This is a genomic window from Brevundimonas diminuta, assembly GCF_050310045.1.
Taxonomy (GTDB): Bacteria; Pseudomonadota; Alphaproteobacteria; order Caulobacterales; family Caulobacteraceae; genus Brevundimonas; species Brevundimonas diminuta_F.
Genome location: NZ_CP190005.1, coordinates 1255407 through 1478477, shown reverse-complemented (window position 1 = coordinate 1478477; position 223071 = coordinate 1255407). Strand labels below are relative to the sequence as shown.

The 223071-nt window shown below is 65.4% G+C and carries 218 protein-coding genes, 7 tRNA genes, 1 other RNA gene and 3 pseudogenes (2 of these 229 running past the window's edge); 141 read left to right on the top strand and 88 right to left on the bottom strand.

The genetic code is table 11. The annotated features are described in order from the left end of the window. Positions 1 to 400, top strand: partial view of an ABC-F family ATP-binding cassette domain-containing protein gene (locus ACORJG_RS07200; protein WP_427792727.1) — the 3' portion only. It extends 1202 nt beyond the left edge of the window; 400 of the gene's 1602 nt are visible here — the last part of the coding sequence; its start codon lies off the left edge, out of view; it ends in the stop codon at positions 398 to 400. Here ACORJG_RS07200 and ACORJG_RS07195 read toward each other — a convergent pair. The 4 genes from ACORJG_RS07195 to ACORJG_RS07180 form a co-directional block, all read right to left on the bottom strand. Then, complete coding sequence (locus ACORJG_RS07195; RefSeq protein WP_427792725.1) at positions 373 to 1974, bottom strand: EAL domain-containing protein; 1602 nt, start codon at positions 1972 to 1974, stop codon at positions 373 to 375. The two genes, ACORJG_RS07200 and ACORJG_RS07195, sit on opposite strands and share 28 nt — an antisense overlap. Before the next feature lie 86 nt (positions 1975 to 2060). Further along, a complete protein-coding gene (locus ACORJG_RS07190) occupies positions 2061 to 2501 on the bottom strand; it encodes a flagellar basal-body protein FlbY (RefSeq protein WP_427792724.1) in 441 nt (146 codons plus the stop codon). Then, on the bottom strand, positions 2498 to 2806 hold the full coding sequence (locus ACORJG_RS07185; RefSeq protein WP_427792722.1) for a rod-binding protein: 309 nt from the start codon (positions 2804 to 2806) through the stop codon (positions 2498 to 2500). The genes ACORJG_RS07190 and ACORJG_RS07185 overlap by 4 nt, the downstream gene beginning before the upstream one ends. Continuing rightward, positions 2806 to 3924 (bottom strand): flagellar basal body P-ring protein FlgI, encoded by a 1119-nt coding sequence (locus ACORJG_RS07180; RefSeq protein WP_427792720.1) that lies wholly within the window; start codon positions 3922 to 3924, stop codon positions 2806 to 2808. The genes ACORJG_RS07185 and ACORJG_RS07180 overlap by 1 nt, the downstream gene beginning before the upstream one ends. Before the next feature lie 184 nt (positions 3925 to 4108). Between ACORJG_RS07180 and ACORJG_RS07175 the strand changes: the two genes are divergently transcribed. The 3 genes from ACORJG_RS07175 to gltX all read left to right on the top strand — a co-directional run bounded on the left by ACORJG_RS07175 (position 4109) and on the right by gltX (position 6587). Further along, complete coding sequence (locus ACORJG_RS07175) at positions 4109 to 4537, top strand: flagellar assembly protein FliX (protein ID WP_427792718.1); 429 nt, start codon at positions 4109 to 4111, stop codon at positions 4535 to 4537. A gap of 187 nt (positions 4538 to 4724) precedes the next feature. After that, positions 4725 to 5159 (top strand): RNA polymerase-binding protein DksA, encoded by a 435-nt coding sequence (gene dksA, locus ACORJG_RS07170; RefSeq protein ID WP_427792717.1) that lies wholly within the window; start codon positions 4725 to 4727, stop codon positions 5157 to 5159. 93 nt (positions 5160 to 5252) lie between these two features. Next, positions 5253 to 6587 (top strand): glutamate--tRNA ligase, encoded by a 1335-nt coding sequence (gene gltX / locus ACORJG_RS07165; RefSeq protein ID WP_427792715.1) that lies wholly within the window; start codon positions 5253 to 5255, stop codon positions 6585 to 6587. Between the two features lie 76 nt (positions 6588 to 6663). Here gltX and ACORJG_RS07160 read toward each other — a convergent pair whose 3' ends face one another. Both ACORJG_RS07160 and ACORJG_RS07155 read right to left on the bottom strand, forming a co-directional pair. Further along, entirely contained in the window at positions 6664 to 6957 is a 294-nt protein-coding gene (locus ACORJG_RS07160; protein ID WP_427792713.1) for a CC_3452 family protein, read from the bottom strand. Between the two features lie 114 nt (positions 6958 to 7071). After that, on the bottom strand, positions 7072 to 7677 hold the full coding sequence (locus ACORJG_RS07155) for a TIGR00730 family Rossman fold protein (RefSeq protein WP_427792712.1): 606 nt from the start codon (positions 7675 to 7677) through the stop codon (positions 7072 to 7074). A 130-nt stretch (positions 7678 to 7807) separates the two neighbouring features. Between ACORJG_RS07155 and ACORJG_RS07150 the strand changes: the two genes are divergently transcribed. Then, positions 7808 to 8572: a hypothetical protein gene (locus ACORJG_RS07150; protein WP_427792710.1), complete on the top strand. Its 765-nt coding sequence runs from the start codon at positions 7808 to 7810 to the stop codon at positions 8570 to 8572. A 156-nt stretch (positions 8573 to 8728) separates the two neighbouring features. Here the strand turns inward: ACORJG_RS07150 and ACORJG_RS07145 are convergent, their stop codons facing one another. From ACORJG_RS07145 to ACORJG_RS07135, 3 genes are all read right to left on the bottom strand, one after another. After that, positions 8729 to 10018, bottom strand: coding sequence for a dicarboxylate/amino acid:cation symporter (locus ACORJG_RS07145; protein ID WP_427792709.1), 1290 nt, complete (start codon positions 10016 to 10018; stop codon positions 8729 to 8731). Positions 10019 to 10120: 102 nt separating this feature from the next. Continuing rightward, complete coding sequence (locus tag ACORJG_RS07140; protein WP_427792707.1) at positions 10121 to 10453, bottom strand: DUF2834 domain-containing protein; 333 nt, start codon at positions 10451 to 10453, stop codon at positions 10121 to 10123. Positions 10454 to 10518: 65 nt separating this feature from the next. Next, positions 10519 to 11208 carry an HAD-IA family hydrolase gene (locus ACORJG_RS07135; protein WP_427792705.1) on the bottom strand — a complete coding sequence of 230 codons (690 nt, stop codon included), beginning with the start codon at positions 11206 to 11208 and terminating at the stop codon, positions 10519 to 10521. A 75-nt stretch (positions 11209 to 11283) separates the two neighbouring features. On the opposite strand from ACORJG_RS07135, the gene glmU reads away from it, so the two are divergent. From glmU to ACORJG_RS07095, 8 genes are all read left to right on the top strand, one after another. Next, positions 11284 to 12654, top strand: coding sequence for a bifunctional UDP-N-acetylglucosamine diphosphorylase/glucosamine-1-phosphate N-acetyltransferase GlmU (gene glmU / locus ACORJG_RS07130; RefSeq protein WP_427792703.1), 1371 nt, complete (start codon positions 11284 to 11286; stop codon positions 12652 to 12654). 6 nt (positions 12655 to 12660) lie between these two features. Further along, the gene (locus tag ACORJG_RS07125) at positions 12661 to 13332 is read left to right on the top strand and encodes a hypothetical protein (RefSeq protein WP_427792702.1); all 672 of its coding nucleotides are present in this window, start codon (positions 12661 to 12663) and stop codon (positions 13330 to 13332) included. Continuing rightward, on the top strand, positions 13329 to 14015 hold the full coding sequence (gene rpiA, locus ACORJG_RS07120) for a ribose-5-phosphate isomerase RpiA (protein ID WP_427792700.1): 687 nt from the start codon (positions 13329 to 13331) through the stop codon (positions 14013 to 14015). Before ACORJG_RS07125 ends, rpiA begins: the two co-directional genes overlap by 4 nt. A gap of 157 nt (positions 14016 to 14172) precedes the next feature. Beyond that, the gene (gene gor, locus ACORJG_RS07115) at positions 14173 to 15570 is read left to right on the top strand and encodes a glutathione-disulfide reductase (RefSeq protein ID WP_427792699.1); all 1398 of its coding nucleotides are present in this window, start codon (positions 14173 to 14175) and stop codon (positions 15568 to 15570) included. Between the two features lie 94 nt (positions 15571 to 15664). Next, positions 15665 to 16408 (top strand): class I SAM-dependent methyltransferase, encoded by a 744-nt coding sequence (locus ACORJG_RS07110; protein ID WP_427792697.1) that lies wholly within the window; start codon positions 15665 to 15667, stop codon positions 16406 to 16408. 85 nt (positions 16409 to 16493) lie between these two features. Beyond that, positions 16494 to 17390, top strand: coding sequence for a 3-hydroxyisobutyrate dehydrogenase (mmsB, locus tag ACORJG_RS07105; protein ID WP_427792695.1), 897 nt, complete (start codon positions 16494 to 16496; stop codon positions 17388 to 17390). A 329-nt stretch (positions 17391 to 17719) separates the two neighbouring features. Next, positions 17720 to 18946 (top strand): 5-aminolevulinate synthase, encoded by a 1227-nt coding sequence (gene hemA, locus ACORJG_RS07100; RefSeq protein WP_427792693.1) that lies wholly within the window; start codon positions 17720 to 17722, stop codon positions 18944 to 18946. Further along, positions 18943 to 19134, top strand: coding sequence for a DUF6898 family protein (locus ACORJG_RS07095; protein WP_427792691.1), 192 nt, complete (start codon positions 18943 to 18945; stop codon positions 19132 to 19134). Before hemA ends, ACORJG_RS07095 begins: the two co-directional genes overlap by 4 nt. Here the strand turns inward: ACORJG_RS07095 and ACORJG_RS07090 are convergent. Genes ACORJG_RS07090 through ACORJG_RS07080 form a run of 3 tightly spaced genes read right to left on the bottom strand, consistent with a single transcriptional unit; the run spans position 19118 to position 21963 of the window. Further along, positions 19118 to 19792, bottom strand: coding sequence for an HAD family hydrolase (locus tag ACORJG_RS07090; RefSeq protein WP_427792690.1), 675 nt, complete (start codon positions 19790 to 19792; stop codon positions 19118 to 19120). The genes ACORJG_RS07095 and ACORJG_RS07090 overlap by 17 nt on opposite strands. After that, positions 19789 to 20577: a nucleoside triphosphate pyrophosphohydrolase gene (gene mazG / locus ACORJG_RS07085; RefSeq protein ID WP_427792689.1), complete on the bottom strand. Its 789-nt coding sequence runs from the start codon at positions 20575 to 20577 to the stop codon at positions 19789 to 19791. Before mazG ends, ACORJG_RS07090 begins: the two co-directional genes overlap by 4 nt. Then, positions 20578 to 21963 carry an MFS transporter gene (locus tag ACORJG_RS07080; RefSeq protein WP_427792688.1) on the bottom strand — a complete coding sequence of 462 codons (1386 nt, stop codon included), beginning with the start codon at positions 21961 to 21963 and terminating at the stop codon, positions 20578 to 20580. Between the two features lie 115 nt (positions 21964 to 22078). Here ACORJG_RS07080 and ACORJG_RS07075 point away from each other — a divergent pair, with 115 nt between their 5' ends. The 4 genes from ACORJG_RS07075 to ygiD all read left to right on the top strand — a co-directional run bounded on the left by ACORJG_RS07075 (position 22079) and on the right by ygiD (position 24860). Beyond that, positions 22079 to 22945 (top strand): D-alanyl-D-alanine carboxypeptidase family protein, encoded by an 867-nt coding sequence (locus ACORJG_RS07075; RefSeq protein ID WP_427792687.1) that lies wholly within the window; start codon positions 22079 to 22081, stop codon positions 22943 to 22945. Next, the gene (locus ACORJG_RS07070) at positions 22942 to 23406 is read left to right on the top strand and encodes a hypothetical protein (protein WP_427792686.1); all 465 of its coding nucleotides are present in this window, start codon (positions 22942 to 22944) and stop codon (positions 23404 to 23406) included. Before ACORJG_RS07075 ends, ACORJG_RS07070 begins: the two co-directional genes overlap by 4 nt. A gap of 91 nt (positions 23407 to 23497) precedes the next feature. Continuing rightward, positions 23498 to 24100: an NAD(P)H:quinone oxidoreductase gene (gene wrbA / locus ACORJG_RS07065; protein WP_427792685.1), complete on the top strand. Its 603-nt coding sequence runs from the start codon at positions 23498 to 23500 to the stop codon at positions 24098 to 24100. A gap of 4 nt (positions 24101 to 24104) precedes the next feature. Further along, positions 24105 to 24860: a 4,5-DOPA dioxygenase extradiol gene (gene ygiD / locus ACORJG_RS07060; protein ID WP_427792684.1), complete on the top strand. Its 756-nt coding sequence runs from the start codon at positions 24105 to 24107 to the stop codon at positions 24858 to 24860. Positions 24861 to 24881: 21 nt separating this feature from the next. On the opposite strand, the gene ACORJG_RS07055 is transcribed toward ygiD, so the two are convergent. Then, a complete protein-coding gene (locus tag ACORJG_RS07055; RefSeq protein ID WP_427792682.1) occupies positions 24882 to 25292 on the bottom strand; it encodes a DoxX family protein in 411 nt (136 codons plus the stop codon). Between the two features lie 84 nt (positions 25293 to 25376). Beyond that, on the bottom strand, positions 25377 to 26933 hold the full coding sequence (locus ACORJG_RS07050; protein ID WP_427792991.1) for an AMP-binding protein: 1557 nt from the start codon (positions 26931 to 26933) through the stop codon (positions 25377 to 25379). 215 nt (positions 26934 to 27148) lie between these two features. On the opposite strand from ACORJG_RS07050, the gene lipA reads away from it, so the two are divergent. From lipA to gcvA, 13 genes are all read left to right on the top strand, one after another. Next, a complete protein-coding gene (gene lipA / locus ACORJG_RS07045; RefSeq protein ID WP_003164870.1) occupies positions 27149 to 28123 on the top strand; it encodes a lipoyl synthase in 975 nt (324 codons plus the stop codon). Between the two features lie 4 nt (positions 28124 to 28127). Continuing rightward, positions 28128 to 28580 carry a type II toxin-antitoxin system RatA family toxin gene (locus ACORJG_RS07040; RefSeq protein WP_313041122.1) on the top strand — a complete coding sequence of 151 codons (453 nt, stop codon included), beginning with the start codon at positions 28128 to 28130 and terminating at the stop codon, positions 28578 to 28580. 4 nt (positions 28581 to 28584) lie between these two features. Then, positions 28585 to 29706, top strand: coding sequence for an NAD(P)/FAD-dependent oxidoreductase (locus tag ACORJG_RS07035; protein ID WP_427792680.1), 1122 nt, complete (start codon positions 28585 to 28587; stop codon positions 29704 to 29706). A 148-nt stretch (positions 29707 to 29854) separates the two neighbouring features. After that, positions 29855 to 30037, top strand: a complete 183-nt coding sequence (rpmF, locus tag ACORJG_RS07030; RefSeq protein WP_427792679.1) for a 50S ribosomal protein L32 — start codon at positions 29855 to 29857, stop codon at positions 30035 to 30037. A 167-nt stretch (positions 30038 to 30204) separates the two neighbouring features. Further along, on the top strand, positions 30205 to 31482 hold the full coding sequence (eno, locus tag ACORJG_RS07025; RefSeq protein WP_427792677.1) for a phosphopyruvate hydratase: 1278 nt from the start codon (positions 30205 to 30207) through the stop codon (positions 31480 to 31482). A 154-nt stretch (positions 31483 to 31636) separates the two neighbouring features. Continuing rightward, a complete protein-coding gene (locus ACORJG_RS07020; RefSeq protein ID WP_427792675.1) occupies positions 31637 to 31957 on the top strand; it encodes an FtsB family cell division protein in 321 nt (106 codons plus the stop codon). A 113-nt stretch (positions 31958 to 32070) separates the two neighbouring features. Then, the gene (gene pdhA / locus ACORJG_RS07015) at positions 32071 to 33099 is read left to right on the top strand and encodes a pyruvate dehydrogenase (acetyl-transferring) E1 component subunit alpha (protein WP_427792673.1); all 1029 of its coding nucleotides are present in this window, start codon (positions 32071 to 32073) and stop codon (positions 33097 to 33099) included. A gap of 3 nt (positions 33100 to 33102) precedes the next feature. Next, on the top strand, positions 33103 to 34440 hold the full coding sequence (locus ACORJG_RS07010; RefSeq protein ID WP_427792671.1) for a pyruvate dehydrogenase complex E1 component subunit beta: 1338 nt from the start codon (positions 33103 to 33105) through the stop codon (positions 34438 to 34440). Next, positions 34437 to 35705 (top strand): pyruvate dehydrogenase complex dihydrolipoamide acetyltransferase, encoded by a 1269-nt coding sequence (locus tag ACORJG_RS07005; protein ID WP_427792670.1) that lies wholly within the window; start codon positions 34437 to 34439, stop codon positions 35703 to 35705. The genes ACORJG_RS07010 and ACORJG_RS07005 overlap by 4 nt, the downstream gene beginning before the upstream one ends. Positions 35706 to 35720: 15 nt before the next feature. Beyond that, positions 35721 to 36200, top strand: coding sequence for a glutathione peroxidase (locus ACORJG_RS07000; RefSeq protein ID WP_427792669.1), 480 nt, complete (start codon positions 35721 to 35723; stop codon positions 36198 to 36200). A 2-nt stretch (positions 36201 to 36202) separates the two neighbouring features. Beyond that, positions 36203 to 37609 (top strand): dihydrolipoyl dehydrogenase, encoded by a 1407-nt coding sequence (gene lpdA / locus ACORJG_RS06995; RefSeq protein ID WP_427792668.1) that lies wholly within the window; start codon positions 36203 to 36205, stop codon positions 37607 to 37609. A gap of 65 nt (positions 37610 to 37674) precedes the next feature. Next, positions 37675 to 38679 (top strand): cysteine synthase A, encoded by a 1005-nt coding sequence (locus ACORJG_RS06990; protein WP_427792989.1) that lies wholly within the window; start codon positions 37675 to 37677, stop codon positions 38677 to 38679. Beyond that, positions 38676 to 39629 carry a transcriptional regulator GcvA gene (gene gcvA, locus ACORJG_RS06985; RefSeq protein WP_427792666.1) on the top strand — a complete coding sequence of 318 codons (954 nt, stop codon included), beginning with the start codon at positions 38676 to 38678 and terminating at the stop codon, positions 39627 to 39629. Before ACORJG_RS06990 ends, gcvA begins: the two co-directional genes overlap by 4 nt. Positions 39630 to 40696: 1067 nt before the next feature. Here the strand turns inward: gcvA and ACORJG_RS06980 are convergent. Further along, a tRNA-Asn gene (locus ACORJG_RS06980) sits at positions 40697 to 40771 on the bottom strand. Between the two features lie 111 nt (positions 40772 to 40882). On the opposite strand from ACORJG_RS06980, the gene ACORJG_RS06975 reads away from it, so the two are divergent. After that, positions 40883 to 41692, top strand: a complete 810-nt coding sequence (locus tag ACORJG_RS06975) for a TrmH family RNA methyltransferase (RefSeq protein WP_427792664.1) — start codon at positions 40883 to 40885, stop codon at positions 41690 to 41692. A gap of 54 nt (positions 41693 to 41746) precedes the next feature. On the opposite strand, the gene ACORJG_RS06970 is transcribed toward ACORJG_RS06975, so the two are convergent. Next, positions 41747 to 41820 (bottom strand) — tRNA-Cys (locus ACORJG_RS06970). Positions 41821 to 41952: 132 nt separating this feature from the next. Between ACORJG_RS06970 and ACORJG_RS06965 the strand changes: the two genes are divergently transcribed. The 3 genes from ACORJG_RS06965 to ACORJG_RS06955 all read left to right on the top strand — a co-directional run bounded on the left by ACORJG_RS06965 (position 41953) and on the right by ACORJG_RS06955 (position 45049). Continuing rightward, on the top strand, positions 41953 to 42582 hold the full coding sequence (locus tag ACORJG_RS06965; protein WP_427792663.1) for a protein-L-isoaspartate O-methyltransferase family protein: 630 nt from the start codon (positions 41953 to 41955) through the stop codon (positions 42580 to 42582). A gap of 159 nt (positions 42583 to 42741) precedes the next feature. Beyond that, positions 42742 to 44316, top strand: coding sequence for a TolC family outer membrane protein (locus ACORJG_RS06960; RefSeq protein WP_427792661.1), 1575 nt, complete (start codon positions 42742 to 42744; stop codon positions 44314 to 44316). Positions 44317 to 44488: 172 nt separating this feature from the next. Beyond that, complete coding sequence (locus tag ACORJG_RS06955) at positions 44489 to 45049, top strand: DUF2497 domain-containing protein (RefSeq protein ID WP_427792660.1); 561 nt, start codon at positions 44489 to 44491, stop codon at positions 45047 to 45049. Between the two features lie 35 nt (positions 45050 to 45084). Here the strand turns inward: ACORJG_RS06955 and recG are convergent, their stop codons facing one another. Next, entirely contained in the window at positions 45085 to 47175 is a 2091-nt protein-coding gene (gene recG / locus ACORJG_RS06950) for an ATP-dependent DNA helicase RecG (RefSeq protein WP_427792658.1), read from the bottom strand. A gap of 87 nt (positions 47176 to 47262) precedes the next feature. Between recG and ACORJG_RS06945 the strand changes: the two genes are divergently transcribed. Next, the gene (locus tag ACORJG_RS06945; protein WP_427792656.1) at positions 47263 to 47592 is read left to right on the top strand and encodes a succinate dehydrogenase assembly factor 2; all 330 of its coding nucleotides are present in this window, start codon (positions 47263 to 47265) and stop codon (positions 47590 to 47592) included. Then, positions 47592 to 51041: a transcription-repair coupling factor gene (mfd, locus tag ACORJG_RS06940; RefSeq protein WP_427792655.1), complete on the top strand. Its 3450-nt coding sequence runs from the start codon at positions 47592 to 47594 to the stop codon at positions 51039 to 51041. Before ACORJG_RS06945 ends, mfd begins: the two co-directional genes overlap by 1 nt. 46 nt (positions 51042 to 51087) lie before the next feature. Here mfd and ACORJG_RS06935 read toward each other — a convergent pair whose 3' ends face one another. From ACORJG_RS06935 to ACORJG_RS06925, 3 genes are read right to left on the bottom strand one after another with little or no spacing between them, the layout of a single operon-like run. Further along, positions 51088 to 51900 (bottom strand): TrmH family RNA methyltransferase, encoded by an 813-nt coding sequence (locus ACORJG_RS06935; protein ID WP_427792653.1) that lies wholly within the window; start codon positions 51898 to 51900, stop codon positions 51088 to 51090. Then, positions 51900 to 52796, bottom strand: coding sequence for a class I SAM-dependent methyltransferase (locus ACORJG_RS06930; protein ID WP_427792651.1), 897 nt, complete (start codon positions 52794 to 52796; stop codon positions 51900 to 51902). Before ACORJG_RS06930 ends, ACORJG_RS06935 begins: the two co-directional genes overlap by 1 nt. Before the next feature lie 16 nt (positions 52797 to 52812). Continuing rightward, on the bottom strand, positions 52813 to 54231 hold the full coding sequence (locus ACORJG_RS06925) for a glycosyltransferase (RefSeq protein ID WP_427792649.1): 1419 nt from the start codon (positions 54229 to 54231) through the stop codon (positions 52813 to 52815). 126 nt (positions 54232 to 54357) lie between these two features. Between ACORJG_RS06925 and ACORJG_RS06920 the strand changes: the two genes are divergently transcribed. After that, on the top strand, positions 54358 to 54990 hold the full coding sequence (locus ACORJG_RS06920) for a TetR/AcrR family transcriptional regulator (protein ID WP_427792648.1): 633 nt from the start codon (positions 54358 to 54360) through the stop codon (positions 54988 to 54990). Between the two features lie 43 nt (positions 54991 to 55033). On the opposite strand, the gene ACORJG_RS06915 is transcribed toward ACORJG_RS06920, so the two are convergent. Next, entirely contained in the window at positions 55034 to 57079 is a 2046-nt protein-coding gene (locus tag ACORJG_RS06915) for a transglycosylase SLT domain-containing protein (RefSeq protein ID WP_427792646.1), read from the bottom strand. A gap of 116 nt (positions 57080 to 57195) precedes the next feature. Here ACORJG_RS06915 and dapA point away from each other — a divergent pair, with 116 nt between their 5' ends. From dapA to prfB, 4 genes are all read left to right on the top strand, one after another. Further along, positions 57196 to 58080 (top strand): 4-hydroxy-tetrahydrodipicolinate synthase, encoded by an 885-nt coding sequence (dapA, locus tag ACORJG_RS06910; protein ID WP_427792645.1) that lies wholly within the window; start codon positions 57196 to 57198, stop codon positions 58078 to 58080. Beyond that, positions 58080 to 58550, top strand: coding sequence for an SsrA-binding protein SmpB (smpB, locus tag ACORJG_RS06905; protein WP_346527851.1), 471 nt, complete (start codon positions 58080 to 58082; stop codon positions 58548 to 58550). The genes dapA and smpB overlap by 1 nt, the downstream gene beginning before the upstream one ends. Before the next feature lie 125 nt (positions 58551 to 58675). Further along, positions 58676 to 61066, top strand: a complete 2391-nt coding sequence (locus ACORJG_RS06900) for a penicillin-binding protein 1A (RefSeq protein WP_427792987.1) — start codon at positions 58676 to 58678, stop codon at positions 61064 to 61066. 77 nt (positions 61067 to 61143) lie between these two features. Continuing rightward, positions 61144 to 62257, top strand: a protein-coding gene (prfB, locus tag ACORJG_RS06895; protein WP_427792643.1) for a peptide chain release factor 2 whose coding sequence is annotated in 2 segments (ribosomal slippage) — positions 61144 to 61212 and positions 61214 to 62257 — 1113 coding nt in all. Because the reading frame shifts where the segments join, the coding sequence is not laid out codon by codon here. A 74-nt stretch (positions 62258 to 62331) separates the two neighbouring features. Here prfB and ACORJG_RS06890 read toward each other — a convergent pair. From ACORJG_RS06890 to tyrS, 3 genes are all read right to left on the bottom strand, one after another. Then, positions 62332 to 62886, bottom strand: coding sequence for a bactofilin family protein (locus ACORJG_RS06890; RefSeq protein ID WP_427792641.1), 555 nt, complete (start codon positions 62884 to 62886; stop codon positions 62332 to 62334). A 133-nt stretch (positions 62887 to 63019) separates the two neighbouring features. After that, positions 63020 to 63487 carry a thioredoxin-dependent thiol peroxidase gene (gene bcp, locus ACORJG_RS06885; RefSeq protein WP_427792640.1) on the bottom strand — a complete coding sequence of 156 codons (468 nt, stop codon included), beginning with the start codon at positions 63485 to 63487 and terminating at the stop codon, positions 63020 to 63022. A gap of 10 nt (positions 63488 to 63497) precedes the next feature. Then, a complete protein-coding gene (gene tyrS, locus ACORJG_RS06880) occupies positions 63498 to 64778 on the bottom strand; it encodes a tyrosine--tRNA ligase (protein ID WP_427792638.1) in 1281 nt (426 codons plus the stop codon). 179 nt (positions 64779 to 64957) lie between these two features. Here tyrS and ACORJG_RS06875 point away from each other — a divergent pair, with 179 nt between their 5' ends. Beyond that, positions 64958 to 66097 carry an anhydro-N-acetylmuramic acid kinase gene (locus ACORJG_RS06875; RefSeq protein WP_427792636.1) on the top strand — a complete coding sequence of 380 codons (1140 nt, stop codon included), beginning with the start codon at positions 64958 to 64960 and terminating at the stop codon, positions 66095 to 66097. Positions 66098 to 66099: 2 nt separating this feature from the next. Beyond that, positions 66100 to 67056: a DMT family transporter gene (locus ACORJG_RS06870; RefSeq protein WP_427792634.1), complete on the top strand. Its 957-nt coding sequence runs from the start codon at positions 66100 to 66102 to the stop codon at positions 67054 to 67056. Between the two features lie 67 nt (positions 67057 to 67123). Here the strand turns inward: ACORJG_RS06870 and ACORJG_RS06865 are convergent, their stop codons facing one another. Then, positions 67124 to 67774 (bottom strand): alpha/beta hydrolase, encoded by a 651-nt coding sequence (locus ACORJG_RS06865; protein WP_427792632.1) that lies wholly within the window; start codon positions 67772 to 67774, stop codon positions 67124 to 67126. A gap of 161 nt (positions 67775 to 67935) precedes the next feature. Here ACORJG_RS06865 and ACORJG_RS06860 point away from each other — a divergent pair, with 161 nt between their 5' ends. Genes ACORJG_RS06860 through ACORJG_RS06810 form a run of 11 tightly spaced genes read left to right on the top strand, consistent with a single transcriptional unit; the run spans position 67936 to position 77323 of the window. Then, positions 67936 to 68406 (top strand): Rrf2 family transcriptional regulator, encoded by a 471-nt coding sequence (locus ACORJG_RS06860; RefSeq protein WP_427792630.1) that lies wholly within the window; start codon positions 67936 to 67938, stop codon positions 68404 to 68406. Beyond that, positions 68403 to 69539 carry a cysteine desulfurase family protein gene (locus ACORJG_RS06855; RefSeq protein WP_427792628.1) on the top strand — a complete coding sequence of 379 codons (1137 nt, stop codon included), beginning with the start codon at positions 68403 to 68405 and terminating at the stop codon, positions 69537 to 69539. Before ACORJG_RS06860 ends, ACORJG_RS06855 begins: the two co-directional genes overlap by 4 nt. A 3-nt stretch (positions 69540 to 69542) precedes the next feature. After that, a complete protein-coding gene (sufB, locus tag ACORJG_RS06850; RefSeq protein WP_427792626.1) occupies positions 69543 to 71009 on the top strand; it encodes a Fe-S cluster assembly protein SufB in 1467 nt (488 codons plus the stop codon). Between the two features lie 21 nt (positions 71010 to 71030). Further along, positions 71031 to 71780, top strand: coding sequence for a Fe-S cluster assembly ATPase SufC (gene sufC, locus ACORJG_RS06845; protein ID WP_427792624.1), 750 nt, complete (start codon positions 71031 to 71033; stop codon positions 71778 to 71780). Further along, positions 71777 to 72799: a Fe-S cluster assembly protein SufD gene (gene sufD / locus ACORJG_RS06840; protein ID WP_427792622.1), complete on the top strand. Its 1023-nt coding sequence runs from the start codon at positions 71777 to 71779 to the stop codon at positions 72797 to 72799. The genes sufC and sufD overlap by 4 nt, the downstream gene beginning before the upstream one ends. After that, positions 72778 to 74031, top strand: coding sequence for an aminotransferase class V-fold PLP-dependent enzyme (locus ACORJG_RS06835; RefSeq protein WP_427792621.1), 1254 nt, complete (start codon positions 72778 to 72780; stop codon positions 74029 to 74031). Before sufD ends, ACORJG_RS06835 begins: the two co-directional genes overlap by 22 nt. A 5-nt stretch (positions 74032 to 74036) precedes the next feature. Further along, positions 74037 to 74435 (top strand): SUF system Fe-S cluster assembly protein, encoded by a 399-nt coding sequence (locus tag ACORJG_RS06830; RefSeq protein ID WP_427792619.1) that lies wholly within the window; start codon positions 74037 to 74039, stop codon positions 74433 to 74435. 10 nt (positions 74436 to 74445) lie between these two features. Beyond that, on the top strand, positions 74446 to 74847 hold the full coding sequence (locus ACORJG_RS06825; RefSeq protein WP_427792617.1) for a HesB/IscA family protein: 402 nt from the start codon (positions 74446 to 74448) through the stop codon (positions 74845 to 74847). Position 74848: 1 nt separating this feature from the next. Then, positions 74849 to 75838, top strand: coding sequence for a methionine ABC transporter ATP-binding protein (locus tag ACORJG_RS06820; protein WP_427792615.1), 990 nt, complete (start codon positions 74849 to 74851; stop codon positions 75836 to 75838). After that, positions 75838 to 76494, top strand: coding sequence for a methionine ABC transporter permease (locus ACORJG_RS06815; RefSeq protein WP_427792613.1), 657 nt, complete (start codon positions 75838 to 75840; stop codon positions 76492 to 76494). Before ACORJG_RS06820 ends, ACORJG_RS06815 begins: the two co-directional genes overlap by 1 nt. 19 nt (positions 76495 to 76513) lie before the next feature. Further along, entirely contained in the window at positions 76514 to 77323 is an 810-nt protein-coding gene (locus ACORJG_RS06810; RefSeq protein ID WP_427792612.1) for a MetQ/NlpA family ABC transporter substrate-binding protein, read from the top strand. Here ACORJG_RS06810 and ACORJG_RS06805 read toward each other — a convergent pair. From ACORJG_RS06805 to dsbD, 4 genes are all read right to left on the bottom strand, one after another. Continuing rightward, a complete protein-coding gene (locus ACORJG_RS06805) occupies positions 77320 to 78096 on the bottom strand; it encodes a lysophospholipid acyltransferase family protein (protein WP_427792610.1) in 777 nt (258 codons plus the stop codon). The genes ACORJG_RS06810 and ACORJG_RS06805 overlap by 4 nt on opposite strands. Positions 78097 to 78153: 57 nt before the next feature. Next, a complete protein-coding gene (locus tag ACORJG_RS06800; RefSeq protein WP_427792608.1) occupies positions 78154 to 78834 on the bottom strand; it encodes a DsbA family protein in 681 nt (226 codons plus the stop codon). 131 nt (positions 78835 to 78965) lie between these two features. Beyond that, a complete protein-coding gene (locus ACORJG_RS06795; protein WP_427792606.1) occupies positions 78966 to 79760 on the bottom strand; it encodes a prolipoprotein diacylglyceryl transferase family protein in 795 nt (264 codons plus the stop codon). Next, positions 79757 to 81712, bottom strand: a complete 1956-nt coding sequence (gene dsbD, locus ACORJG_RS06790; protein WP_427792604.1) for a protein-disulfide reductase DsbD — start codon at positions 81710 to 81712, stop codon at positions 79757 to 79759. The genes ACORJG_RS06795 and dsbD overlap by 4 nt, the downstream gene beginning before the upstream one ends. A gap of 62 nt (positions 81713 to 81774) precedes the next feature. On the opposite strand from dsbD, the gene ACORJG_RS06785 reads away from it, so the two are divergent. Together ACORJG_RS06785 and ACORJG_RS06780 are read left to right on the top strand one after the other, a co-directional pair. Then, positions 81775 to 82428 (top strand): response regulator, encoded by a 654-nt coding sequence (locus ACORJG_RS06785; RefSeq protein ID WP_427792602.1) that lies wholly within the window; start codon positions 81775 to 81777, stop codon positions 82426 to 82428. Further along, entirely contained in the window at positions 82425 to 83723 is a 1299-nt protein-coding gene (locus ACORJG_RS06780) for an ATP-binding protein (RefSeq protein ID WP_427792600.1), read from the top strand. The genes ACORJG_RS06785 and ACORJG_RS06780 overlap by 4 nt, the downstream gene beginning before the upstream one ends. A gap of 8 nt (positions 83724 to 83731) precedes the next feature. Here the strand turns inward: ACORJG_RS06780 and ACORJG_RS06775 are convergent, their stop codons facing one another. Further along, positions 83732 to 84874, bottom strand: coding sequence for a bifunctional 2-C-methyl-D-erythritol 4-phosphate cytidylyltransferase/2-C-methyl-D-erythritol 2,4-cyclodiphosphate synthase (locus ACORJG_RS06775; RefSeq protein ID WP_427792599.1), 1143 nt, complete (start codon positions 84872 to 84874; stop codon positions 83732 to 83734). A gap of 65 nt (positions 84875 to 84939) precedes the next feature. Here ACORJG_RS06775 and dusB point away from each other — a divergent pair, with 65 nt between their 5' ends. The 9 genes from dusB to ACORJG_RS06730 all read left to right on the top strand — a co-directional run bounded on the left by dusB (position 84940) and on the right by ACORJG_RS06730 (position 97955). Beyond that, complete coding sequence (gene dusB / locus ACORJG_RS06770) at positions 84940 to 85989, top strand: tRNA dihydrouridine synthase DusB (protein ID WP_427792597.1); 1050 nt, start codon at positions 84940 to 84942, stop codon at positions 85987 to 85989. Beyond that, positions 85989 to 88241, top strand: a complete 2253-nt coding sequence (locus ACORJG_RS06765) for an ATP-binding protein (protein WP_427792595.1) — start codon at positions 85989 to 85991, stop codon at positions 88239 to 88241. The genes dusB and ACORJG_RS06765 overlap by 1 nt, the downstream gene beginning before the upstream one ends. 10 nt (positions 88242 to 88251) lie before the next feature. Beyond that, positions 88252 to 89658, top strand: a complete 1407-nt coding sequence (locus tag ACORJG_RS06760) for a sigma-54-dependent transcriptional regulator (protein ID WP_427792593.1) — start codon at positions 88252 to 88254, stop codon at positions 89656 to 89658. Then, on the top strand, positions 89658 to 90518 hold the full coding sequence (locus ACORJG_RS06755; protein WP_427792591.1) for a D-amino-acid transaminase: 861 nt from the start codon (positions 89658 to 89660) through the stop codon (positions 90516 to 90518). The genes ACORJG_RS06760 and ACORJG_RS06755 overlap by 1 nt, the downstream gene beginning before the upstream one ends. 2 nt (positions 90519 to 90520) lie before the next feature. Beyond that, positions 90521 to 91336 (top strand): class I SAM-dependent methyltransferase, encoded by an 816-nt coding sequence (locus ACORJG_RS06750; protein WP_427792590.1) that lies wholly within the window; start codon positions 90521 to 90523, stop codon positions 91334 to 91336. Between the two features lie 148 nt (positions 91337 to 91484). Then, entirely contained in the window at positions 91485 to 91730 is a 246-nt protein-coding gene (gene hfq / locus ACORJG_RS06745) for an RNA chaperone Hfq (protein ID WP_003164861.1), read from the top strand. Beyond that, positions 91731 to 93044 (top strand): GTPase HflX, encoded by a 1314-nt coding sequence (hflX, locus tag ACORJG_RS06740; protein ID WP_427792589.1) that lies wholly within the window; start codon positions 91731 to 91733, stop codon positions 93042 to 93044. A 7-nt stretch (positions 93045 to 93051) separates the two neighbouring features. Next, positions 93052 to 94680, top strand: coding sequence for a Na+/H+ antiporter (locus ACORJG_RS06735; protein WP_427792587.1), 1629 nt, complete (start codon positions 93052 to 93054; stop codon positions 94678 to 94680). Positions 94681 to 94778: 98 nt separating this feature from the next. Further along, positions 94779 to 97955, top strand: a complete 3177-nt coding sequence (locus tag ACORJG_RS06730; protein WP_427792585.1) for a DUF3857 domain-containing protein — start codon at positions 94779 to 94781, stop codon at positions 97953 to 97955. 121 nt (positions 97956 to 98076) lie between these two features. Here the strand turns inward: ACORJG_RS06730 and ACORJG_RS06725 are convergent. The 4 genes and pseudogenes from ACORJG_RS06725 to ACORJG_RS06710 form a co-directional block, all read right to left on the bottom strand. Continuing rightward, positions 98077 to 98223: pseudogene (locus ACORJG_RS06725) on the bottom strand (IS5/IS1182 family transposase); the annotation flags it as partial. Positions 98224 to 98713: 490 nt separating this feature from the next. Next, on the bottom strand, positions 98714 to 99241 hold the full coding sequence (locus tag ACORJG_RS06720; RefSeq protein ID WP_427792986.1) for a Mov34/MPN/PAD-1 family protein: 528 nt from the start codon (positions 99239 to 99241) through the stop codon (positions 98714 to 98716). Beyond that, the gene (locus ACORJG_RS06715) at positions 99238 to 100845 is read right to left on the bottom strand and encodes a ThiF family adenylyltransferase (RefSeq protein ID WP_134579856.1); all 1608 of its coding nucleotides are present in this window, start codon (positions 100843 to 100845) and stop codon (positions 99238 to 99240) included. The genes ACORJG_RS06720 and ACORJG_RS06715 overlap by 4 nt, the downstream gene beginning before the upstream one ends. After that, entirely contained in the window at positions 100842 to 102059 is a 1218-nt protein-coding gene (locus tag ACORJG_RS06710; RefSeq protein ID WP_134579858.1) for a CBASS cGAMP synthase, read from the bottom strand. Before ACORJG_RS06710 ends, ACORJG_RS06715 begins: the two co-directional genes overlap by 4 nt. 80 nt (positions 102060 to 102139) lie before the next feature. Between ACORJG_RS06710 and ACORJG_RS06705 the strand changes: the two genes are divergently transcribed. Next, positions 102140 to 102817 carry a hypothetical protein gene (locus tag ACORJG_RS06705; RefSeq protein ID WP_134579860.1) on the top strand — a complete coding sequence of 226 codons (678 nt, stop codon included), beginning with the start codon at positions 102140 to 102142 and terminating at the stop codon, positions 102815 to 102817. A gap of 369 nt (positions 102818 to 103186) precedes the next feature. Further along, a complete protein-coding gene (locus ACORJG_RS06700; RefSeq protein ID WP_427792985.1) occupies positions 103187 to 104503 on the top strand; it encodes a DUF5690 family protein in 1317 nt (438 codons plus the stop codon). Positions 104504 to 104513: 10 nt separating this feature from the next. On the opposite strand, the gene ACORJG_RS06695 is transcribed toward ACORJG_RS06700, so the two are convergent. The 3 genes from ACORJG_RS06695 to ACORJG_RS06685 form a co-directional block, all read right to left on the bottom strand. Next, complete coding sequence (locus tag ACORJG_RS06695; RefSeq protein WP_292059527.1) at positions 104514 to 105281, bottom strand: UTRA domain-containing protein; 768 nt, start codon at positions 105279 to 105281, stop codon at positions 104514 to 104516. A 138-nt stretch (positions 105282 to 105419) separates the two neighbouring features. Beyond that, positions 105420 to 108257, bottom strand: a complete 2838-nt coding sequence (locus ACORJG_RS06690; RefSeq protein ID WP_427792582.1) for a TonB-dependent receptor — start codon at positions 108255 to 108257, stop codon at positions 105420 to 105422. A 203-nt stretch (positions 108258 to 108460) separates the two neighbouring features. Next, entirely contained in the window at positions 108461 to 108991 is a 531-nt protein-coding gene (locus ACORJG_RS06685) for a phosphonate degradation HD-domain oxygenase (RefSeq protein ID WP_427792580.1), read from the bottom strand. A 152-nt stretch (positions 108992 to 109143) separates the two neighbouring features. On the opposite strand from ACORJG_RS06685, the gene ACORJG_RS06680 reads away from it, so the two are divergent. Further along, complete coding sequence (locus ACORJG_RS06680) at positions 109144 to 110946, top strand: metallophosphoesterase (protein WP_427792578.1); 1803 nt, start codon at positions 109144 to 109146, stop codon at positions 110944 to 110946. A 306-nt stretch (positions 110947 to 111252) separates the two neighbouring features. Here the strand turns inward: ACORJG_RS06680 and ACORJG_RS06675 are convergent, their stop codons facing one another. Further along, complete coding sequence (locus tag ACORJG_RS06675; RefSeq protein ID WP_025977024.1) at positions 111253 to 111903, bottom strand: cation transporter; 651 nt, start codon at positions 111901 to 111903, stop codon at positions 111253 to 111255. 237 nt (positions 111904 to 112140) lie between these two features. Here ACORJG_RS06675 and ACORJG_RS06670 point away from each other — a divergent pair, with 237 nt between their 5' ends. Next, positions 112141 to 112575: a MerR family transcriptional regulator gene (locus ACORJG_RS06670; protein ID WP_025977023.1), complete on the top strand. Its 435-nt coding sequence runs from the start codon at positions 112141 to 112143 to the stop codon at positions 112573 to 112575. 425 nt (positions 112576 to 113000) lie between these two features. On the opposite strand, the gene ACORJG_RS06665 is transcribed toward ACORJG_RS06670, so the two are convergent. The 11 genes from ACORJG_RS06665 to ACORJG_RS06615 form a co-directional block, all read right to left on the bottom strand. Then, positions 113001 to 113438 (bottom strand): DUF305 domain-containing protein, encoded by a 438-nt coding sequence (locus ACORJG_RS06665; protein WP_427792577.1) that lies wholly within the window; start codon positions 113436 to 113438, stop codon positions 113001 to 113003. Positions 113439 to 113443: 5 nt separating this feature from the next. After that, the gene (locus ACORJG_RS06660; RefSeq protein ID WP_025977021.1) at positions 113444 to 115945 is read right to left on the bottom strand and encodes a heavy metal translocating P-type ATPase; all 2502 of its coding nucleotides are present in this window, start codon (positions 115943 to 115945) and stop codon (positions 113444 to 113446) included. Between the two features lie 171 nt (positions 115946 to 116116). Continuing rightward, the gene (locus ACORJG_RS06655) at positions 116117 to 116758 is read right to left on the bottom strand and encodes a methyltransferase family protein (RefSeq protein WP_025977020.1); all 642 of its coding nucleotides are present in this window, start codon (positions 116756 to 116758) and stop codon (positions 116117 to 116119) included. Continuing rightward, positions 116755 to 117330 (bottom strand): cation transporter, encoded by a 576-nt coding sequence (locus ACORJG_RS06650; protein WP_234288684.1) that lies wholly within the window; start codon positions 117328 to 117330, stop codon positions 116755 to 116757. The genes ACORJG_RS06655 and ACORJG_RS06650 overlap by 4 nt, the downstream gene beginning before the upstream one ends. 23 nt (positions 117331 to 117353) lie before the next feature. Next, positions 117354 to 120575: an efflux RND transporter permease subunit gene (locus ACORJG_RS06645; RefSeq protein ID WP_427792575.1), complete on the bottom strand. Its 3222-nt coding sequence runs from the start codon at positions 120573 to 120575 to the stop codon at positions 117354 to 117356. An 11-nt stretch (positions 120576 to 120586) separates the two neighbouring features. Further along, entirely contained in the window at positions 120587 to 121789 is a 1203-nt protein-coding gene (locus tag ACORJG_RS06640) for an efflux RND transporter periplasmic adaptor subunit (RefSeq protein WP_025977017.1), read from the bottom strand. Then, positions 121789 to 123042, bottom strand: coding sequence for a TolC family protein (locus ACORJG_RS06635; protein WP_025977016.1), 1254 nt, complete (start codon positions 123040 to 123042; stop codon positions 121789 to 121791). Before ACORJG_RS06635 ends, ACORJG_RS06640 begins: the two co-directional genes overlap by 1 nt. 56 nt (positions 123043 to 123098) lie before the next feature. After that, complete coding sequence (locus ACORJG_RS06630; protein ID WP_143276087.1) at positions 123099 to 123419, bottom strand: hypothetical protein; 321 nt, start codon at positions 123417 to 123419, stop codon at positions 123099 to 123101. 584 nt (positions 123420 to 124003) lie between these two features. Beyond that, positions 124004 to 124429: a hypothetical protein gene (locus ACORJG_RS06625; protein WP_143276088.1), complete on the bottom strand. Its 426-nt coding sequence runs from the start codon at positions 124427 to 124429 to the stop codon at positions 124004 to 124006. A gap of 812 nt (positions 124430 to 125241) precedes the next feature. Then, positions 125242 to 125613, bottom strand: coding sequence for a hypothetical protein (locus tag ACORJG_RS06620; RefSeq protein WP_427792572.1), 372 nt, complete (start codon positions 125611 to 125613; stop codon positions 125242 to 125244). Positions 125614 to 125688: 75 nt separating this feature from the next. Next, the gene (locus tag ACORJG_RS06615) at positions 125689 to 126246 is read right to left on the bottom strand and encodes a ParB/Srx family N-terminal domain-containing protein (RefSeq protein WP_427792570.1); all 558 of its coding nucleotides are present in this window, start codon (positions 126244 to 126246) and stop codon (positions 125689 to 125691) included. On the opposite strand from ACORJG_RS06615, the pseudogene ACORJG_RS06610 reads away from it, so the two are divergent. After that, positions 126245 to 127252 (top strand): annotated as a pseudogene (locus ACORJG_RS06610) (tyrosine-type recombinase/integrase); the annotation flags it as partial. The gene ACORJG_RS06615 and the pseudogene ACORJG_RS06610 overlap by 2 nt on opposite strands. Before the next feature lie 178 nt (positions 127253 to 127430). Here the strand turns inward: ACORJG_RS06610 and ACORJG_RS06605 are convergent. Next, a tRNA-Gln gene (locus ACORJG_RS06605) sits at positions 127431 to 127504 on the bottom strand. A gap of 221 nt (positions 127505 to 127725) precedes the next feature. Here ACORJG_RS06605 and ACORJG_RS06600 point away from each other — a divergent pair. The 6 genes from ACORJG_RS06600 to ACORJG_RS06575 all read left to right on the top strand — a co-directional run bounded on the left by ACORJG_RS06600 (position 127726) and on the right by ACORJG_RS06575 (position 131878). After that, positions 127726 to 127802 (top strand) — tRNA-Pro (locus tag ACORJG_RS06600). A 77-nt stretch (positions 127803 to 127879) separates the two neighbouring features. Next, positions 127880 to 128428: a DUF924 family protein gene (locus tag ACORJG_RS06595; protein ID WP_427792568.1), complete on the top strand. Its 549-nt coding sequence runs from the start codon at positions 127880 to 127882 to the stop codon at positions 128426 to 128428. A 77-nt stretch (positions 128429 to 128505) separates the two neighbouring features. Then, on the top strand, positions 128506 to 129822 hold the full coding sequence (locus ACORJG_RS06590; RefSeq protein ID WP_427792566.1) for a hypothetical protein: 1317 nt from the start codon (positions 128506 to 128508) through the stop codon (positions 129820 to 129822). Positions 129823 to 129942: 120 nt separating this feature from the next. Then, positions 129943 to 130800: a thymidylate synthase gene (locus tag ACORJG_RS06585; RefSeq protein WP_427792565.1), complete on the top strand. Its 858-nt coding sequence runs from the start codon at positions 129943 to 129945 to the stop codon at positions 130798 to 130800. 16 nt (positions 130801 to 130816) lie between these two features. Continuing rightward, positions 130817 to 131116: a phosphoribosyl-ATP pyrophosphohydrolase gene (locus ACORJG_RS06580; RefSeq protein ID WP_427792564.1), complete on the top strand. Its 300-nt coding sequence runs from the start codon at positions 130817 to 130819 to the stop codon at positions 131114 to 131116. A 90-nt stretch (positions 131117 to 131206) separates the two neighbouring features. Continuing rightward, positions 131207 to 131878: an aquaporin gene (locus ACORJG_RS06575; RefSeq protein WP_427792562.1), complete on the top strand. Its 672-nt coding sequence runs from the start codon at positions 131207 to 131209 to the stop codon at positions 131876 to 131878. On the opposite strand, the gene ACORJG_RS06570 is transcribed toward ACORJG_RS06575, so the two are convergent. Further along, a complete protein-coding gene (locus ACORJG_RS06570; protein ID WP_427792560.1) occupies positions 131879 to 132478 on the bottom strand; it encodes a hypothetical protein in 600 nt (199 codons plus the stop codon). Positions 132479 to 132532: 54 nt separating this feature from the next. Here ACORJG_RS06570 and ACORJG_RS06565 point away from each other — a divergent pair, with 54 nt between their 5' ends. Together ACORJG_RS06565 and ACORJG_RS06560 are read left to right on the top strand one after the other, a co-directional pair. Next, positions 132533 to 133060 carry a dihydrofolate reductase gene (locus ACORJG_RS06565; protein WP_427792558.1) on the top strand — a complete coding sequence of 176 codons (528 nt, stop codon included), beginning with the start codon at positions 132533 to 132535 and terminating at the stop codon, positions 133058 to 133060. 18 nt (positions 133061 to 133078) lie between these two features. Further along, positions 133079 to 133402, top strand: a complete 324-nt coding sequence (locus ACORJG_RS06560) for a YbjQ family protein (RefSeq protein WP_427792556.1) — start codon at positions 133079 to 133081, stop codon at positions 133400 to 133402. Here the strand turns inward: ACORJG_RS06560 and ACORJG_RS06555 are convergent. Both ACORJG_RS06555 and ACORJG_RS06550 read right to left on the bottom strand, forming a co-directional pair. Further along, positions 133399 to 133821: a universal stress protein gene (locus ACORJG_RS06555; protein WP_427792554.1), complete on the bottom strand. Its 423-nt coding sequence runs from the start codon at positions 133819 to 133821 to the stop codon at positions 133399 to 133401. The genes ACORJG_RS06560 and ACORJG_RS06555 overlap by 4 nt on opposite strands. Before the next feature lie 11 nt (positions 133822 to 133832). Then, positions 133833 to 134900: an Mrp/NBP35 family ATP-binding protein gene (locus tag ACORJG_RS06550; protein ID WP_427792553.1), complete on the bottom strand. Its 1068-nt coding sequence runs from the start codon at positions 134898 to 134900 to the stop codon at positions 133833 to 133835. Between the two features lie 88 nt (positions 134901 to 134988). Here ACORJG_RS06550 and miaA point away from each other — a divergent pair, with 88 nt between their 5' ends. The 4 genes from miaA to ACORJG_RS06530 all read left to right on the top strand — a co-directional run bounded on the left by miaA (position 134989) and on the right by ACORJG_RS06530 (position 137445). Beyond that, complete coding sequence (gene miaA, locus ACORJG_RS06545; RefSeq protein ID WP_427792551.1) at positions 134989 to 135858, top strand: tRNA (adenosine(37)-N6)-dimethylallyltransferase MiaA; 870 nt, start codon at positions 134989 to 134991, stop codon at positions 135856 to 135858. 13 nt (positions 135859 to 135871) lie between these two features. Then, positions 135872 to 136240: a transfer-messenger RNA gene (gene ssrA / locus ACORJG_RS06540) on the top strand. A gap of 106 nt (positions 136241 to 136346) precedes the next feature. Further along, positions 136347 to 136844, top strand: coding sequence for an SspB family protein (locus tag ACORJG_RS06535; RefSeq protein WP_427792550.1), 498 nt, complete (start codon positions 136347 to 136349; stop codon positions 136842 to 136844). 109 nt (positions 136845 to 136953) lie between these two features. Next, positions 136954 to 137445 carry a hypothetical protein gene (locus ACORJG_RS06530; protein WP_427792548.1) on the top strand — a complete coding sequence of 164 codons (492 nt, stop codon included), beginning with the start codon at positions 136954 to 136956 and terminating at the stop codon, positions 137443 to 137445. Between the two features lie 53 nt (positions 137446 to 137498). Here ACORJG_RS06530 and ACORJG_RS06525 read toward each other — a convergent pair whose 3' ends face one another. Next, the gene (locus ACORJG_RS06525) at positions 137499 to 137855 is read right to left on the bottom strand and encodes a RusA family crossover junction endodeoxyribonuclease (RefSeq protein WP_427792546.1); all 357 of its coding nucleotides are present in this window, start codon (positions 137853 to 137855) and stop codon (positions 137499 to 137501) included. Between the two features lie 105 nt (positions 137856 to 137960). Between ACORJG_RS06525 and fumC the strand changes: the two genes are divergently transcribed. Further along, a complete protein-coding gene (fumC, locus tag ACORJG_RS06520) occupies positions 137961 to 139352 on the top strand; it encodes a class II fumarate hydratase (protein ID WP_427792544.1) in 1392 nt (463 codons plus the stop codon). Between the two features lie 63 nt (positions 139353 to 139415). On the opposite strand, the gene ACORJG_RS06515 is transcribed toward fumC, so the two are convergent. Both ACORJG_RS06515 and ACORJG_RS06510 read right to left on the bottom strand, forming a co-directional pair. Then, positions 139416 to 139811, bottom strand: a complete 396-nt coding sequence (locus tag ACORJG_RS06515; RefSeq protein ID WP_427792542.1) for a YccF domain-containing protein — start codon at positions 139809 to 139811, stop codon at positions 139416 to 139418. Positions 139812 to 139905: 94 nt separating this feature from the next. After that, a complete protein-coding gene (locus ACORJG_RS06510) occupies positions 139906 to 140139 on the bottom strand; it encodes a DUF2171 domain-containing protein (RefSeq protein ID WP_427792541.1) in 234 nt (77 codons plus the stop codon). A gap of 75 nt (positions 140140 to 140214) precedes the next feature. Between ACORJG_RS06510 and ACORJG_RS06505 the strand changes: the two genes are divergently transcribed. After that, positions 140215 to 140454 carry a DUF4169 family protein gene (locus ACORJG_RS06505; RefSeq protein WP_427792539.1) on the top strand — a complete coding sequence of 80 codons (240 nt, stop codon included), beginning with the start codon at positions 140215 to 140217 and terminating at the stop codon, positions 140452 to 140454. A gap of 6 nt (positions 140455 to 140460) precedes the next feature. On the opposite strand, the gene ACORJG_RS06500 is transcribed toward ACORJG_RS06505, so the two are convergent. After that, positions 140461 to 141774 (bottom strand): diguanylate cyclase domain-containing protein, encoded by a 1314-nt coding sequence (locus tag ACORJG_RS06500; RefSeq protein ID WP_427792538.1) that lies wholly within the window; start codon positions 141772 to 141774, stop codon positions 140461 to 140463. 187 nt (positions 141775 to 141961) lie between these two features. Here ACORJG_RS06500 and ACORJG_RS06495 point away from each other — a divergent pair, with 187 nt between their 5' ends. After that, the gene (locus ACORJG_RS06495; RefSeq protein ID WP_427792536.1) at positions 141962 to 142903 is read left to right on the top strand and encodes a YihY/virulence factor BrkB family protein; all 942 of its coding nucleotides are present in this window, start codon (positions 141962 to 141964) and stop codon (positions 142901 to 142903) included. Here the strand turns inward: ACORJG_RS06495 and ACORJG_RS06490 are convergent. Together ACORJG_RS06490 and ACORJG_RS06485 are read right to left on the bottom strand one after the other, a co-directional pair. Further along, entirely contained in the window at positions 142869 to 143108 is a 240-nt protein-coding gene (locus ACORJG_RS06490) for a sulfurtransferase TusA family protein (RefSeq protein WP_427792534.1), read from the bottom strand. The two genes, ACORJG_RS06495 and ACORJG_RS06490, sit on opposite strands and share 35 nt — an antisense overlap. After that, complete coding sequence (locus tag ACORJG_RS06485; protein ID WP_427792533.1) at positions 143105 to 143599, bottom strand: CinA family protein; 495 nt, start codon at positions 143597 to 143599, stop codon at positions 143105 to 143107. The genes ACORJG_RS06490 and ACORJG_RS06485 overlap by 4 nt, the downstream gene beginning before the upstream one ends. A gap of 73 nt (positions 143600 to 143672) precedes the next feature. On the opposite strand from ACORJG_RS06485, the gene ACORJG_RS06480 reads away from it, so the two are divergent. The 10 genes from ACORJG_RS06480 to metH all read left to right on the top strand — a co-directional run bounded on the left by ACORJG_RS06480 (position 143673) and on the right by metH (position 156863). Next, complete coding sequence (locus tag ACORJG_RS06480) at positions 143673 to 145949, top strand: spermidine synthase (protein ID WP_427792532.1); 2277 nt, start codon at positions 143673 to 143675, stop codon at positions 145947 to 145949. A gap of 77 nt (positions 145950 to 146026) precedes the next feature. Then, entirely contained in the window at positions 146027 to 146638 is a 612-nt protein-coding gene (locus tag ACORJG_RS06475; RefSeq protein WP_427792530.1) for a TIGR02466 family protein, read from the top strand. An 89-nt stretch (positions 146639 to 146727) separates the two neighbouring features. Continuing rightward, positions 146728 to 147657 (top strand): alpha/beta hydrolase, encoded by a 930-nt coding sequence (locus ACORJG_RS06470; RefSeq protein WP_427792528.1) that lies wholly within the window; start codon positions 146728 to 146730, stop codon positions 147655 to 147657. 114 nt (positions 147658 to 147771) lie between these two features. Further along, positions 147772 to 149439 (top strand): energy-dependent translational throttle protein EttA, encoded by a 1668-nt coding sequence (ettA, locus tag ACORJG_RS06465; protein WP_427792526.1) that lies wholly within the window; start codon positions 147772 to 147774, stop codon positions 149437 to 149439. 76 nt (positions 149440 to 149515) lie between these two features. After that, entirely contained in the window at positions 149516 to 150109 is a 594-nt protein-coding gene (locus ACORJG_RS06460; RefSeq protein WP_427792524.1) for a GNAT family N-acetyltransferase, read from the top strand. A 36-nt stretch (positions 150110 to 150145) separates the two neighbouring features. Further along, the gene (locus ACORJG_RS06455) at positions 150146 to 151075 is read left to right on the top strand and encodes a 2-hydroxyacid dehydrogenase (RefSeq protein ID WP_427792523.1); all 930 of its coding nucleotides are present in this window, start codon (positions 150146 to 150148) and stop codon (positions 151073 to 151075) included. Between the two features lie 135 nt (positions 151076 to 151210). Beyond that, positions 151211 to 152173, top strand: a complete 963-nt coding sequence (locus ACORJG_RS06450; RefSeq protein ID WP_427792521.1) for an ArsR/SmtB family transcription factor — start codon at positions 151211 to 151213, stop codon at positions 152171 to 152173. Further along, a complete protein-coding gene (metF, locus tag ACORJG_RS06445; protein WP_427792519.1) occupies positions 152173 to 153120 on the top strand; it encodes a methylenetetrahydrofolate reductase [NAD(P)H] in 948 nt (315 codons plus the stop codon). Before ACORJG_RS06450 ends, metF begins: the two co-directional genes overlap by 1 nt. Beyond that, a complete protein-coding gene (locus ACORJG_RS06440) occupies positions 153121 to 154197 on the top strand; it encodes a homocysteine S-methyltransferase family protein (protein WP_427792518.1) in 1077 nt (358 codons plus the stop codon). It begins immediately after the preceding gene. Then, positions 154197 to 156863 (top strand): methionine synthase, encoded by a 2667-nt coding sequence (metH, locus tag ACORJG_RS06435; protein ID WP_427792984.1) that lies wholly within the window; start codon positions 154197 to 154199, stop codon positions 156861 to 156863. The genes ACORJG_RS06440 and metH overlap by 1 nt, the downstream gene beginning before the upstream one ends. A gap of 362 nt (positions 156864 to 157225) precedes the next feature. Here the strand turns inward: metH and ACORJG_RS06430 are convergent, their stop codons facing one another. Then, a complete protein-coding gene (locus ACORJG_RS06430; RefSeq protein WP_427792516.1) occupies positions 157226 to 158515 on the bottom strand; it encodes an MFS transporter in 1290 nt (429 codons plus the stop codon). A 62-nt stretch (positions 158516 to 158577) separates the two neighbouring features. Further along, the gene (gene hrpB, locus ACORJG_RS06425) at positions 158578 to 161013 is read right to left on the bottom strand and encodes an ATP-dependent helicase HrpB (RefSeq protein ID WP_427792514.1); all 2436 of its coding nucleotides are present in this window, start codon (positions 161011 to 161013) and stop codon (positions 158578 to 158580) included. A 156-nt stretch (positions 161014 to 161169) separates the two neighbouring features. On the opposite strand from hrpB, the gene ACORJG_RS06420 reads away from it, so the two are divergent. Then, positions 161170 to 162828: an amino acid permease gene (locus ACORJG_RS06420; RefSeq protein WP_427792512.1), complete on the top strand. Its 1659-nt coding sequence runs from the start codon at positions 161170 to 161172 to the stop codon at positions 162826 to 162828. 148 nt (positions 162829 to 162976) lie between these two features. Then, positions 162977 to 163061 (top strand) — tRNA-Leu (locus ACORJG_RS06415). Positions 163062 to 163065: 4 nt separating this feature from the next. Here ACORJG_RS06415 and ACORJG_RS06410 read toward each other — a convergent pair. After that, the gene (locus tag ACORJG_RS06410; protein WP_427792510.1) at positions 163066 to 163857 is read right to left on the bottom strand and encodes an NAD(P)H-hydrate dehydratase; all 792 of its coding nucleotides are present in this window, start codon (positions 163855 to 163857) and stop codon (positions 163066 to 163068) included. Positions 163858 to 164011: 154 nt separating this feature from the next. On the opposite strand from ACORJG_RS06410, the gene ACORJG_RS06405 reads away from it, so the two are divergent. Further along, on the top strand, positions 164012 to 164350 hold the full coding sequence (locus ACORJG_RS06405; RefSeq protein ID WP_346529815.1) for a P-II family nitrogen regulator: 339 nt from the start codon (positions 164012 to 164014) through the stop codon (positions 164348 to 164350). Between the two features lie 59 nt (positions 164351 to 164409). Then, entirely contained in the window at positions 164410 to 165819 is a 1410-nt protein-coding gene (gene glnA / locus ACORJG_RS06400; protein ID WP_427792508.1) for a type I glutamate--ammonia ligase, read from the top strand. A gap of 79 nt (positions 165820 to 165898) precedes the next feature. Here the strand turns inward: glnA and ACORJG_RS06395 are convergent, their stop codons facing one another. Genes ACORJG_RS06395 through ACORJG_RS06380 form a run of 4 tightly spaced genes read right to left on the bottom strand, consistent with a single transcriptional unit; the run spans position 165899 to position 168320 of the window. Beyond that, positions 165899 to 166546, bottom strand: a complete 648-nt coding sequence (locus tag ACORJG_RS06395) for a CatB-related O-acetyltransferase (RefSeq protein WP_427792506.1) — start codon at positions 166544 to 166546, stop codon at positions 165899 to 165901. Positions 166547 to 166603: 57 nt separating this feature from the next. Beyond that, the gene (gene tatC / locus ACORJG_RS06390; protein ID WP_427792504.1) at positions 166604 to 167491 is read right to left on the bottom strand and encodes a twin-arginine translocase subunit TatC; all 888 of its coding nucleotides are present in this window, start codon (positions 167489 to 167491) and stop codon (positions 166604 to 166606) included. Further along, positions 167488 to 168081: a Sec-independent protein translocase protein TatB gene (tatB, locus tag ACORJG_RS06385; protein WP_427792502.1), complete on the bottom strand. Its 594-nt coding sequence runs from the start codon at positions 168079 to 168081 to the stop codon at positions 167488 to 167490. The genes tatC and tatB overlap by 4 nt, the downstream gene beginning before the upstream one ends. A 23-nt stretch (positions 168082 to 168104) precedes the next feature. Further along, positions 168105 to 168320: a twin-arginine translocase TatA/TatE family subunit gene (locus tag ACORJG_RS06380; RefSeq protein WP_427792500.1), complete on the bottom strand. Its 216-nt coding sequence runs from the start codon at positions 168318 to 168320 to the stop codon at positions 168105 to 168107. Between the two features lie 115 nt (positions 168321 to 168435). On the opposite strand from ACORJG_RS06380, the gene rnhA reads away from it, so the two are divergent. Then, a complete protein-coding gene (gene rnhA, locus ACORJG_RS06375) occupies positions 168436 to 168888 on the top strand; it encodes a ribonuclease HI (protein ID WP_427792498.1) in 453 nt (150 codons plus the stop codon). 26 nt (positions 168889 to 168914) lie between these two features. Here the strand turns inward: rnhA and ACORJG_RS06370 are convergent, their stop codons facing one another. From ACORJG_RS06370 to ACORJG_RS06360, 3 genes are read right to left on the bottom strand one after another with little or no spacing between them, the layout of a single operon-like run. Next, positions 168915 to 169373 (bottom strand): NfeD family protein, encoded by a 459-nt coding sequence (locus ACORJG_RS06370; RefSeq protein ID WP_427792497.1) that lies wholly within the window; start codon positions 169371 to 169373, stop codon positions 168915 to 168917. 3 nt (positions 169374 to 169376) lie between these two features. After that, positions 169377 to 170357 (bottom strand): SPFH domain-containing protein, encoded by a 981-nt coding sequence (locus ACORJG_RS06365; protein WP_427792983.1) that lies wholly within the window; start codon positions 170355 to 170357, stop codon positions 169377 to 169379. A 41-nt stretch (positions 170358 to 170398) separates the two neighbouring features. Further along, positions 170399 to 170851: an NUDIX hydrolase gene (locus ACORJG_RS06360; RefSeq protein ID WP_427792496.1), complete on the bottom strand. Its 453-nt coding sequence runs from the start codon at positions 170849 to 170851 to the stop codon at positions 170399 to 170401. A gap of 77 nt (positions 170852 to 170928) precedes the next feature. Here ACORJG_RS06360 and ACORJG_RS06355 point away from each other — a divergent pair, with 77 nt between their 5' ends. The 4 genes from ACORJG_RS06355 to ACORJG_RS06340 all read left to right on the top strand — a co-directional run bounded on the left by ACORJG_RS06355 (position 170929) and on the right by ACORJG_RS06340 (position 175130). Then, positions 170929 to 172332, top strand: a complete 1404-nt coding sequence (locus tag ACORJG_RS06355; protein WP_427792495.1) for an FAD-binding oxidoreductase — start codon at positions 170929 to 170931, stop codon at positions 172330 to 172332. A gap of 95 nt (positions 172333 to 172427) precedes the next feature. Further along, positions 172428 to 173201, top strand: a complete 774-nt coding sequence (gene yaaA / locus ACORJG_RS06350) for a peroxide stress protein YaaA (protein ID WP_427792982.1) — start codon at positions 172428 to 172430, stop codon at positions 173199 to 173201. Positions 173202 to 173266: 65 nt separating this feature from the next. Then, entirely contained in the window at positions 173267 to 174064 is a 798-nt protein-coding gene (locus ACORJG_RS06345; RefSeq protein WP_427792494.1) for a 3-hydroxybutyrate dehydrogenase, read from the top strand. Positions 174065 to 174104: 40 nt separating this feature from the next. Beyond that, positions 174105 to 175130 (top strand): patatin-like phospholipase family protein, encoded by a 1026-nt coding sequence (locus ACORJG_RS06340; RefSeq protein WP_427792493.1) that lies wholly within the window; start codon positions 174105 to 174107, stop codon positions 175128 to 175130. On the opposite strand, the gene ACORJG_RS06335 is transcribed toward ACORJG_RS06340, so the two are convergent. Then, on the bottom strand, positions 175127 to 176065 hold the full coding sequence (locus ACORJG_RS06335) for an L-threonylcarbamoyladenylate synthase (RefSeq protein WP_427792492.1): 939 nt from the start codon (positions 176063 to 176065) through the stop codon (positions 175127 to 175129). The genes ACORJG_RS06340 and ACORJG_RS06335 overlap by 4 nt on opposite strands. Before the next feature lie 137 nt (positions 176066 to 176202). On the opposite strand from ACORJG_RS06335, the gene ACORJG_RS06330 reads away from it, so the two are divergent. The 3 genes from ACORJG_RS06330 (at position 176203) to ACORJG_RS06320 (ending at position 179559) form a co-directional block, all read left to right on the top strand. Further along, on the top strand, positions 176203 to 177987 hold the full coding sequence (locus ACORJG_RS06330) for an acyl-CoA dehydrogenase (protein WP_427792491.1): 1785 nt from the start codon (positions 176203 to 176205) through the stop codon (positions 177985 to 177987). A gap of 63 nt (positions 177988 to 178050) precedes the next feature. After that, a complete protein-coding gene (locus ACORJG_RS06325) occupies positions 178051 to 178827 on the top strand; it encodes an energy transducer TonB (RefSeq protein WP_427792489.1) in 777 nt (258 codons plus the stop codon). 15 nt (positions 178828 to 178842) lie between these two features. Next, positions 178843 to 179559, top strand: coding sequence for a TonB family protein (locus ACORJG_RS06320; protein ID WP_427792487.1), 717 nt, complete (start codon positions 178843 to 178845; stop codon positions 179557 to 179559). Here the strand turns inward: ACORJG_RS06320 and ACORJG_RS06315 are convergent. After that, positions 179514 to 180347: a S1 family peptidase gene (locus ACORJG_RS06315; protein WP_427792485.1), complete on the bottom strand. Its 834-nt coding sequence runs from the start codon at positions 180345 to 180347 to the stop codon at positions 179514 to 179516. The genes ACORJG_RS06320 and ACORJG_RS06315 overlap by 46 nt on opposite strands. 73 nt (positions 180348 to 180420) lie before the next feature. Between ACORJG_RS06315 and ACORJG_RS06310 the strand changes: the two genes are divergently transcribed. The 3 genes from ACORJG_RS06310 to ACORJG_RS06300 all read left to right on the top strand — a co-directional run bounded on the left by ACORJG_RS06310 (position 180421) and on the right by ACORJG_RS06300 (position 183889). Continuing rightward, entirely contained in the window at positions 180421 to 182598 is a 2178-nt protein-coding gene (locus tag ACORJG_RS06310; RefSeq protein ID WP_427792483.1) for a S9 family peptidase, read from the top strand. A gap of 174 nt (positions 182599 to 182772) precedes the next feature. Then, a tRNA-Asp gene (locus tag ACORJG_RS06305) sits at positions 182773 to 182849 on the top strand. Positions 182850 to 182980: 131 nt separating this feature from the next. Beyond that, positions 182981 to 183889, top strand: a complete 909-nt coding sequence (locus tag ACORJG_RS06300; RefSeq protein WP_427792481.1) for an MBL fold metallo-hydrolase — start codon at positions 182981 to 182983, stop codon at positions 183887 to 183889. Here the strand turns inward: ACORJG_RS06300 and ACORJG_RS06295 are convergent. Together ACORJG_RS06295 and ACORJG_RS06290 are read right to left on the bottom strand one after the other, a co-directional pair. After that, positions 183886 to 184566, bottom strand: a complete 681-nt coding sequence (locus ACORJG_RS06295) for a DUF1499 domain-containing protein (RefSeq protein WP_427792479.1) — start codon at positions 184564 to 184566, stop codon at positions 183886 to 183888. The two genes, ACORJG_RS06300 and ACORJG_RS06295, sit on opposite strands and share 4 nt — an antisense overlap. A gap of 18 nt (positions 184567 to 184584) precedes the next feature. Further along, a complete protein-coding gene (locus ACORJG_RS06290; protein WP_427792477.1) occupies positions 184585 to 186216 on the bottom strand; it encodes a long-chain-fatty-acid--CoA ligase in 1632 nt (543 codons plus the stop codon). Between the two features lie 175 nt (positions 186217 to 186391). On the opposite strand from ACORJG_RS06290, the gene udk reads away from it, so the two are divergent. Further along, entirely contained in the window at positions 186392 to 187036 is a 645-nt protein-coding gene (udk, locus tag ACORJG_RS06285) for a uridine kinase (RefSeq protein ID WP_427792475.1), read from the top strand. Positions 187037 to 187053: 17 nt separating this feature from the next. Here the strand turns inward: udk and pdxH are convergent, their stop codons facing one another. Then, entirely contained in the window at positions 187054 to 187722 is a 669-nt protein-coding gene (gene pdxH, locus ACORJG_RS06280) for a pyridoxamine 5'-phosphate oxidase (protein WP_427792473.1), read from the bottom strand. Positions 187723 to 187836: 114 nt separating this feature from the next. On the opposite strand from pdxH, the gene ACORJG_RS06275 reads away from it, so the two are divergent. The 5 genes from ACORJG_RS06275 (at position 187837) to ACORJG_RS06255 (ending at position 191390) form a co-directional block, all read left to right on the top strand. Then, entirely contained in the window at positions 187837 to 188562 is a 726-nt protein-coding gene (locus ACORJG_RS06275; RefSeq protein ID WP_427792471.1) for a J domain-containing protein, read from the top strand. A gap of 11 nt (positions 188563 to 188573) precedes the next feature. Then, the gene (gene aroC / locus ACORJG_RS06270; protein WP_427792470.1) at positions 188574 to 189659 is read left to right on the top strand and encodes a chorismate synthase; all 1086 of its coding nucleotides are present in this window, start codon (positions 188574 to 188576) and stop codon (positions 189657 to 189659) included. A 95-nt stretch (positions 189660 to 189754) separates the two neighbouring features. Beyond that, positions 189755 to 190450 carry a pirin family protein gene (locus tag ACORJG_RS06265; protein ID WP_427792468.1) on the top strand — a complete coding sequence of 232 codons (696 nt, stop codon included), beginning with the start codon at positions 189755 to 189757 and terminating at the stop codon, positions 190448 to 190450. 51 nt (positions 190451 to 190501) lie between these two features. Beyond that, on the top strand, positions 190502 to 190765 hold the full coding sequence (locus tag ACORJG_RS06260) for a hypothetical protein (protein ID WP_427792466.1): 264 nt from the start codon (positions 190502 to 190504) through the stop codon (positions 190763 to 190765). Between the two features lie 220 nt (positions 190766 to 190985). Beyond that, positions 190986 to 191390 (top strand): GNAT family N-acetyltransferase, encoded by a 405-nt coding sequence (locus tag ACORJG_RS06255; RefSeq protein WP_427792465.1) that lies wholly within the window; start codon positions 190986 to 190988, stop codon positions 191388 to 191390. A gap of 36 nt (positions 191391 to 191426) precedes the next feature. Here the strand turns inward: ACORJG_RS06255 and queE are convergent, their stop codons facing one another. Together queE and queC are read right to left on the bottom strand one after the other, a co-directional pair. Further along, positions 191427 to 192062 (bottom strand): 7-carboxy-7-deazaguanine synthase, encoded by a 636-nt coding sequence (gene queE / locus ACORJG_RS06250; RefSeq protein WP_427792463.1) that lies wholly within the window; start codon positions 192060 to 192062, stop codon positions 191427 to 191429. After that, positions 192059 to 192769 (bottom strand): 7-cyano-7-deazaguanine synthase QueC, encoded by a 711-nt coding sequence (gene queC, locus ACORJG_RS06245; protein ID WP_427792981.1) that lies wholly within the window; start codon positions 192767 to 192769, stop codon positions 192059 to 192061. Before queC ends, queE begins: the two co-directional genes overlap by 4 nt. Before the next feature lie 217 nt (positions 192770 to 192986). Between queC and ACORJG_RS06240 the strand changes: the two genes are divergently transcribed. The 6 genes from ACORJG_RS06240 (at position 192987) to ACORJG_RS06215 (ending at position 197316) form a co-directional block, all read left to right on the top strand. Continuing rightward, positions 192987 to 194576: a response regulator gene (locus tag ACORJG_RS06240; protein WP_427792461.1), complete on the top strand. Its 1590-nt coding sequence runs from the start codon at positions 192987 to 192989 to the stop codon at positions 194574 to 194576. Positions 194577 to 194758: 182 nt separating this feature from the next. Beyond that, entirely contained in the window at positions 194759 to 195241 is a 483-nt protein-coding gene (locus tag ACORJG_RS06235; protein ID WP_427792459.1) for a PaaI family thioesterase, read from the top strand. Continuing rightward, positions 195238 to 195639, top strand: coding sequence for a PaaI family thioesterase (locus ACORJG_RS06230; protein ID WP_427792457.1), 402 nt, complete (start codon positions 195238 to 195240; stop codon positions 195637 to 195639). The genes ACORJG_RS06235 and ACORJG_RS06230 overlap by 4 nt, the downstream gene beginning before the upstream one ends. A gap of 107 nt (positions 195640 to 195746) precedes the next feature. Then, complete coding sequence (locus ACORJG_RS06225) at positions 195747 to 196094, top strand: hypothetical protein (RefSeq protein ID WP_427792456.1); 348 nt, start codon at positions 195747 to 195749, stop codon at positions 196092 to 196094. Positions 196095 to 196185: 91 nt separating this feature from the next. After that, positions 196186 to 196623 carry a hypothetical protein gene (locus tag ACORJG_RS06220; RefSeq protein WP_427792455.1) on the top strand — a complete coding sequence of 146 codons (438 nt, stop codon included), beginning with the start codon at positions 196186 to 196188 and terminating at the stop codon, positions 196621 to 196623. A gap of 57 nt (positions 196624 to 196680) precedes the next feature. Continuing rightward, positions 196681 to 197316 carry a S24 family peptidase gene (locus tag ACORJG_RS06215; protein WP_427792453.1) on the top strand — a complete coding sequence of 212 codons (636 nt, stop codon included), beginning with the start codon at positions 196681 to 196683 and terminating at the stop codon, positions 197314 to 197316. A gap of 64 nt (positions 197317 to 197380) precedes the next feature. On the opposite strand, the gene ACORJG_RS06210 is transcribed toward ACORJG_RS06215, so the two are convergent. The 3 genes from ACORJG_RS06210 to ACORJG_RS06200 all read right to left on the bottom strand — a co-directional run bounded on the left by ACORJG_RS06210 (position 197381) and on the right by ACORJG_RS06200 (position 200816). After that, positions 197381 to 197860 carry an SH3 domain-containing protein gene (locus ACORJG_RS06210; protein ID WP_427792451.1) on the bottom strand — a complete coding sequence of 160 codons (480 nt, stop codon included), beginning with the start codon at positions 197858 to 197860 and terminating at the stop codon, positions 197381 to 197383. Between the two features lie 161 nt (positions 197861 to 198021). Further along, entirely contained in the window at positions 198022 to 199689 is a 1668-nt protein-coding gene (locus tag ACORJG_RS06205) for a lysine--tRNA ligase (RefSeq protein WP_427792449.1), read from the bottom strand. 668 nt (positions 199690 to 200357) lie between these two features. Next, positions 200358 to 200816 (bottom strand): MaoC family dehydratase, encoded by a 459-nt coding sequence (locus ACORJG_RS06200; protein ID WP_427792447.1) that lies wholly within the window; start codon positions 200814 to 200816, stop codon positions 200358 to 200360. Positions 200817 to 200931: 115 nt separating this feature from the next. Between ACORJG_RS06200 and queA the strand changes: the two genes are divergently transcribed. Genes queA through tgt form a run of 3 tightly spaced genes read left to right on the top strand, consistent with a single transcriptional unit; the run spans position 200932 to position 203665 of the window. After that, positions 200932 to 202026, top strand: a complete 1095-nt coding sequence (gene queA / locus ACORJG_RS06195) for a tRNA preQ1(34) S-adenosylmethionine ribosyltransferase-isomerase QueA (RefSeq protein ID WP_427792980.1) — start codon at positions 200932 to 200934, stop codon at positions 202024 to 202026. Beyond that, positions 202023 to 202499: a hypothetical protein gene (locus ACORJG_RS06190; RefSeq protein ID WP_427792445.1), complete on the top strand. Its 477-nt coding sequence runs from the start codon at positions 202023 to 202025 to the stop codon at positions 202497 to 202499. The genes queA and ACORJG_RS06190 overlap by 4 nt, the downstream gene beginning before the upstream one ends. Before the next feature lie 53 nt (positions 202500 to 202552). After that, complete coding sequence (gene tgt / locus ACORJG_RS06185; protein ID WP_427792444.1) at positions 202553 to 203665, top strand: tRNA guanosine(34) transglycosylase Tgt; 1113 nt, start codon at positions 202553 to 202555, stop codon at positions 203663 to 203665. On the opposite strand, the gene ACORJG_RS06180 is transcribed toward tgt, so the two are convergent. From ACORJG_RS06180 to ACORJG_RS06170, 3 genes are all read right to left on the bottom strand, one after another. Further along, complete coding sequence (locus tag ACORJG_RS06180) at positions 203662 to 204210, bottom strand: hypothetical protein (RefSeq protein ID WP_427792442.1); 549 nt, start codon at positions 204208 to 204210, stop codon at positions 203662 to 203664. The two genes, tgt and ACORJG_RS06180, sit on opposite strands and share 4 nt — an antisense overlap. Positions 204211 to 204279: 69 nt before the next feature. Further along, positions 204280 to 204585: an ETC complex I subunit gene (locus tag ACORJG_RS06175; protein WP_427792979.1), complete on the bottom strand. Its 306-nt coding sequence runs from the start codon at positions 204583 to 204585 to the stop codon at positions 204280 to 204282. 91 nt (positions 204586 to 204676) lie between these two features. Further along, positions 204677 to 204973 carry a sel1 repeat family protein gene (locus tag ACORJG_RS06170; RefSeq protein ID WP_427792440.1) on the bottom strand — a complete coding sequence of 99 codons (297 nt, stop codon included), beginning with the start codon at positions 204971 to 204973 and terminating at the stop codon, positions 204677 to 204679. A 218-nt stretch (positions 204974 to 205191) separates the two neighbouring features. Here ACORJG_RS06170 and ACORJG_RS06165 point away from each other — a divergent pair, with 218 nt between their 5' ends. Both ACORJG_RS06165 and ACORJG_RS06160 read left to right on the top strand, forming a co-directional pair. Then, positions 205192 to 205683: an RcnB family protein gene (locus tag ACORJG_RS06165; RefSeq protein ID WP_427792438.1), complete on the top strand. Its 492-nt coding sequence runs from the start codon at positions 205192 to 205194 to the stop codon at positions 205681 to 205683. 944 nt (positions 205684 to 206627) lie between these two features. Next, complete coding sequence (locus ACORJG_RS06160; protein ID WP_427792437.1) at positions 206628 to 206837, top strand: RcnB family protein; 210 nt, start codon at positions 206628 to 206630, stop codon at positions 206835 to 206837. Between the two features lie 196 nt (positions 206838 to 207033). Here the strand turns inward: ACORJG_RS06160 and gatB are convergent, their stop codons facing one another. The 3 genes from gatB to gatC are packed head-to-tail and all read right to left on the bottom strand — an operon-like array spanning position 207034 to position 210314. Continuing rightward, positions 207034 to 208542: an Asp-tRNA(Asn)/Glu-tRNA(Gln) amidotransferase subunit GatB gene (gene gatB, locus ACORJG_RS06155; RefSeq protein WP_427792435.1), complete on the bottom strand. Its 1509-nt coding sequence runs from the start codon at positions 208540 to 208542 to the stop codon at positions 207034 to 207036. 2 nt (positions 208543 to 208544) lie between these two features. Then, the gene (gatA, locus tag ACORJG_RS06150; protein WP_427792433.1) at positions 208545 to 210023 is read right to left on the bottom strand and encodes an Asp-tRNA(Asn)/Glu-tRNA(Gln) amidotransferase subunit GatA; all 1479 of its coding nucleotides are present in this window, start codon (positions 210021 to 210023) and stop codon (positions 208545 to 208547) included. Positions 210024 to 210026: 3 nt separating this feature from the next. Next, complete coding sequence (gene gatC, locus ACORJG_RS06145) at positions 210027 to 210314, bottom strand: Asp-tRNA(Asn)/Glu-tRNA(Gln) amidotransferase subunit GatC (protein WP_003167060.1); 288 nt, start codon at positions 210312 to 210314, stop codon at positions 210027 to 210029. 171 nt (positions 210315 to 210485) lie between these two features. On the opposite strand from gatC, the gene ACORJG_RS06140 reads away from it, so the two are divergent. The 8 genes and pseudogenes from ACORJG_RS06140 (at position 210486) to ACORJG_RS06105 (ending at position 216995) form a co-directional block, all read left to right on the top strand. Next, positions 210486 to 210785, top strand: coding sequence for a DNA-binding protein (locus ACORJG_RS06140; protein WP_427792430.1), 300 nt, complete (start codon positions 210486 to 210488; stop codon positions 210783 to 210785). 84 nt (positions 210786 to 210869) lie between these two features. After that, on the top strand, positions 210870 to 211334 hold the full coding sequence (gene ruvX / locus ACORJG_RS06135) for a Holliday junction resolvase RuvX (RefSeq protein WP_427792428.1): 465 nt from the start codon (positions 210870 to 210872) through the stop codon (positions 211332 to 211334). 1 nt (position 211335) lies between these two features. Then, entirely contained in the window at positions 211336 to 212259 is a 924-nt protein-coding gene (locus ACORJG_RS06130; protein WP_427792426.1) for an AEC family transporter, read from the top strand. Between the two features lie 23 nt (positions 212260 to 212282). After that, positions 212283 to 213266, top strand: coding sequence for an aspartate carbamoyltransferase catalytic subunit (locus tag ACORJG_RS06125; RefSeq protein WP_427792424.1), 984 nt, complete (start codon positions 212283 to 212285; stop codon positions 213264 to 213266). Continuing rightward, positions 213263 to 214558, top strand: coding sequence for a dihydroorotase (gene pyrC / locus ACORJG_RS06120; protein WP_427792420.1), 1296 nt, complete (start codon positions 213263 to 213265; stop codon positions 214556 to 214558). Before ACORJG_RS06125 ends, pyrC begins: the two co-directional genes overlap by 4 nt. 14 nt (positions 214559 to 214572) lie before the next feature. Then, positions 214573 to 215211 (top strand): glycerol-3-phosphate 1-O-acyltransferase PlsY, encoded by a 639-nt coding sequence (plsY, locus tag ACORJG_RS06115; RefSeq protein WP_427792418.1) that lies wholly within the window; start codon positions 214573 to 214575, stop codon positions 215209 to 215211. Beyond that, positions 215208 to 216296, top strand: a complete 1089-nt coding sequence (gene dprA / locus ACORJG_RS06110) for a DNA-processing protein DprA (RefSeq protein WP_427792416.1) — start codon at positions 215208 to 215210, stop codon at positions 216294 to 216296. Before plsY ends, dprA begins: the two co-directional genes overlap by 4 nt. 57 nt (positions 216297 to 216353) lie before the next feature. Continuing rightward, positions 216354 to 216995, top strand: a pseudogene (locus ACORJG_RS06105) (hypothetical protein). Here ACORJG_RS06105 and ACORJG_RS06100 read toward each other — a convergent pair. After that, a complete protein-coding gene (locus ACORJG_RS06100; RefSeq protein WP_427792414.1) occupies positions 216992 to 217222 on the bottom strand; it encodes a hypothetical protein in 231 nt (76 codons plus the stop codon). The pseudogene ACORJG_RS06105 and the gene ACORJG_RS06100 sit on opposite strands and share 4 nt — an antisense overlap. A gap of 196 nt (positions 217223 to 217418) precedes the next feature. Here ACORJG_RS06100 and ACORJG_RS06095 point away from each other — a divergent pair, with 196 nt between their 5' ends. Beyond that, positions 217419 to 217649, top strand: coding sequence for a general stress protein (locus ACORJG_RS06095; protein WP_427792412.1), 231 nt, complete (start codon positions 217419 to 217421; stop codon positions 217647 to 217649). A gap of 111 nt (positions 217650 to 217760) precedes the next feature. Here the strand turns inward: ACORJG_RS06095 and ACORJG_RS06090 are convergent, their stop codons facing one another. Beyond that, on the bottom strand, positions 217761 to 218066 hold the full coding sequence (locus ACORJG_RS06090) for an SCP2 sterol-binding domain-containing protein (RefSeq protein WP_346528134.1): 306 nt from the start codon (positions 218064 to 218066) through the stop codon (positions 217761 to 217763). 199 nt (positions 218067 to 218265) lie between these two features. Here ACORJG_RS06090 and ACORJG_RS06085 point away from each other — a divergent pair, with 199 nt between their 5' ends. Continuing rightward, positions 218266 to 218478 carry a hypothetical protein gene (locus ACORJG_RS06085; RefSeq protein WP_427792410.1) on the top strand — a complete coding sequence of 71 codons (213 nt, stop codon included), beginning with the start codon at positions 218266 to 218268 and terminating at the stop codon, positions 218476 to 218478. 25 nt (positions 218479 to 218503) lie between these two features. On the opposite strand, the gene ACORJG_RS06080 is transcribed toward ACORJG_RS06085, so the two are convergent. Continuing rightward, a tRNA-Ser gene (locus ACORJG_RS06080) sits at positions 218504 to 218595 on the bottom strand. 132 nt (positions 218596 to 218727) lie between these two features. On the opposite strand from ACORJG_RS06080, the gene ACORJG_RS06075 reads away from it, so the two are divergent. The 4 genes in view from ACORJG_RS06075 to ACORJG_RS06060 are tightly spaced (each overlapping or abutting the next) and all read left to right on the top strand, a layout consistent with a single transcriptional unit that may run on beyond the window. Beyond that, positions 218728 to 220287 (top strand): exopolysaccharide biosynthesis polyprenyl glycosylphosphotransferase, encoded by a 1560-nt coding sequence (locus ACORJG_RS06075; protein ID WP_427792408.1) that lies wholly within the window; start codon positions 218728 to 218730, stop codon positions 220285 to 220287. Continuing rightward, positions 220287 to 221738, top strand: a complete 1452-nt coding sequence (locus ACORJG_RS06070; RefSeq protein ID WP_427792407.1) for a lipopolysaccharide biosynthesis protein — start codon at positions 220287 to 220289, stop codon at positions 221736 to 221738. The genes ACORJG_RS06075 and ACORJG_RS06070 overlap by 1 nt, the downstream gene beginning before the upstream one ends. After that, the gene (locus ACORJG_RS06065; RefSeq protein ID WP_427792405.1) at positions 221735 to 222670 is read left to right on the top strand and encodes a glycosyltransferase family 2 protein; all 936 of its coding nucleotides are present in this window, start codon (positions 221735 to 221737) and stop codon (positions 222668 to 222670) included. Before ACORJG_RS06070 ends, ACORJG_RS06065 begins: the two co-directional genes overlap by 4 nt. Beyond that, positions 222667 to 223071: the beginning of a glycosyltransferase family 2 protein gene (locus ACORJG_RS06060; RefSeq protein WP_427792403.1), read on the top strand. It continues 549 nt past the right edge of the window; 405 of the gene's 954 nt are visible here — the first part of the coding sequence; its start codon is at positions 222667 to 222669; its stop codon lies beyond the right edge, outside the window. Before ACORJG_RS06065 ends, ACORJG_RS06060 begins: the two co-directional genes overlap by 4 nt.

Sequence of the window (223071 nt, the reverse complement as noted above, 5' to 3'; positions counted from 1 at the left end):
TCAGCAGGCGGCCATGCTCAAGCCTGACGAAACGCTCGTCGACAGTTGGCTGCGGTTGAACCCGCAGGGGACGCCCAATGCGGCGCGAGCGGCTCTGGCGCGCTTTCTGTTCCGCAATGTTCAGGCGGATCGAAAGACCGGAGAACTGTCCGGCGGCGAGCGGCTTCGCGCGGCGCTGGCCTGCGTCATGACCGGGACGCAGCCGCCGCAACTGCTGGTGCTGGACGAGCCGACCAACCATCTGGACATCGATTCCGTCGAAGCGGTGGAGGCGGCGCTGTCAGGCTATGACGGCGCTCTGGTGGTGGTCAGCCATGACGCAGATTTTCTGGAAAATCTGGGCGTAGAGCGCACGATCGTGCTGAAGGACGGTCAGCTCCAGCCTTCGACCACGCCCTGACGGCGCCCCCGGATCGCGGGGGTGTTCAATATGGTGCGCGGCTCAGGCTCGGCCCGGCCGAACAGCCAGCCCTGACCGTGGGTGACGCCCAGATCGCGCAGGGCGTCGGCGACCTGTTCCGTCTCGATCATTTCGGCGATCGTCTCCAGATCCAGCGAGCCGCACAACTCGACCAGATGCGAGACAAGCGTGCGGGTGCGGGCGTCGATGTCGATATCGCGCACCAGGGCGCCGTCGATCTTCACCGCATCGACCGACAGGCCGCGCAGATAATCGAATGAGGCCGAACCTGCGCCAAAGTCATCGATACAGACCTTGATGTCCGCATTGCGCAGGGCGCTCAGACGCCGGTCGGCGGCTGCCAGATCGGCTAGGGCGGCGGTCTCTGTCACCTCGACCATCAGGCGGCGGCGATCATCGGGCGCGGTGGCGGTCATCTTCAACAGGGCGGCGACATAGGCGTCATTGGCCAGTGATGCGCCTGAGACATTGACGGCGATCTTCAGCAGGCCGCCGCCGGGTTCGCGCAGGCGTCGCACCGCCTTTTCCGCCACGGCCAGATCGAAGCCGTCGATCAGGGCCAGCTCCTCGGCCATGCGGATGGCGGCTGCGGGCCCCGATCCCTTGCCGAAGCGGGCCAGCGCTTCGAAGTGATGCACCGCGCGCGTCTTCAGATCGACGATGGGCTGGTAATAGAGGGCGAACTCGCGATCGCGCACGATGCTGCGGAAACGCTCGGCGTCGTTCAGCGTGCGTTGCAGGGAATCGGCGAAGGACAGTTCCGGCTGATCCAGTCCGCCGTCCTTCAAACAGCCTTCGATGGCGAACCGCATGGCGCGCAGGGCCGAGGCCGCATCGCCCCCCAACGCGGTCTGCGTGGCGGTCGCCGACAAAGCCACGCCCTCGGCTTGACCGGCCTTCTGCATCTCCGCCGCCAGATCACGGGTGTCATCCACATCGCGGATCAGGGCATACCGCTCAGGGGTCAGCCGACCTGCGCTGGCGCCGTCGTGCGAGGCGGCGTTCAGGGTGGCGCCGATGCGACTGTGGACGCGTTCCAGCGTGGCGGGGTCGACGCCCTGCAGGCCGTTTACGTCGATGAAGGCCAGGGCCAGCCGTTGCAGGGCGCCGGCCTCGCCGCCCGACAGGCTGGCGCGCGCATGATTCAGGAAGCCGTCGGCGTCTCTGGCGGGCGCGCCGAGGGGCAGGGGCGTCTCTTCGATCATGAAGGGCTCGCCTTCATACGACAGGGCGCAGGAACGGGCCGGAGCGATCTCGGGCAGGGCGAAAGCCCGCAGGGTGGCGCGCCTCATCCGGCCGTCGCCGCAGTCCATCAGCACATCCAGCGGCGCGCTGCGCTGGCCGGAGCCCAGCGTTTCAATCATCTGCTGCAGGGCGGCTGCGCTACTGACGGACAGGCGATCGCTGAGGGGGCGCCCTACCCATTCGGCCGTCGGCCGCCCTTCGACAACGCCCGAGCCCAGCGCCAGGCGCACCACGCCATGCTGATCGATCTCGATCAGTGCGTCAGCCGAAGCAAAAGCCAGGCCCAGAAGGCGCGGAGTCAGGGTCATGTCAGGACGATACGCACGGGCGATTAAGAAAAGGCCCAGGAAGGCTTCCAACTGATAACGAACAAAGGCGGTTCCGCCTTAAAGCATCAGGCGGTGCGGTTCAGCGCCACAGCGCGCCCATCGCCCTGCATGGCTTGGCCCGAGGCGCCATAGCCGACGCCCTGTGCGCGGGCGCCCGCCACCTCGGCGGCGATGGTGCGAACCAGACCTTCGGACACCTGACGCGCAGCCTCAACCGCGACGGCGTGTTCGGCCAGAACGGTCTCAAAGTCTTCGGTCGCTTCGATCAGAGCGCGGCGGTCGACCTCGGGCGCAGCGGCGATCGCGGCGGGGTTGGCCTTCACCTGTGCGGATTCGCGACGGTAGAGGTTGGCCATGTCCTGCGTCTGGGCCATGCCGTCGCTCAGGTCCTGAGCCCGGTGGGCGCGCAGGGCTTCCATTTCTACCGATAGCCGCCCGGTCAGATCGCGGGTCAGACGTGTCAGGTGCTGTACGCGCAGGGCGGCGGTTTCGATATCGGCGGTCATGCGCCTTGCTCCTGCATCTTGATCATCTGGGCCAGAACGCTGTCGGCCAGTCCGACGCCGCCCGCCTTCACTGTCTGCTGGGCCATGGCGTCGACGAGAAAGCCGCGCCATGCAGCCTCGCCTGCGCCGCCGCCGAACGGCGCCTCGGTGCTCAGGCCCTCGAACATGGGCTTCATCATCTGCGACAGAAAGCTGGCCTCGAAAGCCTCGGCCGTGCGGCGCATGGCTTCGCGGTCTTTTGGAGAAACGACATCTGCTGGAGGCGCGGGCCGCAACAGGTCGGGAGAGGCGGAGAGGGGGCTCATCAGATCACCTCGATTTCGGCCTGCAGGGCGCCGGCGGCCTTGATAGCCTGCAGGATGCTGATCATGTCACGCGGGCTGACGCCCAGCGCATTCAGGCCGTTGACCAGCGTGGACAGGGAGGTCGAGCCGCCGACGATCCGCATCTGGCGCCCGGTCTCTTCGGAAATACTGATGTCCGACTGGGGCACGACGACCGTCTGGCCGCCGCGGCTGAAGGGCTCGGGCTGGCTGACCAGCGGCGTTTCCTGAACCGAGACGGTCAGGTTGCCCTGCGCCACGGCGACGGTGGAGATGCGCACGGCCTCGCCCATGACGATGACGCCGTTGACCTCATCGATGATGACCTTGGCCGGAGTGTCGATCTGGACAGGCAGGTTCTCGACCCGGCTGAGGAAGCCCGCCATGCCGAAGTTCTGGGGCGCGCGAATGGCGACCACGGTGCCGTTTTCAGCAAAGGCGGTCTGGGGGTAGGTCTCGTTGATAGCGGCGGCGATGCGCTGGGCCGTGGTGAAGTCCGGGTTGCGCAGGCTCAGCCGCACCAGAGGCATGGAGGCGAGGTCGAAGCCGGTCTCGCGCTCGACCACCCCGCCCGAGGCGATGCGGCCCGCCGTCGGCACGCCGCGTGTAATCGAGGAGCCTGACGCGCCAGAGGCCGAGACGGCGCCGGTCTGAACCGAGCCTTGCGACACGGCGTAGATCTCGCCGTCGGCGCCCTGCAGGGCGGTGACCAGCAGCGTGCCGCCCAGCAGGCTCTTGGCGTCGCCCATGGCCGAGACGCTGACATCCAGTCGCGAGCCGGGCGTGGCGAAGGGCGGCAGTTCGGCCGTGACCATGACGGCGGCCACGTTCTTGGTGTTCAGATTGGCGCCGCGGATGTTGACGCCCTGACGCTCCATCATCCCTTCCAGCGACTGGCGGGTGAAGGGCGAGTTGCGGACGCTGTCGCCGGTGCCGTTCAGCCCGACCACCAGCCCATAGCCGACCAGTTGGTTTGAGCGGACGCCCTCGATCGATACGATGTCCTTGATGCGCGACTGGGCCTCAGCGACGCCCGGTTGAGCGGCGAGGGTCAGGGCCGCGAGGGCCGGGCCGATAAGGGCGGTAAGCAACTTCTGCATATGACAGGCGTCCCTGCTTGAGCGTTCGCCATTAACCATGCGAGGATCGTGCCGGACGAAAACGTCAGCAATTTCAATAAATGCGCATTTGGTCGGCGGCGCCTCGCGGCAGGTTTTGCCGGGCTGTTAACCAAGGCTTCAGCCCCTTGCGGCACGGTGGAAAGCCTAGAAGGAGACGTCTTGCATGAAGGTCACCGGACCCTTGGGCGCCGCTTCGACGCCGACGTCACGACCTGCGGCCCGTGCGGCGGGCGGTTTCGCCCTGCCGTCAACCGGCGGCGCAGCACCGACGGCGCAGGCGGGGGCGACATCATCGGCATCGGGCGTCACCGGGGCTGCAGCCCTGATGGCGCTTCAGGGGGTTGAAGACCCGACCGAGCGTCGCCGTCGCGCCATCCGTCGCGGCTCTGGATTGCTGGACCGGCTGGACGATCTGAAGCTGGCCATGCTGGGCGGACAGGACGGCGCTGCGGCTCTGGGGCGGCTGGCCCGCGACCTGCGTGAAGCCCGTGACGAGGACGCCGAGCCCGGCCTGAAGCTCGTGCTGGACCAGATCGACCTGCGCGCAGAGGTGGAATTGGCGAAAGCGGAAATGAGCCGTTCACGGCGCTGAAAGCGTTGAAACTTCGGCTGAACCGCCGTTTGTACGGTTCGTGTGAGGATAATTCGCCACACTACCCCCTGTTGCACGCAGCTTAGCCATATCACGGACTCGCGAACGCCATTGCCGCGACTCTTGCGCTTGCCTATACGGCCCATGCGCCGCAGGGGGGCGCGATAGAGAAACGAGTGTGAGTGCGATGACCGCATTGGCCTCAGTAAAATCAGCGGACCCGGCTGCGTATCGGCCGACCGATGATGAGCCGTTCATGAATGAGCGGCAGATCGCCTATTTCAAGGCCAAGCTGCTGACCTGGAAGGATGACATCCTTCGCGAGTCCAAGGGCACCGTCACCAACCTGAAGGCCGAGACCGAGAACCACCCTGATCTGGTGGACCGGGCTTCATCCGAGTCCGATCGCGCGCTTGAGCTGCGGACCCGGGATCGTCAGCGCAAGTTGATCTCCAAGATCGACGAGGCCCTGCGTCGGATTGAGGACGGCTCCTACGGCTATTGCGAAGATACGGGCGAACCAATCGGTCTGGGCCGTCTTGAGGCGCGCCCCACGGCGACCCTGTCGGTCGAGGCTCAGGAGCGACACGAACGGCGTGAACGGGTTCACCGCGACGATTGAGGGGTTTCCCGTATCGATTACGGGCGCTTCGGCTTGACTTGAACGGACGGCGGCGCGACCAAGCCGCCTTCCTATCGAGGTCTTTGATCCCCCATGTCCGTCAAGGTTCGTTTCGCTCCGTCTCCCACGGGTAAGCTGCACGTCGGCAATGTCCGCACGGCTCTGGTGAACTGGCTGTTCGCCAAAGGGCAGGGCGGCTCATTCGTGCTGCGTATCGACGACACCGACCTGGTCCGCTCGACGCAGGAGTCGGAAGACAATATCGAGATCGACCTGAAGTGGCTCGGCCTGACCTGGGACGAACGCTACAACCAGTCCAAGCGGTTCGACCGCTATGAAGAGGCCGCCGCCCGGCTGAAGGCCGATGGCCGTCTCTATCCCTGTTACGAAACGGCTGACGAACTGGACCGCCGCCGCAAGGTGCAGCTGTCGCGCGGCCAGCCGCCGATCTATGATCGCGCATCCCTGTCTCTGACTGACGCCGAGAAGGCCGCCTTTGAGGCTGAGGGCCGCCGCCCGCACTGGCGCTTCAAGCTGGAAGGCAAGCGCGTCGCCTGGGAGGATCTGGCGCGCGGGCACGCCGAGGTGGACACCGCCTCCATGTCCGATCCGGTGCTGATCCGCGAGGACGGCCTGTTTCTCTATACGCTGCCGTCGGTCGTCGACGACATCGACATGGAGATCACCCACATCATCCGGGGCGAGGATCACGTCACCAACACCGGCGCCCAGATCGAGATCTTTGAGGCGTTGGGGGCCAAGACGCCCGGATTCGCCCATATGCCGCTGCTGGTCGGCGCCGACGGCACGGCCCTGTCCAAGCGTCTGGGCTCGCTGGCCATCATGGACATGCGCGCCGACGGTTATGAGCCGATCGCCATCACCAGCCACCTGGGCAAGATCGGCACCTCGGACAATCTTGAAGTCGCCGCGTCTCTTCAGGAACTGGGCGAGGCCTTCGCCTTCTCCAAGATGGGCCGCTCGCCCGCTCGCTATGACACGGCCGATCTGGATCGCCTGAACGCCCAGGCGGTTCACTCCATCGATTACGCCGCCGCCCAGCCGCGTCTGGAAGCGCTGGGCGTCGACCTGGGCGAGACCTTCTGGAACACGGTGAAGGTCAACCTCAACAGGTTCGGCGATGTCCTTGAAATGGCGAAGATCGTCACTGGGCCTGTGACGCCGGTGATTGAGGACGCCGCCTTCGCGGCCGCTGCGCTGGACCTGCTACCTGAGACTATCGACGCCGAGGCATGGTCCGTCTGGACCGCCGCAGTGAAGGACAAGACCGGCGCCAAGGGCAAGGGCCTGTTCATGCCCCTGCGTCTGGCGCTGACGGGGCAGGCTCACGGGCCGGACATGGCCGCCATGATCCCCCTGATCGGCCGCGACCGTCTGGTTCAGCGGTTGAAGGGCGAAGCTGCCTGACAGCGCCTTAAAGGATAAAGGAAAGGCCGCCTTCGTCGGGAAGGCGGCCTTTTTTCATTCCGGGCTGAAGTCGCGATCAGCCTGCGTTGCAGGCGGCGATCTCTTCTTCGTTCAGGGACTGGCCCTTGTAGGAGAAGCTGGTCACCGGGCCGATCTTGGCCACTGTGCGGCGGCACGCGCGCGTTGCGGGCTGGTTCGAGCCGCCGGTGGCGGTGCAGGCGTCGCCTTCGCAACGCCAGGTCGCGCCGTCGACGATCACCCGGCCGCTGGGGGCCGTGGCTGCGTCGGCCAGGGTGGCGCTGGTCGCCGGGGCTTCAGCAAAGGCGGGGGCGGCCGTGAACAGGACGGCGGCGGCGAGAAGAGCACGCATGAACAGTCTCCGATAAGGGTGGGGCGCACGCCCAGCACCGCCATAGGCCGTTTTTTAAGAAAACTGTCAATCCAGCTTTTCTCTGACGAACCGGCGTTACTGACGCACGTTTACTTACCGCTGATCATGTTGCAAGTGAGGCGTGTCCTGAGCGGATTTCATGGCCTCGATCGCGCCTTCGACGGAATCGACGCTGACATAGGCGTCCAGGAAGCTGCGCGGGGTCATCCCTTTTTCGACCGTATGTTCGATCAGGGTGAAGAAACCGTCCCAGAAACCGTCCAGATTCAGGAAGATGACAGGCTTGGCGTGCAGGTCCAGCCGCTTCCACGACAGCAGCTCGACGACTTCTTCCAGCGTGCCGACGCCGCCGGGCGCGACGACGAAGACGTCGGATTCGTCATACATCAGCTGTTTGCGCTCATGCATGGAGGTGACGACGATCGTCTCCACGTCGTCGAACAGGCGCTCGCGGCTGCGCAGGAAGGCGGGCATGATGCCGACCACGCGCCCGCCCGCCTCATGCGCGGCACGGGCCGAGGCGCCCATCAGGCCGACCCCGCCGCCGCCATAGACAAAGCGCCATCCGGCCTCGGCCACACCTTTTCCAAACGCCGCCGCCGCCTCGATATAGCGGGGGTCGGTTCCATCAGAGGAACCGCAGAACAGGCAGGCGGACCGGCCCTCGAACGGGGCGATGTTGACGGAGGGCAGAGACATGGGAACCTTTGACGACCTCTGGCGGCATATGAAGACAGGCGGGGGATTGCATGGCGTCGGCCGAAGAGGCTGGGCCTGGCGGGTGGAGCCGTCTATCTGGATGAACAGCCTTATAGCGATGCGGGACAGGATGGAACGAAGGAACGCCCTGCGGTTGAGTTTGTGCCTGGCGCTGGCCATGGTGGTTTCCGCCTGCGGCGCCCCGAAGAACGAGGCGACGACAGACGCGGCCGAAATGCGCGAAGACGACTGGGCGCCCACGCCGCGCATTCTCGGCGTCTCGCCCCGGACGTCCGGCGGCGTTCTGGTCCGGGGGGTCGCCCAGCCCGGTGCACGGGTGATCCTCAGCGGCGGTGAAGGATCGGTCGTTGCAGCTGCGGCGGATACTCAGGGACATTTTGAAATCCAGGTCGACGCTGCTTCCGGAGGGCGCCTGCTGACACCGGAGAACCAGGTGGGCCAGGTGACGACGCCCGGCCCGCAACAGCTTCTGATCGCAGGCGAACGTCAGGAACTGGCTGCGCTGCTGACGGAGGGCGGCGCCAGCCTGAGGCTGACGCCCGGTCCGGCGCTGGACGCCCTGGACGGCGATGGAGGCGGCCTGATCGCTTCCGGTCGGGCCCGGCCGGGCCAGACGGTGGCCATCCGCGCAGGCGGAGGCGTCGCCGAGGTGACGGCGGACAAGCAGGGGCGCTGGAGCGTCCTTGTGCCGGCGATGGCCGATCGTGCAGGCGCGCTGGATGTAGACGGACAGATTTTCGACTATCCGGGACCCGGCAGTCCGTCTGGTCAGGCAGAGCGTGCGGGCGACGGATGGCGCATCACCCGGCGACTTTCGTCTTCGGCGCGTCAGACGACCTGGCTGCCTGATAACGGCGGAGCATCGCCAGAGTAAAACAGCGTTAACGCGCCATTAACCAAACCGGTTGATTCAGGTGCCTGTCTTCTTTCTTCGAGGACACCCACCATCACCAAAATGACTTTCTGCCCGGCGCTCCCTGCGCCGGGTCTTTTTTATGCCGGATCATCCCGTCCGTTGCAGGTCGCGGGCTCAGATCCCTGCCGCCCGCGCGCCTTCAGGGGTTTCATCTTCAGGATCGCCGGGCAGCCAGGCGACGTGGCCGTCATAGATGTCCTGATTCAGGATGCCTTCTTCCTTGGCGACCAGGACCGGCACGACCATCTGGCCGGTGACGTTGGTGGCGGTGCGCATCATGTCGATGATGCGGTCGATGGCGATGATATAGCCGACGCCTTCCAGCGGCAGGCCGGCGGTCGACAACGTCAGGGTCAGCATGACGATGCTGGTGCCCGGCACGCCCGCCGTGCCCAGCGACCCAAGCACCGCCGTCAGGCCGATCAGCACATATTGCGTCAGCGTCAGATCGATCTGGAAATACTGGGCGATGAAGATGGAGGCGATGGCCGGATAGATGGCGCCGCACCCGTCCATCTTCACATTGGCGCCCAGCGGCACGGCGAAGGCGGCATAGGCCTGCGGCACGCCCAGCCGCTCGACCGTCTGGCGCAGGGTGACGGGCAGTGTGCCCAGCGACGACGAGGTGGCGAAGGCCGTCTGCATGGCCGCAGCGCCGCCGCGGAAGAAGCTGGCCACCTTCAGCCCGTGCAGCTTCAGCAGGCCCGAATAGACGACGAAGATGTGGAACAGGCAGGCCGCATAGATGGCGAAGATGAACTTGCCCAGCGGCAGCAGCGCCTCCCAGCCATAGCCGCCGACGACCGAACCGATCAGGCCGAACACCCCGAACGGCGTCAACTGGATCACCCAGCGGGTGATACGGAAGATCAGGGCCGCGCCCTCATCCACCAGCCTGCGCGCGTTCTGCGCCCGGTCGCCCAGCGCCACCAGCGCAGCGCCCACCAGCGCCGAGAAGAAGATGATCTGCAGCACCTTGCCCTCGGCCAGAGAGGCGAAGGGGTTGGTCGGTACGACGCCCAGCAGCACCTGCAAGGGCGTCGGGATCTCGCGCGCCTTCACCTCGCCCAGCGGCAGGTTGGACAGGCCGACGCCCGGATTGATGATGTGGCCGAAAGCGAAGCCCACCAGCACGGCCAGCAGGGAGGTGATGGCGAACCAGACGATGGTCCGCACCCCCAGCCGCACCGCGCCGACCCCTTCGCCCAGCTTGGCGATCGAACTGGCGATGGTGAACAGCACCAGCGGCGCCACAACCATGCGGATCAGGTTCAGATAGACGTCGCCGATCGGCTGCAGCCAGACCGGCGCCTGCTCACGCAGGATCAGCCCGGCGATGATGCCCAGGGCGAACCCGGCGGCGGTGCGTTGCCACAGGGGAATGGCGAAGAAGCGACGAAGCATGACGACCCTGGGACAAGGAACGGGTCGATCTATGTGTTTCCCGGGCGCTCGGACGGCAACAGCGGCGGTCGCGATTGATGCTGAGAAGTTCTATCGCCTGCGTTAGTTTTTCTGACGATCTGCATGCGGCGCAGGTTCACGCAGATACAGATAGAGCGGCAGCGCCAGCGACAGTCCGACACAGAAGCTGGCCGGAAGCACCAGCCACCAGCGCCCGACCGCGTTTGCGCGCGCATCCCGCCATGACCACAACCAGAAGACGCCGATGCAGATCAACACATCCGCTGAAAACCCGCCTGCGGCGCCGTTGGCGAACAGCGACTGTAGAAACAGCGGAACATCGGGCCCATGCGTCCCGAAGAAGGATCCGAAGAACAGCCAGGGAACCACGGTCCCCACGACGGCCATGGCCAGATAGAAGGTCTTGGCGCTCATGCTGTTCTTCGCCTCGCTGCAGACGTCTTCAATGCGCCTTTATGCTCAAGCTGTCCGCATGAAAATCAGGCGCGCATCACTGCGGCCAATGCACCCTCGAACTCGTCATAGTGGTCGATCATGACATCGCCGCCCAGTTCCGCGTGCGGCACGTCGTTGTAGCCGAAGCTGACGGCGATGCAGGGCACGCCCGCATCCTTGGCCGCCTTGGTGTCCGTCGTGCTGTCGCCGACCATGACGCAGCGCGCCGGGTCGCCGCCCGCTTTCTGAACCGCCTCGATGATGTGGGCGCCGCTGGGCTTGCGCGCCGAGACGGCATCCGGTCCAGCGATGAAAGCGAAGTGGCGCGTCAGCTTCAGCGCCTCGATCAGCGCGACCGACAGGTCCGTGCGCTTGTTGGTCGCCACGCACAGGATCGCCCCGCGCGCGCTCAACCGGTCCAGCGCCGCGACGCAACCGTCGAAAACGACGCTCTCATCGGCGATGTGGGCCGTGTAGTCCTCGATGAAGCGCTCGAACAGGCCGGGGGCGTGGGCCTCGTCCCAGCTGGCGCCCGCCTCCATGAAGCCGTGACGCAGCATGGCCATGGCGCCGTGCCCGACCAGATGCCGGGTCGAGGACATGGGCACGGGCGGCAACTCATACTCCGCCAGCATCCGGTTCAGCGTGCCGATCAAATCGGGCGCCGAATCCACCAGTGTCCCGTCCAGATCGAAGGCGATGGTCCAGCCTTCCAGGTCGCGCTCAATGCTCACTCAACTGTCTCCCGGCTCGCGAAGACCTCGGCAATGGGCTAGATCGCAGGCAACGACAAGCCGCCGGATCGATTCATGACCAGCCAGCCTCATCCCCAGAGTCATCCTCGCGCCGCCATCATCCTCGCCGCTGGTCAGGGCACGCGCATGAAGTCGCCCCTGCCCAAGGTGCTGCACCCGGTCGGCCAGCGCGCCATGCTGGATCACGCCATCGACGCGGCCGAGGCCCTGGGCTGCGAGCGCATCGTGGTCGTGGTCGGCTCTCATTCGCCCGAAGTCCGCGTCCACGTCGAGAAACGCCTCGGCGCCGACAGCATCGCCGTGCAGGATCCGCCGCTAGGCACCGGCCATGCCGTGCGCGCCGCCGAGGCCGTGCTGGGCGATTTCGTCGGCCATGTGGTCGTCACCTATGGGGACGTGCCCCTGCTGAAGGCCGCCGACATCGAGCCGGTCTTCGCTGATGCTCATGAGGGCGTCACCGTCATCGGTTTCGAGGCCCGCGATCCCGGCGCCTACGGCCGTCTGATCCTTGAGGGCGACAGCCTGCTGGCCATCACCGAGGCCAAGGAAGCCTCCGCCGAGGTTCTGGCCGTCACCGCCTGCAATTCCGGCGTGATGGCCGCCCCGGTCGGCCTGCTGTTCGACCTGCTGGCCGAGGTCCGCAATGACAACGCCAAAGGCGAATACTATCTGACCGACGTGGTCGAGCTGGCCCGCAAGCGCGGCGCCCCGACCCGCGCCGTCTTCGCCGCTGAAGGCTCCGTCATGGGCGTCAACGCGCAAGGCGAACTGGCTCAGGCCGAGGCCCTGTTCCAGAAGACCCAGCGCGAGCATTTCTTGGCGCAGGGCGTGACCATGAGCGCGCCCGACACTGTCCACTTCGCCTGGGACACGGACATCGGCGCGGGCGCGACCATCGAGCCCTTCGTCGTCTTCGGCCCCGGCGCCAAGGTGGCCGAGGGCGCGCGCATCCGCAGCTTCAGCCACATCGAAGGCGCCAGGGTCGCGACCGGCGCCGAGGTCGGCCCCTACGCCCGCCTGCGCCCCGGCGCGGACCTGGGCGAGGGCGTCAAGGTCGGCAACTTCGTCGAGGTCAAGAACGTCCGCATGGACGCGGGCGCCAAGGCCAACCATCTGGCCTATCTCGGCGACGGCGAAGTGGGCGCGGGCGCCAACATCGGCGCGGGCGTGATCTTCTGCAACTACGACGGCTTCTTCAAACATCGCACCACGGTGGGCGAGGGGGCTTTCGTCGGCTCGAACAGCGCCCTTGTCGCGCCTGTGACCATCGGCGCGGGCGCCATGGTCGGCTCCGGCTCGGTGGTGACGAAAGACGTCGCGCCCGGAGACCTGGCGCTGGGCCGCGCCGAACAGACGACGAAGCCGGGCTGGGCCGCCCGCTTCACGACGATGATGCGCGCCAAGAAGGCTGGTCAGGGACAGTAGAGACCGATGCCTCTCGATCTTCTCCTGGCCGAGGGTCGTCGTCTCGCGCGGCCGCACCACGTCCTGTCGCGGGACGGAGCGGGGGAGTGTGTCGGCTATTGGCGCGGCCAGCGGCAGGATCGCCCGAACGGGCCGCCGCCCGGCGCCGCAGCCCTGAACCGCTTTAACCACCTGCTGACGCTTGACGAAAACTTCCTGCGCCGGGCCGGTCTCGATCATTCCTATCCGTGGAGCCTGTTCGAGATCGGTCTGGTTCAGGGCGACGACGGCCTGAGGGTTGAGCGCGTTGCGCCCTTCGCTGAAACCATCTGTGACGGGGCGCCCCTGTATGCGATGTCCGGCCGGACGATGGCGCCGTTCGAGGCCGTCTGTCTCTATGGGGACGCGCGGGTGGGCGACTGGCTGAAATCGCTAGGCCTGGAACGCTGGCGATATGCGCAGGCGCGCGCCGAGACGGCGGCTCAGGACTATGAAGACGCCTGGATGGAGACATCGCCGTTTCATCAGGCGGCGGGCGATGTGATCGTGGGCGGCTGGCACTTCATCTGGCCGGACGACGACTTCTTCATGCCGCTGGAGATGCGGTTGATGTTGACTGTTCTGGCCGACGCCGAACCGTTTTGGGAGGTCTGGAGATCCGAAATCGGCAATCTCCTGATCAAGGAAAGAGTGACATGAGTGCAGAAGACCACAAGCGGATCGCAGGCGAAGCCGCCGCCGCCCACGTTGAGGCCGGCATGGTGGTTGGTTTGGGCACCGGCTCGACCGCCGCCTGGTTCGTCAAGGCGCTGGCGGCGCGCAAGCTGCCGGACCTGCGCTGCGTCCCGACGTCTGAGCGCACTGCCGATCTGGCGCGCGAGCTGGGCCTGACCCTGTCGACGCTGGAAGACACGCCCCGCATCGACCTGACCGTCGACGGCGCCGACGAGATCGGCCCCGGCCTCGCCCTCATCAAGGGCGGCGGCGCGGCCCTGCTGCGTGAGAAACTGGTGTGGGAGGCGTCCGCCCGCTGCATCTGCATCGCGGACGCGGTCAAGGTGGTCCCGGCCCTGGGATCCTTCCCCCTGCCGATCGAGGTCGTCGCCTTCGGCCACAAGACGACGGCCAACCGCATCGCCGACGTTCTGGTCGACCACGACATCGCCTCGCCCGCCTGCGTGCGCGAGGCCGAGCGCGGCCTGATCCGCACCGACGGCGGCAACCTGATTTACGACGCCGCCTGCAAGCTGATCGCCGACCCGGCCCGTCTCGCCGCCGACCTGAAAAGCCTGACGGGCGTGGTCGAACACGGCCTGTTCCTCGACCTGACCGACCTCGCCATCATCGGCACGGACGCGGGCGTCGAGACGATGCAGCCCTGATTTAAACCGCGCTTGTTCCGGCCAGAGGGGGCGTCGTCTTGCCCCCTCGCGCCCTGGCGCCTAAGTCGGATCAGCGCTGCGGCTCAGCCGCGCGGATTTCAGACGATTCAGACGAATTGGACTCTCTTTTTTTGAGTCCGATCTGCCGGAGAGCCCGATGGCCCAATACGACTACGACCTCTTTGTCATCGGCGCCGGTTCGGGCGGGGTGCGGGCGGCGCGGCTGACGGCGCTGGGCGGCAAGAAGGTCGCTGTCGCGGAAGAGTATCGCGTCGGCGGCACCTGCGTCGTGCGCGGCTGCGTGCCCAAGAAGTTCATGGTCATGGCGTCCGAAGTCAGCCACGCGCTGGAGATCGCCGAGGGCTACGGCTGGTCCTTCGACAACGCGAAATTCGACTGGCCGACCTTCCTGAACGCCAAGGACGTCGAGATCGCCCGCCTGTCAGGCATCTATGCCGCCAATCTGGCCAAGGCGGGCGTCGATCTGCTCCACGGCCGCGCCATCCTGAAGGACGCCCACACGGTCGAGATTCTCGCCAAGGAGGGGGGCGAAGGCCGCACCATCACCGCCGAGAAAATCCTGATCGCCACCGGCGGCCGCCCGTGGAAGCCGGACAGCCTGACCGGCATCGAACACGCCATCACCTCGGAAGAAGCCTTCCACCTGCCCGAACTGCCCAAGCGCATCCTGATCGTGGGCGGCGGCTATATCGCGGTGGAGTTCGCGGGCATTTTTGCGGGCCTCGGCGTCGAGACGACCCTGATCTATCGCGGCCCCAACATCCTGCGCGGCTTTGACGATGACGTGCGCGCCCATCTGGCGGGCGAGATCCAGAAGCGCGGCATCAAGGTCATTCTCGGCTGCCAGCATTCTTCGATCGAAAAGACCGAAACGGGTCTGGTCAACCACCTCGAAAACGGCATGAAGATCGAGACGGACGTGGTCATGTTCGCCACCGGCCGCACGCCCCACGTCAAGGGGCTGGGCCTCGAAGCTGCCGGGGTCGAGCTGAACGACAACGGCGCCATCAAGGTCGATCAGTATTCCAAGACCACGGTCGACAACATCTGGGCCATCGGCGACGTCACCGACCGCATGAACCTGACTCCCGTCGCCATCCGCGAGGGCGTGGCCTTCCACGAGACCGTCTATAAGAACAATCCGCAGCGCTTCGACTATGAAGCCGTCGCCACCGCCGTCTTCAGCCAGCCGCCGGTCGGCACAGTCGGCCTGACCGAGGCTGAGGCCCGCCACGCCTGTCCGGGCGAGGTGGATGTCTACGTCACCCGCTTCCGCCCGATGAAATACGCCTTCACCGGTTCGGAGGAGCGGGTGCTGATGAAGCTGGTGGTCGAGGCTGAAACCCAGCGCGTCGTCGGCTGCCACATCGTCGGCCCGGACAGCCCCGAAATGATCCAGCTGGCCGCCATCGCCGTGAAGGCGGGCCTGACCAAGGCGCAATGGGACGCCACCTGCGCCGTTCACCCGACCATGGCCGAGGAACTGGTCACGCTGAAGGAAAAGCAGGTTCCGGCCTCCATGTCCGCCGGTTGATCGCACGCCGGGGCGGCTTGCCAGCCGTCCCGTCCGCGCGCCTTATGCCGCCTGAAGGCCCCAACCGGGGCGCCGCAAGATCCAGGAGTTCATCATGAAGCCGCATCTGCTCGCCGCCGTCGTCGCCGCCGCCATCCTCAGCGCCGCGCCCGTTCTTGCCCAGAACGCCGCCGCGCCCGCCTATCAGGCCGCCGTCGCCGACGCCCTGCGCCCGGCCGATGAGGTCGAGCGCGACGCCCTGCGCCATCCTGCCGAAATGCTGGCCTTTGCTCAGGTGAAGCCGGGCCAGCGTATCGCCGACATCCGCCCCGGCGCGGGGTATTTCACCCGCCTGTTCGCGCGTGTGGTGGGTGAGGGCGGCCACGTCTACGCCTTCGTGCCGAACCGCACGTCCGAGCGCGAGAACCCGCGCGCCGACGCCCTGGCCGCCGCCTATCCCAACGTCAGCCGCGTCAACGGCGATCTGGACGCCATGACCTTTGACCAGCCGCTGGATCTGGTCTTCATGAGCCAGGAATACCACGACTTCCACATCCCGCGTTTCGGCGTGACCGTGTCCAAGATGAACGCCGACATCTTCAAGGCGCTGAAGCCCGGCGGCCTCTATGTCGTCATCGACCATCAGGCCGCGCCCGGCGCCGCCAACACTGTGGTCGAAACCCTGCACCGCATCGAAGGCGCCCAGCTCCGCAAGGAGGTCGAGGCCGCCGGCTTCGTCTTCGACGGAGAGAGCAAGGCCGTCGCCAACCCCGCCGACGACCACAGCCTGAACGTCTTCGACGAGGCCATCCGCGGCCGCACCGACCAGTTCGTCTATCGCTTCCGCAAGCCGAACTGAGGCGGCGCCTTTCTCGAATTGGTGACTGGCGAAGCGGGTCGTGCGGCGCTAACCCTCGGCGCAAATTCATAAGGGAAACGCACAGATGACTCGCATCGCCTTCATCGGTCTGGGCAACATGGGCGGCGGCATGGCCGCCAATCAGGCCAAGGCCGGGCATGACGTGGCCGCCTTCGACCTGTCGCCCGCCGCGCTGGAACGCGCCGCCGAGGCCGGATGCCGCCCCGTCGGTTCGGTCGCCGAGGCCGTAAAGGACGCCGAGGTGGTCATAACCATGCTGCCCGCCGGGCCGCACGTGCTCAGCGTCTATTCGGAACAGATTCTGGGCGTCGCCCCTGCCAGCGCCCTGTTGCTGGACTGCTCGACCATCGACGTGGAGACGGCGCGCAAGGTCGCCGGTCTGGCGAAAGAGGCGGGCTACGCCTTCGCCGACGCTCCCGTCTCCGGCGGTACGGCGGCCGCCGACGCCGGGACGCTGGCCTTCATGGTCGGCTGTGACGAGGCCGACTTCGCCCGGGTCGAAGCGGGTCTGGACCCGATGAGCCGCATCACCATCCGCGCGGGCGACCACGGCGCCGGGCAGGCCGCCAAGATCTGCAACAACATGCTGCTGGGCATTTCCATGATCGGCACGTGCGAGGCCATCGCCCTGGCCGAGAAGCTGGGTCTGGAGCCGGAGCGTTTCTTCGAGATCGCCTCCAAGTCTTCAGGGCAGTGCTGGAGCGTCAGCAACTACTATCCGTGGCCCGGTCCGGTCCCTGCCGCGCCTTCGAACCGCGATTATCAAGGCGGTTTCGCCACCGCCATGATGCTGAAGGATCTGAAGCTGGCCCAGGACGCCGCCGCCAAGGCGGGCGCCTCGACCCCGCTGGGCGCGCAGGCCGAGGCCCTCTACGCCCTGTTCAACGGCCTCGGCTACGGCGGCAAGGACTTCTCGGCCATGGTTCAGATGCTACGCGGTCGCATCGACACGCTGAACTGACCGCTGTTTTCCTCCCCACTTTGTGGGGAGGGGGACCACGGAGTGGTGGAGGGGGCGACGCAAACGTCAGCCGTCGAGACGCCCCCTCCGTCTCGTCGCCTTGCAACGCCGATCCACCTCCCCATCGCTACGTGACAGGGAGGAAAGGGTCGCCCAGGCCCGCATCGGGTCGGGAGGTCCCGAAGGGCCGACGACCGGAGGCATTCGTGAAGCTGAGAACCGTTATCAATTAAGGGGTTGGGACGTTTTGTCCGGCTCCTGACATGGACAAGGCAGGGCGGCGCGCGCAATTAGGCCTGCAAAGCTGCACACGCGAAAGAAGCGCCGCCTTGTTCGACTATAAGTCCGCCTTTCAGAACTCTGTGGATCAGGTCCGCAGCGAGGGTCGTTACCGCGTCTTCGCCGATCTGAAGCGGACGCGTGGTCAATTTCCTCGTGCGATGCGCCGTCGTGAGGACGGTACGCAGCAGGAAGTCGTCGTCTGGTGCTCCAACGACTATCTCGGCATGGGCCAGCACCCGGCGGTGATCGAGGCCATGCAGGCCGAGGTCGAGCGCGCGGGCGCCGGGGCAGGCGGAACGCGCAACATTTCGGGCACCACGCGCTCGGCCGTCGATCTGGAAGCGGAGCTGGCCAGCTGGCACCAGAAGGAAGCGGCCCTGCTGTTCACCTCGGGCTATGTGGCCAATGAGGCGACGCTGTCGACCCTGCAGAAGATCCTGCCCGGTCTGATCACCTTTTCCGACGCCCTGAACCACGCCTCCATGATTGCGGGCATCCGCAACGGCGGCGGCGAGCGTCACATCTTCCGCCACAACGACCTCGAACACCTTGAAGAGCTGCTGGCCGCCGCGCCTGCCGATGCGCCAAAGCTGATCGCCTTCGAGAGCGTCTATTCGATGGACGGCGACATCGCCGACATCGCCGGCACCATCGCCCTGGCCAAGAAATACGGCGCCCTGACCTATCTGGACGAGGTTCACGCCGTCGGTCTGTATGGCGAAACCGGCGCGGGCGTGGCCGAACGGGACGGCCTGCTGGATGGCATCGACATTGTTGAATGCACCATGGGCAAGGCCATCGGCGTCATGGGGGGCTATATCGCCGCCGACGCTGTGATCGTGGACGCGGTGCGCAGCTGGGCTGCGGGTTTCATCTTCACCACCAGCCTGCCGCCCGCCCTGACGGCGGGTGCTCTGGCCTCTGTCCGCCACCTGAAGGCGCACCCGGAACTGCGCCATGCCCATCAGGAGCGCGCCGCCACCCTGAAGCGCCGTCTGGCCGAGGCAGGCATTCCGGTCCTGCCCAGCGTCAGCCATATCGTGCCGGTTCACGTCGGCAATCCGGTTCACTGCAAGCTGATCTCGGACATGCTGCTGGAAGAGCATGGCATCTACGTCCAGCCGATCAACTACCCGACCGTGCCCAAGGGGACCGAGCGCCTGCGCTTCACGCCTTCGCCGGACCACGATGACGGCATGATCGACAAGCTGGTCGAGGCGATGGACAAGCTGTGGTCCCACTGTAACGTGGCGCGGCGTCCCGTCGCCGCATGATGCGCGACCCCGAACTCGGCGAAGTCATCGTCGAGTTCATTCGCAACGGCGCCTATGTGAAATGCTCCGCCATCCACACGGCCAGCGGTGTCGAAGTCTCAGCCATCGGCCCGGCGGCTGAACCGCGCGCTGTCGAACGGGTGGCGATCGCCAAGTTGAAGCGGACGCTAATTAACGCGCAACGCTGACCCACTCTTCCAGATCAGCATATGTATCAAAGACCTGGTGCGCGCCTGATTGCAGCAAACTCTGAGCGTGGTCGCTGCGGATATGGCCGCCTGCACACAGGCCGACCACGGTCATGCCTGCCGCAACACCGGCCAGGACTCCCGTCGGACTATCTTCGATCACTAGAGTGCGCTCTGGCGCTGCCTTCATCGCGTCAGCGGCATAGAAAAACAGATCGGGGTGCGGCTTGCCTCGGCTGACGTGGATGGCTGCGCTGAAGATCGAGCCTGAGAAATGATTATGGGCGCCAAAACGGCTCAGGCCCAGCTCAATCCAGTCCGGCGGGCTGGATGAGGCGATGCAGAGCGGTTCCCTGCGTCCGACCAGGAAGCTGTTGAAGCCTGTCACCGCCTTCAACTCGTGGTGCGCGCGTTCATGACACCGGCGCGTCCATTCAGCCTGCACGCCCGGTGGACATGGGGCGCCCAGCCGCGTCGAGATGATGGTTTCACAGTCCCGCCAGCGTTTGCCCATATAGGTCGCCAGCGCATCGTCCAGCGTCGTCGGCAGGCCGATCTCGGTGAGCAGTTCGGCCATCACTGTATTGTTCAACAGCTCGCTGTCAGCGATGACCCCGTCATAATCGAAGATGATGAGTTCGAACGGGCCTTTGTTCACGCCCGTTCGGCAGCCTTGGCGGCGTCCCACAGAGCGTCCATTTCCGGCAGGTCGGACTGCTCCGGCGTGCGGCCGTCTTTCTTCAGTTCGGCCTCGATGAACTCGAAACGACGAACGAATTTGGCGTTGGCGGCGCGCAGGGCGTCTTCCGGCTCGACCTCCAGCTTGCGGGCAAGGTTGGCGACGACGAACAGCAGGTCGCCCAGTTCTTCCCGCGCCTTCTCCTTGTCACCAGCGGCGATCTCGGCGCGCAGTTCTTCGACTTCCTCGGCCAGTTTGTCGAACACCTCGTCGGTCGAGGGCCAGTCGAAGCCGACGCGGCCCGCGCGCTTGGTCAGCTTGGCGGCGCGGGTCAGGGCGGGCAGGCCGACCGGCACGTCATCCAGCACGCCATGCTGTTCCTTGGCCTTGCGTTCGGCGGCTTTGATGTCTTCCCAGCGCGCTTTCTGGTCCGGGCCGGTGGCCTTGGCGGCTTCGTCGCCGAAGACGTGCGGATGGCGGCGGATCAGCTTGTCAGCCATGGCCTCGGCCACGTCTTCCAGTTGGAAGTGTCCGGCTTCTTCGGCCATGCGCGAGTGGAAGACGACCTGAAACAGCAGATCGCCCAGTTCGACCCTTAGCTCGTCCATGTCGCCGCGCTCGATGGCGTCGGCGACCTCATAGGCCTCTTCGATCGTATAAGGGGCGATGGTGGCGAAGGTCTGCTCCACGTCCCAGGGACAGCCGCCGTTCGGATCGCGCAGGCGAACCATGATGTCTTTCAGGCGGTCGACAGGGTGGGTCATTCAGGCGTGTCCGGCGTCTCTTTGCGCCAGGGCGGCGCGGATTTCATCGTGCCGCTGAGCGGTCAGGGGATAGCCCTTCAGCACCCAGGCGGTAGCCGCCAATAGCAGGCCCGGCACGGCGATGAACAGGATCTGCAGGATCAACAGCGAGAACTCGCTGTTCCCCTCTGGTCCCGGCAAGGCCTTGAACCCGACCAGAGGCAGGATGGCGTAAGGCAGCAGGGCGAAGACGTGCCCCATCTTGGTCGTGGCCGACAGGATGGAGAACATCAGCCCGGTGCGATCCACGCCCGTCTCCAGTCGCACCTCGTCGCCCGCATCGGCCATCATGGCGCGCAGCAGGAACAGCCCTGCCGCATAGGGCAGGCCGGCGATGAACATGGCGACCGCCGTCAAGGCGAAGTTGCCGCCGGGAACCAGCGTCGCACTGACATAGAAGACGGCGAAGATCAGGCTGGCCACGGCCAGGGCGCGATCCTTGCCGATCTTGGTCGCCAGCCAGGCCCAGATGGGCGCGCCCACTAGACCGGCCATGAAGTAGATCAGCATGAACAGCGACGCCTGGGTGTGGTCGTAGCCCTTGATCTGGCCGAAGAAGAAGAACAGCAGCGACCCCGTGATGCCCGGCGCAATACCCAGCAGCAGGTCCGAGATCAGCAGTTTTCGAACCGTCTTCATTCGGAACAGGGCCAGATAGGCGCTGGGCCCGCCATGCGGCGCGGCGCCCGCGTTGACCGGCTCGGGCACAGCGACCATGGCCAGGCCGATGGTGAGGGGCAGGGCGATAATGATGGCCCAGCCCATGATGCGAACGCCGTCGACATAGCTGCCGACGCCCGTCTTCACCACGATGGTCGGCAGGATCAGGATCAGGATCACGCCGATGATGTTGAACACCTGCCACCAGCCATAGACGCGGCTGCGCTGGTCATACTGCGGCGCCAGCACGGCGGCCCAGCCCAACTGCCCCAGCGTTCCCATCGAGAAGCCGAGGTAGAGAACCAGCAGCCAGGCGAACAGATAGATCGGCCCGGCGCCCGGCTGGACCGTCACGAACATCATCAACGCCGCCAGCATCAGGATCGGCGTCGCCACCGCCATCCACGGGCGGTAACGGCCCAGGCGCGTCCGTGTGCGGTCCATGCCCCAGCCGATGAAGGGATCGAACAGGATGTCGATCAGACGCACCGCCATGAAGGCAGCGGCCACCGTGCCCATCTCCATCCCGACATGGGTGGCGTAGAATTCCGGCAGGGTGACGGGCAGGGCGACGCCGAAGGCCGCCAGCGGCAGGCACGGGCCTGAGAAGGCGGCCAGAACAGCATTGGAGCGGCGCGGCGCATCGTGCGCGGCGATGGCGGACGAAGGCGCGGCGTTTGCGGTCATGCGGTCACGGCCCGATCACGGCGCGAGTCGGCCGCAGACATCACCATGCCGGTTTTCGATGGCGGCGCGAAGGGCGTCGATACAGCACGTCTCAGGGGTTGCGGCGACTCTCATCATGGGGCCTGCTGCGATGATGTGGAAAGCGTCCGCCTGCCTTCTCGCCGCCGTGACCATCGCCGCCTTCGCCGGACAGGCGCGCGCCGATGCGCAGGGCGCCCAGATCTGTGACCGCGCGCCGGGAGCGTGGAGCGATGTCGCCGAGGCGAACGCCATATCCCTGTATGCGCTGGAATGGAGCCCGTTCGGACCGGCCGAACTGGGCTGGGAAACCTATGTGCCGCTGATCCAGCAGGAGGTTCGCTCGCCCTGTGACCCGACTTCGGCGGGGTTCGCCGAGGCGCTGGCGGCCTTTCAGGGACGGTATGGACTGACGGCCAGCGGGCGGTTCGATCAGCCGACGTTTCAGGTGCTGCGCGGTCTGTGGCAGGAGCGGCGCCCCTTCGTCATGGCGCGGGTGAGGGGGGAATGCCCCGATCCGCCACCCGTCGCAGATCTGGCCTATCTGACGACAGGCGAGGAGCACGCCGAGCGCCTGACGCGCCTGTTGCGTCGCGACGTGCTGGACGCCTATCGCGCCATGGCGGCGGCGGCCCGCGTTGAGGTTCCGCAGATCGCGGCCGAGCCGGAACTGCTGCGCGTCTTTTCTTCCTTCCGTGACCCGGAGGCCGACGCCGCCCGGTGCGCGCGTGACGGCAATTGCGACGGTCTGCGGCGGGCGGTCTGTTCGCCGCACCGGACCGGCACGGCGGTGGATCTCTATGTCGGCCATCTGCAGGGCATGGGGGTCGATTCTACCGACGCGCACAGTCGTCGCTACATGAGCCAGACGCCGACCTATCGCTGGCTGGTCAAGAACGCCGGGCGGTTCGGCTTCGTCCCCTATGTCTATGAACCGTGGCACTGGGAGTATGTCGGCCGATGATCCGGCCTTTGGCGCGCGGCGAAGCAGAGTTGGCGCGCGAGGTGTTCGGGCGCGAGCTGTTTCTGGACGATATCCGCTTCATCGGCTCGCCCTGGCCGTTCAATCGGGCCTTCGTGCCCGGGCGCTGGTTCGGACACGACTGGATCGTCTGGCCCAGGGTGACGCTGACGCCGGATCTGTCGCAGGCGCCATTGAGGACGCAGGCGGTCTTCATCCACGAACTGGTCCATGTCTGGCAGGCGCAGAACGGCGTCAACCTGCTGACCGCCAAGCTGAAGGCAGGCGATGGTCCTGGCACCTACGCCTATCCGGTCAATGACCGCTGCGAGTGGAGCGGGCTGAACATCGAACAGCAGGCGATGGTGGTCGAGCATCGCTTTCTGCTGTCACGCGGCGCGCGTGTTCCAGCCGATCCGGCCTTCTATCAGCGCGTCTGCCCGATCGGCCTGTCGGTTTTTTGAAGGGGAGGGACTTGCGGCGCCGCAGCACAGCGCTAAATCAGGCACCGATGCAGTTGCTGTATGCGTCTTTTCAGTTTCAGCCGGAGCCGTGATGCCCAAGATTCTCGTCCTTTACCACTCGACCTATGGCCACATCGAACGCATGGCCGAGGCTGTCGCAGAAGGCGCCCGTCAGGTCGAAGGCGCCATGGTGGACATCAAGCGCGTCCCGGAAACCGTGCCGGAAGATCTGGCCCGTAGCTCGGGCTATAAGATGGATCAGGCCGCGCCGGTCGCGGCCGTGGCCGATCTGGCGAACTATGACGCCATCATCCTGGGCGCGGGCACCCGTTTCGGCACGGCGGCGGCGCAGATGCGGGCCTTCCTGGATCAGACCGGCGGCCTGTGGGCGCAAGGAACGCTGCTGGGCAAGGTCGGCGGCGCCTTCACCGCCTCGGCCACCCAGCACGGCGGGCAGGAGACGACCTTCGCCGGTCTGCACAACTACTTCCTGCACCACGGCATGGTGGTGGCGGGTCTGCCCTACGCCTTCGCGGGCCAGATGCGTCTGGACGAGATCACCGGCGGCTCGCCCTATGGCGCCAGCACCATCACCGCCTCGGACGGCTCACGGATGCCCAGCGAAACCGAGCTGGACGGCGCGCGCTATCAGGGCAAACACATCGCGGAAATCGCGAAGAAACTGCACGGTTAGGATCATGCGCCAGCCCGCACTCTTCTTTGGTCATGGCTCGCCCATGAATGCTCTGGGCGGTCCCTTCGCGGACGCCTGGCGCGCCTTGGGCGATGAGGTCGGCAAGCCGAAGGGCGTTGTCATGGTCTCAGCCCACTGGGAGACGCGCGGGTTGGGCGTGACGGCGCAGGATCAGCCGGAAACCATCCATGATTTCGGAGGTTTCCCGCCTGAACTTCACGCCATGCAGTATCCTGCGCCCGGTTCGCCGCAACTGGCGGGCCGGGTGGCGGAACTGACCGGCGCCGTGCAGACGACGCAGTGGGGACTGGATCACGGGACATGGTCCGTGCTGGCCCATGTCTGGCCTGATGCGGATGTTCCCGTGGTGCAGCTGTCGCTGGACCGCACCCTGGATGCCCGCGCCCACTATGAACTGGCCAAGCGCCTGCGCCCCCTGCGGGACGAAGGCGTCATTGTCGCCGGTTCAGGCGACTTCGTGCACAATCTGCGGACGTGGAAGCGCGCGGGCGGCGAGCCTTATGACTGGGCTGTCGGCTTCAATGAAGCGGTCAAGCGCGCCTTCATGGCGGGCGACCACGAGGCCCTGATCGACTGGGTGCATCTGGCCGAGCAGGCGCAGCTCAGCGTACCGACGGACGAGCATTACCTGCCGCTGCTCTATGTCGCCGCCCAGCAGACGCCGGGCGAGCCGGTGCGCTTCTTCAATGATGTGATCGACGGCGGCTCGATATCGATGACGGGCGTCCGGGTCGGCTGACCGGACGCCGCATCACCTGCTCTAGCGGCGGCCGCCGCGCAGGGCGTTATCCAGCGACCACGGCCCCGGCCCGGCGAAGACCAGATACAGGAAGACGAAGCAGTAAAGGGCCGCCAGCTCACCGCCGTTGATGATGGGGTAGAGGCTCTTGGGCGCATGAACCATCCAATAGGCCACCGCCGTAAAGCCGGACAGGATGAAGGCGGTCGGGCGGCTGAACAGGCCCAGCACCATCAGCACGCCGCCGACCAGTTCAATCGGCCCGGACCAGCCCGCCAGTGTCGACAGATCGACCACTCCGCCGTTGGCGCCCGGCGGGAAGTCCAGAATCTTCTGCGCCCCATGCTGAAGCAGCAGCAAGCCGGAGACGATTCTCAGCAGGCTGAGAAAATGCGGTTCCCAGGCGGCCAGGGATGTTGAACGTCGGGCCATGCAGCGCCTCCTCGACCGTGACGTCCCGCAGGCGGGACCGGACAGCCGAGGGTATGGCGCCTGCGCCGAACGGCAAGCGTCTTGTCACGCCGCTTTCATTTCATCCTCAGCCATTTTCTGGATGGTCACATAGTCGACCTTGCCCGTGCCCAGAACGGGCAGGGCGGCGACCTTGATGATCTTCTTCGGCACGGCCAGTTCGGGGGCGCCGTTGTCGCGGGCCCACTGGGACAGACGGGCGCTGTCGGCGTCAGCGACATCGGTGATGAGCACCAGTCGTTCGCCCTTCTTGCTGTCAGGCACGGCGACGACGGCGTGGCGGCCGTCGGGCCAGACACCGCCCGCCATACCCTCCACCGCAGTCAGGGACACCATCTCGCCGCCGATCTTGGCGAAGCGTTTGGCCCGGCCCAGAATGGTGATGTAGCCCTCGGCGTCGATGTCGACGATGTCGCCCGTGTCGTGCCAGCCGTCGGCCAAAGTCTCCAGATCATCCGGGTCGTGCGCCGAGATATAGCCTTCCATCACATTGGGGCCACGCAGGAACAGGCGACCGCCGACCTCGATGCCTTCGACCGGCTCGATGCGGTATTCCATGCCCGGCAGGATCTGACCCACTGTGCCCGGCCGGTTGCGGTCCGGGTGGTTTACGGCCACCACGGGGGCAGCCTCGGTCGCGCCATAGCCTTCCAGCAGGGTCAGGCCGCCGAACTTGGCGTCGAAGGCGGCGCGGGTTTCTTCGCGCACCTTTTCCGCGCCCGCTACGGCGAACTTCAGGGTGGCGAAGTCGTCCGGTTCAGCGACGCGGGCGTACTGGTTCAGGAAGGTGTCCGTGGCGAACAGGATCGACGCCTTCACCTTGGGCAACAGGTCGGTGATCTGTTTGGCGTGCAGCGGCGAGGGATACTGGAACGCCTTCAATCCCTGCAGCAGCGGCAGAATGACCCCGCCGGTCAGGCCGAAAGAGTGGAAGGTCGGCAGCGGGTTGAACATCACCCAGTCGGGATCCAGATCGATATGGGCCGCGACCTGACGCGCATTGGCGACCAGGTTTTTCTGGCTCAGCATCACGCCCTTGGGCGCGCCGAAGCTGCCCGAGGTGAACAGCACCACGCCCGGCGAATCCGGGTCCGCCTTCACCCTGAAACGACGGGGCGCGATGCCCGCGCTGAGGCCGAACATCTTGTCCGCCAAACCGATGGTCTTGCGGATGTCGTCCAGCCAGACAACCTCGGACACTTCACCCAGAGCCTCCATCAGATCATCCAGCTTGGCCTGGGTGACGAAGCGTTTGGCGGACAGGATTTTCTTCACGCCTGCCGTCTTCAGCGCCGCCTTCAGATTGGCTTCGCCCGAGGTGAAGTTCAGCATCACCGGCACCCGCCCGAAGGCGTGCAGGGCGAAGAAAGTCACCACCACGCCCGCGCTGGACGGCAGCAGCACGCCGACACGCTCGCCCGGTTTCGTCAGTCTGGCGATCTTGCGGCCCAGCACGAAGGCGGCGCGGATCAGGCCGGTGTAGGTCAGGGGGTGGCGATCCTGATCCTCCAGAATCTCCTTGTCGCCGTAACGGGCGCGCGCGTCGATCAGCGCGTCGAACAGGGTTTCTTCATAGACCGCAGGGTCCAGGGCCGCTCGCAGCAAGCACGTCCTCCTTCAGAGAGCTCTGGGGCGGCTCTCTTGGTTAAGAGGCCGGAACCTAGTGACGCAAGGGCGCCTTGAAAAGATGCGTAACGTCGCGTGAGGCTGTTCCGATGCCGGACTGAAACCGTCTGTGCCTTGCGTTTGCCACCCGGAAGTCCGACATAGCCTCAAGAATTGGGACGCCTTCCGAAACAGGAGCCAGACCGGCGGCGATGGTCACGCTTATCGACACCCTGCAGAAGAAGCCGTCCGAGCTTCGTCACCCGGAAAAGCAGAATCGCCCGGAATCGGCGGTTCTGAAAAAGCCTGACTGGCTGCGCGTGAAAGCGCCTGGCTCAGGCCAGTATAATGCGACCAAGGACATCGTGCGCTCCAAGGGGCTGCACACCGTCTGTGAAGAGGCCGCCTGCCCGAACATCGGCGAATGCTGGAGCCAGAAGCACGCCACCCTGATGATCATGGGCGACACCTGCACGCGGGCCTGCGCCTTCTGCAACGTCAAGACCGGCCTGCCGCAACCGCTGGACCCGGAAGAACCGGCCAAGGTCGGTCTGGCCGTGGCCCAGATGGAGCTGAACCACGTCGTCATCACCTCGGTGGACCGCGACGACGTGTCCGACGGCGGCGCCGCCCACTTCGCAGAAGTGGTGCGCCAAATCCGTATTCAGGCGCCCAAGACCACCATCGAGATTCTGACGCCTGATTTCCTGCGCAAGGACGGCGCGGCCGAGGTGATGATCGACGCCACGCCCGACGTCTTCAATCACAACCTCGAGACGGTGCCGCGCCTCTATCTGAAGATCCGGCCGGGCGCCCGCTACTTCCACTCCCTGCGACTGCTGCAGATGGTCAAGGAGCGCGACCCGAACCAGTTCACCAAGTCCGGCATCATGGTCGGTCTGGGCGAGACCAAGGAAGAGGTCATGCAGGTGATGGACGACATGCGTTCCGCCGGCGTCGACTTCATCACCATCGGCCAGTATCTGCAGCCGACGCGCAAGCACGCCGCCATCGACCGCTTCGTCACGCCCGAAGAGTTCAAGGCCTATGAGGCGATCGCGCGGGCCAAGGGCTTCCTGATGGTGTCGTCGTCGCCGCTGACGCGCTCGTCGCACCACGCAGGCGACGACTTCGCCCGGCTGCGGGCGGCGCGTGAGGCCCAGTTGTCGTCCCGGAACGGCCGCTGATCCTTTGGCTGTCCACCGTGTAACGCGCATCCTGCCCTATGCGCCCGAGCAACTGGCCGCCATGGTGGCGGACGTGCGCGCCTATCCCGACTTCGTGCCGTGGATCACGTCGATGCGCGTCTGGAATGTGCGGGACGAGGCGCCGGGCGTGCATCTGCTGGATGCAGAGGCCGGGGTCGGCTTCGCCTTCCTGACCGAGAAATTCTCGACCTGGGTGCGTCACGACGTTCATGCGCCCAAGGTCGAGGTCGGTCTGATCCGCGGCCCGTTCAAACACCTGAAGAACCGCTGGGAGTTCCATCCGCATCCGCAGGGGACGCGACTGGAATTCTCCATCGACTTCGCCTTCAAGTCGCGCATGCTGGACATGATGCTTCAGGCGAACTTCGACCGGGCGGTCGACAAGCTGATCCAGTGTTTCGAGAGCCGGGCCAAGGCTCTCTACGGCAAGAGGTAGAACCATGGGCGCGCCTTTCGACTTCGATGCGACGGTCGTGGGCGCGGGGGCTGTGGGGTTGGCCTGCGGGCGGGCGCTGTCGCGGCGCGGCCTGACGGTGCTGGTGCTGGAAAAGGAGCCGCACATCGGTCAGGGCGTCTCCTCGCGCAACTCCGAGGTGATCCACGGCGGACTCTATTATCCGACCGGCTCGTTGAAGGCGAAGTTCTGCGTCGAGGGGCGACGCGCCCTCTACGATTTCCTTGAGAGCCGCAAGGTTGACCACTGGAAGTGCGGCAAGCTGGTCGTTGCGACCGAAGAGGCCGAGGTCGAACGTATCGAGGCCATTTTCCAGCAGGCCGTGATCAATGGCGTCGAAAACCTTGAGCACCTGACCGGCGCGCAGGCGCGGACGCTGGAGCCTGAACTGAACGCCCACGCCGCCATCCTGTCGCCCGAGAGCGGCGTGTTCGACAGTCACGGCTACATGCTGGCGCTACAGGGCGAGATCGAGGACGCGGGCGGCGCGGTCGTCATCTCGGCGCCGTTCGAGGGGACGGAAGCCCTGCCGGGCGGCGGCTTCTCGATCCGCGTGGGCGGGGAAGGGGCGATGACGCTGACCAGCCGCCTTCTGGTCACAGCGCCCGGCCTGTCGTCTCAGGACGTTGCGGCGCGAATCGATGGCTATCCCGCCGCCGATATTCCGGCGCGCCATCTGGGCAAGGGAATCTATTTCCGCCTGACCGGCGCAGCGCCGTTCAATCGCCTGATCTATCCGCCGCCGATTCCCGGCGCGTTGGGCACCCATTATCGCAAGGATCTGGGCGGGCAGGGCGTGTTCGGCCCCGATCTGACCTATGTCGAGACCGAGGACTATTCCGTCGACCCAGCCAAGGCCGAAGAGTTCGCCCGATATATCCGCCGTTTCTGGCCGGGTGTGACGGTCGAGCGGTTGACGCCCGACTACGCGGGCATCCGGCCCAAGCTGCATGGGCCGGGCGAAGCGCAGCCGGACTTCCAGCTTCATGGCGCGGCGAATCACGGAATGGAGGGGCTGATGGCGCTCTTCGGCATCGAAAGTCCCGGCCTGACCAGTTCGCTGGCCATCGGCGAGGCCGTGGCGCAAAGCCTGACAGAGGGGGTTTGACGCCTGTTCTGTCAGTCTGCGTCGAGACCCTTGAAATCGGTTGCGTCTTCATGCATAAGCCCGCCCTCGCGTGGCGGCTCTTATCGGGGGGCCGCCGCTGTTGTTTTCGCGTCTTCACCGGCGCACCGACTTAGAGATTGAGACGGACATGGCCGTTCCGAAGCGCAAAACTTCTCCCTCGCGTCGCAACATGCGTCGTGCTCATGACGCCCTGGGCGCCAACACCTATGTCGAAGACAAGGACACCGGCGAACTGCGTCGTCCGCACCACATCGACCTGAAGACCGGCATGTATCGCGGCCGTCAGGTTCTGACCCAGCAGGAAGACTAAGTCTTCCTCTGGCGATCCGGCTTCGGCCGGGCGCAAGATTCAGCGGCGCGCGAGCTTCTCGCGCGCCGTTTTTCGCATATGCCGCCGCAGCTTCGCCTGTGGCGATTCCAGCAGGTCTGGTCTAAACCGGCCCCACCTTTCCCAACTCAGTCAGAGCGCAGAGTTTCATGACCGATATCGTCGACATCATCGCCCGCCAGATCCTCGATAGCCGGGGCAATCCGACGGTTGAAGTGGACGTGACCCTGGAAGACGGCAGCTTCGGCCGCGCGGCGGTGCCGTCGGGCGCCTCGACCGGCGCGCACGAAGCCGTCGAACTGCGCGACGGCGACAAGGACGTCTGGGGCGGCAAGGGTGTCGAGAAGGCGGTCGACGCCGTCAACGGCGAAATCTTCGACGCTCTGTCCGGCATGGACGCTGAGGACCAGCGCCGCATCGACGAAGCCCTGATCGAACTGGACGGCACCGAGAACAAGTCGCGCCTGGGCGCCAACGCCATGCTGGGCGTCTCGCTGGCCGTGGCCAAGGCCAGCGCCATCTCGGCCGGTCTGCCGCTGCACCGCTACATCGGCGGCGTTTCGGCCCGTATCCTGCCCACGCCGATGATGAACATCATCAACGGCGGCGCCCACGCCGACAACCCGATCGACATCCAGGAATTCATGATCATGCCGACGGGCGCCGAGAACTTCTCGGAAGCCCTGCGGATGGGCGCCGAAATCTTCCACGCCCTGAAGAAGGCGCTGAAGGATGCAGGCCACAACACCAACGTCGGCGACGAAGGCGGTTTCGCCCCGAACCTGGCCTCGGCCGATGAAGCCCTGACCTTCATCACCAAGGCGGGTCAGGCAGCCGGCTATCTGGCGGGCGAGGACTTCCATCTGGCGCTGGACGTCGCCTCGACCGAATTCTTCAAGAACGGCAAGTATGAACTGGCGGGCGAGGGCAAGTCCTTCGACGCCGAGGGCATGGTCAACTATCTGGCCGATCTGGTCGAACGCTTCCCGATCGTCTCGATCGAGGATGGCTGCGCCGAGGACGACTTCGACGGCTGGAAGCTGCTGACGGACCGTCTGGGCGACCGCGTGCAACTGGTCGGCGACGATCTGTTCGTGACCAACCCGCGCCGTCTGGCCGCAGGCATCGGCGAAGGCCTGGCCAACTCCATCCTGATCAAGGTCAACCAGATCGGCACCCTGTCCGAAACGCTGGACGCCGTCGATATGGCCCATCGCGCGGGCTACACCGCCGTCATGTCGCACCGTTCGGGCGAGACCGAGGACTCGACCATCGCCGACCTGGCCGTGGCCACCAACTGCGGTCAGATCAAGACCGGCTCCCTGGCCCGTTCGGACCGGACGGCCAAATACAATCAGTTGCTGCGCATTGAAGAGATGCTGGGCGATCAGGCCGCCTATTTCGGCGACGGCATGCTGCTGAAATAGGCTTCATCACGAAGATGTGCCGGGCGCCGCCTCCGAACTTCGGGGGCGGCGTTCGCAATTACGGCCAAGCTACGGTTCGTTAGGCATTTTCGGTCACTGATAGGTCACCGTGTTTTGTGTGCGCTCAGAAGGAGCGTCCGTTTTGCCCGAGCAGATGAAGCCATACCTGCCGACCGTTCTGTTGCTGCTGCTGATCGCCTATCTGGGCGTGCAGGCCCTTACGGGTGAGCGTGGCCTTCTAAGTGGCGGAGAACGCGACGCTTTGCTGGTTCAGCGCCAGTCTCAACTGACCCGCCTGATTGAGCAGCGTCAGGATCTTGAGGTCCGCGTCCGCTATCTGCGCACCGACAGCCTGTCGAAGGATTTGCTGGAAGAGCGGGCCAGGGCGGTCATCGGTTTCGCCGATCCGCGCGACTATGTGGTGCGCCTGAACGGTCCGGTCACGCACAATCCGGACACGACGCGCGCCTCCTGAACTATTGTTACAGCCCGGCTGGCTGCTTTGCGTTTCGGGAACGAAGGCTGCTAAAGCCCCTTTCCGTAACGATAAGAGTCCCTGAAACAGGGGTGTAAGCCGGGAGATGCCGGATGGCGAAAGCCGCCGCTCAGAAAAACTCGCCTAGCACGGGCGACAAGATTCCGAACACGCCTCAGGCTTCCAAGGAAGACCTGCTGCGTTTCTATCGCGAGATGGTCCTTATCCGCCGCTTTGAAGAGCGTGCGGGCCAACTGTACGGCATGGGCCTGATCGGGGGCTTCTGCCACCTGTACATCGGTCAGGAAGCCGTGGCCGTCGGCGTTCAGGAGAGCGTCAAGCAGGGCTACGACAAGATCATCACGGGCTATCGCGACCACGGCCACATGCTGGTCGCGGGCATGGACCCGAAGGAAGTCATGGCCGAACTGACGGGCCGCATCGGCGGATCGTCCAAGGGCAAGGGCGGGTCGATGCACATGTTCGACGTGCCGACCGGCTTCTATGGCGGTCACGGCATCGTCGGCGCCCAGGTGGCGCTGGGCACGGGCCTGGCGTTTGCGGGCAAGTATCGTGGCGATGACTCGGTCAGCTTCGTCTACTTCGGCGACGGCGCCTCGAACCAGGGTCAGGTCTACGAGAGCTTCAACATGGCCCAGCTGTGGAAGCTGCCGGCCATCTACATCATCGAGAACAACCAGTACGCCATGGGCACGAGCATCGAACGCTCGTCGTCCACGACCGAACTGTATCAGCGTGGCGCCAGCTTCGGCATTCCGGGCGAACAGGTCGACGGCATGGACGTGCTGGCCGTGCGTGACGCCGCCGCCCGCGCCGTGGCCCGCGCCCGCGCCGGCGAAGGCCCCTACATTCTTGAAGTGAAGACCTACCGCTATCGTGGCCACTCCATGTCCGACCCGGCCAAATACCGGACGAAGGAAGAGGTGGACGAGGTCAAGAAGACCCGCGACCCGATCGATCACCTGAAGATGCTGCTCGCCGCCGCCAAGGCGACCGAAGACGAGCTGAAGGCGATCGACAACGAAGTGAAGGCCATCGTGGCCGAAGCCGTGCAGTTCGCTCAAGAGAGCCCTGAGCCGGATCCGTCCGAGCTCTACACCGACGTCTACGTGGAGGCCTGATACGTGACGGACATTCTGATGCCGGCGCTGTCCCCCACGATGGAAGAGGGCACGCTGACCAAGTGGCACATCAAGGCTGGCGACGTCGTGTCGGCCGGTCAGGTGATCGCCGAGATCGAAACCGACAAGGCGACGATGGAAGTCGAAGCCGTCGATGAAGGCGAAGTGCTGGAGATCCTGGTGGCCGAGGGCGCCGAGGGCGTGAAGGTCAATACGCCTATCGCGCGCTTGGCGGGCGAAGACGGCGCTGCTGCGCCAGCGCCCAAGACTGAATCGCCCAAGGCAGAGGCCGTTCCGGCCGCCGCCTCTCCGGCTGCCCCCAAGGTCGAACTGCACGACCCGGAAATCCCCGCCGACGCCAAGATGGTGAAAACCACCATCCGCGACGCCCTGCGCGACGCCATGGCCGAAGAAATGCGCCGCGATGAAGCCGTCTTCCTGATGGGCGAGGAAGTCGCCCAGTATCAGGGCGCCTACAAGGTCAGCCGCGATCTGCTTCAGGAATTCGGCGAGCGACGCGTGGTCGACACCCCGATCACCGAGCATGGCTTCGCCGGCCTGGGCGTCGGCGCCGCCATGGCGGGCCTGAAGCCCATCGTCGAGTTCATGACCTGGAACTTCGGCATGCAGGCCATCGACCACGTAATCAACTCGGCGGCCAAGACGCTGTATATGTCGGGCGGCCAGATCCGCTGTCCGATCGTGTTCCGCGGCCCGAACGGCGCCGCCGCCCGCGTGGCCGCCCAGCACAGCCAGGACTATTCAGCCTGGTATGCCCAGATTCCGGGCCTGAAGGTCATCGCCCCCTATGACGCGGCCGATGCGAAGGGCCTGCTGAAGTCGGCGATCCGCGATCCGAACCCGGTCGTCTTCCTCGAGCACGAGATGATGTACGGCCACGAGTTCGACGTGCCGGACGTCGAGGACTACCTGGTACCTATCGGCAAGGCCAAGATCCGTCGCGAAGGCACGGACGTCACCATCACGGCGCACAGCCGCATGGTCGGCTTCGCTCTTCAGGCCGCTGAAAAGCTGGCTGAAGAAGGCATCTCGGCCGAGGTCGTCGACCTGCGCACCCTGCGTCCGCTGGACCATGAGACCATCCTTGAAAGCGTCCGGAAGACCAACCGTCTGGTCTCGGCTGAAGAAGGCTGGGGCTCGATGGGCGTCGGCGCCGAAGTGGTGGCCCGCGTGATCGAACACGCCTTCGACTATCTGGATGCGCCGCCGCTGCGCGTGCACCAGGAAGACGTGCCGCTGCCCTATGCCGCCAATCTGGAAGCCCTGTCCCTGCCGGGCGTCGACAAGATCGTCGCTGCCGTGAAGAAGGTGATGGCATGACCGACATCCTGATGCCCGCCCTGTCGCCTACGATGGAAGAGGGCGTCCTGGCCAAGTGGCACGTCAAGGTCGGCGACACGGTCTCGGCGGGCGACGTCATCGCCGAGATCGAAACCGACAAGGCCACGATGGAAGTCGAAGCCGTCGATGAGGGCGAAGTCCTCGAAATCCTGGTGCCGGAAGGCGCCGAGGGCGTGAAGGTCAACACGCCGATCGCCCGCCTGTCCGGCGACGCCGTGGCGCCCGCGCCCAAAAAGGCGGACGCTCCGGCCGAAACGCCGAAGCCTGATGCGCCCAAGGCCGAGGCTCCGAAGGCCGAAGCTGCGCCTACTCCAGCCGCACCGAAGTCTGACGACGGCGGCCGCATCTTCGCCTCACCGCTGGCGCGCCGTCTTGCGGCTCAGGCCGGTCTGGACCTGAAGGCCGTCAAGGGCACCGGCCCGCATGGCCGCATCGTCAAGCGAGACGTGGAAGCCGCTGGTAAGGGCGGCGCTCAACCGGCTGCCGCTGCTGCGGCCGCGACCGCCGCAGAACCGCGCAAGGCTCAGTCGCTGGCGCAGATGGGCATCCCCGACGGCAGCTACGACCTGATCCCGCTGGACGGCATGAAGAAGGCCGTCGCTCGTCGCATGGTCGACAGCATCCAGAACGTGCCGCACTTCCCGCTGTTCATCGACTGCGAGATCGACCAGCTGATGGCCGTCCGCGCCAAGGTGAACAAGATGCTGGAGCCGCAGGGGATCAAGGTCTCGGTCAACGACTTCGTCATCAAGGCCGCTGCGCTCGCCCTGAAGATGGTGCCGGAGGCGAACGCCTCCTACACGCCCGAAGGCATCGCCATGCACCACAACGCCGACGTCTCCATGGCGGTGGCGATCGACGGCGGCCTGATCACCCCGATCATCCGCAAGGCCGAGACCAAGGGCCTGGCCCAGATCGCGACCGAGTCCAAGGATCTGGCCAAGCGCGCGCGCGAGCGCAAGCTGAAGCCGGAAGAGTTCCAGGGCGGCACCTTCTCGGTGTCCAACCTGGGCATGTTCGGCATCAAGTCGTTCAGCTCGATCATCAATGAGCCGCAGGGCTGCATCATGAGCGTGGGCGCGGGCGAACAACGTCCGGTCGTCAAGGACGGCCAGATCGTGCCGGCTACCGTCATGACCGTGACCTTGACCTGCGATCACCGCGTGGTCGACGGTGCGACGGGCGCCCGTTTCCTGCAGGCGTTCAAGCCGCTGATCGAAGATCCCGTGGCGATGCTGGCGTAAGGGGAGGGTGAAGTCATGACCTCGGTCTATGACTTCTCCGCCCGGGCCATCGATGGCGCGGACGTGTCGCTGGAGCGCTTTCGCGGTCAGGCGTTGCTGATCGTCAATACGGCGTCCAAGTGCGGATTCACCAGCCAGTATGCCGGGTTGGAGAAGCTGCACCGCGACTTTGTCGACGCGCCGTTCGAGGTCCTGGGCTTTCCCTGCAACCAGTTCGGCCAGCAGGAGCCGGGCAGGGCGGCGGAAATCGCCGCCTTCTGCGCCAGCAGCTTCAACGTGACCTTCCCCTTATTCGACAAGGTCGAGGTCAACGGACCGAACCGCCACCCTCTCTATGCCTGGCTGACCCGACAGAAGCGCGGCTTCCTCGGCTCACAGGCCATCAAGTGGAACTTCACCAAGTTCCTGACCGACCGCGAAGGCCGCGTCGTCGCGCGCTATTCGCCCCAGACTGAACCCGAGGCCATCAAGGCCGACATCGAGAAGTTGATCTGATCATGGCTGCTGAATTCGATCTCGTCGTCATCGGCTCGGGCCCCGGCGGTTACGTCGCGGCCATCCGCGCCAGCCAACTGGGCCAGAAGGTCGCCATCATCGAGCGCGAGAACCTGGGCGGCATCTGCCTGAACTGGGGCTGCATCCCGACCAAGGCCCTGCTGAAGTCGGGCGAGAAGTTCGAGAGCCTGTCGCACCTGAAGGACTATGGCCTGTCCGCTTCGGGCGCCTCGTTCGACTTCGACGCCATCATCCAGCGCTCGCGCGGCGTGGCCAAGCAACTGAATCAGGGCGTCGGCTTCCTGATGAAGAAGAACAAGATCGAGGTCATCGAGGGCTCGGCCAAACTCGAAAAAGGCGCGGCTGCGCCGAAGGTGGTCGTGGCCCTGAAGGTCGGCGGCACGCGCGCGATCGAAGCCAAGACCGTCATGCTGGCCGTCGGCGCCCGCGCCCGCGCCCTGCCGCAGATCGGGCTTGAGGCTGACGGCGACAAGATCTGGGCCTATCGCGACGCCCTGGCGCCGAAGACACTGCCCAAGACCTTCGTGGTCATCGGCTCGGGCGCCATCGGCATCGAGTTCGCCAGCTTCTATCGCGCTCTCGGCGCCGAGGTGACGGTCGTTGAAGCCGTCGACCGCATCATGCCGGTCGAGGACGAAGAGGTGTCCAAGGCCGCCCAGAAGGGTTTCGAGAAGCGCGGCATCAAGTTCAAGCTGGGCGCCAAGGTGACGAAGGTCTCCAAGGATTCCAAGGGTGTGAAGGTCGATCTTGAAGTCAACGGCAGGGCCGAAAGCCTGGAAGCGGAGGTTTGCATCTCGGCTGTCGGCATCACCGCCAACACCGACGGCATCGGGCTGGAAGCGCTGGGCGTCGAACTGGACCGCGGCCACATCAAGACCGACAGCCATTGCCAGACCAATGTGAAGGGCCTGTACGCCATCGGCGACTGCGCGGGCGCCCCCTGGCTGGCGCACAAGGCCTCGCACGAAGGCATCCACGCCGCCGAACACATCGCCGGCTACAAGACGCCGAACGTCCATTCGCCCATCGCCGGCTGCACCTACGCCCAGCCGCAGGTCGCCTCGGTCGGGGTGACGGAGCAGGGCGCCAAGGCCGAGGGCCGCGAAGTCAAAATCGGCCGCTTCCCCTTCAAGGTGAACGGCAAGGCCATCGCGGCGGGTGAGACCGAAGGCTTCGTCAAGGTTATCTTCGACGCCAGGACCGGCGCCCTGATCGGCGCCCACATGATCGGCGCCGACGTCACCGAGATGATCCAGGGTTATGTCACCGCCATCGCCATGGAGGCGACCGAGGAAGACATCCACGGTATCGTTTACCCGCACCCGACCATGTCCGAGGCCATGCATGAGGCCGCGCTGGACGCCTATGGCCGCGTCATCCACATCTAAGACCGGTTGTTAGAAAATCTGAACTGTGGCTAAGAGGGTTGCTCCTCTCCATGGTTCGGATCCCCATGATCGTCGCCCCCGATGTGCTTGGCTTAATCGGCAATACGCCTCTGGTGCGCCTCAAGCGCGCCTCAGAGGTCACGGGCTGTGAAATTCTGGGCAAGGCCGAGTTCCTGAATGTCGGCGGCTCGATCAAGGATCGTGCGGCGCTCAGCATTATCCGCGCGGCGCGGGCCTCGGGTGCGTTGAAGCCTGGCGGGACCATTGTCGAGGGCACGGCGGGCAACACCGGCATTGGTCTTGCGCTGGTCGGCGCGGCGCTGGGCCACCCCGTCGTCATCGTCATGCCGCGCACTCAGACCGAAGAGAAGAAGCGCGCTGTTCGCCTGCACGGCGCCCGTCTGATCGAGGTCGATCCGGCGCCCTTCGCCAGCCCCAACCACTTCGTCCATTTCTCGCGTCGTCTGGCCGAGGAACTGAACGACAGCGAACCGAACGGCGCCTTCTACGCCGACCAGTTCGATAATCTGGCCAACCGTCAGGCCCACTATGAAGCCACAGGCCCGGAAATCTGGAAGCAGACGGACGGCCGCATCGACGGATTCATCTGCGCCGTGGGATCGGGCGGCACCCTGTCCGGGACCACGACCTATCTGCGCGAGCGCAACCCCAATCTTCATGTCGGACTGGCGGACGTGCCAGGCGCCTCGCTCTACAGCTGGTTCACTGAAGGCGTACTGAAAGGCGAGGGCGGTTCGGTCGCCGAGGGCATCGGCGTGAACCGCATCACCGGCAATCTTAACGGCCTGACCGTCAACCATGCCTATCGGATCGAGGATGCAGAATTTCTGCCCGTACTGTTCGATCTCGTGCGGGAAGAAGGGCTGTCGCTGGGGCCGTCCAGCGGCGTCAATATCGCCGGGGCCATCCGCATGGCGCGCGACATGGGGCCCGACCATACCATTGTGACGGTGCTGTGCGACGCTGGCCAACGCTACGCCAGCAAGATCTATGATCCCGTCTTTCTGAACGCGCGAGGCCTGCCGACTCCGGAATGGATGAACCGATGACCCGTCGCAAGGACCCTTCCATCGAAAGCCGTCTGCCGCCGCTCAACGCCCTGAAGGCGTTCGAGGCCGCCGCGCGGCGCCTCAACATCACCCGCGCGGCTGAAGAACTGTCTGTGACGCCGGGCGCCATCAGTCAGCAGATCCGTATTCTCGAGGAACATGCCGGAGCGCCGCTGTTTCACCGCGAGGGCCGTCAGATCGCCCTGACAGAGCTTGGCGCGGAACTCTATCCGTTGCTGCGGGACGGATTCGACTATCTGAAACGGGCAGGGGATTTGCTGTATCGGCCGGACCGGCGACACGCCCTGGCCGTCAGCGTGCCGCCATCCTTCGCCTCGAAATGGCTGGCGCCGCGTATCGCACGGTTCGCGGCGGCGCATCCGGAAATCGAAGTATGGATGTCGGCTGATATGCGTCTGGCTGACGTCAGCGGCGGTCGCGTGGATGTCGCGGTCCGGTACGGGCGGGGCGACTATCCCGGCGTTCGTTGCGAAAAACTGTTGGACGCCGATCTCACGCCTGTCTGTTCGCCGCGTTTGACCACGGGCGAGAACGCCTTGCGACGCCCGACAGATCTGGCGCGTCATGTCCTGATCCATCTGCGTCCCAGCGAACTGGAAGAGCCGCGCCCGGACTGGTCTGCGTGGTTCAAGGCGCGCAACCTGGAAGGCATCGACGCTCTGTCTGGACCACGTTTCGACCAGGCCGCCTTGGCCATCGAGGCCGCCGCTCACGGTCAGGGCGTCGCACTGGCGCCATATGCCTTTGTGGCTGAAGATCTGGCGTCTGGCCGTCTTGTCGCGCCTTTCGCCGACGGCGCGCTGACCACGGAACTGGCTTACCATGTCCTGACCAAACGCAGCGGCGCTTCGACACCCGCCAGGGCCTTTGCCGCGTGGTTGACGGCAGAGGCGCAGAACGCCGCCGACGCCAGCATCGATGACCTTTGAGTGTTGGTTTCCAGTGGCCGAGAATTCTCTCTCGCCGATTGTGGACTGATTGACGTGCTCCTTTCCCGATTCTCAACCGGTAAATGGCCGGAGCTTCCCTAACGAAGGGCGGACAGAGTGAAGCGACCAAGGTTCACGCAGTAAAGACTGGAATATACGCCACACTGAAACGGATCATCGAGATCCTGCGGGAAGGCCGGCCGAACGGGGTTCTGGGGAACAAGCTGGCAAGGCCCCGATGAAACGCTGGGGCGCCGTCACCGACGACGGGTGACGACGACGAAACTCTCCCCCTGACCGCTGATGAACGTCGAACATTCGCTCAACGCCTTCGTTTGTGCAGCTGGACTTCGATTGAGGTCGTGCCGAGCGTCGGCCGCGGCCAGCCAGTAGCCGAAGCCCTTGGTCGAAGAAGGTAACGGCCGTGGAGGATCCCCGAGATGGACGAGGTTGGCTGCGGAAAATCTGGTCGCGAGATCCTGGGTTGTCGCGCCATGAGGTCCTTTGTGAGGAGCGGGGTCGTCCAAGGGGCAGCTATAGCACGGGCGCCAAGGACGATTCGTCGTCCCCCTTGCTATCTCGGGCGGGAGGCGCGCCTTCTCCACGCGGAGCTGCGGGGTGAGGGCCCAGGTGGGATTCGCCGGTCGATCGATGGAGGCCGCGATCAGGCCATGCGGGAAGGTCTTCCATATCGTAGACGACCCGGCCTCCAAGCTTCCGATAGAAGGGGCCTGTGCCGTAGGTACGATGTTTTTCGAGCGTGCGGCCGGATAGTCCGAGGTACCGACCCGCCTCAGGCGTGCGCAGAAATCGCTTCACCGGTAACTGTCCCATGATGCCTCCCTGAAAAGAGATCGATCATGCCGTGGAAGCGCCGGGGATCCGCCCCGCTACTTCATCACCGTAGCGACGCGGTTGGGCTTCGCGCTCAAGACAATGTGAAGCGAACGGGAACCTGGAACGATTTCGTCCAAAAGTACCGTTCTAAACGCCGTTCTAAACGGCCAAGCTAGAACGGAGAGCTCTGGTCTCGTCGTCAGATTGTCTAGGGATTTCGATCCCCCGAGTGGCTCCGCGGGTAGGATTCGAACCTACGACCAGCCGATTAACAGTCGGCTGCTCTACCACTGAGCTACCGCGGAACATCCCCTCGGGGGAGGCCGGCGTATAGCAGCGCCTTTTCGATTCATGCAACGGGTAAAAGACAGAAATCGCCAAATTTTTTCGTAAAGCCCTGCGCTACAAGGCTCTGCATGACGCCAATCCATGTGAACGACCCGGATGACCTGCGCATCGCCGCCTTTCGCGATGTGAAGGAGCGCGATCTGACAGGTCGGCAGGGCCTGTTTGTCGCCGAGGGCGAGGTCGTCCTGCGCGTTCTGGCGTCCGAGGCGTCACGGTGCGCGCCTGTAGCGGTTCTGGTCGCTGAAAAGCGGTTGGAGGGGCTGAGGGAGGTGCTGGAGCGCCTACCGGGCGATGTGCCGGTTCATGTGGCGCCCCAAGCGGTGTTGAACGCCGTGGCGGGGTTTGATCTGCACCGGGGCATATTGGCGCTCGGACGCAAGCCGGAGACGGTGGAGCCGGGCGTCTTGCTGGATGATCTGCCTGAGCAGGCTGTGGTCGTCGTGGCGTGTGGAATCGGCAACCACGACAATATGGGCGGTCTGTTCCGTAATGCGGCGGCCTTTGGCGCAGGCGCGGTGCTGCTGGATCAGACCTGCTGCGACCCCTTTTACCGCAAGGCGATCCGCGTCTCTGTAGGCGCAGTGTTGAGGACGCCGCTGGCGATCGCTCAGGAGGCGGGCGACTTGGTGGATCTGTTGCAGGGCAGGGAATTCGAGGTTCTGGCGCTGACACCCTCGGCGGAGCAGACGCTGGCCGCGTTCAGGCCGAAGGGGCGCACGGCGCTTCTGTTGGGCAGCGAGGGGCCGGGTTTGCCGCGAGAGATCATCGCGCGCTGTCGTCCTGTCGGCATTCGCATGGCGGGGGGATTTGATTCGCTGAACGTGGCGGCGACCAGCGCCGTGGCTCTGCATCACCTGGCGACGGCGGATCAGAGGTAGGGCCAGAAACAAGAAAACCGCCCCGAAGGGCGGCTTTCTCGATGTTCATCGCGATGGAGGCCTGACCGGGAATCGAACCCGGGTGCAAGGATTTGCAGTCCTCTGCGTCACCACTCCGCCATCAGGCCGTGACCCCGTTTTTCAGGGGCCCCGCCATCGCGAGGGCCGTCAGCTATCAGATCGGATTGTCCGCTGCAACGCACGGACCTATAAGCGCGTCACATTTCTTGGCCTGAGCCGACCTGTAAGGACTTCGGATTATGGATTTCGCCGCCGCCCGCAAGGTGATGCTGGACTCGCAGGTCCGCGTGAACGACGTCACCGACCGCCAACTGCACGCCGCCATCGGCGCTGTGCAGCGCGAGCGATTCTGCGCCGCCGACCGCGCCTTCTCGGCTTATGCCGATGTTGAGCCGGAAATCGCAGGCGACCGTCGTCTGATGCTGCCGCGTGATGTGGCCAAGCTGTTGCAGGGCCTGGACGCCCGCACTGGTGAAAAGGCGCTGGCGATCGCCGCCCCCTATGCCGCCGCCGTGCTGGCGCACATGGGCCTGAGCGTGACGGCGCAGGAATCGGATGCGGCTGTGTTCGAAGTCGTCGGCGCGGCTCTGGCCGACGCAGGCGTTGAGACCGTGTTGGCGCCTTTGGGTCAGCCTCAGGGCGAGGGCTATGACCTGATCGTCAGCGAGGGAGCGGTAATCGAGCGTCCAGATGTATGGATCGCGGCGCTGCGTCCGGGCGGCCGTCTGGCGGTCGTGGAGCGTGAAGGCGCCAGCGGCGCGGCGGTTCTGTATGTGCGCGGACGTGAAGGCGTGTCGCGGCGCGAACTGTTCGATGCGGCGCCGGACCTGCTGACGGAAATGGTTCCGGCCCCGGCGTTCGCGTTCTAGGCTGACGTTCACGCTGTAAAAGGCGTCCGGCGGTGCGACGGAAGGGGCGTTGCGCTGCGTGAAAAAAACTTAACTGGCGTTGGGGGCGTGCAGCCCCCAACTACGCCGGTACAAGGCACTACAGGCGCGCGGATGGGCGCGCCAGGCAGGGACAGGTTCATGTTGAAACGCTCGCGCGCGCTCGCTTCGGTCGCACTGGTCGCATTGACGATGGGGGCGACGCCGGTTCTGGCCGAGTCGCTGCAGGAAGCCATCGCTCTGGCCTATCGCACCAATCCGACCCTGCTGGCGCAACGCGCGAATCAACGGGCGCTGGATGAAACCATCGTTCAGGCGCGCGCTGGTCTGAGGCCGACCGTGAACGCTTCGGCGGGCGTGAACTACAGCCATACCCGCACGGATCGGATCACGACCACGACGCCGGCGCAGACCTTTCCCATCGACACCAACGGCGACGGCGTGCCCGATGCGACGGGCGTCCTGCCTGCGCGCAGCACCACGACGGGCGGGAAGGATGAATCCGACAGCGCCACCGCCAGCATCAGCCTGAGCCAGAATATCTGGACCGCCGGGCGCGTGACGCACGGCATTTCGGCGGCGGAAGCCAATGTTCTGGCGGGCCGCGAGAACCTGCGTCAGGTCGAGCAACAGGTGATGACCTCGGTCATTCAGGCCTATGCCGATGTGACCCGCGATCTGGAGATTCTGCGCATCCGTCAGGAAAACCTGGCCGTCCTGCGTCGCCAGCTGGACGAATCGAACGCCCGCTTCGAGGTCGGCGAGATCACCCGCACCGACGTCGCTCAGTCTGAGGCCCGACTGGCCCAGTCCGAATCGGATCTGGCCGGCGCCCAGGCGCAACTTTCGGTGTCGCGCGCGGCCTATGCCGCCGTGGTCGGGCAGGCGCCGTCCAACCTGCAGGCCATGCCGGTTCTGCCGGGCCTGCCGGGCGACTTCGACAGCGCCATGGACGTGGGCCTGGTGGAGAATCCCGGCCTCCTGTCCGCCATCCACGTCCAGCGCGCGGCCGAGGCCAATGTGGCGGCGGCGCGGGCCGAATACCTGCCGACGGCGCGTCTGAACGCCTCCTATGGCGGTACATCTAACGATCTGTCGGGGCTGGACCTTGGCGACCGCACCAGCTTCACTGCCGGGGCGACCGTTTCGGTGCCGCTGTTCACCGGCGGCTTGAACCGCTCGCGCGTGGCGCAGGCTCTGGAACGCGCCAACGCCGCCCAGATCAATGTCGAGGGCCAGCGCCGCACGGTGCTGCAATCCGTCAGTTCGGCCTATGCCCAGAGCGCCTCGGCCCGGTCCAGCGTGCTGGCGGGCGAACAGGCGGTGCGCGCGGCCTCAGTCGCCGCCGAGGGCGTGCGTCAGGAGGCCCAGGTCGGGCTGCGCACCACTCTGGATGTGCTGAACCAGGAACTTGAACTGCGAAACGCCGAGGTCGCCCTGACCAGTGCGCGCCGCAATGAATATGTGGCTCAGGCCCAGCTTCTGGCGGCGATGGGCCGTCTGGGCGGCCCGAACCTCGATGCGGCGATCGACGCCTATGATCCGGCTGACAACTATCGCGCGGTGCGCAACCGCGGCGCCCTGCCGTGGGACGGCGTTGTCGAGGCGATCGACCGTCTCGCCGCACCGGCCACGACTCCGGCGACGGATGTCGAGGACGCCCCGGTCGATCGTCAGCTGAAGGGCGAAGTCGTCCGCACCGCGCCGCGCGGCTGACAGACCGGACGCAAAAGGCTCATTAATTCCGGCGTTGATTCTGGCGGGCGTTGATGCGACGACAGTAAGGAACGGGGGAGGCGAGTCTTGTGCCCGCGCTCCCGGAGTCGTCCGCCCTGTTCGTATCGGCGTGCGACCTTTTTCGACCAAGCGCCCAGGTTGAGGCTCCGACATGACCGAACAAGCCGCCCAGGAACCGACGATGGAAGAGATTCTGGCGTCGATTCGCCGGATCATCTCTGAAGACGACGCCCCGGCCGAAACGGCCCCGGCGGCCGAGGCGGCGCCTGAGCCGGTCGCCGCTGAGCCTGAACCCGCTTCGGCCCCGGTCGAAGAAGAAGTGCTTGAACTGACTGAGCCTTATGAGGCGCCAGCAGCCGAAGCCATTGGCGATCTGGACGTGGCGGACGCCGCGCTCTTCCCGACGGAAGTCGCCCCTGAGCCGGAACCCCAGCTCGTCGCCGCGCCTGTGACGGATGCTCTGGTTGGCGAAACCGCCGCCGCCAGCGCCGCATCGGCCTTCGCGGGTCTGGCCGCCAGCTTCCAGAAGCCCGAGCCTGCGCCGGTCGCCTCGGCTGCCGACATGAACTTCATGAGCGGCAACACGGTCGAAGCCATGGTCCGCGAAATGCTGCGCCCGATGCTGAAGGACTGGCTGGACGCCAACCTGCCCGCCATCGTTGAGGCGCAGGTCCGCAAGGAAGTCGAACGCATCGCCCGCAACGCAGGCTGATTGCTTCAGGACATCGCAGAATTTTACAACGCCCCTCAGTCCGCTGAGGGGCGTTCGTTTTTCCAGTCGAACAGGGCTTCCAGCAGGCGCACGGCCTGACCGCGCTCGCTGACCAGTTCTGGGTCACGCCCCAGCAACAGGCGCGCATCATCCGCCGCCGCCAGCAGCAGCGACCGATGGCGGATCGGGTCGGCGAAGCGATAGGCCGGGAAGCCGCTCTGTTTCAGGCCCAGCGGGTCGCCGCCGCCGCGCAGGCGGAAGTCTTCTTCGGCGATGACGAAGCCGTCCTCGGTGCGACGCAGGGTCTCCAGCCGTTCCTTCGCCGTCTCGCCCAAGGCGCCGTCTTCGCCGCCATACAGCAGGATGCAGGAACTGGCCTTGGCGCCGCGTCCCACACGCCCGCGTAACTGGTGAAGCTGGGCCAGACCGAAGCGGTCGGCGTGTTCGATCACCATGATGGAGGCGTTCGGCACGTCGACGCCGACCTCGACCACGGTCGTGGCGACCAGAACGGGCAGGCGGCCTGCCGCGAACTCAGCCATCACCGCTTCGCGCTCGGCGCCCGGCATCTGGCCGTGGGCGAGACCGACTTCGGTGCCCAACAGTTTGCGCAGGTCTTCGGCTCGATCCTCGGCTGCAGCCAGGTCGATTGCCTCGGATTCGGCGACCAGAGGGCAGATCCAGTAGGCTTGGGCGCCTGCCTCGACCGCCGCCTTCAGCCGCTTCGCCACCTCGCCGATGCGCGCCAGCGGCAGGACGGCCGTGGTCACGGGCGTGCGACCCGGCGGCTTCTCCATGAGGCGGCTGACTTCCAGCTCGCCGTATTGCGTCAGCTCCAGCGTGCGCGGAATCGGCGTGGCCGACATGGTCAGCAGGTGGACGCCGCCCAGAGCCGGATCGCCCTTGGCCTGCAATCGCTGGCGCTCGCGTACGCCGAAGCGGTGCTGCTCGTCGATGACGGCCAGCGCCAGCCGGTGGAACTGCACCGCGTCCTGGAACAGGGCGTGGGTGCCGATAGCGACCTGAGCCTCGCCGGAGGCGAGAGCCGCCAGCTTGACGCGCCGTTCGGCCGGGGTGTCGCGGCCGGTCAGCAGCAGACTGGACACGCCCGCCTGATCCAGCAGGGGCGACAGCTTGTCATGGTGCTGGCGCGCCAGAATCTCGGTGGGCGCCATCAGGGCGGCCTGAAAGCCGCTGCTGGCGGCATCGGCCAGAGCCAGAGCCGCGACCGCTGTCTTGCCGGAACCCACATCGCCCTGCAGCAGCCGCCCCATCTGCTCGCCGGAACTCAGATCTGAGCGGATTTCGACGACGGCCTGTTCCTGCGCGCCGGTCAGGGCGAAGGGCAGGGCGGCCAGCAGGCGGGCGGACGCCTCGCCCGGCGCGATCCGGGCGGCTGGCGTGATCTGGCGGGCGCGACGGCGGCGCGCCAAGGCCAACTGGTGCGCGAACAGTTCGTCATAGGCCAGACGCTGGCGCACCGGCGTGTCGGGCGCGAGGTCGGCTTCGTTCGCGGGGGCGTGCAGGGCCTCCAGCGCCGCACGCCAGCCGCTCCAGCGCCGCGCCGACAGCCAGTTCGGCTCCTGCCATTCGGGCAACTCGGGGGCGAGGGCCAGCGCGCCCTGCGCCAGCTTGCGGATCTGGCGCGAGGTCAGCCCCTGCGTCGCCGGATAGACGGGTTCGGACAGCGGAATCCCATCCGCCTTTTCGACGGGCAGGATGTAGTCGGGGTGGGCGATCTGGACTTCGCTGTTGAAGCGCTCGACCTTGCCGGTCACCAGCCGCCGCGAGCCACGCGGGGCCAGGCTCTCGATATGGCGTGGCGATCCGGCGAACCAGATCAGGTGGATGAACCCGGTGTCGTCGATGGCGCGTACCTTGATCGGCGCACCGGGCTTATGTGGCGGGATCAGGCGGTCGATCGTCACCTCGAAGACGCCGATCTCGCCGTCGACGGCTTCCATCGCCGTGGTGCGGCGACGCTGGATCACGCCGTTGGGCGACAGGAACAGCACGTCGCGCACCAGCGAACCCGCCACCTTCTGCACCAGGGGCGCGCTGCGTGGCCCAACGCCTTTCAGCGTGGTGACGTCCGCGAACAGGGGAAAGAGAATCTCGGGTCTCATGATGACGCAGCATAGCTGGCGCAGCGGCGTCTGGAACGCTATCTGATCGGCCTCTTAACGAAGTGAACGGACAGGCAAGGAAACCGCGTGGCCGATATCGACGCACGTCCCGAGGACGCCCTGAACTCTGACGACCGCAAGACCCGTCTGGGCCGCATCGCTTTCCGCGCCTGGCGCCGGGGCTTTCGCGAGGCCGACATGGTGCTGGGGCCGTTTGCCGATCAGGTTGCGCCGACGCTGGACAACGACGAACTGACGGAGTTCGAGCGCCTGCTGGATGAAGAGGATCAGTATCTCTACGCCTGGATTATCGAGCGCGAGCCGACCCCGCCCGAATTCGAAGGGCCGATGATGGCTCGTATCCGCGCCTTCATGCGCGCCCATGTCGCCGCTGAAGTGGCCAAGGGCATCGGCTGATGGACGCGGCGCTGGCGCGGACCGACATGGAGCTGGGCGGCGCGCCGGAGGGGCTGGACGCCCTGATCGTCGCCAACCGCATCAAGACGCAGGGCGGAGTCGTCCTGTTCGTGGCGCGTGACTATCAGCGCTCGGGAAACTTTATTCAGTCCTTCCGCTTTTTCGCCAAGGATGTTGAAGTTCTTGAATATCCGTCGTGGGACTGTCTGCCCTATGACCGGCTGAGCCCCACGGCTTCGGTCGCCGCCCAGCGCATGGCGACGCTGACGCGTCTCGCGACGCGCGATCCGGCGGACAGGACGCCGCTGCTGGTGGTCGCCACCGTTGCCGCCGCCGCCCAGCGCACGCCGCCGCGCAGCGCCGTCACTGGGGCCGGCTTCGCGGCCAGGGTCGGCGCCGATCTCGATACGGCGGCTCTGGAACGTTACGTCACGGCCAACGGCTATGTGCGCGCATCCACTGTGTCGGAGCGCGGCGAATACGCCATCCGCGGCGGGGTGATCGATGTCTTCCCGCCGGGATTCGACGAGCCGGTGCGGCTCGACATGTTCGGCTCGGAGCTGGAATCGATCCGCGCCTTCGATCCCGAAACGCAACGCTCGACGCGTCAGTTGAAGGCGGTGTCGCTGTCGCCGGTGTCGGAAGTCTTACTGGACGCGGACGCCATCTCACGTTTCCGCAGCGGCTATCTGAACCTGTTCGGCGCGCCGGGCGACGAGCCGATGTACGCCGCCGTCAGCGAGGGTGCGCGCCGTCAGGGCGTCGAGCACTGGTTGCCGCTGTTCTACGACCGACTGGACACGCTGTTCGACTATCTGCCGGACGCCGCGCCGGTCTTCCTCGACAGCCAGGCGGAGCAGGCTCGCGCGGAACGCTGGAACCTGACCGTCGACGCCTATGAGGCGCGCAAGGAGGCGGCGCGCGGCAAGGGCGGAGCGGCCTATCGCGCCCTGCCGCCCGCGCGACTCTATCTGGACGACGGCGACTGGAACAGTGCGCTGGCGGGTCGTGCGGTGCGCCGCCTGTCGCCGTTGGCCGCCGGTTCGGGCGAGGACGCAGGCGGCCGTCTTGGCCGCAGCTTCGCCGCCGAGCGATCGCAGGACAGCGTCAATCTGTTCGCCGCTGTGGCCCAGCACGCCGAGGCGTTGAAAGGGCAGGGCAAGCGCGTCCTGTTCGCCTCATGGTCCGAAGGTTCGGCCGAACGTCTGGCCGCCATGCTGGGCGATCACGGCCTGACGCATGTCGTGGCAGTGCGTGACTGGGACGATGTGCAGGGCGCGCCGGACGGCATCTATCTGCGCGCGGTGCTGCCGGTCGAGCATGGCTTCGTCACCGACGACCTAGCTGTCGTATCCGAGACCGACATTCTGGGCGACCGTTTGGCGCGACCCAAGCGCAAGCGGCGGGCGTCCAACTTCCTGGCCGAGGCCTCGGCCCTGACGGCGGGCGATCTGGTCGTCCACCTGGATCACGGCATCGGACGTTATGAGGGCCTGCGCACGCTGGAGATTCAGGAGGCGCCGCACGACTGCCTCGAACTCCTCTATGCCGGTGAGAGCAAACTCTATCTGCCGGTTGAAAACATTGACCTTCTGACGCGCTACGGCACGGACGCAGAGGGCGTTCAGCTGGACCGTCTGGGCGGCGCCGGCTGGCAGGCGCGCAAGGCCAAGGCCAAGGAGCGCCTGCGCGCCATGGCCGAGGGGCTGATCGCTCTGGCCGCCAAGCGGGCGCTGCGGGTGTCCGACGCCATCGTGCCGCCCGCGGGCCTGTTCGACGAGTTCTGCGCCCGCTTCCCCTATGAGGAGACGGACGACCAGCTGAACGCCATCGGCGACGTACTGGAAGACCTCGGCAAGGGTACGCCGATGGATCGCCTGATCTGCGGCGATGTCGGTTTCGGCAAGACCGAAGTGGCCCTGCGCGCCGCCTTCGTCGTGGCCATGACCGGCCAACAGGTCGCCATCGTCTGCCCGACGACCCTGCTGGCGCGTCAGCACTTCAAGACCTTCAGCGAGCGCTTCGCCGGTTGGCCGATCAAGGTGCGCCACCTGTCGCGCATGGTCACGACCAAGGATGCGAACGAAACTCGCGCGGGCCTGAAGGACGGCAGTTTCGAAATCGTGGTGGGAACCCACGCGGTTCTGGCCGATCAGGTCGGCTTCAAGGATCTGGGCCTTGTCATCGTCGATGAGGAGCAGCACTTCGGCGTCAAGCACAAGGAGAAGCTGAAGTCTCTGCGGGCCGATGTTCACCTGCTGACCCTGACGGCCACGCCGATTCCGCGCACCTTGCAGATGGCGCTGTCGGGCATCCGCGAGATGTCGATCATCGCCACGCCGCCGGTCGACCGTCTGGCGGTGCGGACCTATGTCACGCCGTGGGATCCGGTGCTGGTGCGCGAGGCCCTGCTGCGCGAGAAGTATCGCGGCGGCCAGGCCTATTACGTCGCGCCGCGCCTGAAGGACCTGCCCGACATCGAGCGGTTCCTGCGCGAACAGGTGCCCGAGGTGAAGTTCGTCGTCGGCCATGGCCAGATGAGTCCGACCCAGTTGGAATCCGTCATGAGCGCCTTCTATGACGGCGAATATGACGTGCTGGTCTCGACCACCATCGTCGAGAGCGGCATCGACATTCCGACGGCCAACACGCTTGTCGTGCATCGCGCCGACATGTTCGGTCTGGCCCAGCTTCACCAGATCAGGGGCCGGATCGGCCGGTCCAAGGCGCGGGCCTTCGCCTATCTGACGACAGATCCGACCAAGCCGCTGAGCCTTTCGGCCGAGCGGCGTCTGCAGGTGCTGCAGTCGCTGGACAATCTGGGCGCGGGCTTCCAGCTGGCCAGCCACGATCTGGATCAGCGCGGCGGCGGCAATCTGCTGGGCGACGAACAGTCCGGCCACATCCGCGAGGTCGGCGTCGAACTGTATCAGCAGATGCTGGAGGACGCCGTCGCCGAACTGCGTGAACAGGGCGAGGCGGCTCCGGATCGCGGCTGGTCGCCGTCGATCAATGTCGGCGCCGCAGTCCTGATTCCCGAGGAGTATGTCCCGGACCTGAACGTGCGTCTGAGCTTGTATCGCCGCCTGTCGGACGCCGAGAAGATGGAGGACCGCGAGGCCATGGCCGCCGAGTTGATCGACCGGTTCGGCCCTCTGCCGGACGAGGCGCAGCAGCTTCTGCGGATCGTGGGCATCAAGGCCAACTGCCGCACAGCCATGATCGAAAAGATCGACATCGGACCCAAGGGCGCGGTGCTGACCCTGCGCAACAACACCTTCCCCAACCCGATGGGGCTGGTGGGCCTGATCCAGAAGAACCACGCCTTCTGGAAGATACGCCCGGATCAGAAGATCGTCGTGAAGGGCGACTGGCCGACGCCGGAGGACCGCCTGAAGGTCGCCGAACGCATCACCGCCGATCTGGCGCGGGTGGCGGGGGCGGTCTAGCAGTATGGGTGTGGAGCTCGGTTGGCCAGTTTCTAAGTTAGCCGAGCTACAGATTTGGGCCGTAGGCCGCGTCGGTCACGGCGTAGACCATGACGCCCGTCGCGACGGCCAGATTCAGGCTGTCAGCCCGGCCGCGCATCGGAATCTTGACGTTCAGGTCGCAGGCGGCGGCCAGTTCGTCGGTCAGGCCTGCCTGTTCATTGCCCATCATGATGATGGCGGGATGGCGCACAGGGCTATCGCGGTAGCCGTGCGTGGCGTCCAGACGGGTGCCGATCACGCTGCCCGGCCAAGAAGCGCGCCAGGCTAGGAACTCTTCACGCGACGCCTTGCTGATGGTCACGGCGAAGACTGAGCCCATGGTCGCGCGCACCGCCTCGACCGAGAAGGGATCAACGCAGTCGCCGATCAGGATGACGCCGCCGCATCCGGCTGAGTCCGCTGTGCGGATGATGGTGCCCAGGTTGCCGGGATCGCGGACCTGCTCCAGCGCCACCCAGCAGGGCTTGGCGTCGGGCTGGATGGAGATCAGCGGCGTATAGACCTGTTCGAACACGCCCAGCACCGTCTGCGGATTGTCGCGGCGGCTGATCTTTTCAAGGATGGCGTGGGTGACGACGATGATCTGGCCGCCGCTCTTCAACGTCTCGGCCCTGGCGCGGTCCAGCAGGGGGTGCGGCCGGGCGTGCTGACCGACCAGCAGCATGACCGGCGCGCGGCCCTGATCCAGCGCCTCGCCGATGAATTTCAGCCCCTCGGCCAGAAAGCGGCCCGTTGCCTCGCGCTCCTTGCGCATGTGCAGGGCGCGGACGGCCTTGATCGTGTCGTTGGTCAGGGAGGTGATGAGGCGTTCGGTCATCAGGCGCTCCATCTGGCGAAGAAGGACAGGCCGATGGCGCGGGCGCTCTCGCCGTCTTCGGACAGCGCCAGCTCGCCCCAGTCGATGCGGCCGCCGCGATCATGGGTCGCTTCCGCCATCATGTGCGCCAGCGACAGGCCGGAAATTCGCGCCGCATAAGCGTTCAGCAGCAGGAAGGAGGCGTCGTCGGACAACAGGGCGGCGCAGTCTTTCAGCAACTCCGGCATGTCCTCGAACAGGCGCCAGACTTCACCATTGGCGCCGCGCCCGTATTTGGGCGGGTCCAGGATGATGCCGTCGTATTTTGAGCCGCGGCGCACCTCGCGCGCGACGAATTTGCGGGCGTCCTCGACGATCCAGCGGATCGGGCGGTCGGCCAGACCGGACAGTTCGGCGTTTTCGCGAGCGTAGGCGACCGACTTCTTCGAGGCGTCGACGTGGGTGACGTGCGCGCCCGCCGCCGAGCAGGCGAGGCTGGCCACACCAGTATAGCCGAACAGATTGAGGATCTTCGGTTGCTTCAGGGTGCGGACACGCGCGTCCAGCCATTCCCAATTGGCCGCCTGCTCAGGGAAGAAGGCCAGGTGCCGAAACGGGGTGAAGCGCCCCATGAAGCGCACGTCGCGCCATTTCAGCGGAAAGGCGTCGATCGGTCCGTGCGCGTCGAAACGCCAGCGGCCGGAATCCTCTTCCTCCTGCTGCGGATCGAACATGGCGTTGGCGCGCTCGAAGGCAGCTGCGTTATGGGCCTTCCAGAAACACTGCGGCTCAGGGCGCACAACGGTGTAGCGGCCGTAGCGCTCCAGCTTGCGGCCGTCGCCGCTGTCCAGAAGAGCGTAGTCCGACCACCCGCGCGTCACGAGGGTTTCGGGGGTGAAAGAGAGAACCGGAGCCATGCGCGCTGATAGGCGCTCAGGCGGCCGCTCGTCCAGACTCGGCGTCTTTGATCATGATGACATCGGGCGTAGCGACGGCCTGATGCGGAGTTTTGTCCCAGTGATGCGGCTCAAGAAGGAGGCGCACGGCGGCATGACAGAAGGCCATACTGAGCAGGCACCAATATCCCAGCGAAGGCAACAGGTCGTGTATGCCGTACGGAACACCCGCCAACCGGGAGCCTCGCCGTTTCATCAGCCATGCGGCCATGACGCCGGAAATCAGGACGGTGATGCCGATAATGGAGAATGGCGGCAGCCGGCCCGAGGCGAATGATGTCAGCGCAAGGCTCAGGATCCAGGCTGTGCAGATGGCGTGTAGCGCTGCAGAAACCAGACCGGCGACAATGGTCGCGATCAGGCCCGCCCAGCCTCTCCAACGCATTCCGCGAGAAGAACGCGTGTGCACCGCCAGAGTCTGAAGATAGCCCTTCAACCAGCGCGTTCTCTGCGGAAGCCACAAATTCAGCGAACCGGGAGGCGGTTCATAGGTGGGGCGCTGGATCACGCCCAGACGATAGCCTGCACGCCAGATGCGAAATCCAAGATCAGCGTCTTCGGTCACGTTCCATGGGTCCCAACCACCCAGGGATCGCAGGACTGGAACGCGGAAATGGTTGCTGGTCCCCCCGAGCGGGAAGGGCAGACCCAGCCGGGTCATGGCGGGCAGGGTGATTTCAAACAGAGCCGCGTATTCCGCAGCGAACTGACGGTCAAGAAAAGGACTGCGGCTCTTGCCCCGGTTGCGAATCCGCAATGGCGCCTGAACGCAGGCCAAGGTTCCATCGTCGATCATGAAACGTCCGGCGGCCTCACGCAATTGCAGCGGGTCAGGATCGTCTTCGGCGTCATAGATGGTGATCAGATCACCGGTTGCCTGCGTCAGGGCGTAATTCAGGGCGCGTGGCTTTGTCTTTGGTGTTTCATGCGGCGTAACCAGCACCTGAAGCCAGTCGGGCCGGGGGAGTGTCCGGGCTAGGTTGATGGTCGCCTCATCATCGGCTTCCAGGACAAGGAAGCCTTCGATCCGGTCGGCCGGATAGTCGATTTCGGCCAGCCGTTCGATAAGATGGGGCAGGACCTCAGTCTCCTGATAAAGAGCCGCGACAACGGTGTATCGCGGCCATTCTGCGGATTGCCGGGTCGACGGTACAGCCGGTTGGCGCGGCCGCCAGCGCCGACTGGTCCACAACAGAAAGACACGCCAGGTTGCGACACACGCAAACCCTGCCTGCAGACCCAAGGATAAAGCATTCAGGGTGACAGGAAGTCGACTGGCTAATGTTATGACGGCCATAATTGCCGCCAGAAGAATGAGCGTTTGCAAACGCGTCAGGGTTATACGGGCGGACATGAATGGGCAGTTATCGGTGTGCGCCACTGACCTGTCGCCCATGACCTTCCAGTCTCCATTGTAAAACGACGTTATACGTTCGCTTTCTGATTGCAAGCATTTGGCCGCGCGTAGCTTTGCCGCTATCAATGTGGACCTCACAGCGGGATTGTTCTCGTGGAGGTTTGAGTGTCTGCCTTACCTGCCGGTTCCTCGCGTTCGGCCCGAAAGCCCAAGGGCGAAGGGCATGAGCGTCGCGCTGAAATCCTTGCGGCGGCCGAAGCGATTTTCGTCAGGCAGGGCTATGAAGGCGCCACCATCCGTAAGATCGCTGATGAGGTGGGGCTGTCTTCAACCGCCCTGTATATGCACTTCGCGGACAAGAGTGAGATTCTCAATGAGATCTGCCGCAACGCCTTTGACACCTTGGCGGAAGAGCATCAGCTTATCCTCGCTGAAGATGCGCCGCCGCTGATCAGGCTGCGGCGGATCGTCGAGAACTACGTCGCCTTCGGTTTTGCTAATCCGAATGCTTACCGCTTGGCCTATCTGACCCCATCCATCGAGACGCGCCATGGCGCCGAAAGCGTGGCCCAGCAGACCGGCGCCGAACTGTTCCGCGCTTTTGTCTGCGTGGTTGAGGAAGCGGTGGAGAAGGGGGCGCTGAAAGGCGACGCCCGCACCCTTGCGCAGGTCATATGGGCCAGCGCGCACGGTCTGGTTTCGATCGTCATCACCAAGACCTATTTCGAATGGGCGGAGCGCGACCTGTTGGTCCGCACCCACATGGACGTGCTTTTCGCAGGCCTGTCGACGACCTGAATGGAGAGAGCGGGCCGCCGTCGTGGCGACCCGCATTGCCGCCTCAAGGCTGGTAGGGGCGTGGGCCTGCCTGAGGGGGGACGCCGCGCGCCAGATCGGCTGAAGGCGTCAGCGGCGCCGAGCCGCCGTTCAGGCGGGCGCGATAGACCTGCATGTTCTCCATCACCCGCATCATGTAGTTGCGCGTCTCGGTGAAGGGCGCGCACTCGATGAAGTCGATGGGATCGACCTGGGCCTGACGCGGGTCGCCGCAACGGGCGGTCCATTGGGGCGGGCGCGCGGGGCCTGCGTTATACCCGACGGCCGCAAGCAGCGGCGAGCCGCCGAAGTTGTTCATCAGCTCGCCCAGATGATAGCTGCCCAGCGTCATATTGACCTCGGCGTCCCACAACTGATCGGCGCTGAATGAGCGGCCCATGCGGCGCGCCACGCCCTGCGCCGTCGCGGGCAACAGCTGCATCATGCCGCGCGCATCGGCGCCGGAACGGACCAGCGGATCGAAGCTGGATTCCTGACGGGTGATGGCCAGTGCGAACTCGGTCGGCGCCATGCCCGGAACCTGTTGCGGCAGGCGGATCGGATACATGCGTTCAGGCATGACGAAGCCGCGCTGGCTGGCCGCGCGGCCGACCATCATGGAGCCGAACTGGTCCCCATAACCCTGCATCAGGTCGAACAACTGAGACAGGTCGTAGGGCGAGGGCAGGGCGTCATCCAGATGATAGGCGAAGACCCTCATCAGGTTCTTCTCGCCGATCTGGCCCAGTATGCGAGTTGCGCGCACGACCTCATTGCCCTCGAAACGGTTCACGTCTTCGCGCGACGGTTCCGGCTCGCCGGGCAGGGTCAGGGTGGTCATCCCCGCCTTTTCCGCAGCCAACTGGCCATAGAAGGTCTGCCAGTGCTCGGCACCCGCCTGATACCAGCGCTGGGCGTCCTGACGATTGCCCTGCGCCTCGGCCGCGCGGCCCAGCCAGTAGAGGGCGCGGCCCTGTGTGATCGGGGTCGAGGACGCATTGCGCAGCGCCTCGAAATGGCGCGCCGCCGTCGCCGGGTCGTTCAACTTGGTCAGGGCGACCCAGCCGGCGAAGAATTCGGCGTCGACCTTTCGCTCGCCCGAGGGGAAGCCGTGGCCGTTCATGGCCGCATAGGCGGCGCGGGCGTTGCCCTGTTGCAGGGCGTCGAGGAAGTAGTTGCGGCGCTCGCTCCACAGGGTGTTCTGGCCCTCGGCATGAGATGGCGCGGCGGGCAGGGCGGACAGCAGGGCGAAGCCTTCAGACTGGCGTCCGGCCGAACGCAGCAGGCGCACGCGTTCAAGCGCCACGGCCGGGTCGTTGGCCTGGGCGGGCGACAGGCCGCCGACGATGGCGTCTGGGGCATAGGCGGTGCGCAGCGCCATCACGGTGTTGGCGACGGTCTGACGGTCGGCCGGAACCAGGGCGACCATCGCACGCGTCGCCGGGCCGTGCGGGCCAAGCAGCAGCATGTTCAGCCGCGTGACATGATCGTCGCTGTTCAGCCAGCCGCCCCAGCGGGAAAGGATTCGGTCCTGTTGGGCCAGATCAAAGCTCTGGTTACGCCACCAGTCGCGAATCAGCGCCTGCGCTTGGTTACGGCGGCCGGTCTGCTCCATCGCTCCGGCCAGGGCGATGGCGCCCTGCGCCGTGGTCGGCGCAGTACCGTTGAAGAAGGCCAGCACCGCATCGGGCGACTGGCCCGCCATATCCAGTGCGCGCTCGCCCGCCGCCCGGCGCGATTCGCCGCGCGGCCAACTCGCCAGATCGGTCTGCGCCCGCGCCAGATCGCTGTAGGACAACTGCTTGTCAGAGGTATCGACCAGCGCCCACTCGACCAGTTTTCGGGCCGATGAGTCGGAAATCCGCGCCATGATGGATTGCGTGCCCACCACGTCGCGGGCGCGGGCGGCGGCCAGCCCCTGTTGCACCAGCGCAGCGTCCTGACCGCTGATGACCCCGCCTTGAGAGGCAGGGTAGGCGGTTGCGGAATAGGGCACAGGTCCGCTGTTCAGCGCATCCTGTGCGGGTGGAGTCAGAATCGCCAGGGCGGCGGCCACGGTCGTCGCGATCATCAGATAACTGATCCTCATTCATCTCTGGTTGCGGCCAGGCGGCTGGCAACTTACCCTTTGCCGATTAGTGACGGGCGGAAGGTCGCCCATTGTCTCCGCACAGGTATGTTGTTCCCATGACCGCCCCCTTGTTCAAGGGCGTGATCCCCGCCCTGATCACACCTCTTCGTGACGGAAACGTGGACGCGGCCGCTTTCAAACGTCTGCTGGAACGCCAGATCGCCGCCGGGGTTCACGGGGTCGTGCCGATGGGGACGACCGGCGAGAGCGCGACCCTGACGCTGGACGAGCACAAGCGCGTGGTTGAACAGTGCGTTGAGATCGCTGCAGGGCGCATCCGCGTCATCGCCGGGGCCGGTTCGCCGTCGACCGATAAGGCGATTGAAATGGCGCGTTTCGCCAAGACGGTCGGTGCTGACGGGGCGCTGGTCGTCACCCCCTATTACAACCGTCCGTCGCAGGCCGGGATGCAGGCGCATTTCGAGGCCGTGGCCGATGCGGTTCAGCTGCCGATCCTGCTCTACAACGTGCCGGGTCGCACGGGCGTCGATCTGTCGAACGAAACGGTGGCGGCTTTGGCCGCGCACCCGAACATTGTCGGCATCAAGGACGCCACGGGCGACGTGGCGCGGGCCAGCTGGATGCGGGCCAACATCGACGGCGCGTTCGACCTGATCTCGGGTGATGATTCCAGCTATCTGGGCTATGCGGCGCATGGCGGTGTCGGCGTCATCTCGGTAACGACGAATGTCGCGCCAGAGGCCATGGTCGCCCTCTACAAAGCGGTTCAGGCCGGGGATTTCGCCACCGCCCGTTCGTGGCAGGAGCGTCTGATCGGTCTGCACAAGGCGCTGTTCCTCGACAACTCGCCATCGCCCGCCAAATACGCCCTGGCGAAGCTGGGCCTGTGCACCGAGGAAGTGCGCCTGCCGCTGTCGCGGACAGCGGACGCCGTGAAGCCCGCCATCGACAAGTGCCTGGTCGAGGCCGGGGTCGCCTGATGGCTTCGACGGCGCCAAAGCAGAAGACGATCGCCGAGAACCGGCGCGCGCGCTTCGACTACTTCCTTGAGGATCATATCGAGGCCGGGATCCAGTTGCTGGGCACCGAGATCAAGGCGCTGCGCGACGGCCGGGCCAATATCGCCGAAAGCTATGTCTCGCCCGAGGGGCGCGAGATGGTGCTGATCAACGCCGACATCCCGCCCTATAAGATGGCGAACCGCTTCAACCATGAGCCGCGCCGTCACCGAAAGCTGTTGCTGCACCGCAAGCAGATCGACAAGCTGATCGGAGCGGTTCAGCGCGAGGGTCGGACCATCGTTCCGGTGCGCCTCTATCTGAACGAGTCCGGCAAGGCGAAGCTGGAAATCGCGCTGGCCAAGGGCAAGAAACTGCACGACAAACGCGAGACGGCCGCCGAACGCGACTGGCAGCGCGACAAGGCGCGCCTGCTGCGGGACAAGGGCTGATTTGAACCGCGGCGGGCCTGTTTGGTGCGGTTCCGCTTTGCGCGTCGCGCAACGCACGATAAACGAGCCATGATGGGGTGCGTCTTGCGGAGTTCACGGTGAAGATAGCCGAACGCTGGTTCGTCATGGCGGGCGTGGCCCTGCTGGGCGCCATCGCCGTGGCCGGGGTGGTGGTGGCCGTCTATGCCGCCTGGGTCCTGCACGACATGCCCGACGCTTCTGAGCTGGCGGACTATCGCCCGGCGACGGCCACGCGGGTCTATGCCGGGGACGGCACCCTGATCGGCGAATTCTCGGACGAGCGGCGAATCTACGTCACCTATGATCAGGTGCCGCAGACCGTGGTCCACGCCTTCCTGGCGGCCGAGGATCAGAACTTCTTCAACCACGGCGGTATCGACGTGTCCGGCATCGGCCGGGCCATGTTCAAGAACGTCTTCAACGTCATGTCGGGTCGCCGCCTTGAGGGCGGTTCGACCATCACCCAGCAGGTGGCGAAGAACGTTCTGCTGACCAGCGAAACCAGTCTGAACCGCAAGCTCAAGGAAGCGATCCTGTCCAGCCGTCTGGAAGCGACGCTGACCAAGGAGCAGATCCTCGAACTGTATCTGAACGAAATCTACCTGGGCTATCGCTCCTATGGCGTGGCTTCAGCGGCCTATAATTATTTCGGCAAGTCGCTGGACCAGCTGACACCGGATGAAGCCGCCTTTCTCGGCGCGCTGCCCAAGGGGCCGACCAACTATCACCCTAAACGTTATCCCGCCGCTGCTCTGGGCCGCCGTAACTGGGTGCTGGGAGAGATGGCGAGCAATGGCTGGCTCACGGATGAACAGGCCAAGGCCGCCCTGGCGCGACCGCTGAACGCCCGCTCGGCGCCGCGACGGGCCGAATACGCCGACGCCGACTTCTTCGTGGAAGAAGCGCGACGCCGCGCCATCGCCCTGTTCGGTCAGGAAGAGGTCAATCGCGGGGGCTATTACCTGCGCACCACCCTGGACCCGCAGTTGCAGTCGGCGGCGCGCGACGCCCTGATGCGCGGGCTTGAGGACTATGATCGTCGTCACGGCTGGCGCGGCGCCTGGGGCACGACGGATTTCGCCGACGGCTGGCAGGCCGAGGCCCAGAAGCGCACGACCCCGCCCGAGCGCCGCTCGTGGCAGGCTGCGGCTGTCGAGAGCGTCAGCGGCGGAACGGTTCGTATCCGCACGGCGCGCGATGACCAGACTGGGGCGCTGCGCGCAGCCGACGTCTCCTGGTCAAACGCGGGGCGCAGGCCGTTGAAGCCCGGCGACCTGATCTTCGTCGAGCGGCAGAACGGCCAGTTCGCCCTGAAGCAGGTGCCCGCCGTCAACGGCGCCCTTGTCGCCATCGAGCCGCAGTCGGGCCGTGTGCTGGCGATGGTGGGCGGCTATTCCTACGCCCTATCCAGTTTCAACCGCGCGACCCAGGCCCGTCGCCAGCCCGGTTCGGCCTATAAGCCCTTCGTCTATGCAGCGGCGCTGGAAGGCGACTTCACGCCTGCCTCCATCGTGCTGGATGCGCCCATCAGCTTCCCTGGCGGGCCGGGCGGTCGGCCATGGACGCCCCAGAACTACAGCCGTCAGTTCTATGGCCCGCAGAGCCTGCGCCGTGGTCTGGAGCTGTCGCGCAATGTCATGACCGTGCGCCTCGCTCAGGCCGTGGGCATGAAGAACGTCGTCGACCTGTCCAAGAAGATGGGCGTGGTGGACGATATGTCGCCGAACCTGGCCATGTCGCTGGGGGCAGGGGAGACAACGCCCTATCGGATCACCGCCGCCTATGCCGCCTTCGTCAACGGCGGGCGCAAGATCGACCCCTATCTGATCGAACTGGCTCAGGACCGGAACGGCCAGACCATTCACCGCGCCGACCGTCGTCAGTGCCGTGAATGCGGCCGCGGTTTCAGCGGTCAGGAATCGCCGCGCCTGCAGGATCGCGGGACGCAGGTCATCGACCCGATCACCGCCTATCAGATGAGCTCCATGCTGGAAGGCGTGATCCAGCGCGGCACCGGCGCCCGCGCGCGCAGTCTGGGCCGCTGGGTCGGGGGCAAGACCGGCACGACCAATGAATACCGCTCGGCCTGGTTCGTCGGATTCTCCAGCGACATCGTGGTCGGGGTCTTCGTCGGCTTTGACGACAACCGCTCGCTGGGCGGAGGCGAAGCGGGGGCTTCGACCGCCGTGCCGATCTTCATCGACTTTATGGAAGACGCCCTGAAAGAACGCCCGGCGCGACCCTTCGTGAAGCCTAAGAACGCCATCTTCCGCACCGTGAACGGCATTGAGGAAGCCTTCCGCCCGGGGACCGAGCGCCAGATCCGCGAGGAAGCGCCGCGCCCGGCCGCGCCGGAAGGGCCTCAGAACTATTACGATGTCATCCGTCGTGAGCAGGAAGCCAGGTCTCAGGCTCCGGCGCCGGTAGCGCCGCCGCCCGTGGCCCCGCCGCCGCCCAAAAAGCAGCCGGCCGAGGACTTGAGCGACCTCTACTGAGGCTCTAGTTACACCCCCTCTTCGGCGCGCCGGATGTTCTGGCGCGCCCTTTCACCCCTTTATCGCTGGAGATTGCGATGAGACCGGATGTCGAGGCCATGAAGGCCGACATCGAGCAGAGCGTCGCTCTGCTCAGGAGGCGACTTTGACTGGGATGTCGCTCTAAGAAAGCTCGATGAGCTGAATGCGCGGGTCGAGGACCCGACGCTATGGGACAATCCCGAACAGGCCCAGGCCGTCAGCCGCGAACGCTCGCGCCTTGAAGCCCAGGTCAGCGCCGTCAAGGACATGGAGCAGGGTCTCGAAGACGGGATCATGCTGGCCGACATGGCCGATGAAGAGGGCGACGAAGCCACTCTCAACGAAGCGCGTGAACAGCTGAAGTCCATCAAGGACCGCGCCGCGCGCGCCGAGCTGGAAGCCCTGCTGTCCGGCGAGGCCGACGGCAACGACGCCTATCTGGAGGTCAACTCCGGCGCTGGCGGCACCGAGTCGAACGACTGGGCCGGAATGCTGTTGCGGATGTACAGCCGCTGGGCGCGTTCGCATGGCTATGACGTCGAGCTTCAGGAAGAGGAATCCGGCGAACAGGCGGGCATCAAGTCTGCGACCCTGCTGATCTCCGGCCCGAACGCCTATGGCTGGCTTAAGTCGGAATCGGGCGTCCACCGTCTGGTCCGCATCAGCCCCTATGACGCAGCGGCCAAGCGGCATACCTCGTTCGCCTCGGTCGGGGTGTCGCCGGTCGTCGACGACAGCATCGAGATCGACATCAACCCGTCGGACGTGCGCACGGACACCTATCGCGCGTCGGGCGCGGGCGGTCAGCACGTCAATAAGACGGACTCGGCGGTGCGTCTGACCCACATTCCGACCAATACCGTGGTGGCCTGTCAGGCGGGCCGCTCGCAACACCAGAACCGCGATCAGGCGTGGAAGATGCTGCGTGCGCGTCTGTATGAGCTGGAGCTTCAGAAACGTGAGGCTGCGGCCCAGGCCCTGGCCGACGCCAAGACCGATATCGGCTGGGGCCACCAGATCCGCTCCTACGTCCTGCAACCATATCAGATGGTGAAGGATCTGCGCACCGAGGTCGAAACCTCGGATACGCAAGGGGTGCTGGACGGCGATCTGGACGCCTTCATGGGCGCCGCGCTGGCGGCCCGCGTGGGCGAGACGCGCGAGGGCTGATCTCAGTCTTGCGTCATGTAAAAAGGGCGGCCTTTGCGGGCCGCCCTTTCTCTTTGATCCATGACAGGCGCCGATCAGGCAGTCGGCTTGGCCTCGACCTTGGCGTCCGTTTTGGCGGGCTTGTCGGCCGCAGCCGGGGCTTCAAGCATATTGGCGCCCGGCGTATCGCGCTTGGCCTGGGTGCAGCGCCCCTGGAACCAGGCGCCCTGTTCGATGGAAAGCTGTTCCTGAGTGATGTCGCCTTCAACACGCGAGGTGGCGAACAACTTGACCTGTTTGGCGACGATGGCGCCCGAGACGCGGCCGCGCACCTCAAGGATGTCGGCGTGGACCGTGCCTTCCACTGCGCCGCCTTCGCCGATGACCACGCGCACCACGCGGATGTCGCCCTTCAGCGAGCCATCGACCTGAAGCTCGCCTGCGCCGGAGATATTGCCCTCATATTTCACGCCCGCCGACAGGGTCGACAGGCTGGACGAGCGGGCAGCCGCAGGTCGCGCCGGTTCGGGCGGGCGTGCGGGCGTGGCGGCGGGCGCCGGGCTGGGAGCGGGGGCGGCAGGTTCAGGCGGTTTCGGAATGCCCAACCCGCCCGAAGCGTTGCTGTCGAGGGGTTTGTTCTTGTTGAACATCTTTACTCTCCGCGTCACGCCGGGACGACCGGCGTTTGGTCAATGTCAGCCCCTGAGGATACAATCCCTGACAATAGTTAGGGCGGGCTGAGACGCGCAGGTCAAGTCGGGCTTTGCGAACCCCGCTCGCCGATCAGAGCGCTTCGACAGCCGCCAGAACCGCTTCGGCGTGCCCCTTCACCTTGACGTTTCGCCAGACGCGGCGAACCACGCCTTCAGCATCGATCAGGAAGGTGGCGCGCTCAATGCCCATATATTCGCGGCCGTAGAGCTTCTTCAGCACCCACACGCCCCAGGCTTCCGTGACCACTCCGTCCTCGTCTGAGCCAAGCGCCACCTTTAGGTCATGCTTGGCCTTGAAGCGGTCCAGCTTCTTCACCGCATCGCGCGACACGCCGATCACCACGGTGTTGGCGGCCGTAAACCGGGCGATCAGGGCCGAGAAATCCTGTCCTTCGGTCGTGCAGCCGGGCGTGTCGGCTTTGGGATAGAAGTAGAGGACAACGTTCTTGCCCTTCAGTTCCTCCAGCGACACACGCCCGTCGCCGTCTGTCGCCAGATCAAAAGCGGGGGCAGGGGTGTTTTCGGTGATGTCGGTCACAGATCTCACCTTACACCGGCCGCACCAGCACCAGCTTCTTCTTGCCAGCGCCGAGTTTCAGTACGCCGTCGGCGTTCAGATCAGCCTCTTCGATCAGACGGGCGCCGTCGTTGACGACTTCGTCGTTCAGGCGCAGGCCGCCGCCCTGGGCCAGACGGCGAGCCTCGCCGTTGGAGGCGCTGAGACCCGCCTTGGTCGTGATGGCGGCGATCATGGCGCCGATCACCTCGTCACGCGGCAGTTCGACGGTCGGCAGGTCGGCGGACAACTGGCCCTTCTCGAAGGCGGCCTCGGCGGCGGCGCGGGCGGCCTGTGCGGCCTCGACGCCGTGCAGCATGGAGGTGGTGGCGTCGGCCAGCGCCTTCTTGGCGTCGTTGATCTCGGCGCCTTCCAGCGCCTCATAGCGCTCGATCTGATCCAGCGGCAGGTCGGTGAACAGGCGCATGAAACGGCCCACGTCGCCGTCCTCGGTGTTGCGCCAGTACTGCCAGTAGTCGAACGGCGACAGGGCGTCGGCGTTCAGCCACACGGCGCCGCCGACCGTCTTGCCCATCTTCTGGCCCGAGGCGGTGGACAGCAGCGGCGTGGTCAGGCCGAAGGCGGCCTTGTGGTCCACCTTGCGGGTCAGTTCGACGCCGTTGATGATGTTGCCCCACTGGTCCGAACCGCCCATCTGCAACGAACAGCCATAGCGGCGGTTCAGCTCCAGGAAGTCGGTCGCCTGCATCAGCATGTAGTTGAACTCGAGGAAGGTCAGCGGCTGCTCGCGATCCAGGCGCAGCTTGACCGAGTCGAAGCTCAGCATCCGGTTGATAGTGAAATGCGTGCCGTAGTCGCGCAGGAATTGCAGGTAGCCCAGTTGCGACAGCCACTCGTCGTTATCCAGCATGATGGCGTCGGTCGGACCGTCGCCGAAAGTCAGGAACTTCTCGAACACGCCTTTGATTCCGGCGATGTTCTCGGCGATCTTTTCCTCGGTCAGCAGGGGGCGCTGGGTGTCCTTGAACGAGGGGTCGCCGACCTTGGTCGTGCCGCCGCCCATCAGGACGATCGGCTTGTGCCCGGCCTGCTGAAGTCGACGCAGCAGCATGATCTGGATCAGGTGGCCGACGTGCAGGCTGGGCGCCGTCGCATCGAAGCCGATATAGCCCGTGACCACGCCGGACGCCGCCGCCTCATCCAGTTCGACCGGGTGGGTGATCTGGTGAATATAGCCGCGCGCCTTCATCAGGCGCAGGAAGTCCGACTTGAAGGCGGTTTCGGAAACGGTTTGGGTCGTGGGCTCGGTCATGGTCGGGTCCGTAGCATCAGAACCGGCGGCCGTCTTCCGAGGAAAAATGCCGCCGAGGGAAGGGCGGCAAGGATCGCGGCCGCTCTCTAGTAGAGGCCGTAGTAATAGGTGGCGAAAAGGGCCGTTTGCGCGATCATGGGCGCTAGCTACGTCGCGCACGACGTGGCAGTCAAGCCGCCATGACGACCTCCCCGAAAAAGACCCTTCGCGTGCTTGGCTTCATGACCGGCACCTCGCTGGACGCCGTGGACATGGCGGTGATCGAGACGGACGGCCATGACATCCTGTCTTTCGGCCCCGCCGGCGAGATGAAGCTGGACGGTGAAACCCGCGCCATCATTGAGGACGCTATCGACGACGCCTTCGACTGGGAACGCGATGAAGAAGAGCCGGACAGCTTTGAAGACGCGCGCATGGCCGTGGCCGACGCGCATCTGGCGGCGGCGCTCGGCTTCATGGCGGTGAACGGGGTGAAGTCCAGCGCGCTGGATCTGGTCGGCGTCCACGGCCAGACGGTGCTGCATGAAGCGCCTACGCCCGACCTGCCGGGCCGCACGGTGCAGTTGATCGACGCCGTCAGCGTGGCCGAGGGGCTGGGCGCGCCGGTGGCCTTTGATTTCCGTAGCGCCGATGTGGCGGCGGGCGGGCAGGGCGCGCCGCTGGCGCCGGTCTATCACGCGGCGCTGGTCCGCAAGGCGGGCCTGTCAGGGCCGGTCGCCGTGCTGAACCTGGGCGGCGTCGGCAACATCACCCTGATCCGCGCTGACGGCGAACTGGAGGCCTTCGACACCGGCCCGGCCAACGGCATGGTCGATCTGCTGGTTCAGTCGCGCATGAAGAAGCGGATGGACGAGGGCGGCCGTCTGGCGGAGGCGGGAACGGTCGATCAGGCCGTGCTGAATGCCTATCTGGCCCATCCCTATTTCGCGACGAGCGGTCCTAAGTCGCTGGATCGTTTCGACTTCTCGTTGGACCCAGTGGCGCAACTGTCGCTGGAGGACGCTGCGGCGACCCTGACCGCCTTCGCGGCGCAGGCCGTGGCGTTGGGCGTCGCTCGCTGTTCGGAGCAGCCGAAAGAGATCGTCGTCTGCGGCGGCGGTCGCCATAACCCGGTGTTGCTGGCCGCCATCCGTGATCGCGTGGGCGTCCCTGTCTCGACGGCCGAGGACAAGGGCTGGCGCGGCGACTCTATCGAGGCCGAGGCTTTCGCCTTTCTGGCGGCACGCTGCCGTCTGGGCCTGCCGATCAGTTTCCCCGGCACAACGGGAGTCGCAGCGCCGATGACCGGCGGCCGGATAGTAGAACCGGGAGAAGAATAGGCGTGGCGGCTTCATCGCGTTTCTGGGGCGTCGCCAGCGGGCTGGCGGCAGGCGCCCTGTGGGGGCTGGTCTTCCTGGCGCCCAAGGTCGTGCCTGAGGCTTCGCCTCTGTTGCTGACGGCCGGGCGTTACCTCGCCTATGGCCTGATCGCGGCCCTGTTGATCGCGCCGCGCTGGCGAAGAGCGACGGCGGCCCTGACGCGCAAGGCGTGGGGCGCGCTGGTCTGGCTGAGTCTGGCGGGGAATCTCGTCTATTTCGCCTTCCTGGTGGTCGGCGTGCATTACGCGGGCGTCGCGGCCTCGGCCCTGATCGTCGGCATGGTGCCCGTGGTCGTGGCGCTCTGGGGCCTGAAGGACAAGGATTCTCCGCCGCTGTCGCGCGTGGCGCCGCCCATCGTTGTGGCGGCCCTGGCTGTCGGTCTGATCGGCTGGGAATCGCTCAGTCACGGCGGCGGGGCCGCAGCGCAGAGCGGGACCGCAACCCTGATCGGGCTCGGATGCGCTGTTGCGGCCTTGTTGTCGTGGACTGCCTTCGCTGTCGGCAACAGCCGCTGGATGGGGCGGTTGCCCGACATCACCCCGCATGAGTGGTCATTGCTGACTGGCGTGGTCACCGGCGCGTTGGCGCTTGTGTTGGTCATTCCGTCGCTGTTCATGCTGGGTGGGATGACAGACGACGCCTGGGTGCGCCTGATCGGTGTCAGTGCGGGCGTTGCGATCTTCGCCTCGGTCATCGGCAACGCCTTCTGGAACCAGGCCAGCCGCCTGCTGCCGCTGACCATGCTGGGCCAGATGATCGTGTCTGAGACCCTGTTCGCCTTCATCTACGGCTTCATCTGGGAACGGCGCGGTCCGACCGTGATCGAGATCGTGGCCATGATCCTGATGATCGTCAGCGTGATCTGGTGCGTTCGCGCTCACCGTCCTGCGGCCGTAGCTGCGGCTGAAGGCGAGCACTAGGCCCTGCATACAGAAACGGCGCTCCGAATGATCGGAGCGCCGTTTCAGCTCTTCATATCAGACTGTATCAGGCGGGCTTTTCAGCTAGTCGCTTGTCCAGATAGGCGCTGACGCGACGCTCGACGGCGCCGATATGATCCTGCCAGAAGTGGGTCGCGCCTTCTTCCAGTTCATAGTCGATGACGATGCCCTTCTGCGAGCGCAGCTTGGTGACGACGCGCTCGACCTCGGCCGGAGGCACGACCGTGTCGGCCGTTCCGTGCAGGAACAGGCCGGACGCCGGGCAGGGCGCCAGGAAGCTGAAGTCATAGATGTTCGACGGCGGCGACACTGAGATGAAGCCGTCCGTTTCGGGGCGGCGCATCAGCAGTTGCATCCCGATGTAGGCGCCGAACTGATAACCCGCGACCCAGGTCTGGGTGGCGGCGGGATTGTTGGCCTGAAGCCAGTCCAGCGCCGTGGCCGCGTCGGCCAGTTCGCCGATGCCGCTGTCGAACTCGCCCTGCGACTTGCCCACGCCGCGGCTATTGTAGCGCAGGGTGGCGAAGCCTCGCTGAACGAACAGCTGGTGCATCGTCAGTGCGACAGGGTTGTTCATGTGCCCGCCCGCCTTGGGGTGCGGGTGCAGGATCAAGGCGATCGGCGCATCGGGACGCTTGCCGGGAGAATACCGGCCTTCGATGCGGCCAGCGGCGCCGGGCAGGATGACTTCAGGCATGAATGGCGACCCCTACAATCAACAGACGTTTCACTGGCGGATAATACTTGACCACGCAGGTAGGACTTTCTAAGTCCCCCCTTAACGCGACGCGCTCGCCAGCGAGGCCGGGGGTCTTAGCACAGCGGGCCTGAAAAGCGTTAGGTTTTTGAGGTATTGGGATGCGTCTGTCGACCAAGGGACGTTACGCCGTCATGGCGATGGCCGATCTGGCGAAGAACGGATCGGATCGCGCCGTCTCGCTGGCCGAGATCGCGGCGCGTCAGGAAATTTCACTCAGCTATCTGGAACAGCTGTTTGCGCGGCTGCGCAAGGGCGGTCTGGTCAAGAGCGTGCGCGGCCCTGGCGGCGGCTATCGTCTGGCCAGGACGGCGGGCGAGACGGTTGTGGCCGACATCGTTCTGGCGGTTGATGAACCGATCCGCGCTACGCGCTGCGCTGCTCACGGCACGCCTCGCGGCTGCATGACGGGCGGCGCGCGCTGCATCACTCACGACCTGTGGGAAGATCTGGGCGCAGAGATCCATCGCTATCTGGCCGGGGTCAGCCTGTCCGACGTCATTGAAAAACGCACCAGCCGCACGCGCATGGGACAGAAGGATGCGCCGTCATCCATGGAGGCGGCGGCGTGAGCGTCTATCTGGATTACAACGCCTCGGGTCTGGTTCGGCCTGAAGTTCAGGACGTCATGGCCAGGGCCTTGGCCGATAACGGAAATCCCTCGGCGGTTCATGCCGCCGGGCGCCGCGCACGGGCGCGCGTCGAGACCGCTCGCGCCCAGGTGGCCGATCTGGTCGGCGCCGATCCGACGGCGATCGTCTTCTCATCCGGTGGCACCGAGTCCAACGCTCAGGCGATCCACAGCGCGCTGGCCGCCGGTTGCGAACGACTGATCGTTGGCGCGACCGAGCACCCCTGCGTAGCCGAGGCCGCCGCCGTCAGCGGCGTTCCCGTCGAAGTGCTGCCGGTGGATGCGAACGGCGTGGTCGATCTGGACTGGCTGATAGAGGCGCTGGCGCGTCCGGGGCGAGCCGTCGTCGCCATTCATCACGCCAATAACGAAAGCGGCGTGATCCAGCCGATCGCCGAGGCGGCCAAGCTGGTCCATGCGGCGGGCGGCTGGCTGCACGTCGACGCCATACAGTCGGCGGGCAAGGTTCCGGTGACGATGAAGGCGCTGGGCGCCGACAGTCTGACCCTCTCGGCGCACAAGCTGGGCGGGCCGCAGGGCGTGGGCGCTCTGGTGCTGAAGGACGGCGTTTCCGCCATCCGCATCCTGCACGGCGCGGGGCAGGAGCGCGGCCTGCGTGCAGGAACCGAGAACGTGCCCGGCATCGCCGGTTTCGGCGTTGCCGCTGATTGCGCCGCGCGCGATCTGGACGCCGCCATGGCGCACGTCGCCTGGCGTGATGCAGCCGAGGCACGTGTCAAAGCGGCGGGCGCTACAATTATCGGCGGCGCGGTTCCGCGTCTGCCCAACACCCTCTTCATGGCGGTTGAGGGCTGGGACAGCCCGCAGCAGCTGATCACCCTCGATCTGGTCGGGGTCATGGTCTCGGCCGGTTCGGCCTGTTCGTCGGGCAAGGTCAAGCCGTCCAAGGCGATCAGCGCCATGGGCCTGCATCATCTGGCGACCGGCGGCGTGCGCGTCTCCGGCGGCTGGGGCACGACCGAGGCTGACTGGACCCGCTTCGCCGACGCCTGGGTCGCGGCCTGGGACAAGCATAAGGCGCGCTTGCAAGAGCGCGTAAAGGAAGTCGCGTAACCTATGGCTATTGTTCAGGAAACTATCGATACAGTCGCGGAACTGGAGCGGTACAAATACGGCTTCACCACGGACGTCGAGCAGGAGTTCGCCCCCAAGGGTCTGAACACCGACATCATCCGCTTCATCTCCGACAAGAAGGGCGAGCCGGAGTGGATGCTGGAATGGCGTCTGGCCGCCTATGAGCGCTGGCTGGCGATGGAAGAGCCGACCTGGTCGGCGGTGAAATACGAGCCTGTCGACTATCAGGACCTCTATTACTACGCCGCGCCGGTGAAGAAGGAGGGGCCGAAGTCTCTGGACGAGGTCGATCCCGAACTGCTGGCCGTCTATGAAAAGCTGGGCATCCCGCTGAAGGAGCAGGAAGTTCTGGCGGGTGTTCAGGGCGCGCCCAGGGTGGCCGTCGACGCCGTGTTCGACAGCGTCTCGGTCGTCACCACCTTCAAGGAGGAGTTGGCCAAGGCGGGCGTGATTTTCATGCCTATTTCGGAGGCCTTGCGCGAATATCCTGATCTGGTGCGTCAGTATCTGGGCACCGTTGTTCCGGTCAGCGACAACTATTTCGCGGCCCTGAACAGCGCGGTCTTTTCCGACGGCAGCTTCGTTTACGTCCCGCCGGGCGTGCGCTGCCCGATGGAGCTGTCGACCTATTTCCGCATCAACGCCAGCCAGACCGGCCAGTTCGAGCGGACCCTGATCATCGCCGACAAGGGCAGCTATGTTTCCTATCTGGAAGGCTGCACGGCGCCGATGCGCGACGAGAACCAGCTGCACGCGGCGGTCGTTGAAATCATCGCCCTGGACGACGCCGAGGTGAAATACTCGACCGTCCAGAACTGGTACCCCGGCGACGCCGAGGGCAAGGGCGGCATCTACAACTTCGTGACCAAGCGCGCCGACTGTCGCGGCGATCGCTCCAAGGTCAGCTGGACGCAGGTTGAAACGGGCTCGGCCGTCACCTGGAAATACCCGTCCTGCATCCTGAAGGGCGAGGAAAGCTCGGGCGAGTTCTATTCCATCGCCATCACCAACGGCCATCAGCAGGCCGACACCGGCACCAAGATGATGCATCTGGGCAAGAACAGCCGCAGCCGCATCATCGCCAAGACGGTCTCTGCCGGTAAGTCGGACTCGACCTATCGCGGCCTGGTGTCGATCCACCCCAAGGCGACGGGCGTGCGCAACTTCACCCAGTGCGACAGCCTGCTGATCGGCAAGGCGTGCGGCGCCCACACCATCCCCTATATCGAGGTCCGCAACGGCTCGGCCCAGCTGGAGCACGAAGCGACCACGACCCGCCTGTCCGAGGACCAGCTCTTCTACGCCCAGCAGCGCGGCCTGTCGGAAGAAGAGGCCGTGGCCCTGCTGGTCAACGGCTTTGTCCGCGACGTCCTGCAGGAACTGCCGATGGAGTTCGCCGTCGAGGCTCAGAAGCTGGTGGCGATCAGCCTTGAAGGCTCGGTCGGCTGAGTGAGTTGAAGAAGAAAAACAATGCTTAAGATCAATAACCTCCACGTCTCTGTCGCCGACAAGCCGATCCTCAAGGGTCTGACGCTCGATGTGCCTGCGGGCGAAGTTCATGCGGTCATGGGGCCGAACGGGGCGGGCAAGTCGACGCTGGGCTACAGCCTGTCGGGCCGTCCCGGCTATGAGGTGACGGACGGTTCCGCCTCGTGGAACGGCCGGGACCTGTTGGACCTTGATCCGGCCGAGCGCGCGGCGGCGGGCCTGTTCCTGTCGTTCCAGTATCCGATCGAGATTCCCGGCGTGCCGGCCATGACCTTCATCCGCACGGCGCTGAACGCCCAGAAGCGCGCGCGCGGCGAGGAGGAGGTCTCGGCCCCGGCCTTCCTGAAGCTGGTCAAGGCGGCGTCGCAGTCGCTGAAGATGGACTTCGACATGCTGAAGCGGCCGCTGAACGTCGGCTTCTCCGGCGGTGAGAAGAAGCGGATGGAGATCCTGCAGATGGCCCTGCTGGAGCCGTCGCTGCTGATCCTGGATGAGACAGACTCGGGTCTCGACATCGACGCCCTGCGCATTGTCGCGGACGGGGTGAACGCCATGCGCAGTCCGGAACGGTCGATGCTGGTGATCACCCACTATCAGCGCCTGCTGGACTACATCAAACCGGACCGCGTGCACGTTCTGGCGGGCGGCCGCATCGTCGCTTCGGGCGGGCCGGAGCTGGCGCATGAGCTGGAGGCGGAAGGCTACGACAAGTTCCTGCCGGAGGCGGCATGAAGGCGCTCGCCCGGCTGGACCTGACCGACGCCGCGACCTTCCCCTCGCGGCGGGTCGAGGAATGGAAATACAGCGACCTGAAGCGCTTTCTTCGTGAAGCGCCTGAGCCGTCCGGCACAGCCGTCGTCGGCGCGCCGGGGCCGTTCTATGATCTGGGCGGCGACGCCATCGTCTTCGCTAACGGCCGCCCGGTCGGGGTGAAGGACTATATCGCCTCGGGCGATCAGACGCTGCGCCTGCGCTTCATCTCAGATGCGACGGGCACTGGTCATACGGCGGCGGCGCGCATCGTCGCCCGCCCCGGCGCGCGCCTGCTGCTGCTGGAGACGCACGAGGGCAAGGGCTCGGCCTATGTCGCTCACAACAAGGTCGAGATCGACGTCGCCGCTGACGCCGAGGTGATCCGCATTGTCTTGGCCGACGAACCCGCCGACGCCATTTCGGTGGCCGAGGCCGAGGTGCGGCTGGAGGCAGGCGGCCGTTATCGCCAGACCATCGTCGCCACCGGCTCCAGGCTACAACGTCACGAGACGCGCCTGCGTCATGGGGCCGAGGGCGCCGATGCGCGTGTGGACGGGCTGTATCTGCTGAACGGCGCGCGCCACTTCGACCTGACCACGGTGATCGACCACGTTTCGCCGAACGGCACGACCAGTCAGTTGATCAAGGGCGTGGTCCGGGATGAGGCGCGCGGCGTCTTTCAGGGCAAGATCCTGGTCCAGAAGGGCGCGGACGACACCGACGCCCGCATGGGCCACCACGGTCTGATCGCCTCGGATCGCGGCGAGATCGACGTGAAGCCCGAACTGATCATCTACGCCGACGAGGTGCAGTGCGCCCACGGCGCGACCGTCGGGACGCTGGACGAAAGCGCCCTGTTCTACATGCAGCAGCGCGGCATTTCGGCCGATGAGGCCCGCGCCCTGTTGACCCACGCCTTCCTGATCGAGGTCGTCGACCGCATCGAGCATGAAGGCGCCAGAGAGGTGGTGCGGGAATGGCTGACGGCTCGCCTGTGACCCACGCATCCATGACGGGGTTCGACCCCTATGCCGCCCGCGCGCAGTTCCCGATCCTGTCGCGTCAGGTGAACGGCAAGCCGCTGGTCTATCTGGATACCGCCGCCTCGGCGCAGAAGCCGCGCGCCGTGATCGACGCCCTGGTCGCGTCGATGGAGGGCAGTTACGCCAACGTTCACCGGGGGCTGCACACCCTGTCGAATGAGGCGACGGAGGCCTATGAACGGGCGCGCGAGATCGTCGCCCGTTTCTTGAATGCGCCGTCGGCCGACAACATCGTGTGGACCAAGGGCGGGACCGAGGCGATCAATCTGGTCGCCAACGGCGTCCGTCTGTTGATCCAGCCGGGCGACGAGATCATCGTCACCGAGATGGAGCATCACTCCAACATCGTGCCGTGGCACTTCCTGCGCGAACGACGCGGGGTGGTGCTGAAGTGGGCGCCGATCAAGGACGACGGCTCGTTGGATATGGAGGCCTTCGCCGCCCTGCTGGGGCCGAAGACCAGGCTGGTCGCCGTCACCCATATGTCCAACGTGCTGGGGACCATCAATCCGGTCGCCGAGATCACCCGTCTGGCCCATGCGGCCGGGGCGCAGGTGCTGATCGACGGCTGTCAGGGCGCAGTCCACGCGGCGCCGGACGTGCAGGCCATCGGTTGCGACTACTATGTTCTGACGGGGCACAAACTGTTCGCGCCCACGGGCATCGGCGTCCTGTATGGCACGGCCGAGGCGCTGGACGCCCTGCCGCCATATCAGGGCGGCGGTGAGATGATCGTGACGGTCGAGAAGGAAGGCGTGACCTACGCCGGGCCGCCGCATCGGTTCGAGGCGGGGACGCCCCCGATCCTTGAGGCCATCGGCATGGGCGCGGCGGTCGAATGGCTGGCTCAATATGACCCGGCGGCGATTCAGGCGCATGAGATGGCGCTGTATCACCATGCTGTGGCGCGCCTGCGCGAACACGACTGGCTGCGGATTCTGGGTGAAGCCGAAGGGAAGGGCGCCATCCTGACCTTCACCGTCGAGGGCGCGCACGCCCATGACGTGGCCCAGATCATGGACCGTTACGGCGTCGCCGTGCGCGCCGGGCTGCACTGCGCCGAGCCGCTGGCGAAAAGACTGGGCGTCAGCGCAAGCGCACGCGCCTCCTTCGCCCTATATAACACCATGGAGGATACAGACGCCTTCGTGGACGCGCTGATCAAGGCGCGGAACTTCTTCGTGTGACGAGTATGGACGCCAAGACCGACAACGCGATCACCGACAGCGACGCCTTCGCCGCCAGCTGGGACGAGCCGCAGAAGAGCGCCCTGTCACAGGGTGAGCTGGACAAGCTGACGGACGACCTGATCGAGGCGCTTAAGACGGTGTACGATCCGGAAATCCCGGTCGACATCTATGAACTGGGCCTGATCTACAAGGTCGACGTATCAGACGACCGCGACGTGCTGGTCGAAATGACGCTGACGGCGCCGGGCTGCCCGGTCGCCGGCGAGATGCCCGGCTGGGTCGAGACGGCGGTGGCCAAGGTCGAGGGCGTGCGCAGCGCCAAGGCCAATCTGGTGTTCGATCCGCCGTGGGACTCTTCCAAGATGAGCGACGAGGCCAAGCTGGCCCTGAACATGTTCTGAGGAGGCTCTGATGACCGAACTTCAGACGACCACGACCCGGCCACGGCGACCCCGGCCCAAGGCGGTGACCTTGACGGATGCCGCCGCCGCGCGTGTGCGCGAGATCATGGACAACGCCGAGAAGGATTACGTCGGCCTGCGCGTCGGCGTGAAGAACAGCGGCTGCGCCGGGCAGGAATACACCTTCGCCTATGCCGAAGAAGCCATGCCGCTGGACGAGGTGGTCGAGGACAAGGGCGTCACCATTCTGATCGAGCCCAAGGCGGTCCTGTTCCTGATCGGCACCGAAATCGACTATGAGGTGACGAAGCTGGCCTCGAAGTTCGTATTCCGCAATCCGAATGAGACGGACGCCTGCGGTTGCGGCGAGAGCGTCACCATCATCCCCGCCGCTGCTCTGGACGCCGACTGACATGATCAGACTGGAGGGGGTGACCCGGCGCTATCGCAGCGCGGCGGGCGACCGCACGGCGCTGGACGCCGTTGACCTGCATGTCGCGCGTGGCGAGGTGTTCGGCGTGGTGGGCCGTTCGGGGGCGGGCAAGTCCACCCTGATCCGCGCCATCAACCGACTGGAGACGCCCGACGCGGGCAAGGTCTTCGTCGATGGGCAGGAGATCACCGCCCTGAACGCCGCCGAACTGCGCGCTGCGCGGCGCGGCATCGGCATGATCTTCCAGCATTTCAATCTGCTGAACGCCAAGACGATCGAGGACAACGTCGCCTTCCCCTTGCGGCTGGAAGGGCGGCGTGAGGCTGAGGTGAAGGCCCGCACGGCGGAACTTCTGGCCCAACTGGGGCTGGCCGATCATGCGAAAAAACATCCGTCCCAGTTGTCCGGCGGCCAGAAACAGCGCGTCGGCATCGCCCGCGCCCTGGCCTGCGGTCCCAGCGTCCTGCTGTGCGACGAGGCGACCAGCGCCCTCGACCCCGAGACGACCGAAGACATCCTGACCCTGCTGGACGGGCTGAACCGCGACCTCGGTCTGACCATCGTTCTGATCACACACCAGATGGAGGTGGTGCGCCGAGTTTGCGACCGGGTGGCGGTGCTGAAGGACGGCCGGATCGTGGAGCAGGGCGCAACGGCCGACGTCTTCCTGCATCCGCAGCACGCCGTGACCCGCGCCATGCTGTTCGAGGGCGAGGAAGTGATCGACGCCTCTGTCGCGCCCGCCGGGGCGCCCATGGCCCGCCTGACCTTCCGTGGTCCCTCCACCTATGAACCGGAGTTGAGCCGCGTCGCGCGCACTGTCGGCGTTGACTATTCAATACTGTCGGGCCGGATCAGCCGCATTCGGGGCGAGCCCTATGGCCAGATGACGGTGGCCTTCACCGGCGGTGACGCCGAGGCGGCTCTGGCGCAACTGGCCGCGCGCGGCGTCGTGGTGGAGGCGGTCTGATGTTCGCCAATGTGGACTGGGCCGATATCGGCAAGGCGACGGTCGACACCCTGCTGATGCTGGGCGGATCGATGGTGCTGACCGTGATCCTGGGCGTGCCGCTGGGCGTGCTGCTGTATCTGTCGGGCAAGGGGCGGCTGGCGGCCAATCCGGTGCTGAACGCCGTGCTGTCCTTCGTCGTCAATGTGCTGCGTTCGGTGCCCTTTATTATTCTGCTGATCGTCATGCTCCCGGTGACGGTGTTGCTGGTCGGCACCTCGCTGGGCGTGGCGGGCGCCATTCCGCCACTGGTCGTCGGGGCCGCGCCCTTCTATGCGCGTCTGGTCGAGACGGCCCTGCGCGAGGTGGACAAGGGCGTGGTCGAAGCGACGCAGGCCATGGGCGGCTCGACCTTCCAGATCGTGACGCGCGCCCTGTTGCCCGAGGCTCTGCCCGGCATCATCGCCGGCGCGACCGTCACCGTCATCGCCCTGGTCAGCTACACCGCCATGGCGGGCGTGGTGGGGGCGGGCGGTCTGGGCGATCTGGCCATCCGCTTCGGCTATCAGCGGTTCCAGACCGACGTCATGGTCGTGACCGTAGTTTTGCTGTTGGTGCTGGTGCAAATTCTGCAGATGATCGGCGACCGTCTGGTCGCTAAGGTCTCGCACCGCTGATTTTTCGAAAGCCTGCCCCATGATCCGCCGTTCGCTGCTGCTTTCCGCCGCCGCTGTCCTGACGCTCGCCGCCTGCGGTCAGGGCGCGGACAAGAAGGCGGGGCCCGAGGGCGCGCCCCTGCTGGTCGGCGCCACCGCCGTGCCGCACGCCGAAATCCTGGAGCAGGTGAAGCCGATCCTGGCCGCGCAAGGCGTGCCGATCGAGATCAAGGTCTTCAACGATTACGTTCAGCCGAACGTGCAACTGTCTGAAAAACGGCTGGATGTGAACTACTTCCAGACCAAGCCCTATCTGGACGAGTTCAACACCGCGCGCGGCACGACCCTGATCACGGTGGCGGGCATCCACATCGAGCCGCTGGGCCTGTATTCGCGTAAGCACAAGGCGTTGGCTGACCTGCCGAGCGGCGCGCAGATCGTCGTGCCGAACGACGCCTCCAACACCGGCCGCGCACTGTTGCTGTTGCAGGCGGCGGGGCTGATCACCCTGAAAGACCCGCAGAACCCGCTGCAGACCGTGCGTGACATCGCGACCAATTCCAAGGGGCTGAAGTTCCAGGAGGTCGAGGCCGCCACCATCCCGCGCATCCTGCCTCAGGTGGACGGCGCGGTGATCAACACCAACTACGCCCTCGACGCCGGGCTGAAACCCAAAACGGATGCGTTGCAGTTGGAAGGCGCCGACAGCCCATATGTGAACTATCTGGTTTCGCGCCCGGATAATCAGAACGACCCGCGTGTTCAGGCGCTGGCCAACGCTCTACGTGGTCAGGCGATCAAGGACTTCATCGCCACGAAGTATGAAGGCGCTGTGATCCCGGCGGCCTAGGCGGCTGCGGCGGCCTTGGCGGTTTCATCCTTGGACTCAACCAGAACGGCGGTCCTGACCGGCTCACCCGTCGCCTCGGCGATCAGTTCGGCCGTCTTGCCTTCAACCGCGGCTTCCAGCCGTTCCAGAAACTCGGCCTTGGGCAGGCCGGTCGGGATGGGTTCGAGGAATTCCAGCGTCGCCGTGCCGGGGTTTTTGTGGAACTCTTCCAGCGACCAGAACAGGCCCAGATTGGTCGCCAGCGGCACGACCGGCATGTCGAAGTCGCGATACATGTGCCAGACGCCCGAGCGGTAACGGAACTTCTCGCCGACCTTCGCCAGATGGCCTTCCGGATAGATCAGGATCTTGCGGCCCTCGCGATTGGCGTCGGCGGCGCGCTCTTTCAGGGCTGCGCGGGCGGCGTGGCCGCCGCAGTTGTTGACGACGATGGCGCCCAGCTTCTTCAGCACTGTTCCCAGCAGAGGGAACTTCTCCAGATGGTCGCCGGTGACGAAGGCCACGTCGTCGAACTGGTCATAGGTGGCGAAGCCGTCGCCCCAGCTCTGGTGCTTTGAAGCTATGATGAAGGCGCCCTGCGGCAGGCGTTCCCTGCCGCGCGTTTCGATGCGGATTCCCGCAAACAGGCTCATGGCCTGAACCATGCGCCGGACATAACGGCGGATGATCCAGCTCGTAGCCTTACGGCCCGGCGCCAGGGCTGCAAAGGCGGCGGCCAGGCCGTAGGAGATGGAAAGCGCCCAATAGGCGATGTTGAACAGCAGGCTTCGCATTAGGCTGAATATGCCAGCCTGCCGTTCAGAGGCGAGCGTAAAGTGAAGCCCGCCGGATCAACGCACCGGTTGGCCGGCGCGAATGCGGGCGATGATGGCTTCCAGCTGGGCCTGCGGCATCCCGCCGGGGATCAGGTTGCCGTTGATGATGAAGGCCGGCGTGCCGTTCAGCGCCAGCGCCGAGGCCTCACGCGTGTTGCGCTGGATCACGGCGTCGATCTCCTGGCGGTGGGTCGACAGGTCGCGATCCAGACGGGCCATATCGATGCCTGCGCCCTGGGCGATCCTGCGCGCCGCCAGTTCGTCAGGGATGCGGCCTTCCGAGGCCATGAAGGCCTTGTGCAGCTTGTGATATTTGCCCTGATAATTGGCGGCCATGGCCATGCGGGCGATATCCTCGGAAACTGCGCCGAAGATGGGCCACTCCTTGTAGAGGATTCGCACCTTGGGATCGGCCTTCATCAGGCCCTCCAACTCGGGGATCATCATTTTGCAGTAGGGGCAGTTGTAATCCATGAAGCCGATGATGGTGACATCGGCCTCTTCGGCGCCGATGAAGGGCGTCGCCGGATCACGCAGCAGATCTCTGAAACCAACCTCGACCACCATCGGCAGATCCTGCGCGCCCGAGACGCCTGCGGCCGCTGCTGCGGTCGGAGCGTTTCCGGCGTCGGCCGGACCACAGGCCGCCAGCGTCGTAGCGAGGGCGAGCGACAGGGCAAGGGCGGGTTTCTTCATCGATACAAACTTTCCTGCTGCGTCCGACGCAGCGTCGCACGGTAGGGCGGAGGGAGGCGACGCCCGAGCGTCGTTGGATGAGCCTTGGTCGGAAGGCTGGCTTAAGCCACGCTTAAGGCCGGATAAGCCGGTTAATTCAAGCGGGCGATTTCGGATGAAATCTGTTCGGGTGCGATCTCGCCCATGTGGGCCTTGGCCAGGCGCCCGTCTGAATGAAGGAACAGCGTCACCGGAATGCCCGCTGTTCGATAATGATGGGGCAACTGCATCCCCGTATCGAACAGGATGTGCTTCATCGTCAGTCCTTCGCGATCCAGCCAGGTGCGGACGGTTTCCTCGCTCTCGCCCTGATTGATCAGCAGGAAGCGCACGTCGGGGTGCGCCTGTTCGGCCTGGGCCAGGGCGGGCATCTCGCGGCGGCACGGCGGGCACCACGTCGCCCAGATGTTGATGACGGTCGGCTGATTGACGGGCGCGGCCAGATCGATCGGCTCTGCGTCCATTCGGGCCAGCGTTAGTTCAGCAGGCGGCAGCGGCTCGGTCGCTGAGGCCAGTTGATGCACCGCGACCCAGACAAGCGCAGCCGCCGCGACGGGAGCGATGGCCCAGGCGCGCTCCTTCGGAGTCTTGAGCAGAAAGAAGGTCGCTACGACGATGAAGGGCAGGACCCACAGCCAGGCGAAACCGCCTTGCCACACGGCGAACGCCCGCATGGGGTCGCCGCTGAAATACTCCCAATGGGCAGCGACGTGCGCCAACCGCGCGACCGCGATGCCGCCGAGTGTGACGACCGTGCTCCACAGATTGAAGCGTCCGCTGATCCGGCTGACCAGAACGCTGGACACGACCATGAAGACCACGACGCCTGCGATGATGGCGAACCGCTCGCCGGACAGGACCAGCGGCCCTAGCGACAGGCTGTTCATTGCGCCGCCCCTGCTCGTTCCAGCGAGGCCAGCACGGCGCGGGCGGGAACCTCGCCGATCAGGCGGCTTTCCGGCGCTTCTTTTGATGTTCTGGACAGGAAGATCATCGTCGGCGGGCCGACCACGCGGTATTGGTCCAGTAGTTCGCGCGTCTGCGGCGTCGTACGGGTGACGTCCACCTCGATCAGATCAACGCCGCCAAGCTGGCCCAGAACATCGGCGTTGGCGAAGACCTGGCGCTCGATCACACGGCAACTGACGCACCATTCGGCCGTGAAATAGATGAAGGCGGGGCGAGATCGGGCGGCGGCCTGTGCGATGGCTGCGTCCAGCGCCGCCTTATCCGTGACCACGGCGACAGGCGTCGCTGCACCCGGCGCGGCGGCGCCGACCGCGACTGTAGGACGGGCCAGAGGCTCCAGCGGACGCCACGGGCTGACGGCGTTCAGGCTCAGGCCGATCAATAGCAGTGCGCCCCAGACAGCGGCCGCCAGACCGGCCGCACGGGCCAGATTATCCAGCGTGCTGGAAGCCGCCGGGCGGAACAGGCCCAGCGCCGCTGCGACGGCGAAACTCAGGGCCGCCCCTAGCGCCAGTGTGGCGGCGGGCGGCATGATGCGCCCGGCCAGCCACCAGGCCATGCCCAGGAAGACAAAGCCGAAGATGACCTTGACGCGGTTCATCCACGCACCGGCCCTGGGCAGGAAGCGCGCGCCAGCCGCACCGAAGACGATCAACGGAACGCCCTTGCCCAAACCAAGGAAAAACAGGGCGGCGGCGCCCAGAACGACATCGCCTGTCTGGGCGATATAGATCAGGGCGCCTGCCAGCGGCGCCGTGACGCACGGCCCGACGATCAGGGCCGAGACGAAGCCCAGCCCAAACGCCGACGCCAGTGACCGACGCCCCGTTCCAGCATCGCCCGACAGGCGGCTGGTCCACGCCGAGGGCAGCTGAAGCTCGAACCCGCCGAACATCGACGCCGCCAATATTAAGAAGATCGCTGCGACGGCGCCGACCGCCCACGGCGACTGAAGCGCCATCTGCAGGTTCTGGCCCGACCACGCCGCAACCACGCCCAACAGGCCGAAGGCGACGGACAGGCCCAGCACATACGCGACCGAAAGCATCAGGCCGCGCCGCGTGCCCTGTCCATCGACGCCGCGTCCGATGACGCCCGCAAGGATCGGATACATGGGAAAGACGCAGGGCGTGAACGCCAGCAGGACGCCGAACCCGAAGAAGGCCAGCAGCACCCAGACCGATCCGCCCTGACTGGCCAGTCGATCAACGAAACCCTGATCCTGTTGAAGCTGAACAACAGGCGCCTCGATGGCCGTGGCCGGTTCAGGCGCGGCTGGATCTGTCGCAGCGTTGGCCGTTTCTTCGACCTGTGGCGTGGCGGTGGGCGCAGTCTTGATCGCTAGGGCTGTCGCAGCCTCAGCTGCGGCGGGCTCGGCCTCGCGCGTGACGACACGCGGCGTCGGCATGGCTGGCACATCCACTGTCCGCGTGGTCGGCGGGTAGCAGATCGAGTTTTCCATACACCCTTGATAGGTGATGTTGACCGAGGCCGGTTCGCCTGCGCGCTTCAATGCATCGGCCGACAGCACCGCGCGACCGGCATCGCGCCAGATGTCGACCATGCCGAAGCCGGGGTCGTCCTTCTTTTCACCGGCCTGAAGACGAAGCGGCATTTCCGTCTTGCCGTCCGGCCCTGTCGCCGCCGTGTGGTCCCTATAGAGATAGTGGCCAGGCGCGATCTTCCACGCGAAGACCATGTCGCCGCTGTCTGTGCGCGACACCTGAAGCCTGAACGCTTCCTGCGGCGACAGGACGGGCTGTTGGCCGAAGCCCGAGCCGAGGGCTTGTCCCGCCGCCAGACCGGCCGCGGGGATGGACAGCATGAGCACGGCCAGGGCCGCGATAAGTCGCCAGGGTTTGATCTTCATGCCTGCCGGGGTCGGAGAAAGAGCTTAAGTCAGGCTTAAGCCGGAGTTCGCATCAATAGCCAATGAGATTGCTCATCGTTGAAGATGATCCGGTTCTGGCCGATGGCCTGCACGTCGGCCTTAGCGCCTGCGGCTGGACGATCGAGCCTGTGTCTCGGCTTGAGGATGCGCTGGCGGCGCTGGAAAGCTCGGCTTTCGACGCCGTGGTTCTGGATCTGGGCCTGCCGGACGGCGACGGGCTGGAGATTCTGCGTTTTGTGCGCCAGCGAGACATGGATGTCGGCGTGGTGATCCTGTCGGCGCGCGACGACAGCCGCGACCGCATCACCGGGCTGGACGCCGGGGCCGACGACTATGTGGGCAAGCCGTTTGATCTGGATGAACTTGCGGCGCGCCTGCGGGCGGTTCGACGCCGACTGCTGGGTCGCTCGCAACCGGCGCTGTCGCATGAAGGGGTGACGCTGGACCCGAAGTCGCGGCTGGCGTGGCGCGGCGAGGGCGATCTGCACCTGTCACGCCGCGAGTTCGCCATTCTTGAGGCCCTGATGGAGCGGCCTTCACAGGTTCTGTCGCGCAGCCAGCTGGAGGAACGCCTATACGGCTGGCAGGAGGACATCGGCTCCAACGCTGTCGAGGTTCACATCCATCACCTGCGCGCCAAGCTGGGCGCCGACTTCATCCGCACCGTGCGCGGTCTGGGATACACGCTGCAATGATGTCGATCCGGACGCGGCTGTTCGCCATTCTGGCGCTGGTGACCGCCCTGGTATGGGGCGGGGCGGTCGTCTGGGTCGAGGTCCAGACACGCAATGAGGTTCAGCGCGTGCTGGACCGACGCCTGATGGAATCCGCGCGCATGGTTTCATCCATGATGCAACCGGGCCGTGTCTCACCTGTCATCAACGAAGAAGCGACGCAGGCGGGGACCGCTTATGATCGTCAATTGTCCTGTCAGATCTGGACGATGAAGGGCGAACTTATCGCCCGCTCTCAAAGCGCGCCTGCGGAAATGCTGGCAGACGGCGGCGACGGCTTTTCGGAAGAGGTGATCCGAGGCGAGCGCTGGCGTGTCTATACGGTCCATGTGCCAGAAGGCGGTTATCGCGTCATGGTCGGCGACAGTCTGGCCATTCGCGAGCATCTGGTCAGCAGCGTCGTAACCGGCCTGCTGGGGCCTGCGGTGCTGGGCTTTCTGGCGCTGGGCGTGCTGATCTGGTGGTCGGTAGGGGCGGGGCTGCGGCCGATCGAACAGATGACCCGCGCCCTTGCCAGCCGTCGCGCCGACGATCTGACGCCTGTCGACGTGGCGCCGGGGGGCAAGGACTTGCAGCTGTTCGTCTCGGCCCTGAACGACCTGATCGCCCGCGTCAGCGAGGCGCGCCGTCGAGAGACGGAGTTCACTGCAGCCGCCGCCCACGAACTGCGCACGCCGCTGGCGGGGCTGCGGATTCAGGCGCAGATCGCGGCCAATGCGACCGATGACGCCGTACGTAAACATGCGCTGGAGCAGATCCAGGCCTCGGTTGATCGCACCGCGCGTCTGGTGACGGGGCTGCTGGTGCTGGCGCGCGAAGATGAGGCGGCGATTACACCGGATAGTCGTCGCTGGACCGACCTGCATGAGTTTTTCGACGCAGACAGTCGTCTGGAAACGCCGGATCAGCCTTTCCAGATTCATGTCCAGCCGGACCGTTTCGAGACGGTGGCGGCCAATCTTCTGGCCAACGCCAAAGTCATGGCGCGCAGCCGTATCCGCGTCTCTGTCGAAGGCGAAGGCGACGCGGCTCTTCTGGTGATCGAGGATGACGGGCCGGGCGTATCGGCGGCTGATCTGGAACGTCTGGGCCGCCGCTTCTTTCGCACCGCCGACGCCCCCGTCGGTGGCAGCGGTTTGGGCCTGTCCATCTTCCTATCGACGATGAATGCGCATGGCGGCATGGTGCGGTTTACGCCGTCAGCGCTGGGCGGACTGCGCGTCGAACTGCACGGCCTGCCGATCCGGCGCGGCTGATTGAACGATCAGGCAGGCATTTCGATGGAGGCCACGGCCTGCGCCGCCAGGCCTTCGTTGCGGCCGACGAAGCCCATTTCCTCGCTGGTGGTCGCCTTCACGCTGACGGCGTCCAGCGGCAACTTCAGCAACTCCGCCAGCCGTTCGCGCATGGCCAGACGGTGCGGCTTCACCTTGGGCTGCTCACAGATCAGGGTCACGTCGACATTGACGATGCGCCCGCCGCGCAGGGCGACGCGCTCGGCGGCGTAGACCAGAAAGCGGTCGGACGAGGCGCCCTTCCACTTGGGGTCGCTGGGCGGGAAGTGGTCGCCGATGTCGCCGTCGGCGATGGCGCCCAGAATGGCGTCGGTCAGGGCGTGCAGGCCTGCATCGGCGTCGGAATGGCCGATCAGGGTCTGATCGTGCGGAATCTCGACCCCGCATAGCCAGACGGACGCGCCCGGCCCCCAGCGATGGACGTCATAGCCCTGACCGATACGGGTGACGGTGCGGGCGGCGGACAGGGCCTCGGCCATGGCGAAATCCTCTGGATAGGTCAGCTTCATCAGGCGCGGATCGCCCGGGATCAGTCGGACGCGGCCGCCCGCGCGCTCGACCACGGCGGCTTCGTCGGTGGCGGCTTCGTCGGCGGGCCAGACGGCATAGGCGTCGCGGATGGTCTTGAGCCGGAAGACCTGCGGGGTCTGGGCGCGCCACAGGTTGTCGCGGTCGACGGCGCCGACGACCATGTCCTGATCGCCCCGGCGCAGGCTGTCGGCGACGGGCAGGGCGGGCAGGGCGCCGTCGGCCCCGTTCAGGCCCTCCAGCAGGCGCGCGATGACTTCGGCGCTCAGGAAGGGGCGGGCGGCGTCGTGGATCAGCACGGGATCATCGTCTGCGCCGTTCAGGGCGGACAGGCCCGCGCAGACTGATTCTGCGCGCGTGGCGCCGCCGGTGACGGCTCGCCAGCCGCTCAGGCTCGACAGAGCATCGCGCGCTTCAGCCTCGGCCCCGCCGGCGATCACGACGACGACTTCACGCGCACCGGCGTCCAGCAAGGCCTCGACCGACCAACGCACGACCGGCTTGCCGGCGACGATGCGCCACTGCTTGGCGCCGCCCGCCCTGGAGCCTGAACCGGCGGCGACGACGATCGCTGAGAATTCCATGCGGGTCTTCTAGGCGTCCCGGTTCCGCTTGACGAGAGGGGCCTTCATCGGCGCTAAGGAGCCTCATGACGACCGGGTTGCAGATTGGCGATGTGAAGATCGCGGGGCGGGTGCTGATGGCGCCCATGACCGGGATCACGGACCTGCCGTTCCGTGTGCTGGCCTCAAGGCTGGGCGCCGCCTATGTGGCGACGGAGATGGTGGCGGCGGTCGAACTGGCGCGCGCCCGTCCTGACGTGGTGCGCCGCGCCGCTGTAGGCGGAGGCCTGCCCCTGACAGTTATCCAGCTGGTCGGCGGCGATGCGGCGGCCATGGCCGAGGGCGCGCGCATGGCCGAGGCGGCAGGCGCCGACATCATCGATCTGAACTTCGGCTGTCCGGCCAAGGAAGTTACCGGCGCCGCCTGCGGCTCGGCCCTGATGCGAACACCGGATCAGGCCGCGCGGATCATGGAGGCGGTCGTCAGCGCCGTCAGCCGTCCGGTCAGCGTCAAGATGCGGCTGGGCTGGGACGAAAACAGCCATAACGCCGCCGATCTGGCGCGTAGGGCCGAGGCGCTGGGCGTCGCCGCCGTCACCGTCCACGGCCGCACGCGCAAGCAATTCTACACCGGCGTGGCCGACTGGGACGCCGTGGCCGAGGTCAAGCAGGCGGTCGCCATTCCCGTCATCGTCAATGGCGACATCATCACCGCCGAACAGGCGCGCGAAGCGCTGGACCGGTCGGGCGCAGACGCCCTGATGCTGGGCCGGGGCGTCTATGGACGGCCATGGCTGGCGGCGCATCTGGAACGCGCCCTGATCGACGGCGCCCAGCTTCAGGAGCCGGATCGGCAGGAGCGTCTGGCCATCGTCATCGAACATTTGAGGGCGTCGGCCGACTTCTACGGCCTCCCTTTGGGGCTGAAGATGTTCAGGAAACATCTGGGCTGGTACATTGAACAAGCGCCGTGGCCCGCCGATCCACTGGAGCGTCGCGCCGCCAAGGCGCGCCTGTGCCGCCTCGAAACACCACAGGAAGTCGAGGTCGCCCTGACCGAGCTTTGGCTCGGCGTGACGCATTTGGGCAACTTCGATGTTGAAAACGGGACACAGGTGTTCGAAGCTGTGGCCTGATGTCGGACACGCCCGTTTCCACGGTTGAGCCACAGACCCCAGAACGCTCGTTCTGGGGGCGCTTGGCTGATGGCCGCGCACGAGCCCTGTTCGGAACCGCATACGCCGTCGCCTTCCTGATTACGGCAGCGGCCATCTGGCTGGTGGCCATTGCGCCGGGCGCCACGGCGGGTGGAGACGCGCGCACCGCGACCAGTCAGGTCGTTCTGTTCATCCTGCTGGCCAATTTGATCCTAATCGTCGGTCTGGCGGGGGTGATCGGCGGGCGCGTGTTGCGGCTGACACGGAACCGGAACGATCCCGGCGCGCGCCTGCATTTGCGATTCGTGACCTTATTCTCGCTCGTTTCGGTTGTTCCGGCTGTGCTGATCGCCCTGGTTTTCGGGGTGCTGGTCAACCGCGGGGTGGATCAGTGGTTCAGCACCAATGTCCGTTCGGCCGTCGAGAACGGCGCGGAGATCGGCCGCGCCTATGTCGCCGATGTCGGCGCGCGTCTGGAAGTCGATCTGGAGACCATGACGACCGAACTGGGCGGCGTGCGCGACCTGTTCGACCATCGCATCCAGTTTTCGCGCGCCCTGACGCAGATCGGCGACTATTTCGGCTATCCGGCGGTCTATATTCTGGACGATCAGGGGCGGGTGCTGGCCAGCGGCGAGCAGCCGGCCGCCCCCCCTTACGTCGCGCCGCCGCGTGAAGCCTTCGAGACAGGCGCCGCGGGCGATGTCGCGCCGACCACGGTGACGGAAAACCCGGATGTGGTGCGGGCGCTGTATCCGCTGCCGGATTACGGCGACGCCTATCTGTATGTCGTGCGGCCGCTGGCGCCGGGCCTGATCCAGCGGATGCGCAACGGCGAGGAATCCATCACCGCCTATCGTGTGGCTGAGGAAAGCCGCGCGCGTATTCAGGCCGCCTTTGCGCTCAGCTATCTGGAGACGGCGTTGCTGGTGCTGGTGGGGGCGGTCTGGCTGGCCATGTCGGCGGCCAGTTCGATCTCGGGGCCGATCGGGCGGTTGGTCCGTGCGGCTGACCGGGTGGCGGGCGGCGATCTGGACGCGCGGGTCGACAACACCGGCGCGCCGTCGGAAATCATCGTCCTGTCCGAGGCCTTCAACCGGATGACCGAGGACATCAAGACCCAGCAGGCGGCGCTGAAAACAGCCTCGGAAGAGGCGCAGGGACGCAGTCTGTTCATCGAAACCGTTCTGTCGGGCGTCAGCGCCGGGGTGATCGGCCTGGACCGAATGCGACGCATCTCTGCCATCAACGACAGCGCCAGCCAGCTTTTGGGCCTTGATCCTGAACAGGTGCAGGGCCTGCGTCTGGCCGAGGTGGCGCCGGAGCTGGGCGAACTGTCCGAACGCGGCGAGGCCCATATCGAAGAAGACATCGACGTCAGCCGGGATGGCGAGGCCATGCGTCTGCGCGTTCGTATCGAAGGCGGGCAGGGCGGCGAAATGGTCCTGACGTTCGACGACATCACGCGGCTTGTGACGGCTCAGCGCAATGCCGCCTGGCGTGATGTGGCCCGTCGCATCGCCCATGAGATCAAGAACCCGCTGACGCCGATCCAGCTTTCGGCCGAACGCCTGCGCCGCCGCTATCGCGATCAGGTCGGCGAGGATGTCGAGGTCTTCGACCGCTGCACCGAGACCATCATTCGTCAGGTCGGCGACATCGGCCGGATGGTGGACGAGTTCTCGTCATTCGCCCGTATGCCCGCGCCGCGCTTCTCGGTGGAAAACCCGGCGGAAATGCTGCGTGAGGTCGTCTTTGCGCGTCGCGTCGCCATGCCCGATGTGGCCATCGACCTGATCGAGCCGCTGCCGGGTGTAGGATTGGAGTGCGACGGCCGCATGGTCGGGCAGGCGCTGGCCAATATCCTCAAGAACGCAGGCGAATCCGTCGTCGCCCGTCGGGCGCAGGAACCTGCTGATGAAGGCGCGACCGGCATCATCGCACAGCTTGAAATCGAGGATGGGCGCGCGATCTTCATCATAGAAGACGACGGCGTCGGCCTGCCGGCCAAGGACCGCGACCGTCTGACCGAACCCTACGTCACCACCCGTGAGAAGGGCACGGGCCTCGGCCTCGCCATCGTCAAGCGTATCTGCGAAGACCATGGCGGCGAACTGCGTTTGGCCGACGCAGAGACATTGTCGGGCGCCCGCGTGTGCCTGATCTTCCCACTGACCCAGAACCACAAGTCCGCCCAGCGCGCTTCCAGCGCATCGGGCGGGGTGAATTAAGCGAGGCGTCATGCGTAATACCGGTGCTGATATTCTGGTTGTCGACGATGAGGCGGACATCCGCGAACTGGTCTCGGGCCTGCTGGAGGACGAGGGGCACTCGGTCCGCACCGCCGCCAATTCCAACGAGGCGCTGGCCGCCATCCGTGCCCGCAAGCCTTCGCTGGCGGTGCTGGACATCTGGATGCAGGGCGGCGGGCTGGATGGGCTGGAGCTGCTGGATGTGGTGCGCGAACTGGATGAGGACCTGCCGGTCGTCATGATCTCGGGCCACGGCAACATCGAAACGGCGGTCAGCGCGCTGAAGCGCGGCGCCTATGACTTCATCGAAAAGCCGTTCAAGTCGGATCGTCTGGTGGTCGTCGTGGACCGTGCGCTGGAGGCGGCGGCGCTGAAACGCGAGAACCGGCGTCTGCGCGCCCAGACCCTGACGCCCAGCGGCCTGATCGGAAAGTCTGTCGCGGCGCAACTGTTGCGCACAACCATCGCCAAGGTGGCGCCCGCCAACAGCCGCGTGCTGATTTCCGGCCCTCCAGGATCCGGCAAGGAGCTTGTGGCGCGTCAGATCCACGAGGCCAGTCCCCGCGCCAAGGCTGAGTTTGTCGCCATCTCGGCCGCAGGCATGACGCCTGAGCGTCTCGATGTTGAACTGTTCGGTGAAGAGGGCGTCGACGGCCGCCCGCGCAAGATCGGCGTGTTCGAACAGGCCCATAACGGCACCCTGTTCCTGGACGACGTCGCCGACATGCCGCGCGAAAGCCAGAGCCGTATTCTGCGCGTACTGGTCGAACAGCGCTTCCGGCGTGTGGGCGGCGAACAGGATGTTCAGGTCGATGTGCGGGTCGTCACCTCGACCGCGCGCGACCTGCGCACTGAGATCGCTGAGGGCCGTTTCCGCGAAGACCTGTTCCATCGCCTGAACGTCGTTCCGATCCGCGTGCCGCCGCTGTCGGAGCGGCGCGAGGACATCGCCGAACTGGTCGAGTATTTCGTCGACAATCTGTCGTCTTCGCAGGGGTTGCCGCATCGTCGCATCGCCGACGACGCCCTGGCCGTGCTTCAGGTCCATCCCTGGCCGGGCAATGTCCGCCAGCTGCGCAATAATATCGAACGTCTGCTGATCCTGGCGACAGGCGCAGCAGATGAACCGATCACCGCCGATATGCTGCCGCAGGAGGTGGCGTCGTCCTCCAGCCCCGTCTCCATCGGCGCCGACCGCATCATCGCCCTGCCGCTGCGTGAAGCGCGTGAGGTGTTCGAGCGGGAGTATCTATCCGCACAGATCATGCGGTTCGGTGGAAATATCTCGCGTACGGCCGCTTTCATCGGCATGGAACGATCTGCGCTGCATCGCAAACTCAAGTCGCTGGGTGTGTCGCCCGCACGCGGCGCGGAAGAAGAAGGAGAGGGCGCCTGATGTCCAGGGTCGCCTATGTAAACGGTATCTACCAACCGCACGGTCAGGCCGTGGTCCATATCGAGGATCGCGGGTTCCAGTTCGCTGACGGCGTCTATGAGGTCTGGTCGGTCTTTGACGGCAAGCTGGCCGACTATCAGGGCCACCTCAGCCGCCTGGCGCGCAGTCTGACCGAACTGCGGATCGACATTCCGATGTCGGCCGAGTCGCTGGGCATCGTTCTGCGGGAAACCATCCGTCGTAACCGCGTGCGCAATGGCATCGTCTATATTCAGGTCACGCGCGGCACGGCGCCGCGCGATCACGCCTTCCCCCGGGATGTGGCGCCCAGCGTCATCATCACCGCCAAGTCGATCGACCTGAAGAAGGGCGAGGCTCTGGCCGCCAAGGGCGCAGCGGGCGTCACCCACCCGGACATGCGCTGGGGCCGGTGCGACATCAAGACGGTCGGCCTGTTGCCCAACGCGCTCGCCAAACAGACGGCGCGCGAACGCGGCGCCTATGAAGCCATCCTGTTTGACGAAATGGGCATGGTGACCGAGGGGTCTTCGACGAACGCCTGGATCATCGACGAGAACGGCAAGCTGCGCACCCGCGACACCCAGGCCAACATCCTGCGCGGCATCACCCGCGCGGCGATCCTGAAACTGGTTGAGGCCGAGGGCATCGAACTGGAAGAACGCGCCTTCAGCGTCGAGGAAGCCAAGCGCGCGCGCGAGGTCTTCGTCACGGCTGCCAGCTCCTTCGTCATGCCGATCACATCGCTGGACGGAACCCGCATCGGCGACGGCAAGCCCGGCCCGGTGGCGACCCGCCTGCGCGAGATTTATCTGGAACAGGCGCGCCGCGACGCTGTTTAAAGATGAACATTTTCAAAGGTCTGTTTTCGCGTAGAAGCGCATCCGCACGACCTGCCGAGGATAATACTGATCCGGCAGACGTCGATGCTGTGGCTTCAATTCGCGACACGGATGCAGACTGGGAGGAGATCGGCCGGACCAATCCGTATTTCGGCGTGTTGGCGGCGCCGCGCTACATGACGGAAAACCTGACCGATGACGTGCGGGCGGAATTCTTCCAGACCGGCATGCACGACGTTCAGGCGCTGTCGAAGCGTCTACATGCCCGTTATCCGGACTTCGCTCCGGCTTCAGCTCTGGATTTCGGTTGTGGAGTCGGGCGTGTCACTCGCGCGCTGGCGGCTTTTACCGGTGATGCCTTCGGTGTGGACGTTTCAGAGGCCATGCTGGCCGAAGCGCGACGCAATGTCGTGCCCGGCGCGGCGTTCGGTCATGAGATGCCTGACAGGCTGTTTGACTGGGTCGTGTCGGTTATTGTTTTCCAGCATATCCCGCCCTCACGCGGTTATGTTCTGCTCAGGGACCTTATGGCTCGCGTCGCTCCTGGCGGGTTCGTCTCAATCCAATTCTCCCTCTATCGGGACGAGGCCCTGGCTTTCGCGCCAGGCGGTCGGATTTTGATGAGCGACGGTCTGCCTGTCATCGCCGATGACGCAGCGCTCCGCAGCCTGCCCAAGGGCGAGATGGTGATGTTCGATTACGATCTGACCGTGATCGCCGCCATCATGTTCTCCGCTGGCGTCGTTGATTTTGAAGTGACACACACGGATCATGGCGGTTTTCATGGCGCAACCCTGTATGGCCGCAAGTCGCTATAAGGCGCGCCAGACTCAATTGACCTGAAACCATTTTCTCAAATCGACCTTAGGCTGTTGCCGTCGCGCCAAAGCCGCGTCTAAGGTCATTCAGGCCTATCGGTCTGCGTCGCTTTGCGGCGCGAAAAACCAAGAACAGGATCAACCTGCCATGTCGCAAGACAAACGACAGAACCTCCAGGACACCTTCCTGAACAGCGTCCGCAAGACGAAGACCCCGCTGACCATCTTTCTGGTGAACGGCGTCAAGCTTCAGGGCATCGTCACCTGGTTCGACAACTTCTGTGTGCTGCTGCGTCGCGATGGCCAATCGCAGCTGGTCTACAAGCACGCCATCTCGACCATCATGCCGTCCGCGCCCGTGCAGTTGTACGAGCCCGACGCCGAAGAAGACTGATTGACCTCCAAACTCATTGACCACGCCGTCCCGCTGATCCGGGCCGTCGTCATCCACCCCGACCGTCGCGGCGACAATGCGCGCCATGCTTCTGAACGCCTGGAAGAAGCCGTGGGCCTGGCCCGGGCGCTGGACCTCGACGTGCGGGCGCAAGAGATCATCCGCCTGCGCTCCGTCACGCCTGCGACCCTGATCGGGCGGGGCAAGCTGGAAGAAATTTCGGCCCTGATCCTGGCTGCCGACGCCGAGGCGGTCGTCGTCGACGACCAGCTGACGCCGGTGCAGCAACGCAACCTGGAACGCTTCTGGGACATCAAGGTCATCGACCGCACGGGCCTGATCCTTGAGATCTTCGGCCGCCGCGCCCGCACGCGCGAAGGGCGACTTCAGGTCGAACTCGCTCGGCTGGAGTATGAGCGCTCACGTCTGGTCCGCACCTGGACCCACCTGGAGCGTCAGCGTGGCGGCACGGGCGGCGTCGGCGGCCCGGGCGAAACCCAGATCGAACTGGACCGGCGCATGATCGCCGACCGCATCGTGCGCCTGAAAGCCGAATTGGAAGAAGTGCGTCGCACGCGCGGCCTGCATCGCAAGGCCCGCAAACAGGTCCCGTTCCCGTCAGTCGCCCTGGTCGGCTACACCAATGCGGGCAAGTCGACGCTGTTCAACCGTCTGACCGGGGCCGAGGTGATGGCCAAGGATCTGTTGTTCGCCACACTGGACACGACCCAGCGCACCATCCGCCTGCCGCAGGGGCGTCCGGCCATCATCGCCGACACTGTGGGTTTTGTGTCCGACCTGCCGCACGAACTGGTCGAGAGTTTCCGCGCCACGCTGGAGGAGGTCGGCGAGGCGGATCTGATCCTGCATGTGCGCGACATCGCCTCGCCTGACAGCGCCGCACAGGCCAAGGACGTCGAGGCGGTGCTGGAGCAGATTCCGACGCCCGAAGGCAAGACGCGCCGTATCCTTGAGGTCTGGAACAAGATCGACCTGCTGGAGCCCGACACGCGCGAGGCTGTGCTGGGACAGGCTGAACGTCTGGCGCGTGAAGGACAGGCCGTGGCCGTGTCCGCATGGACCGGGGAGGGGATCGACGCCCTGCGCGAAACCATCGCTGTCCTGATCGATGATGACCCCGAAACCCATCTGACGATCGAGCCGCACCGCGGCGACCTGCTGGCCTGGCTTTACGCCAATGGCCGTGTGACGGGGCGCGAGGCGGAAGAAGACGGCCGTGTCCGATTGACCGTTCGGCTGCACCCGGCGGCCTTGGGACGGCTTGAACGACTGTATCCGGATGTGATCGACTGATCCTGTCATGCACCTGATCGAGACTATCCTCTTCCTGTTGCTGGCCGTGGTGCTGTCGGGATGGGTGGCTCGCATCACGCGCATCGCCCTGCCGCTGGTTCAGATCGCGTTGGGGGCAGGGGTGGTGATGATCACCGGCGAGTCCGTTGATCTGAAGCCGGATATCTTCTTCCTGCTGTTCCTGCCGCCGCTGCTGTTTGCGGACGGCTGGCGCATCCCAAAGGAGGCCCTGTTTCGCGACAGGGTGGTGATCCTTGAACTGGCGTTGGGGCTGGTGGTCTTCACCGTCGTCGGGCTGGGCTTTCTGATCCACTGGATGATTCCGGCCATGCCGCTGGCTGTGGCCTTCGCCCTGGCGGCCATCCTGTCGCCGACGGACCCGATCGCGGTCCAGGCCATCGCCGGGCGGGCGCCCATCCCCAAGCGGCTGATGCACATTCTCGAAGGCGAGTCCCTGCTGAACGACGCCAGCGGCCTGACCTGTATGCGGATCGCCGTGATCGCGGCCACAACCGGCGCCTTCTCCCTGTCCAGCGCCTTCGGCAGCTTCGCCTGGCTGGCTCTGGCGGGTATCGCGGTCGGCATTCTGATCACTCTGGCCATCGGCCTTGTGAAGGCCTTCATCGGCCGCCGCTGGGGCGAGGATGTGGGGGGCCAGATCCTGATCAGCCTGCTGATGCCTTTCGCCGCCTATCTGGCCGCTGAAGCCATCCACGCCTCGGGCATACTGGCGGCCGTGGCGGCGGGCGTGACGATGAGCTTCGCTGAGCGTCAGGGATCGGCCCTGGCTGCAACACGCATCCGCCGCGCCGTGGTCTGGGACACGGTGCAGTTTGTGGCCAACGGCCTGATCTTCGTCATCCTGGGCGAACAGATGCCCTCCATCATGGCCCGCGCGGCCGAGGTGATCCGCACCACGCACCACAAGGAGGTCTGGTGGCTGGCGGTCTATGTCCTCGCCATCGTGGCGGCGCTGGCGACCCTGCGGTTCATATGGGTGTGGACCTCGCTGAAACTGACCCTGTTCCGCCGCAAGGGACGCAGCGCTCCGCCCAAGGTGGGCCTGAGGCTGGTGGCGGTCATGTCGCTGGCCGGGGTGCGCGGCGCCATCACTCTGGCGGGCATACTGACGCTGCCCTTCTTTATGGCCAACGGAGACCTGTTGCCGGCGCGCAACCTGGCCATCTTTCTGGCCGCAGGCGTCATCATCGTGTCGCTGGTTCTGGCGACTGTGGCCCTGCCTCGCCTTCTGAAGGGCGTCCAGCTTCCGCCTGAAGATGACCATCAGGCCGAAGAAAACCGCTCACGCGTGGCCGCCGCCTGGGCGGCCATCCGCGCCATCGAAGACGCCCAGCACGCCATGGCTGAAGGCAAGGCCGACCCCGACACCTATGCCGAAACGGCGGCGCGGATGATGGAGGTCTATCGCCACCGCATCGATATGCGCTCGAACGCCGAGGCGGACGCTATGGCCCAGGCCCGGCGTGCCGATGATATCGAGCGCCGTCTGCGTTTGGCCGGCCTGGCCGCCGAGCGTCAGGAACTGGTGCGCCTGGGCCAGCAGCGTCTGATAAGCGAAGAGACCGCTCGCAAGCTGATCCGCGAGATCGACCTGCAGGAACTGCGTTACGTCTAGTTTTCTTCTGCCTGTGTCAGGCAGGCGCTGATCATTCGATTGCCGGTGTGCGCGCCGGCGGGTATTCAGGCTTTTTTGTGGCGGCCTTTGGGGTTGATATGTCGGCTAAATACTGGCTGCGCGCTTTCACCATAGTGTGCAGCAGCGGCGTTTTCAGTATGGCTGGCGCAGCCTTGGCAGGCGAAAGAATTCTGAGCGGAGACGTTCCGGCCTGGGTGGTTCCGGCCTCAGACGCGATTGCTTCTTCCGCCTCGCCAACAGCCGACGGCCTCAGGATACTGCTGTTCGACGTGCAGTACCGCGCTGACGAAGGCGTCCAGTCCGCCCACCTTCACATCCGCCGCCAGGCGTTGTCGCCACAGGCTCTTCCGTTGATGGGCAATGTCGGGGTGGAGTGGAACCCTGACAGTGAAGACATCATCGTTCACCGGGTGCATATCATCCGCGACGGCCAGGTTCTGGATGTCATGGCAACCCAGGCCTTTGAAACACTGCGCCGTGAAGAAAACCTCGAACACGCCATGCTGGATGGGCGACTGACGGCGGTTCTTCAGCCGGCAGGGCTGCGCGTCGGCGACATTCTCGATGTCGCCTATACGTTGAGGTCACATGATCCGGTGATGGCCGGACACGCTGAACAGGGCATTGATCTGAACCTGCCGATGAAGGTCGATCAGGTCCGATATCGCGCCTCATGGCCGCGTGACAGGCCCATGCGGTTGAGGGCGGAAAATGACTGGACCCCCTTGAAGGTCAAACAGGATGGCGGATACGCCCACGTGGATCTTTCATGGCATGACCTGCAACCGGTCATGGTGCCGGCGGACGCGCCGGTTCGGTTCCATTTCCCGAGACAGATCGAGTTCAGCGATTATCGGGATTGGTCCGAAGTCGCGCTTCTGTTGAAGCCGCTTTACGACAATGCGCGCAGCCTGGCGCCAGACTCGCCGGTTCGTGCCGAGGCGGCGCGTATCCGCGCCCTGTCAAATGACCCGTTGGTCCAGGCGGCTGCGGCGCTCAGGCTGGTGCAGGATGAAATCCGTTACGTCGCACTGATGATGGGCGATGGGGCCCTGACGCCCTCTAGCGCTGATGAAACCTGGCGACGCCGCTACGGAGACTGCAAGGCCAAGACTGCGCTGTTATTGGCGTTGCTTGATGAACTGCGCATTGAAGCCTCCGCCGCCGCTGTCAGCCTGACCGGAGGCGACGGCATGTCGGGGCGCCTGCCCATGGTATCGGCCTTCGATCATGTGTTGGCGCGTGTCGTCGTCGAGGGCAGGGTTTACTGGCTGGACGGCACTCGCACTGGCGATCGCCGCCTGGAGGATATCCGCATTCCGGATCTTGGGTGGGCCTTGCCCCTGACCGGTCCGCAGGCGCAACTGGAGCGGCTGGAAGCCGCTCCCCTGACCGAACCGACCACTGAAATCCTGCTCAATCTGGATGCCCGCGCCGGACTTTACGCGCCCGCCCTTGTAGAGGGGGAAATGATTATGCGCGCGGACGAGGCGGCTGCTCTGGGGCCGGCCCTGGGCCTGCTGTCCGAAGCGCAGAAAAATGACGCGCTGCGAAGCCTGTGGACGTGGGTCGCCGATCTTGAGATCAGCGAAGTCGGGTCGTCTTACGACTTTGAGGCCAATGTGGTGCGTATCAATGTGAAGGGCGCCGCGCCGCTGGCATGGAGCAATGACGGATTGACGCCGCCCGGCGCTACCTACGCCAGCTACTCGCTGGACCCCCGACCGGAGGGGCCATTCAGGGATGCGCCAGTCAGGATCGGACATCCGGTCCACACCCGCCAGACGCTGACACTTCGCCTGCCCGAAGACGGCGCAGGTTTCCGTGCATCAGGAGGACGGGTCCACCGGATCGAGTTCGGACATCAGTTGCGGCGCACGGTCGATCTTGCCGGCGAACTGATGACTGTGGACTTCACCCGTCAAAGCCTGAAAGGTGAGATCACTGCGGCAGAGGCGGAACAGTCACGCGCAGCAGCCAAAACCCGGCCCGGCGATCTGCCGCGCATCTTCCCGCCGCGCTCCTATCGTCTCAGTGAAGCAGACAAAAAGGCGCTGGTTACGGATCAACCCTCCACTGCCGCCGAATGGCTGGATCGCGCCTGGGCCCTGGCGCAGACCGGTGAATACGCCGAAGCCGCTGAAGCTGCCGAACAGGCCATCGCCCTGGCGCCGGAAAACAGCACCACCTGGGCCAATCGGGGCGTTTATCGCTTTCACATGGGCGATCGTGCGGGCGCAGAGGCCGATCTCGAAAAGGCGGTCGACCTGGACCCGTCCGAACGCATCGCCATGAACGGCGCGGCTCTGATCGCCGTGAGCGATCGACGCTATGCTGATGCGGTGATCGAGTTGTCCCGCGCCTTGCGCCAGGCGCCGGGAGATGTGTTTGCGCTGGGCCTGCGCGCTCAGGCCTATGCGAGCCTGGAACAATACGATCGCGCTCTGCGCGATGTCGACGCCATGATCGCCGGGCATGAGACGAACCATGACTTCAAACTTATGCGGTTGAGCCTGCTTGAGTCGGCGGGCCGATTTGATGAAGCGGAAGCCATGACCTCTGCGTTGGTCGCAGCGCAGCCCGAAGAGGTGACGCTGAAGCTGGCAAGGATCGGTTTCCTCAGACGGGCAGGGCGGCCGGATCAGGCGGAAAGCGAAATGGACGCCTTGGCCGCGGACATGCCGCTGGACCGAAAAGTCCTGCTGAATCAGGCTGTGCTCAAGCTGGAACTGGGCAGGCCCCAGGCGGCGATTGAACTGCTGAGCGCCGTTTTACCGCTCTATGATGATGCGCCCCAAAACGTGTTGATCTATCGCGCCGAAGCCGCCCTGGATCTCGGGCGCATCGACGAGGCTCAGCAGGATTTCGCCGTTATTCGCGCAAATGCCGGCGACAACGCTATGTTCCTCAACAACCTGTGCTGGGCCGCAGCGATCCGGGGCGTATTGTTGCATCAGGCGCTTAAGGATTGCGACGCCGCCCTGACGTTCGCCCCGGATACGCCGCACATACTCGACAGTCGCGCGCGCGTTCTGCTGCAGATGGGAGATGCCAAGGGTGCTCTGGCGGTCTATGAAGCTGCGCTGGAGGCTGGGAAAGATTTCCCGACGGCCCGTTATGGCCGCGGCCTGGCGCTGGAGGCCCTGGGCCGTAAGGATGAAGGACAGGCAGACAAGGCGGCCGCCATTTCGGAAGATCCCGAGGTCATCGGAAAATTCCGAACCTATTCACCGTCTGCACCCAGCAGGCCATGAACAAACCGTCCTTTTAAAACCGGTTCTCGGCGTACCGTGGCTGTCTCTGACTGGTTTCGTTGAGAAAGGCGGCTGCCGGCGTCAATGGCGGGATCAGTTTGGCCAGTTTGCGCAGGTTCTGGGCATGGTCATAGGTGAAGTCGCTGCGCGAGAAGGTCCCGTCGATCCGCTCGTATTTATCGATGACGGGAATATGCGGCTCGATGCCCTGGTCATGCACCCGCCAGTCCAGCATCTCAGCCGAGCCGCAGGCGGTGTCCGCCGCCATACCTGGGTCGCGCCGCCGAAGGCCGCGTCGTCCAGCACGGCCAGATACTCGTCGATGTGCTGGAAAGCGCGAACACGGAAGCTGCGCTTAGTGCCTGAGTCCAAAGAGCCTGGAACCGCAGGCCAACGAACCCGGAACCAAATCGCCGCTAAGGCCCGGAGTCTCAGGAACCTGGAACACTGACAAGCACCACTAGCCAACTCGTACTAGCTTCGCAGACTGCACATGTTCGGAAACTGTTGCAGCCATAAATGGCTGAATTAACACCGAAAATAATGCAGTTTGAGAGAAGCGGCCGTTGCGCTCGGCGACAGCGCTTGTGTTGCAAACCTCAACGCGCTCAGGGCGGCTGCAGAGGCGCGATGGGCACGAAACACTAGACGTAGATAGGTTGTGGATAAACGCTAGAAGCGAAGACGGAGGTCCGCTTCTGACTCGAAGGAGAAGTTCGGAGGGTCTGTTATTTGGCACTAAGCCTATCATCGGTGGTTTACGCGAAGAATGCAGCTTCGCGCTTTCCTGCACGACGTGGGTTGCAGCCGCCGCCGCCGAAGACCAGGTCCTCCTCGCACTCCTCTACCAGTGAGCATTGTCTCGCGCCGAGAACGCTCCAGCGCCGCGGGGCCACGAAGACGCCCGGCCCGCCCTCAGCCAGAATGATCCCGACCGCGTCGCCTTGGATGCTAGAGACGAGCTGGCGCCACGCACTTCTATCAGCCGCCGATGGAACGGGGGGGCCGCAAGGATGGGTATGCCAGTCTCCCACGAGCCCTATGCGTCCTTCAGACGATTGCCAGACCGCTTCAGCGCGATGCCTGTGGTGCAAGTCAATCCGCTCGAAGGAAGTCTCGCTCGCTCGGTCCATCTTGGCCTGAAGGGTCGCCTCTACGATCTCGATGTGACTGCCACGCCGACGGCCCAGCAGGAACCCCCCGGTTTCCTTAGGGAGTCGGGCCACCCGCTGTTTCAACATGACGTTCAGAACGGCGCGGGGGAGGAGAACGCAAACTCTGCTCACAGCGGCGGTGTGCAGGCGGGGCACGCGTCACTCCGCGTGGGGTTTGTGGGCTTCCGCTCTTGGGTTTGATCGTAGTCCAGACGGATAGTGCGGAGCAGCGGTCGCGGCCTTCCGCCTGCCCAACCCAACGCGTGCTGGATTCCTAGAGCGGCTGCTGACATGGGCGCGGCAGGGCCGTAGGGGTTAAACGAGGCTTCGCCACACCCTGTGGACATGGTCCGGTCCGCCTCAGGCCTGAGAACAGGGTATCGGGGCTCCTTCGATAGGTCCGGTTGAAGGCAGCGGTAGCACCCGAACTCAGGGTCAGAGCTGAAATAAGACTGCACGGCTGCGCCGTTGCCTTCTATCCAGACATGCAGAAGGTGAAACGTGGTGCCCTCAAGCCTCCACGCATTGAGCATGTCACCCACCGCCTGCTCCCCCGTAGCGTCGACTACAAGATCCGCGGCTTCCAATCGAACGCGACAGTCCTGCACTCTACGCGCCACAGCGGACACGTTGAGGTCTGTGAACATCTTGTCGATCTCTGCCTTGCAGCCGTCCGCCTTAGGCAAGCCCACATACTCCCGCCCCAACCGGTGGCGGCCGATGTTCCTGTCACTGAGCGTCTCGTGGTCGATCACAGTGAGGCTGCCGCCGCCGAGCCCTGCCCCCGATTGCGCGAGGGCTACCGAAAGATGCCCGCCGATGGTGCCGCACCCCACCAGCACGATGCTTTTACTTGCGAGAGGCGCGGCTCCCGTCAGGCTGTTGGTTCCGAGGATATAGTCCATGTCCACTCGACGTCCGTGGATGCGGTTGATTGGGAGATGTCGTCCGAAGCTGCCGCGCAGAAGGCGCGCCCACCCAGCCGGCGTGCGCATGGCGCTGACGACCGCTTGGCCTCGTTTGAGCAGGTCGATCTCGAATCCGACTATTCCATTCGGGGCGCAGATCATGACGTATGGGTTGCGAGGCGGTAGGGTCACTAGGCGGTCGAAGATGCGTTGCCCGATACCGGGAACCCATGAATTTGCCCATTCAACAGCCTCGCCCAGCGTGGCTGGACGCATTTCGTCCGGGCGGAAGGAAAGCGGGATCGGCGTTGTGACGACAACGGCCGACCCTATGGGCGGCTTGCCCGCCTTCAGCCGGCGAAACCGCATCTTTCCGCGCGTGTCCGAGCTCGGCTCGGCGATGCCGTCGAAGGGGGCGAAATCTACGCCGACGGCTGCCCCGCCCCAATGGCTGGGAAATTCAGCTTCAATCTCGCGAACTGAGCTGACCTGGAGGCCCTCTTCCAGAACTTCTGCCACTCGGATCAGAATGCCTCGCGCCTGACCAGCGGCCGAGTACCGATCAGCGACGTACTGGCGCGCATCGACGGCACATAGGACATTGTTCTCGTCGAGATGGGGAATGACTTTCTCGCCGAGGACCTGAGGGGTCGTAATGGTCACTGTAGGAGGGGTGCAGAACTCCAAGCCGTCATAGTCGAGACGAATGTCGACGGTCCGCCCCCGCACGGTCAGCGTGCCGTTGAAGCTGATCCCAGCGGATTCGACCTTTGGTTTGAAGCCGTCGAGGGCGAGCGCCTCGGCAACACGCCGTGCTGCCTCGCTCACCCCGACTTCGTCCTGGGCGGCATGGGACGAGGCTGCGGATAGTCCGGCTTTGAGCGGATAACCTGGGCGAGACCCACTGTCGTGATCAAACCGGTATCGTCAGGCACCCGCGGTCCGAAGGCTGCCTTTGCGTGGTTAAGCGCAACCTGCTTGTTCAGCGTGTCGTGGATGGCGGCCTCAAGCTCATCGGCCGCGTCGGCGAAGACCTGACAAATCTCCCTGCGGAACTCAGAAGACCATCCGCCACAGAGATTCTTGTCAACCTCGCCAGGGAACACAGGGTTCTCGACCGGGTGCCGAAGGACATCCGCGAGTTCACGCGCGATGTGCATGAGGGCGAGGTCGTCCCGGCTATCATCGAGCCGCCCTAGCCGCTCGTAAGCCGTTACGATTGCCACCATCAGGCATATTGAGCTGATGGCGCAGTGGTCGAGCCGGGCATCCCGCAGCCCCTTGAAGGACCGGGACACGCGCCGCACCTGCTCACCGTACAGAGCGATGGCGTTGCTGAACCAATCTTCCAGCTTCCGGGGATCGGATCCGAGCCACCCCTTGTCGCGGTGGGCGAGCATGATTTCCGACGATCCGAGGCCACGGTAGACGCTATCTACCAGCTCAATATCGAAGACCGACCGATCCATCGTCAGGCTCTTGTTGATCGCCGTCTCGACTAAGCGCTCAAAGGCATCATCGCGGATCGCATAGAGCGGCAGGTCAATATGGAGACGTGGCGAGATCTGGACCCGCACGCACGTGTCACGAAGCTTGTCAGGATTCAGTGTCCAGCCCTTGCCGCGGCACAAGGGAGCGAGCGCCTGCTCCACCAGAGAGAAATAGGCCTTCGACACGATGGCCGGCCGGGTGCCGCCACCGCTCGTGAGGAAGCCGATTGGCAGGAAGAGCCCATCGTCCTGGTCGATCTGCTGGGGAGGATTGATCTGACAGTCGTTGACGGTGTGATAGGCGAAGCTGCCCTGCATCCGGAACTTCGGGGCGGGCAGGCGCATCGCACCGGCTGCTTTCACGACCCAGCTATCGAACAACTCGGTCCGCTTGACATGGGTCTCCCAGTCGCGGAAGGCCTCCTTTAGCACAGTGCGGATTTCGCCGCGTGCCGCGCGGAGCGTCGCCACCTCAGTGTCGCGGACACGCAGGGCATTCAGGTAGCCGTCGCCCCCGGCGAAGACCTTGTGCATATTCAGGGTGGCGGCCATGTGCCCCTCCGACTTCCAGCTCTACGGTAAATAGGGTATCCTGAGTCGGGAACAAGAGGCGAACACGGAATCATCGAACAATGATCAATGCCCTGCCCGCAGCGACGGTCGTTCGAGTAGTGACGATGTTCATCGTCATCATCTGCGCCTTGCTGGTCTTCGGGCCGCGGTCGGACGAAGCCAGTCATTTGGTGAAGGGTATGGGCACCGTGGTCGGACTGGTGAACGGGGTGGTGCTGTTGCTCACATGGGGACCGGCGTTTCAGCTGCTCCACCGGTGCACCCTTGCTCAGCTCTGGTGGTTCCCCCTTCTCGACGGACGCTGGAAAGCTCAAGCCTGGTCCAACTGGCCAGTGATCGAAGCGACGATGGAGGCGGCTACTGGCTCGGCCTCGTCGTTCAATCCGCTCGTCAACAGCCCGGCAGGAGACCGGGCCCCGATTGAGATGGATGTCGAGATCAAAAGCACATTGCTGGGCATCGACATGGTGATGGCCGTACCCGGCAAGCGGCGCGGGAGCCGGTCGATCTTTGTTCGGCCGCAGTGGTGCCGGCCGGGCCTCCCTACGATCTATTACGTCTATCGGCAGGAAGATCATGAGCCGGTCGCACCTAGCGACGCACAAGCACATCTTGGCGCGGGCATTCTCCAGTACCACCCAGAGTCGGGCGAACTACGAGGAACCTATTGGACCGAGAGGCAGCACGCGCGCGGGCTGAATACTGCCGGCACCGTCGTCCTCACCCGAAACCTCTAGATTTGGCCACTCCAAAACGCTTCAAGCTCGACCAGACTAGGCGTGGACGTCTAAATTGCGGACGGCAGTTGAAGCCCGCTTCTGGCGCATTGGCGCCAATGTAGAATGGCCGAGCCTGACTCAACGCGGAAGCACGGTTGGTCCGCTTCAGGGAAGAGGCGTGTAAGCGGAAAGGCATTATGGCTGCGACTGCGCCGTCGATCCCTCGTCTGGGAGACGATGCACCCAAGTCTACATGGAATCATCGAAATCTGGCGACCATGCCGGAGAGGAAGAAAGGAGATCAAGAGAGCGCGTCTCCTCTCTGTCATTAAGCTGCAGTGTAATTGGTCTAGTCCAGATTTCTCATTGAGGCGTGGGGATGTGGACATGCAAGCGCTGGCGCAGAGATTAAAGAACGCGGGACCAATTGGTTTTTCCCTGTTTGCCGGTCTAGCCGGCTTCTGCGCCTATTTCTCCATGTACGCCTTCCGCAAGCCGTTCTCGGCGGCGACTTTCGAAGGGGTGGAAGGCTGGGCGTTCGTACTGGATTACAAGGTCGCCCTCGTGATCGCTCAGGTCATCGGCTACGCTCTGTCGAAATGGATCGGCGTCAAGGTGATCGCCGAGGCGGACGGTCAAGGACGCGGCCGGGCCATCCTGATGTTGATTGGCGCCTCATGGCTGGCGCTGGTCGCTTTCGCCCTGATCCCGGCGCCGTGGAATGTGGCGGCTCTGTTCTTCAACGGCCTGCCGCTGGGTCTGATTTGGGGGTTGGTGTTCGCCTATATGGAAGGGCGGCGCGTGTCCGACGTTCTGGGCGCTGTGTTGTGCGCCAGCTTCATCTTGTCGTCAGGCGTGGTGAAGGCGGTCGGCAAGCTGCTGCTTCAGGCGGGGATCAGCGACCTGTGGATGCCGGCGGCGGCGGGTGCGGTCTTCATGCCCCTGTTGTTGCTCTCGGTCTGGGGGCTGACGCAACTGCCGGGCCCCAGCGCAGACGACGAGCGCGAACGTGTGCGCCGCGCGCCGATGAACAAGGATGAGCGGCGACGTTTCCTGGCCGATTACGGCCTGGGAATGGCCGCATTGATCGCGGCCTATGTGTTGTTCACCGCCTTTCGGGATTTCCGCGACAACTTTTCAGCCGAGGTCTGGAAAGCTGTCGGGTACGGCGATGCGGCGGGCGTCTTCGCCGCCAGCGAACTGCCTGTGGCGGTCATCGTCCTGATTGTTCTGGGCAGTCTGATCCTGATCCGCGACAACCGGCGCGCGCTGATGGTCATGCATGGGGTGGTGATCGCGGGCGCGGCGTTGATCGGTCTGTCGACCCTGGCCTTTCAGGCGGAGCTGGTGTCGGCGCTGACGTGGATGATCCTGAGCGGGGCGGGCCTCTACATGGCCTACACCCCGTTCAACGCCATGCTGTTTGACCGGATGCTGGCGGCCACGCGCAGGGTCGGGACGGCGGGCTTCCTGATCTATGTGGCCGACGCCTCCGGCTATGTCGGCAGCGTGCTGCTGCTGCTCTATCGCAGCTTCGCGGCGCCGCAACTGGATTGGCTGCAGTTCTTCATCGGCGCGGCCTACGCCTCAGCGATGGCCAGCCTGGTGCTGACTCTGGCGTCGGCGCTCTATTTCGGGCGCAAGCTGGGGCGGAAGCATCAGTCGCCGACGATACAGGCCGCGCCGGACGCCGCCGCATCTTGAACGCTGGACGTTAGGGCGTGACATCCAGATCGACCTTCACGCGCAGCGCGTCGTGACGCCAGTATTCGTGGTCGTATTCGACGATGCGCCCGGCCGCGTCGAAGCTGGCGCGGATCACCAGAAGGCCCGGCGTGCCTGACTTCACGCCCAGAGCCTCAGCCTCTTCTTGGATCAGCGCGCAGGGCTGCATCTCGACCCGGTTGCGCGTCACCGCCAGCCGATAACGGCTCTTGAGAATCTGCGTCAGTGAGCCGTCCAGATCATGCGCCAGCAAATCCGGCGCCCGCTCCGCCTCGACATAGATGCGTTCGACCAGCACCGGTCGCCCGTCGATCAGGCGGCGTCGCCGGATCAGGTGCACCGACGCGCCCAGCGGCAGGCCCATGGCCTTGGCGACACCGTCCTGGGCTTCGACAGAGGCGGTCGACAAAGTCTCAGTCGCGGGCTGGCGGCCCTGTTCAGACACATAGGTCATGAAGCCGGCCCACCGGGTTGGATCATAGGTCACAGGTTCGGGCGAGACGTACCAGCCGCTGCGATCGCGGCGGAAGATCATCCCCTCGGACTCCAACTGGAACAGGGCTTCGCGGATCGTGCCGCGCGCTACGCCCAGACCATCCTGAAGCTGGCGTTCCGACGGCAGCTTGGCGCCTGGCTTCAGCGCGCCGCTGTGGATCTGGCGGGCGATATGATCGCGGGCCACCAGATAGCGGCCCCGATCGCCCGCAGGCGTTTCGGTCGGTGAATTCCACCAGGCAGGCGCAGGGGCGGCGGACATGAAAGCTCGTCGGCTGAGAAGTCGTTGACGCCTTATCGCGTCTTCGCGTCCCGGCGTCGATCCTCTGCGCCGCCCGTAATGAAAACGGCGGCGACCCTTTCGGATCGCCGCCGCCAGGACATCGGACCGTTGATGGCCTCAGTAGCTGTAGCTCATGCGGAACAGGAATGTCCGGCCCGGCTCCATATAGTCCTTCATGTAGCTGGGGCTTTCACCCTTGGTCGTATAGTAGCGGTGGCCGTCCAGAATGTTCTGCACGTCGAAATCGACCGCCAGTTGTTCGTTGACGTGGTAGCGCGAGTGGAAGTCGAGCGTTTTGGTCGGCTGCACCCATTTGTCGACGGCGTTGTCGCGCAGATCCTCAATGTACTCGCCCTGATAGTTGTAGGACAGGCGCGCTTCGAAGCCGTACTTCTGATAGGTCAGCGAGGCGTTGTACATCAGGTCCGGCGCGCCGACGAAGGAGATCGGACGCCCCTTGCGATAGTCCAGGCCCGTCTCGCCCTCGCTGGTCTGCAAGGTCAGATTGCCCTCGAAGCCGAAGCCGTCCAGCGGCGCGGCTAGGCCGTCGAAGCTCTTGATGAAGTTGAATTCGACCCCGGCGATTTCGGCGGTGTCGCCGTTCTTGGGCTGGGTGATTTCGATGAAGCCCTCGGTCGTGGTGGCGTCGACCTGGCTGCCGTTGGTGAAGATGAAGTTGTCGATCTTCTTGTAGAAGACGCCTGCCGACAGGACGCTGCTGCGGTCAGGATAAAACTCGGCCGACAGGTCCAGATTCAGCGCTTCCGCCGGTTTCAGGTCCGGGTTGCCGCGGCTGATGGCCAGAATCTCGTTTGTCACCGGATCGCGCGTCACCGATTGCCCGCCCGAGATGTAGCTGTACTCGGGCCGCGAGAAGCTGGTCCAAAGGGCGGCGCGATAGACCCACTGCTCGTTCGGGCGCCAGGTCGCCGTCACGCTGGGCAGGAAGACGCCGTAGTCTGCGTCGCTGGTATCAAACCCGCTGGCGTCGCCGTCGTCCGACCAGAAGGTGTTCTTGACGTCGGTCTGTTCATAGCGGCCGCCCGCGATGACCTGCAGGTCGCCCCAGCGCAGCTGCGCGAGGGCATAGGCGGCGTAGATGGTCTCCTGCCCCTGTTTGTCGTCCTGGCTCAGGCGTTCATAGGACATGGAGGACGGGGTGGCGGCCTCGGCCGCGCGGATGGCGGCGATCACCCGTTCGCGGTTGAAGATGGCGCCATAGTAGTATCGGCCGCCCAGGATGCGATCGACCTCGCGTTCGATCAGGCCGGAGGCAGCCATGGACTGGCCGTCTAGCGCCGTGCCGGAGAAGTCGCCCTCCCAGATCGGGGTGCTGTCGTACTCACGTTCTGATTTCAGGTATTTGGCGCCGAAGCGGATCTGTTCCAGCGGGCCGCGATCGACTTGGTAGCGAGCGTCGATCTTGAAGGCGAGGCGGTCGTCCTTCTGACGCGAACGGCTGTGGCCTGCGCCGTCCAGCGGCAGCAGCGACGGGTCGCGTTCGACATGGGCGGCGAAGGCGGGCAGTTGCGGCATGGGGAAGCGTCCATCGTAGGATGACCACAGCAGGCCAGTTTCGTTCAACGGCGCAACGCAAGCGTCGCAGTTGTAGCCGATGGAGTAGTTGTCGGGGTTTTCGCGCTCGCCGAAGCTGTAGCTCAGGTCGTAACTCAGCTCGAGCGCGTTCAGCCGGCTGACGCCGCCCAGATTAACGGTGGCCAGGGTCTGGTTCTCGTCGGAAATGTCCATGTTGCGCGAGAACTGGAACGCTTGCGGATCCCACACGCCCGAGCGGCCGTGCAGGGACCAGTAGGATTTCCGGGTCCGGTCCGCATCGGTGATGCGGCCGTCGCCGTCGGCGTCGATGATTTGGCCCGTCGTATAGCCGTAAACGGCGCCCAGGCTTGCGTCCTGGCCGATGATCATTTTTTCCGGCGCTGACAGGCTGCGGTCTTCGTCGTTCACCTGTACCAGACGCATGGTCGGGCGACTGCGATAGTCGGTCCAGTCATTGGTTGAGGCGCGCTCGAAACGGTTGTACTGGCCACGCAGGTATAGGTCGTGATCGGCGCCGCGATAGTCGAAGGAAACGTTGCCGCCATAACGCTCCTGTTCGTTGCGGCGGTAGTCCAGGTCGATGCCCGGCAGGTACATGGAGCGTTCGTCGATCGCTTCTTCAGCGTTCTTGCGCCAGATGTATGGCTCCCATTCGCCGTCGTTTTCGGTCTCTTCGGTGACGCCGTTCGAACGGCCGTAGTTGACTGAGGCGAAGACGCCGAAACGCTCGTCCTTCAGGCGGCGGCCGAAGTCGGCCTGCAGCAAATAATTGTCCGAGGCTTCGCCCTGGTCCTTGGCGCGGTCGTTGAAGCCGTAGCTGGCGAACAGGCGCGCCACCGGGGCGTTGAAGTCAAAGGCGTTGGGCGTGCGGAAGTCGATCGATCCGCCGATGGCGTCGCCGTCCATGTCGGGCGTCAGCGTCTTGGAGACGGAAATCGCCTGCAGACCGTTGGGCGGCAGGACGGTCATCGACATCTTGCGGCTGTCGGTATCGGTCAAAGCCACGCGCACGCCGTTGATCGAATAGGCGTTGAAGGTGCCGGCGAAGCCCCGGACGGTGACATATTCGCCTTCACCTGTCGTCTGGTTGACGATGACGTTGACGCCCGGCAGGCGCGCCAGGGCGTCGGCGACGTTGGCGTCGGGCAGCTTGCCCATATCATCAGCCGACAGGACGTTGACCACGCCATCGGCGCGACGCTGGGCCGAGATGGCGTTGGCGGTGCCCAGGCGTTGGCCAGTCACCACCACCTCGCCGACGACGGTCGGCTGGGCTTGGTCTTCTTCAGAGGCAGCGGCGATCGCCGTGCCTGCAACGGCCCAGGTCAATGCTAGGGCGCTGGCGCCTGCGATGCGGTTCGCCGTGCGCGATGCGACGGCGGCGGAATGAAACGACATTGGTGATCCCCACCCAGAGTCCAGGAGTTTTGGCTGGGAGAGGGCGCTTCTCGGGCCGTCCCCCGTCCGCATCGGCGGACGAGGGCGGGGTAGCCGCAAGCCAAACTGGTGTAAACCAGTTGCTTTGATCTACACAAAACATTCATAGTTAGAATGTTTGCATATATAAGTATTGTTGTCCGGCTTCGGATGTATGCGTGTTACTATTTCAATGTCGGCCGGATGATGTCGATATAATGCGAGACATCAGGCGTAATAACGCCGGGCTGCTTGCCTAGGTCGTCATAGCGGCGCAGGCGAAGGGCCTCCTTGAAAAAAGGGTGCGCCTCAAAGGCCGCGCATTCCGCCTTGTTGAACGGTCCGCCCTGAAGGCTCAGGCTCAGCGCCGATGCGCCGCTCAGGGCTTCAAGATAGCCTGGCTCAACGGCGCACAGATAGCGTTTGGCGGCGACGTGCAAGGCGATCGGGGCTGTCACTTCTTCAGGAAACCATTGAGATAGAAAGGCTTCACCCAGCTTCTCATGAGCTGCGTCGTAGCCGTGATCCTCAGCCGCATCGCCCGCGCCTTCAAGGAATTGTCCCACGTCATGCAGCAGGGCCGCCGCGATCATGGCCGGGGTGTCTTCGGCGTCTTCCGCCAGCTTGGCGCATTGCAGCATATGCTCGCGCTGATTGACGTGCTCGCCGTAGCGGCTCTCGCCATGGCGGTCGAAGAGGTCGGTAATCTGCTTCACAGGCGTAGCCCTCGCCGTCGACCAGAGGTCGCAAACGGCTGATCAGTTGTTGTGGAGTGTTTCTGCGCCCGCCCAGTCATTAAACAGTCATGGCGAACCCTTATTGGTCTAGACCACAAAATCGTCTTCAGCAAGATCACGGACAGACTGTCATGAACCGCACGCTCATCGCCGCCCTGCTAGCTTCGGCTTGCCTGATCCCGACTGGCGTTCAGGCGATGCAGGGCCAGGCCTGGGATTTCACGCCGCGCTATGAATTGCCGCGCGGTGCAGGACCGCAGCGTACGGACACGCCGTCGCCGGTGGCGAAGCTGACCCCGTCCGCGAGTTCCATGCGGTTCAACGACATGGCGCCGACGGAGCGCCGGACCCTGGAAACGGCTTTTGATTCCAGACGCGATTTCACCGTCGAGATGTGGATTCTGGACCATGTGAATCACCCGGTCGCCGCTGTACTGACGCCGGACGGCGCGAACGGCGCGACGCCCTGGCTGCTGTCCTACCGCGACGGCCAGGCCTCGTTCGGCCCGGCGGGCGCGGCCATGGTCGACGCTCCCGACTACAAAGACGTCTGGCGACACGTCGTGGGGGTGCGTCAGGGCGACGCTTGGCGCCTTTACGTCAACGGCGTCCTCGCTGGATCGACCTCAGCGCGCATGACCGGCGTCTCGGAGAGCTCACTGGCGCTGACGGCTTACCTAGAGGCCGAGCCCTATATGTCCCTGCCGGACCTTGTGCGCGGCGCAGCGGTGCATAACCGCGCTCTCAGCGCGGCAGAGGTCGAAGCCGCCTTCGCCGCCCGCGCCGCGCTGGTCGACCAGGGCCGCCTGAACGCCGAGACCTTCCACTTCACCCAGCCGCCTTATCTGAACGCCCCGACGACAGAGGACGTCCAGCTGTCGTGGGAGACGGATCGTCCAGCCCGCTTCACCGTCGCCTGGGGCGAAACGGAGGCTCAGATGCGTCGCATCGAGGTTCTCGCCGCCGAAGAGGACCGTCTGGGCGGCGCGACGCTGGACGGTTTGAAGGCCGACACGCCCTATTTCTACCGCGTCACGGCCTCGACTGAGGACGGGCGGGCGCTGGATTCGGGCCTGTTGTCGTTCCGCTCGGCGCCACTGCCCGGCGCGCCCTTCGTCATCGCCGTCTCGGCCGACACCGAGGCGCGCCCCCATATCAACAACCGCATGAGCCAGCTTATCTGGGAAGAGCGGCCGAATCTGCTGTTGCTGGCCGGCGATCTGACCGACGGCGGCGATATTGATCGCCGATATCAATGGACCCACGAATACTTCCTGGGCATGGGCGGCCTGTTTGGGCGCGTGCCGGTCATCACCGCCCCCGGGAACGGCGAGGGCGACCAGCACTGGTTCCGCCGCTACCATCGTCAGCCAGGCGACGAAGCCTATTTCAGCCACCGCTACGGGGATGTCGAGTTCTTCATCCTCGACAGCAATCTGGAGGATAGCGAGGAGCGGAAGCCCGGCTTCCGCGCGCGACAGGCCGCCTGGCTGGAGCAGGCTCTGGCTCGCTCCACCGCCCGCTGGAAGATCGCCATGCACCACCATGACGTCTTCACCAGCGATGAAGACGATCACGGCGACAGCTGGGCCGCCCGCACAACTTACGGCAGCGAGACGATGCAGCGCGAATTCACCTCGATCTTCGAACGCCACGGCGTGGATCTGGTCATCTACGGCCACCTGCACGCCTATGAGCGCACCTGGCCGATGACGCAGGGCGCGGTCGATCTCGAAAACGGCGTCACCTATGTTCAGGTCGGCGGCATGGGCGGCAATCTGGAAGACTTCGCGCCGAACAAGCCGACCTTCAGCGCCAAGACGGCCCGGACACACCACTACGTCATGTTGCGAGGGGCCGGAGACCGGATCGAGGTCGAGATGATCGATATCGAAGGCCGTTCCCGCGATCGCTTCGCGCTGACGAAAAGATGAAGCGACCGACCTTCCTGCTGCGAATAACGGTCAGGCTGGCGCACTGCGAACGGCTGCGTGGTAAGCCACGCCCATGTCCGCTTCACGCGCTGGCGTTAATGACCGCTCATGGCGCTTAGCTGGCTCGCCCCGTGGCCCACCGTCGGCATCAATCAGCCAGCCATCGACACTGGGAGCTCTGGCAGGGCACCTGCCGATGAGGCCCGGTCAGGACGATCCGGCAAAAAATCTCTCCTGACGCATGGTCCAGTGTACAAACTTCGCCGCCAGTCCCTTCAGGGCTGCTCGCAGCGAACGTTGATATGTTCAGTCTAAGGAGATGGCTTGAGGACGGGCGGCCCGGAACTGGGGCCACGCCTGCAGAAGCACCTTGATCGCCGACCGGAAGAAGAGGAGGGCGATCACGCCGCCGACCAGGATGTCAGGCCAGCCGGCGCTGAACAGATGCACGCCTCCGGCGGCGACGATGACGCCGGTATTGGCGATCACGTCGTTGCGCGAACACTCGAAGGTGCTGGACAGGTTCACGTCCCGATTCCGGTGGCGATAGAGCAGCGCCAGGCAGACGAGATTGGCGACGAGGGCGATCACCCCGAACAGGCCCATAGTTTCAGCGGTCGGAGTGACGTCGCCCGCCACCTTGCGGACGACCTCCACGAAGACCCAGACGCCGAAGGCGGCGATGACGCCCGCCTTGACCAAGGCGGCGCCAGCGCGCCACCGCAGACTCCGGTTCAGGGCGTAGAGGCTCAGGCCGTAGACCAAGGCGTCGCCGAGCATGTCGATCGAATCAGCCATCAGGGCGGTGGACTGCGCGACGAGGCCGGCGCCGAATTCGGCGAAGAACATGACCACGTTGATCGCCAGAACCAGGATCAGGACACGACGCACGTCGGCATGGGCGCCGAGGGCGGCGATCTCGTCCCCTTTGGCCGAACAGCAGTCGTCACCCGCCAAATGGGCAGTCGGTGCCGGTTCAGTCTCGTTGGTCGAGCCGCAGGCGGTCGGTCCAGAACAACAGTACTGGGCGTCTGTGGGGGCGGGAGAGGGTGGCCGGCTCGAGCAGACGGCCTTCTCCGGCGCATCGGAAGAGGGCTTTGCGGAGGATGGGCAGCAGTCGGACATGAGGAACCAGGGTTGCGAATAGGGTTCGCCGACCGATATGCGACCTATAGCGGGTATAGGTTCAAGGGCATGGCCGAGAATTTCTCCATTGGCGATCTGGGGCGGCGCACGGGGTGCAAGGTGGTCACCATCCGTTATTATGAGCGGATCGGCGTCCTCGAGGCACCCCGTCGTGGCGAAGGCGGTCATCGCATCTATGGCCAGGACCATCTGGACCGGCTCGCCTTTGTGCGGCGCGCGCGAGATCTCGGCTTCTCCCTGGATGCTGTCCGAAGCCTGTTGAGCCTGTCAGGAGGGCCCACCTCTGCCCCTTGCGGGGCGGCCGACGCCGTCGCCATGGAGCATCTTGCAGAGGTGCGCGCCAAGATCATGGACCTGCGTCGGCTGGAGGACACCCTCGTCTCTGTCCTGGATCGCTGCGGCCGGACGACCGTCGAGGACTGTCGGGTGCTGGACGCCCTACGTGAGACGCCTCAGCCAGAGGACGCCGTCTCGGCGCCTTGAGCATGACCTGAGGGACCGGAGGCCTCGCTTGGGCGCGAAGCGCCGGCGTCGCCGTGAGCCGCGCCGGGCGGGCCGTGATAGTGGCGTAAAGGATTCAGGTCGTCGCGCACGGCGTAGAGAAAGCCGGAGCCTCCAAGCCAGAGCAGGCTGAACAGAAGGGTCAGGGCTAGGCCCGGACGGGCGCGTGGAGCGAGCCGCAGACCGGCCAGGGCAAGGAGGGGAAGGCCGACGCCTATACCACGTGCACCGGCCATCCGAGCGTGCTGAAGCAGAAGATGGCGAAGGTGAGAACAGCGCCGGCGCTCACCAAGCTCGCCGTCAGGACAGCGAGCCCGTCAAGAAGCGGGTTCGGCCGGGGCGGCGGAGGGCGTCTGCCGCGACGCTTGCCGGGCCGGCCTTCCTTCCATCGAACGGTGCGCGCCATGTCAGGCGCCGCTCTCCGGCGCAGGCTGAGTTTCGCGTCGCGCCAGCCAGAGGCGCATTCGAAGGATTTCCGTGTCGCGCGCCCGGATGAGGTCCTGGGCCAGCCCACGAGCGTCCTTGTCGGAGCCGTGCTGCAACTGGATCCGGGCCAGGGCGATCTCGCCCTCATGATGAGCGATCATGGCGCGCATGAAGTCGACGTCGGCGTCGCCGGTCCAGCGAATGTCAGTGGCCTGGTGAAGACGTTCATTGGCCTCCTTGAAAGAGCGGGTCGAGGCCGCGTCTCCCAGGGCGTCGGCATGGCCGGCGTGCTCGTCGATCGGCTGGACGGCCGCAGCCGCCGGACGATCGGGCGGGGATTGACGCGACATCATGCCGTACAGAAAGGCTGCAGCCGCCAGGAAGGCTGCGATGAGGGTGAGCCAGCTAAGGCGTTTCATGGGCTTTATCCCGGATAGGATGCGGGCGCCTGGCGATCGCGGTAGGCGAGCAGGCGCAGGGCGTTGAACACCACTAAGAGGGTGGAGCCTTCGTGCAGGGCGACGGCCGGGCCGATGCCGAGACCGAGGATGGTGGCTGGCACGAGGAAGGCGACCACGCCGAGGCTGACGAACAGGTTCTGGCGGATGACGGTTCGGGTGCGACGGCTCAGGCCGACCGTGAAGGGAAGATTGGACAGATCATCGGCCATGAGGGCCACGTCGGCGGTTTCCAGAGCGACGTCGGAGCCCGCCGCGCCCATGGCCACGCCGACCGTGGCCGTGGCCATGGCGGGGGCGTCGTTGACCCCGTCGCCGACCATGGCGACCTTGGTCTCGGCGCGGAGGCGCTTGATCGCCTCGACCTTGTCGTCCGGCATGAGGTCGCCCCAGGCCTCCGTCAGGCCGACCTGGCCGGCGATGGCTTCGGCCGCCTTCTGGTGGTCGCCCGAGATCATGATCATGCGCCGGACGCCCAGGGCTCTCAGTCTTGTCAGGGCGTCGCGCGCGGCCGCACGCGGCGTGTCCAGCAGGCCGATCACGCCGAGATCGCGTTCGCCCTGGCGCACCACCATCAGGGTGCGGCCCTGGGCGCGGAGGCGATCGACCGCCTCGGTCGCCTGGACGCTCAGAACCGGCACGCCGTCCGATCCGAACATCTCGGGCTTGCCGATCTGGACCGTGACGCCCTCGAGCTCGGCGGCGACGCCCTTGCCGGTCAGGCTCTGCAGGCTTGAAGCGGCAGGGACGGCGGCGCCGTCGAGACGCGCCGCGCCGTCCCGGGCGATGGCTTCAGCCAAGGGGTGATCGCTGAGCCGTTCCACGGCGACCGCCACCGTCAGCAGGGCGCGTTCGTCGGCGCCGTCGACGGGGATGACGTCGGTGATCCGCGGGCGGCCTTCCGTCAGGGTACCGGTCTTGTCGAAGGCGATAGCGTCGACGGCGCCGAGGCTCTCAAGCGGCGCGCCGCCCTTGATCAGGACGCCGGCGCGAGCGGCGCGGGCGACGCCCGACAGGACGGCGCTCGGCGTGGCGATAGCCAGGGCGCAGGGGCTGGCGGCCACCAGGACCGCCATGGCGCGGTAGAAGCTGTCGCGGAAGGGTTCGTCGACCACCACCCAGGCGAAGAGCAGGATGAAGGCCAGGCCCAGGACGAGAGGGACGAAGACGCGCTCGAACCGGTCGGTGAACCTTTGTGTGGGCGACTTCTGGGTCTCCGCCTCGCTGACCATGCGCACGACCTTGGCCAAGGTGGTGTCGCTGGACTTGCGGGTGGTCTCGATCTCGATGGCGCCGGCGCCGTTGATCGTCCCGGCGAAAACGGCGGATGCGGCGAGGATGGAGGCGGGGCGGGCCCGGGCCTCGGCGAGATCATCGACCGGCTGCTTGTCGACCGGCATGCTCTCCCCAGTGACGGGGGCCTGATTGATGCTGGTGGCCCCCTTGATGACGAAGCCGTCGGCGGGCAGGCGTTCATTGGGCCTGACCACCACCACCTCGCCGACTTCAAGCGCCTCGACCGGTATCTCGATCACCTCGCCGTCACGCCGCACCCTGGCGGTGCGCGGGGCGAGTTCCGCCAAGGCCTCGATGGCGCGCTTGGCCCGGCCCATGGCGTAGTGCTCCAGGGCGTGGCCGAGGCTGAAGAGAAAGAGGAGCAGGGCGCCTTCCGCCCAGGCGCCGAGCGCCGCCGCCCCCGCCGCCGCCACCAGCATCAGGGTGTCGATCTCGAAGCGCTTGCGCCTGAGGTTGTCGATCGCTTCGCGCACGGTGAAGAAGCCGCCCAGGCCGTAAGCGCTGAGGAAGAGCGCGAGCGGGATCCAGCCCGGCAGGCCCGACGCCAGTTTTTCCAGGGCGAAGCCGAGGCCCAGGGTGCCGCCGGCGGCAAGGGCGAAGATCAGTTCGGTGTTGGCGCCGAAAATCCCTCCGTGGGCGTGATCATGGTCGGCGTGATCCTCCTTCCCGGGATCGTGGTCGTGGCCGGCGTGGTCGTCTGCGGCGTGTTCAGCCCTGGCCGGGAAGGGCTGGGGGGAGAAGGTCAGGCCGTGGCCGGCGAGCGTCTTGATCAGCTGGTCGCGGGTGATCCGGTTCTGGTCGAACTCGACGCGGACCGCGCCGGCGGCGTCGAGGCCGACCTCAAGGAGGCCGGGCTCCGCCTTGAGGTCGGCCTCGAGCGAACGGGCGTGCCGCGCATGGCGCACGCCTTGGGTCCAGCCGACCAGGTGGCCGAAGCGACGGCTGATCTCGACCCCGGCCTGGAGCGCCTTGCGGCGCACCTCGTCCGGCGACAGGAGTTTGGCGTCGTAGTGCAGGCAGAGCTGGGGCCCGGTCGGGGATTCCGCGACGTGGATCTGGGACAGGCCGGGCGCGCCGGTCAGGCGTTTGACGAGGCGCTCGACGCAGGCGTCCAAGGCGTCGGGCGCTTCGGGGAGAAGGACCGGTATGTCGAGTCTGACGGTGCTAGGCATGCTTGAACTCCTCGGATGCGGAAGAGGGGGCTGAAGGCTAGGGGGCGCGTGACTCGGCCTGGACGTCGCGCTCGTGCGAAGCGAGGCGAACGGCGGCGCCCGCAAGGAAGGCGAGGGCCGCAAGAAGCGCCGCGAGAGAGGTCACAAGACGCTGGCGTTCCATGCTCCGTCTCAGGGCAGTTGGAAGATGACGCTGAACCAGCCGAACTGTTGCAGGCCTTCCAGCAATTCGAACAGGGGCAGGGCGAGAAGAAAGACGAGGCCGTCTCTCAGGGTGCGAAGGAAGAAGGCGGGTCGGACGGTGAGTTCCGCCTCATCGCGCCACAGACGGAGATCCGGAAGGAAACGCGGCGTCCGGAGGCGGTACCGTTCATAGGTCGCGCCAAAGGCGCCGGCGAGGAAGCGCTCCTCCCTTTCGACGACCGCCCGGAAGACCCCCCAGCAGGCCAGGGCGAACACAAGGCCGATGGTCAGGCTGCCCGACATGGCGCCGACGCCGAAGGCGCCGATGAAGCTGAAGACGTAGAGCGGATTGCGACAGAGGGAATAGGGGCCGTTCGAGACGATCTCCTGTTTCTTGCGACCGCCGATGTAGAGGGAGCACCAGGCGCGGCCAAAGATGCAGATCATGATGGCGATAAGGCCGAGGTGTTCGACGGGGTGTTCAAATTCGGGGCGGGCCCTGACCAGGGGCGTCCATGCCAGGAGAGCGAAAAGGCCCGCCAGGATGAAGAGCTTGCGCCATTTCTGGACGCCCTGGATGTCGATCGGGACGGCGGTGCCGTCACGCCCGTGTTGTTCGGGAAGATTCACGAGATTGCTCCTTCAACTGCGACGCTGCGTGCGTCGCGGAGGATGTCCATTCCGCCCTTGAAGGCGATGCCGGCGACGATCAGGCCTACCGCCAGATCCGGCCAGGCCTGATCCATGACCATGACCAGTCCGCCGGCGACGAGGATGCCCCCGTTCGAGGCGAAGTCATTGAAGCTGAAGGTTCGCGCCGCCCGCAGGTTGACGTCGTCGCCGTCTTGACGCCTGAGCAAGGCGAGGCAGATCAGGTTCACGGCCGCCGCGATGACGGCCAGGCCCATCATGGTCCAGCCGACCGGTTCGGTCCCGACGATCCAGCGCCGTCCGACGTCCAGCAGGACGCCGGCGGCGAAGATCAGCAGCATGATCCCCGACAACCGGGCGGCGCGGGTTTTCCAGATCATCGCCCGACCGACGGCCAGGAAGCTGATCAGATAGACCGCGGCGTCGGAGCCGTTGTCGAGCGCGTTGGCGAGGAGGGCGCTGGAGTCGGCGAACAGGCCGCCGACTCCGAGACCCACGAACAGGAGGACGTTGAGCGCCAGCACGACGAGAAGCGTGCGACGTTGAAGCATCTCCTGTTCCTGGGATCCGCCCATCAGTCCTCGATCCCTTCTGCCTTGCGATGACGGACCGCCTTGGCGGCGAAGGTCGGCAGGACCAGCAGCGTCAGGGCCGTGGCCGTCAGAAGGCCGCCGATGACCACGGTGGCCAAGGGTTTCTGGACGTCAGCGCCGGCTCCCGAAGCGATCGCCATGGGAATGAAGCCGACGATGGCCACCAGGGCTGTGGTCAGGACCGCGCGCAGGCGGCTGAAGGCGCCGAAGAGGGCGGCGTCGTGCGGGTTCTGTCCCGTCTGAAGCCGCTCTCGAATGGCCTGCATCAGCACCAGACCGTTCAGGGTCGCGACGCCCGACACGGCGATAAAGCCGACCGCCGCCGAGACCGAGAAGGGCATGCCCCTGAGCAGGAGGGCGAGCGCCCCGCCGACCAGCGCCAGAGGCACGCAGGCGAACACCAGCCCTGCCTCCGCGAAGGATCCCAGGGCCATAAACAGCAGGATGCCGATCAGGACGAAGACCACAGGGATGACTAGGCCCAGCCGCTGTTCGGCCCGCTTCAGGTTCTCGAACTGCCCGCCCCATTTGAGCGAATAGCCGGTCGGAAGCTTGACCTGGGCGCCGACCCTGTCTTGGGCGTCCCCGACGAAGCCGCCCAGATCGCGGCCGCGCACATTGGCCTGGACCACCATGCGGCGGCTGCCGTCGTTGCGACTGATCTGGTTCTGACCCTCGGCCACCTGGATGCGGGCGACCGAGGACAGGGGCACCGTCAGGCCGGTCGAGGTCGTGACCGGCAGGGCGGCGAGGGCGGCGGGATCGTTCCGCTGGGCGTCGTCCAGACGGACCACGACGTCGAAACGGCGGTCGCCCTCGAAGATCTGCCCCGCCTCGGCGCCGCCGACAGCGGCCGAGACCGCTTCCGACACGTCCGCAGCCGCCAGGCCGTAGTTGGCCGCCGCGAAGCGGTCGACGCTGACCGTCAGGGTCGGCAGACCTGACGCCTGCTCCACGCGAACGTCCGCCGCGCCCGGTGTGGCGCGCAGCGCGTTGGCCACTTGGTCGGCCGTCGCCTGGAGCTGGGCGAAGTCGTCGCCATAGACCATGACGGCCAGATCGGTGCGGACCCCCGAGATCAGCTCGTTGAAGCGCAGCTCGATCGGCTGGCTGAACTCGAAGCTGTTGCCCAGCTGGGTCGAGGCGGCCTTTTCGATGCGGGCGATCAACTCCTCCTTCGGCAGTTTCGGATCAGGCCATTCCTTGCGGTTCTTCAGCACGATGACGGCGTCGGAGATGTTCGCCGGCATGGGGTCGACCGCCGCCTCCGCGGTCCCCGTTCGGGAGAACATGGTCTTGACCTCGGGTTGGGCCTTGATGACACGCTCCAGCGCCATCTGCATGGCTAGGGATTGCTCCAGCGAGGCCGAGGGCACGCGCAGGGCCTGCATGGCGATGTCGCCTTCGTCCAGGGTCGGGATGAACTCCCGGCCGAGCGTGGTGAAGGCGACGCCGCCGATCACGAGGGCGCCGACTGCGGCGGCGAGGACCACCTTGGGGCGATCGACGGCCGCACGGATGGCCGGTTCGATCCAGCGGCGCGCGTGGCGCAGCAGGAAGGTTTCATGCTCCAGGGCTTCTCCCTTGTCATCGACATGGACGGTCTTGGGTTCGCGCACGAGCAGGGCCGTCATGGCCGGGACGAAGGTGAAGGAGAAGATGAAGGCGCCGACCAGGGCCAGCATGACCGTGGCGCCCATGGGGATGAAGGTCTTGCCCTCGACCCCTTCCAGCATCAGCAGGGGGGTGAAGACCAGCAGGATGATCAGCTGGCCGAAGGCGGCGGGCTTGACCATCTGGCGCGCGGCGCTGGCGGCGACGCCCAGACGTTCGTGGCGGGTCAGGGCGCGACCCAGATCGGCGCGTTTCTGGCCCAGACGCAGCAGGGTGTTCTCGACCACCACCACGGCGCCGTCGACCAGCAGGCCGAAATCGAGGGCGCCGAGGCTCATCAGGTTTCCGCTGATGCCAAAACGGTTCATGCCGATGACCGCGAACAGGAAGCTGATCGGGATCATCAGGGCCGTGATCGTCGCGGCGCGGATGTTCCCCAGCAGCAGGAACAGCACGACGATGACCAGCAGCGCCCCTTCGGTCAGGTTCTTGGCCACCGTCTTGATGGTGGAGTTGACCAGGGCGCTGCGGTTCAGCACGGGTTCGGCCACGATGTCGGGCGGCAGGCTGGCGCCCACCTCCTGGAGCCGGTCCGCAGCCGACTGGGCCACGGTGCGGCTGTTTTCGCCCGCCAGCATCAGGGCCGTGCCGATGACCGCCTCATGGCCGTCGCGGCTGGCCCCGCCCAGACGCGGCGCCTGGCCGATCTCGACCACGGCCACGTCGGCGACGCGGACGACCAGGCCGTTGCGGTTGACCACGGGGGCCTGGGCCAGATCTTCGATGGTCTGGGCCAGGGCGTCGGTGCGGACGGTCAAGGCTTCGCCCGCCCGTTGCACATAGCCGGCCCCCGCCTGGTTGTTGGCACGGTCCAGGGCCTGGATCAGGTCGTTGAGGCCCAGGCCGTAGCCGGCCAGGCGCGCGGGGTCAGGACGGACAGCGTATTCCTTCACATACCCGCCGTTGACGTCCACGCCCGCCAGGCCCTTGGCCGTGCGCATGCGCGGCGCGATGATCCAGTCCTGCACGGTGCGAAGATAGGTCGCCCTCGCCTGGGGGGTCGCCAGCCGCTCGCCGTCGGGCGTCAGATAGGCCCCGTCGGGCTGCCAGCCGGGCTGGCCGACCCGCGCCTTTTTGGCGTCGAAAGGCTTGAAGTCGACCGTCCACATCAGGACCTCGCCCAGACCCGTAGTGATCGGGGCCAGACCGGGCTCGACGCCCTCGGGCAGGTTTTCGCGGGCTTGGGCCATCCGTTCGGCCACCTGCTGACGGGCGAAATAGATGTCGGTCTGGTCGGTGAAGATGACCGTCACCTGGCTGAAACCGTTGCGGGTCAGGGAGCGGGTTGATTGCAGGCCGGGAATGCCGGCCATGGCCGTTTCCAGCGGATAGGTGACCTGGCGCTCCATCTGTTCAGGGGCCAGGGCCGGGGCCACGGTGTTGATCTGCACCTGGCGGTTGGTGATGTCGGGCACGGCGTCGATCGGCAGCTTGGTGAGCTGGAACAGGCCCCAGGCCGCGACCAGCGTCGTGGCGAGGACGATGAACCAGCGGAAGCGGACGGACGCCTCGATAATGGCTTTGAACATTGTCGCTCCCCCTAGTGGCCGTGCTCGGCTTCGCCCTTGGCCAGTTCGGCCTTGAGCAGGAAGGCGTTGGTCGAGGCGACGCGTTCGGCTCCGGTCAGGCCGCGCAGGATCTCGGTGGAGCCCCCGGCCTGACGGCCCGCGAGGACGGGCTGTGCGCGGAAGCCGTGATCATTCTGGACGAAGACCACGGTGGCGCCGTCGACTGTCTGCACCGCTTCGGACGGCACGGTCAGGGCGTCGCCGGCAGGATTTCCGGTGACCACGGCGCCGGTGACGGGCGAACCCGCCGGCGGCAGGCCGCCGCCGTCCGGACGGGCGCGGATCACGGTCGCGCCGCTATCCTGCAAGCCGGCGTCGGCCGCGACCCCGACCACCAGGGCGTCGAACTCGCCCTGTGGGCCGGTGACGCGCATGTGTGAGCCGACACGGACCTGGGCCGCCAGTTGCGGCGGGGCGTTGAAGACGAGTTCGACGCGGGCCGGATTGGTCACCTCGGCGACCACGCCGCCCTGGGCCACGAAGCCGCCCGGGCCCACCTGGACGTTGGTGACAACGCCCGAGATGGGGCTGACCACGCTCATCCGGCCCGAGGCGTTGGGCGAGCCGGCGGCCGTCGCCCGCGCCCGCGCGGCGCGGGCCATGGCCTCAGCGCTGGCGGCCTGGGCCTGGGAGGCCTCGACCTCCTGACGGGCGACAACGCCCTGGTCGGCCAGGTTGCGGTTGCGCTGGAAGGCCTGGCGGGCCGCCGTCGCCGCCGCCGAGGCGGCGTCGATATCGGCGCGCAGGGCGGCGCCTTCGCCGCTGACGAGGCTGACCAGGGGCTGGCCGGCGCGAACCGCCTGGCCCGGCGCCACCAGCACGCGCTCGACCGTGCCGCCGACCATGGCGCCGACGGCGGCGCGCGCGTCCGTCATGGCCTCGACCCGGCCGGACAGGCGCGTCTCGCCGCCGCCGCCGCGGGACACCGCCACGACGGAGATGCCGGCCGCCTTGAGCTGTTCGGCGCTGAGCTCGACCACGCCTTCCGGGGTCTCGCCTTCGTCGGCGTGGCCCGCTTCGCCCTCGGCCTGGTCCGCGGCCTTCGGCGGAGCGGCTTTTTCCGCCTGCGTCGCCGTCGGCTTCTGCAGGGTCATATAGAGCCCCCCGCCGCCCAGAAGGACCAGGGCGGCGACGCCGCCGATCAACAGGGTCTTGTTGGATGTCTTGAGGCGCATCAGGAGTTTCCTTGGAACGGGGCGCGGCCTTCCAGGCGCGCCAGATCGATTTCGGCGCGGACGCGCGAGAGGCGAGCGTCGACGGCGGCGGAGCGTGCGTTGATCAGGGCGGTGCGGCTGACGCGCAGTTCGAGCTGGGAGATGCGTCCGGCGTCTGCGCCGAGCCGCGACAGGCGGTAGGCTTCTTCGGCCGCCTTCACCCCTGCGTCGGCCGCCGAGACACGGCTGCCTGAGGAGGCGAGGCGGGCCGTCGCGGCCGACCGGTCTGCATTGGCGTCCTGCCGCGCCTGGAGGACGCGGGCCTCGGCGGCGCGGAACTCGGCTCGGGCCGCATCAATATTGCCGCGGTTCCTATTAAACAGGGGCAGGGGTAGGCTGAGGCCGACAGTCAAGGCGGTCTCGTCCTCCAAGCCGTACCGGGTCACGCCGACGCTGGCGGTGACGTCTGGTCGGCCGTTGATGCGCTCGACCTCGATGCGGCGCTCGGCGGCCGTGGCCTCGGACTCCGCGACACGGACCGTCGGGGCGCTGTCGACCGGAGTCGGTTGGACGCTGACTGCGGCGTCGAGCAGGCTGGCCTCGATCGAGGTGGCCGGAGCGGGCAGCATGGCGACAGCAGTCAGTCGGGCTAGGGCGGCCTGGCGTTCGGCCTGGGCTTCGTCCAGGCGGGCCCGGGCGGCGGCGGCTTCGCTCTCGGCCTGGACCCCGCGCAGGAGAGGCTCGCGTCCTTCCTCGACAAGGGCCAGGGCGGCGCGCGCGTCCGCCAGTGCCAGGGAAAGACCTTCCTCGGCCAGTTGGGTCCGGCGCTGGGCGGCTTCGGCCTCGGCGTAGGTCAGGGCCAGTCGGCCGCCAGCGTCAATGAGGGTCAGGTCGCGACGAAGAGCCGCTGATCCTGCTTCGGCCCGGGCGACGTTCACTCGCGCCGGCCTGCGCCCCCACAGTTCGAGATCCTGGCTGAAGGAGAGGCTGAGATCAGCCGCGCCGAAACCAGAGTAGGGACCCGAGCCGCCGACATTCTCGGCGGTGAGGGAAAGATTGGGATTGGGCCGAACGCGGGCCTGTCGAACACGGGCCTCGGCGGCGTCGACCAGGGCGACCGCTTCGGATGCGGCCGGCGTCTGGTCCAGGCGGGCCAGGAGTTCGGCATAGGCGGGCGCAGGCTCGGCCCAGGCCGGCCCGGCCGCAAGGGCGGCGAGCACGACCAGCGCGCAGCCGGCCGCGAGGCGCGGCCGACGACGAATTGTCGGAGACATGTTTGGACTTCCAGAATTGATTCAGAAGGAGGGCGCGCGAAGGCGCAGGCTTCTGATCAGGCTCTGGGAGGGCGCTTGAGGCCGTTGGGGGCGAAGGACACGGTCGTGTCGTCGCCGGGGATCAAGCGCGGGGCAGGCGCATGCGGCGCCGTCACGTCGACTTCGGGGATGGCGTGACGCTCGCTGGCCGTATGGTGGCAATGGCCGTGTGCGCAGGCCCCAGGTTCGGCGCCCTGGCCGTCATGCGTATCGCCGGGATGAGCATCGAGCACCTGCTCGAGAGCGGGGATCTCGGGGGCGCAGGCTGCGGCATCGGTCGCCGGAATCACGGCGAAGACGGCGATGACCAAGGTCAGCGCCGCAAAAATTCTCGCCAATCTGATTATCGACCGAGACATCAGGGCGTAGCTAACGGTGTCAGGCAACCATGGCAATCTGTTATAAGGTTCGCTTTGGAGCCGACTTATCTTGTTCGATACCTACGCATGAACAACCTCAGGCTGGGTAAGGCCCCAGCACAGCCCGTTCCAGTCTTCAACCGCGCTGACATCCAAATCCAGACGGCTTGGCTGTGCCTTAAGCCCTGGTCGGATCATCCGCAGATCATTTCTGGCAGCGGTTATTAACGATGCTAGGACGCCAATCCCTGACAGGCGAGTGCGTCCGCTACCTTATTTACGGAAGTATCAACCTTCTCTTGTTGGTGCAGCTTTGAACGTGATCCGAAGCCCAGCCGCTTTCCATAGAGTAACGACTGTAGCGAATGGTGGACTTCGCTTGCCGGAGAGGAGTCCTATAACTCTCTGTGACGTCAACCCTGCTGCTTTCGCTACATCCCCCAGCAACCCAAACTCCTCTAAGTCCTCGATAAAACACAGCAGTGCGGCGCTTGGACCTTCTGAGGCAAGGGCTGCGTTCATTCGCGCGGCCATGTGAAGCTGAACGTCGTGAACCGGCGTCATTACAGGTTCTTATATGCTTCGGTGTCGATATCCTCATGCCACTCGCTGAAAGCTGCAAAAGGATCACCTCCGCGTGGTTGATGTGCAGGTTGCGAACTGGCGCGTCTAGGAACGCTGTTCTGATCGGCTTTTGAAACCCCTTCAGTCTCGGATGCCGTTGAGGCCCGGCGCCCGGTCGTTGCCTTGCTTCGACCCGCCATCGTTACATCCCTAGGGGAAACGCTCCGCCTATTGGCGATCATGACGACTTTGGTAGCAAACTGCCGTGCGGCCTCGGAGATCGACTCGTTCATGAATTTCCCCGTGCTCGCGGCCTGCGAAGCCAACGCCAGAAATGCAGCATCCAACGCCTGGCTATTGCGAAACGCATCGCCCCCCAAATGGCGCATCAGCGAGTACTGGAATCCTGCAATCTCGAAATACATACCGAATATCCGTCCGCGCCCTGGATCCGTACGCAAATAGCCTAGTGGTAGTTGGGGCGGCGGCATGGGAGGACCTCCGCTGGCGAGGTTACTAACTATGACGTCATGATGCTGGCCAGTGATTTGGCTGAGCGCCTCGATCCGTTCAGCTAGCTCGGGCGATGGCGTGAATTGTATGGCGGCCACATCGATCGGGATGGCCAACCATGTTGGGGATGGTGCGACTAGCTCGACTGCGGCGCGCATCGAGACTAGGTCCGCAACGTACTGGGGCAGCGATCCGCAGCAACAAGCGCTCGATCGAGGTCGACTGGCGGATTCAGGCGTTCAGCATCATGATAGAGTTGGGATATAGCAAAGGCATGTTTTTCGCGCGTCGCGATGGCCTGGTGTGCGTTGAGAAAATCAAGCCATATCGTTGCGGCATACCGAGGTAGCCCGAGCGCATCGGTGCATACTGGACCGCGCAAGGATGCTGGGATCAAACTCATACGCCAAAACACACAACCAACCGTAGCTGTCGTAGCTTCAGCAGGATTAGACGGGAATGATCAAGGGCATACGTGTCGAATGGAGCCCGCCCAAGCCCAAGCTGCTGCGCTGTTTTGAATGGCTGCGCAGCTTGGGCTTGAGCTCATGTTGCAACGGAAATGAACTTGGTCGGCCTTCGCATAATATATCTTAGGCGATAGTTCGATATGGCCGGTCCGTCCCGTAAATGTGACTGATTGAATATGTTGCGAACCCAGCGTTGGGTGCATTTTTCGCGTGCGTATTCCAACAGTTCGCCTCCCTCGCTACCGATATGTGGATCAAGCCGCAGCGACTGCTCGGGGCGCTTCATCCAGATGGAGAAGCACTGCGGTATATAAGAGCGCGCTGATGAGGACGTCGCGTTCGTCAGCAATCGCCCTTATGCGCGACACGAGCGGTTTCGACATTGCAAGCGTGGTTGATGGCGACGACGTCGGCCCCGTGAGAAGCGCCTTGCTCCAATGCTGTATCTCATCATCCAGGAACCGTTCGATCACAGCGGCGTAGAGGTCAGCCGCTGTAGCGCCGGTTTCTCGTGCTTCTGCCTTCATGCGTTTGTGCGCCCAACTGGGAATGCGCACAGAGAGCGTAGAACGCGGTATGCCCCAATCGCGATCAGGGAGATTGGCATCGTTGGGTTCAGCAACCATTCTTAGCGGACCTTCTCTCCGGACGTGGAGAGAATCGCCCATTGGGGAGTCGCCGTCCAGTCGTTGCGCGCTGACCTAGTTGAAACCGCTGAACGCAGCCGCGATCGCGCAGTTGTGCCAGCGCTCCTGAAGATCCCGCGACCACAGGCTGGTGCGCAAACTTAGTTGGTGAAAATTGTGGATTGCCAGTGCCAACGCCAGCAACAGCAGCGGGTCTGGTTCCAAGTTAACCAATACGCGGCGGCAGCCGCGAGGCACAGCCAAATGAATGTAATTCGACATCCATTCCCCAAGGCCGTCGCACGCATTGGCTCGTATGCTCAAATGGGTGCGTTTGATGGCCTTACGCTTGACCAGCAGCCGCAGGGCCTGCCGCCGCCCTTCTCCGATGGTGACGAGGAAGCCGCCGGTCGCCGCGCCCTCCCCGTCCCGCTCGACTTCGACTACTGGCGGCTGCAACACCCCCTTGGCTTTGATGGAGGCGGCCAGCGCCTCAATGGCCGACGCCGAATGCTTCACCTTCCGCGCGTTCCGGGGCGAAGCCTTGAGCGTATTCAGCGGCACGGTGATCTCCGCGCCGTGTGCATGGACCGCGACCGGGGTCGCGGCGGTTGGGATGGATTGAGAAGTCATGTCTCTGCCTCCTTTGGGCAAGGGTTGCAGGCACGCGAACTGCGCGCCTGAAACCCTGCCCGTCGGCGAGACCGGGGTAGCAAGGGCCAGGGCGGATCGGCCGGAGGGGGATCGCCCGGCCTGCACAAGCTTCGAGCCCTGCGCGCCATCGCCCTCTTCGCCGGCGCGGAAGGCCGGGGAGACCGGCCGGTCCGGCGGCGCAGCCGCGGACCCTGGCGCGCGCGAGGGCGGAGCCCTTAGCCCTGGATTTGGTCGGAAGGCCCCGCCTCCGGCCGGGGCCTCGACGGACCGCCGAAAACACCTCGATATCGTGCGCAAAGAGCTGGGTGACATGACACTTACCGCCCTGACCTCACCGAAAGCGCGATCTTTCCTGCTGACCTGGCGGGACAAGCGCGCCACCACTCCGAAAACCGCCGATGAACTTCTCGGCGCCCTGTCGCTCGTTCTGAACTGGGCCGCGAACCGTGGCGAGATCGCGATCAACCCGGTCGCCAACTTCCCGCGTATCTACAAGGTCAACCGAGCCGACATCATCTGGGAGCCGCATCACCTGGAGACCATTCTAGCCCAGGCTGACCCACCCATCGCGGCGGCGATCCGACTCGCGGCGGTCACGGGGCTGCGGAAGAACGATCTGATCGCCCTCCCCTGGTCTTCGGTGAAGGAGAACGCGATCGTTTGGCAGACCGGCAAGAGCCGGGGCCGCAAGAGCGTTGTCCTGCCCATTACCGACGCCGTTCGCGAAGTGCTCGATTCGCTCGAGCGTGGCTCCTGCCAGACCGTGCTGGCGACCTCGGAGGGACAACCCTGGACGCCGCCGGGCTGCGGTCTCGACAGCGGGGTGCAGCGGGCGAGAGACGACGCGGACGAGGCGGCGCGCAAGCGAGACGGTCCGGGCGCCACGGCCGGTCTCGACGGTCTGCGGTTCCACGACCTGCGCGGAACGGCTGCGACCGCCTACATCCTGGCGGGCCTGCCGCTCGATGATGTGGCGACGATTCTGGGCTGGGAGCTCAAGCGCGTGAAGGAGATCGCGCGTCGCTATGTGACCGGGGAAGCCATCGGTCTGGGCATGATTGCGCGGCTCCAGGAAAGCCGGAACAGAAGGCCAACTGTAAAACCCGCTGTAAAACCTGAGCCCCGAAGGGGGCGCTCAATGCGCTCAAACCCTTATGGGACGGTGGCTGGGGAACTAGGACTCGAACCTAGAATGACGGTACCAAAAACCGTAGTGTTACCATTACACCATTCCCCAGCGGTCCGGTGAGCCCGCCGAAGCGCTATGCGTCGCGGCGAGGGCGGTGATCTACGCCAAGCTTTCTGGCGATGCAACACCTGAAAACGAAAGATTTTTCATGGCCTCGAGACTTTTTCTCAACAGCGCATTTAGCTGCTTGCGGGGGCCGGGCCGCATGGCTATAAACCCCCTCCTCGACGCAAACGGCGGCCCACGGATTGCTCTGTTTGCGGAAATGTCGGAGTGTGGCTCAGTCTGGTAGAGCACCGCGTTCGGGACGCGGGGGTCGTAGGTTCGAATCCTATCACTCCGACCATTTTCCTTACATAATTACGTGATGGCTACGGCGCGGGTCTGTATCGTGCTTTTGCACGCCGCTGTTAGACTGGTCGCATGACACAGCTGCTCTCCCCCTCCGATGTTCTGGAATTCTGGATTCAGGCTGGTCCTGAAAAATGGTTCGCCAAGGACCGGGCTTTTGATCATGCCTTCAGCGATCACTGTTGCGACACCCATTATGCGGCGGCGCGGCGTGAGTTGGATCACTGGCTGGATGAGGCTGATTCTGCGCTGGCTCTGATCATTCTTTTGGACCAGCTGCCACGGAACGCTTTTCGCGATACGGCGCACATGTTCGCGACTGATCCACTGGCGCTTAGATTTACAAAAGAAGCTATTCAGAGGGGCCATGACCGCCAAGTCGAACCAAGTCTGCGCTCATTCCTCCTTATGCCGTTGATGCATTCGGAATCGTTGGCTGATCAGGAATTTCTTCTGACGTTACTCGACAAAGAATTAGAGGCTGAGACCTACAGGTTCGCAGTCATTCATCGCGATATCGTCGCTCAATTTGGCCGCTTTCCACATCGAAACGCCGCCCTTGGTCGCGACACAACGCCACAAGAACGCGCATTCTTGGCATCTGGCGGCTTCTCCGGCTGAAAGAACAGCGTTTCGCAATTGCACTGCAATTACGGCACAGCTAAGGGCGGTCGCTTTGTAAACGGATCGTCAACCTCATGAATCGCCTTGCTCTCGCCCTGACTGTTACGACCGCGTTGATCGCGGCCTCCGCCGCCCCGGCGGAAGCTCAGGTCCGCTTCGTCCGGAAGGGCAAGAGCGAGGCGGTGCCTGTCATCAATGAAATCCCTCGCTGCAGCCAAAATCTGGGCACTGTGGCGATCGCCGAAACGCAGGGCGCCCTGTTCAATCAGATGGGAATGGGGGCGCCCACGGAGCTGATGCGGACCGTAATCCGCGAATCCGGCTGCTTCACACTGATCGAGCGCGGCCCCGGCATGGATCTGGTGGAGCGCGAACGCAGTCTGGGCGGCGCTGCGCGTGTGCGAACGGCTGACTTTGTCCTGGTCGCCGAACTGGCCAACTCGATCGACACCACGGACAATGATCGTGGCTCGGGTCTGCTGGGCTCACTGGCGGCTGTCGGCGGACGCGCCTTGTTGACGGCAGGCGTTGCTGCCGCAACCGGCGGAGAAATGGGTGGTGGTTTCGGCGGCCTGGGCGGACTTGGCGCTCTGGGAGGCCTGAGGGAAGCCGGCATCAGCCCGTTGCAGATGCAGGCCCTGAACGCCGCCGTAAGCATGGCCGGAGGCGCATTGAACGGTCAGGGCGCTCAACAGGCGCAGCCGGATCTGAACGCCAATACGGTTGAACGGATTCGCGTCCTCAAGAAGGATATCGGGCGCGGCAAGGAAGACGCCCAGGTGGTCTTCTCTCTGGCCAGCGTGCCGTTGGCGGAAACGGTGGGCAACACCCGCGCCGTGGCCAACAAGGATGATCTTCGCAGCTTGCGTATCCGTGACAACCATTTCGGCGGCCGCGTCGGCGCCGGCTACGAGAATCAGGACGAAGGCAAGATCATCGCCCTGGCGATGGTGCGCGGTTACGCCGACCTGGTGACAGGTCTGGGCGGAATGGGCGCTGAGGTTCCCGAGGTTACGCGCGCCAACCGCCAAGCCATCGCTTCAGAAACCGCCGGGCGCGAGGCGGATGTCCGCCGTCAGGCGACTGAAGAACGTCGCCTTATTGAACGCGAAGAACGTGAGCGCGAAGCAGCGCGCCGTCGCATCCGTGAAGAAATCCGCCGTGAAGAAGACGGCCGTCGTCGCGTCGCCGAGCGCCCCTCGATGTCGAGCCGCAGTCTGGCTCTGCCGACCATTCTTCGCACCGCCCCCGAGGGCGAGACCATCCGCCCGCTGGCTGCACGCGACGTCGTTTTCCCGACCGGCAAGGAACGCGGCGACTGGGTCGAGGTTCTGGACGGCGACGACAACATCGGCTGGGTGCAGAACGAGCGGCTGACCCCTTCCTACTGATCCCCACACAACCACGAAAAAGGAACGCCCGTCGGTTCGACCGCCGGGCGTTTCTCTTTTCTGTGAGCAAGCGAATCAGGCGCCTGCCCTGAATCACGAATCAGAGGCATCCTGTCCCTCATGAACGCTGCCGTCGCTCCTGCTGATCTCGAAGCCCGCACGGCGGCCGCGCCCGCCGACCATCCTGAGTGGCAGTATCTGAACCTGCTGCGGGATATCCTGGACAACGGCGTGCGGCGCGAGGATCGGACCGGAACCGGGACGCTGGGCGTCTTCGGCCGTCAGATGCGGTTCGATCTGTCGAAGGGCTTCCCCCTGCTGACGACGAAGAAGCTGCACACGCGGTCCATCTTCATCGAACTGCTGTGGTTCCTGCGCGGCGAGACCAACATCGCCTGGCTGAAGGAAAACGGCGTCCGTATCTGGGATGAATGGGCAGATGCAGACGGTGACCTTGGGCCCGTCTACGGCAAGCAATGGCGTTCATGGGCCGCGCCCAATGGCCAGAGCATCGATCAGATTCAAAGGCTGGTGCATGGTCTGAAGACCAATCCCAACAGCCGCCGCCACATCGTCAGCGCCTGGAACCCGGCGGATGTCGACGACATGGCCCTGCCGCCCTGCCACTGTCTGTTCCAGTTCTTCGTGGCGGATGGAAAGTTGAGCTGTCAGCTGTATCAGCGCTCGGCTGACATCTTTCTGGGCGTGCCGTTCAACATCGCCTCCTACGCCCTGCTGACGCATATGCTGGCCAAGGTCGTGGGGCTGGAGCCGGGCGATTTCGTCCACACCTTCGGCGACGCCCACCTGTATCTGAACCACCTGGAGCAGGCCCAGCTGCAACTGACGCGCGCCCCCCTGCCCCTGCCGATCCTGACGGTCGCGGACAAGGACGACCTGTTCGGCTTTGAACTGTCGGACTTCGTGCTGAACGACTATCAGTCCTGGCCGCACATCAAGGCGGAAGTCGCCGTCTGAGACGACCTGATCCCGGATGAAACTCACCGATCTACAGGCGGATGTCCTCCGCATCTCCGACATCTATGCGCGCGAACACGCGATTGACCGCGACCGTGACTGGGCTCTGCTGAAGCTTCAGGAAGAGCTGGGCGAGTTGACTGCCGAGCATCTGCGCCTGACCAGTCGGGCGCGCGGCGCGGCGGACCCACAGGCGCTGGCCGATGAGGCGGCGGACGTGCTGGGTATGTTGCTGATCTATTGCGACCGAACCGGCGTCGACCTGAACGCCGCGATGGAGCGCAAGTGGCTGAGTTGGCTGAAGGCTGAAGCGTAAATCCACGTAACGTCGGGTGGCGAGTTTCGCCGCCAGAGCGCACCCTCCCTCTCAATCCGCCCTGTGGCGGTGAATGAACCGGAGGGTTTCATGGTCAAGAAATTTGCGGCCGAGTTGATCGGCACATTGGTTCTGGTGCTGTTCGGGTGCGGCGCCGCCGTGCTGGGCGGGTTCGATCACGTCGGACAACTGGGCATCGCCCTGGCGTTTGGTTTCGCCATCGTCGCCATGGCTTATGGCATCGGTCCGGTTTCGGGCTGTCACGTCAATCCGGCCGTCAGCCTGGGCGCCTTCGTCGCCGGGCGGATGAGCGCCAGAGACATGATCGTCTACTGGATCGCCCAGTTCATCGGCGCCATCCTCGGCGCGGCCATTCTGGGCATGATCGCCAAGACGGGCTTCGCCAATCTGGGCCAGAACGGCTTCGACGCCGGATCGCCGGGCGGATACGGTTTGCAGGCGGCGTTGACGTTCGAGATCGTCGCCACCGCCATCTTCCTGATCGCCATCCTGGGCGTGACGGGCGCCAAGGGGCACGGCGCTTTTGCGGGCGTCGCCATCGGCATCACCCTGGCGGTCATCCACATCGTCGGCATTCAGGTGACGGGCGTGTCGGTCAACCCGGCGCGCAGCTTCGGCCCTGCCCTGCTGGCGGGCGGTCAGGCCCTGAGCCAGGTCTGGGTCTTCTTTGTTGCTCCGGCGATCGGCGCCGTCATCGGCGGGCTGCTGTTCCGTTCGAAACTGCTGGAGCCGAGCGCCTGATCAGGCCGGGACGGCGCTGTCCGGCGCCGTCATCGGCATCCGCGCCAGCCGGGCGCTAAGGGAGTCTCTGTCTTCGGGCGCGGGCGACAGAACCACGCTGTTCTTCACCGCGCCCATCGACACCGTGGCCCGATAGGCCATCACGCCGCCCTCGCGCAGCAGGAAGCTCGCCACCGCCGCATTGTTCTGAGGCCCGGCCAGACCGCCGAAACCCGCCGTCAGTTCATGCTCGCCCGGATCGACGGCGATGGCGGTGAATTTGCCGCCCTTGATCTGGGCGAACTCGCGGCCGTCCAGCGCCAGGTTCATGCCCGCCGCCATGGCGACGAACCCTTCGCGATAGACGATCAGCAGCGCCTTGCCCGGCGGCGGCGTCAGACTGGCCGCCGCCGCGCGATCGGTATCCGAAGCGGCCACGCCCGCTCTGTTTCCCGCCAGATTGGCCATGATGTAGGCCGTGAACGCTCCCGCAAAGAGACCCGCCAGAAACGGCATCACGCCCAGATTTGCGCCAACCGCACCGCCCAACAGGCTCAGCAGCACGACCACGGCCAGCAAAACGATGAATCCGACGATCAACGGCTTGGCGTACTTGTTCATCAGGGGCTCCGGGGGCATTTGACGGGTGAATCGCAGCAACAACGGAAAACCAGCTTGGCTGTTCCTTCAATCGCTCTTGTCGTCGCCCGCGCCAAAAACGGCGTGATCGGTCGGGACGGCGACCTGCCGTGGCGGCTGCGCTCGGACCTGCAAAGGTTCAAGGCCGTCACCATGGGCAAGCCCTGCATCATGGGCCGCAAAACGTGGGAAAGCCTGCCGCTGAAACCCTTGCCCGGCCGGTTGAACATCATCCTGACCAAGGATGAATCCTACGCCGAGTCGGGTCTGGCCAAGGGCGCCGTAGTCTGTTCCAATCTGGACGAGGCGCTGTCCATCGCCCGCGAACAGGCGTCCGAGGACGGTCTGGACGAGGTCTGCATCATCGGCGGCACGGCGATCTTCGCCGCCGCCCTGCCCCGCGCCAAACGCCTTTACATCACCGAGGTCGAGGCCGAACCGGAAGGCGACGCGGTTTTCCCGAGCTTTGACGAAACCGCCTTTGTCCGCACGGCGTTTGAGCCGCACGAAGCCGGTAAAAAGGACGACCACGCCTTCGCCTTCACCGTTCTGGAACGTCGCTGAGCCTCAAAGGAAAGCCTCATGATCGTCGCCACCACCAATGACCTGGCCGGTCATCGCGTCGTGCGCCAACTGGGCGTGGTGCGCGGGATCACCGTACGTTCGCGCAATGTCATTTCCGACGCCATCGGCGGCGTGCAGTCGATGATCGGCGGCAAGGTCGGCGCCTATGTCAAACTGGCCGAGGCCGCCCGGCAGGAGGCGTATGACGACCTGATCGCCCATGCGCGGGAGATCGGCGCCAACGCCATCCTGGCCATGCGCTACGACGCCAATGAGATCATGCCCGGCGTGACCGAAGTCCTGGCCTATGGCACGGCCGTGGTCGTAGAGCCGCTCAACTAGCGGGCGATCGTCACGCTGACGGGCGCGCGCGCGGCTACGGCCTTGGCCACCGAGCCCATCAGCCAGTCCGCCACGCCCTTACGGTCGCCGGTGCCGACGACGATGTGGTCGGCGCCCAGTTCGCCCGCCGCGCGGATCAGGGCGTCGGCGACGTCACGCCCTTCGGTCGTTACGGCGTCGACGGCGTCGCAGTGACGCTTGGCCTCGGTCATCGAGCGCATAAGGATGGCGTCCTGCTCCTCGGCTTTCCAGGCGCGAATGTCCGGGTGGCCGCTGGCCGAGCTCAGCGGATTGACCGCCACCAGCGCCACTCGACCGCCGCGGGCGTTGGCCAGTTGCGCCGCCAGACGCACCGCAGATCCGGCGTGGCTGCTGCCGTCGATACCCACGACGACGATCTTCTTATCCTGATCGACCATACTGTTTCTCCTTACAGTTTCAGAGCTGCAACAACCTGTTCGGCGATTCTGCCGAAACTCCGAGACGCCGGGTGGTCCGGCTGTGCCGCGACCAGAGGCTGGCCTGCATCACCGGCCTGACGTAGGGCGCCGCCCAGCGGCAGGCTGCCGAGGAAGGGAACGTTCAGACGCGCAGCCTCGGCCTCGGCGCCGCCGCTGCCGAACACCTCGCCGCTCATGTTTTCGACCAGCCCCACGGTGGGAACGCCGACCTTGTCGAACAAGGTGTGCGCCCGGCGCGCGTCGGCCAGCGCCACTTCCTGAGGCGTGGAGACGATCACCGCCCCATCCAGCGGCGTCTTCTGGATCAGGGTCAGTTGCACGTCGCCAGTGCCCGGCGGCAGGTCGATGACCAGAACGTCCAGCGGCTGTTCTTCCGTGCCCCAGCGCGTCTGGGTCAGCATCTGATTGATGGCCTGCGACGCCATCGGCCCGCGCCAGATCATGGCGTCCTCGGCCTTGGTCAGCAGGCCGACGGACATGGCCTTCAAACCGTGAGCAACGTGCGGAACCATGGCGCCGTCCTCATAGGCGGGCTGGCCCGACAGGCCCATCATCGTCGGCAGCGACGGGCCATAGACATCGGCGTCAAGCACCCCGACCGACAGGCCGCGCGCCGCCAGCGCCGCCGCCAGATTCACCGAAACGGTGGACTTGCCGACCCCGCCCTTGCCGCTGGCCACGGCGAGAACGCGCTTTACATGGGCAGGACGGTCGGTCGGAACCGGCGCCTTGGGCCGCCCCTGATCGGTCGCGGCCTTGGACAGTCCGGCTGTGCGGCGCGGCGCGGCGGTCACGGCCTCTGCGGTCAGGACGACCGACACCCGCTCCATGCCCGGCAGCGCCTTCAGCGCCGCCTCAGCCGCGTCTCGGACGGGGGCGTAGAGCGCCGCCTCATGGGCCGGGACCTCCATGACGAAGCCCGCGCGGCCCTCGGCCACGACCAGCCCCTGCACCAGCCCGGCCGCCGCCAGTCCCTGACCCGATTTCGGATCAGTCACAGCGTCGAGGGCGGCGAGGACGGCGGCGCGGTCGGTCACAATGAAGACTCCTTACATGACCCGACGGACTTGCCGGGCCGATGACAGGCGTTCTATCGCCGTCGGCATCCGTTCGCGAGTTGATCCTTTGTCCCAGCCTCACATCACCCTGATCGCCGGGCCTACCGCCTCGGGCAAGTCGCGTCTGGCGATGGAACGCGCGCGCGCGACGGGCGCCGTCATCATCAACGCCGACAGCCAGCAGCTCTATGCCGATCTGCGGGTGTTGAGCGCCCGCCCGTCGATAGAAGACGAAGCCGCCGTTCCGCACCGCCTTTATGGCGTAGCCGACGCCGCCGATGCGTGGTCGGTGGGACGCTGGAGCCGGACGGTCATGGACCTGCTGGCCGAGGGGCACCCCGCCCTGCTGGTCGGCGGCACCGGCCTCTACTTCAACGCCCTGACCAAGGGCTTAGCGGAAATTCCTCCTGTATCCGTCGAAGTGCGTGACGACGTACAGGCGGAATATGACGCCGGGGGCGAGGCCGCCTTCCGTCGCCGTCTGACCGAGGTCGATCCCGCCGCCGAGGCCGCCATCTTCCCCGGCGATCGCCAGAGGCTGGTCCGCGCCCTCAGCGTGCATCGCGCCAGCGGCCGCGCCCTTACCGACTGGAAGGCCGACACTCGACCCCTGTTGGCGCCCGGAAGTTATGAAGCCCTGATCGTCGAGCCGTCGCGTGAGCGTCTCTACGCCTCATGCGATGCGCGGGTGGAGATGATGATGGCGAACGGCGCGCTGAACGAGGTGCGCACCCTCGTCGCCCGCGATCTGGCCCCCGACCTGCCCGCGATGAAGGCTGTCGGCGTGCGGGAGCTGGCGGCACATCTGGCAGACGAGCTGTCGCTGGATGACGCGGTCGCGGCGGTGCAACAATCCACCCGCAACTACGCCAAACGCCAGCTGACCTGGTTCCGCAATCAGCAGAAAGACTGGCCCCGCCATCCGGGTTTCGCCTGATCTTCTTCATCAGCCTCTTGGAACGCTGGGCCACCCATACTATATTGATCCTGCTCGGGTTCGCCCGGGCTATGGCGATAAACGCGCCTGTAATAAGCGGACCGGACCCGGGTGCGATTCCCGGCGGCTCCACCAACTTCTTCCCCGCGTTATCGGCGGAGGCAGCATGGGGCCGACTAGCATCGACGGACGTGTAAAGAGGATTGCTTTCGCTCGTCCTGGCCCACCGTATCGGGCCTTTATCTAACTGCGAACGATAACTTCGCTGGAGAAGTCCGCCTCGCCGCGTAATGCGGTTCGGTTGATTTCGAACACTTAAGTCCTGAGGGTTCAGATCCTCAGGCGGGGCCAGGGGGGCGCCTGGCAACAGAAGCCCCCTACTTCCCCCTTCTAACATTGAAATTCCTGCTGCTGCGACGACTCTTGAGTCTTCCGTCGTCTGCCCCGTGCGGGTAACAGTCGCGCGTTCCCCTTGTTTTGAGGCGCTGATGACGGATCAAACTCCCCCTGTCGACGAGATGCACTATGAGCAACTCGCCCAGGACGCCCTGCGCGGCGTGATCCGCCTGGCGCTTGAGCGCGCGGCGGAGCCTGAAGGCATTCCCGGCGCCCACCATTTCTACATCACCTTCAAGACCCGCGGCGCCGGCGTCAGCGTGCCGCCCGACGTCCTGGCCAAATACCCGGACGAAATGACGGTGGTGCTGCAGCATCAGTACTGGGATCTGGAGGTCGAGCCGGACCTGTTCTCTGTCATGCTGAAGTTCGGCGGCGCGCCCAAGGTGCTGACCGTACCCTACAGCGCCGTGGTGCGCTTCTATGATCCCAGCGTGCAGTTCCTGCTGCAGTTCGACGAGCCGGAAATCGTCGAGGCCGAGATCGCCCCGCTGTCGCCGCCCGCGCGCAACCCGGACGCCGCCCCGTCGCCGCCCTCGGAAGATGACGGGCCGAAGGTCGTTTCGCTGGACCAGTTCCGCAAGAAATAACAGCCCCCTATCAGGATCTTGAATCCGCCTTGCAGCGCGCAACCTTCAACCTGAACAGGTGTTGCAACAGCATTGCTTACTGCCCCTCTCATGACCCAAAGGTTGTTTCATGCGCCTGTCCCTGATCTCCGTCGCCGCCGTTTCCCTGACGCTGGCCGCCTGTAACCAGCCGGAAGCGACGCCGCCTGCTGACACCCCCGCTGCTCCTGTTGAAACGGCGCCCGCCGCGACAGACGCGGCGGCATCGGACTGGAGCGCGCTGAACGCTCAGGTGGGCAAATACCCGAACGACACAGGACTTCTGGAAAACAGTCCGATCACCGCAGATCTGAAGGCCTTGCTGGGCAACAAGTACGACGTGTTCGCGATCAATATGCAGACCCAGTCGCCGCTTGAGAAAGAGGGCGCCATCCTGTTTACCTCGGGCAACAAACCGCATGAAGGCGCGTCCAGCGCGGCCTATCTGCTGATCGATACGGCGGCCAAGGGGCTGGAAGTCGGCCTGTGGGAAGGCGGCAAGCTAACCACCTACAAGACCCCAGGCTCGAATATCGCCAAACCTGCCGATATTCAGGCGCTGATCTCGAATTTTGCCGGCTGACCGGTCAGCCTGATGTCCAGAGGACGAGGGTCGCGCACGTCGCGGCCCCTTTTTTAGAGAAGGCGACGGGGAAAGGCCCGGATGGTGATGCGCTCGCGCTCGCCCTCGCGACGCTCGACCAGCAGGCGGGCGACCTGGCTGTCGTCGTGGAACAGATAGCCCTTGATGGCGTCCAGCAGGGCCTTGGCCAGATTGTCCAGATCCATCCACGGCGGATCGCCGACGTGCTCCATCACGATCTCGACGACGTAGTCGCCCCACGATGGTCGCGACGTCCATTCCTTGCGCATGAACTCATAGACCAGCGGCTTGTAGTATTTGGCCTGAGTGGTCAGGCCGTCGATGGTGATCTCGACCACCTCGCCCTGCTCGCGCGCCCTGACCTTTCCGGTTCCGATCCAGCCGTCCACGCGCCGTCCGCCTTTCGTGATGCGGGGCTCGCCTTGCTCCGCTGCGTCTGCGTGCTACACCCCCCGGCATCTTCCCGCCACGCCTGAGAGACGAGTCCCGCGCACATGAGCAAAGTTCGTATCGAAACCGACACCTTCGGCCCTGTTGAAGTCGCCGCTGATCGCTATTGGGGCGCGCAAGCCCAGCGCTCGCTCGGCAACTTCAAGATCGGTTGGGAGAAGCAGCCCCTGCCGGTCGTGCGCGCCCTGGGCATCGTCAAGCGCGCCGCCGCCGAGACCAACCGCGATCTGGGCAAGCTGGACCCCAAGCTGGCCGACGCCATCATCGCCGCCGCCAATGAAGTGATCGAGGGCAAGCTGAACGACCACTTCCCGCTGGTCGTCTGGCAGACGGGTTCGGGCACCCAGTCGAACATGAACGCCAATGAGGTGATCTCGAACCGCGCCATCGAGATGCTGGGCGGCGAGATGGGCTCCAAGAAGCCGGTCCACCCCAACGACCACGTCAACATGAGCCAGTCGTCGAACGACACCTATCCGACGGCCATGCACGTCGCCTGCGCCGAGCAGGTGGTCAACGACCTGATCCCTGCCCTGAAGCACCTGCACGCCGCGCTGGACGCCAAGGCCAAGGCCTGGGCCCACATCATCAAGATCGGCCGCACCCACACCCAGGACGCCACGCCCCTGACGCTGGGTCAGGAGTTCGGCGGCTACGCCCATCAGGTCGCCATGGGCATCGAACGCATCGAGCTGACCCTGCCGCGCCTGATGGAGCTGGCCCAGGGCGGCACCGCTGTCGGCACCGGCCTGAACGCCCCGATCGGCTTTGCCGAGAAGGTCGCGGCCAAGATCGCGGGCATCACCGGCCTGCCCTTCACCACGGCGCCGAACAAGTTCGAGGCCCTGGCCGCCCACGACGCCATGGTCTTCACCCACGGCGCGATCAACACGGTCGCCGCCTCGCTGTTCAAGATCGCCAACGACATCCGCTTCCTGGGCTCGGGCCCGCGCGCGGGTCTGGGCGAGCTGTCGCTGCCGGAAAACGAGCCGGGCTCGTCCATCATGCCGGGCAAGGTCAACCCGACCCAGAGCGAAGCCCTGACTCAGGTCTGCGCCCAGGTGTTCGGCAACAACGCCGCCATCTCCTTCGCCGGTTCGCAGGGGCACTTCGAGCTGAACGTCTACAACCCGGTGATGGCCTACAACTTCCTGCAGTCGGTGCGTCTGGTCGCCGACGCGGCCATCAGCTTCACCGACAACTGCGTCGTCGGCATCGAGCCGCGCGAGGACAACATCAAGCACGGTCTGGAAAACAGCCTGATGCTGGTCACGGCGCTGAACGCCAAGCTGGGCTATGACACCTGCGCCAAGATCGCCAAGACGGCGCACAAGAACGGCACCACCCTGCGTGAAGAAGCCGTTGGCGGCGGCTATCTGACGAACGAAGAGTTCGACGAATACGTCCGTCCCGAGAAGATGATCGCGCCGCAGTAAGCAGCGCTCATCGTCAGAGATGAAAACGCCGGTCGGGGTCGCCCCGACCGGCTTTTTTCATGCTCAACGCTTGTCCCGGATCGTCCGCCCCACAGGCGCCAGCGACAGCCGGGCCAGCTCGACATTCTTCAGCGCGAAGGGAATGCCGATCAGACTGACGAACTGCGGCACGGCGATCAACAGATGCGCCAGGGCGATATACCAGCCCGCCAGCACCAGCCAGATCACGTTCAGACCGACGCCCAGACACCCCGCGCCCAGATCGGCCGGATCCGGATCACGCCAGACGATCTCGCGCCCGAACGGCCAGAAGGAGTAGCTTGCGATCCGCCACGCCGAAAACGCCCACGGCAGGCCGACCACCGTCAGCGCCAGCAGCAGCCCGCCAACCAGCCAGGTCAAACCCGAGACGAAGCCGCCTAGAAAGAACCACAGCAGGTTCAGAATCAACCGGATCATTGCATAGCCTTCTTTGCGCTTCGTATTGTTCCACTATGACGAAAGGCCCCGCTGATGACAGCAGGGCCCTGATGAATTCGCTGAAATGCGGGCGCTAGTGTTTCTCGACCCAACGCGCCTTGGCTTGGTCCTTGGTCAGGCTCAGGTGAACATGGTCATCGACACGATCCACCCACGACAACGGAATCAGATGGTGTTTGAGGCCCGCTCCGAGGTCCAGTTTGGCCAGTTCGATCTGATCGCCCAGCACATGGTCGACGCGGCCCACGTGGCCGCCGTCCGAACCGACGACATCCTGATGTTCCTTGATCATTGGGACAATTATCATTGACGCTCTCCGTTGCTACAGTGACCCTGTCGTAACGAGCTGGGAGGGTTCACGGTGGAGCCGGAGCCTTAGGGCGTGGCGCGGCGTCATCTGCAGGCGCCGCCTGCATTTGTGGTACGGAATCCGATGGGCGAGATCGTCAATCTGAACAGGGCGCGAAAAGCCCGCGACAAGGTCGAGGCCAGACGCACGGCCGAGGCCAACCGCCTGACATTCGGCCGGACGCACGCCGAACGTCAGGCCGAACAGACCCGGCGTGATCGCGACGCCGCCCATCTTGACGGCCACCGGCTGGACGACGACGCTAGGGACTGAAGCGCGTCAGGCCGTATGGGTCAGCGTCCGCCTCACAAAGGCGTCCGGCGTTTCTTCCGCCATCAGTTCATGGACGGCGACATCCAGTTCGACGACGAAGGGGGACTGGTTCGGCCCGGCGTCAAAGGCGGTGCAGGCGATCACCGCCGCAATCCGCTCTGCCGTCAGGCGCGCCGCCGCCCCACCGGCCGCAGGCAGGATCAGGGCGAACGCCTCGGACGACAGGCGCGCGGCCGTGTCTTCGACCCGCACCAGACGCGATATCATCGCCCCGATCTGAGGCATGGCGCGTTCCAGCCATCCGCCCGTGCGGACGCGGGTCATGGCCTCGCTGTCGGCCACGCGAAGAATACAGACGGACAGGCGCCGGCCGCGATCACGCACGCTCTGCGCAATGCGTCGCAGGTGGTCGAGGCACAGGTCGCGGCTGAACAGCCCTGTTTCCACATCCATCAGCCGACAACCGCGCACGCTGTCCAGCGCGCGTCTCAGCCCCAGTTGCCGCCGGTGATTGCGCGCCAGCGCCAGAACCCGCGCGGCTGCCGCCTCTTCCGGCATTTCAGCGGCGATGATGTCGGCGAACCCGCGCCGGAACAGGTCGTCTAGATCAGGCTCGGTCCCGTCGCGCAGATAGAGGGTCACCGGAATATGATAGAGGCGCGTGTTCCGGCGCATTCCGGCGGCGATGGACAGGGCCGCCGCCTGACCGGCGTTGCCCCACAGCACGGCGGCGTCAAAGGCGCGTTCATGCAGATAGTCGAACGCGGTATAAGGCGTCGGCGCTGCGACGACTTCCGCCCCCGCGGCCCCAAGCGCGTTGGACAGGGCGAGGAAGCGGCGATCCATCGCGCCCGCCGTCAACACCAGCAGCGGCCCCTTGTCTTCGGCCGTGTCCGGCAGGTCGACGCCATGCGCCGCGAAGGTGGCGCGGCGCAGGCTGAATTCCTCTTCGGCGATGGCGGCGCGGGTCATCTGCTCCAGCCGCAGCGCCGTCTGGACCGGGTGCGGATTCGCAGGCGTCACCAGATCACAGAACGGAGCCGCCCGGTCCGAAGCCTCGCCCAGCCCCAGAATCGACAGATAGCGGGGCGCGGCGCTGCGTCGCAGTTCACGCAGGTCTGTATCAGCCATGCCAGACGCAGCAAGGGCGGCCAGATCGATCACGGCGGCGTCCACCGGCATGTCCGACGCCGCCAGAACGGCCGCATCCAGCGATCGCGCGGTAATGGTGCGCCAACCCAACAGATCCAGCCCTTCACAAAGGGCGCTCAGATGATCGTCGGCGTCAGCGACGATCAGAACGCGCGGCTCGGCTTCCAAACACAGTCCCCCGGACGGGCCGGACCGCTTCTGCGACCGCGCCAGACCAACTCATGATACCGGCGTCGACAAGGCTCGCAATGGGCAAGACCGATCATCAGATGACGACATTGGGACTTCTCACGCCGGGAAGAATGAGGTTAATCCGCCCCTTTGCTGACTGCCCGGACGATGGCCGGATAATGGATTGACCTTTTCCAAGCCGATCATGGCTCACCCCCGCCTGCTGCTGCGCCTGATGACACGGGCCTTCAGCCGCAGTTGGGGGCGCGATGTCATGCTCTATACCGGGGGCGTCTCCTTCTTCGCCCTGTTGGCCCTGTTCCCGGCGATCGCCATCCTGATCGGCTTCTACAAGGCCGTTCTGAGCATCGGTCAGGTCAGCGAGCAGGCGGCCGCCCTGGCGGATGTCATCCCCTCTGCTGCGCGCACCCTGTTCCTGAATGAAATCGACCGGCTGGCGAACGCCTCGGCGCGCACAGTCTCGGCTCAGAGCGCCATCGCACTGGTGATCGGCGCCTATGCTGCGCACAGAGGGTTCAAGGCCCTGCTGGCCGGGCTGAACCTGATCCATGACGAGACGAACCCGCTGGGCTTCTTCAAGTTCAACATGCTGGCCTTCCTGGTGGCGCTGGCGGCCTTCGTCCTGTTCACCGTGGTTTCCGGCGCAGTCGTGACATCGCGCCTGATGGAGCACGCCTACGCCAATCAGCCCGTGGGTTGGCTGGCGCTGCCGCTGGACGGCCTGTGGCCTGCGCTGGGTCTGTGGCTGGGGCTGACCATGCTCTATCGCTACGCCATGGCCCACGCCAAGCGCGTGGCGTGGAAGGCGGCGATCATCGGCGGCCTGGTGGCCACGGTCATGTCCAGCTTCTTCTCGTGGCTGTGCTCCATCTATGTCGAGCAAATCGTCCATCTGGGCGCGACCTATGGCTCGGTCGGCGCTGTCGTGGTGCTGCTGATCTGGCTGTCGTGGAACGTCAACGCCGTCTTCTATGGCGGCGCCTTCGCGACAGAGCTGGAGATCGAATGGGAAAATCAGGCGACGCCGCCGGAAACGCTCGCCCTATCTGGCGACCTGCCTGACACCGTGGTCAATCTGTCGGAGCGGCGCCGGTCGAGACAATAATGTTCAGGACGCCGTCGACCTCTTCAATCTGAAGCACCTGCCCACCCAGTTCCTGCATCAGGAAGGGCACGTCAATCCGGGCCATCGCGTCTGTGGCCAACAGGGTGAACTGCGCGCCCGCCCCCTGCACCTCCATCGCCTTGCGCAGACGCAGACTGGGCACAGGGCAACGGTGGCCGCGCGCATCGACAATGATCGTGCTCATTGCGGCAGCGCACCCAGCAACAAAGTCAGCGCCGTGCGCACGCTCTCCAGCCGCACAGCATCGCGCCCGATATCGCCGAAGCGTTTTTCCACATGCACGTTTCGGCTGTCCGGGCCGTGGGCGGCGAAATGCACCAGACCGACCGGCTTCTGCGCTGATCCGCCGCCCGGCCCGGCGATACCTGTCACCGAAACCGCCAGCGAGGCCCGCGAACACGCAACGGCGCCCTCAGCCATGGCGCGGGCCGTCGGCTCTGACACCGCGCCGAAGCGCGCCAACACGTCTTCCGACACGCCCAGCATCTCGACCTTGGCCTCATTGCTGTAGGTGACGAAGCCCCGGTCAACCACGGCCGATGACCCTGCGATCCCCGTCAGCGCCCCCGCGACCAGCCCGCCTGTGCAGCTTTCGGCCGTGGCGATCATCAGACCGGCGGCCGTTGCGCGACGGATCACAGCCTCAGAGAGCGCAGCGATGTCCTGCGGCAACATGAAAATTCGCTCCGTCCCGATTTCGTCATAGCCTCGCCAGACGGAATCAGCCGCCCGACGTCGAAAGCCGCGAATGACCGATCAGATTTTGGCGCCGGCGCATCGCAGGATCGATGCGATAACACCTGCGGCCTTCGCCGTCGCGGTCTTCACCTCGGCCAGTCTGGTTTTCACCGTCCAGCCTATGACGGCCAAGCTGGTGCTGCCTCTGCTGGGTGGATCGCCGTCGGTGTGGAACACCGCCATGGTCTTCTTTCAGGCGGCGCTGCTGGCGGGGTATCTGTATGCCCACCTGCTGCAGCGGATACCGTCGATCCGGGCGCAGGCGGCGGTGCATCTGACGCTGCTGGCGGCGGCGGCGCTGTTTCTGCCGCTCAGCATCACCCATGCGCTGGGCGATCCTGATTCGAGTGCGCCGGTCGGCTGGCTGCTGGGCGCGCTGGCGTTGTCGGTCGGCGCGCCGTTCGCCGTGCTGTCTGCCACGGCGCCCCTTTTGCAGGCCTGGTATGCGCGGGCGCGAGCCGGGCGGCCTGACGGCGCAAACCCTTATGTCCTCTATGCCGCCTCCAACCTCGGCAGCTTTCTGGCGCTGCTGGCCTATCCCGTCGTGATCGAACCGCTGGCCTCCCTGTCGGGTCAGAGACTGGGCTGGACGGCGGGCTATGCCGTCTTCGTCGTCATGCTGGCGGGGCTGACCTTCATCATGCCACGCGCTGCGTCTGGCGCGGCGCCCGTCCCCAAAGCGCAACGCAGCCCGCCTATTCCCTGGCGTCGCAAAGGCGTTCTGGTGCTGCTGGCCGCCGCGCCGTCCAGCCTGATGCTGGGCGTCACCTCCCATCTGTCGACCGATGTGGCCTCTGCGCCGTTTCTGTGGGTCGCCCCGCTGGCGCTTTATCTGCTGACCTTCGTCATCGCCTTTCAGGTGCGGCCCTGGATTCCGCTGTCCGTCACACTGTTGGTGCAGGCCGCGCTGACAGTGTTGATCGCTGCCATGGTCGGCATGTCAACCGGCCACTGGTTGAGTTTGCTGGGCCTGCACCTGCTGGGCTTCTTCTTCACCGCCCTGATGTGCCACCAGCAGATGGCGGCGCGTCGTCCGCCGCCCGATCGCCTGACAGAGTTCTATCTGCTGTTGTCGCTGGGCGGCGTTCTTGGCGGCGCTTTTACCGCCCTGCTCGCGCCGATCGTTTTCAAGACTGTGCTGGAATATCCGCTGGTCATGGTGCTGGTCTGCCTGGCTCGTCCGTGGCTGGGTACGCGACCGGCCCGTTATGAGATGTGGTTGATGGCGGGCGGTATCTTCATGGCGAGCTTCACGCCCATGCTGTTTGAGATGCTGCGCTATGATCCGTCGTTGCTGAAGGCGTTCACCGATTTCGGCCTGACCGAAACAGCCCAGCTCATCCTGGGCGTCGCCGCCCTGTGCGCCTTCGTGGTCCGGGACCGGGTGCTGATGTTCACAGCCGTTGTCGCGATGATGACCCTCACCGCCTCTTATATCGGTCGCGGCTATGACTGGAGCCTGACCGAGCGCAGCTTCTTCGGCGTCATGCGTGTGGCGATCACACAGGATCCGAAGATGGGCGGCGACGTCCATGTGCTGATGCACGGCACCACCCTGCATGGCGCCCAGGCGCGGCATGGCGATTTCGCCTGCGCGCCAACCCTCTATTACGCCCCCACCACGCCGCTGGGCCAGTCGGCGGAACTGATCCAGGCGCGCGGCCCCGGCGCGGTCATCGGCGTTGTGGGCCAAGGCTCTGGCGCCATGGCCGCCTATAAGCGCGCCGGCGATCAGATGACCTTCTTCGAGATCGATCCCATGGTCGACCGAATGTCGCGTGATCCGAAGTGGTTCACCTACATCTCGAACTGCGCTGAAGGTCCGATCCGCACGGTGCTGGGCGACGCGCGCCTGACGCTGAACAGGGAGACGGCCGGAACGTATGACCTGCTGGTCATCGACGCCTTCTCTTCTGACGCCGTGCCGACCCATCTGCTGACGCGCGAGGCGATCGAAAGCTATCTACGACTGTTGAAGCCCACAGGCGTCGTTGTGCTGCACCTGTCCAACCGCAACCTGGACATCACCCTGCCCGCCGTCGCCGCCGCGCGTGAACTGGGCGCCGCCGAACTGCATCAGGTCTACATCGAACACCCCGAAGCGGCCCTGATGGCCGAGGCCTCGACCGAAGCCCTGGTCATTTCCCCCACCGCCGAAGGGCTGGCCGATTTCAGGGCTGACGGCCGCTGGCGCAAGCTAGCGCCAACCGAAGTGCGGCCCTGGACCGACGACTACGTCAACCTGTTCGGCGCCCTGATCCGAAGCATGGAAGCGCGCACGCGATAGCGCTGACACCACGTCGGCCATAGGCGCATAGTTCGTTTTCGCCTTCTCCTGCCAAACCGGACGCGTTATTGCCCCCCATGCCTACGCGATCGCTCTTCGCCACCCGAATTCATGAAGACAGCCTCGTCTCGTCACGCGGCTGGGCGGAGTTGCATGAAGAACTGCTCGACCTGTGCCTGGTCATGGCCGAGGAGGACGAAGCCGGGATCGAGTGGTGTCGCGCCAACCACTATCCGGGCTACACCTCCTACGGCTCGATCAACGACCTGCCGCAGCGGTTTCCCGAATTCGCCGCGCTGAAACGTCTATTGGACAAGCAGGCAGCGGCGTTTGCGAAGACCCTTCACTTCGATCTGGCCAAGAAGCTGCAGCTCGACAATCTGTGGGTCAATGTCCTGATGCCCGGCGGCGGCCACACCGGCCATATCCATCCGCACGCCGTGCTGTCCGGCACGATCTACATCCACATTCCCGACGGCGCCTCATCGTTGAAGATCGAAGATCCGCGCCTGGCCATGATGATGGCCCGCCCCGGACTGACCGCCGAGGCCGAAGAGGCGGAACAGCCCTTCGTCTATCTGAAGCCCGCGCCGGGCACGGTGCTGATGTGGGAAAGCTGGCTGCGTCACGAAGTGCCCGCCAACCGCGCCGCTGAGCAACGCATCTCGATCAGTTTCAACTACGCCTGATCATCGTATTTATGGGCGCGCCGCCCTTCCCTCGCCGCATTGCGCCCGAAACCTGCACCCAACGGCAAAGCTCCGGAGGGGAGAACAGGATGCGGATTTTCAACGCGACAGCGGCGGCGGCCATGTTCACGACAGGCGCCATGATGCTGGCAGGGTGCGGCGACAGGGCCGATGCGCAGGCGGCGTCCGCTACCGCCGCCCCTGTCTCCGACGGCGCCCCCTATGTGTTGCAGGGCACTCAGGTCTGGGGCGTGCCGGACCCCGTATCCGGTCGAAAATATCAGGTCTTCGTCAGCCTGCCCGCCGGCTATGAAGCCGAGCCGAACCGTCGATATCCGGTCCTCTATGTCACAGACGCCGACTACGCCTTCCCCATCATTCGCCAGATCGCACGCCGGGTGAATCTGGAAGGCCCGGTGGTGCAGGACTTCATTCTGGTCGGCCTGTCCTATGCCGAGGGCGACAGCGGCGCCGACAGCCGACGCCGGGACTACACCCCCACGCCGAACGGCCCGCGCAATTCCGCAGGATCGGTCCACGGCGGCGGCGCAGCCTATCAGGCCTATCTCAAGGCTGAGGTTCTGCCTTTCATCGAGCAGAAGTTCCGCGCCGATCCCGCGCAGCGCGTGTTGCTGGGGCATTCCTATGGCGGTCTGCTGGGCGCCCAGATCCTGTTCAGCGACCCGGCGATGTTCAGCGGCTATGTGCTGGGCAGTCCGTCGCTGTGGTATGACAAGCGCCACATTATCGGGGTCGAGGCCGACTATGCCCGCGCCCATGATGATCTGAAGGCGCAGGTCTTTATGTATGTCGGCGGCTATGAGGTTCCGGGCCCTGATCGCCGCAATACCAACGGCGCCAATCTGGTCGCCGACATGAAGACGCTGCAGGACAATCTGCTGTCGCGGAACTATCCGGGCCTGAAGGTCAGTTCGGTCGTGATGGAAGACGAGGATCACCTGACGGTCGCTCCGATCGGCTTCACCCGCGCACTGGAAGCGGTTTTACCCGCTCGCTGAAAACCGCCTCCGAAAAGCCGCGCCGATATCCGAAGATTTGCCCAAAGGCCCCAGGATCGCTACATCCCCGGGCGACTTCCCCATCCGCACTGAATCAAAGGCGCGACGCGACGCATGGCGCAGCAATATATTTTCCAGATGCAGGGTCTGACCAAGACCTTCCCCGGCGGCAAAAAGATCTTCGAGAACATCTGGCTGAGCTTCTACAACGACGCCAAGATCGGCGTCGTCGGGGTCAACGGCTCGGGTAAATCCACCCTGCTGAAGATCATGGCCGGTCTGGACAGCGAGTTCCAGGGCGAGGCCCGCGCCGCCGACGGCGTCAAGCGCGGCTATCTGGAACAGGAGCCCCACCTCGATCCGGCGCTGAACGTGCGCCAGAACGTCGAGGCCTGGTGCGAAGAGAAGCAGTGGGTCAACCGCTTCAACGAAGTCGCCGCCGAACTGGGCGAAAACTACACCGACGAACTGATGGAGGAGATGACCGCCCTTCAGGAGAAGATCGACGCCGGCGACGTCTGGGACATCGACAGCCGCATCGATCAGGCCATGGGCGCCCTGCGCTGCCCGCCCGACGACTGGGAAGTCACCAACCTGTCCGGCGGTGAAAAGCGCCGTGTGGCGCTAGCCCGTCTGCTCCTGTCGAAGCCCGACATGCTGCTGATGGACGAACCGACCAACCACCTGGACGCCGAATCCGTCGCCTGGCTGCAGCACCATCTGGAGAACTTCCCCGGCTGCGTCATCCTGGTGACCCACGACCGCTACTTCCTGGATCAGGTCACCAAGTGGACGCTGGAGCTGGACCGCGGCAAGGGCCATCCGCACGAGGGCAACTACTCCTCGTGGCTGGAAGCCAAGACCAAGCGCGTCGTGCAGGAACAGTCGGAATCCGAAGCCCGCCAGCGCGCCCTTACCCGCGAACTGGAATGGGTCCGCTCGGGCGCCAAAGCCCGTCAGGCCAAGTCCAAGGCCCGTCTGGCCGCCTATGAGAAGATGGTCGCCGAGCAGGAAAATTCGCGTCAGGCCCAGTCCTTCGCCGTCATCCAGATCCCGCCCGGCCCGCGGCTGGGCAACGTCGTGCTGGAAGTCGAGGGCCTGAAGAAGTCCTATGGCGACAAGGTCCTGTTCGACAACCTGACCTTCAAGCTGCCGCCCAACGGCATCGTCGGCGTCATCGGCCCCAACGGCGCCGGCAAGTCGACCATGTTCAAGCTGATCACCGGCCAGGAAACCCCTGACGGCGGCACCATCAAGGTCGGCGAAACGGTCAAGCTGGCCTATGTCGACCAGTCGCGCGACGACCTGAAGCCGGACGACACCATCTGGCAGGCCATCTCGGGCGGCACCGACATCATGATGGTCGGCAAGCGCGAGATTAACACCCGCGCCTATGTCGGCAGCTTCAACTTCAAGGGCGGCGACCAGCAGAAGAAGGTCGGCCAACTGTCGGGCGGTGAGCGCAACCGCGTCCACCTGGCCAAGACCCTGGCCACCGGCGGCAACCTGATCCTGCTCGACGAACCGACCAACGACCTGGACATCGAAACCCTGCAGAACCTCGAAGAGGCGCTGGAAGAGTTCGCCGGCTGCGCCGTGGTCATCAGCCACGACCGCTGGTTCCTGGACCGTCTGGCCACCCACATCCTGGCCTTCGAAGGCGACGGCCATGTGGAATGGTTCGAGGGCAACTTCGAAGCCTATGAACAGGACAAGATGCGCCGTCTGGGCGCGGACAGCATCATTCCCAAGCGCATCCAGCACCAGAAGTTCGGTCGCTGATCCACCTGCAGAACTGATCCTGAACGGCCCCTTCCGCATCGACGGAAGGGGCCGTTCGTCTTTTCGGGAGGCCGCCATGGCCCCACAACACCCATCCATCGACGAGGCCCTGATCCGCGACCTCGCCCCGCCCGCCCCTTTGACGACACGCCTTATGACGCGTGAAGAACTGGACGATCTGTGGCGCATCGAGCGGCGCGAACTGGTGCATGAAATCTATGTCGCCGACGCCGATGGCCGCCTGACCTTGACGCCGGCTTTCTACGATACGCTCGGCTGGCCGGAAGATGAGCTGGAAACGGAGCTGCCCATCCTGCGGTCGCATCTGGATCAGGGCGGCGTTGGCATCGGCGTTTACGACAATGGGCTTCTTGTCGGCGCCGCTGTCCTGGCGGGAACGGGCGTCACCGGCTATCCCGAACTGCGCCAACTGGTCTTCCTGCACGTCAGTCATGACTGGCGCGGACGCGGGATCGCCGCCGCCCTCTATCGTCTGTGTGCAGAGACCGGGCGGCGCATGGGGGCGTCGGGGCTCTATATCTCGGCCAGTTCGACGCGCCGGACCGTCGAGTTCTATCAGCATCTGGGCGCCGCCCCCACCGCGCGCCCTGATGAGGCCCTGTTGCGGCACGAACCTTATGACATCCACATGATCCACCGCTTCTTGTGACTGGCGCTGGCGGCAAACGCCGTTAGTCTGGGCGGCATGACCCAGCGTCCCGCCGTCCTGATCATGCAGCGGCATCTGGCCCCGCTGAGCGCTTTCCTGGAAAGCGCCTACGATGTCTATCGCTTCTGGGAAGGGCCGCCGATCGAGGCGGCAGCCGACATCCGCGCCCTGATCGTTGCGGGCGAGTTCGAACTGGATAAGGCTCTGATCGAGCGCCTGCCCCATCTGTCGCTGATCGCCTGTTTCACCGCCGGTTATGACGGCATCGACGTGGAGTGGTGTCGCGCACGCGGCCTGCCCGTCACCCATGCGCCCGGCGTGAACCACGAAGACGTGGCCGACCACGCCATCGGCCTGATCCTGGCCGCGCGCCGCCAGATCGCCGAGGGCGACCGCACCATCCGCGCGGGCGAGTGGAAACTGTCGACGCGCAGCATCACCACTTCGCTGAGCGGTCAGAGGCTGGGTATCGTCGGCCTTGGCCATATCGGGAAGGCCGTAGCGCGGCGGGCTGAGGTCATGCGGATGGCGGTCCGCTGGTGGGCGCCGCGCGCCAATGAGGCCGCCTGGCCGCGCGCCGACAGCCTGCTGGAGCTGGCGCGCGATTCGGACATTCTGGTCATCGCCTGCCGTGCGGACGACAGCAATCGGGGCCTGATCTCGGCCGAGGTGATTGAGGCGCTGGGGCCGTCCGGCCTGCTGGTCAATGTGGCGCGCGGACAGTTGGTCGATGAAGACGCCGTCATCGCCGCGCTGAAAGACGGCCGCCTTGGCGGCGCGGCGCTGGATGTCTTTGCCGAGGAACCGACCGACTCGGCGCGCTGGGCGGATACGCCCAACACCGTCCTGACGCCCCACACCGGCGGCGCAACGACCGAGGCGGTGCAGGGCATGTTGATGCTGCTGATGCAGAATTTATCCGCCCATTTCGCGGGCGAGCCCTTGAAAACGCCGGTCGAGGCGTAGGATTCGGCCTTCAGGGCCGTCTCGACCCCCATTCCTGACGCCGAAAGGATGAACCGTGCCTGCTTTTGGCCGATAGCAGCGTCCTGCGATCAGATTTTGCTTGCATAAGCGTATAAGGATATCCTTATACGACCTATGACGCTGACCGCTGACCAGACCGTTGAAGCCCTGCGCGCCGCCGGCGAACCGACCCGCCTGCGCGTCCTGTCCCTGCTGGCTGCGGAAGAGCTGTCCGTGATGGAGCTGTCGCGCGTTCTGGACCAGAGCCAGCCGCGTGTCTCGCGCCATCTGAAGCTGATGGCCGACGCTGGTCTGATCGAGCGATTTCCCGATGGCGCGCGTGTCTTCTACCGCCTGTCGCACGACGCCCTGTCGCGCCGATTGATCGACACCGTGCTGGACCTGCTGGACGACGGCGAGGGCGAGGCCGACCATCGCCGACTGGATGAGGTGCGCAAGGAGCGCGCCATCGACGCCGCCCGCTATTTCGAACAGATCGCGCCCCAGTGGGATCAGATGCGCAGCCTCTATGTCTGCGAAAGCGCGGTCGAGGCGGCGGTTGAGCGCGCGGCCGGGTCCGGCCCGTTCGAGCGCGTGGTCGATCTGGGCACCGGCTCTGGCCGGATGCTGACCCTGTTCGGCAAGAAGGCGAAGATGTCGGTCGGTCTCGACCTGTCGCAGAACATGCTGAACATCGCCCGCGCCAACGTATCCAAGGCCGGGCTGGACAAGGTCGAACTGCGCCACGGCGACATCTTCTCGACCCGCCTGCCGCATGAAAGCGCCGATCTGGTGATCGTCCATCAGGTGCTGCACTACCTGGCCGATCCCGCCGCCGCCGTGGCCGAGGCCGCGCGTCTGGTCATGCCGGGCGGCAAGCTGCTGATCGTCGACTTCGCGCCCCATAATTTCGAGCACCTGCGCGAGGCGCATCAGCACCGCCGTCTGGGCTTCCCGGACGCTGAGATTCGCGAATGGCTGACCGGGGCGGGCCTGACGCCCTCGGCCCCCATCGCCCTGCCGCCCGACACCGAAGGGCTGACAGTTCATATCTGGACCGGCGAGCGCGCCGCGAGCCCCGTCCGAAAGACCGCCTGATGGCCCCCTCGTCTCTCGCTGAAGCCCGCGCCCTCTTGCTATCGCCGCTGGGGCCGGTGGCGCGCGCCGGTTCGAACCGCAACGCCGTCAACGTCTCCTTCGAATTCTTCCCGCCCAAGTCGGATGCCGCCGAGGCCAATCTGTGGTCGGCGATCCGACGGCTTGAGCCGCTGAACCCAGCCTTCGTCTCCGTCACCTATGGCGCGGGCGGCTCGACGCGTGAGCGGACGCACCGCACGGTCCAGCGCATCATCAGCGAGACCACCCTGCGCCCCGCCGCCCACCTGACCTGCGTCGAGGCCAGCCGCGCCGAGGTCGATGAGGTCATCGAAGGCTATAAGGCCATCGGCGTCGATCACATCGTCGCCCTGCGCGGCGACCCGCCGGGCTCCGCAGGCATCGGCGGCGCCTATACGCCGCGCGCCGACGGCTACGCCAACGCCACCGAACTGACCGCCGCCCTCAGCCGCATCGGCGGGTTCGAGGTCACGGTCGGCGCCTATCCGGAAAAGCACCCGGAAAGCCCTTCCATCGACCACGACATCGAGGTGCTGAAGGCCAAGGTGGACGCAGGCGCCACGCGCGCCGTGACGCAGTTCTTCTTCGACATCGAGGCCTTCCTGCGCTTCCGCGACCGGGTGCGGGCGGCAGGCGTGACCATTCCCCTGATCCCCGGCGTCATGCCGGTGTCCAACTTCGCGGGTCTGAAGCGGATGACGGCGGCGTGCGGCGCGGCCCTGCCCGACTGGCTGGCGGGCCATTTCGACGGGCTGGACGACGACCCCGAGACGCGCAAGCTGCTGGCCGCCTCCATCGCCGCCGAGACCTGCGCCCGCCTGCAGGAAGAGGGCTTTTCGGACTTCCACTTCTACACCCTGAACCGGGCCGAGCTGGTCTATGCGATCTGTCGGGTTCTGGGCGTGCGTGAAACCAAGGCTGTTGCGTAGATGACTTCTCCCCTGAGCCGCGCTGAACGGATCGCCGCCCTGCACGCGGCGGCGAAAGAGCGCATTCTTGTGCTGGACGGCAGCTGGGGCGTGATGATCCAGCGCCGCGACCTGACGGAAGAGGACTTCCGTGGCGAACGCTTCTGCAATCACAGCCACCCTCAGAAGGGCAACAACGATCTGTTGATCCTGACGCGGCCAGACATCGTGGCAGAGCTGCACGATGTCTATTACGCCGCCGGGGCCGACATTTCGGAGACGAACACCTTCTCCTCGACCACCATCGCTCAGGCCGACTATGGGCTGGAAGACGCAGTTTATGACCTGAACTATGAAGGCGCCCGCATCGCGCGCGAAGTCGCCGACCGCTGGACCGAAAAGGAGCCGCACAAGCCCCGCTTCGTCGCCGGCGCCATCGGCCCGACCAACCGCACCCTGTCGCTGAGTCCCGACGTCAACGACCCCGGCTATCGCGCCGTCACCTATGACGAGGTGTATGAGGCCTACAAGCAGCAGGCGCGCGCCCTGCACCACGGCGGCGTCGACCTCTTCCTGATCGAGACGGTGTTCGACACACTGAACTGCAAGGCCGCGATCAAGGCGATCAAGGATCTGGAGGACGAGGGACTAGAGCCCCTGCCCCTGTGGATCTCGGGCACCATCACCGACCGTTCGGGCCGCACCCTCAGCGGCCAGACGGCCGAGGCCTTCTGGAACTCGATCCGCCACGCCAGGCCCTTCGCCGTCGGCTTCAACTGCGCCCTCGGCGCCGAGCTGATGCGGCCGCACATCGCCGAACTGAGCCGCGTCGCCGACACCCTCGTCAGCGCCTATCCCAACGCGGGCCTGCCCAACGCGATGGGCCAGTATGACGAACAACCGCACGAAACAGCCCACTTCCTCGAGGAATGGGCGCAGTCAGGTCTGGTCAACATCATCGGCGGTTGCTGCGGCACGACGCCGGAGCACATCAAGCACGTCGCCGAGGAGGTTGCGGGCGTGACACCTCGCGCCGTACCGGTGCGCCCCGTTGCCCTGCGCCTGTCAGGGCTGGAACCGTTTGAGCTGGTGTCGTGATGCGCCCTGTCTTCATCAACGTCGGCGAACGCACCAACGTCACCGGCTCGGCCAAGTTCAAGAAACTGATCGTCGATGGCGACTACACGGCCGCCCTGTCGGTCGCCCGCCAGCAGGTCGAGGCGGGCGCCCAGGTCATCGACGTCAACATGGACGAGGGCCTGCTGGACGGCCCCGTCGCCATGCGCACCTTCCTGAACCTGATCGCGGCCGAGCCGGACATCGCCCGCGTGCCGATCATGATCGACAGCTCCAAATGGGAGGTGATCGAGGCGGGCCTGAAGTGCGTTCAGGGCAAGCCGATCGTCAACTCGATCAGCATGAAGGAAGGCGAGGACGCCTTCCGCCACCACGCCGTCCAGTGCCTGCGTTACGGCGCCGCCGTGGTGGTCATGGCCTTTGACGAGGTGGGCCAGGCCGACACCGCCGCGCGCAAGATCGAAATTTGCACCCGCGCCTACAACATCCTGGTGAACGAGGTCGGCTTCCCGCCCGAGGACATCATCTTCGACCCCAACATCTTCGCCGTGGCGACGGGGATCGAGGAACACGACAACTACGCCGTGGACTTCATCGAGGCGACGCGGGTCATCAAGGCCACCCTGCCCCACGCCCGCGTGTCGGGCGGGGTGTCGAACGTCTCGTTCAGCTTCCGCGGCAATGAGCCGGTGCGCCGGGCGATCCACAGCGTCTTCCTGTACCACGCCATCAACGCCGGTCTGGACATGGGCATCGTCAATGCGGGCGACCTGCCCGTCTATGACGACATCGACGCCGAACTGCGCGAAGCCGTCGAGGATGTGATCCTGAACCGGCCGCAGCGGACGAACGTGTCCAACACCGAGCGACTGGTGGACATGGCGCCCCGCTACAAGGGCGAGAAGGGCGCGGCCAAGGTCGTGGACCTGTCGTGGCGTCAGGCGACGGTCGCCAGGCGCATCGAACACGCCCTCGTCCACGGCATCACCGACTATATCGTTGAGGATACGGAGGAAGCCCGTCAGGCGTCGGAACGCCCGCTGCACGTCATCGAAGGCCCCCTGATGGACGGCATGAACGTGGTCGGCGACCTGTTCGGCTCAGGGCGGATGTTCCTGCCGCAGGTGGTGAAGTCGGCGCGGGTTATGAAGCAGGCCGTGGCCCACCTCGAACCCTTCATGGAGGCCGAAAAAGCCGGTCAGGAGCGGCAGGCTGCAGGCAAGATCCTGATGGCCACGGTCAAGGGCGACGTCCATGATATCGGCAAGAACATCGTCGGCGTCGTGCTGCAGTGTAACAACTATGAGGTGGTCGATCTGGGCGTCATGGTCCCGGCGGACCGCATTCTGGACGCCGCCATCGAGCACAAGGTCGACATCGTCGGCCTGTCGGGCCTGATCACGCCGTCGCTGGACGAAATGACCTTCGTCGCCGCCGAGATGGAGCGGCGCGGCTTCGACATTCCGCTGTTGATCGGGGGAGCCACGACCAGCCGCACCCATACGGCAGTGAAGATCGAGCCGAAGTATCACAAGGGCTCGACCACCTACGTCATCGACGCCAGCCGCGCTGTCAGCGTGGTGTCGGGCCTGCTGTCCCCGACCGACAAGGCGAAGAACGAGCAGGCGACCCGCGACGAATACGTCCGCATCCGCGAGCAATACGCCCGTGGGCAGGAGGTGAAGGCGCGCGCCAGCCTGCAACAGGCGCGCGACAACCGCTGGCGGCCCGATGCGGCGCAGGCCCCTGCCCCGGCGCCGTCCTTCCTCGGCGTGCGCGCCTATGACGCCTGGGACCTGCAGGATCTGGCCGACCACATCGACTGGACGCCCTTCTTCGCCAGCTGGGAGCTGATCGGCCGCTATCCGCTGATCCTTGAGGACGAGATCGTCGGCGAGGCGGCGCGCGACCTGTTCCGCGACGCGCAGGCCATGCTGAAGCGCATCGTCGAAGAGAAGTGGTTCACGGCGAAGGGCGTCGTCGGCTTCTGGCCCGCCAATGCGCGCGGCGACGACGTGGTGGTCTGGACCGACGAGAGCCGCACCGAGGAGGCCGCCCGCTTCCACGGCCTGCGCCAGCAGATCAAGAAGTCCAACGGCAAGCCGAACCTGTGCCTGTCCGACTTCGTGGCGGAAGACGGCGCCGACTATCTGGGCGCCTTCGCCGTCACCGCCGGGCACGGCGAGCTGGAAAAGGCCGCCGAGTTCAAGGCGGCGGGCGACGACTATTCCGCCATCATGGCCACTGCACTGGCCGACCGTCTGGCCGAGGCCTTCGCCGAGCGGCTGCACAAGGTAGTGCGCACCCAGCTATGGGGCTATGCCTCGGACGAACAGACCTCGGTGCAGGATCTGATCGAAGAGAAATATCAGGGCATCCGCCCCGCGCCCGGCTATCCGGCCCAGCCCGACCACACGGAAAAGGCGACCCTGTTCCGCCTGCTGGACGCAGGAACCAATGCCGGAATGGAACTCACGGAATCCTTCGCCATGACCCCGCCCGCCTCGGTCAGCGGCCTCTATTTTGGCCACCCCGGCAGTCACTACTTCGGCGTCGGCAAGATCGACCGCGACCAGATCGAGGATTACGCCGCTCGCAAGGGCTGGGATGCTGAAACCGCCGAGCGCTGGCTGTCGCCGATTTTAAATTATGATCCACAAGCTCTGGCCCGCGACAGCGCAGCCTAAGGCGGTATGGACAAAGGGTTTCCCCAATCAGGATGAGAGATTTAAGGCCGTTCTTTGCGGAGAGCGACGTTGGTTCGGGTTAGCGACGTAGTGCCCAGCTGGCGTGCTTCGCCAGCACTCGATTGTCACCTAGCAGACAACTAAAAAGCCTGTTCTTTTCGAGATCACGAAACGTGTAAGCGACAGGATCGAACGGCTGGCGGTTCACGCGGTTGACCTTGTTGGGGATCACTGGAGTCGTGCCGCGTTTGCAACGCAATGGATCAACATCAGATATTGTCCGCTTTCGCGTTGGCTTCTCGACCAAGACCGATCTTTGCCGCCACGCTCCAGCCCTCCGTATAATGTTGCTTTCCGGCCTGTCAGACCTCGCCTTCGTTGCGGATGCGGCCCATGCCGATCAGGGCCAGGACCGTCAGCAATGCGGCGACCGTCAGATAGGCGCCGACCGCCTGAAGTCCGTAATGGCCCGCCAGCCATGTTGCGGCATAGGGCGCCAGTGACGCGCCGAGGATGCCCGCCAGATTGAAAGTCATCGACGCGCCGGTATAGCGCACGCTCGTCGGGAACGGCCGCGCCAGCGCCGCGCCCAGCGGGCCGTAAGTGCAACCCATCAGGCTGAAGCCGATGATGAAGAAGGCCACAACACCCGCCATGCCGCCGCTGCCGAACAGGGGCGCTAGGATCAGCCCGAACAGGGCGATGGCGACTGAAGTCACCAGTAGTGTCCGCCCCTGCCCCCACCTGTCCGCCGCCAGAGCCGCCAGCGGGATGAACAGGCCGAAGAAGCAGACGCCCAGCAACTGGATCGGCAGGAACTGCTCGCGCGTATAGCCCATGCTGGTCGTGCCCCAGCCCAGGGCGAAGACGGTCATCAGATAGAACAAAACGAAGGTCGCCAGCCCGGCCAGCGTTCCGGTCAGCAAGGCGAACTTGTGATGCGCTACAAGCGTCAGCGCCGGCGCCTGCACGCGCTCGGCGCGGTCGATGGCGCGTTTGAACTCGGGCGTCTCGGTGATCTTCAGCCGCATCCAAAGGCCGACGATGACCAAAAGCGAACTGGCGATGAAGGGAATGCGCCAGCCCCAGGCCATGAACTGATCCTCGCTCATCACCTGTCCCAGCAGGATGAAGCTTAGGGTCGACAGGATGAAGCCGATCGGCGCGCCCAACTGCGGGAACATGCCGAACCACGCCTTCTTGCCCGGCGGCGCATTCTCCGTCGCCAGCAGGACTGCCCCGCCCCACTCGCCGCCAAGGCCTAGTCCCTGACCGAACCGACACAGGGCCAGCAGCAGGGGCGCGATCATCCCGACCGAATGCCATGTCGGCAGCAGGCCGATGGCGATGGTCGACAGGCCCATGGTCATCAGGGCCGCCACCAGCGTCGCCTTGCGCCCCACCCGATCGCCGAAGTGGCCGAAGACGACAGCGCCGATCGGCCGCTCGAAGAAGGCAATGGAGAAGGTGGCGAAGGAGGCCAGCATGGCCGTCATCCGGTCTCCGCCGGGGAAGAACAGGTCTGGAAAGACCAGCACCGCCGCCGTGGCGTAGATGTAGAAGTCGTAGAACTCGATCGTCGTGCCGATCAGGCTGGCGAACAGAACGCGCCGCTTGGACGCAGAAGATGGTGGAACGGCTGCGTCGGTCACACGAGGTCCTTACGATTACGTCCCGATCATTCTGCGCTCGCCCACAGGCGTCAAGAAAAGGATCAGGTTCCGCGCGGCTTGGCCCGACTGGTCGGGGCCGCACTGGCCGGGTCTTCCGGCCAGGGGTGACGCGGATAGCGGCCGCGCATCTCGCTGCGGACCGCCGCCCACGACCCGGCCCAGAACCCCGGCAGGTCTTTCGTCACCTGCACCGGCCGTCGCGCGGGCGACAGCAGAAATAGCGTCAAAGGAACGCGGCCGCCGCCAACCGTGGGATGAGCCTTCACCCCGAACAGTTCCTGCACACGGATTTCGACACGCGGCCCGCCCTCGGCGCCGTAGTCGATGCCCGCACTGCCCAGCGGCGTGGTCAGGCGTGTCGGCGCCAGATCATCCAGCCTGCGCTGCATATCCCATGGGATCAGACCCCGCAGAGCTTCAGCCAGCTTGCCATCGCTGATGTCCGCCAGCGACCGCGCGCCGTCCAGCAGCGGCCATAGCCAGTCCTCGCGCGCCCCCAGCAGGCCATCATCCGAAACATCAGGCCAGCCCTCATCCAGTCCGCGCAGAAAAGCCAGACGCGCCCGCAGCGCGCCCGCCTGCTCGCCCCATTTCAGGGCGCAGAGGCCGCCCGCTTCAATCTCAGACTTCAGCGCCGCCGTCATGGTCGCCCGGTCCGGCGCGCCGACGACCTTCTCACCCAGCACAATCGCGCCGATACGCCGAATGCGGCGGATCACGGGCTTGCCGGAAGGCTCACGCGTCAGCCGATCCTCAACCTCGATCAGATGCGCCAGATCGGTTTCCAGCGTTGTCGCATCCAGCGCCGCCGCCAAACGGATACGGTCGCGCGCATCGCCGCCGCCCAACTCCGCCACGGCCAGCCAGGGCGCGCGCGCCAGATGATCCGTCGGCTCGATGAAGGCGCCGCGCCCCGAGGCCAGCAGCACCTCGCCCGGCTTGCCCTTGGCGCGGGCGATGCGTTCGGGGAAGGCTTCAGCCAGCAACAGGCCAGCGTCCGCCTCGCCGTCCCGCCCGCCGCCTGCGGCGCGCGCCCAGCGTTCGGCCAGTTTCATGGCGTCGCGGGCGCGTGGCGAACGATCCCGCTCCAGCCCCTTCAATCGATCTTGCAGGTCCACGCCGTTACCGCCCAGACCCGGTTCGCTCAGCACCGCCGCGATCTTCGCGCCTTCAAGGGCGTCGCCCTGATCCGAAGCGACGGCGACCATGTGCGCCAGTCGCGGCGCCAGCGGAATACGGGTCAATCGTCGACCATGCGGCGTCAGATCGCCCTTGCCGTCCAGCGCGCCCAGCCGGGTCAGCACCTTGCGCGCCTCGGCCATCGCCCCGGCGGGCGGCGGGTCCAGCAGGGCCAGACCATCGACCGACTTCGCGCCCCACCGCGCCAGATCAAGGGCGAAGGCGGTCAGGTCCGCCTCCTGAATCTCGGGCCGTTGATGGGCGACCAGACCGCGCGTCTGTTCCTCGTCCCACAGGCGGTAGCAGACGCCGGGTTCGACACGACCTGCGCGCCCCCGGCGCTGCTCCGCCGACGACCTGCTGACCTTGACCGTCGCCAGTCGGGTCAGGCCGCTGGACGGCTCGAACCGCGGCACGCGCGACAGGCCGCCGTCGATGACCACGCGCACGCCCTCAATGGTCAGACTGGTTTCAGCCACAGAGGTCGCCAGCACGACCTTGCGGCGCCCCGGCGCGGCGGGCTCGATGGCGCGGTCCTGCTCGCCCTTGTCCAGCGCGCCATACAGGGCGACGACATCGACAGCCGGATCGCGCAGTCGTTCGTTCAGCCGCTGGACCGTGCGGTGGATCTCGCCCTGCCCCGGCAGGAAGACGAGAATGGAGCCTGTCTCGTCGTGCAGGGCCTGCATGACAGCCTTGGCCGCCGCGTCCTCGAACCGCTCTACAGGGTTGCGGCCCAGATAACGGGTTTCGACCGGGAACATCCGCCCCTCGGCCTCGATGACGGGCGCGTCTTCCAGCAGGCGCGACACCCCGGCGATGTCGAGCGTCGCCGACATGACCAGCAGGCGCAGGTCGTCGCGCAGCACCGACTGGCTCTCACGAGCAAGCGCCAGCCCGAGGTCTGCGTCGAGACTGCGTTCGTGAAACTCGTCGAACAGGACGGCGCCGACGCCTTCCAACCCCGGATCGTCCAGAATCATGCGCGTGAAGACGCCCTCTGTGACGACCTCGATTCGGGTATCCGGGCCGATCCGGCTCTGTAGTCGGGTGCGATATCCGACAGTTCCGCCCGCTTTCTGGCCCAGTGAAGCAGCCATACGGTCGGCTGCGGCGCGCGCGGCCAGTCGTCGCGGCTCCAGAACCAGCACCTTGCCGTCGCCCAGCCACGGCTGATCCAGCAGGGCCAGAGGCACGACCGTGGTCTTGCCCGCGCCCGGCGGGGCGGCCAGAACCACGGCGCGGCTTTGGGCCAGCGCAGCTTTCAACGGTTCCAGAACAGCGTGAATCGGCAGCATGAACGGGCTGTAGCGCCTTCGGCACGGGTCACGAAAGCGTCGTCGGCGCGTCATCCATCGTAAACCGCGTTGCGCGAACGGCCTCAGATGGCTAGCGTCCACGCCCAAGAAGGTGACCCGGGAGGGGTCGTCGCATAAGTTTGGGGGCGCAACTGCATGTCTGCAGATGGCGTAAAGCCAGCCGGAAACCGGCTATTTCTTAAAAAATCCATCGCCCAGATTCAGAAAGAAGCCGCCAAAAGCGAGCTGAAACGGACCCTCGGTCCGATGAATCTGATGAGCCTGGGCATCGGCGCCATCATCGGCGCCGGTATCTTCGTTCTGACCGGTCAGGTGGCCTCGGCCCATGCCGGTCCGGCCATCATGTTCTCGTTCGTCATCGCCGGCATCGCCTGCGGTCTGGCGGGCCTCTGCTATGCGGAACTGGCCTCGACCATGCCGGTGTCGGGTTCAGCCTACACCTATGCCTATGGCACCCTGGGCGAGATCTTCGCCTGGATCATGGGCTGGCTGCTGGTGCTGGAATATGGCGTCGCGGCCTCGACCGTGGCGGTCGGCTGGTCCGGCTATGTGGTGTCGATCCTGAATGATTTCGGGTTAAGCGCCAGTCTGTTCCCGACAATAAGTTACCCCGGCGGCGAAGGGCCTCAGTGGGCCACCCCGCTGATCCAGTACGTCGCCTCGGGCGCCGATGCGGGCTTCCCGCTGACGGGCACCTTCAACCTGGTCGCGGCCGTCGGCATCGCCGCCGTGTGCGGCCTGCTGGTGCTGGGCGTGTCGGAATCGGCGAACATCAACAACGCCATCGTCGTCATCAAGATCATCGTCCTGCTGACCTTCATCGCCGTGGGTCTGCAGTACATCAACCCGGCCAACTGGGATCCGCTGATCCCGCCGCAGGGCGACACCTGGGACCAGTTCGGTGTGGGCGGCATCTTCCGCGGCGCCTCGATCATCTTCTTCGCCTATGTCGGTTTTGAAGCGGTTTCGACCGCCGCCGCCGAGGCCAAGAACCCGTCCAAGGATGTCCCGATCGGCATTCTGGGCGCCCTGTTCGTCTGCACCCTGATCTACATGGTCGTGGCCGCCGTCATGACCGGCGTCGTGCCCTATCTGGAGCTGGCCTCGCCCGCCCCGATCGCCGTCGCCATCGACCGCATGGGTCTGGAATGGGCCAATGTCCCGCTGGCCGGCGCGCCGAGCGGACAGCTGAACCTGATCGCCTTCCTGATCAAGATCGGCGCCATCACCGGCCTGTCCTCGGTCATGCTGGTGCTGTGCTACGGCCAGACGCGCATCTTCTACACCATGGCCCGCGACGGCCTGCTGCCGAAGGCCTTCGCCGTGGTGCACCCGAAGTTCCGCACCCCGTGGATCGGCACCATCCTGCTGGGCATCGTCATCGCCATCGCGGCGTCGTTCCTGCCCATCTCGATCCTGGGCGACCTGGTGTCGCTGGGCACGGCGACGGCCTTCGCCATCGTCTGCCTGTCGGTCATCGTTCTGCGCATCAAGCACCCGGAGATGGAACGCCCGTTCCGCGTGCCGGGCGGCATGGTCACGGCGGTGCTGGGCATCCTGGCCTGCCTGACGCTGGCCTCGTTCAACTTCGTGCCGATGGTCCAGCACGCCCTCAACGACAACCCGCTGCCGCTGACCATCCTCGGCGTCTACGCCGTGGTCGGCGCGCTGATCTACGGCCTGTACGGTTTCGCTCACTCGAAGCTGGCCAGGGGCATCGACATCACCGAGGACACGACGCTGGAAACAGCGGCCGACGCCCTGGGTCACGGCGTCGACAACAAGAAGGACTGACCCCGGTCAGTCCAACGGCCTCAAGCAGCGCCAGGCGCGGCTGGCCAATCAAGAAGAAAGGCCCCGGATCGCTCCGGGGCCTTTTTTTTCATGGCGTCGCAGGATTGCCGAAACCGTCGCGCTCGCCTACAGCCTCAAGCAGACCTATGCGGATGTGGCGGAACTGGTAGACGCACCAGATTTAGGTTCTGGCGCCGCGAGGCGTGGAGGTTCGAGTCCTCTCATCCGCACCAGGTTTCATTCCCTCAAAAGTTCAGCCAGCACCGCCGGGATCCCCTGCGGCAGGTCTTCGGCGATCAAACCCGCTCCAAACCGTCGCGCTGCTTCGGAATGCATCCACACCGCCGCCCGTGCGGCGTCAAAGCTGTCCATGTGCTGGGCGACCAGGCCGCCGATCAGTCCCGCCAGAACATCGCCGCTGCCCGCTGTGGCCAGCCAGGGCGAGCCTTCCTCATTGACCGTCAGGCGGTCGTCCGGGGCCGCGACGACCGTCGCCGCGCCCTTCAGCACCACGACTGCGCCAGCACGCCGTGCAGCCTCCTGTGCGGCCTTCTCACGACCCAACGAGGTCAGCAGGCCCGGAAAAAGCCGCTCGAACTCGCCCTCATGCGGCGTCAGCACATCGTCACGGTCCAGACCGGCGAACAACTGTTCCGGCCGGTCGCGGAACAGGGTCAGGGCGTCGGCGTCGATCACCAGCGCCGCGCCGGTGCGGGTCAGGGCCGCCAGATTCAACGCCGTGGCTTCGTTCAGTCCGGCTGCCGGACCAATCACCACGGCATCCATCGGCTCGGCCAGCGTCTGAAGCTGATCCGGCGTCGAGAAAGCCGCCAGCATCACCGCCTCCAGCGCAGGGGCCAGAACCGGCGCCGCATCTGGCGGACAGAAGACTTTGACCAGACCGGCTCCGACCCTCAAACCCGCTCTAGCCGACAGCCGCGCCGCGCCGGTGGACAGCGCATCGCCCGAGATGACGCCCAGGCGGCCGCGCGTGTGTTTATGAGTATGAGGCCCCGGTTTTGGGAGCATGTGACGCCACTCTGAGGAGCTGTTACCGAACTTCATGTGGATTTCCGTTCACGGATGGCCTCTGAGCGCGAAAATCGCTTGCCAAATTGTGCGATGCAATGTCCCTTTAGCGCCCGAGCGTCGGACCAAACAAGGAGCCGGCTCGGGACCCGCCATGAAGAAGATTGAAGCCGTCATCAAGCCCTTCAAGCTGGATGAAGTTAAGGATGCGCTCCAGGACATCGGGGTGCAGGGCATGACCGTGCTGGAGGCCAAGGGATACGGCCGCCAGAAGGGCCATTCGGAACTCTATCGCGGCGCCGAGTACGTCATCGACTTCCTGCCCAAGATCAAGATCGAAGTCGTGGTGGCCGATGATCTGGCCCCTGCGGTGGTCGAGACGATCCAGAACGCCGCCCGCACCGGCAAGATCGGGGATGGCAAAATCTTCATCACAAACCTTGAAGACGTCATCCGCATCCGCACGGGCGAAACCGGCCCTCAAGCCATCTAGACCAACGGCCGCCTCTCGGGGCGGCCGATTTCATTTTTCCAGTAACAGGACCTCCCCCAATGAGCGCCGCCCAAAAGATTCTGCAGGAGATCAAGGACAAGGATGTCCAGTACGTCGATCTGCGCTTCACCGACACGCGCGGACGCGTCCACCATGTGACCTTCGACATCGGCATGGTCGATGAAGATTTCCTGGAAGACGGCACCATGTTCGACGGCTCGTCGATCGCGGGCTGGAAGGCCATCAATGAGTCCGACATGCTGCTGAAGCCGGACCTGTCGAGCGCCTTCATCGACCCCTTCTACCAGCAGACGACGCTGTTCCTGTTCTGCGACGTGCTGAACCCGGACACGGCCGAGCCCTACAACCGCGACAGCCGCTCCATGGCCAAGAAGGCTCTGGCCTATGTGCAGTCGTCGGGCGTGGGCGACACCGTCTTCTTCGGCCCGGAAGCCGAGTTCTTCATCTTTGACGACGTGCGCTGGAACACCGCGCCGCACGACACGCGCTACAGCTTCGACTCCACCGAACTGCCTGCCAATACGGGCGCGGAATACGCCGAGGGCAATCTGGGCCACCGCCCGGCGACCAAGGGCGGCTACTTCCCGGTCAACCCGGTCGACTCGGGTCAGGACCTGCGCGGCGAGATGCTGGCGGTCATGAGAGACCTGGGTCTTGAGCCTGAAAAGCACCACCACGAAGTCGCCCCGGCGCAGCACGAACTGGGCCTGAAGTTCAGCGACCTGCTGACCATGGCCGACCGGATGCAGCTGTATAAGTATGTGATCCACAACGTGGCCCACGCCTATGGCAAGTCGGCGACCTTCATGGCCAAGCCGATGTTCGGCGACAACGGCTCGGGCATGCACGTCCACATGTCGATCTGGAAGGACGGCAAGCCCCAGTTCGCCGGCGACCAGTACGCCGGCCTGTCGCAGGAGTGCCTGTGGTACATCGGCGGCGTCATCAAGCACGCCAAGGCCATCAACGCCTTCGCCAACTCGACCACCAACTCCTACAAGCGTCTGGTGCCGGGCTATGAGGCGCCGGTGAAGCTGGCCTATTCCGCCAGCAACCGTTCGGCCTCGATCCGCATCCCGCACGTCACCTCGCCCAAGGCCAAGCGTCTGGAAGCCCGCTTCCCCGACCCGATGGGCAACCCCTATCTGACGTTCGTGGCCCTGCTGATGGCGGGTCTGGACGGTATCGAGAACCGCATCGATCCGGGCGCGGCCGCTGACAAGAACCTGTACGACCTGCCGCCCGAAGAGCGCGGCTCGATCCCGGAAGTCGCCGGTTCGCTGAAGGAGGCACTGGACGCTCTGGACGCCGACCGCGCCTTCCTCAAGAAGGGCGGCGTCATGGATGACGACTTCATCGACGCCTACATCACGCTGAAACAGGAAGAAGTCGCCCGGCTGCAACTGCATCCACACCCGGTCGAGTTCGACATGTATTACAGCTGCTGATCCGCGGATCGGCCAGATAAAGAAAGCCCCGGACGGTTCGCCGTCCGGGGCTTTTTTTCATCAGGATGGGCTGAGCGTTTCAGCCCTGATCGTAGCGCTCGACCGCCTTGACCAGCGCGTCGATGTCATTGGCGCACAGCAACGGGCGCAGGGCTTCGAACTTCTCTTCCGGCCAGCCATAGACGTCGAGCGCCAGCAGAGCCTCGATCACGGCGTCGGGGAAGCGCTTGCGGATCGGTACGGCTGGATTACCTGCGACGATGGCATACGGGGCCACATCCTTGGTGACGATAGCGCCGGACGCCACCACAGCCCCCTCTCCGATCGTGACGCCCGGCATGACCATGGCCCGCATCCCGATCCAGGCGCCGTCCTTGATGACGGTGTCACCCTTGCCCTGATAGGCGTCCAGAATGACCTCGGCGAAGGGATAGAGGCTGAACCAGTCCGTGCGGTGCGTGTGGTTGCCGCCCAGCAGGATCACCGCCTCTGCGCCGATGCAGACACAGTCGCCGATGTGCAGTTGGTCGATATACCACTGCGGCTCCCAGGCGTTCAGGCTGTAGGGGTCGCCATACAGATAGCGGACGACGCTTTCCTCGAACGAACCGGTCCATGCGTTGCTGTAATAGCTGCGCTGTCCCTTGATATGGATGTTCGGGTTGGCGACCGTCTCGTGGAGCAGTTCAACCTTGGACCAGTGCCGGTCCGGGGCGGGGTGAGACATGAAATATCCTCAAGATGCTGAAACAGCGCCCGGATCGCCTCACCACTCCCGACAGGATCAGACCGTCAGCTCATCGGCTTTGTCGGCCTTCTTTCGACGCAGTTCGATGATGCGGACGCACCAGATGGAGACCTCGTAGAGCAGGACCATCGGCACGGCCAGCATCAACTGGCTGATCGGATCAGGCGGCGTCACCACGGCGGCGACCACGACCACGGCCACAATGGCGTAGCGACGCCCCTTGGCCATCAGTTCGCTGTTGATCAGGCCGGCCAGCCCCAGCAGCGTCATGACGACCGGCAGCTGGAAACACAGACCGAAGGCGAGGATCAGCGCCGTCACCAGATTGAGGTAATCCGACACCTTGGGCAGCAGCTCAGCGGCCACATTCTCCCCGATGATCTGCTGGCTCAATGAGAACCACATCACGAAGGGCAGCATGACGTAATAGACCAGCGCCGCCCCCAGCAGGAACAACACAGGCGCCGCGATCAGGAACGGCAGGAAGGCGCCCTTCTCATTACGATACAGGCCCGGCGCGACGAAGCGGTAAAGTTGCCAGGCCAACACCGGGAAGGCCACGATGACAGCGCCCAGCCCGGCCAGCTTCATCTTGGTGAACAGGATTTCCAGCGGCGCCGTATAGATCAGGCGCACGCTGTGCTGATCGACCTCCGGCACCGGGATCAGACCCGCCGTGCCCAGGATCAGATTGAAGGGCGACACATGGCCATGCGCGCCCACCGACTGGTGAAAGGCGGCGGACACCACATAGGGCTTCACCAGAAACAGATAGAGCGTCTCTGAAAAGGCGAAGCAGCCGATGAAGGCGATAACGAAGGCGACCACGCAGATCATCAGTCGCGAACGCAGCTCGATCAGGTGATCCATCAGGGGCGCGCGCGAGGCCTCGATGTCGGCTTCGTCACGGTCGTCGCGGCTCATAGATCGACCTTCTTGGTGCGCGTCGTCTTGGGACGCGGCGTCGCCTTGGCGCCGTTGGAATCAGCAGACTTGGCCGATTTCGGCTTTGGCGAGGCCGCCGTCTCCTCAACCTTGGCCGCGGGCTTCTTCGCGCGCGGCTTGGCTGCAGCCTTTTTAGGCGCAGGCTTTTCAGGCGCGATTTGGGCCGCAGTCTCATCCGGCCATTCATCGACGCCCGTCGCAACAGTTTGCGCCTCGGCCGAGGCGTCCCCAGCAACAGCAGGCGCGGGCACAGCGGCCGGAGCGTCCAGCGGCGCCTCAAGCTCCTTGCGGATATCCTTGAAGGCTTCGTCCGCATCGGCGCCGAGGGCGTACATCCCCTGCCCTGTTCTCAGAGCCTCGACTTCCTTGCGGAGTTCATCCAGTTCGGACTGGCGCGCCATCTCGTCGAAGCTGGCGCGGAATTCGTTGGCCATGGCGCGCGCCTTGCCGACGAATTGCCCAACCTTGCGCATAAGCACAGGCAGGTCCTTGGGCCCTACGACGAGCAGGGCCACAATACCGATGACAAGGATTTCGAACCCGCCGATGCCGGGGCCAAGACCACCCATGGTTCAGCGTCTTCCGGCGAAAGTCAGCGGTTCAGTTCTTCTTTTTCGGCCTCGGTGCGCGGCAGGGCGCCCGGCGCATCCTTGCCCTTGGAGTCCGTGTCGTCCTTCAGGCCGTCCTTGAAGGCGCGGATACCCTTGGCCGCGTCGCCCATGATGCCCGACAGCTTTCCGCGGCCGCCGAACAGGACCAGCACGACGACGACGACAATGGCCCAGTGCCAGATGCTCATGGAGCCCATGGCGATACCTCCTCAAGGGGCGGCCGCGCCCCGACGCGCCGCACCGACTGATTGTTGTGCGTCATATAGGCTGAGTGATGGCGATGCGCCAAGGGAGGCTGTAGGCATCGCGACCATGAATCCCAACGATCACGTCATCATCCACACCGACGGCGCCTGCAAAGGCAACCCCGGCCCCGGCGGCTGGGGCGCGATCCTGCAGACGCGCGGCGGTCACGAAAAGGAACTCTGGGGCGGCGAAGGCATGACGACCAACAACCGCATGGAGCTGATGGGCGCCATCATGGCGCTGGAGGCGCTGAAACGTCCCTGCCGCGTCGACCTGCACACCGACAGCAAATACGTGATGCAGGGCGTGACCGAGTGGATTCGCGGCTGGAAGGCCCGGGGCTGGAAAACCGCCGACAAGAAGCCGGTCAAGAACGAAGACCTGTGGCGGCGGCTGGACGACGCCCGCAACCGCCACGACGTCAAATGGCACTGGGTCAAGGGCCACGCAGGACACGCCCTGAACGAGCGCGCCGACCAACTGGCCAATCGCGGCGTGGATGAGGTGCGGGGCCGCTGACCCCCGCCCCGCCGTGCATCACCGCTTCAGATCGAGCGCACCTTCAACAGGGGGCCGGATACCGATTCGACGATCACGCTTTCGCCCGCCAGCGGCGAGGCGCCGTCGATGACCGCAGGCCATTCCGAGCCTGAGATAAAGACCCGGCCCCGGCCGCCGCTGAACGCCTCGACCACGCGGGCCTGTTCGCCAATCAGTCGCGAATCGCGGTCGTTGATATCGGGCTGTTCCTTGGGGTTCACCCGCTTGACCAGTCGGCGCGAAAGCACGGTTGAAACAATCGTCAGGGCGGCGAAGATTCCCAGTTCGACCGGCAGACCCATACGTGGCGCCAGCGCCGTCAGCAGAGCCGTCAGACCCGCCGAAACCGCCGGCCACAACAGCCACTCGGTCGAAGCCGTGGCCTCTATCCCCAGCAGGACGACGCCAACCGCCAGCCATAGCCAGAAGGGCTGCGCGGCATGGAGCGAGACGATCCAGTCCATGCCCTACTCCGTCGTCGGCACTGAGCCGCCTGAGCGGCGCGATTGGGCGCGCGGCGCGGCCTGCCGTGCGTCGGTGCGGCTTTGCTGTTGCTCCTTGGCCAGACCGACCAGTTCTCCGACCCCGGCGATGGTGCCGACCAGGGCGCCCATTTCCGAGGGCACGATGACCGTCTTCTGCTGCGGGCTGCGGGCCAGTTCGGCGAAGGCCTCCACATACTTCTGGGCCACGAAGTAGTTGATCGCGTTGACGTCGCCGCGGGCGATCGCCTCGGACACCATGGCGGTGGCCTTGGCCTCGGCCTCGGCTTCACGCTCACGCGCCTCGGCGTCACGGAAGGCCGCTTCGCGGCGGCCTTCGGCCTCAAGAATCGCAGCCTGCTTGGCGCCTTCGGCGCGAGCGATGGCGGCCTGCTTCTCACCATCCGCCTCGGTGATGACAGCACGGCGTTCGCGCTCGGCCTTCATCTGACGGGCCATGGCGTTGGTGATGTCGACCGGCGGCGTCAGGTCCTTGATCTCAATGCGGTTGGCCTTGATGCCCCACGGCTCGGTCGCGGCGTCGATGACGTGCAACAGGCGCGTGTTGATGGCGTCGCGCTGCGACAGCACCTCGTCCAGCTCCATCGAGCCGACCACGGTCCGCAGATTGGTCATGCACAACTGTGCGATGGCGTATGGCAGGTTATCGACGCGATAGGCGGCGCGCGCCGCATCCATCACCTGAATGAAGACGATGCCGTCGACCTTCACCATGGCGTTGTCCTTGGTGATGACTTCCTGCGTCGGAACGTCGAGCACCTGCTCCATCATGTTCATGCGGCGGCCGATCCGCTCCACGAACGGGGTCAGGATGTGGATGCCCGGCGTCAGGGTCTTGGTGTATTTACCGAACCGTTCCACCGTGAATTCACGGCCTTGCGGCACGATCTTGATCACGCTGAACAGGAAGATGAGCGCGAAGATCGCGAACACCACAAAGAACATCAGCGAAAAATTCATAGGGCTCTCCAGTCCATTACCGCAGCTTAACCGCCGCAGGGGCCCTGCGCTACAGAATCCGGTTCTGAAAGGATGACATCACCGTCAGCCATGCGCCGCGCCATGCGAATAATCCGGCGCGTCTCTTGCCAATCGACCATGGCCAGGGCCGTTTCCAGCGGAAAGAATCCTGCCTCGGACGCATCATCGCCAGCGACCGCTTCTCCAGCAATCCAGCGCGCCGCATAGTCGATCAGGACATAGTGCTTCCCCGCCTCGAGAAAGAGGCCGTCCACCACGTCGATCAGGCCGATCAGTTCGGCCTCTACGCCTGTTTCCTCGCGCAGTTCGCGCAGGGCGGCGACGGCCAGTCGCTCACCGGGCTCCAGACGCCCGCCCGGCAGGCTCCACTCGCCCACGCGCGGCGGCGTGCCGCGACGGATCAGCAGGACTTCGTCGCCTTTCAGGCACACCACGCCCACAGCCGGTGTCGGAATCATGTTTTGCCCCCAAATTGACCGCCAGAAGGCATGGTTTTGCGCTTCCACCACGGGCTGCCTTTTGCCACAAGGCCGATATGACCCTCCCGACGCCAGAATCCCTCGCTGAACTGAAGGCCGCCCTGCCCGGCGCCTGGACGCAAGACGCCGCCGAGATGGCGCCGTGGCTGACCGAATGGCGCGGTCGCTGGACCGGCGAGACGCCGCTGCTGCTGCAACCGCGCACGACCGAAGACGTCGCCCGCGCCATCGAGATCTGCGCCCGTCACGGCGTGGCCGTGGTGACGCAGGGCGGCGGCACCGGACTGGTCGGCGGCCAGATTCCCTATGGCGAAGTTCTGCTGTCCACGCGCAAGCTGCGGACCGTGCGCGACGTGACGCCGCTGGATGACGCCATGACGGTCGAAGCGGGCGTGACCCTGCTGGAGGCGCAGGAACTGGCCAAGGAGAAGGACCGCTTCTTCCCCCTCAGCCTTGCGGCCGAGGGTTCGGCCACCATCGGCGGGGTGATCTCGACCAATGCAGGCGGCACGGCGGTTCTGCGTTACGGCATGATGCGCGACCTGGTGCTGGGCATCGAGGCGGTCATGCCCGACGGTCAGGTGTTCAATGGCCTGAAGCGCCTGCGCAAGGACAACACCGGCTATGACCTGAAGCAGATGTTCATCGGCGCCGAAGGCACGCTGGGCGTCATCACGGCGGCGACGCTGAAGCTGTTTCCCATCATGCGCAGCCGCGCCACCGCCATCGTCGGCCTGGAAAGCCACCACGACGCCGTCGTGCTGCTGGCACGCGCCAAGGCCGAGACGGGCGGCGGGGTCGAGGCGTTCGAGCTGATGAAGCGGCTGGGCATGAGTCTGGTGCTGAAGAACATTCCCGACACGCGCGAACCGCTGGAATCGACGCCGCCCTGGTATGTGCTGATAGAACTGACCTCGGGCGAGCCGAACGGCGCCGAGGCGGCGATGGAGCGCCTGCTGACGGCCGCCTTCGAGGAAGGCCTGATCGTCGACGCCGCCATCGCTCAGAACGACGCCCAGAAGGCTGAATTCTGGCGCCTGCGCGAGGAGCATTCCGCCGCTCTCAAACCGGAAGGCGGCGGCTGGAAGCACGACGTTTCGGTTCCCGTCTCACGAATCGCGGACTTCATCGACGAGGCGACGGCGGCCGTCGAGAAATTCCATCCGGGTTGCCGCGTGTCGGTCTTCGGCCACGTCGGCGACGGTAATCTTCACTATGATGTGATCCCCGGCGTGGGCGAGGACGTGCCCGCCTTCATCGCACGCTGGATGGAAGGGTCCGAGATCATCCACGATGTGGTCGCCCGTTATGAAGGCTCGATTTCGGCTGAACACGGTCTGGGGCGGCTGAAAACCGACGAGGCCCGCCGCTACAAATCACCGCTTGAGATCGCCACCATGCAGGCGATCCGCCAGGCCATCGACCCCCAGCGGATCATGAACCCGGCGGTCCTCTTCTGAGGACTTGCGACCGTATGTGACGTTTCAGGCGGTTCAAAACGTCATGGAAGCGGCCTATGAGGCCCGCTCTTGAGACGCATACGGAGTCGATCGTCTTGTTGATCGTCCTGTCCCCGGCCAAAAAGCTGGACTTCAACCCGCCCGCCATCGACGCCCCAATGACGCCAAGGCGATGCGCCGATGAAACGGCCGAACTGGCCAAGGTGACGCGCGAGCTCAGCCGCGCGGACCTGCGCCGTCTGATGTCGATTTCCGACGCCCTGGCCGAGTTGAACTACCAGCGCTTTCAGGCCTTCGACAACGACTCTACGGAAGGCGCGCTGCAGGCTGTCTTGGCCTTCGCGGGCGACGTCTATGACGGCCTGTCGGCCCGCACCCTGTCGGTCGATGATCTGAACTGGGCGCAGGATCATCTGCGTATCCTGTCGGGGTTCTACGGCCTGCTGCGGCCACTGGATGCAATCCAGCCCTATCGGCTGGAGATGGGCATCCGGCTGAAGACCAAGCGCGGCGCCACCCTGTACGACTTCTGGGGCGAGCGGATTTCCCTGCGCCTCAACGAAGACGCCGGCAAACTGCCCGAACAGACGCTGGTGAACCTGGCCAGCCATGAGTATTTCGGCGCCGTCGATGCGCGGGCGCTGAAGCTGCCGGTCGTGACCCCCCACTTCAAAGAGCAGAAGGACGGCGAGGCCCGCATCATCTCCTTCTACGCCAAGAAGGCGCGCGGCGGCATGGCCCGCTTCGCCATCGAGAACCGGCTGGATAAGGTCGAAGACCTGAAAGCCTATGACCGCGACGGCTATCGCTTCGAAAAAAGTCTTTCGACGGACACGGACTGGATATTCATCAGAGAGGGAAAATCCTGATCGCCAGATTGAACGACTGCGGTTAGGTTGCGTTGCAGCATCATCATCCACGGGTTCTTTCTGTCATGTTCGCGATGAACGATCTCAAGGGCCGCGTCGCGGTCGTCACCGGCTCGACCTCGGGCATCGGACTGGCGTTTGCGCGGGCGGTCGCCCTGTGCGGCGGCGATGTGGTGCTGAACGGTCTGGGCGACGCCGAAGCCATCGAGAAGACGCGCGCCGATCTGGCCGCTGAAACGGGCGTTCGCGTCCTCTACCATCCCGCCGACATGACCCAGCCGGATCAGATCGAGGACATGATCGCCACGGCGCAGCGCGAACTGGGCCGCCTCGACATCCTGGTCAACAACGCCGGAATTCAACACGTCGAGGCCGTCGAGAACTTCCCCGCCGACGCGTGGGGGAAGATCATCGCCATCAACCTGTCCTCGACCTTCTACGCCACCAAGGCGGCGATCCCGATCATGAAGGCGCAGGGTCGCGGCCGGATCATCAACATCGCCTCAGCCCACGGCCTGGTCGCCAGCCCGTTCAAGTCCGCCTATGTCGCGGCCAAGCACGGGGTGATCGGCTTCACCAAGACGGTGGCGCTGGAGCTGGCGCAGGACAACATCACCTGCAACGCCATCTGCCCCGGCTTCGTCGAGACGCCGATCGTCGCCAAGCAGATTCAGGACCAGGCCCGCACCCGCAACATGAGCGAGGAAGACGTGATGAAGAACGTCATTCTGGGCTCACAGCCGACCAAGCGTTTCGTCACGACTGACGAACTGGCGGGCATCTTCCTCTATCTGGCGTCAGACCTCGGCGCCTCGGCCAACGGCGCCCACTTCTCCGTCGACGGCGGCTGGACGGCCCAATAGTTTTCACCCGGCCACACAAGGCCGCAGGACGGAGAGTTTGATGGCGACCAAGCGCAAACCCGTCTGTCTGGCCCTGCAGGGCGGCGGTGCACACGGCGCCTTTCAATGGGGCGTGCTGGACCGGCTGCTTGAAGCCGATGTGCTGGACGTGCGCGCTGTCACCGCCGCTTCAGCCGGAGCGATGAACGCCGCCGCCCTGATCACCGGGTTGGAGCGCGGCGGCGCCCAAGGCGGTCGCGAGGCGCTGGACCTGCTGTGGCGCGAGGTGAACCAGTCCGGCGGACGCAACGTCTTCGGCGACAGCGCCATCTGGTCCCGCGCCCTGACGCCCGACTGGCTGAAAGGCACGCCGATGTGGCAGGCGGGGCAGACTCTGGCCTTGTCGATGAGCCCCTATGCCTTCAACCCCTTCAACCTGAACCCGCTGCGCCGGGTGCTGGAGACGGCGGTGGATTTCGAGGCCTTGCGCGCCTCCTCCATCCAGATGTTCGTCTCAACGACAGCCGTGCGCGCGGGCCGGTCCCGCATCTTCAAGTCCGACGAAATGGCGCCGGAGGTGCTGCTGGCTTCGGCCTGCCTGCCCCAGTTGTTTCAGGCGGTCGAAATCGAGGGCGAGCCCTATTGGGACGGCGGCTATCTGGCCAATCCGGCGTTGTGGCCGCTGTTCTATACGGATACGCCCGACGATATCCTGCTGCTGCCGCTCAACCCGTTCCAGCGTGACGAGACCCCGCGCGAGGCAGGCGACATCAACGACCGGCTGAACGAGATCGTCTTCAACGCCCCACTGGTCGCCGAACTGAGAGCGGTCGCCTTCGTTCAGGATCTGATCGCCGAGGGCAAGCTGAAGCCCGGCGAAGATCGTCGACGCGGCATCCGCATCCACGTCATCGAGGCCGACGAATGGTTGGGCGAGGAATCGCTGCACTCCAAGTTCGACACCGAGTGGACCTATCTGAACAAGCTGAAAGAGCACGGCCGGACAGCCGCCGAGGCATGGCTTGAAAGCTGCCTGCCCAAGGTCGGCAAGGCGTCCAGCGTGGATGTGAAGGCGCGGTTTCTCTAGCCCACGAAACCCGCTGCGCGACGCAGGCGGTCGTTTATCGCCTCGCCCAGTCCCTTGGCCGGAATAGGCGATACGGCGATCCCGGCGGGCTTGGTGCGGTCCGCCTCACGCAGCAGACGGAACAGATTCGCCGCCGCCTCACGCAGATCGCCTGTCGGGCTGAGACTCCAGCGCGGATCGCCGACGCCCGCGCCGAACCCCAGCAGGATTTCGCCGTCACCGGCGCCCTCCGCCTCAATCCGCACCGGCGCGTCGGGGGCATAGTGCAGGGCCAGACGGCCGGGCGAGCGATGCCCCTGCCCGCTCTCGGCCAGCGGCCCGACGATAGCCTCGATCTCTTCACGAGTGACGGAGCCGGGACGCAGCAGGGCGACCTGCCCCTCCAACACCGAGACGACCGTGCTTTCCACTCCCACGGCGCAGGGGCCGCCATCGACAGCTGCGCCTACGGCTTGGCCCGTCTCTTCCATGGCGTCGTCGAAGGTCGTCGGACTGGGCCGCCCGGAACGATTGGCCGAGGGCGCGACGACCGGCCCGCCGAAGGCGCTGATGACCGCCCGCGCGCGCGGATGCCCCGGCACGCGCACAGCCACGCTGTCCAGACCCGCCCGGGCCAGATCACACACCCGCTCACGATCCCGCACCGGCGCCACAATGGTCAGCGGTCCCGGCCAGAAAGCCTCGGCCAAAGCCCGCGCCTTGGCGTCGAACACGGCGATCGCCTCGGCGTCCACGGCGTTGGCGACATGGGCGATCAGCGGATTGAAACGCGGCCGCCCCTTGGCCTCAAAGATTCGCGCCACAGCCTGCGGATTGGAAGCATCGGCCGCCAGACCATAGACCGTCTCGGTCGGCAACATGACCAGACGCCCCGTTTTCAGCGCCTCAGCGGCGATTTCGGGGCTGTCGCCCCTGGCGGGTCGGTCGGCGGGCACGGTCGGCCTTTCCTTACGCGGCGTCAGCCGTTCAAACAGGGGACCACAGTGCGCGGAATCTCGACCAAAGTCCAAGCGGGCTTGCGCCCGGCGACGCGGCGGCCGACAGAAGCGCAACGTCTTTCTGAGGATAACCGATGAGCTACCGCGCCCCCGTCCGTGACATCGCTTTCGCCCTCGACGCCGTGGCCGGGATCGGCCAGGTGGCGGCGACCGGCGCCTTTCCCGATTACGACGCCGATGTCGCCTCGGCCGTGCTGGACGCCGCCGGGCAGTTTTCGGAAGAGGTTCTGGCTCCGCTGAACCGCCCCGGCGATCTGGCGGGCGCCAAATACGCCAACGGCGCCGTGACGGCCGCCCCCGGCTTCGCCGACGCCTATCAGCAGTTCGCGGCCGGCGGCTGGACCAGCCTGACCGCTTCGACCGAGGCAGGCGGCCAGGCTCTGCCCAAGGCGTTGGAGCTGGCGGCCTATGAGACCGTCCACTCGGCCAACATGGCCTTCGGCCTGTGCCCCATGCTGTCGCTAGCCTCCATCGAGGCGCTGGAGCAGGTCGGCAACGAACATCAGAAGGCGACCTACCTGCCCAAGCTGGTCAGCGGCGAATGGACCGGCGCCATGGTGCTGACCGAACCGCACGCCGGGTCTGATCTCGGCGCCCTGACGGCGACGGCGGTTCCCAACGGCGACGGCACCTACGCCCTGACCGGGCAGAAGATCTTCATCACCTGGGGCGACCACGACGCCACGGACAACATCGTCCATCTGGTGCTGGCCCGCCTGCCCGACGCGCCTGCGGGACCCAAGGGCATCAGCCTGTTCCTGACGCCCAAGTTCGCGGTCAACGCCGACGGTTCGCTGGGCGAGCGCAACGCCTTCCGCCCGGTCGGTGTCGAGCACAAGCTGGGCATCCACGCCTCCCCCACCTGCGTCATGAGCTATGAGGGCGCCCGCGCCGAACTGGTCGGACAGCCGAACCAGGGTCTGGCCCATATGTTCGTCATGATGAACGCCGCCCGCCTGGCCGTCGGCGTCGAGGGCGTCGGCATCGCCGAGCGCGCCTATCAGCACGCCCTGGCCTATGCGCTGGAACGCCGTCAGGGCCGCAGCGCCTGGACCGGCGAAAAAGACGCCCCGATCTTCGACCACCCTGACGTGCGCCGGATGCTGTCGGTGATGAAGGCCAAGGTCGCCGCCGCCCGCGCCATCTGCCTGTCGACCGGCATCGCCGCCGACCTGGCCCGTCACGCCGCCACCGAAGAAGAGCGCAAGGCATGGAAGGGTCGTGAAGACCTGTTCACCCCGATCGCCAAGGCCTGGTCCACCGACGTCGGCTGCGAAGTCGCCTCGCTGGGCGTTCAGGTCCACGGCGGCATGGGCTTCATCGAGGAAACCGGCGCGGCCCAATACTATCGTGACGCCCGCATCACCCCGATCTACGAAGGCACCAACGGCATTCAGGCGATGGATCTCGTGGGCCGCAAGCTGTCGATGGACGGCGGCGATTCGGCCAAGGCCCTGATCGCCGAGATGAAGACGACGCTGGCCCAGATCGACCGCCTCTATACCGGCAAGCCGGTCGAGCGTTTCGCCACCGCCATCGAGGCGGTCGAGGACGCGACCCTGTGGCTGCTGGACGCCAAATCGGACCCTGCCCGCGCCGCCGACGTGCTGGCCGGCGCCGACGCCTATCTGAAGCTGATGGGCGACGTGGTGGGCGGCTGGATGCTGGCCAAGGGCGCCGTGGCGGCCAAGGCGAAACTGGACGCCAATGACGGCGACACCGTGTGGCTGCAGGGCAAGCTGGACCTCTATGAAGTCTACGCCGCCAACGTCCTGGGCCACGTCTCCAGCCGTCTGGCCGCCGTCGGCCAGGGCGGCGACCTGCTGCAACGGATGAGCGTCGAAGCCCTGGCGGGTTGATCGCCGCACCATGACTTGAGCGTAAAGCGCCTCCTGTGCCACCTAGGTGCGGGAGGCGTTCTTATGAGAGCGATGTTCAGCGCTACGATTCTCATCACGGCCGTCCTTTCCAACGGCCCATTGCTCGCTGCTGAAGAAGCGCCCGTCGACTGGGTCGCACGCCCTGTGCCGATGGCAGACGACTTTCCGCCATTCGCCGCCGCCATGGGCATTAACGGCTGGGCCGAGGTGAACTGTCTGGCGACAGCAGAAGGCCTGCCGAACGCCTGCACCGCCATGCGCGCAAGGCCCGATGGCCTGGGGTTCAGCGAAGCGGCCGTTCGCGTGATCCAGCGCGCGAGACTGACGCCCGCCCCTGCCGACATCTCGCCCAGTGAACGCGTGTTCAAGGTGCGCGTGCCGTTCAACGGCCCCGCTTTCAGCGACCAGAATGCCCCGCCTTGGTCCGGCCCGACGCCTAACGCCGCGCAATTGGAGAGCGGGCGTCGTTTCGCCCGGCGCAGCGTCGAACCGCTCGTTCGCCTGAGACGCCACTGGCGACTGGACCAGATGCCGCCCGAAATGCGCCGGACAACCGAAGGCTGGATCGTCGAACTGTTCGGAAATCTGGAGACCGAGCGTCAGCGACGGGGTCTGGCCATGGCGCGCGTCATGGCCGTGCGCGGGCTGGACGCCATGCCGCCCAAACAGCCGGATGACTGGACCGAATCCTGGATCCCACAGTTGAATGAGGCCAGTCGCGATCTCCATCCTCGCGAACCGATGATCGAACTGCGTCGTCGCTTTTGCGCCCGCTACGATTGCGGGCCAACGGTCGAAACCGCCGCCAACCCTGAATAGTCTGGAGTGCCCTGCATGATTACGTTTCTGGCGACCCTGGCTCTGCTGGTCGAACCCGCACACTGGGAGACGCCGCCGGATGTAACACGTTCCGACTACCCGGGCCTGGCCAGAGACCTGCGGATCAACGGAACCGTCACGCTCGAGTGCATGAACAACGAAAGCGGCGCCCTTACCCGGTGCGCGGCGGTGTCGGCCAAGCCGGCCGATGCAGGCTTTCAGCAGGCCGCACTGGCGATCGTGTTCCGAGGGCGCGTCGCCCAGCCCGCAGGCGTCCCTTTCACAATCGAACTGCCCTTCGACATCCTGACTGAAGGCGACGAACCGCTGCGTCAACCGTGGGAAGGCCCCGAGCCGGGCCCGGAGCATATTCAGGCCGCCCGAGTCTTTACCGACAGCTTCTATAGCGGCAGCCGCTCTGCAACCGAACGCTCAATCCGCGACTGGAAAGTCGATGAGATGCCGCCCGAAAAGGCAGCACTGCTGCGCGGCTGGATGGCCGAGCTATACCCCGATCTCGAAGCCGAGAAGGCCTGGCAAGCCGCAGGGATCGCCCGCGTCCTGGCGCTGCACGGCGTGGACTATCTGCCGACCAAAAAACCGATCGGTTGGGATGTCTGGTACGCTCAGGTCAGCCAGGCCAGCCCGGAAGATCCGGCCCTGATCAGAAACGAAATGCGCCGCCGCTACTGCGCGGCGTTCGACTGCGTTTCGGGCGCAGCGGCCGACTGATCCAGCAGGGCGATCGTCTCGCGCACATAGTCGGCATGGACCACAACGCCCAGGTCGATGCCCTGGCCGCCGCTCTGGACCTCCTGCACCAGCACGCCGGCGATGAAGGGGTGATCGGGAATCGGCGAGCCCGGCACGCGCCGCGCCGCCGGGGTCCAGAACACCGGTCCGCCCGAATTGCCCTGCGCCACCACGAAGTCGAGCAGGAAGGTCGGGAAATGGCGGATCGGCGTCAGCGGCCATGAACTGATCCGGCCCAGCCTCAGGATCGGGAAACCGGCCCGGTTGGCCGACAGTCCGTGCGGATAGCCCAGCGCCATCAACTCATCCCCCGGCCCCATGCGCCAGCGGTCGAACGCGCCTGCATCGGCCAGCCAGCCTGCCGGGATCGCCGCCTGGGCAAAGGCGGGCGGCGCCGATATCTGCATCACCGCCACGTCCCGCTCGGGGTGAGAGGTCCAGACCGGCGTGCCCGCCGCATCGCGGATGGTCAGGGTTTCGGGCGTGAACTTCCAGACGCCGTCCGCTTCGGCCGTGCGCCAGCCGATCCGCGCCTCACGCCCCGGCATGACGTCCAGCACATGGCGCGCGGTGACCAACAGGACGCGCGGCGCTCCATCCGGACTGGGCGCCGAAATCAGGAAGCCCGTGCCGACCTTCCTCTGGCCGCCGTCGATGGCCTGATCCAGTTGCACGGTGGCGTTGATGACCCCGACGGTCAGATCCCATTCGGGCGGGGCAGCGGCGACGACGGCGGGTTGTTCGGGCGGAAGATCCTGAATGATCATGACGCCATTTGACGCCGAGCGTCGCCGGGCACAAGGTCCGCCTCAAATCATATTCCAGGGGGAAGCCCACGCCATGAACCGCCGTGAACTGATCGCCTCGACCGCTGCTGTCGGCGTGATCGCCGCCTCCCCCGCCCTTGCCCGCCAGAGTACCGGAGCCTCGATGTCCAAGCCCACCCCGCCCGTCGCCAAGAAGGTCCCCGTCCGCATCGAACAACTGGGCCGCGTCCGCGTCGACGACTATCAGTGGATGAAGGACGACAACTGGCAGGCCGTGCTGCGCGATCCCTCGCTGATCAAGGCTGACGTGAAGGAACACCTGACCGCCGAGAACGCCTATCGCGAGGCCATGATGGCCTCGACCCTGCCGCTGCAGGCCCAAATGTTCGAGGAGATGAAGGGCCGCATCAAGGAGGATGACAGCTCCGTCCCCGCCGCCGACGGGCCGTGGGAATACTACGTCCGCTACAACACCGGCGACCAGCACCCGCTCTATTGCCGCCGCCCGCGCAGCCACAAGGACGGCGAAGTCATCCTGCTGGACTGCAACAAGCTGGCCGAGGGCAAGGCCTATTCGGAAGTCTCGGCGACCGAACACAGCCCCGATCACGCCCTGTTCGGCTATGCCGAGGACGCTCAGGGTTCCGAAGTCTACAAGATCTATGTGAAGGATCTGGCCACCGGCGAGGTGCTGCCCGACCCGATCGAATCGGCCAGCGCCAACTTCACCTTTTCGCCGGACAGCCAATGGATCTTCTGGACCAACCGCGACGACAACGGCCGCCCGGACAAAATCTTCCGCCGCCCGGCGCGCGGCGGCGAGACCGTCCTGGTCAATGAGGAAACCGACGAGGGCATGTTCCAGGGCGTCGGCCGCACCGCCGACGACGCCTTCCTGGTCATCAACATCGCCAATCAGGAAACCTCCGAGAGCCGCATCATCCCGGCCGCCGACCCCACGGCGACGCCTGTGGTGGTCGAGCCGCGCCACGTCGGCCGCCTGTATGATCTGGATCACTGGGGCGACCGTTGGATCATCCGCACCAACGCCGACGACGCCATCGACTTCAAGGTCATGGAGGCGCCGACCAACGCACCGGCCAAGGCCAACTGGAAGGACCTGATCCCCCACACGCCCGGCCGCTACATCGAAGGCGTGGCCCTGGTGAAAGACTATCTGGGCCGTCAGGAACGCGCCGACGCCAACACGAAGATCGTCATCCGCGACCGCAGCGGCGCCGAGCACGAGATCGCCGTGGACGAGCCCGCCTACACCCTGTCGCTGGGCGGCGCGTCGGAGTTCGACACTACGGTCATGCGCTATGGCTACAACTCGCCGTCGACGCCGACCTCGACCTATGATTACGACCTTAAAACGCGCGAACGCACCCTGCGCAAGGTTCAGGAAATCCCCTCGGGCCACAACCCGGCGGACTATGTGGTCGAGCGGCTGAACGCCCCAGCCTCTGACGGCGAACTGGTGCCGGTGACGGTGCTGCGTCGCAAGGACACGCCGGTCGACGGTTCGGCGCCCCTGCTGCTCTACGGCTACGGCTCCTACGGCATCCCAATGGCGGCCAGTTTCGCGACCAACCGCCTGTCGCTGGTCGACCGCGGTTTCATTTACGCCATCGCCCATATTCGCGGCGGTTCGGACAAGGGGTGGAACTGGTTCTTGACCGCCCGGCGCTTCACCAAGAAAAACACCTTCACTGACTTCATCGCCGCCGCCGACCACCTGATCGCGCGCAACTACACCAAGGCCGGGAACATCGTCGCCGAGGGCCGCTCGGCCGGCGGCCTGCTGATGGGCGCCGTCACCAATATGCGGCCAGACCTGTGGGCGGGCGTAATCGGCGGCGTGCCCTTCGTCGACGTCATCAACACCATGAGCGACACCAGCCTGCCTCTGACCCCGCCGGAATGGCCCGAGTGGGGAAATCCGCTGGAGGACGCCGACGCCTACGACTACATCCACTCCTACAGCCCCTACGACCAGATCGAGGCCAAGCCCTACCCGGCCCTGCTGGCGACCGGCGGCCTGTCCGACCCGCGCGTCACCTATTGGGAGCCGGAGAAGTGGGTGGCCAAGCTGCGCCCTGCCTCGACCTCGGGCAAACCCGTGCTGCTGAAGATCAACATGGAGGCGGGCCACTTCGCCTCCTCCGGCCGTTTCGACTATCTGAAGGACATCGCCCACGACTATGCCTTCGCAGTCTGGGCCATCGAAAAGGGCTGGGAGAAGGCCTGAGGCGCAATCACGCCCAACAAGGCGGGGGCGTCGGAAAGCGACATCCCCGCCTCTCCCATTCGTGCACTAGCATCTGAATTCGTAGCTTTTTTATCGAATGCGCCATATTGCGCTTGACCGGACGGGCGACGCCCCGTATTCGCCCCTTCCTCTCCTCCTCGCGGGGAGAGAAACGCGGGTGTAGCTCAGTTGGTTAGAGTGCCGGCCTGTCACGCCGGAGGTCGCGGGTTCGAGCCCCGTCACTCGCGCCACTCCTTCTCATGAACATGAGGGAGTGGCGCATTCAGCGAGCAACTGCTTTACAGATTTCAGCATTTGGATCAGCGGCGTCCCTTCGCCATGACCCTTGGCCCTTTCGCGCCAGAAGCAAGAAATCTCCATCATGATTCCCTACGTCCGACAGTTCGACTTCACCTATGGACAACGGGATCAGATGTCGCCTCGGATCCAGAGGGTGATCGCCGAGAATCCCGGACCGTTCACCTTCACAGGAACGGGAACCTATATCGTCGGAAGTCATGAGGCTGGCGGAGTGGCGGTGATCGACCCCGGACCGGATGATGAAGCCCATCTGACGGCCTTGCTGAAGGCGCTTGATGGTCGATCGGTCAGCCATATTCTTGTGACGCATACGCACAGGGACCACGCCCCCCTCTCCCGCCCCTTGGCCAAGGCTGTGGGCGGGGCGCCGATCTTGGCTATGAGGCCGCCAGAAAACGACACTCACGCCTCGGGCGCGCTGGATGAGGATGAGGATGCGGATTTCAGCCCCGATGTCTTCCTGACGGGCGGTGAGATCATTCAGGGCGACGGCTGGACGCTGGAGGCGATGGCCACGCCAGGCCACGCCTCAAACCACATGGCCTTCGTGCTGAAGGAAGAGAACGCCCTGTTCAGCGGCGATCACATCATGGGCTGGTCGACCACGGTGGTGGCGCCGCCCGATGGCGATATGGCCGACTATATGGAGAGCCTCGATACGGTGATCGCACGCGGATTTTCCACGATCTGGCCGACGCACGGCCCGCCGATCACCGAGGTCGGACCTTTTCTACAGGCCTATCGCGCCCATCGACTGGAGCGGGAAGCTCAGGTCATGGCGCGGCTGGCGGCTGGCGATACGCAGATCAGCGAGATGGTTCCGGTTCTATACGCCGCCGTCGATCAACGCCTTTGGCCCGCCGCCAGCCTGTCCGTGCTGGCCCATCTGATCAAGTTGCAGAAGGACGGCCGGGTCGAGGCGTCTCCAAAGGCCGACATGGCCGCCCGCTGGCGGCCTATCGGCGCTTAAGACGTCAGTTCGGCGACGACGGTCTTGGCGAGGCGGCAGGCCTCATCGCCGATCGCCATGCGGTCCCGCCCAGCGACGCGAACATCCGTTCGGCCGGGGCGGATGCGGATGATGACGTCGTGCTTCACGCCGAACCAGAAGCCTTCCTTCATGCCGTCGACACGGAATGGCGCTGTGCCGACGACGGTGAAGCCTGCCTTTTCCAGAGCCCAGGCCGCCGTCTCTGGCGCGACCTGACTGGGCACGGCCTCCAGCCCCTCACAGGCCATGGGCGTGCTGTCCGCCACGCCCGCCAGACGCCGTTCCGCCGCCAGCATCCGGGCGAAAGGCGGCGGCTCAGTCGTATCCGTCGTCACATCGCGCGGGGCGTCGGAGAAACGGCGCTCCTGAACCAGATAGCCGCCGATCGTCACGCCGGCGAACATCAGGGCCGCGCCCGCGATCGCCAGCAGTCGTCGGTCACGCAACGCCAGCAGACAGGCCAGCAAAGCGGCCGCCAGCCCGGCCCAGGCCAGAACGCGCCCAACCTTCAGGGCCAGGACGCCCATGCCGAAGTCCACGCCCCACAGCCCCAGCCGCGTCCCGAACACTGCGACAAACAGCAGTCCGGGCGCCAGCAGCGCCGTCAGAAACAGCAGCACGGCCAGAGACTGGCCCCTGGGGCGTGTGGTCGGCATGGCCGTCTTTCCGTCGAATCACCCGGCCGTCGGCAGCCGGTAGTCTTTCATTCGCTCACGAAGGATCTTCTTGTCGATCTTGCCGGTGGCGCCCAGCGGGATATCGTCGACGAAGACGACGTCATCCGGCATCCACCATTTTGCGATCTTCCCTTGCAGGAAGTCCAGATGCTCCTGCTTGTCCTGGGCTTCGCCGTCCTTGAGCTTGATCAGCAGGACCGGACGTTCGTCCCATTTCGGATGCGCCGCGCCGATGACGGCGGCCATGGCGACCTTGGCGTGGCCGACTGCGATATTCTCGATGTCGATGGAGCTGATCCATTCGCCGCCGGACTTGATGACGTCCTTGGCGCGGTCGGTGATCTGCATGAAGCCGTGGGTGTCGACGCTGGCGATGTCGCCGGTGTCGAAGAAGCCTTCATGATCCAGGATGTCGCCGCCATCCCCCTTGAAGTAGGCGCCGGCGATCGCTGGGCCCCTGACCATGACGCGGCCATAGGTCTTGCCGTCGTGCGGCATGTCCTGACCGCCGTAATTCTTGATCTTCAACTCGACGCCCAGCGGCGGCGTGCCCTGTTTCAGACGCCAGGCCATCTGTTCGTCATACGGCAGGGCCTTCAGCTCGGGCGTCAGATTGGCGACCGTGCCGATGGGAGAGGTTTCCGTCATGCCCCAGGCGTGGACGACCTCGACGCCGAATTTGTCACGATAGCCGCGGATCAGGGCCTCGGGGCAGGCCGAACCGCCGATCAGCACCTTGCGCAGGGTCGAGAACTTCAGATCGTTGTCGACCATGTGCGAATACAGTCCCTGCCAGACCGTCGGCACGGCGGCCGAGAAGGTGACGCCCTCAGTCTCGATCAGTTCATAGATGGAGGCGCCGTCCATCTTGGCGCCGGGCATGACCAGCTTGGTCCCCGCCGCCGGACCGCCGAAAGCCAAGCCCCAGGCGTTGGCGTGGAACATCGGAACGACCGGCAGAATCACTTCGCTGGGCGTAGCGCCCATGACGGTCGACTGCAGACCCATCAGCGTGTGCAGGAAGTTCGAGCGGTGCGAGTACAGCACCCCCTTCGGGTTTCCCGTCGTACCCGAGGTGTAGCACAGGCCGCAGGCCGTCTGTTCGTCGAACCCGCCCCAGGTCACATCGCTGGACGACTGCTCCAGCACCGTCTCATAGGCCTCGCCCTTTGGCAGCTTGGCCTGAGGCATGTGGGCGGCGTCGGTCAGGACAATGATCCGCTCGACCGTCGGACAGTGCGGCAGGATGGCTTCCAGCAGCGGCACGAAAGTCAGATCGGTGAAGATGATCCGGTCTTCAGCGTGGTTGATGATGTAGGCCAGTTGTTCCGGGAACAGGCGCGGATTCAGGGTGTGGCACACAGCGCCGATGCCCATGATGCCGTACCACGTCTCCATGTGGTTGCCGGTGTTCCAGGCCAGGGTGGCGACACGGTCGCCCGGCTTGATTCCCCAGGCCAGCAGGGCCGAAGACACGCGGCGGGCACGGTCATGAATCTGCGCATAGGTGGTGCGCACGATCGGCCCTTCGACCGACCGGGTGACGACCTCGCGTTGCCCGTGCCAGTTCTTCGCGTGGTCGAGGATCTTGTCGACCGTCAACGACCAGTCCTGCATCATACCCAGCATTCGGCATCTTCCCTCGTCTATGCGCCTGATTTGAAAGCGGCGCTTGAGTTGCACGCTAAGACAACGGAACGGGGCGACGCAACGTGCCGCAGGGTAAGCCTGGGCGCGACAGATCGCCGTTTCGACGGCATGATCGGGGCTTGCATCCCCGCCACGCCCGGTGAAAGAGCCGCCCATGACAATTCTGATCGCCATCACCGGCGGCTCGGGTTCAGGCAAGAGCACCCTGGCCGAAGCCCTGATTTCTTCGCTGCCGCACGGAATCGCCGCCCTGCTGCGTGAGGATTCCTATTATCAGGACACGGCGGATCTGCCGGATTTTGACGCCGCGACCCATGATTTCGACGATGTCGCCGCGCGCGATCACGATCTGCTGATCACACATCTGTCAGAACTGAAGGCGGGACGCGGCGTGACCGCCCCGCTCTATTCCTTCGTCACTCACAGGCGCGAGCCAGGCGGCGAATCCGTGCCCGCCGCCGAGGTGGTGGCCGTCGAGGGCACGCATCTGTTGTGCACCCCCGCCCTGGCTGAACTGTTCGACATCCGCGTCTTCGTCGACACCCCGGCGGACATCCGCTTCATCCGTCGTCTGCTGCGCGATCAGCAGGAGCGCGGGCGCACGGCCGAATCCGTCATCCAGCAGTATCTGGCCACCGTCCGCCCCGGCCATGAACGCCTGACCGAGCCGTCGCGCGTCCATGCCGACTTCATCGTCGCCGACGCCACCGCCGCCGTGCGTCTGGACGACCCGCAGGCCGTGGTCAGACTGGCTGCGCCTGTACTGGCGCACCCCCTGCTGAAACGCTGGATGGACTGAGGGTTCAGGGCCGGCGGTCAGGGCCAGAGGCGGCCCCGGCTCCAGTCCGCCTCGCCCGGCGCGCGATCGAAACGCAGTCGGTCATGCAGGCGGAACGGACGGTCGCGCCAGAACTCGATCTGGATCGGATTGACCCGCCAGCCGGTCCAGCGCTCGGGACGCGGCACGTCCTGGCCATCGAAATGCGCCGTCTGCTCGGCCACGCGCGCCTCAAGCGTCTGCCGGTCGGCCAGAGGACGCGACTGATCCGACACCCAGGCGCCGATGCGGCTTTCACGCGCGCGGCTGGCGAAATAGGCGTCCGCCTCCTCGACGCTGACCGGCTGCACGGGGCCGCGCACCCGCACCTGACGCCGCAGACTCTTCCAGTGGAACAGCAGGGCGACCGAGGGGCAGGCTGCAAGCTGCTCGCCCTTGGCGCTTTCGCGGTTGGAGAAGAAGGTGAAGCCGCGCGCATCCACGTCCTTCAACAGCACCATGCGGACGTCCGGGCTCCCTTGCGCGTCCACGGTCGCCAGCGCCATGGCGTTGGGATCGTTCGGCTCCGTCCCGCGCGCGACATCCAGCCATTCCGTGAACAGGGCGATGGGGTCGTCCCGGTCGAAGATGCTCTCGTCGGCATTGGCCTCCAACTGGGCGGCATAGTCTTCGCGAGAGGGGCTGGGCGGGATCACGGACTGGGTCATGCCCCCTTTATAGGCCCGCTTGCGCCGCACGTCACAGGGCGCAATCGTCCAAGGGCGCGCAGGCGTCCAACAGGGTTAACTCCGCCTTGACCATATCGGCCTCACAGTCGGTCCATGCGCGTGGACAGCCTTTCCATTGAGGGCGCCCGTCGCCTGCTCGGCCTCAACGGCCCGGCGGGGGCGCAGGCGCTGGGCGTCGCCTTCCGCGCGGCGGTAAAGGCGGCGCGTCCTGACCACCCCGGCGGCGACGCCGATCGATTCCTCCGCGTTATCCTGGCCTATCGTCTGCTGCAGACTCAGATTCGCGCCCTGCCCGCCCCGCAGCCGCAAGCCGCTCCGGTTCAGGCCGCACCGCCCGTCTCAGCTCCTCCGCCGCTGGTGGTGCTGACGCCGATGCAGGCCCTGACAGGCGGCAGCGTCATGGTCGAGGTCGGAGGACGGCGGCTGCTGATCCACGTGCCGCCCGGCGTGCGCACGGCCGACCGCATCCGGCTGAAGGGCTGTTCGCCCCTGTTGCGCGTGCTGATCCGTCCTGCAGACGGCCTGTCGGTGCTGGGCGCCGACCTGTTCATGGATCAGGCCGTGGCGCCGCGCATGATGCGTGACGGCGGGCGAATCGAGATCGACACCCATGCCGGGCCGCAAGCCGCATGGCTGGTCCCAGACATGGTGGAGCCGGTGCGCCTGTGCCTGCGCGGACTGGGCCTTCCCGCGCGCGGGCGACGGCGAGCCGGAGACCTTTTCGTGCGGTTGATCGCCTCTGACGATCTGCCTTCAGCGGCCGAAGACATGCTGCTTCGTTTCACTCGGGTCTGGACGCCGCAGCGCATGGCGGCTTAAGCCTCGCCGTCATGTCGCATAACACCTTCGGCCATCTATTCCGCATCACCACCTGGGGCGAAAGCCACGGCCCGGCCATTGGCTGCGTCGTCGACGGCTGCCCGCCGCTGATCCCGCTGACCGAAGCCGACATCCAGCCCTGGCTGGACCTGAGAAGGCCCGGCGGCAGCCGCTTCGTCACCCAGCGGCAGGAGGCCGATCAGGTCCGCATCCTGTCCGGCGTCTATGATGACGGCGACGGCCCAGTCACGACCGGCACGCCCATCAGCCTGATGATCGAGAACACCGACCAGCGGTCCAAGGACTATGGCGAGATCGCCCGCGCCTTCCGCCCCGGCCACGCCGACTATGCCTATCAGGCCAAATACGGCGTGCGCGATCATCGCGGCGGCGGCCGGTCCTCGGCCCGCGAAACCGCCAGCCGCGTGGCGGCGGGCGCCGTGGCGCGCAAAGTTCTGGGCGACAGCATCCGCATCCGCGCAGGCGTGGTCCAGCTTGGCCCGCACCGCATCGCCGATGAGGCGATCGACTTCGACGCCGTCTACGACAACGCCCTGTTCGCCGCCTCAGCCGAGGTTGTGCCCGCGTGGGAACAATACCTGGACGGCGTGCGCAAGGCGGGCTCGTCCATCGGCGCTGTCGTCGCGCTGGAGGTGACGGGCCTTCCTGCCGGATGGGGCGCGCCCCTCTACGCCAAGCTGGACGCCGAACTGGCGGCGGGCCTGATGTCCATCAACGCCGTCAAGGGCGTCGAGATCGGCGCAGGCTTCGGCGCCGCTGAACTGACGGGCGAGGCCAACGCCGACGAAATGCGTCTGGGCGAGGACGGCCTGCCGACCTTCCTGTCGAACAAGGCAGGCGGCGTTCTGGGCGGCATTTCCACCGGCCAGCCGCTGACGGCGCGGGTGGCGTTCAAGCCGACCTCCTCCATCCTGACCCTGCGCCAGACCATCAACCGCGACGGCGATGAAGTCGACCTGCGCACCAAGGGCCGCCACGACCCCTGCGTCGCGCTGCGCGGCGTTCCGGTGGTGGAGGCGATGGCCGCCATCGTTCTGGCCGACGCCATGCTGCGGCACCGGGCCCAGGTGGGATAAGGCGGCGCTCAGGCGCCCCTTTTCGCAACAGAGATAGTTACCTATATGGTTTTCCAACGGCGCAGCGCAGGCTGCGCGCACTGGGAGACCGCATCATGATCGACGTCAGACCCTTCAACACCCTTGGCGGCGCCAACCACGGCTGGCTGAACGCCAGACATCACTTCTCCTTCGCCAACTATTACGATCCCAAGCGTATGGGCTGGGGACGCCTGCGGGTCTGGAACGACGATGAAATCGCCGCCCAGTCTGGCTTTCCGCCGCATCCGCACGCCGACATGGAGATCATCACCTACGTCCGCACCGGCGCCATCACCCACCAGGACTCCATGGGCAACACAGGCCGCACGGAAGCGGGCGACGTTCAGGTGATGAGCGCGGGCACCGGCGTGCGCCACTCCGAGTACAATCTGGAGAATGAGCTCACGACCATCTTCCAGATCTGGATCGAGACGGACCGGCCGGGCGCTCCGCCGACCTGGGGCCAGCGCGCCTTTCCCAAGAGCGACCGCTCGGGCCGCTTCACCATCGTCGCCTCTGGCGATCCGGCGGATGAAGCCCTGACGATCAACGCCGACGCCCGCATTCTGGCGGCTACGCTGAAGGCGGGTGGAAGCCTGACCTATGATCTGGCCTCCGGGCGCCGCGCCTATCTGGTGCCCGCCGTCGGTCAGGTTGACATCAACGGCACGACGCTGAACGCCCGCGACGGCGCCGGCGTCATCGACGAACCGACGATCACCATCACGGCCAGACAGGACGCCGAACTTGTGATGGTCGACAGTCTGTAAATCTAATGCAGGGGCGCTGACAGGATGATCGGGCGAGGGCAGACTGCCGACATGAGCCAACGCCTCCCTGCCCTTATCCTTTGTCTGACCGGCGCCCTGATGCTTCAGGGCTGCGTCGCGGGCGCCGTCGTCGGCGCAGGGGCCGCCGTGGTCGGCGGCGCGGCCAAGGTGACGGGCGCCGCCGTCGGCGCCGGTTTCGACGCTGTCACAACGTCTGACGAAGAAACCAAAGCGAAACGCGAACGCGAACAACGCGATTACGAGCGTGAACAGCGCCGCTGTGAACAGAGGCAGCGTCAGGGCAAGGCCTGCTGATCCGCCACAGGTGCGACGCGCCCATATTGCCCCGCATCCTAGCGGCTGCTAACGCCTTGCTCTTCCAGAAGGAGCCTTATGCGCAGAGCCTGAATCCCATCCCGTCTGCCGGGACCACGATGCGCCCGACCGGGCGCTGCTTCTGTTTGCATACCTATTCTGTAGAAAAACCATGTCACATACAGACACGATCATTCGTGCCTATCGTCCTGAAACCGATATGAAAATCTTGTCGGACATCTGGCTTCAGGCCTCGCTTCGCGCCCACGCCTTCATCGGCGAGCAGCGGCTGCGTGAGCAGCAGATCCTGATTAAAACCCAATACCTGCCGGACGCCGAAACCTGGGTCGCCTGCCGCGACGGCCAGCCCGTCGGCTTCATCAGCCTGATCGACTCCTTCATCGGCGCCCTTTTCATCGCCCCTGACCAGCAGGGTCATGGGATCGGTCGCGCCCAGACGACTCATGCGCTGGCGCTGAAGGGACAGCTGACGCTGGAAGTCTACACCGCCAACACCCAGGCCATGCGTTTCTACGAAGCGCTCGGCTTTCGGGAGCGGTCGCGCCGGCCGACCGATGACGAAGGCCTGCCTTTCGAAAACGCCGAAATGATACTGACGGCTTGATCCAGCGGCAGGGCGGTTCGCCGCCCTGCCCGCCTCCTAGCGCACGCCGATGTATTTGTGCGTCTGGACGCTGAGCCGCCATTGCGGGTGGGTCAGGCAGTATTCAATGGCGGCGGCGGTGTTGGCGGCCTGATCGGGCCCATCCATCGGCTGAAGCCAGAAACGCTCGAAATCCAGATGCTCGAAGCGGTCGGGCATGGCCAGCGGCTGGGGGAAGACCAGTTTCAGCTCCTGCCCCGACGTCTGAACCACAGGCGCGTCCGCCTTGGGGCTGATGCAGACCCAGTCGATGCCGTCCGGCGCCGTCAGGGTGCCGTTGCTCTCGATCGCCACCTCAAAGCCGCGCGTGTGCAGGGCCTCGATCAGGGCCGCGTCCAATTGCATCAACGGCTCGCCGCCGGTGCAGACGACCAGCTTCGGATCCCCCTCGCGGCCGCGCCACATCCCGTCGACATGGTCCGCCATCAGGTCGGCCGTCCTGAACTTGCCGCCGCCGTCACCGTTCACGCCGATAAAGTCCGTGTCGCAGAAGGTGCAGACGGCGGTGGCGCGATCCCGCTCCAGCCCGCTCCACAGATTGCATCCGGCGAAGCGCAGAAACACAGCGGGACGCCCCGCCTGCCCGCCCTCGCCCTGCACCGTCAGAAAGACTTCCTTGGCCGAATAGGTCATGCGCCGCCCGCCCACTGGGCGTAACCGGCCGCGCGCAGCTCACAGGCCGGGCACGTCCCGCAGCCATAGCCCCAGACGTGACGTTGCATGCGGTCGCCCAGATAGCAGGTGTGGCTGAACTCGATGATCGTCTCGACCAGAGCCGCGCCGCCAATCCGGTCGGCCAGTTCCCACGTCTGAGCCTTGGTCAGGAACATCAGCGGCGTCTCGACCGGAACCGGCTTGTCCAGCCCCAGCGACAGGGCGCGCGCCGTCGCCTGAATGGTGTCGTTGCGACAGTCAGGATAGCCGGAATAATCCGTCTCGCACATGCCGCCGATCAGGACTTCCAGCCCGCGGCGATCCGCCAGAGCCGCTGCCGCAACCAGGAAGATCAGGTTCCGCCCCGGCACGAAAGTGTTGGGCAGGCCCCGTGCATCGGCTTCAATGGCCCGCTCGGTGGTCATGGCCGTCTCGCCGATGGCGCCGAAGCCGGTCAGATCGATGACGTGGTCGTCGCCCAGACGCCCGGCCCACTGCGGCAGCGCCTTGACCAGTTCATCGCGAACAGACTGGCGGGCCTGCATCTCGACGGCATGACGTTGGCCATAGTCGAAGCCGACCGTCTCCACGCGATCAAAACGTTCCAACGCCCAGGCCAGGCAGGTGGCGCTGTCCTGCCCGCCAGAGAAAAGAAGAAGGGCCGTTTTTTCAGAGTGTTGCAAGATGCCGCTCATGACAAACCTGCGGTCGGCCCAGTGACCGCGCGCATTCGTAAAAAGTCCAGGGTCGGAAGATGGGACGCGCGCCTCTATACGCCAGTCGCGCGTCGCGGAAAAGGAAGCGGGAAACCGAGGCTCAAATTAGGATTTTTACGGACTCGATTTAACCCTTCGGCAAGCGTTTTTCTGAGATTGTAAAAAAATCTCATTAGGAGCCGGCCGTATGCCGACGATCGAAGTGCTGACCGACCGCATCGAGCCGGTGGCCAAGACAGCCACGACCGGTGAGATTCTGGCGCGGTTCCAGCGCGAACCGGACACGCTGGTGATTCCGGTGGTCGACGGCGACCGACCGATCGGCCTGATCGAACGCGGCGATTTCCTGCTGAAGCTGGCCGCGCCGCTGGGTCAGAGCCTGTATGGCGCACGCGACGTGGTCCACATAATGGACCCTGAGCCCGCCGTGATCGAAGCGGATGTCGGCATCGAAGCTTTCGCTCCCATCATTCTGAAAAGCGGCCCCGGCGCCCTGATGCGCGGCTTCATCGTCACTCACGGCGGCGCCTATCGCGGGGTCGGCACGGCGGTCGCCCTGCTGCGCGCCATCAATGCAGGCCAGCGCCACGAGAATGAACGCCTTGGCGAGCAACTGCAAACCTCCGATGCCGCCGAACAGGCCGCGCGGAATGCAGCCCGCGACAAAAGCCGCTTCATGGGTCTGGTCAACAGCGAACTCAGCACCTCCATGAACGGCGTGCTGGCTGTCGCCGAGCTTCTGCACCGACAGCCGCTGAACGAGGCCGCCAAGGCCCATGCCCGGACCATCATGGATTCAGCCGGCGACATGCTGGACAACCTGCGCGACGCCCTTGATCTGGCCCGTGCGGAGGCTGGAGAGCTTCAGATCAACGCCGCCCCCACGCCGCTGCGGACCCTGATGGACGAGTTGCAGGGCCAGTGGGCGCCGCGCGCCGCCCAGAACGGCGTCTCCCTGATGATCGGCTATGAAGGCGACACGGAACTGGCGGCCATGCTGGACGCTGATCGGCTGCGTCATGTCTTCAACCATCTGATCGTCAACGCCCTGAACCATTCGCGTCACGGCATGGTCGAGGTCAGCCTCAAGGCTCAGGCTCGAGGCGAACGTGTGCGGATCGAGGCCCGCGTCCGCGATGACGCCGCCCCCGATGACGACCGCATCAACAGCCTGAACGACGCCTCAGCCGAGAACAGCGGCCTTGGCCTGGCGATCAGCCGTCGCCTGATCGAGTGCATGAAAGGCCGCATCTGGGCCGAAAACAACACCGGACGCGGTGCCACCTTCGCCTTCGACCTGTCGGCGCCGATCGCTTTCATTCAGCGGGAAGAACCGACCAACATCGCCGATCTGGATCAGCTTCACCTGCAGGCGCGCCCTCATGTGCTAATCGCCGATGACAACGCCACCAACCGCGTGGTGGCTCAGGCCTTGTGCGAAATGTTCGGCTGCACGTCGGAAACGGTCGAGGACGGTCAGGAAGCCGTAGAGGCGGTTCAGGCCAGGCCGTTCGATCTGATCCTGATGGACATCAAGATGCCGCGCCTAGACGGCGTCGGCGCCACGCGCGCCATCCGCGCCCTGGACGGCGCCCCGCGCGACATTCCGATCATCGCCCTGACCGCCAACGCCGACCCGGACGACGCCAAGGCCTATCTGGCGTCAGGCATGGCCGCCGTGGTTGAAAAACCCATCAAGCCCGAGCGTCTGCGCCTTGCGATGAACACGGCGCTGGAGCCGTCAGGCGATGCCGTCCGCACGCGTGGCGTGGCCTGAAGACTACAGGCTCGACGGCCTCACATCCCGAAACTTCCGGCCCCTGCCTGACACGATAAAAGCTCGGGCCGCGCCGTGCAGACAGGCGCTGCAACCTCTCTTCACGTGGCAGGCACTCCTTGATGGTGGACAAGAACATCCCCGACGGGCGACCAAGGCGGGACTCAACACAGGACGCCTCAATGACGGACTCATTCCTGGACACCATCCTGCCCCAACTCGCATCCGGCGCGGCGCATACCCATGCGCTGGGCTTCGCCTTTGAGGATGTAAAAGGCGATCGCGTGCGTATCCGCGTCCCCTATCGTGAAGATCTGGTCGGTGATCCCGAAACGAGCGTGCTGGCCGGGGGGCTGGTCACGACCTTGCTGGATCACGTCGGAGGGCTGGCCGTCTGGGTGGGTCTGGGCGCCTTTCGGCCGGTGGCGACGCTGGATCTGCGGGTCGACTATATGCGCGCAGCGGCGCCCGGCCGCGACCTGCTGGCCGAGGCGCGCTGCTATCGGCTGACGCGCAACCTGGCCTTCGTGCGCGCCTGGGCGTTCGAAGACGACCCGGCCGATCCCGTCGCCGCCGCCCAGTCCGCCTATATGGTCAGCGCCGAGGGCGATCTGCGCGCAGGCGCCAATCTGAAGTCGCGGCGCGCGACGGAGACTCCCGCATGACCGCCTCCCTGCTCGACAACCTGCCCTACGCCCGGTTTCTGAACCTTCAGACGCAAGCCAACGGCGATGAAGTCACCGTAGTCATGCCTTTCAACGACAAGCTGATCGGCAATCCCATGCTGCCCGCACTGCACGGCGGATCGACCGCGGCCCTGCTGGAAATGACGGCCATGGCTCAGGTCTCCCTGACCTATCCCCGTCTGCGGCTGCCACGCCCGATCAATGTCACCGTCGCCTATCTTCGCTCTGGCCGCCCGGTCGATGTCTACGCACGCGCACGCATCAACAAGGCAGGGCGCCGCGTCGCCCATGTCATCGCAGAGGCCTGGCAGGACGCCCGGCACGAGCCGATCGCCTCGCTCACCGCCCATTTTTTTCTGGACGCAGAAGACGCCTGATCAAGACGTCGTGGATAATTGTAAAAAATGTAACAGCGCCCTCTATTCATAATAGTTAATACACGTTAACCATTTCCCGTCGTTCCTTTTCATACGAGGGGTAAGTTATGGATCGCAATGAAGTCATCGCTGGCGTCGCTGGCGAACTGCACGCTGCTGAGAAGGCGTTGGATGACGCCATCAACCACGCCGCCACACTGGTTCAAGCCATGATCAGCGCCCGCTCGGCCCTGTCGATCTCGGCCGTGGCCGGCGCCGCATCCCAGGCCAAGGCGATGGAGACGATCTCCGCCCTTGGCGCCGCCCGCGAAGCGATGATCGGCTGCCACGCAGAACTGGAAAAAGATCACCGCCGTCTCGGCTACGGGACCTATGCCGCAGGCCCGCTCAACAAGCCGAACGAGTGGGACAGCCGCCCGATGGGCAGCCAGGAGCGCCACCTCCGCGTTGCATGAAATCGCGGTAACTTAAGGGAATAGCGCTGCTTTTTTAGCGCACACAATGTAAAGTGGCCTCCATTGTTGAAAGCAATAATGGGGGTCTTCATTGCTGGAAACTATTGCAGCCCTGGTCGGCGCAGGGGTGATGATCGCCATAGGACTGTTCGCGCTGGCCAAGGGGGGCCGGCCTGAACGGATCGGGGCAGGCACAATGTTGACTGCCTGGTTCCTATCCATTCTTTCGCAGACCTATCTCGGCTACACCGCTGTTCAGTGGCCAGTATTCGTGATTGACATCATAGTCTTGGCGATCTTCGTCGCCCTGGTGTGGAAATCACCGCGATCCTGGCCGGTTTGGGCGGCCGCCTTCCAACTGCTCGCTGTCGTCAGCCATGTCATGGTGCTGCTGAAGCTGAAACCGGAGATCTCAGCCTTCTATACAGTCCTGAACATGTCAGCCTATGGCATCATGATCGCCATCGCGGTCGGGACCTTTTTCGCCTGGCAGGAAAGGCGCGCCGTCGGCATCGACGACGATCGATAGGTGGATATTCCTATTTTGTTCGAGTAAGCTTCCAAATCTAGACTCTTGGAAGTTCCCATGCCCCTGTCCCACGCCCAGATTTGGAAGGCGATAGACGCCCTGGCGCGGCGACAGGGCGTTTCGGCCTCGGGACTGGCGCGACGCGCCGGACTGGATGCGACCAGCTTCAATCCATCAAAGCGATTGGGGCCAGGCGAGCCGCCTCGCCCCCGCTGGCCCTCGACCGAAAGCCTGATGCGCGTGCTGGAAGCCACCGGGCTCAGTCTCGGCGAATTCGCGGCGCTCGCAGACGACGACGTCCCTCAATCGCGCGTGATCCCTTTGTTGGGCCTTGCGCGCGCTGGAGATCAGGGTTTCTTCGATGATGCGGGCCTGCCCATGGCCGAAGGCTGGGACCAGACCGAACTGCCCGGTCATAAGGACAGTTTGTTCAGCCTGACCATCGATGGCGACTCGATGGAGCCGGTCTACCGCCCCGGCGATCGCGTGATCGTCGATCTGGATGCGACAGAGGTGCGACGGGGCGACCGGGTTGTCGTGCGCACGTCGGATGGGGAAACCCTGGCCAAGGAGATCGCCGCCCTGAACGCGCGCGAAGTCACGCTGGCGTCGCTGAACCCCCTGTACGAGCCGCGCATCCTGCCGCGCCGTCAGGTGCTGTGGATGGCCCGTATCCTGTGGGTCAGCCAATAGTGGAAGGGCCGCCCCTGTCGGAACGGCCCCGTCTTTTGATCGACGCGGGGGAGAAATCCGCCGATCAGTTCGGCACGACGTAGCGGGCGTTGACCCAGCCGCCGCCGGCGATCTGAACCCACTCGCCCTCCGACCCAATGGCCGTGAAGGGCTGGCCCGCCGACAGGCTGCCGGCCTGGCTGTAGTTGGCGCCGGGGCCTGAGCGGATGCGCAGGTTCGAGGTGGCGCGATACATGTTGTCGTTACTCTGCGCCGTCACACGGCCGCGTTGCTGGTTGCAGCCGATGTAGGATCCGGCGGCAGCGCCGGCGCCTGCGCCCAGCACGGCACCTAGAGCGCGCTCATTCTTGGAGACCTGACTTCCTGCCAGACCGCCCAGCACGGCGCCGATGGCAGCGCCCGCCTGCTGTCGTCCGCCCGGCGCGTCGCAGTTGGTGATGCCGTTAGCCTGCGGCATGGCGCTGGCGCTCATCGGTATGGCTGCGGCGCCCAGCGCGGCGATCATGGATGCAGCGGCCAGACCGGCTTTGAAGGTTTTCGACATGAGGCTCTCCTGTCATCGCTTCGTCGTTGAAAGGAGAATGCGTCAACGCAGATGAAAGCTCCCCCAGCCGCGCCGTTGTCTGCCATTCATCTTTATGAGCCACACGAAAAAGGGCCGCCGACATCGCCAGCGGCCCCGCATTTTCAATCCTTAGGATGCTCTCAGGCCAGACGGCCTTCGGCGCCCTTCTCGATCAGTTCGATCGTCTGAGACAGACCGTAGATGGCGGCGAACGATCCGAACCGCGGTCCCTGCGAAGCGCCCAGCAGCACCTCATACAGCGCCTGGAACCAGGCCCGCAGAGGCTCGAACTCATGCGCCTTGCCCACGGCGTAGACCTCGCCCTGGATGACTTCGCCGTCGGTGGTGTCGGCGGGCAGAGCCTTCAGGCGCTCCGCCAGATCCAGCAGCGCCGCCTTCTCCTTGTCGTCAGGCAGACGATAGGTCTTCGAGGGCTTCACGAAGTCCTCGTAATAGTTCAGCGCATAGCCCATCAGCCGGTCCAGCACCGGCTCATTCTCAGGCGTGGCGTCCGGCAGATATTTGGCGAAATAGGCCCACAGCTGGTCCTTGGTCGAGGCGTTGGCTACGCCCACCAGGTTCAGCAACAGGGCGAAGGACACCGGCGAGACGCTCTCGGGCGGAGTCCCTGAGTGGATATGCCAGACGGTGTTGTCGATCTGCTTGGCCGGTTCCTGCGTCTTGTACTGCTCGATGAAGGACAGATAGTCGTCCGTCGCGCGCGGAATGACGTTGAAGTGCAGGCTCTTGGCCGACTTCGGCGACTGGAACATGTACCAGCTCAGGCTCTCTGGCGTGCCGTAGCGCAGCCACTCCTCCATCGTCAGGCCGTTGCCCTTGGACTTGGAGATCTTCTTGCCTTCGATGTCGAGGAAGAGCTCATAGTTGAAGCCCTCCGGCGGAACACCGCCGATGGCGCGGCACAGCTTGGACGACTCGCGCACGCTCTCGATCAGGTCCTTGCCCGACATCTCATAGTCGACGTCCAGCGCCATCCAGCGCATGGCCCAGTCGGGCTTCCACTGCAGCTTCACATGACCGCCGGTGACGGGAACCTCGGTGCGGCCGCCAGCGGGATCGTCAAACACGATCGTGCCTTTCTCGACGTTACGCTCCAGCGTCGGCACCTGCAGCACATGGCCGGTGATCGGGCTGATCGGCAGGAAGGGCGAATAGGTGGCGCGGCGCTCCTCGCCCAGGGTGGGCAGCATGATGCCCATGACCTTGTCGAAGCGTTCCAGCAGGGTCAGCAGGGTCGCGTCAAACCGCCCCGACCGATAGGTCTCGGTCGAGGACATGAACTCATAGTCGAAGCCAAAGCTGTCGAGGAAGGCGCGCAGGCGGGCGTTGTTGTGCGCGCCGAAGCTGTCGTGCGTGCCGAACGGATCGCGCACCTTGGTCAGCGGCAGATGCAGGTCTTCGCGCAACATCTCCGGGTTGGGGATGCCCTCCGGCACCTTGCGCAGGCCGTCCATGTCGTCGCTGAAGGCGATCAGGCGCGTGGCCCAGTGATCGCCAGTCAGGGCGCGAAACGCGTTGCGCACCATGGTCGTGCGCGCCACCTCGCCGAAGGTGCCCATGTGCGGCAGGCCCGACGGGCCATAACCCGTCTCCAGGATCACCGGCTTGTTCAGCGCCTCGAAGGTGGCCAGGGCCTCGTCCGTCTTGCCCGCGTCGATCAGCAGTTTCGCGGCATCGCGCTCTGCGTCGGACAGCCGTTTTTTGAGCACGTGGGCCAGCAGGTTGCGCGCTTGCTCAAACGGCCACGAACGGGCCTCACGGGACAGGGTTTCGAGGTTCTCTAGCATGTACCGGGCTTTGACGCCTTGAGCGAGCAAGGTCAACGACCTGATTGGAAACTCTGATCGCCTTGAGCTATTCAGCGGAGCAAAGTTTTTGAGCCCGAATGCAGAGCCATCCCATGCGCTTCACGTTTCCGAGCCTTGCGGCCTTCCTTGTGGCTATGGCTGGCGCCTCAATCGCCACGGCGTCAAGCAGGCAGCTCCCCCAAGGCCCTTTCACCTTGTTCGCGGGTAACAGCACAGCTGCAAATTTCATCGTAGAGAATTCTCGCACACGCTCCGACGATATCGTTCTAGTCACAAATTACCGAGTTTACGCAAACGCCATTCCCAGCCCAAGCGGGACAATCGATCAAGACACGACAGAACTAAAGATCGATTGCTCAGCATGGACCTATCAACAGATATCAATCAATGCGTTTGGCCCTCATGGCGACTGGGTTGTTTCTTTCCCCACAGAAACAGGCAAGCCTATAGAACCTGAACAAACTTGGGACTTTCTCGCACGCGTGGTCTGTAATGACCTTCAATTTCCAGCGAGCGCCACAGTGAACGGAGCAAGCGCGGCTCGGTCGCTGGGGTTGTCACGCCTGAAATAGCCAAGTGCGGCCATCTCCAGCCATTAATAGCTGCCGCATCATCGCATCAGCTATCAACACCTTGCCTGACCCAATTCAGAGCCGCGCTTCGGCGTTCCTGGGCAACTGCATCTGGTTCTCGAAACTCATGGCCAGATCGCCGTCCTGATTTGTGACGGTCGTCTTGGTGCGGACGACGCCGCGGTCGGGCTGACTCTTCGACGGGCGGATTTCGATGATTTCACGGCGCACCGTCAGGGTGTCGCCCGGCCGCACGGGCCGCACCCACCACAGGGCGTCGACGTTCATACCCAGCAGCGGCGTCTGGCCGAAATAGGCCTCGTCCACGAACTGACGCATGACGCGCGAGCAGACGTGCCAGCCGCTGGCGATCAGGCCGCCGAAACGTCCCGCCTCGGCCGCCGCCTTGTCGATGTGCATGGGTTGCGGGTCGAACTCGGTCGCGAAGGCGACGATCTCGGCCTCGGTCATGGTGAAGGGTTCGCTGTCCCAGCTTTCGCCGACGGTCAGGTCGTCCAGATAGCGGTCGGTCATGCACTCAAACTCCCATTGGCTGCGTCTGACATAGCGGCTGGGACGGTTTTCGCCAGTCGACTTTCCGCCGGGCCTCGCTTGACCGCAAAGACGCGGCGTGAGCATTCCCCGCCTCATGCGGACATCCGACTTCGACTTCGACCTGCCCGAGGCGTGCATCGCCCTGCGCCCCGCCGCCCCGCGCGACTCAGCGCGCCTTCTGGTCGTGAGGGGCGGCGACCTTCAGGACCGGATCATCCGTGACCTGCCGGATTTCCTGCAACCCGGCGACGCCCTGGTCTTCAACGACACCCGCGTGATCCCCGCCCGTCTGTCGGGCGTGCGTCACCGCACCGGACCGGAAGGCGAACTGCTGTCCGTGCCGGTCGAGGCGACCCTGCACCACCGCGACGCGCCCGATGTCTGGAGCGCCTTCATGAAGCCCGGCAAGCGGCTGAAGGTCGGCGACCGCGTGCGCTTCGGGCGCGAGGAAGACAACGCCTGCTTCCTGGGCCAGGTTGACGCCGAGATCACCGCCAAGGGTGAGGACGGCCTCGTCACCCTGCGCTTCGATCTGGCAGGCCCTGTGCTGGACGACGCCATCCGCGAGGTCGGGGTCATGCCCCTGCCCCCCTATATCGCGGCCAAGCGGGCCGAGGACGATCAGGACCTGAAGGATTATCAGACCGTCTTTGCCGAGCATGACGGCTCGGTCGCCGCGCCGACGGCGGGCCTGCACTTCACCCCGCCCCTGCTGGACGCCATCCGGGCGCGGGGCGTGACGACCCATGCCGTGACCCTGCACGTCGGGGCCGGCACCTTCCTGCCGGTCAAGGCGGACGACACGGCCGATCACAAGATGCATTCCGAGTGGGGCGAGGTCTCGGCCGAGACCGCCGACGCCCTGAACGCCGTGCGCGCGGCAGGCGGGCGCATCATATGCGTCGGCACTACCTCCCTGCGCCTTCTGGAAAGCGCCACGGGCGAAGACGGCGTGGTCAAAGCCTTCCACGGCGACACGGCCATCTTCATCACGCCGGGCTATCGTTTCCGCGCCTGCGACGTGCTGATGACCAACTTCCACCTGCCGAAATCGACGCTGTTCATGCTGGTCAGCGCCTTCGCCGGACTGGAGACGATGCGCGGCGCCTACGCCCACGCCATCGACAGAGGCTATCGCTTCTATTCTTATGGCGACGGAAGCCTGCTGTTCCGGGAAGACGCCCAATGAGCCACATCGACGACCTGCCCGAAAATCTGGCTGCGACCTTCGACATCCTGGCCTCAGCGGCCAGTGAGCTTCAGGACCCCTGGTGGGTATTTGGCGGCGCCGGCATGGCGTTGTCGGGCCTGTCGGAATGGCACGTGCCGGACGTCGACGTGATGACCAGCCCGCGCGACGCCAGACGCCTGATCGAGACCCTGCACGGCGAAGCGGTCGAAGACCCCGGCGAAGGCCTTTTCCGCTCTCAGGTCTTCGGCCAGATCCTGACCACGCCGGTCCCGGTCGAGGTCATGGCGAAGATGGATGTGCGCGCGGGCGCCGACTGGACGCCGGTCATCTTCACCACCCGCCAGCCGATCACACTGGACGGCGGGACGCTCTATGTTCCCACCGTCGCCGAACAGATTGAAAAATGCCGCCTGTTCGGGCGTCCAAAAGACCTGCAACGCGCCGAGCGCCTCGAGACGCTGCTGCGCTGACTGGCGGTTCCGAGACAGAGGGCCTAAGACGCGGCTCCCTGCAAGGAACGCCCATGCCTTTTCCGTTTGAGATTTCCGCTGTTGAAGGCCGCGCCCGCACCGGCGTGCTGAAAACCACGCGCGGCGACATCCGCACGCCCGCCTTCATGCCTGTCGGCACCGCCGCCACCGTCAAGGCGATGACGGTGGATCAGGTCAAACAGACCGGCGCGGACATCCTGCTGGGCAACACCTACCACCTGATGCTGCGGCCCGGCCCCGAACGGATGGAGCGTCTGGGCGGGCTTCATAACTTCATGCGCTGGGACAAGCCGATCCTGACCGACTCCGGCGGCTTTCAGGTCATGAGCCTGTCAGGCATTTCCAAGCTGACCGAAGAGGCCGTGACCTTCTCCAGCCATATCGATGGGTCCAAGCACGTCCTTACACCGGAACGCTCGATCCAGATTCAGGCCGACCGCCTCGGCTCCGACATCGTCATGCAGTTGGACGAATGCGTCGCCTGGCCCGCCGAGGAAAAGCGCGCCCGCGAGGGCATGGAGCTGTCAGCGCGCTGGGCGCAGCGCTCGAAGAATGCTTTCGGCACGCGTGACCGTCAGGCCCTGTTCGGCATCCAGCAGGGTTCGACATTCGAGCACCTGCGTCGTGAATCTGCGGAACGCCTGCAGGAGATCGGCTTTGACGGTTACGCCATCGGCGGCCTGGCCGTCGGCGAAGGCCACGAAGCCATGTGCGAGGTGCTGGACTATGCGCCCGAGTTCCTGCCCAAGGATCGCCCTCGCTATCTGATGGGCGTGGGCAAGCCGATCGATCTGGTCGAGGGGGTCTATCGCGGCGTCGACATGTTCGACTGCGTCCTGCCGACTCGCGCTGGTCGCCACGGCCAAGCGTGGACCTGGGATGGCCCGCTGAACCTCAAGAACGCCCGGTTCGCCGAGGATCAGGACCCGCTGGATGCGGAAGTCCCCTGCCCTGCATCGCAGGACTATTCAAAGGCTTATCTGCATCACCTGATCCGCGCCGATGAGATTCTCGGCAAGATTCTGTTGAGCTGGCACAACATCGCCTTCTTCCAGGCGCTGACGGCGGCCATGCGCGCCGCCATCGCCGAGGGCCGGTTCGAACAGTTCCGCCGCGACTTCCGCGCGCGGCACCTCAAGGTCTAGCCGCGACGCGGCGTGAAACCGGCCGGGGCCGCAGGCGGTGCGCAATTCCGCTGCATCCCTACGCCTTTCAGGAAGGAGCGGCGGCGCAGCCCCGCCTGAATGGCCGACTGGACGTGCTTGCTGTGGGCATCGGCTCCCGTCAGACGACGCACCCAGCTGCGGGCCGGAATGAAGTCCGTCACCGTGCCTCGCACGGCGTCCAGCGTCGCCCCGGCGGCGGCGTCCGCAGCCCGCTCGCTCATGAAGGTTCCATCGTCAGTGGGCGCAGCGTCCGTGTCCGGGCCCAGCGCCTCATCCAGCCGCCGGACTTCGGCGGCGATGACCGAACAGCGGGTCATGTTGCGCAGGTCATAGGGATTGGATTCCGCCTGCAACAATACGGTCGGGATCTCCTGACGCTTCAGGTTCAGATCTTCCAGCGGCGCAGCCACCGCATCCCCCAACCCCGCCCCGACCTGATCAACACCGCCCTTGGCGGATGTCCCCGCATTACAGCCAGCCAGCAACAGGGAAACGGCGAGTGCAGCAGAGGAAATGTGGCGCATGATCTATTTAATCACGCACCGCCATCTGAAGCCAAGTCCGCTTTATGCTTAAAGAAGCCCTTCTCGACCTCAGTGTGTCCAGGGCTGCTTGCGGTTGGTGGCGAAGTTGTCGGCGTAGGCCTTGATGATGACCGGGGCTTCGTTCGGTTCATGCAGACGGAAGGCGATGCCGTGGCGTTCGGCGTATTCGATCGCTTCTTCCTTGGTGTCGAAGTTCAGACGCACCTGGCCGTTCATGTCCGTCGAGCTGGTCCAGCCCATCAGCGGGTCGATGGTGCGGGCCGAGGCAGGCTCGAACTCCAGGCGCCAGTCGCGCGCCTTGGCCTTGCCGGACTGCATCGCGGTCTTGGCCGGGCGATAGATGCGAGCGAGCATGGACGGAATCCTTCGGACGGGGAACTCGCGGCGTGCATACCCCGCCCCGCCCGCGCGGTCCAGACGCAGCAGGCCCGTCATGTGGCGCGTCTCAGGCCGCCAGGGTTGAGGAACCGGCGTCGATCCAGCGTCGTGCGGCGCGCTGGGCCTCGGCGATCTCGGCGTGCTCCATCTCCTGACTGATGTCGCGGCGGTACTCGCGCGCCTCGATCGAGCCCTTCATGGCCGCCAGGTTGAAGATCATATGGGCCGACACCCGATCGATCGGGTATCCATCCAGCCCAGCCGAATAGGCCAACCCAAGACGGAACAGCGCATCGCCGTCCATGTCGGGCGTAGGCAGCGGCAGCATGTCGTGCGCCTGTGGCGCGTGGTTCAGCGGATTCATCAGCAATCCTCCTTCGCGGCGCCCTTCTGACACCGCTATCGGACAGGCATTCAAATATCGTCGGTTTAAAATTAGCGTTAACACAGATCGGTCGGGCGCGACGCACCCTCAATCCGCACACGGATGTAAGCTGTCATCGTGGTTCAGCGGCGGTTCATTCGGTCAGCCCGAAGGTCGACGCCAGACAGGGATTTCGCTTCTTGTAATGGAGTCGCAAGATGAACCGCCTGACCAAGGCCGCCGTGATTGCTCTCGCCCTGACGACGACGGCCGCCCCCATGCTGGCCCAGGCTCAGGATCGTGGCGGTCGCCACGAAAGCCGCTATGATCGCCGCGACGACCGACGCGATGCGCGTTACGACCGACGCGACTGGCGTCAGGACCAGCGCCGTCATGACAACTGGAGCCGCGACAACCGCAATTGGTGGCGCGGCCGGCCGGAATTCCGTGACTATCGCGGCGCCCGCAACGGATACTGGTATGCGCCGGGGCATGGTTATTACCGCGTGGAACCACGCCATTACGACTATCGCTGGCGCACCGGCGCCTATCTGCCCCCGGCCTATCGCTCTTATTATGTTCGCGATCCCTACTTCTATGGTCTCCGGCCTGCACCCCGCGGCTATCGCTATGTACACGCTGGCAGCGATATCCTTCTGATCGCCGTCGCTACAGGGCTGATCGCCAGCGTGATGAACGACGTCTATTGAGCCATTGCGACAGGTTTCGCTTCGCCCCGCAAGGCTTCAGGTCTTGCGGGGCTTTTTCATGACAATGCTCTGTGATCAGCGTTCAGACCCAGTTCATGACGTCTCGCTCATTTTTACCCCAAGCCGTCCAGTCCGGACGTGCGAGGACTTCGACCATGAAACGTTCGCTTCTCATGTTCGCAGCGGCAGCCAGCTTCCTCGTGCCTGCTGCGGCCCCCATGGCCGTTCTGGCCCAGGACAGACCGCAGGCGCGTCAGGATGGGCCTCGCCGTATGGAACGCAGCCAGCCGCAGCGCCAGCACCAGAACGCTGATCGTGCGCGCCCGCAAGGTCCGCGCCCGGAGCGTCGACCGGATGCGCAGCGCCCGCAGCCGCCAGAGCAGCGACCGTCCCAGCGGCCAGACAATCCGCGCCCACAACGCCCTGAGCAGCGGCCGGACTGGAATCGTCCGGATCGTCCCGGCGCACAAAGACCAGAGCAACGCCCTGATCGCCCGCAGCGCCCGGACCGTCCCGATCGGCCTCAACGGCCCGATCAGCCACGCCCGGACAGACCCAATCGTCCTGAGCGTCCTAATCGGCCAGAGCGCCCTGAGCGCCCCGATGGTCACCGACCCGACCGGCCGGGATGGAACAGGCCTGACAATAATCACCGACCCGATCGCCCGGACTGGAACCGCCCGAACCGGCCTGACTCAAATCGCCCGGACTGGAACCGTCCCGGTCGCCCTGACGCGCACAGACCCAACCGGCCCAATCGTCCGGGCCAATGGAACCGGGATCGCGACTATCGTGAGTTCCATAACCGCTGGAACCGGGACCAGTGGCGTCGTGACTGGGACCGCCGCAATCGCAGCGACTGGTGGCGCTATGACTCGCGGTTCCAGGGCTGGAGCGGGACGCGGATCGGTTTCTATTTCGCACCGGGGTACGGCTATTACAGCGTGCCGCGCACCTATTGGAATCGACAGTATGCCGTCGGCCAGTATCTGCCGGATGTTTTCTGGCGCTATCAGGTGAACGACTGGCGCACCTATGGGCTGGGCTATCCGCCGCCCGGAACGCGGTGGGTCTATGTCGACAATGCGATCTATCTGATCGACGACTACGACGGCTACATCATCGAAATCGTCCGCGATGCCTGGCGCTGGTGACACAACAAGGAAGCCCCGGAGATCGCTCTCCGGGGCTTTTTTAGCGGGCTGCAGGTCAAAAAGCTTTGCCGTCTCGCTCCCACACAGCCCCGCCACTCACGCGCCCCCTGTCGCTCAAGCAGCGAGCGACCGCATCGCGAGCGTTAGCGACCAGCCGGGGGTTTGGGGGCCGCAGCCCCCAAGATTAAACCTTAAATCAAAGCCCCAGCTTTGATTTAAGGATGTCGTTCACCGCAGCCGGGTTGGCCTTGCCGCCGGTGGCCTTCATGACCTGGCCGACGAACCAGCCGATGGCCTGAGGCTTCTCGACGACTGCGGCGGCCTTGTCCGGGTTGGCGGCGATGATCTCGTCCACCGCCTTCTCGATGGCGCCGGTGTCCGTAACCTGCTTCAGGCCGTGCTTCTCGACCACCTCGGCGGGCGAGCCTTCGCCGTTCCAGACGTGATCGAAGACTTCCTTGGCGATCTTGGACGAGATGACGTTCGTCTCGATCAACTCGACCAGCTGGGCCACATGGGCGGCGGGCAGCGGATTGTCGCTGAAGTCCTTGCCATCCGCGGCCAGACGGGCCGAGACCTCGTTCGTCACCCAGTTGGACACCAGCTTGGCGTCGCGGCCCCCACTCCCCGTATCTTGGGCGGCGGCCTCGAAATAGTCGGCCTTGGCCTGTTCCGAGATCAGCACGCCCGCGTCGTATTGCGACAGGCCGTATTCGCTCATGAAGCGGCGGCGCTTGTCGTCCGGCAGTTCCGGCAGGTCGGCCTTGATGGCGTCGATCCACGCCTGTTCCAGCTCCAGCGGCAACAGGTCGGGGTCGGGGAAGTAGCGATAGTCCTGCGCCTCTTCCTTGGAGCGCATGGAGCGCGTTTCGCCCGCCGTCGCGTCGTACAGACGTGTTTCCTGCGTGATCGAACCACCGTCTTCGAGGATCTCGATCTGGCGGCGCGCCTCATACTGGATCGCCTGAGAAATGAAGCGGAAGCTGTTGACGTTCTTGATCTCGCAGCGCGTCCCCAGGAAGCTGAAGTCGCCCGTTTCCTTGAACCTGTCGTAGTTCCCGGCGCGGCAGACCGACACGTTCACGTCGGCGCGCAGATTGCCCTTCTCCATGTCGCCGTCGCAGGTGCCGAGGTAGATCAGGATGGTCCGGATCTTCTTGACGTAGGCGACCGCCTCTTCCGGCGAGCGGATGTCGGGGCGCGAGACGATCTCCATCAGCGCCGTGCCCGCACGGTTCAGGTCGACGTAGGACTCGGTCGGCGACAGGTCGTGGATCAGCTTGCCCGCGTCCTGTTCCAGGTGCAGGCGCTCGATGCCGACGTTGAAAAAGCTGCCGTCCTCGGCCTCCACCTCGACCACGCCCTCGCCCACGATGGGGTGATACAACTGGCTGATCTGATAGCCGGTCGGCAGGTCGGGATAGAAGTAGTTCTTGCGGTCGAACTGGCTCTTCAGGTTGATCTGGGCGCGCAGGCCCAGGCCCGACTTCACCGCCTGCTCGACGCAATACTTGTTCAGTGTCGGCAGCATGCCAGGGAAGCCGGCGTCGATCAGCGACACCTGCTCGTTCGGCCCGGCGCCGAAGCCGACCGCCGCGCCCGAGAACAGCTTAGCGTTCGAGGCGACCTGGGCGTGGATCTCCAGACCCATGACGATTTCCCAGGCGCCGGTGCGGCCCTGGATCAGTTTGGAGTTCTCAGTCATGCTCACCACCAACGGTCCGGCTTGGCGACGAAGCCCGCCGCGTCTTCGAGGGCGCCCGCGACCTGGAAGACGGTCGCTTCATCCAGGGCCTTGCCGATGACCTGCAGGCCCAGCGGCAGGCCCTCGCTGTTCAGTCCGGCAGGCACAGAGATGCCCGGCAGACCGGCCAGGTTGGTCGTCACCGTGAAGACGTCATTCAGATACATGGTCAGCGGGTCGATCTGCTTGTCGCCCAGCTTGAACGCCGCTGTCGGGGTCGACGGCGTCAGGATGGCGTCCACCTTGCCCCAGACGTTGTCGAAGTCCTCGGCGATACGGCGACGCACCTTCAGCGCCTTGACGTAATAGGCGTCGTAGAAGCCCGCCGACAGCACATAGGCGCCGATGGTCAGGCGGCGCTGGACCTCCTTGCCGAAGCCCTCCGCGCGCGAGGCGGCGTAGAGGTCGTCCAGCGACGAGAAGTCTTCGGCGCGATGGCCGAAGCGCATGCCGTCATAGCGCGCCAGGTTGGACGACGCCTCGGCCGGGGCCACGATGTAGTAGGTCGGCAGGGCGTATTTGGTGTGCGGCAGGCTGATCTCGACGATCTCGCAACCGGCGGCCTTCAGCCAGGCGACGCCCTGCTCCCACAGCGTCTTGATCTCTTCGGACATGCCGTCGATCAGATATTCCGCCGGGACGCCGATGCGCAGGCCCTTGACCGACTGGCCGACGGACTGAGTCCAGTCGGGGGTTGGGACGTCGAGGCTGGTCGAGTCCTTCGTGTCAAACGAGCACATGGACTGCAGCAGCAGGGCCGCGTCCTTCACCGTCTTGGTGATCGGCCCGGCCTGATCCAGCGACGAGGCGAAGGCCACCATGCCGAAGCGGCTGGCGCGGCCGTAGGTCGGCTTGATGCCGACCGTGCCGGTGAAGGCGGCGGGCTGGCGGATCGAGCCGCCGGTATCCGAGGCCGTCGCGGCCAGACACAGGTCAGAAGCCACGGCCGAGGCCGAACCGCCGGACGAGCCGCCCGGCGTCAGCTCGGCGTTCGAACCCTTGGCCTTCCACGGGTTCTTCACCGGACCGAAGGCCGAGGTCTCATTGGCCGAGCCCATGGCGAACTCGTCCATGTTCAGCTTGCCCAGCATGACCGCTCCGTCGCGCCACAGATTGGCGGTGACGGTGGATTCATACGGCGGCACGAAACCCCGCAGCATGTTGGAGGCGGCGGTCGTCTGCACGCCTTCGGTGCAGAACAGGTCCTTGATCCCCAGCGGCGCGCCTTCCAGCGCTCCGCCATCGCCCTTGGCCAGTTTGGCGTCAGACGCGCGCGCCTGTCCCAGCGCCTTGTCCGCCGTCACCTCGATATAGGCGTTCAGCGTCGGGTTCGAGGCCTCGATATTGGTCAGGAAGGCCTGGGTCAGCTCTTGTGACGAGAAGGTCTTGGCCTTCAGCCCGTCGACGGCGTCGGCCAGCGTCAGTTTGGTCAGATCGGTCATGACTTACTCCACGACCTTGGGCACGACGAAGAAGCCGTCGGCGGACTTAGGCGCGTTGGACAGGACGTCGGCGACCTTGTCGCCGTCCGTGACCACGTCGTCGCGCAGGCGCAGCGGTTGAGACACGTTGGAGGTCATCGGCTCGACGCCCTGCACGTCCACCTCGTCCAGCTGTTCGATCCACTGCAGGATGCCGTTCAGCTCCTGGGCCAGCGGCTCCAGGCGGTCCTCGGGGGTCTTGATGCGGGCGAGATGCGCAACCTTGCGCACCGTCGCGGCGTCGATGGCCATGCGGCCCTCCAAAGCATGAGAGTCTGAGGGGGCGGGATTAGCGTTTCAACGCCGCTTCGACAAGGATCGGACGGTGCTCTTCATGCAGCTTGACCATGGCGACCAAAGGTCCCCTATCCTGATACTGCGTCCATCGCGAGTATGAAGGCCCGCCTCGAGGAGACCCAAGCCATGAAGATCACCGGCCCCCAAGCCCGCGCCGCCCGCGCCCTGGTGCAATGGCCGCGCGACCATGTCGCCCGCCTGTCCGGCCTGACCATCGACATCCTGGCCGACTTCGAACGCGAGAACGTCGATCCCGGCGAAGAGGCCCGCAGTCGCCTTCAGGCCGCGCTGGAAGAAGGCGGCGCCGTGTTTCTGAACGAAGAGGACGGCGGTCTGGGCGTGCGGCTGAAGTTCACCCGCAAGGAAGTCCGCTCGATCCGCAGCATGGAGAATGAAGGCGGGCCGGTCGGGGATGATGACGTGTGAGCCTGTCTCCAACTCCGCCGGGATGAGCGGAGAGTGATGACCCCACGCTTTGACTCACGCCTCATCTGGGCCTAACGCGCCCACGTGCCAGTCTTTGACCTTTCCGAACTGCCCGCCGCCTGCCCGCCCAACACCCCGTGGCTGGGGCTGGATCTGGGCGAGAACACCATCGGCGTCAGCGTGTCCGACACCGGCCGCATCATCGCCAGCCCGCTGGAGTTGATCCGCAAGACCAAGTTCAGCAAGGACGCCGAACAGCTGTTCAGGATCATGGACGGCCGCAAGGTCTCGGCGCTGGTCATCGGCCTGCCGCTGAACATGGACGGAACCGAGGGCCCGCGCGCCCAGTCGTGCCGCGCCTTCGCCCGCAATCTGGAGCGGCTCCGCCCCGTCAACGTCGCCTTTCAGGACGAGCGGCTGTCGACCACCGCCGTCGAGCGTTTCCTGATCGACGAACTGGACCTGACCCGCAAGCGCCGCGCCGATGTGGTGGACCGCACCGCCGCCGCCTGGATCCTGCAAGGCGCGCTGGACCGGCTGCGCGACTGAGATGGCGGCCCTCCTCGCAGGCGTCCTGCCGGTCTTCCTGCTGCTGGCGCTCGGCTATGGCCTGAAGAAGTCGGACTATCTGCCCGACGCCGCCTGGCGGCCGATCGAGAAGCTGGCCATCAATGTCCTCTATCCCGGCTTCCTGATCCCGGCGATCTGGAATGCGGACCTGTCAGGCTCGGCCGCAGGCGCAGCGGGCGCCGCCGCCGTCACCGTGTCCATCATCGTCTCGGCCCTGACCCTGCTGTCCAAGCCCCTGCTGCCTCTCAGCGGCCCGGCCTATACCAGCGTCTTCCAGGGCATGATCCGCTGGAACAGCTTTGTCTTCCTGCCCGTCGCTCAGGCGACCTTCGGGCCCGCGGGCGTGGGTCTGGCCGCCGTGGTCATCGCCGCCATGATCCCGGTCAGCAACATCCTGAGCGTGATCGTCCTGTCGAAATGGGGCGCGGGTCAGCACGGCGCCTCGCCCAGGGCTCTGTTCCGGGCGATGATGTCCAACCCGATCCTGCTGGCCTGCCTGCTGGGTCTGGCGCTGAACTTCTCGGGCGCGCCACAGCCGCCCGGCGTGGCCGAGACGCTGCAACTGCTGGGATCGGCCGCCCTGCCGCTGGGCCTGATCGTGGCGGGCGCAGGCCTTAGCTTCCGCGAACTGGCGCGGACACGGGTCACAGTCGGCGCCGTGGTGGCGGTCAAGATGATCGTGACGCCGCTGGCCATGTGGCAGCTGGCGCGTCTGTACGGCGGTGATGAGCTGGCGCAGGGAATCGCCCTGCTGTGCGGGGCCGCGCCCGGCGCCGCCTCAGCCTATGTGCTGGCGCGCCAGATGGGCGGAGACGCCCCGCTGATGGCCGGGATCATCGCAGCGACGACGGTATTCTCGGTCATAGGCATCCCAGCAGCCCTGCTGCTATTCCATCTGGCCTGAGTCCCGCCTATAGCGGCGTCTCAATGACCCATGCAGCGCCTGTCACCGATCTCATCAAGGAACGGCTGACGCCGTTCCCCCGCGACCACTTCCTCGCCGCCGGAGACCTCCATCCGCCGGCCGCCTTGGCCTTGCTGGACCTGGCCGACGCCTTCGTCGACTTCAACCGGCAATCGGCCAAGGGCGTCGACCTGCTGCGTGGGCAGACGGTCGTGAACCTGTTCTTCGAGAACTCGACGCGAACCAGCTCCTCTTTCGAGATCGCGGCCAAGCGCCTGGGCGCCGACGTCGTGACCATGCCGGTCGCCTCCTCCTCGGTGAAGAAGGGCGAGACGCTGATCGATACCGCAGTGACGCTGAACGCCATGAAGCCGGAGATTCTGGTGGTGCGCCACGCTTCGTCCGGCGCGGTGGACCTGCTGTCGCAGAAGGTCGGATGCGCAGTCGTAAACGCGGGCGACGGGCGGCATGAGCACCCGACACAGGCCCTGCTGGACCTGCTGTCTCTGCGCCGCGCTTTCGGCGACGTGGGCGGACTGACCGTGGCCATCTGCGGCGACATCGCCCACAGCCGCGTGGCGCGCTCGAACGTCGCCCTGCTGCAGATGATGGGCGCGCGGGTGCGGCTGATCGGGCCGCCGACGCTGGCGCCCGGCGACGCCGACCGCTGGGGCTGTGAGGTCTTCCACGACATGAAGGAGGGTCTGGCCGGTTGTGACGTGGTCATGATGCTGCGCCTTCAGCTGGAGCGGATGGCCGGCGCCCTGATCCCCTCGACGCGCGAGTATTTCCGCTTCTGGGGTCTGGATCGCGAAAAGCTGGCCTGGGCCGCGCCGAACGCCAAGGTCATGCACCCCGGCCCGATGAACCGCGGCGTCGAGATCGATTCCGACGTGGCCGACGACCTGAGCGTCTCCCTGATCCAGGATCAGGTCGAGATGGGCGTCGCCGCCCGCATGGCCGTTCTGGCCGCCCTCGCCCACCGCCGCGCGGGAGGCGCCGCATGACCGCCGCTCAACCCATCGCCATCATCAACGCCCGCCTGCTGGACCCGGCCAGCGACTATGACGGCCCCGGCGCGGTCCTGATCGAGAACGGCCGCATCGTCGAGGTCATCCACGGACAGGCGACGCAACGCCCGGAGGGCGTGCAGATCATCGACGCCGAGGGCCGCTGCCTGGCGCCCGGCCTGATCGACATTCGGGTCAAGACCGGCGAACCCGGCAACGAACCCAAGGAAACGCTGAAGTCGGCCAGCCTGTCGGCGGCGGCGGGCGGCGTCACCACTATCGTCGTCCAGCCCGACACCGACCCGGCCATCGACGACCCGGCCCTGATCGACCACATCCAGCGGCGCGGCGCTGCGCTCGATCTGGTCCACGTCCGCGCGGCGGGTGCGGCGACCCAAGCCCACGACGGCGAGCGCATGGCCGAGATCGGCCTGATGCACGAGGCGGGCGCCCTGTATTTCACCGACGGCGACCGGGTGATCCGCAACACCCGCACCCTGCAACGGGTCATGTCCTACGCCGCCTCCTTCAACGCCATGATCGCCTGTCGCCCGACCGAGCCGTGGCTGTCGGAGGGCGCCGTCGCGACCTCGGGCGAACTGGCGACGCGGCTGGGCCTGTCCGGCGCCCCCGCCATCGCCGAGCGCATCCAGCTGGAGCGCGACCTGGCTCTGGTCGAACAGACCGGCGCACGCTTCCTGATCGACCAGATCTCGACCGAAGGCGCGCTGGAGACGCTGGCTCGCGCCCGTGCGCGAGGGCTGGAGGTCGCGGCCTCGGCTTCGATCAACCACCTGTGCTTCAATGAAATCGATATCGGCGACTACCGGACCTTCTACCGGCTGGACCCGCCCCTGCGCGCCGAAAGCGACCGGCAGGCCCTGATCGAGGCGGTGCGCGACGGCCTGATCGACGTCATCACCTCGGCCCACTGTCCCGAACCGGCCGAGAACAAACGCCGTCCCTTCTCCGAAGCCGAGCCGGGCGCCGTGGGTCTGGAAACGCTACTGCCCGCCGCCCTGACGCTGCACCACGAATACGGCGTCGATCTGCTGGACGTGCTGCGGCCGCTGACGCAGGGCCCGGCGGCCCTGCTGGGGCTGGAAGCCGGTGAGCTGTCACAGGGCCTACCCGCCGATCTGGTGCTGTTCGACGCCGGAGCGCCGGTGATGATCGACGCCTCGACCCTGCGCTCCAAGTCCAAGAATTCTCCCTTTGACGGACGGCGACTGCAAGGGAAGGTCTTGCTCACCGTCGTTTCGGGCCGCATCGTCCACGACGCACTTTAAGGGGAGCGAATCACTTGCACGATCTGACGGGGCCGGCGCTCCTTACGCTCGGGCTTGTGGCTGTCGGCGGATACCTGCTGGGCTCCATTCCGTTCGGCGTGGTCCTGACCCGCGCGGCGGGCGCGGGCGACGTGCGCAACATCGGTTCAGGCAATATCGGCGCGACCAACGTCCTGCGCACCGGGCGCAAGGATCTGGCCATCGCCACTCTGATCCTGGATGCAGGCAAGGGCGCGGTCGCCCTGCTGATCGCGCGTCATCTGCTGGGCAGCGACGCGGCGGGCGCCATCGCCGGCGGCGCGGCCTTCCTGGGCCACCTGTTCCCCGTCTGGCTGGGTTTCAAGGGCGGCAAGGGGGTGGCGACCTTCTTCGGCCTGATCCTGGCCGCGTGCTGGCCGCTGGGCCTGCTGGCGGCGGCGACCTGGCTGATCATGGCCTTCGCCCTGCGCTATTCCTCGCTGGCGGCGCTGGCGGCGGCGGCGCTGACCCCGCTCTACGCCCTGCTGCCCCTGCCCGCGCTGGGTCTGCCCGCGCCGCAGCCCATCTTCATCATGGCGATCTTCACCGCCGTGCTGATCTTCATCCGCCACCATGAGAACATCGGCCGTCTGCTGAAAGGCGCTGAGCCCAAGATTGGGGCGAAGAAGGCGTGACGCCGCTGTCGGAGGCCGAGCGTTTCGCCCGCCTCCGGCTCGCCCGGACCGACCGCGTCGGCCCTGTGGCCTTTTCCCAGTTGTTGCAGCGTTTCGGCACGGCCGAGCGCGCGCTGGACGCCCTGCCCGATCTGATCCGCAGTCGGGGACGCGCGGGCTATTCCATCCCGGTGCCCGAAACCGTCGAAGCCGAACTGGAAGCCGGCGCCCGTATCGGCGCCCAGCTGATCCTGTGGGGCGAAGCCGCCTACCCTGAGGCGCTCGCCGCCGTCGATCCTCCCCCGCCCCTGCTGTGGACCCTCGGCCATTCAGGGCTGATGCAACTGCCTTGCATGGCTATCGTCGGGGCGCGTATCGCCTCGGCAGGCGGCCAGAGAATCGCGCGCGGTCTGGCCCAGCAGTTGGGCGAGAGCGACCATGTCGTCGTGTCCGGCCTTGCACGCGGCATCGACGCGGCGGCGCACCTCGGCGCCCTCGAAACCGGCACGGTCGCTGTTCTGGGCGGCGGGGTGGACGATATCTATCCGTCCGACAACGCCGACCTGTATCGCCAGATCGCAGAGCGCGGCTGCATCGTCTCGGAAAGCCCCATCGGCGCCCGCGCGCAGGCGCGCGACTTCCCGCGCCGCAACCGCATCATCTCGGGCCTGTCGCGCGGGGTTGTGGTGGTCGAGGCGGAGATCCGGTCCGGCTCCCTGATCACCGCCCGGCTGGCGGGTGAACAGGGCCGCGACGTCTTCGCCGTGCCGGGCTCGCCTCTGGACCCGCGCTCGAAAGGGCCGAACGAACTGCTGCGGCAGGGCGCCATTCTCTGCGAGGGGATCGAGGACATTGAGCGGACCTACGCCGCCCTGCGCACCCTGTGCGAACCGCCGCCTGATTCGCCGTTCAACGCCGGATCGCCGGACCATATCGACGACGCCCTGCTCGATCGTATCGAAGCCCTGCTGTCGCCGACGCCTATCGGTCGCGACGAACTGGCCCGCGCCGCCGGTCTTTCGATCGCGGAAACAGCCGCAGCCCTGCTGGAGTTACACCTGGCCGGACGGGCGACCCTGCTGCCGGGAGGACTGGCCTCGACCTAGCTGTTTGATCCCGCGTCTTGATGGTGTGATCCTTTCAACGAAAAGGCAGGAAGCCCTATGGGCCAGAGCGCCACGACCACGGAGCCGTCCGAACAGCAACACAGCGATCGCAGGCTTCGCTCGCGACGCTGAGCCGGGCGTTGGGGATCGACCCCAGGACGGTGGCGAAATGGCGCAAGCGGACCTCGGGCGATGATCGGAAGACGGGGCCGCAGGCGCCGCGCTCGACAGTCCTGACCGAGGCAGGGCAAGCGATGGTGGTCGCACTCCAACGGCATACGCTCTGGCCGCTGAACGACTGCCTCTACACCCTGCCGCCGTCCATCCCGCACCTGACGCGCTCGGCGCTGTAGCGTTGTCTGCAACGCCTCGGCATTTCCCGCTTGCCGGATATCGAAAGCGACAAACCTAAACGGCAGCGCTTCAAACGTTGTCCAACCGGCTTTCCACGTTGGTTTCGCTGAGGTGCAGACGGCCGAAGGCAAGTTCAATCTATTCGTCGCCATCCACGGGACCCACAAGTTCGCCGTCAAGCAACTGATCGACAAGGCCGATCAGCGAACCGCCTATAACTTGGCCCGGCGCCTCAAGACGCTCAACGGCCTCACACCCTACGACTACATTGCCAAAGTCTGGACCTCAGAACCAGCAAGACTCATCGTCAATTCGATCCGTCAGATGCCGGGGCCAAGCAGCTAGCGCGCGGCCAGCAGTCCGATCAGCACGCCGACGCCGAGCGCATAGAGCGTCATCCGGATCGGCTCATCGCGAATCGCTTCGCAGGCCTGAGAGCCGCGATGGCGCGCCCAGTCGCGCACCTCGGCCGCATCCTCACGCACGGCCCGGCGCAGGGCGCGCGGTCGGCCAGCGTAAGCATCTTCAGCGGTCGTGTCTTCGGCTGACGGCGTTTCGTGTGAAAGCGGCATGGAACTCTCTCCTCGCTAAGCACCGGTTCAATAAGGTCCTGGACTTCAATGAACCCTCGGAAATCGGGCGGGTTCCGGTCAACCGGCGAGTGCTGACCCCCGTTCTGCCGAACGGGGTTTTAAACCTTTCTCGGAACCTCCCGGGCGGGGCCGGGTTCTTTGCCCAAGCGCCACCGTCACAAAAGGAGCATCAGAAATGGCCGAAGGTCAGACCCCTCGCGGCTCCGGTGTTTCCAAGCGAGGCTTCGCCTCCATGGACCCGGAACGTCAGCGCGAAATCGCCCGCAAGGGCGGCGCCAGCGTCCCCAGCGAGAAGCGCAGCTTCTCTCAGGACCGATCCCTCGCGGCCCAGGCCGGACGCAAGGGCGGCGAAGCGTCTCACGGCGCCCGCAACAAGACGTCGGATCAGGAACCGCCCAAACGCTGATCCGAGGCGCGCCTCCCCCATGCGCCCTGCCTCAACCGATATCCGCCCATACGAAAACGGCGCGGCCCCGTCTGGAGCCGCGCCGTTCAACGTTCAGGCCTCAGCCCGCCATCAGCCCTTGAGCAGCGGCGCCAACTTCTGAGCGATCATCATGTCGCCTGCGATCTTCAGCTTGCCCTGCATGAAGGCCATCATCGGGTCGAGGCGGCCTTCGGCCAGGGCGACGAAGTCATCCCATTTGATCGACACGGTGGCGTCAGCCGGCTTGTCGTCGTTCGAAACGCTGTTCGGAGCAGAGGCGCCGTCGATGTAAATCTTGCCGTCATCGCCGAAGTCCAGCTTCACAGTCTTGCCCAGACCCGAGTTTTCGCCGACGGCGGCGCGGATCTTGTCGGTGGCGAGGGCCAGATCGGCCATGAGCATCTCTCCCGTTGATAAGTTGAAACACAGGCGTAACCCGCCCACCGGGCGGCGCCAAGATCACCCAGGGGAAGGCGCCGGATACCTGCGTGTTCCCCCGAGGGTTCCATAACAAGTGTTAGGTCTTACATGAGTTTGCGATTCCCCCCGACACCAAGCTTTAAAAGGGCGGGGTTGCGTAACAAGGACTCTTGAAATGACCCGCCTACTCACCCCGGAGGAAGTCCGATTGGATCGGCTGTGGCGTGAGCGTTTCGGCCAGCCTCTGCCGATGGTCGGGGCGCCGGAAGTCGCCCGACGCATCCTGCGTCAGCACGGCGTTTCCGTCCGCCGCCCGACAGAAGCCAAAGCCAGCGGCGCCTTGGCTGCCGAAGACACAGCAGACGCCCCCAGCGAGGGGCGCGGCTGATTTCATCATTTCAGGCTGGGGGTTCTGGCGGAGACGGAGGGATTCGAACCCTCGGTACCCCTTACAGGGTACGACGATTTAGCAAACCGTTGCCTTCAGCCACTCGGCCACGTCTCCAGCAGGCCGTGTGGATAGCGAGTCGCGCAGCGCTTCGCAATGCGGAACTGACGCCCTTTGTGTTAACCCGGCATAAGAGTGGCATGTGACACGAGGTTCTCACTCTATTTTGCTCGATTTCGGGATAACGACTTGGCTATCACCCCCGCCGACACCTTGGCCTCCGCGACGGACAGAGCGCGCGCGAATCGCGCTTCGCAGACCGAATCGCGCGCCCAGGCCGTACCGGCGGGCCGCACCGGACAGGCGCGGCGCGGGCCGATGCGCCCCGAAGTGTGGCTGAACACCCGCCAGCGCGCGGCCGCGCGGCGGCGCGTCTTTTATTTTCGGGGCGTGGATATACTGGCGTCCGGCCTGCTGTGCCTGGCGGCGATCAATCGTCTGAATACCGGCGGCCTGGTGCATGTCACCCTGTTCGAGGCGGCGCCGATCCTGATTGGAGCGCTGACGACGCTGGGCCTGATGCGGTCGCTGGGGCTGTACCGTTTTGACCGCACACGGGCGCCCGCGCGCCATCTGGCCGGAGTCGCGGCGGTTGCGGGCGTCGGCGGCGCGCTCGCCTGCCTGTCAGGTCTGGCCCTGCCGAACGGGGAGACGCCGTTGGTGGAGTATGGGTCATGGGCCGTCGCCTCGGCCGTGCTGCTGACCGGTCTGCACACCATCTGGCGAATGCTGGTGGCCCAGTGGCGCAGCCGTGGCGACCTGACGCCCAATGTCGTCGTCGTCGGCGCCACACGCCATGCCGAATCCCTGATCCGCGAGGCCTTGGATCGCCGCGACCTGAACATACTGGGCGTTTTCGACGACCGGCTGGCCCGCACGCCTGACGCCCTGGCGGGGGTTCCCGTGCTGGGCGGCACGGACGCCCTGATGGAACACAGGCTGACGCCCTATATCGACCGCATCATCCTGGCCATCGACCCCAAGGCTGAGGCGCGTGTCCGCGCCCTGACCCACCGGCTGGAAGTCCTGCCGATCCCGCTGACCATGCTGGTCGATCCCAAGGGTGAGGCCCAGCGGAATGAGGCGCTGGAGAAGCTGGCTACAGCCTCCCTGCCCCTTCTCGGCGGCGCCGTCGACGGCGAGCGGCGCGCCTTCAACAAACGTATCCTGGACATCATCCTGTCGGCGCTGGCGCTGGTCGCGCTCGGCCCAGTGCTGTTCATGATCGGTCTGGCCGTGCGGCTGGACAGCAAGGGCCCTGCCCTGTTCCGCCAGCGCCGCCACGGCTTCAATCAGGAAGAGATCGTGGTGTGGAAATTCCGCACCATGCGTCAGGAAGCCTCTGACGCCACGGCCAGCCGTCAGGTCACTGCGGGCGACGACCGGGTGACGCGTCTGGGCAAATTTCTGCGCGCCACCAGCCTGGACGAACTGCCGCAACTGGTGAACGTGCTGCGCGGCGAGATGTCTCTGGTCGGGCCGCGCCCGCACGCCATCGGCATGAAGACCGGCGACGCCGAGTCGGCGCGTCTGGTCGCCGAATACGCCCACCGCCACCGCATCAAGCCCGGCATGACCGGCTGGGCCGCCATCAAGGGCTCGCGCGGGCCGCTGCACTCGGCCGATGAAGTGCGCCGCCGCGTCCAGCTGGACATCGAATACATCGAGCGCCAGTCCTTCTGGCTGGACCTGTGGATCATCGCCGTGACCGTTCCCGTTCTGCTGGGCGACCGGATGGCCGTGCGCTGATGTTCTGGCGGGGGGTTTTCGGCTACCTGCCGGCCAATATCGTGCAGGGCGTGGTCGGCTTTCTGACCATCATCATCTTCACGCGCCTGCTGTCGCCCGAGGATTTCGGACGATATGCGCTGGCCTATGCCGTGCTGACCATGGCCCATGTGGCGACATTCAGCTGGCTGGAAGCCTCTATGGCCCGCTTCTGGGCGGCCCAGAACGACGAAGCGCAGATGGCCGGGCATTTCGCCAGCCTGTACCGCGCGGCCTTCCTGATCACCGCCGTCTTCGTGCCGGTCGCGGGCCTGCTGGTGTGGCTGTGGCCCATGCCGGACAGCTTCCGCCTGCCGCTGGCGGTGGCGCTGGCGGGCGTGCCGGTGCGCTGCTTCCTGAAGCTGGCGCAGGAGCGCTTCCGCGCCGCGGGCGAAGTCGGCCCCGCCGCCGCCATCGATATCTGGAGCGCGGTCGCAGGGCTGGCCTTCGGCGTCGGTCTGGCGCTGATGGGTCTGGGGGCCGAGGCGCCGCTGGCGGGCATGCTGCTGGCGCCGCTGGCCGCCCTGCCCTTCGTCCTGCCCGCCGAACTACGCGAGGCCCGTCGCGGGCGTCTGGATCGCCAGCGGCTGAAGGATTACGCCGTCTATGGCTATCCGATCGCCGTCGGTCTGGGGCTGACTGTGGTGCTATCCTCGACCGACCGTTTCCTGCTGGCCCTGTTCATGGATGAGGCGGCGGTCGGCGCCTATCACGCGGCCTACAGCATCGCCAACCGGACGCTGGACGTCATGTTCGTGTGGCTGGGCGCGGCGGGCGCGCCGGCTCTGGTCATGGCGCTGGAGCGCGGCGGGCGCGAAGACCTTCAGACCGCCGCACGGGAGCAGGCCTCGACCCTGGTGCTGATCGGCCTGCCCGCCGCCGTGGGCGTGGCGCTGGTCGCGCGGCCGCTGGCCGAGTTCATGATTGGCGAAGACCTGCGGACCGTCGCCGCCTCCGTCACGCCGTGGGTGGCGCTGGGCGCCTTTCTGTCAGGCATGACGACCTATTATTTCGGACAGGCGTTTACGCTTGGCCGCCGCACCGGCTGGCTGCTGCTGGCCATGAGCATTCCGGCGGGCAGCAACATCGTGCTGAACATCCTGCTGATCCCGCGCTTCGGCGTTCTGGGCGCGGCATGGGCGACGGCGATCAGCTTTGCGCTGGGCCTGAGCGCCTCCATGATCATCGGGCGGCGCATCCTGCCCCTGCCTGTGCCGTGGAACGCGCTGCTGCGCTGCGGACTGGCCGCCGCCGTCATGGCGGGCGTGGTGATGATGTTGCCGCCGATCGGAGGGTTCCTTGAGCTGATGATGGACGCCGGGGTCGGCATGATCGTCTATGGCGTCGTCGCCTATGCGCTGAACGCAGGCGGCGTGCGCGATCTGAGCGGGCGGCTGAAGGCCTTCCTGCGCGCGCGGAGGCAGGCGGCATGAGCGAGGCCATTCACCACGACAGCCCCGCGTGGGCCAAGGCGCAGCCGATCCTGTCGGTGCTGATTCCTTTCCTGCGCGATGATCCCACCGACCTGCTGCAGCGGCTGGACGCCGAGGCGCAGATGCTGGCGGGACAGGCCGAACTGATCGTGCTGGACGACGGCACCAATGACGCCGAACTGACCGCGCGTCTGAGCGCCCTGATCGACAACATGGCCCTGCCTGTGCGCTTGATCAGCCTCAGCGCCAATCAGGGCCGATCGGAAGGCCGCAACCGACTGGCGCAGACCGCGCGCGGTCAGACCTTCCTGTTCCTCGACAGCGACATGCGGCCCGACCATCCGGGCTTCCTGAAGACTTGGGTCGATCTGGCCAGCGACGTGCGCCCGGCTGTGGCCTTCGGTGGTTTCTCTCTGTTGCAGGCGCCGCAGGACGCGCGCTTCGCCGTCCATCGCCATATGGCGGCCCGGTCCGACTGCATCCCGGCCGCCCAGCGTGCCGAACAGCCTGAAAAATACGTCTTCACCTCCAACCTGCTGGTCCGCCGCGACGTCTTCGATACGGAGACCTTCGATTCCGGCTTCAGCGGCTGGGGCTGGGAGGATGTCGAGTGGGCCATGCGCGTCTCGCGCCGGTTCGAGGTCGTCCATCTGGACAACCCCGCCACCCACATGGGGCTGGACACGGTCGAGGCCCTGGCCGCCAAATACGAACAGTCGGCGCCGAACTTCGCCCGAGTCGTGGCGCGCCACCCCGACTTCGTGTCGGCCTACCCCAGCTATCGCGTCGCCAGGGCATTGAAGGCCGTGCCGGGGCTGAAGCTGCTGCGACCCTTGATCAAAACCGCCGCACGCGCGCCGATCCTGCCGACCGGGCTGCGCGCCTTCGCCCTGCGGCTGTATCGCGCGGCCCTCTATGCGGAGGCGATATGAGCGCGCCCGACGTCGCCGTCGTCATCCCCACCATGCGCCGTCTGGACAGCCTGACGCGCGCCCTGCGCTCGGTCTTCGTTCAGGAAGGCGCAGCGTCGCGCCTGCGCGAGATCGTCGTCGTCGACAACGATCCCGAGGCCAGTTCGCGCGAAACGGTCGAGGCCCTGCGTCCTGAAGCGCCCGCCCCACTGATCTGGGTTCATGCGCCGCGCCCCGGCGTCGCGACAGCGCGCAACACGGGCCTCGCCGCCACCTCGGCGCCCCTGATCGCCTTCCTCGATGATGACGAGGCCGCCTCGCCCGGCTGGCTGGCCGCTCTGTTGAGCGCTCAGGCGGCGACCGGCGCCGACGCCGTCTTCGGCCCCATCCGCGGGCGCGTGCCCGAAGGGACCGGCTGGACC

Bases quoted from the DNA above. Each gene is read 5' to 3' on its own strand.
- ACORJG_RS06710 (WP_134579858.1), bottom strand. From the start codon at position 102,059: ATGGCCGCCACCCTGAATATGCACAAGGTCTTCGCCGGGGGCGACGGC.
- ACORJG_RS06490 (WP_427792534.1), bottom strand. From the start codon at position 143,108: ATGAGCACGATCATTGTCGATGCGCGCGGCCACCGTTGCCCTGTGCCC.
- ACORJG_RS06240 (WP_427792461.1), top strand. From the start codon at position 192,987: ATGCCGACGATCGAAGTGCTGACCGACCGCATCGAGCCGGTGGCCAAG.
- ACORJG_RS06835 (WP_427792621.1), top strand. From the start codon at position 72,778: ATGGCTGACGGCTCGCCTGTGACCCACGCATCCATGACGGGGTTCGAC.
- gatA (WP_427792433.1), bottom strand. From the start codon at position 210,023: ATGACCGATCTGACCAAACTGACGCTGGCCGACGCCGTCGACGGGCTG.
- ACORJG_RS06485 (WP_427792533.1), bottom strand. From the start codon at position 143,599: ATGTTGCCGCAGGACATCGCTGCGCTCTCTGAGGCTGTGATCCGTCGC.
- ACORJG_RS06190 (WP_427792445.1), top strand. From the start codon at position 202,023: ATGAGCCACATCGACGACCTGCCCGAAAATCTGGCTGCGACCTTCGAC.
- ACORJG_RS06615 (WP_427792570.1), bottom strand. From the start codon at position 126,246: ATGACTTCTCAATCCATCCCAACCGCCGCGACCCCGGTCGCGGTCCAT.
- ACORJG_RS06730 (WP_427792585.1), top strand. From the start codon at position 94,779: ATGTCGGCTAAATACTGGCTGCGCGCTTTCACCATAGTGTGCAGCAGC.
- ACORJG_RS06955 (WP_427792660.1), top strand. From the start codon at position 44,489: ATGACCGAACAAGCCGCCCAGGAACCGACGATGGAAGAGATTCTGGCG.
- ACORJG_RS06275 (WP_427792471.1), top strand. From the start codon at position 187,837: ATGCGCGTGGACAGCCTTTCCATTGAGGGCGCCCGTCGCCTGCTCGGC.
- ACORJG_RS06750 (WP_427792590.1), top strand. From the start codon at position 90,521: ATGAACATTTTCAAAGGTCTGTTTTCGCGTAGAAGCGCATCCGCACGA.
- ACORJG_RS06215 (WP_427792453.1), top strand. From the start codon at position 196,681: ATGCCCCTGTCCCACGCCCAGATTTGGAAGGCGATAGACGCCCTGGCG.
- ACORJG_RS06925 (WP_427792649.1), bottom strand. From the start codon at position 54,231: ATGGGCGACAGGTCAGTGGCGCACACCGATAACTGCCCATTCATGTCC.
- dapA (WP_427792645.1), top strand. From the start codon at position 57,196: ATGACCGCCCCCTTGTTCAAGGGCGTGATCCCCGCCCTGATCACACCT.
- rpiA (WP_427792700.1), top strand. From the start codon at position 13,329: ATGAGTGCAGAAGACCACAAGCGGATCGCAGGCGAAGCCGCCGCCGCC.
- ACORJG_RS07055 (WP_427792682.1), bottom strand. From the start codon at position 25,292: ATGGCCCGACGTTCAACATCCCTGGCCGCCTGGGAACCGCATTTTCTC.
- dusB (WP_427792597.1), top strand. From the start codon at position 84,940: ATGACGACCGGGTTGCAGATTGGCGATGTGAAGATCGCGGGGCGGGTG.
- ACORJG_RS06320 (WP_427792487.1), top strand. From the start codon at position 178,843: ATGATTACGTTTCTGGCGACCCTGGCTCTGCTGGTCGAACCCGCACAC.
- ACORJG_RS06470 (WP_427792528.1), top strand. From the start codon at position 146,728: ATGCGGATTTTCAACGCGACAGCGGCGGCGGCCATGTTCACGACAGGC.
- mazG (WP_427792689.1), bottom strand. From the start codon at position 20,577: ATGACCCACCCTGTCGACCGCCTGAAAGACATCATGGTTCGCCTGCGC.
- ACORJG_RS06695 (WP_292059527.1), bottom strand. From the start codon at position 105,281: ATGTCCGCCGCCCCTGCGCCTGCCTGGTGGAATTCACCGACCGAAACG.
- ACORJG_RS06165 (WP_427792438.1), top strand. From the start codon at position 205,192: ATGAACCGCCTGACCAAGGCCGCCGTGATTGCTCTCGCCCTGACGACG.
- ACORJG_RS06975 (WP_427792664.1), top strand. From the start codon at position 40,883: ATGACGCCAATCCATGTGAACGACCCGGATGACCTGCGCATCGCCGCC.
- ACORJG_RS06440 (WP_427792518.1), top strand. From the start codon at position 153,121: ATGACTTCTCCCCTGAGCCGCGCTGAACGGATCGCCGCCCTGCACGCG.
- ACORJG_RS06530 (WP_427792548.1), top strand. From the start codon at position 136,954: ATGCGCCTGTCCCTGATCTCCGTCGCCGCCGTTTCCCTGACGCTGGCC.
- ACORJG_RS06570 (WP_427792560.1), bottom strand. From the start codon at position 132,478: ATGAACAAGTACGCCAAGCCGTTGATCGTCGGATTCATCGTTTTGCTG.
- smpB (WP_346527851.1), top strand. From the start codon at position 58,080: ATGGCTTCGACGGCGCCAAAGCAGAAGACGATCGCCGAGAACCGGCGC.
- ACORJG_RS06595 (WP_427792568.1), top strand. From the start codon at position 127,880: ATGACACAGCTGCTCTCCCCCTCCGATGTTCTGGAATTCTGGATTCAG.
- ACORJG_RS06830 (WP_427792619.1), top strand. From the start codon at position 74,037: ATGGACGCCAAGACCGACAACGCGATCACCGACAGCGACGCCTTCGCC.
- ACORJG_RS07095 (WP_427792691.1), top strand. From the start codon at position 18,943: ATGATGCGCGACCCCGAACTCGGCGAAGTCATCGTCGAGTTCATTCGC.
- ACORJG_RS06410 (WP_427792510.1), bottom strand. From the start codon at position 163,857: ATGCTCCCAAAACCGGGGCCTCATACTCATAAACACACGCGCGGCCGC.
- ACORJG_RS06310 (WP_427792483.1), top strand. From the start codon at position 180,421: ATGAACCGCCGTGAACTGATCGCCTCGACCGCTGCTGTCGGCGTGATC.
- fumC (WP_427792544.1), top strand. From the start codon at position 137,961: ATGAGCAAAGTTCGTATCGAAACCGACACCTTCGGCCCTGTTGAAGTC.
- ACORJG_RS06475 (WP_427792530.1), top strand. From the start codon at position 146,027: ATGCCTACGCGATCGCTCTTCGCCACCCGAATTCATGAAGACAGCCTC.
- ACORJG_RS06300 (WP_427792481.1), top strand. From the start codon at position 182,981: ATGATTCCCTACGTCCGACAGTTCGACTTCACCTATGGACAACGGGAT.
- queE (WP_427792463.1), bottom strand. From the start codon at position 192,062: ATGACCTATTCGGCCAAGGAAGTCTTTCTGACGGTGCAGGGCGAGGGC.
- pyrC (WP_427792420.1), top strand. From the start codon at position 213,263: ATGACCGCCGCTCAACCCATCGCCATCATCAACGCCCGCCTGCTGGAC.
- ACORJG_RS06665 (WP_427792577.1), bottom strand. From the start codon at position 113,438: ATGAAACGCCTTAGCTGGCTCACCCTCATCGCAGCCTTCCTGGCGGCT.
- ACORJG_RS06255 (WP_427792465.1), top strand. From the start codon at position 190,986: ATGAAAATCTTGTCGGACATCTGGCTTCAGGCCTCGCTTCGCGCCCAC.
- ACORJG_RS06930 (WP_427792651.1), bottom strand. From the start codon at position 52,796: ATGGCTCCGGTTCTCTCTTTCACCCCCGAAACCCTCGTGACGCGCGGG.
- ACORJG_RS06460 (WP_427792524.1), top strand. From the start codon at position 149,516: ATGGCCCCACAACACCCATCCATCGACGAGGCCCTGATCCGCGACCTC.
- ACORJG_RS06765 (WP_427792595.1), top strand. From the start codon at position 85,989: ATGTCGGACACGCCCGTTTCCACGGTTGAGCCACAGACCCCAGAACGC.
- ACORJG_RS06580 (WP_427792564.1), top strand. From the start codon at position 130,817: ATGAAACTCACCGATCTACAGGCGGATGTCCTCCGCATCTCCGACATC.
- ACORJG_RS06755 (WP_427792591.1), top strand. From the start codon at position 89,658: ATGTCCAGGGTCGCCTATGTAAACGGTATCTACCAACCGCACGGTCAG.
- ACORJG_RS06200 (WP_427792447.1), bottom strand. From the start codon at position 200,816: ATGACCGACCGCTATCTGGACGACCTGACCGTCGGCGAAAGCTGGGAC.
- glnA (WP_427792508.1), top strand. From the start codon at position 164,410: ATGAGCGCCGCCCAAAAGATTCTGCAGGAGATCAAGGACAAGGATGTC.
- ACORJG_RS06370 (WP_427792497.1), bottom strand. From the start codon at position 169,373: ATGGACTGGATCGTCTCGCTCCATGCCGCGCAGCCCTTCTGGCTATGG.
- mfd (WP_427792655.1), top strand. From the start codon at position 47,592: ATGGACGCGGCGCTGGCGCGGACCGACATGGAGCTGGGCGGCGCGCCG.
- ACORJG_RS06140 (WP_427792430.1), top strand. From the start codon at position 210,486: ATGAAGATCACCGGCCCCCAAGCCCGCGCCGCCCGCGCCCTGGTGCAA.
- ygiD (WP_427792684.1), top strand. From the start codon at position 24,105: ATGCGCCAGCCCGCACTCTTCTTTGGTCATGGCTCGCCCATGAATGCT.
- ACORJG_RS07155 (WP_427792712.1), bottom strand. From the start codon at position 7,677: ATGTCTCTGCCCTCCGTCAACATCGCCCCGTTCGAGGGCCGGTCCGCC.
- ACORJG_RS06360 (WP_427792496.1), bottom strand. From the start codon at position 170,851: ATGATTCCGACACCGGCTGTGGGCGTGGTGTGCCTGAAAGGCGACGAA.
- gatC (WP_003167060.1), bottom strand. From the start codon at position 210,314: ATGGCCATCGACGCCGCGACGGTGCGCAAGGTTGCGCATCTCGCCCGC.
- rpmF (WP_427792679.1), top strand. From the start codon at position 29,855: ATGGCCGTTCCGAAGCGCAAAACTTCTCCCTCGCGTCGCAACATGCGT.
- sufD (WP_427792622.1), top strand. From the start codon at position 71,777: ATGAAGGCGCTCGCCCGGCTGGACCTGACCGACGCCGCGACCTTCCCC.
- ACORJG_RS06810 (WP_427792612.1), top strand. From the start codon at position 76,514: ATGATCCGCCGTTCGCTGCTGCTTTCCGCCGCCGCTGTCCTGACGCTC.
- gcvA (WP_427792666.1), top strand. From the start codon at position 38,676: ATGACCCGTCGCAAGGACCCTTCCATCGAAAGCCGTCTGCCGCCGCTC.
- ACORJG_RS06805 (WP_427792610.1), bottom strand. From the start codon at position 78,096: ATGCGAAGCCTGCTGTTCAACATCGCCTATTGGGCGCTTTCCATCTCC.
- ACORJG_RS06760 (WP_427792593.1), top strand. From the start codon at position 88,252: ATGCGTAATACCGGTGCTGATATTCTGGTTGTCGACGATGAGGCGGAC.
- ACORJG_RS06070 (WP_427792407.1), top strand. From the start codon at position 220,287: ATGTTCTGGCGGGGGGTTTTCGGCTACCTGCCGGCCAATATCGTGCAG.
- ACORJG_RS06960 (WP_427792661.1), top strand. From the start codon at position 42,742: ATGTTGAAACGCTCGCGCGCGCTCGCTTCGGTCGCACTGGTCGCATTG.
- ACORJG_RS06875 (WP_427792636.1), top strand. From the start codon at position 64,958: ATGACGACCTCCCCGAAAAAGACCCTTCGCGTGCTTGGCTTCATGACC.
- ACORJG_RS07110 (WP_427792697.1), top strand. From the start codon at position 15,665: ATGAAGCCGCATCTGCTCGCCGCCGTCGTCGCCGCCGCCATCCTCAGC.
- ACORJG_RS06450 (WP_427792521.1), top strand. From the start codon at position 151,211: ATGACGCTGACCGCTGACCAGACCGTTGAAGCCCTGCGCGCCGCCGGC.
- ACORJG_RS06820 (WP_427792615.1), top strand. From the start codon at position 74,849: ATGATCAGACTGGAGGGGGTGACCCGGCGCTATCGCAGCGCGGCGGGC.
- gor (WP_427792699.1), top strand. From the start codon at position 14,173: ATGGCCCAATACGACTACGACCTCTTTGTCATCGGCGCCGGTTCGGGC.
- hfq (WP_003164861.1), top strand. From the start codon at position 91,485: ATGTCGCAAGACAAACGACAGAACCTCCAGGACACCTTCCTGAACAGC.
- recG (WP_427792658.1), bottom strand. From the start codon at position 47,175: ATGAGACCCGAGATTCTCTTTCCCCTGTTCGCGGACGTCACCACGCTG.
- ACORJG_RS06325 (WP_427792489.1), top strand. From the start codon at position 178,051: ATGAGAGCGATGTTCAGCGCTACGATTCTCATCACGGCCGTCCTTTCC.
- sufB (WP_427792626.1), top strand. From the start codon at position 69,543: ATGGCTATTGTTCAGGAAACTATCGATACAGTCGCGGAACTGGAGCGG.
- ACORJG_RS06700 (WP_427792985.1), top strand. From the start codon at position 103,187: ATGCAAGCGCTGGCGCAGAGATTAAAGAACGCGGGACCAATTGGTTTT.
- ACORJG_RS06130 (WP_427792426.1), top strand. From the start codon at position 211,336: ATGGCGGCCCTCCTCGCAGGCGTCCTGCCGGTCTTCCTGCTGCTGGCG.
- ACORJG_RS06800 (WP_427792608.1), bottom strand. From the start codon at position 78,834: ATGAAGAAACCCGCCCTTGCCCTGTCGCTCGCCCTCGCTACGACGCTG.
- ACORJG_RS06340 (WP_427792493.1), top strand. From the start codon at position 174,105: ATGGCGACCAAGCGCAAACCCGTCTGTCTGGCCCTGCAGGGCGGCGGT.
- ACORJG_RS06815 (WP_427792613.1), top strand. From the start codon at position 75,838: ATGTTCGCCAATGTGGACTGGGCCGATATCGGCAAGGCGACGGTCGAC.
- ACORJG_RS06625 (WP_143276088.1), bottom strand. From the start codon at position 124,429: ATGTATTTCGAGATTGCAGGATTCCAGTACTCGCTGATGCGCCATTTG.
- ACORJG_RS06420 (WP_427792512.1), top strand. From the start codon at position 161,170: ATGTCTGCAGATGGCGTAAAGCCAGCCGGAAACCGGCTATTTCTTAAA.
- ACORJG_RS06175 (WP_427792979.1), bottom strand. From the start codon at position 204,585: ATGCTCGCTCGCATCTATCGCCCGGCCAAGACCGCGATGCAGTCCGGC.
- ACORJG_RS06535 (WP_427792550.1), top strand. From the start codon at position 136,347: ATGACGGATCAAACTCCCCCTGTCGACGAGATGCACTATGAGCAACTC.
- ACORJG_RS07180 (WP_427792720.1), bottom strand. From the start codon at position 3,924: ATGCAGAAGTTGCTTACCGCCCTTATCGGCCCGGCCCTCGCGGCCCTG.
- dksA (WP_427792717.1), top strand. From the start codon at position 4,725: ATGACCGCATTGGCCTCAGTAAAATCAGCGGACCCGGCTGCGTATCGG.
- ACORJG_RS06315 (WP_427792485.1), bottom strand. From the start codon at position 180,347: ATGATCATTCAGGATCTTCCGCCCGAACAACCCGCCGTCGTCGCCGCT.
- metF (WP_427792519.1), top strand. From the start codon at position 152,173: ATGGCCCCCTCGTCTCTCGCTGAAGCCCGCGCCCTCTTGCTATCGCCG.
- ACORJG_RS07160 (WP_427792713.1), bottom strand. From the start codon at position 6,957: ATGCGTGCTCTTCTCGCCGCCGCCGTCCTGTTCACGGCCGCCCCCGCC.
- ACORJG_RS07145 (WP_427792709.1), bottom strand. From the start codon at position 10,018: ATGCTTCGTCGCTTCTTCGCCATTCCCCTGTGGCAACGCACCGCCGCC.
- ACORJG_RS06180 (WP_427792442.1), bottom strand. From the start codon at position 204,210: ATGCGCCACATTTCCTCTGCTGCACTCGCCGTTTCCCTGTTGCTGGCT.
- ACORJG_RS06260 (WP_427792466.1), top strand. From the start codon at position 190,502: ATGAGCCAACGCCTCCCTGCCCTTATCCTTTGTCTGACCGGCGCCCTG.
- queA (WP_427792980.1), top strand. From the start codon at position 200,932: ATGCGGACATCCGACTTCGACTTCGACCTGCCCGAGGCGTGCATCGCC.
- ACORJG_RS06590 (WP_427792566.1), top strand. From the start codon at position 128,506: ATGAATCGCCTTGCTCTCGCCCTGACTGTTACGACCGCGTTGATCGCG.
- ACORJG_RS06575 (WP_427792562.1), top strand. From the start codon at position 131,207: ATGGTCAAGAAATTTGCGGCCGAGTTGATCGGCACATTGGTTCTGGTG.
- ACORJG_RS07125 (WP_427792702.1), top strand. From the start codon at position 12,661: ATGCCTCTCGATCTTCTCCTGGCCGAGGGTCGTCGTCTCGCGCGGCCG.
- ACORJG_RS06650 (WP_234288684.1), bottom strand. From the start codon at position 117,330: ATGCTTCAACGTCGCACGCTTCTCGTCGTGCTGGCGCTCAACGTCCTC.
- ACORJG_RS06265 (WP_427792468.1), top strand. From the start codon at position 189,755: ATGATCGACGTCAGACCCTTCAACACCCTTGGCGGCGCCAACCACGGC.
- ACORJG_RS06635 (WP_025977016.1), bottom strand. From the start codon at position 123,042: ATGTCTCCGACAATTCGTCGTCGGCCGCGCCTCGCGGCCGGCTGCGCG.
- ACORJG_RS06705 (WP_134579860.1), top strand. From the start codon at position 102,140: ATGATCAATGCCCTGCCCGCAGCGACGGTCGTTCGAGTAGTGACGATG.
- ACORJG_RS06515 (WP_427792542.1), bottom strand. From the start codon at position 139,811: ATGATCCGGTTGATTCTGAACCTGCTGTGGTTCTTTCTAGGCGGCTTC.
- ACORJG_RS06825 (WP_427792617.1), top strand. From the start codon at position 74,446: ATGACCGAACTTCAGACGACCACGACCCGGCCACGGCGACCCCGGCCC.
- lpdA (WP_427792668.1), top strand. From the start codon at position 36,203: ATGGCTGCTGAATTCGATCTCGTCGTCATCGGCTCGGGCCCCGGCGGT.
- ACORJG_RS06230 (WP_427792457.1), top strand. From the start codon at position 195,238: ATGACCGCCTCCCTGCTCGACAACCTGCCCTACGCCCGGTTTCTGAAC.
- ACORJG_RS06455 (WP_427792523.1), top strand. From the start codon at position 150,146: ATGACCCAGCGTCCCGCCGTCCTGATCATGCAGCGGCATCTGGCCCCG.
- ACORJG_RS06620 (WP_427792572.1), bottom strand. From the start codon at position 125,613: ATGGTTGCTGAACCCAACGATGCCAATCTCCCTGATCGCGATTGGGGC.
- dsbD (WP_427792604.1), bottom strand. From the start codon at position 81,712: ATGAAGATCAAACCCTGGCGACTTATCGCGGCCCTGGCCGTGCTCATG.
- ACORJG_RS06560 (WP_427792556.1), top strand. From the start codon at position 133,079: ATGATCGTCGCCACCACCAATGACCTGGCCGGTCATCGCGTCGTGCGC.
- gltX (WP_427792715.1), top strand. From the start codon at position 5,253: ATGTCCGTCAAGGTTCGTTTCGCTCCGTCTCCCACGGGTAAGCTGCAC.
- ACORJG_RS06295 (WP_427792479.1), bottom strand. From the start codon at position 184,566: ATGCCGACCACACGCCCCAGGGGCCAGTCTCTGGCCGTGCTGCTGTTT.
- ACORJG_RS06290 (WP_427792477.1), bottom strand. From the start codon at position 186,216: ATGCTGGGTATGATGCAGGACTGGTCGTTGACGGTCGACAAGATCCTC.
- tatC (WP_427792504.1), bottom strand. From the start codon at position 167,491: ATGAGCCGCGACGACCGTGACGAAGCCGACATCGAGGCCTCGCGCGCG.
- ACORJG_RS06085 (WP_427792410.1), top strand. From the start codon at position 218,266: ATGACCCGCCTACTCACCCCGGAGGAAGTCCGATTGGATCGGCTGTGG.
- ACORJG_RS06330 (WP_427792491.1), top strand. From the start codon at position 176,203: ATGAGCTACCGCGCCCCCGTCCGTGACATCGCTTTCGCCCTCGACGCC.
- eno (WP_427792677.1), top strand. From the start codon at position 30,205: ATGACCGATATCGTCGACATCATCGCCCGCCAGATCCTCGATAGCCGG.
- ACORJG_RS07020 (WP_427792675.1), top strand. From the start codon at position 31,637: ATGAAGCCATACCTGCCGACCGTTCTGTTGCTGCTGCTGATCGCCTAT.
- ACORJG_RS06735 (WP_427792587.1), top strand. From the start codon at position 93,052: ATGCACCTGATCGAGACTATCCTCTTCCTGTTGCTGGCCGTGGTGCTG.
- ACORJG_RS06065 (WP_427792405.1), top strand. From the start codon at position 221,735: ATGAGCGAGGCCATTCACCACGACAGCCCCGCGTGGGCCAAGGCGCAG.
- ACORJG_RS06555 (WP_427792554.1), bottom strand. From the start codon at position 133,821: ATGGTCGATCAGGATAAGAAGATCGTCGTCGTGGGTATCGACGGCAGC.
- ACORJG_RS06210 (WP_427792451.1), bottom strand. From the start codon at position 197,860: ATGTCGAAAACCTTCAAAGCCGGTCTGGCCGCTGCATCCATGATCGCC.
- tatB (WP_427792502.1), bottom strand. From the start codon at position 168,081: ATGGGTGGTCTTGGCCCCGGCATCGGCGGGTTCGAAATCCTTGTCATC.
- ACORJG_RS06785 (WP_427792602.1), top strand. From the start codon at position 81,775: ATGAGATTGCTCATCGTTGAAGATGATCCGGTTCTGGCCGATGGCCTG.
- ACORJG_RS06795 (WP_427792606.1), bottom strand. From the start codon at position 79,760: ATGAACAGCCTGTCGCTAGGGCCGCTGGTCCTGTCCGGCGAGCGGTTC.
- ACORJG_RS07035 (WP_427792680.1), top strand. From the start codon at position 28,585: ATGGGCGCGCCTTTCGACTTCGATGCGACGGTCGTGGGCGCGGGGGCT.
- ACORJG_RS06645 (WP_427792575.1), bottom strand. From the start codon at position 120,575: ATGTTCAAAGCCATTATCGAGGCGTCCGTCCGCTTCCGCTGGTTCATC.
- rnhA (WP_427792498.1), top strand. From the start codon at position 168,436: ATGAATCCCAACGATCACGTCATCATCCACACCGACGGCGCCTGCAAA.
- tgt (WP_427792444.1), top strand. From the start codon at position 202,553: ATGCCTTTTCCGTTTGAGATTTCCGCTGTTGAAGGCCGCGCCCGCACC.
- ACORJG_RS06205 (WP_427792449.1), bottom strand. From the start codon at position 199,689: ATGCTAGAGAACCTCGAAACCCTGTCCCGTGAGGCCCGTTCGTGGCCG.
- ACORJG_RS07175 (WP_427792718.1), top strand. From the start codon at position 4,109: ATGAAGGTCACCGGACCCTTGGGCGCCGCTTCGACGCCGACGTCACGA.
- tyrS (WP_427792638.1), bottom strand. From the start codon at position 64,778: ATGACCGAGCCCACGACCCAAACCGTTTCCGAAACCGCCTTCAAGTCG.
- pdxH (WP_427792473.1), bottom strand. From the start codon at position 187,722: ATGACCCAGTCCGTGATCCCGCCCAGCCCCTCTCGCGAAGACTATGCC.
- ACORJG_RS06670 (WP_025977023.1), top strand. From the start codon at position 112,141: ATGGCCGAGAATTTCTCCATTGGCGATCTGGGGCGGCGCACGGGGTGC.
- metH (WP_427792984.1), top strand. From the start codon at position 154,197: ATGCGCCCTGTCTTCATCAACGTCGGCGAACGCACCAACGTCACCGGC.
- ACORJG_RS06680 (WP_427792578.1), top strand. From the start codon at position 109,144: ATGAACCGCACGCTCATCGCCGCCCTGCTAGCTTCGGCTTGCCTGATC.
- ettA (WP_427792526.1), top strand. From the start codon at position 147,772: ATGGCGCAGCAATATATTTTCCAGATGCAGGGTCTGACCAAGACCTTC.
- ACORJG_RS06355 (WP_427792495.1), top strand. From the start codon at position 170,929: ATGACCCTCCCGACGCCAGAATCCCTCGCTGAACTGAAGGCCGCCCTG.
- ACORJG_RS06585 (WP_427792565.1), top strand. From the start codon at position 129,943: ATGAACGCTGCCGTCGCTCCTGCTGATCTCGAAGCCCGCACGGCGGCC.
- ACORJG_RS06690 (WP_427792582.1), bottom strand. From the start codon at position 108,257: ATGTCGTTTCATTCCGCCGCCGTCGCATCGCGCACGGCGAACCGCATC.
- ACORJG_RS06380 (WP_427792500.1), bottom strand. From the start codon at position 168,320: ATGGGCTCCATGAGCATCTGGCACTGGGCCATTGTCGTCGTCGTCGTG.
- ACORJG_RS06125 (WP_427792424.1), top strand. From the start codon at position 212,283: ATGACCCATGCAGCGCCTGTCACCGATCTCATCAAGGAACGGCTGACG.
- udk (WP_427792475.1), top strand. From the start codon at position 186,392: ATGACAATTCTGATCGCCATCACCGGCGGCTCGGGTTCAGGCAAGAGC.
- ACORJG_RS06915 (WP_427792646.1), bottom strand. From the start codon at position 57,079: ATGATCGCGACGACCGTGGCCGCCGCCCTGGCGATTCTGACTCCACCC.
- ACORJG_RS06965 (WP_427792663.1), top strand. From the start codon at position 41,953: ATGGATTTCGCCGCCGCCCGCAAGGTGATGCTGGACTCGCAGGTCCGC.
- wrbA (WP_427792685.1), top strand. From the start codon at position 23,498: ATGCCCAAGATTCTCGTCCTTTACCACTCGACCTATGGCCACATCGAA.
- ACORJG_RS07195 (WP_427792725.1), bottom strand. From the start codon at position 1,974: ATGACCCTGACTCCGCGCCTTCTGGGCCTGGCTTTTGCTTCGGCTGAC.
- ACORJG_RS06395 (WP_427792506.1), bottom strand. From the start codon at position 166,546: ATGTCTCACCCCGCCCCGGACCGGCACTGGTCCAAGGTTGAACTGCTC.
- glmU (WP_427792703.1), top strand. From the start codon at position 11,284: ATGACCAGCCAGCCTCATCCCCAGAGTCATCCTCGCGCCGCCATCATC.
- ACORJG_RS06365 (WP_427792983.1), bottom strand. From the start codon at position 170,357: ATGTTCTTTGTGGTGTTCGCGATCTTCGCGCTCATCTTCCTGTTCAGC.
- gatB (WP_427792435.1), bottom strand. From the start codon at position 208,542: ATGACTGAGAACTCCAAACTGATCCAGGGCCGCACCGGCGCCTGGGAA.
- ACORJG_RS07080 (WP_427792688.1), bottom strand. From the start codon at position 21,963: ATGACCGCAAACGCCGCGCCTTCGTCCGCCATCGCCGCGCACGATGCG.
- ACORJG_RS06100 (WP_427792414.1), bottom strand. From the start codon at position 217,222: ATGCCGCTTTCACACGAAACGCCGTCAGCCGAAGACACGACCGCTGAA.
- ACORJG_RS06865 (WP_427792632.1), bottom strand. From the start codon at position 67,774: ATGCCTGAAGTCATCCTGCCCGGCGCCGCTGGCCGCATCGAAGGCCGG.
- ACORJG_RS06510 (WP_427792541.1), bottom strand. From the start codon at position 140,139: ATGATAATTGTCCCAATGATCAAGGAACATCAGGATGTCGTCGGTTCG.
- ACORJG_RS06990 (WP_427792989.1), top strand. From the start codon at position 37,675: ATGATCGTCGCCCCCGATGTGCTTGGCTTAATCGGCAATACGCCTCTG.
- ACORJG_RS06890 (WP_427792641.1), bottom strand. From the start codon at position 62,886: ATGTTCAACAAGAACAAACCCCTCGACAGCAACGCTTCGGGCGGGTTG.
- ACORJG_RS06935 (WP_427792653.1), bottom strand. From the start codon at position 51,900: ATGACCGAACGCCTCATCACCTCCCTGACCAACGACACGATCAAGGCC.
- ACORJG_RS07140 (WP_427792707.1), bottom strand. From the start codon at position 10,453: ATGAGCGCCAAGACCTTCTATCTGGCCATGGCCGTCGTGGGGACCGTG.
- ACORJG_RS07000 (WP_427792669.1), top strand. From the start codon at position 35,721: ATGACCTCGGTCTATGACTTCTCCGCCCGGGCCATCGATGGCGCGGAC.
- ACORJG_RS07005 (WP_427792670.1), top strand. From the start codon at position 34,437: ATGACCGACATCCTGATGCCCGCCCTGTCGCCTACGATGGAAGAGGGC.
- ACORJG_RS06345 (WP_427792494.1), top strand. From the start codon at position 173,267: ATGTTCGCGATGAACGATCTCAAGGGCCGCGTCGCGGTCGTCACCGGC.
- lipA (WP_003164870.1), top strand. From the start codon at position 27,149: ATGGTCACGCTTATCGACACCCTGCAGAAGAAGCCGTCCGAGCTTCGT.
- ACORJG_RS06095 (WP_427792412.1), top strand. From the start codon at position 217,419: ATGGCCGAAGGTCAGACCCCTCGCGGCTCCGGTGTTTCCAAGCGAGGC.
- ACORJG_RS06860 (WP_427792630.1), top strand. From the start codon at position 67,936: ATGCGTCTGTCGACCAAGGGACGTTACGCCGTCATGGCGATGGCCGAT.
- ACORJG_RS07150 (WP_427792710.1), top strand. From the start codon at position 7,808: ATGGAACGAAGGAACGCCCTGCGGTTGAGTTTGTGCCTGGCGCTGGCC.
- ACORJG_RS06480 (WP_427792532.1), top strand. From the start codon at position 143,673: ATGACCGATCAGATTTTGGCGCCGGCGCATCGCAGGATCGATGCGATA.
- ACORJG_RS06405 (WP_346529815.1), top strand. From the start codon at position 164,012: ATGAAGAAGATTGAAGCCGTCATCAAGCCCTTCAAGCTGGATGAAGTT.
- ACORJG_RS07075 (WP_427792687.1), top strand. From the start codon at position 22,079: ATGGGGCCTGCTGCGATGATGTGGAAAGCGTCCGCCTGCCTTCTCGCC.
- ACORJG_RS06660 (WP_025977021.1), bottom strand. From the start codon at position 115,945: ATGCCTAGCACCGTCAGACTCGACATACCGGTCCTTCTCCCCGAAGCG.
- ACORJG_RS06170 (WP_427792440.1), bottom strand. From the start codon at position 204,973: ATGAATCCGCTGAACCACGCGCCACAGGCGCACGACATGCTGCCGCTG.
- sufC (WP_427792624.1), top strand. From the start codon at position 71,031: ATGCTTAAGATCAATAACCTCCACGTCTCTGTCGCCGACAAGCCGATC.
- ACORJG_RS07190 (WP_427792724.1), bottom strand. From the start codon at position 2,501: ATGACCGCCGATATCGAAACCGCCGCCCTGCGCGTACAGCACCTGACA.
- aroC (WP_427792470.1), top strand. From the start codon at position 188,574: ATGTCGCATAACACCTTCGGCCATCTATTCCGCATCACCACCTGGGGC.
- ACORJG_RS06235 (WP_427792459.1), top strand. From the start codon at position 194,759: ATGACGGACTCATTCCTGGACACCATCCTGCCCCAACTCGCATCCGGC.
- mmsB (WP_427792695.1), top strand. From the start codon at position 16,494: ATGACTCGCATCGCCTTCATCGGTCTGGGCAACATGGGCGGCGGCATG.
- ACORJG_RS06775 (WP_427792599.1), bottom strand. From the start codon at position 84,874: ATGGAATTCTCAGCGATCGTCGTCGCCGCCGGTTCAGGCTCCAGGGCG.
- ACORJG_RS06640 (WP_025977017.1), bottom strand. From the start codon at position 121,789: ATGCGCCTCAAGACATCCAACAAGACCCTGTTGATCGGCGGCGTCGCC.
- ACORJG_RS07070 (WP_427792686.1), top strand. From the start codon at position 22,942: ATGATCCGGCCTTTGGCGCGCGGCGAAGCAGAGTTGGCGCGCGAGGTG.
- ACORJG_RS07185 (WP_427792722.1), bottom strand. From the start codon at position 2,806: ATGAGCCCCCTCTCCGCCTCTCCCGACCTGTTGCGGCCCGCGCCTCCA.
- ACORJG_RS06900 (WP_427792987.1), top strand. From the start codon at position 58,676: ATGGCGGGCGTGGCCCTGCTGGGCGCCATCGCCGTGGCCGGGGTGGTG.
- ACORJG_RS06225 (WP_427792456.1), top strand. From the start codon at position 195,747: ATGGATCGCAATGAAGTCATCGCTGGCGTCGCTGGCGAACTGCACGCT.
- ACORJG_RS06780 (WP_427792600.1), top strand. From the start codon at position 82,425: ATGATGTCGATCCGGACGCGGCTGTTCGCCATTCTGGCGCTGGTGACC.
- hrpB (WP_427792514.1), bottom strand. From the start codon at position 161,013: ATGCTGCCGATTCACGCTGTTCTGGAACCGTTGAAAGCTGCGCTGGCC.
- pdhA (WP_427792673.1), top strand. From the start codon at position 32,071: ATGGCGAAAGCCGCCGCTCAGAAAAACTCGCCTAGCACGGGCGACAAG.
- ACORJG_RS06090 (WP_346528134.1), bottom strand. From the start codon at position 218,066: ATGGCCGATCTGGCCCTCGCCACCGACAAGATCCGCGCCGCCGTCGGC.